This is a genomic window from Micromonospora sp. SD12 (assembly GCF_052068495.1).
Classification (GTDB): domain Bacteria; phylum Actinomycetota; class Actinomycetes; order Mycobacteriales; family Micromonosporaceae; genus Micromonospora; species Micromonospora echinofusca.
On sequence record NZ_JBQHDF010000008.1, the window covers coordinates 1 to 225,455 of the forward strand.

Genomic DNA, 225,455 nt, shown 5'->3' on the forward strand with positions numbered 1-225,455 from the left:
CCCATTTTCGATCTTCGACACGCCGAGCGGTCACGCCAGCTCAGGCACCACCGCCGACTTCGACACAGGCCCTAGGGCTGCTCGATCGCAGGCGTCGTCGGGGTGTGCGCGAGCGATGAAGTCCCGCAACGGTTCCGGGTCGCCCTGGTTGGTGAGGGACGCGACGGTCGAGCGGGCGTCGGGCCACAGCGGTGGCCAGGAGGGAAAGGTGGTTCGGCGGGCTCGGGCGGTGGTCCGGGTGAGCCATCCTGCCGCTGCCCTGGTGGGGTCCATGCCGGCAAGGAAACAGGCTTGGCGGTGTAGCAGCACGTTCGGATCCCGTCCGGCTGTGGCACGGTCGGCGAGCACATCGAAGCAGGGCAACCGTGCCAGCAGAACCGGGATGAACAGTGCGGCGCGTCAGTGGATGAGCCGGTCGAGCAGATCGAACCGTTCGTACGGCTGGTTGTAGTCGCCGAAGTGCCCGTCGTCGCGCACGATCTGGGTGCCGCCGAGCCGCTCGAACATGGCTCGCCCCTGTCGGTCGTCGCAGCCGTACGGATCCTCGCGGGAGTTGATGAAGTAGATGTCCCGCACGTGCGACCGGATCGCGGCCCAGTCGTAGCCCTGCTGGAGGACCGGCTCCTTCTCGGTGTTGGGCGGGGTGCAGTAGCCGGCGACCAGGATCGCCTGGGCGACGGTCACGTCCAGGTGTTCCAGGAGCGCGAGCAGGAGGGCCGCGCCGCCGGAATGGCCCACGAGGACCGTGTCCTCGGTGAAGCGGTGCGCGTCCAGCACCTTCGGCAGGAACGTGGCTATCGGCTCGACGTTGATGCCCGGGTGGTGCGGCACCTCGACGGCGTACCCCCGGGCCGCGAGCCGCCCTGCCAGCCAGGGATACCAGCACATGTCCGGGTTGCCGCCGGTCCCGTGGAAGATGATCGCTCTGCGCCCCACCGTGCTCCCTTCACACCGACGTCCTGGTCACACCGCTTGATCCCGCTACCGCTGCGCTTCGAAGTGCTCCTTCATGGCGGGGTAGTAGTCGTCGAAGTCCGGTGCCGGCTGGCCGTCGCGCGAGGCTGCCAAGGCGTCCAGGTAGTACTCCCAGCCCGGTCCGACCTCGCCGACGCCCTCCGTGCCGGTCAGGTGCTGTGTGAACCGAAGCTCGGTCACGCCCGCGCTCTCGACCAGCGTCATGTCCAGGTGCCAGCTGCCGTGCTCGTCCACTGCGGAGACCGCCAGCCGGCGCGGCGGTTCGCACGCGTCGATGGTCATGTCCATCCAGGGCGTGCCCTCCTCGTACGCCATCTGGACCTTGATCGTGCGTCCCGGCGCGGCGTCGCCCTGCCACGGGCCGAACCAGCGTGCCGTGCGTGCCGGATCGGTGAGGCTGGCCCAGACGTCAGCCACGGGAGCGCGGAACGTGCGGGTCAGCACGAGGTCGTCGCCGATCAGTCGGCCGGTGGGTGTCGGGCTCATGCGGTCTCCTTCTGGGATGGGTGCCGCCCGGCGGCCGTCTGCCGCTCGCGGCGGGTGCGGTAGACCTCGGTCTCCAGCGCGTCGAGGCGGTGCTGCCAGCCGGACGGGCGCATCAGCCGTCCCAGCCACCCGGCCAGCTCGTCGAGCGGCGCGGTGACCAGTGTGTAGACCCGCCTGCGTCCGTCGGCCGTGTCGCGGACCAGGCCGGCCTCGCGTAACACGCGCAGGTGACGGCTGACGGCCGGCCGGCTGATCACGAACCGGTCGGCGATCTGGCCGGCCGAGAGCGGCCCGTCGCGCAGCATCAGCAGGATCTCCCGCCGCACCGGATCGGCGATCGCGGCCGCCACCTCGTCCACGCCGGAAGGGTAACCAGGTTGTTACACGTTCCGCAACGCTGATCCGCCGGCCTGGCCCCAGCTCCCGACGGCAGCCCGTGAACCGGTGCGCCAACGGCTCACGTGTTGTCGAGCACGAACGCTCTCATGAGCTGCGCGCACTCCGCCGCGTGCGTCTCCAACAGCAGGTGGCCGCCGTCGTAGATGTGCGCGTCCATGCGTTCGAGGACGCGGTGGTAGGCGAGGACCTCGTCGACGTCGAAGTAGGCGTCGTGTCGTCCCCAGAGCACGAGCGCTGGCGGCTGGTGGGCGCGGTGGTATGCGGCGAGTTCGTCGAAGCGGGCGACGTGGTTGGCGTAGTCGGTGAACAGCGCGAACTGCGCGTCGACGTTGCCGGGTCGGCTCATGCGCTCCCAGTCGAGGTGCCACGACTCGGGAGCGTGCAGGGTGCGCAGGCGCTCGGGCAGCCCGGCCAGGTACTGCTCGCGGGTGCCTTCGAAGGTCAACCAGTCCGGCAGCTCGGCGCGCGTGGCGTCGGTCGGGTCGGCCCAGTAGGCCCTGGCGCTGTCCCACTGCCCGCCGAGGCCGTCGTCGTGCGCGTTGCCACTCTGGACGATGAGGCCGCGGATGCGGGTCGGGGCGCGGGTGGCCAGGTGGTATCCCACCGGCGCGCCGAAGTCGTGCAGGTAGACGAAGAACCGCTCGATCCCGAGCTGGTCGAGAAGGTTCCCGATCGTCCGGGAGAGGTTCTCGAACGTGTAGTCGTAGGTGTCGACGGTCGGCGACGAGGACATCCCGAAGCCGGGCAGGTCCGGCGCGATAACGTGCGCGACGTCGGCGAGTGTGGGCATGACCTCGCGGAACGTGTGCGACGAGCTGGGGAAGCCGTGCAGCAGCAGTACCGCCGGCTGGTCGGGGCGCCCGGCCTCGCGGAAGAACACCTCCAGCCTGTCGACGTCGGCCCGTCGATGGCGGACCTTCCGGATGGCCTGCATCGCGTCCTCCTCCTGGCCTGCCTGGCGAGGTCGGCCGTCGGTACCGGCGGCGGGATCGGTGGGCGGTGCCGGTGGTCACCGCCGCGATCCGACGACGGTGAGGATCAGACGTACGCGGGCCGCCCGGCGCGTACCGCTGTCACCAGCCCATCGTGCCGGAGCCGGAGCGACGTCGTCCGGTGACCTCGACATTCCTGTCCGGATCTGCCGGACGGTGTCAGGGGCCGTGCGGTCGCCGCGCAGCAGGTAACGTGCGGATCGCCGGGGTGAGGGGGCAACAGGTGACGACTGGTGGTTTCTCGCCGAAACGGCTGGTTCGGGTCCGAGAGTTGATCGAGCGTCTCGTCGCCTCCGGCTTCGTCCCGGGTGTGGTGGCTGTCCTCGCCCGCCACGGCGAGGTGCACATCGAGACGACGGGCGATCTCGCGTTCGAGGGCGCGGGGTCGACAACGCCGATGGCGGGCGACACGATCTGTCGCCTGGGCTCGATGACGAAGCCGATCGTCGCCGCGTGTGCGATGACGCTCGTCGAGGACTGCACCCTCCGCCTCGACGACCCGGTCGACGACCTCCTCCCGGAACTGGCGGACATGACCGTGCTCACCGACCCGCACGGGCCGCTGGAGGACACCGTCGCGGCGAAGCGCGCGATGACGCTGCGGGACCTGCTGGCCGGCACCCTCGGCACCGGCATGGTCCCTGCCGAGCCGGGAACGGTTCCGATCGCCGACGCACTGGACACCCTCGGCGAGCCGCCGCCGGACGAGTGGATCCGCCGGCTCGGCGCGCTTCCACTCATCCACCAGCCGGGTGAGCGCTGGATGTACGACACCGCCGCCAAGGTGACGGGCGTGCTCATCGCCCGGGCCACCGGCATGTCCTTCGGGGACGCCCTGCGCGAGCGGATCTGCGGTCCGCTCGGAATGAAGGACACCGCCTTCAGCGTGCGCGCCGAGGACATCGGCCGGCTGGCGACGGCGTACGAACGCGACAACGCCGACACGGGCGAGCCGGTCGTCGAAGACACCCCCGACGGGCGGTGGAGTCGGCCGCCGGCGTTCGAGTCGGGCGGCGGCGGGCTCGTCTCGACCGCAGACGACTTTCTCGCGTTCGCCTCGGCCCTGCTCGCGGGCGGCACCCGTCGCGGCGAACGGGTGCTCTCGCGGCCGTCGGTGACCCTGATGACCACCGACCACCTGACGCCGGCGCAGAAGGCGGTCTCCGGTTTCTGGCCCGGATACTTCGACAGCATCGGCTGGGGTCTCGGGATGTCGGTGCGCACCCGCCGCACGCACCTCGGCCCATCGGTCGGCGCCTACGGGTGGCCCGGCTTCTACGGCACCGCCTGGTACAACGATCCCGCCGAGGATCTGTCGGCGATCTTCATGATGCAGCGGGCGCACGCCGGCGACCAGCGGTTGCCGATGTGGCTCGACCTCTGGACCGCCGTCTACCAGGCGATCGACGACTGACCGCAGGGGCGGAGACCGGGTCACGGTCTGGGATGCTCTGCCCATGCCTTCCTACCCGCCCACCTTCGACGACCGGGTCGTCGCGCAACCGGCCCGCGCCCAGTTCGAGGCGTTCCTCGACGAGCACCGTGGCGCGCTCAACGGCTGCCTGGACGGGCTGACCGAGGAACAGGCGCGTCGCTCGTTGGTGGCCTCCCGGACCACACTGCTCGGTCTCGTGAAGCACGCGACCTTCGTGGAGAAGGTCTGGTTCGACGAAGCCGTCACGGGCCGCTCGCGCGCGGAGATCGGTATCCCGGCGAGGTCGGAGGATTCGTTCATCCTCGATGACGACGACACGATCGCCAGCGTCCGGCACGCGCACCGCGAAGCCTGCGCGGCATCACGCCGTGCGACGTCGTCCCTGGGCCTGGACGACATCCTCCACGGGCACCGGCGGGGCCCGCTTCCGCTGCGCTGGGTGTATCTCCACGTGCTGCGCGAGCTCGCCCAGCACTGCGGGCACGCCGACATCCTTCGCGAGCAGCTCAGCAACGAGTAGCGCGCCGACGTCCGCTGACGACGCTCCCGCATGGCGGGCGTCCGGCCGGGTAACTGCCGATCATGACCTTTTCGATCGCGGCGCGGTGTCCGCGTACCGGCCAGCTCGGGGTGGGCGCCCTGACCGCCGGCCCCGCGGTCGGCAAGCTCGTCGCACACGTCAACTGCTCCGGTGGCGCGGTGGCGACCCAGGCCACCCACAACCCCTTCCTGGCGTACGACGGCCTGCCGCTGCTCGCCGAGGGCCGCTCGCCGCAGGACGTCCTGACCGAACTGCTGGCCCGCGACCCGGGTCGGGAGGTGCGGCAGGTCGGCATGGTCGACCGTCAGGGGCGCTCGTACGCCTTCACCGGCTCCCGTGCGCGGGAGTGGGCGGGGCACCACACCGGGCCGGGTTACGCGGCGCAGGGCAACCGCCTGGTGGGCCCGGCGACCCTTGCGGAGATCGTCCGGGTGTTCGAGGACAGCCGGGAACTGGACCTGGCGGAGCGGCTCGTGCTGGCCATCGAGGCGGGCGAGGAGGCCGGCGGCGACCGGCACGGCGCACGATCCGCGACCGTGACGGTGATCAGCGACCAGCCGTACCCACTGTGGGACGTGCGGGTCGACGACGCCGACCATCCGGCGCGGGAACTGCGGCGGCTGCACTGCCTCTTCCAGGATCAGGTGCTGCCGATGATCCAGCAGTTGCCCACCCGCGACGACCCCATGGGCGAGGCCGCGCGGCAGGAACTCGGGTAGCGACAACGTGCGCGGGCGCCGACTCGGGACGACGCAGGGGCAGGCTCGGTCGGGGCACATGATCGCGCGCCACGCGGTCACCGGCCGGGGAACGCGAGCCGGTGACCGCGCAGCCGACCTGATGGCCGGGCGGCGGTGTGTCGGCCACGCCTCGGGGTAGCGATGAGGAAGGAAGCCGGATCCCGAGGAGGACGAGATGACCGATCCCAGGTACGTACCGGTCGGGTTGGCGGCCGCCGGCAGGTTGACCGAGGACGACAGCGACGGCGCCACCTCCGGCGGAGAGATCGTCGGCGCGGACGACGTGGCCGCCGACGCCGCCCGCGCCGGGGCCGACGTGGACCTGTCCGGGGCCAGCCGCGACAGCGACGGCGTCCCGACCGGCGCGGCCGACGCCGAGGCCGACCGCGACCGCGCCACCGGCGGAGTCTGACCCGACGAGACATGGCCCCGCCCCGCCGGCCACCGGCGGGGCGGGGCGCTGCCGGGACGGATCAGCCGACGACCGGGCCGCCGGCCTGCGCCGTCGGTATCCGCACGTCGGGCAGGTCGCCCAGGGCCCGCACGGCGGTGACGGCGGCGTAGCCGTCGGCCAGCCAGGCCAGGTCGGTGCCGGGGACGTGGCGGGCGCCGTTCCCCTCGATGACCGTACGGACGTAGTCGTGGCCGCTCTCGACGATGGCGACCTGCACCTGCCCGAACGGGGCGAGGGTGGCCTGGCGCAGCCCAGCGACCTGCCCGGCCGGCAGGTCGGGCACGTTGAGGTTCAGCACCGTGCCGGGGTCCGCGTCGATCAGCCAGGGCAGCAGGTCCCCGGCCAGCCCGGCGGCGGTGGACCAGTGGCGGGCCTCGTCGTCGACGGTGTCCAGCACGTCGATCGCCGCGCCCGCGCTGCCCGCGCTCGCCGTCGCCGGCGACAGCACGTCCAGCGACACGGCCAACGCCCGGGCGCCGCCGTTGCCGGCGGTCAACGCCGCGCCCACGGTGCCCGAGTGCAGGATCGCGTGTCCCGCGTTCGCGCCCCGGTTGATGCCCGAGAGCACCAGCTGTGGAGGCGGCCCGAACACACCGAGCCCGGCCAGGATGGCGATGTAGCCGGGCGAGGCCGCCACGCCGTACGCCGGCACCTCGGGCAGCCCGGTCAGCTCCGTGCGCGTGAACATCACCCGCCCGTCGTCGGTGACCGCGGACAGGGCCGCGCTCATCCCGCTCGCCTCGGACTGCGGCGCGGCGACCACCACGTCGAGGCCGCGTTCGTACGCGGCGCGGGCGAGCCAGCGGATGCCGGGGGCGAGCACGCCGTCGTCGTTGGTCACCAGGACACGCGCCGGCCGGTCACCCGTCATCGGAGCCCCCCGACGCGTCCTCCAGCGACGTCAGCCGCACCCGCCCGGCGAGTTCCCGTACGGCCTCCGCCCGGCCGGTGCCCAGTCCGTGCCGGGTGACGTTGAGCGCCCCGGCCGCGGCGCCGATGCGGATGGCCTCCCGCAGGTCGCCGCCACGGGCGAGCACCGCGGCGACGCCGGCGGTCATCGAGTCACCGGCGCCCCGGTGGTCGGCCAGCTCCAACGGCGGGGCGTGCACCTGTAGCGCCGTACCGTCGTCGAGCAGGGCCAGAGCCGGCTCCCCGGCCCGGCTGATCAGCACCGATTTCGCGCCCCGCTGTTGCAGGCGCCGGCCGGCGTCGCGCAGGGACTCGACGCTGTCGTCGTCCGCGTAGCCGTCGTCCATCAGCTCCTCGTGGCTGACCTTGAGCACGGCGACCCCGCCCTCCAGCACCGCAGCCAGGTGAGGGCCGGAGAGGTCCGCCACGACGGTGCCGCCGTTGGCGCTCAGGTCGGCGGCCAGGCGCCGGTAGATGTCCGGGTCGACCACGTCCGGGTCGGCCGGGCCGCTGAGGACGCTCACCGGCGCGCGCAGTCCCTCGGTCAGCGTCACCGTGTACAGCTCGTCGATGTCGTGGCGGACCATCGGCGCACCCGGGTCCTCGGCGATCTCCGCCCGCGAGCCGTCGCGCCGGTCGTGCACGTACCAGCCCGTCCCCGACTGCCGGTTCACCACGCGTACCGTCACGTCCTCGTCGACGAGCAGCTTGCGCAGCGCGTCGCCGACCTCGCCGCCGACGGCCACGCACAGCGTGACCGGCGTGCCGAGGGCCGCGATCATGCGGGTCTGCCACACCCCCTGCCCGCCGGGGTGCAGGTGCAGCTCGACGGCGTCGGCCTGCTGCTCGATGGTCACGGTCAAGAGCGGCGCGGGCGCGAACACCATCACCTGTTCATCCATCGCCACCTACTGCCCCTCGGCGGCCCGGCCATGCACGCCTTCTGCGGGGCAGGTGGGTCCCGGGCGCCGCCCGTGTCGGGAACGGGCCCACGACTCCGTCCTGGCGGGTGACGGGGCCGCTCCACGGAGACGAACGGGATGTCGGTGTGCGGTCCTAGGATCGGGTCATGGGAAGGACCGACCGCGCCAGCCGGCTGATCGCGGCGCCACCGGTGACCGTCTACGGCGCCCTGCTCGACCGGGAGGCGCTGGAGGCGTGGCTGCCCCCGGCCGGCATGCGCGGGCGCATCGAGCGGTGGGACCCCCGGCCAGGCGGCGGCTTCCGGATGGTCCTCACCTACCTCGACGCCGCCGACAGTCCCGGCAAGACGTCAGCCGGAACGGATGTCGTCGAGGTCGGGTTCGCCGCCCTGGTGCCGCCGGAGCGCGTGGTGCAGCGGGCCGTCTTCGAGGCAGACGACCCCTCGTACGCCGGCACCATGACGATGACGTGGCATCTCGCCGCCGCCGGTGCGGGGACGGGGGTGACCGTCACCGCCACGGACGTGCCGCCCGGCATCGACCAGGCGGACCACGAAACCGGGATCGCCTCCTCGCTGGCCAACCTGGCGGCGTACGTCGAGGCGGCCGACTGAGCCGGGCGGCCGTGCCGCCACCGGCGCGGGACGGATCTCCAGTCGAGGGGCGGACCCGTGGGTCCAGGCCCCTCCGCGGGCACGGGATCGGGACCCGGTCCGGGCTGGCGATGCCCGCTGTGACGATCCTCGTGCTCGGCGTCGGCCGATCGGTCTCGTAGGCTCGGGCAGTGGGAAGCGACCGGGGGCACTACGTGATCAACATGCTGGAAGCGGCGGAGAACGCCTCGCCGGTCGACGCGGTCGGGGCGGTCACCCGGGAACTCGGCGCGGCGCTGGGGGCCCGTACCGTCGCGTTCCTGATCGCGGACCTCAGCGGCCGCGCGCTGGTCCGGTTGGCCCACATGCCATTCGACGACGCCGGTGCGGGACGCCGGCACGACGCCGAGGTCGCCACGGTGCTGCCCTTCGACGGTGGCCCCGTCGAGCAGGCGCTCCGCACCCAGGAGGTGCGGGTCGTCGCGCAGCCGGACGGGTGGACGGTGCTGGCGCCGGTGACCGACCGTGGTGAGGCGATCGGCCTGCTCGAGATGGTCCTGCCGGACGAGCCCGGGCCGCGGGGGTTGGCGGAGATCGCCCGCGCGGCGCACGTGTTGGCGTTCGTGGTGATCGCCAACCGGCGGCACACCGATCTCTTCGAGTGGGGGCAGCGCACGACCCCGTTCACCCTGTCCGGGGAGATCCAGCGTCGTCTGCTGCCCGGGTCGTTCACGTGCGAGGGCAGCGCGTTCACCCTGTCCGGCTGGCTCGAACCCGCCGCCAGCATCGGCGGGGACACCTTCGACTACAGCCTCGCCCGGGACGTGCTGCACTTCAGCGTCACCGACGCGATGGGCCACGGGGTGGCGAGCGCGCTGACGGCGACCCTGGGGGTGGGCAGCCTGCGCAACAGCCGTCGCCGGGGGGTCGGCCTGGTGGAGCAGGCCGACGCCGCCAACGCCGACGTGGCGGGGCACGCCGCCGTGCCCGGCAGTTTTGTCACCGCGGTCCTCGGCCGCCTCGACCTGCGTACCGGGGTGTGCGCGCTGCTCAACGCCGGGCACGTGCCGCCGCTGCTGGTACGCGCCGGAGACGCTCGCCCGCTGTCGCTGCCGGCCAACTTCCCGCTGGGCATGTTCGAGGGCGTCGAATACCAGGCCGGCGAGGTCACGCTGCGGGCGGGCGACCGCCTGGTCGTCATAACCGACGGCATGCGGGAGCGCAACGCGGCCGACCTGGACCTGGCGGCCATGTTGCGGTCGATCACCGACCTGCACCCGCGCGAGGCCGCCCGGGCGCTGGCCGATGCCGTGCTCGAAGTCAGCGGACCGACGCTGGCCGATGACGCCACCCTGTTCGTCCTCGACTGGCACGACGGGCACGGCGAGGAGCGGAACACCCGCGCCGGCGCCGACCAGGCGCGCGCCAGCGCCGCGCTGCCGGACTGACTACCGGGCCGCCGTGTCGTCCGTGGGCGGCACGGCGGCCTCGGCGGCCTGCACCGTGTCGTAGACCTGGATGGCGCGATCCACGGACGTGACCGTCAGGACGCTGCGCACGGCTGGCTGCACCGCAGCGAGGCACAACCGGCCGCCGACCTCCCGCAGGGCCTTGAAGTTCACCACGAGTGCGCCGAGCGCGCTGGAGTCCATGAACCCGACCTCGGCCAGATCCACCACCACCTGGCGGTCGCCGCCGTCGACCAGCCGTCGCAGGCCCTCGCGCAGCTGCGGGGACGTCGCCATGTCCAGCTCGCCGCGCACCTCGAGCACGGTGCAACCCCGCCCCGGCCGGACCGTCAACTGCACACCCACAACGACCTCCCACGCCGAATGATCTCCGCTCACCATATTCCGCCGACGGACGAACCGCCGAGGGCCGGCTACGCCCCGGCACGGTGCCCCGCCCGCCGAGCGCGTGGTCCCGGCGGTTTCCCCCCGGTAGCGCAGGGTAGGGGTGATCACAACCGGAGCGTCCCGCCTCAGCGTGTGGCACAGTAATCCGGCGCGGTCACCCACGGGCCGAGGAGGAACTGCGCGATGCGCATTGCCATGACGCTGTCACTGCCGCGTCAACCATCCTCGGTGACCCGCGCCCGGCACGTGCTCACCACCCTGCTGAGCCTCACCGACGCCGACGAGGAGGTCCGTGGCTACCTCGCCGTGCTGATCACCGAGGCCTGCGCCAACGCGGTGCTGCACGCCGAATCGGACAGCGCCGTCGACGTCACCATCACGATCGACGACGATGTCTGCCGGCTCGAGGTCGGCAACCGCGGCAGCACCCCCGACGGCGTCGGACTCGGTGCCGAACTCCCCGCCCCGCTGACCGTCGGTGGCCGTGGACTGCCCCTGATCGCCGCACTCGCCGACGGGGCGGACTTCGTTCCCGGGCCACCGGACCGGGTGCTGCTGCGCATCACCAAACACCTCACCGGCGTACGGGCGCCGGCCCGCTGACACGTCCGCCGGGCCGCGTCCTCGGCGACCACCCGGCTCGGCGACCACCCGGAACCGCTCGGTTACCGTGCGGATTCGGCCGAAGCAAAACCTGATTCATTCCAGAAGAGTCGACTATATTCATCGCGTGGCGTCCGACTTCGAGGCTCGGCTGCGGGCGGTCTCGCTGCGCGTGACCCGGCCTCGACTGGCGGTGCTCGCAGCGCTGCGCGACCATCCGCACGTCGACACCGACACGGTGATCGCGCTGGTACGGGTGACCCAGCCCACGGTGTCCCACCAGGCGATCTACGACGTGTTGCGCGCGCTCACCGACGCCGGCCTCGTGCGGCGCATCCAGCCCGCCGGGGCGACCGCCCGCTACGAGTGCCGGGTGGGCGACAACCACCACCATGTCGTGTGCCGTTCCTGCGGCGCGATCGCCGACGTCGACTGCGCTGTCGGCCGTACCCCCTGTCTCACCGCCTCCGACGACCACGGCTTCACGGTCGACGAGGCGGAGGTCGTCTTCTGGGGCACCTGCCCCGGGTGTGCGGCCGAACGCACCTCCCAGTGGTCCGCCAGTTCGGAAGGAAGTAGATGAGCGACATGCAGGACAACGCTCCCTCCAGCGCACAGGGCGTGGACAAGAAGGAGGCGGCCGGCTGCCCGGTCGCGCACGACTCCGTGACCGCGCACGGCAGCGAGAGCGAGAACCCGGCGATCGACTCGCCGACGCCGAAGACCGGCGGTCGTCCGCGTACCAACCGGGACTGGTGGCCCAACCAGATCGACCTGTCGGTGCTGCACGCCCACTCGTCCAAGGCCAGCCCGCTGGGGGAGGACTTCAGCTACGCCAAGGAGTTCGCCAAGCTCGACGTCGAGGCGCTCAAGCGGGACATCGTCGAGGTCCTCACCACCTCGCAGGACTGGTGGCCGGCCGACTTCGGCCACTACGGCGGCCTGATGATCCGGATGAGCTGGCACGCGGCGGGCACCTACCGCATCCACGACGGCCGCGGCGGCGCCGGCGACGGCGGGCAGCGGTTCGCCCCGCTCAACAGCTGGCCGGACAACGCCAACCTCGACAAGGCCCGCCGACTGCTGTGGCCGGTGAAGCAGAAGTACGGCCAGAAGATCTCGTGGGCCGACCTGCTCGTGCTCGCCGGCAACGTCGCCCTGGAGTCGATGGGCTTCAAGACCTTCGGCTTCGCCTTCGGCCGGGAGGATGTCTGGGAGCCCGAGGAGATCTTCTGGGGCCCGGAGGACACCTGGCTCGGCGACGAGCGCTACGTCTCCGAGAAGGAGATGGCGCCGGAGGTCGGGGCGACCGAGATGGGTCTGATCTACGTCAACCCGGAGGGCCCGAACGGCAACGCCGACCCGCTCGCGGCGGCCCACTTCATCCGCGAGACCTTCGCCCGGATGGCCATGAACGACGAGGAGACCGTCGCCCTCATCGCCGGTGGCCACACCTTCGGCAAGACCCACGGCGCCGGCGTCGCCGACGACCACGTGGGCCCCGAACCCGAGGGTGCCCCGCTGGAGGCGCAGGGCCTGGGCTGGCTGAGCACCTACGGCAGCGGCAAGGGCGCGGACACGATCACCAGCGGTCTCGAGGTGACGTGGACCGACGTGCCGACGCAGTGGAGCAACCGGTTCTTCGAGATCCTCTTCGGCTACGAGTGGGAGCTGACCACGAGCCCCGGCGGCGCGAAGCAGTGGGTCGCCAAGGACGCCGAGGCGATCATCCCGGACGCCCACGACCCGTCGAAGAAGCACAAGCCGACGATGCTCACGACCGACCTGTCGCTGCGCGTCGACCCGGCGTACGAGAAGATCTCGCGCCGTTTCCTGGAGCACCCCGACGAGTTCGCGCTGGCGTTCGCCAAGGCCTGGTACAAGCTGCTGCACCGCGACATGGGTCCGGTCAGCCGCTTCCTCGGGCCGTGGGTGCCGGAGCCCCAGCTGTGGCAGGACCCGGTGCCGGCCGTCGACCACGAGCTGGTCGGTGACGCCGACGTCGCCGCCCTCAAGGCGAAGGTCCTGGAGTCCGGCCTGACGACCGCCCAGCTCGTCTCCACCGCCTGGGCCTCGGCCGCCAGCTTCCGCTCCACGGACAAGCGCGGTGGCGCCAACGGCGCGCGGATCCGCCTGGAGCCGCAGCGCAGCTGGGAGGTCAACCAGCCCGAGCAGCTCGCGACGGTCCTGGAGGCCCTGGAGGGCATCCGGCGGGAGTTCAACGCCAGTGGCGGGGCGAAGATCTCGCTCGCGGACCTGATCGTGCTGGCCGGCTCCGCGGCCGTCGAGAAGGCGGCGCGCGACGCCGGCGTCGACGTCACCGTGCCGTTCCACCCGGGCCGCACCGACGCCAGCCTTGAGCAGACCGACGTCGAGTCCTTCCGGGTCCTCGAACCGCGCGCCGACGGGTTCCGCAACTACCTGCGGGCGGGCGAGAAGACCCAGCCGGAGGTGCTGCTGCTCGACCGGGCGTACATGCTCAACCTGACCGCGCCGGAGATGACCGTCCTCGTCGGCGGCCTGCGCTCGCTCGGGGCCAACGTCGGCGGCAGCCGCCACGGCGTCCTCACCGACAAGCCCGGCGTGCTCACCAACGACTTCTTCGCCAACCTGCTCTCCCCGGGCACGCGGTGGAAGGCGTCGCAGTCCGACGAGCACGTCTACGAGATCCGGGACCTGGCCACCGACGAGGTGAAGTGGACCGCCACCGCGGTCGACCTCGTCTTCGGCTCCAACTCCCAGCTGCGGGCCCTCGCGGAGGTCTACGCCAGCCAGGACGCGCGCGAGAAGTTCGTCGCCGACTTCGTGGCGGCCTGGACGAAGGTCATGGAACTCGACCGGTTCGACCTCGCCTGACCCGTGCCACGTGACGAGCCCCGGTCGATCGCACACTCGACCGGGGCTCGCCCGCGTTCCGGGCGGTTCCGCACGTTCTCCCCGCGTCCCGCCGGCATGCGGTGCCTACGGTCAGCGGTTGCGGGCGCGTTCCCGGGCGAGTTCTTGCGGCACCCGGGCCATGCGGAGGAAGGCCACCAGACCCACCCCGCCGACGATGTTGCCCAGCACCGACCAGCCGAGGGCGCCGAGCCAGTCCAGGTAGCCGAACGGTGCCCGGCCGGCGGTGAGCGCGGCGAACATCAGGATCGAGTCGAGCACGCTGTGGAAGAGTTCCCCGCCGGCGAGCAGCGCGCCGAAGAGCAGCGCCGGCACCAGCCGTACGCCGAGGCTCTCGGTGGAGTGCTGCATCCGGGTCATCAGGGTGATCACCAGACCGGCGAGCACCGCCAGGGTGAACGAGTGCAGGTTCACGCCCAGCGCGGCGAAGTGGGTGCCGGACGAGGTGGCGGTCTCCCGCAGCCCGGGCAACGCGCGGGTGATCAACCACGCCACCAGCCAGCCGCCCAGCAGGTTGCCGGCCAGCGTGACGGCCCAGAGTCGGCCCAGGGCGGCGAGTGAGTTCCGGCGGGCGGCCACGGCCGTCACCGGCACCAGGAAGTTCTCGGTGAACAGCTCGCTGCGGGCCAGCAGCAGGGCCACGAACCCGATGCCGAACGCGAGCCCCGCGAGCAGCTTCTGCCCGGTGGCGTCCAGGACCAGCAGGTACGCCAGCACCCCGGTGCCCACGTCGATCCCGCCGAGCAGGCCGGTGACGATCAGCGCCGGCCAGGGCCGGGCGAGCCGGACGTCGCCCTCCTCGACCAGCCGGTCGAACGCCTGCGCCACCTCGGGCTCGGGGTCGGCGCGCGCGGCACCGGCCCGGCCGTCGGGAACGTCGCGACGCTGGCTCACCGCCCCCGTCTGCCCGTTCCCGCACCGGCTACTCCTGTCGGGGCGGGTCACGCCCGGCAGGGCCGGGCTGAGGGCCGCCCGGCCACTCGCCGCCGGGCGGCCGGGAGATCCCGGCCCTGACGCGTCGGGCGGCCGAAGGCGGCTTCGGCGTCCGCTCAGGCCGGGCCGACGAGGGGGCCCTCGTCGGTCGACAGCCGGATGAGCAGTTCCCGCAGGCGCCTCGCCTCGTCCGGGTCCGTACCGCCGCCGTAGAGGCCGGCGACGGCGGCGCCGTCCGCGGCCAGGGTGATCAGCCGCGCGCGGTCCGGGTCGAGGCCGTCGGCCTCCAGGGCCTCGTTCCAGCGCCGGTTGTCCTCCTGGAGGAGTTCGGCCACGCCCGGTACGCCGGCCAGCGAGGCGGCCAGGATGACGTGCTCCGGCACGGTCGACCCGTCGCCCAGCCCGTCGAGGGTCGCTCGGACGTAGCCGCGCACCAGCCGGCCCCGGGCATGGTCGCGGGGGTCGACGGCGGCGTGCACGGCGGCGGTGAACTGCTCCGCCAGGTCGCGGGCCAGCTCCAACAGGAGCTGTTCGCGGCTGCGGAAGTGGTGCAGCAAGCCGCCCTTGGAGACCCCGGCCGTGCGGGCGATGAGATCCAGGCTGACGCCGGCGCCGTGTACGACGACGGCGCGGGCGGCGGCGTCCAGCACCACCCGGCGGGTCCTGGCGGTGTCGCGCTCGCGAGCCGGCATGCCGTGTCCTTTCGCTCTGGCGCCTTCCGAAGCGCCGTGGAGGTGTCGGGCGCATCACCACCCTAGCCGACCAATCGGCTTGCACAGCCGACCATTTGGTCCGTAGCGTGGCGGCATGAGCAACGCGGACCTGGCCTCCGAGCCCACCGGCGCGACCGCCGGCGGACGCGCCGGAGTACGGCAGTGGGCAGCCCTGGCCGCGTTGACCCTGGCCGTCACGCTGCTGGCCGTCGACGGCACCGTGCTGGCGCTGGCCGTGCCCGCGCTGGTCGCGGAGTTGCAGCCCACCGCCACCCAGCTGCTCTGGATCGGCGACGCCTACTCCTTCGCGCTGGCCGGCCTGCTGATCAGCATGGGCACCCTGGCCGATCGCATCGGACGCAGGCGGCTGTTGCTGATCGGCGTCGCCGGCTTCGGCGCCGCGTCGCTGCTGGCGGCCTTCGCCCCCAGCGCCGGCTGGCTGATCGCCGCCCGGGTCCTGCTCGGCGTGGCCGGCGCGACGCTCATGCCCTCGACGCTGTCGATCGTCCGCAACATCTTCACGGACGCGCGTCAGCGCACCCGCGCCATCGCCGTCTGGTCGGCCGGGGCCTCCGGCGGCGCGGCACTCGGCCCCCTGGTCGGCGGAGCGCTGCTGGAGCACTACTGGTGGGGCTCCGTCTTCGTGATCAACGTCCCGATCATGCTGCTGGTGCTGATCGGCGTCGCCGCACTGGTGCCCGAGTCGCGCGATCCGCGCCCCGGGCGCTTCGACCTGGTCAGCGCCCTGCTGTCCGTGGCGGCGATCGTCGCGCTGGTCTGGGCCGTCAAGCACACCGCCAAGGCCGGCGTCGACCCGGTCGGTGTCGGCGCGGCCGTGGCCGGCCTCGTCGGCGGGGTGCTGTTCGTGCGCCGCCAGCGCCGCCTGTCGGCGCCGCTCGTGGACGTCTCGCTCTTCGCCCGCCCGGTCTTCACCGGTACGGTCGTCGCCAGCCTGATCGCCATCTTCGCCTTCAGCGGCCTGCTCTTCTTCTTCTCCCAGTACCTGCAACTCGTCCGCGGCTACTCGCCGCTGGAGGCGGGCCTGCGCGAGCTGCCGCTGACGCTGGCGTCCATCGCGGTCGTGGCCATCGCCGCCGCCGTCCTCGCCCGCCTGGGCGTGGGACGCGCCCTCGCCGTCGCGCTGCTGACGGCGGGCGCCGGCATGGCCGTGCTGACGGTCGGCGAGGGCTACGCCAGCTACGCGCCGCTGGCGCTGGGCCTGGTCGTCATCGGCCTGGGCGTCGGCCTCGCCTTCACCGCCGCCACCGACGCCGTGCTCGGCGCGGTGCCGAAGGACCGGGCGGGCTCCGCCTCGGCCATCTCCGAGATGGCGTACGAACTGGGCGTCGCCCTGGGCATCGCGCTGCTCGGCACCCTGCACACCGTCCTCTACCGCTCGGCCCTGCCCGACCTGTCGACGCTGTCCGGGCCGAGCCGCGACGCGGTGCACGAGTCGCTGGCCACCGCGGGCCGGGCCCTGGCCGGCGACGGGCAGCAGGGCGCCCCGATCCTGGCCGCCGCCCGGGGAGCCTTCGTCCACGCCATGCAGACGACCTCCCTCATCGCCGCCGTCCTGCTGGTCGCGGCCGGCGTGATCGCCTGGAAGCTCGTGCCGTCGCCCCGCCGGCCGTAGCGCGCCGCGTGGGGCCGGCGTCGCGCGGAGCGGCGCGACAAACCGGGTCGCCACCGGGACGCCGCATCGACAGACTGTGTCGATGCGCGACGTGCGGGTACGGCCGACCTCCCATGAACGGCACATCGACGAGGCCGCCCGGATCTGGGCGGAGGCGACCGCGGCCCGCGACGGCGACACCGAGGTCGCGCCGCTCCGCCTCGCCCGCCCCCTGATCCAGGCGGTGCTCGACGGCACACCCCGCTCGCTCCTGCTGGTGGCCCTCGACGCCGGTCGGGTCGTCGGTTTCGCGGCGGTCGAGCCCGTGCCGGCGGACGGCTCGACCGCCGAGATCCGGTACCTCGGCGTGGACCCCGCCGCCTGGGGTCGGGGCGTCGGCCGGCAGCTGCTGCGGGCCACCCCCGCCCACCTCGCGGCGGCGGGTTTCGCCCGTGCCGAGCTGGGCGTCTACGTCGACAACCCGCGGGCGGTGAGCCTGTACGAGGCCGCCGGCTGGCTGCCCCACGGCGAGGCCGTCCCGCACCCGCGCAGCGGTCGCCTCGAACAGCGCTACCGACTCGACTGGGACGACTCCCGCCAGGACGTGGGCGACACGACCCCGCCACCGCCGGCGACCGACCTGAGGCAGGCCCACGACGTCGCCCACGCGATCGCCGCCGCGGCCCTGGGTCGCGACCCCGGCCCGATGACCACGGCCGACAGCCTCTCGCACCACGTCTACCTCGGCGCCGACGTCGTCGTGAAGATCATCGGCGCCGCGGGCCACTCGCGACTGAAGCGGGAGATCGCCCTCGCGCCCCACCTGCCCGCCGGCATCACCGCGCCGCTGCTCGACAGCGGGCTGCACGAGCTGGCGACCGGCGAGGTCCGCTACGCCTGCTACACCCGCGTGCCGGGGGTGACCCCGGGCATGGGCCTGCCCGGTGTGGACGAGGCGACCGCGCGCCGGTTGGCGGAGGACGCCGTCCAGCGGCTGCACCGGTTGCACGGCTGGACGCCCGGGGCCGACGCCCGGCGGACGCTGGGGGAGACGCTGGACCATGGCGGGTTCGTCAGCCGCGACGCCCTTCTCGCCGAGGTGGAGAAGCTCGCCGCCCTGGACCGGGACGGCATCGTCGCCCGCCGGGTGCTCGACGGTGTGACGGCGATGGCGCAGGACGCGCCGTCGCGGGCGCGCGCGGACGTGCCGGTGCACGCGGACTGCCACTGGGGTAACTGGCTGGCCCGCGACCGGCGCGTCACGGCGCTGCTGGACTTCGAGTGGGCGCGTCTCGGTGAGCCGATGGACGACTGGTTCTTCCTGATCCGGTTCAGCGGCCCGCACCGGGAGGCCGTCCTCGACGTCGTCGCCGGCGCGACGGAGACGCCCCCGACGACCCTGCGCCAGGAGTGCGCGGTGCGTGAGGCGAGCTATCTCGCCTCGGACCTCCGGGTCGCGCTGCAACGCCCGGACACCTCCGCGCGGATGGTCGCCGAGAACGTCCGTGACCTCGAGGAACTCGTCGTCGACCGCCCCTGGTGGCGCGACGCCGGTTGACGCTTGCCGCGTACGACAGGACGGTCGTCGGACGGGTGGCTTCGGCCTCGGCGGGCGGTGACGTCCGCCGGCCGTGGCACGGGCAGGGGCACCGCCGGAGGCCGTGTCGTGCGATCATGATCCACAACAGACGACAGTCGACTGTGGATGGGCTTGGTGATCATGAAGAGACTGTTCTCGACCGTGATGGCGCTGGTGACCGTCGCGTCGGTCATGGTGATCGGCGCGCCCGCCGCTCAGGCCGCCGGCTCCTGCTCGGGCACGATCATCTACAGCCAGCTGCAGTCCTCGGGCCTCGGCGAGCTGGTGATCTACTACAACAGCAGCAACGGGGGCACCAACAGCGCGTGCTTCTACCACCGTGGCGCGGCCTACGGGAGGTCGGCGCCCACCTTCGTGCAGATCTACCGCTGCGCCGAGCGGTCGGGCGAGGGCGCGCACTGCACCCGCTCGGGCAGCGCGGACACCGACTCGGGTGACTTCAGCTACCACGCCGGCCCGGTCGGCGTCACCGGCGTGGCGTCCTACTGCGTCGAGGCGGTCGGCTACATCGGGTGGGCGGGCGAGCGCCACCAGATCTACAGCCGACGGCAGGGCTGCTGACCGCAGCTCATCGGGCCGCGTACCGGCCGCCACCGACAGGGGCACCTCCCGGAGACGGGGGTGCCCCTGTCGCCGTTCGTGACAGTTCCGCGTGGCGGCCGTGCCCTAGTCGCGCTCGCCCCACCGGTCGGCGTGGGGGAGGGCGAGCAGCCGTACGAGGTGGCACAGCTCGCCGGACGCGTCGCGGTCCCGTAGCACGGGCGGCGCGTGCCGTAGCACCCACATCGACAGCGCGAGGCACGGCGTGTCCTCCTCGTCGCGCCAGCTCGACCAGGGCAGGCGGTCGCCAAGCAGGTCGAACATCCACTCGTCGACCGCCGCGACCAGCCGCCGCCGCGCCGTCGGGTCGGCCAGCAGTTGCGACCAGGTGTTCAGCCACGGGGCGAGTTGCCCGGTCACCTCCACGACGAAGGCCAGGGCCTCGTGGGCGGGCACCTTCGCCCCGGGGTCCACCAGGGTGTGCTGCCACCAGGCGTCCAGGAACTCCTTTACCGCGTCGCGTTGCGCGGCGGGCCAGTCCAGCCAGCGACCCATCACGAACAGGCGGGACAGGGGGTCCATCCCGGAGTGCGGCTCCACCTCACCCGCCGCGAGGCGCCGGGTCACCGGGGGCAGGATGCGGCGCAGCAGCGGCCCCGGGTAGCGCCAGTCCGTGGTCCAGTACGTGCGGCGCAGCAGATCCTCGTCGAGCGGCGCGTCGGGGGTCTTGAGCAGTGCCAGTTCCTCGGCGCTGCCCCAGTGGCACTCGCAGTTGGACTCCCGCCGGTGGGCGGTCATGCCCCGGAAGGCGGCGGCCACGCCCGCCAGCGCCGCGTCCAGGCGGCGGTTCACGTCGATCGGATCAGGGGTCACGGCGGGACCGCCTTCGAGGACTCCGGGGCGTACGCCTGCCGAAGAGAGTGATCCTAGACCGCGTCGCGGGCGGTCCTGCGCCGGCCAGGGGCACCTTGCCGCCAAGGAGTGAACGATGGTTCAATCCTTGGCGTGGTCTACCGGAGCACCGAGCGCGTGCAGGCTCGGCTGAGCGCGTCCCGGCAGCGGATCATCGCCGCCGCGCTGGAGATCATGGCCGAGCACGGGTACGCCGGCTGCTCCGTCGCTGCCGTCGCCGAGCGGGCGGGGATGGCGACCGGCAGCGTCTACCGGCACTTCCCCACCAAGGCCGACCTGGTAGCCGAGGTGTTCCGCACGGCCTCGCAGCGCGAGGTCGACGCGGTGGCGCGTGCGGCGGCGCGGGAGGACACCGTCGCCGAGCGGGTCACCGCCGTCATCGAGACGTTCTCCGGCCGGGCGCTGCGGTCCCCCCGGTTGGCGTACGCCCTGCTCGCCGAGCCGGCCGACCCGGCGGTCGACGCCGAGCGGCTCGTCTTCCGCCGCGCGTACGCCGAGCTGATCGCCGGCCACGTCGCGCAGGGGGTGGCGAACGGCGAGCTTCCCCCGCAGGATCCCGAGCTGACGGCCACCGCGCTCGTCGGCGCCCTGGCCGAGGCCATGGTCGGCCCCCTGGCCGCCGGGGTCGCCGGGCCGCGCACCATCGCACACCTGATCACGTTCCTCCACCGCGCGCTGGGAGTGTCGCCGTGACGACGCACGAGGTCTTCAACCAGGTTCCGCCGCTGGTCGGTCACGACGCGGCCGACGACCCGGCCCTGCTCGACGCGCTCGACCGCGAGGGTGCCGGCTGGGCCGCCGCCGAGCTGCACGAGCTGGGCCGCCTCGGCGGCGGCGAGCAGGCCATCGAGCAGGGGCGGCTGGCCAACGAGCACCCGCCGGTGCTGCGTACCCACGACCGGCACGGCAACCGCGTCGACGAGGTGGAGTTCCACCCCGCCTGGCACGAGCTGATGCGCACGGCGGTCACGCACGGCCTGCACGCCGCACCGTGGGCGGACGAGCGGCCCGGCGCGCACGTGGCGCGGGCGGCCAAGTTCTACACCTGGCGTCCCGACGCCGGGCACGGCTGCCCGATCTCGATGACCTACGCGGCCGTGCCGGCGCTGCGGCATGCCCCGGAACTGGCCGCGCGCTACGAGCCGCTGCTCACCGCCACGTCGTACGACTTCGGGCTGCGTGCGCCGCTGGCCAAGCGGGGACTGCTGGCCGGCATGTCGATGACCGAGAAGCAGGGCGGCTCGGACGTACGCGCCAACACCACCACCGCCCGCCCCGAGCCGGACGGCACCTACCGCCTGCTCGGGCACAAGTGGTTCACGTCCGCGCCGATGTGCGACGTCTTCCTCACCCTCGCCCAGGCGCCGGGCGGGCTCACCTGCTTCCTCGTGCCGCGCGTCCTGCCCGACGGCACGCGCAACCCCATGCGGCTGATGCGCCTCAAGGACAAGCTCGGCAACCGTTCCAACGCCTCCGCCGAGGTCGAGTACGAGCACGCGGTCGCCTGGCGGGTCGGCGACGAGGGCCGTGGCGTACGCACCATCATCGACATGGTCAACCTCACCCGGCTGGACTGCGTCATCGGCGCGGCGGCCGGGATGCGCCAGGGCGTGATCACCGCCGCCCACCACGCCGCCCACCGGCAGGCCTTCGGCCGGTACCTCGTCGAGGCGCCCCTGATGCGCAACGTGCTCGCCGACCTCGCGGTCGAGAGCGAGGCCGCCACCGTCCTGATGATGCGGCTCGCCGGGGCCACCGACCGGTCCGCGCGCGGCGACGCCGCCGAGACCGCGTTCAAGCGCCTCGCCCTCGCCGTCGGCAAGTACTGGGTCTGCAAGCGCTGGCCGGCGCACGCCGCCGAGGCCCTCGAATGCCTGGGCGGCAACGGCTACGTCGAGGAGTCGGGCATGCCCCGGCTGTTCCGCGAGTCCCCGCTGAACTCGATCTGGGAGGGCTCCGGCAACGTCGCCGCGCTGGACGTGCTGCGCGCCCTCGCCAGGGAACCCGAGGTCATGGCGGCGTTCCAGGCCGAGGTCACCGCCGCGGCCGGCGCCGACGCCCGGCTCGACGCCGCCGTACGCCGGGTGCGGGCCGAACTGGCCGACCCCGACGACGTCGAGCTGCGGGCCCGCCGCGTCGTCGAGCGCCTCGCCCTGGTCCTGCAGGGCGCGCTGCTGGTGCGCCACGGCCACCCCGCCGTCGCCGACGCCTTCTGCGCCTCGCGGCTCGACGGCGACCACGGCCAGGCGTACGGCACGCTGCCCCGTGGCGTCGACCTCGCCGCGATCATCTCCCGCGCGGTGCCCAAGGTGGGCTGACCGGCCGCGGCGCCGGCCGCCGTCACGCCCCCTCCGGTTCGGGCGAGTCGGTCGCCGGGTGGGCGGCGAGGAAGCGCTCGATGACGGCGCCGCTGACCGACCCGCACAACAGGCGGTAGCCGGCGGTGGCGCCCCAGCGGCTGATGCCGACGCGACGCCCCGGCGGGAACCGGCCGTAGGAGGCGTCCCACGGCGCGGCGACGAACTTCGCGGTCCGCTCGTCGGCCCCGAGCCGGGCAGCCAGGCCGCGCAGGGCCTCCACCTGGGACGCCGGCAGGTCGGCCGAGTACCACACCACCGTGTAGCCGTGCTCCAGGTTGTGCACCAGCACCTCCACCGGGGGCCGGTCGCCGGTCAGGTAGAACCGGCGCAGCGGCGCGGGCAGTTCGTAGTGCGGCCCCGACGACGGCGGCACGGTCAGGTAGGCGACGCGGGCGCCCCGCCCGACGTGGACGCCCTTGCCCGACACCGGGTCCGTCAGCTCCGGATCGCAGCCGGCCGCCGCCTCGGGCACCCCGAACGACGCGATCGGCGGGGGCGGAGCCAGCCGCTGCCGCGCGATCGGCGCCGCCACCCAGCCGGCCAGGCCGACGCCCAGCAGCGCCATCAGCCCCGCCACCCACCGCGTCGCCCGCGCCTCCCGGTCGATCGCGTCAGGCATCGGAGGCCGCCGAGGCCAGGTGGGCCACCGTCCACTCCAGCACGGTCTCGATGCCGGGTACCCCGATGCCCGTGGCCGTGCCGGAGCTGAGCGCGAGGACCCGCGAGGGCGGTACGACGCCGTGCCCGTCCGCGCGTAGCTGCGCCACGTTGCGCTGGACGGCGGGCTTCTCCCACATCCGTACGTTCATCGCGGGGACGAACACCACGGGCGCGGCGGAGGCCAGCACGCACGCGGTGACCAGGTTGTCGGCCATGCCCGCCGCCGCCTTGGCCAGGGTGTTGGCCGTGGCGGGCAGTACGAGCACCAGCTGCGCCCATTCGGTCAGGTCCAGGTGGGGGACCCCCGGCTGCCCCTGGGCCTCCTCGACGGTCACCGGGTGGCCGGTGATCGCCGCGAGCGCCGTCGGGGTCACGAACGTCGCGGCGGCCCCGGTCATCACCACCCGCACCTCGAGGTGGAGCGCGTGCCTCATCGCCAGCAACGACTGCGGCAGCGACATGGCGCCGCTGGATCCGCAGACGGCGACGAGGACCCGCTCGAACGGCAACGTGACGCTCATCGGTGACTCCCTCCGGTGACGACCGGCTCGTGTTCCACGGGTGCTCCGGTGCTGTCGCGTACGACCTCGGTGGCGGCGGCGTCGTCGGCGGCCTGGCCGTCGAGCTGCGCGCGGACCAGCGCCGCGTACCTGCCGCCGAGCGCCAGCAGCTCGTCGTGACTGCCGCGCTCGGCGACCGTGCCGCCGTCGAGCACGAGGATCTCGTCGGCGTGGCGCACCGTGCTCAGCCGGTGCGCGATGACGATCTGGGTGCAGCGCAGGGCCGCCACGGCCTGGCTCACCCGGCGTTCGGTGGCCACGTCCAGGTGGCTGGTGGCCTCGTCGAGCAGCAGGACCACCGGCTCCCCGGCGAGCGCCCGCGCGATGGAGAGGCGTTGCCGCTGCCCGCCGGAGAGCGCCTGGCCCCGCTCGGCCACCCGGGTGTCGTAGCGCAGCGGCATGGCCTCGACGTCGGCGTCGATGGCGGCCAGCCGGGCGACCCGCCGCACGTCCGCCATCGGCAGGTCCGGCCGGGCGAGGGCGATGTTGCGCCGGATCGAGTCGCGGAACAGGTAGCTCTCCTGGAACACCACGCCGAACTGGCGGCGCAGCGCGTCCGGGGCGATCCGCTCCAGCGGCACCCCGTCGAGGAGGATCTGGCCGCCGCTGGGCCGGTAGAGCCCGGTCAGCAGCATCGCCAGGGTGCTCTTGCCGCTGCCGGAGGCGCCGACGACCGCCACCGTCCGGCCCGGCTGCACGGTGAACGAGACGTCCCGCAGCACGTACGGGCCCGTGCCGTCGTAGCGGAAGCTGAGCCCGCGCACCTCGACCTTGCCGCGCAGCGTCGGCGACAGCAGCCGCGACGGGTCCTCGATCTCGGGCCGGGCGGAGAACACGTCGCGCAGCCGCTGCACGGTCGAGGCGACCGACTGGAGCACCTGCGCGCTGGCGACCAGCGAGCCCAGCGGGGCGATCACGGCCAGGGCCAGCATCTGCAGGCCCATCGCGTCGCCCAGGCTCATGCCGTCGGCGAAGATGCGGTACATGCCCAGCCAGAGCAGGGCCAGCGGTCCCACGAGCCGTACGGTCGCCGCCACGTTGTCGACGGTCGACGACAGCCGGCTGCGCGCGCGGTCCACCGCGAGCGCCGCCGAGTAGCGGCCCAGCCAGTGGTCGTACACCTGCTTCTCGGCGCCCATCGACTTGATGGTGGCGATGCCCGACAGCGCCTCGATGAGCACGCTCTCGGCCTCCGCCTGCACGGTGAGCTGGCGGTGGTTCAGCCGCAGCAGGCGGCGGTTGACGGCCGCGACCGCGCAGACCTGGATCAGGCCGATCCCCAGCGCCACCACGGCGAACCCGGTGTCGGCGGCGAAGAGCACCGCGAGGTAGCCGAGCACCAGCGCGCCGTCGATGGCGGCGGTCAGCACCTGGGTCGTCACGATCTCGCGCAGCAGCACGCTGCTCGCCAGCCGCTGCATCAGGTCGCCGCTGGAGCGCTGCTGGAAGAAGCGGAACGGCAGGCTCATCAGGTGGGCGAACAGCCGGGTCATCAGCTCCCGGTCCACCCGCGACTGGAGGTTCACCAGCAGCATCGAGCGCAGGTGCGCCAGCCCGAACTGGGTCAGGGCCAGGGCCAGCACCGCCAGGCCGAGGTAGGGCAGCAGCCCGGTCTCCCGCGCCGGCAGGATCGCGTCGAGGGCCGTCGACATGGCCAGCGGCAGGGCGAGGCCGAGCAGTTGCAGGGCGACGGAGACCGACAGCACGGTCCCCAGCGCGGGCAGGAACCCCCGCGCGAGCCGGTAACCCCGGCGCAGCCACGGCGTACGGGCTGCCCCGGCGCGTCCGGTCGGGCCGGGCGCCGTCGCGCGGCCGGTGAAGACCAGCACGGTGCCGGTGAGGAACTCGGCGGCCTCGGCGAACGGGACCGTCCTGCGCCCGAGGGCGGGGTCCACCATCGAGAACCCGTGCCGGGTGCGGCGCTCCACCACGACGAAGTGCGAGCCCTCCCAGTGCGCGATCAGCGGCATCGGCAGCGACGCGAGGTCCTCCGGGGTCGCCCGGTAGGCGCTGGCGCGCAGCCCCAGCTCCCTCGCCGCGTCCAGCAGGGCCAGCGCGCTGACCCCGTCGCGGCCCACCCCTAGGCGTTCGCGGCACCCGGCGAGCGAGGCGCGTACGCCCGCGTGGCGCAGGACCATCGCGAGGCAGGCGGCGCCGCAGTCGGTGTCGGTCATCTGCAACACGACGGGCACCCGGCCGCGCCGCCTCACGGGGCACCCGCCAGGGTCAGCAGCGACGGGACGCGCTGCGGCTCCGCCAGCCGCATCAGCTGGTAGCCGATGCCGGCCAGCCCGGTCATCAGCTCCGGCGAGTCGAGCCCGGCCGGGTTGGCGCAGCGCCACCCGTGGGCGGTCACGTCGCGCAGCACGCCGTCGACGACCGCGTCGACCGCCGCCGGGTCCGCCCCGGCGAGCAGGGGCAGGTCGAGGTTGCCGAGGTCGCCGTGGCACAGGCTGTGGTTGCGTCCGAAGCCGTGCGTGAACGTGGTACGCAGCGCCACCGCGATCTCGGCGTCGAGGCCGTCGACCTGCGGCAGCGGGCGGCGGGACAGCGCCCGCCGGATCCGCACTCGCGACAGCCCGATGCCGGGTGCGCCGTGGCACCAGGCGTTGCTGAGCAGGCCGGGCCGGCGCAGGTCCGCCCAGTTGCCCGAGGCCGGGTCGTACAGCGAGCGGTCGAACTCCAGGGCGCGGCGTCCCGCCTCGGCGTAGCGCTCCACGCCGGTGACGCTCCACAGCTCGAACAGCGCCGTCGCCATCCCGGCGGCGCCGTGCGACAGGCCGCCCAGCCGGAGCGCGGCGGGCAGCGCCGCCACGAGCCGGTCGCCGAGGCGACGCGCCAGTTCGACCGCGCGCTGCGGCTCCGCGCCGCACGCCAGCACCGCGAGCACCGCGCCGGCCAGCCCGTCGACCACGTCGGCGTCGCCGGCGTCGTCGGCCAGCGCCGCCAGCCGGGTGAGCGCCAGGTCCAGCCCGGCGCGGGCGGTCGGGTCGTCGCCCCACAGGGCGGCCAGGTGACCGTACGCGTAGCACGGGCCGCCCCAGCCGTTGAACGCCCCGACGGCGGTCAGGGGGAACCCGTCGGCGCGCAGCCGCTCGCCGAGCCGGCGGGCGATCCCGGCGGCCAGGTCGGTGAAGTCCTCGTGCCCGGTGACCTCGCCCAGGTACCCGTAGAACAGGGCCAGGCCCGACAGGCCGTCGTAGAGGCCGGCCCCCATCGGCACCGGCGCCCAGCGGGCCCCGGCGGTGGGACCGAACGTGAACCACGTCCCGCCGTGGGCCATCGCCGCGACCCGCTCCCCGATCTCGGCGGCCCGCGCCAGCAGCGGGCGGAACGTCGACGGCTCCGCCGGCACCGGCCCGGGACGCCAGCGGACCTCGGCGTGCGGGGCGTCGGGCGTCTCGGCCAGGGACGCGAACGTGGCGCGGATGAGCCACACCTGCCGCTCCCGGTCGGCCCCGCCCAGGCCGGCGATGCGACGCAGCGCCTCGTCCAGCGCCGAGCCGGCCAGGGCGCCGGGCAGCCGCCGGTCGCGGCCGGCCCACAGGTCGCGCGAGCCCACCCGGGCGGTGAACAGCGGCGTGTCCCCGGCCGCCAGGTCGGCGCGTTCGGCGGCGATCGTCGCGGCCAGCACGGGCAACTCCTCCACGCCGACCCAGAGCCAGTCCAGCAGCCGGTCGCGGTCGAGGGCGTCGCGCAGGTGGTCGGTGTGCAGCAGCGCCTCCTGGAGCCGGGCGTAGGTGCGCGTCGGGCGCAGCACCACCCGGATCTCGTCGCCGGCGAAGGCGCGTACCCGGTCGGCCAGCACCCCGGCCTCGGCGCTGAGCACGTCGTACGCGCGGCGGAAGCCGGCGACGACGTCGGCCTCGTACGCCCGCAGGTCCGCCGGCCGGACGCCCTCGACGGCGACCGGCGCCCCGTGCCCGACGTGCACGCCGGGTACGTGCAACTGCATCTCGTCGGTGCCCGCGCCGAGCCACTCGGCGCAGTTGCACGCACCCGCCTCGCCCGCCGGTGGCTCGCCGGCCGGCAGCAGACCGACGGCGAGGACGCAGGACGCGACAGCCCCGCCGTCGGCGGCGCCGCGACCGCGCTCCAGCGCCGGGGTGAACAGGGTCTCCAGGTCGACGAGCACCGGGGTGTCGCCGGCGCCCACCACGTTGCCGGGATGGCAGTCGCCGGCGCCCAGCGCGTGCAGCAGGGCGAGCAGGCTGCCGTAGTGGCGGGCGTAGCGGGGCAGCGACGTCGGTGCGGCGGCGGCGACGAACTCCGTCCATCCGTAGCCGTCGCGGGTCAGCACCCCGAAGGGGCGCAGGCCCAGGTCGGCGTCGCGCCGGGCGAGCCAGCCCAGCAACCGCTGGAAGCGGGCGTCCACGGCGAGGTCGCGGGGCTTGTAGACCACGCGCGAGCCGTCGTCGAAGCGGGCGACGCACACCCGCCGCCCGCCCCGGTGGGCGTCGCCGGCGGGCGTGAGCCCGGTGAGCCGTGCGTCCGGGCGTACGCCGAGGGCCGGCGCGATCGCGGCCCAGTCGCCGTGCAGCCGGCGCAGGAACTCGATGGTGGACGAGGCCCAGGCGTCGACCACGGTCAGGAGCTGGCGGGCCAGCACCGGGTACTCGGTGAGGAAGTCCATCGCGACGCGGGGCTGCGCCATCCGGGCGAAGAAGGTGGCGAAGCGCCGCGCCGGCGTCGGCCCGGTCAGCTCGCCGCGTACGCGGGCGACGTTCAGTTCCAGCACGCTCGCGCGGCTGAGCAGCCGGACCAGCTCGTCGAGCAGCTCGGCGAGGCCGAGCGCGTCGACGGCGGCGGGGTCGACGGGCGTGGCGGGGCCGGCCAGCTCCGCCGCGGCCTCGCGCACGCGGCGGCGGGCGTCGGCGAGCAGCGGGGCGGCGACGACCAGCGCGTCGTCGAGCGGGCGGCCCGGCAGCCGCTCCGGGCGCCAGTCGTCGGGGGCCGGCCCGGAGTACAGGCGCCGCAACCGTCGTGACCACTCCGGGGGGCGCGCGAGCCGGGCCGCGATCGCCGCGGCGGGCTCGTCGAGCAGGCGCAGCAGGACGTCCTCGTCGCACGCGTCGGCGGCGAGGCGGCGCTGCCAGGCCCCGGCGGTGGCGAAGGCCTGCGAGTCGCGCCACCGGGAGAGCCGCCAGCGCGCGCGGTCGGAGACGGGGTACGCGCCGGCCCCGTCGACCGGGACGCGCTCGGTGAGCGAGAGGGCGGGTAGGAACCCAACGGTCATCGCCGATCCTCGGGTGCGGGGCGGGGCCGGAGCCCGGCAGCTCGCCGGGCTCCGGCGCGGTCGCCGTGATGGACAGGTCAGCAGGGCGACATGCAGTGGCAGCACTTCTCGGTGTGCCCGTCGATCGGCGGCATGCCGCCGGCGACCGTCTCCAGCTCCTCGCGGCTCAGCTCGACCAGGCCGACGGGGTGGTCGGGCGACGCCTCGCCGCGGTGGTACTCGTCCTTCCAGGCACGGACGACGTCGGTGATCGACATCAGGTTCCTCCTTGGTCGCGACCGGCGGCCGGGTGCCGCGGTCCGTCCCTTCGAGACTGGCCGGGGGCGCGGGCCGGGGCGTGAGTAGCGGCTACTCCACCGCAGTCGCGAACCGGTCACCGCCGACCGCGCGCGGCGACGTGCGCGACGGTGTCTGAAACCTGACGCCACGTAGGAGCGCCTTGCTGAAAGATAGCTACATGCGCAGGTCAGCATGCGTACGCGGGCGCCGGCGGGGCTACTCAGGGCCGGAGGATTTCGGTACTCAACCATCGCGGTTGCCCTACCGTCATCCCGGCCGACAACCTCGTGCGCCGCTGACAGCGTCTGTCACGGCAGACGTCTTGTGGGGAGGGACTCGTTGTCCACACCATGGCCACTCGTCGGGCGGCGGCGGGAGCTGGACCGGCTGCTCGACAGCCTCGACAGCGGCGTGACCCGCTGCACCCTGGTGACCGGGGAGGCCGGCATCGGCAAGAGCCGCCTCGCCACGGAGGTGCTGGCCGAGGCGGGGCGGCGCGGCTTCCTGGCGCTGCGGGTGACCGCGACGCCGGGCTGGCAGAGCGTGCCCTTCGGCGTGCTCGCCCAGCTCGTCGCCCAGCCGGTGGGTCCGTCGGTCGTCGAGGCCTTCCGCGACGTGACCGCCAGGCTGCGCGCCATCGCCGCCGACCGGCCCGTCCTCGTCGTCGTCGACGACGCCAACTGGCTCGACGACGCGTCGTCGGCGCTGCTCGAGCGGCTCGTGGCCGGCGAGGCGGTACGGGTCCTCGCCACCGCCCGCAGCGAGGCGGTCGCCAGCCCGGCCGTCACCGCCCTGCGCCGTCTCGGCCCCGTCGAGCGGGTGGAGCTGGCGGCGATGAGCCAGGACGAGACGGCCGAGCTGATCCAGGCGATGCTCGGCGGGCCCACCGACGGCCTGACCCTCGCCACCGTCTGGCAGGCGGTACGCGGCAACCCCCTGTTCCTGCGGGAGATGCTGCGCGGCGGGCGGCAGACCGGCGCCCTCGCCCGGCGGCGCGGCGTGTGGACCTGGCGCGGCACCCCGCTGGAACACCCGCACCTGAGCGACCTCATCGCCGAGACGCTCGGCCAGCTCGGTCCCGACGAGATCGAGGCGTTGCAGTACGTGGCGCACGGCGAGCCCGCGCCGCTGCCCGTCGTCGAGCGGCTCGTCCCGGCGCAGGTCGCCGAGCGGCTGGAGGAGCGGGGGCTCATCGAGCTGACCACCGGCGAGCAGCGCGGCCTGGTCCGGGTGGCGCACCCGCTCTATGCCGAGGCGGCCCGGGCGAGCACCGGCGCGCTGCGTACCCGCCGCATCCTGCGCGAGTTGGCGGACGCCCTGGAGGACACCTCGCCGGCCCAGTACGAGGACCACCTGCGCGTGGTGTCGTGGCGGTGCGAGGCCGACCTGGCGGTCGACGACGCGGACCTGCTGGCCGCCTCCGAGTCGGCGCTGCTGCGGCGCGGGGCCCGCCTCGCCGAGCGGCTCGCCCGGCGGGTCGCCTCACCCCGCGGCGCGCGCCAGCTCGGCCGCGCCCTGGTCGCGCAGGGGCGCGGCGAGGAGGCCGACGAGCACCTGCGCCGCGCGTACGACTCGCTGGACGACCCCCGCGACCGCGCCGAGACGGCGGCGCTGCGGGCGGTGAACCTGTTCTGGGGGCTGCGCCGGCCCGGGGCCGCCAGCACCGTGCTCGCCGACGCGGCGGCGGCGCTGCCCGCCGCCGTGCACGACGGTCTGCTGACCGCCGTCGCCGCGATGGCCGTCTTCGACGGCCGGATAGCCGAGGGGCGCGACGCCGTCACCCGGCTCGGCCAGCACCCGCCGCGCGACCCGCTGCTGGGCATGGCCGGCGCCCCGCTCCTGCCCTACCTGCTGGTCTTCTCCGGTCAGCCGGCCCGCGCCGCCGCGATGTTCGACGGCGACGAGGTCACCTTCCCGCAGGCCTGGCCCACCATGCGCGCCGCCACCCAGGCCCTGCACGTGCAGGCGCTGGTGATGTCGGGAAGCCTGACCCAGGCGACGGAGTCGGCGGAGGCCTACTACCTGGACGCGGTCGACCGCGGCTCCGCCGACGGCGTGGCCCTGCTCGCCCTGATGGTCGGCAACTGCCGCTACCACCGGGGGCGCCTGGGGGACGCGCTGCGCTGGCTGCGTGAGGCGCGTGCCCTCGTCGACGGGCACACGCTGTTCCCCATCCGGGGCTACGTCCTGTCCGTCAGTGCCTGGTTCGCCGCGCAGGCCGGTGCGGCGCGCGACGTCCGGGAGGTCCGCGACGAGCTGGGTGGGAGCTTCCCCACGCACAGCGGGCCCGCCGACTTCTGGGGCCTCGCCGAGGCCTGGACGCACGTCGCCGAGGGGCGCCTCGCCGTCGCGGCCGGGCAGCTCACCGCGCTGGCCGCGCAGGCCCGCGAGAATGGCGTACGCACCATCGCCGCGCAGGCGCTGCACCTGCTGTCCCGGGTGGCGCCGTCCACCTCGGCGGCCTCGGCGCTCCGTCAGGTCGCCGACGCCTGCGACAGCCCGCTCTTCGGGCTCTACGCCGACCTGGCCACGGCGCTGGCGGGCGCGGATCCCGACGCGCTGGAGGAGTTGGCGGCGACGTTCGGGCAGCGGGGATACACCACCCTGGAGCTGGAGGCGACGATCGCCGCCGGCGTGGCCCGGCGGCGGCGCGGCGACCACCGCGCCGCCAACGCCCACGCCGCCCGCGCCGAGAAGCTGCGCGGCCACTGCGACGCGTACTGGCCGGCCTGGTGCGGGCGGGTCGAGTCCGCGCCGAGCCCGTTGACCGGCCGGGAACGCGAGATCTGCGAGCTGGCCGCCACGGGGCTGGACAACACCGCGATCGCCCACCGGCTGCGCCTGTCGGTGCGCACGGTGGAGAACCACCTCCAGCGCTCGTACCACAAGCTGGGGGTGCGCAGCCGCCTCGAACTCGCGGGCTCGTTCCCGGGGTAGCCGCGCCGCCGGGACGACGCCGACGTCACCGCCGGGCGGGCCGCCGTTCCTGCCGGTCGGCACCGCCGTTTCTGCCGGTCGAAAATCGTCGGCCGATCGTCGGTGTCGCTCGTTAGTCTGCCTGCGGACACTGCTCGGCAGGTGACAGGTCGAGGCACGGCCCGGCGCCGGCCACAACGGGGACTTCAGGAGAATTCGTGACACAGCAATCCATCGCGACCTCGGACAAACTCGACGCCTCGGTGCTCAAGGTGGCCGGGGTCGTCGTCCTCGGCGCGATCATGTCGATCCTCGACGTGACGGTCGTCAGCGTCGCGTTGCCGACCTTCCAGCGCGAGTTCGACGCGTCGTACGCCGACGTCGCCTGGACCATGACGGCCTACACGCTCGCGCTGGCCACGGTGATCCCGCTCAGCGGCTGGGCCGCCGACCGGTTCGGCACCAAGCGGCTCTACATGATCGCCCTGGCGCTGTTCACGATCGGGTCGGGGCTGTGCGCCAACGCCGACACGATCGGGCAACTGGTCGGCTACCGCGTGCTCCAGGGCCTCGGCGGCGGCATGCTCCTTCCGCTCGGCATGACGATCATGACCCGGGCGGCGGGCCCGCACCGGATCGGCCGGCTGATGGCCGTCCTCGGCATCCCGATGCTGCTCGGGCCCATCGGAGGGCCGATCCTCGGCGGCTGGCTGATCGACATCGCGAGCTGGCACTGGATCTTCCTGATCAACCTGCCGATCGGTGCCGTGGCGCTCGTCTACGCCGCCCTGGCGCTGCCGAAGGACAACCCCGAGCCCTCCGAGTCGTTCGACTTCGTCGGCATGTTGATGCTCTCGCCGGGGCTCGCCCTCTTCCTCTACGGCGTCTCCTCGCTGCCCGACGCCGGCACGTTCGCCGACCCTGAGGTGTGGGCTCCCATGCTGGTCGGCGGAGTGCTCGTCGTCGCCTTCGTGCGCTACTCCTTCTGGCCCCGGCACCCCCTGCTCGACCTGCGGCTGTTCGCCAACCGCAACCTCACCATCGCCACGGTGACCATGTTCGTGTTCATCATCGCGTTCATGGGCGCCGGCCTGCTGTTCCCCAGCTACTTCCTGCAGATCCGCGGCGAGTCGACGCTGACCGCCGGCCTGCTGATGGCGCCGCAGGGCATCGGCGCGATGGTGACCATGCCGGTGGCGGGGATGCTGGCCGACCGGGTCCCCGTCGGCCGTACCGTGCCGTTCGCGCTGGTGCTCATCGCTCTCGGGTTCTTCACCTTCACCCAGATCGACCCGCAGACGTCGTACGTGCTGCTCTGCGGGTCGCTGTTCGTCATGGGCCTCGGCATGGGCGGCACCATGATGCCGATCATGACCTCGGCGCTGAAGACCCTGAAGGCCCACGAGGTGGCCCGCGGCTCCACCCTGGTCAACATCCTCCAGCAGATCGGTGGCTCCGTCGGCGCCGCCACGATGTCGGTGATCCTGACCAGCGAGATGAACGGCTCCCGGCAGATCCCCGGCGCCGTCGGCCCGGACGGTGAGCCGCTGACCGAGGCGAACGTCGCCATCGTCGTGCAGCAGCAGCCGGAGCTCGCCGAGCGGTTCCCGGTCGACCCGTCGCTGCTCTCCCGTGGGCTCGACTTCGCCGCCAGTTCCTTCGCCACCACGTTCTGGGTCGCGTTCGCGCTGGTGCTGCTCACGTTCATCCCGGCCGCGTTCCTGCCCCGCCGGCGTGAGCCGTCGCACCTGCTCGACGACGAGCAGCCGGGGCAGGCGAAGGCCCCTGTCATCATCCACTGACGCGCCGCCCGGGCCCCGGAAGATCGGTCCGGACGCCCGGGCCCCCGGCAACGCTGCGGGGGTCGGGCGTCCGGCGGGGGAGTCCGCCTCGTCGAGGTGGTGCCGGTGCCCGCCCGGCTCAGAGGCGTGAGCTGTTCTCAGAGGCGGGAGCTGTCGTAGACGTGGCCGGGCAGGTTGAGCCACCAGCGGGCCGCGGCCCGGCTCGGTTCGGGTGACCCCGGGTCGTCGCGTACGGCCGCCAGGATCTGCCGTTGGCCGGCGATGCCGAGGCTGTAGACGATGCCGGTGAGCGCGGCGGCCGACGGCGCGTCGCGCCGGGCCCGCCAGCGACGCGCGTGGTGCCGCAGCGCGGCCTCCCAGAACCCCCGCTCGCTGGTGCCCCGCAGGTGCCCGATCGCGAACGCGGCGGCATCGACGACGCTCCGCGGCAGCCGGGCCGCGGTGACGAGGCGCTCGACCGTCGGCCGTTCGGCCTGGCCGCCGAGCACCCGCAGGCCGGCGAGCAGCCGGACGTTGAGTTCCACGCGGTCGGCGGCGGTGGGCACGACCTCGGCCGCCAGGGCGGCGGCGAGCGACGGGCCGTACGGGGTGGAGGCGACGAGCATCGCCGCGTAGAGGCGCCGGTCACTGGCCGGATGGAGCAGGATCTCACCGATCAGCGTGAGCAGCGTCGCGTCGCGGCAGTCGGACTGCGGCTCGCGCGGCAGCCGCGCGGTCGTGGCGTCGAAGACCCGGCGGGCGACGGTGGCGGTCACGGGCGGGACCGGGTGGGGCAGCGCCGGGGCGACCTGCGGGCCGCCCAGCGGGACACCCACGCCCGCCTGGAGGGCGGCCGCGACCGGGACGGCGTCGGCGTGGAAGAGCGGGTCCCGCAGCAGATCCCTGATCCGCGGCACCAGCATCCGGCGCTGCCCGGGCGTGAAGTGCCCGAACCGCACCTTGCGGAGACAGGCGAGGAGCGCGCCCCGCAGCGCCCGGTCGTTCGTCGGGTCGTGCAGTTGCGCGAGCACGTGGGCGCTGGCGTCGGGGTGCCGGCTGCCGTCGAGGGCACCGACGGTCTCGATGAAGATCTGGTTCTCCCGGTCGGCGCCCAGCGCCGCGCAGGCGGCGACCGCCTCCCGTCCCAGCGTCTCGTGGCCGAACAGCCGGTTGAGGGCTTCGAAGCGCTGCCGCCACGGCCGACCGTGCGCGATGATCATCTCGCTGACGAGGCGCTGCGTGACGCTCTCCCGGGCGGACCTCGGGGCGATGACGAGGTGCGGGGCGGCCGTGACCAGCGCGGAGAGCCGGTCCCACCCGGCGCCGGTCATGATCTCCCGGGACAGGGCGCGGTCGAGCAGCGCGTCGAGTTCGGCCGTCGCGGCGCCGTCCGCGGCGCCGGTGGGCGCCGCGCCCGGGGATCCGGGGGTGTCGACGTAGCGCCGGATCGTGTCGACCGTCGCGGTGATCTCGCCCGGATCGAGTTCGAGGATCTCCTCGTACCGGCTGATGGCGGCCCGGCTAGGGCGGCTGCCGCCGGTCTCCCACCGCGACACGCTGCTCTCGCTCACCAGCCTCTCCCACGAACCACCGTGGAAGGCCGCCGCGAAGCGCTTGGCCCTGACCCACCGGCCGTCGGCGCCGAGGGTGCGGTTGACCCGCAGCATCCACGCCACGCGCTCGTCGAAGAAGACGCGGTCCGTACGTCGAGCTGTCAGCGACATCTGAATGCCCATCGCCTCCGTGGCCCTGCCCGGCCTGGTTCGAGTCTACGAGCGACGAGGGAGCCGGCGGGACACCCGGAAGGGCGACGCTCGCCGGCTCCGCGCCGCCAGGTACGGCCTACGGGTGCCACATGCCGTGGAGCGGGTAGTTGTTGTTCTCCAGACGCGGGCAACTGTCCGTGATCGGTCGCTCGATGTACCACTCGGAGGAGCGGAACGAGTCGGGTTCGTGGGCCAGGCTGTACTCGCACACGCCGACGCGTCCCCGGGCCGGACCGGCGTGGTTGCGCACGTCGTTGAACAGCACGTTCTGGATGCCGCTACTGCCGTCGCCGCGCGTGTAGTCCCCGTCGATGACCACGAGCCGCGCGTCCGGGTTGTCGTTCAGCCATCTCGCCAGCACCCGGCCCGCGTCGAACTGGGTGCCCGCGGTGCCGTCGCCGGAGCCGTTGCCGCAGGTGGCCATGTCGCTGTAGTTCCCCGGGTCGATCAGGAGGATGTAGTCGAGCTGCCGCCTCTCCTCCAGTGAGGCCTTGTGCAGGAAGTACAGCGGCGCGTACCGGCTCCTGCTCCACGAGGCCATCCAACCGATCGGCGTGTTCGCGGTGAACGACCTGATCCGGCTGTAGGCGCCGGCCGAGTCACACTCCCCGGCGGACCAGTTGCTGAGGTAGGCGTACCGGGTCGTGGCCGAGGTGTACCGGAAGCGGTAGGTGGTGTCGCCCGGATCGTCCTTGGGGTGGGCGTACAGGCCCACCGGGGCGGGCGGCGGTGGCGGAGGCGGCGGCGCCCCGCACTCGGGCTCGTGGGGGGTCGGCTCGTTGGCCCGGTTGGGGGTGTTCAGGTAACGGTCCGCCACCCAACCGGTCTGACCCCGGGCATCCCCGCCCGGCACGTAGACCTGGTGCCAGCGCCGGTTGGCGTACGGGCCCACGGCCTCGCCCCACGTGCCGCACATCAGCTCGATCGTGGTGCCGTAGAGCATGTACCGGGACAACACCCGGTTGACGTCGTCCATCCTCGTCGAGTTGCGCAGGTAGATGCCTGCGTACGGGTCGTTGTCGGCGTCGACCACCTGGTAGAACAAGCCGGTGCCGGCCGAGGCGGGGGTGGCACCCACCCCGGCGACCAGGCCGGCCGTGGCCATCAGGACGCTCAACGTCCCCGCTAACCAACGCTTCATGGCGGTTCCTCTCCTGTCGGGACGACCGTGCCAGGAGCGTAGGGAGACGCTGACCGCAGAGGGTGATCGATTGCACACGCGGCGCTGGGCTGCAACGGGCGGATCCCGACGGCTCCGGCGTGCCGGCCCACCGGGTCGAACACCCACCGGTGGGCACCGTCGAGCGACGCGCCGCTCCGTACCCGGAGCGGGAGAGACGCTGCGAACTCCGGCGGGTCCCGGCTACCCGCGCCGAGCCCTCGCTTCCCGTACGGGCCCGCAGCGCGCCGGTCACACCGTCGTGGCCGACGGCCGGGTGGGCTCGGCCGCGGCGCTGCCCCGGCGCGCGGCGACGAAGCCGAAGGCGGCGGCGGTGAAGAACATCAGGATGCCGTAGATCGCGGCCGGCATGGCGATGTCGGTGTTGTCGAGCAGGGCGGGGCTGAGCGCGATCGTGATGGCCAGGGTGGCGTTGTGGACGCCGATCTCGAACGACGAGGCGACGGAGTCCCGGTGCCCGACGCGCAGCAGCCGCGGCGCCGCGTACCCGATGCCCAGGCTGAGCAGGTTGAACAGCAGGGCGACGAGGCCGACGGCGCCGATGGTGGCGGCGAACTCGTCCTTGACGCCGAGCACCGCGCCGGTGATCACGACGGCGAGGACCACGACGGAGAGGATCTTCACGGGTCGCTGCATGCGCGCGGCGAACCCGGGGCGACGGCGACGGATGGCCATGCCGATCACGATCGGGATGAGCACCAGGGCGAAGACCTGGATCACCTTGTCGAACTGGAGGCCGAGCGAGCTGTCCGAACCCATGAACGCGGCGACGGAGAGGTTGACGACCAGGGGCAGCGTGAACAGGGCGAGCACCGAGTTGATGGCGGTCAGGGTGACGTTGAGCGCGACGTTGCCCTTGAACAGGTGGCTGTAGAGACTGGCCGTGCTGCCGCCCGGGGAGGCGGCCAGCAGCATCATCCCGACGGCCAGTTCCGGGCGCAGGTCGGCGGCGAGCACCAGGCCGAGGCAGATGGCCGGCAGGACCAGCATCTGGCAGACCAGGGAGATGATCACCGCCCGGGGATAGGCGACGACGCGGCGGAAGTCGGCCACGGTGAGGGTGAGGCCGAGGCCGAGCATCACGATGCCCAACGCGACAGGGAAGAGCACGAGCGACAAACCGGTACTCACGGCGGCCTCCTGATCGCGTACGCCAAGGTCCACCGGATCCTCACATCTCGATGGCGCTTCCGACACCTCCTGATGTGCGCAACCGGACGGGCCCGGCGGCCATCGGTGCGGCCGTCCGGACGACGGCGGCGTCGGACGCCCCGGTCAGGCCAGCCGGCGGGCGAGCTCACGGCGCAGCACCCCACGGCCGGGCGTCATGCCCGCGAGCGGTACGACCAACTCGTACGGCCGGCTCCGCCCGTGCCCGGCCCACTGCCACCGCCGCAGCGGAGGTCGGGTCCGGTCGGGGGCGACCGGCTCGACGACCAGGACGGACGTCAGGCGTCCACGGATCTCGGCGCGGGCGACGTTCGACCACTCGATGGCCACGGTGGCGTGGCTGGGGCCGGTCACCTCCAGGTGCTGCTCGGTGAGGCGCAGCGGCAGCCGTGGCCGGTGGGCGGACCGCTGCGTGGCGCCCAGTACGAGGAACAGCGGCAGCATCCACAGCAGGTCCCACCACTGCCGGCCGCGCGCGAGGCTGACGACGACGCCTACCGCCGCGACGGCGACGAGCCCGAGGGCCGTCGCCAGGATCCGCCGGCGCGTCGACTGTCTGAACTCGACGGTGCGGGACTCGTCGGTGGCGGTCACCCGTGGCTCCCTACCCGCCCGGTGCGAGAGCAAACAGCAGGCGGCGGGGCCGGTCGAGGCCGGGTGCCTCGGCCGACCCCGCCGCTCAGGCGGGCCGCCGACGGGTGTCGTCACCCGCGTGGGGTCGCGTCAGGCGCGCGACCACTTCTGGTTGGCGTCGCCGGTGCAGTCCCACAGTTGCAGCTTGCCCCCGTTGCCGGTGTTGCGGTCGCGCACGTCGACGCAGCGGTTCGCACTGAGGTTGACCAGGTCACCGGCGGCGTTGAGGGTGAAGCGTTGTGCCGGGTTGCCGTTGCAGGTGACGAGGTTGACCTCGGTGCCGTTCGCCGTGCCGGCCCAGGCCGGGTCCATGCACTTGCCCATCGCCCGGATCGTGCCGTCGGAGGCGAACGTCCAGGCTTGCGCGACGGTGCCGTTGCAGTCCCAGATCTGAAGCTTGGCCCCGTCGACCGGGTTGGCGCTCGGGATGTCGATGCAGCGACCGCTGAGCGCGCCCCTGATCGCGGTGGTGCCCGGCGGGTTGCCGCCCGAGGTGTAGCCCGAGACGCGTACGTAGTCGACGAGCATCTGCTGCGGGAACTGCGTGGAGGCGTCGGGGTAGCCGGGCCAGTTCCCGCCCACCGCCACGTTGAGGAGCATGAAGAACGGGTGGTCGAACACCCACCGGTTGCCGCCGAGTCGTCCCGGGTCCACCCGGTGGTACTCGACGCCGTCCAGGTACCAGACGATCGAGTTCGGTTCCCAGTCCACCCGGTAGGTGTGGAAGGCGTCGGCGAGCGGCTGGCCGATGGTGCGGCTGCCGGTGATGCCGCCGCCGCCCGAGTAGCCGGGGCCGTGGATGGTGCCGTAGACGGTGTTCGGCTCCCGGCCGATGTTCTCCATGACGTCGATCTCGCCCGCGTTCGGCCAGCCCACGCTGCCCATGTCGTTGCCGAGCATCCAGAACGCCGGCCAGATGCCCTGACCCCGGGGGATCTTGATACGGGCCTCGAAGCGGCCGTACGCCTGGGTGAACGTGGCCGCCGTGAGCAGCCGGGCCGAGGTGTACTCGCACCGGCCGTAGTGGCACTGGTAGTTGGCCGGGTTCTCCCGGCGGGCGGTGATCACCAGGTTGCCCTGGCCGTCGTGCGCGGCGTTGCTCGTGCTGTTGGTGTAGTACTGCCGCTCGTTGTTGCCCCAGCCGCCGCCGCCGATGTCGAAGCGCCACTTGCTCTGGTCGACGGGCGTGCCGGCCGGCGCGTTGAACTCGTCCTGCCAGGTGATCCCCCCGATGGCGGCCTGCGCCGGTTCGGGGTGGACCGGCACGGCGAGGGCCGTGGTGGCACCGATGATCGCGGTCGCGGCGAGGGCGAGCGCCCACGGCCGTCGACGGGTACGGACTCTGAACATGTAGGACCTCCTTGGCAACTGCGCCGGCGCGACGTCTCTCGCGGCGACGGCGGGACGAGCGGCGGTGACCCGGCGGCGGGACCGGGTCAGCCGCGCCGCCACTTCTGGTTGGCGCCGCCGACGCAGTCCCACAGGTGCAGGCGGGCGCCGTCGGAGTTGTTCCACTCCTTGATGTCGACGCACTTGTTCGCCTGCGGGTTGACCAGGTCGCCGGCCGCCGAGAGGACGAACTGCTGGGCCGGGTTGCCGCTGCAGTTGGCGATCTGGATCGTCGCGCCGTTGGCGGTGGAGCCCCAGGCCACGTCCATGCACTTGTTGTTCTGCGTACGCAGCGTGCCGCCGGTGAAGGTCCACGACTGCGCGGCGGTGCCGTTGCAGGTCCAGGTCTGCAGGGGCACCCCGTCGGAGAAGTTGGAGTTCGGCACGTCGATGCAGCGGTTGTTCCAGTTGCTGATCAGCCGGCTTCCGCCGCCGCCACCGGTGGTCACCAGGGTCAGTCCGTAGACGCCGAGGATCTCGTTGACCGGCTGGAACCAGGTCGTGCCGCCCGTGGAGCAGTTGCCGGAGCCGCCGGACGTGACGCCCTGGGCCTGGTTGCCGGAGACCCAGGCGCCGCCGGAGTCGCCGCCCTCGGCGCAGGCGTTGCTGCGGGTCAGGCCCGACACCGCGCCCTGCGGGTAGTTGACGGTCTCGTTGCGGCCGAGGATGGTCCCGCAGCGCCAGCCGGTCGTACGCCCGGAGCGGCAGACCGAGCTGCCGATCGCCGCGTCCTGCGAGCCGGCCACCGTCACGTTGCCGCCGGCGTAGTTGTTCACCCAGGGCTGGGGCGTCCAGGAGCCGTTGGTGCGTACCCATCCGTAGTCGTTGCCGGGGAACGAGGAGCCCGCGAACGTGCCCTGCGAGACGTTGTTGAAGCCGAGGGTGGGGCTGCCGACGCCGCCGCAGTGGCCGGCGGTGACGAAGCCGCCGACGACCGCGAAGCCGACCGAGCAGAGCGTGTTGCCGTTGATGACGTACTGGTCGCCGCCCCGGATGTCGTAGAGCGGGCGCGGCGCGTCGCGGGAGGTGACCACCCGGATCGCGTCCGTGGGGACGCCGCTGGCCCTCGCGTACGCGATCGCCTCGTCGGCGGCGCCGGGCCGGGCCGACACGACGACGCTGTTGCCGGCGACGTCGACGTGCCAGCCGTGCACGTCGCGGGGCTCCGCGGCGGCGGAGCGCCGGTCGAGGGCGCGCTTGACCGTGTCGAGGGTGCGCTCGCTGCGGGCGACGACCGTGACGTCGGCGCCCTCGGCGCGGACGGTCGGGGCGAGCGCCGCGTCCGTGACGGCGACGGTGAGGCGCTGCCCGCCGGACGGGATCCAGGCGCCGGCGAAGGCGGGGCCGAGCTTCGCGCGCAGGCGTCGCTCGACCACCGGCGCCGCCGCCTCGGTGCGCAGGCGTTCGTCGACCTGGGCGGGGGTGAGGCCGAGGTCGCGGCGCATCGCCTCGACCAGGGCGGGGCTGAGGTCGACCGTGGCCGCCGCGGCGGGGGCCGGGGCGGCGGGGGGAGTGTCGCTCGCGTGGCCCGCCGCGGGGGCGAGGCCGACGAGCAGCAGGGCGGTGGCGACGGGGGCGAGCACGCGCAGTCTTCGAGACAAGGAGATCCTCCCGGGGGTGCGGCGAGGGGTGGCGGACGGGTGCAGAGAGCGCTCTCTGAGAGAAGTCTGTCGATGTCCCGTCGCATCTGTCAAGAAGGTTGCCAGTTGTGGTCCGGCTGTCGCCCTCGGCGACGGCGTCGGGCCGCCCACCTCGGCCCCGTCGAGGGCGGCGGGGCCGGGAGGGCGTCGGATCAGGCGGTGGAGAGCAGGCCGCGCGCCGCCTGGACCTGCTCGACGGCCCGCCGGAGGGCGGCGACGATGCGGTCCTCGCCGGCGGCGTCGAGCCGGGCCACCGGAACCGACAGGCTGATCGCGTCGGTGGCCGGCGCCGCCAGGGGTACGGCCGTCGCGAAGCAGACGATGCCCTCGGTGTTCTCCTCGCGGTCGACCGCGTAGCCGCGCTCGCGGACGGCGGCGAGCTCGGCGCGCAGTGCCTCGCGGTCGGTGACGGTGTGCGGGGTGAGCGCGGGCAGCGGCCAGCTCAGCAGTTCGTCGAGCGCGTCGTCCGGGCGCTCGGCGAGCAGCGCCTTGCCCAGGGCGGTGGCGTGCGCCGGCAGTTGCCGGCCGATCGCGCTGTAGAGCCGCAGCGGGTGCACCGACTCGCGCTTGGCGAGGTAGACGATGTGCGCGCCGTCCAGCCGTCCGAGGTGGACGGTCTCACCGAACTGCCGGGACAGGTCGTCGAGTACCCCGCCGAGCAGGCCCACGGTGTCGTCGCTGGTGAGGTACGCGGCGCCGACCTGGAGCGCGCGCACCCCCAGCCCGAACCGGGTGCCGGTCGGGTCGCTCTCCACCCAGCCGCGCTGGGCCATGGTGCGCAGGATGCCGTGCAGGCTGCTCTTCGGGATGTCCAGCGCGCGGGCCAGGTCGACCAGCGAGCGCCGCTGCGGCGAGGCGGCGAGCGCCTCGAGCACCTCCAGCGTCCGGGTGGAGGACTTCACCGGTTGGAACCCGCCGGGCAGCGTCATGGGCGCCACTCTAGCGGGGTTGACAGGCCGGGCGGCACGGCTAGGGTCACATATGTGACTGGCGTACAGAATGATGAACAGAGACATGCGGTCGTCGCGGCCGTCGGTGCGGCCCGGATCCTGCCGGTCGTCGTGCTGGACGCCGCCCGCGACGCCGCCCCGCTGGCCGACGCCCTCGTCCGCGGCGGGCTGCGCTCGGCCGAGGTGACGTTCCGCACCGACGCCGCGGCCGAGGCGATCCGCGTCATGTCCGAGCGATCCGACCTGCTCGTCGGCGCCGGCACCGTGCTGACCCCCGCCCAGGTCGACCGGGCCGTCGAGGCGGGTGCCCGGTTCGTCGTCACCCCCGGCTTCTCCCCGAAGGTCGTCGCGCGCTGCCAGGAGCGGGGCGTGCCCGTCTTCCCCGGCGTCGCCACCGGTACCGAGATCCAGATGGCCCTCGACGCCGGGCTCGACACGGTCAAGTTCTTCCCCGCCGAGCAGCTCGGCGGCGGCGGGATGATCAAGGCGCTCGCCGCGCCGTTCCGCTCGGTGCGGTTCATCCCGACCGGCGGGGTCAACACCGCCAACCTCGCGGACTACCTCGCCCTGCCCGCCGTGCTGGCGGTCGGCGGCACCTGGATGGTCGCCCCCGACCTGATCGCCGCCGGGCGCTGGGACGAGGTCGCCGCCCGCACCGCCGCGGCCGTCGAAGCCGCCCGACCCACCGTGGAGGCCTGAGCCGTGCTGTCGATCCGTCCGGCCGGCGAGTGCCGGTACGACCTGGTCTCCCTGGGCGAGATCATGCTGCGGCTCGACCCGGGCGAGGGTCGGGTGCGCACGGCGCGCACCTTCCGGGCCTGGGAGGGCGGCGGCGAGTACAACGTGGCACGCGGGCTGCGCCGCTGCTTCGGGCTGCGGACCGCCGTGGTCACCGCGTTCGCCGACAACGAGGTGGGCCGGCTGCTGGAGGACCTCGTACTCCAGGGCGGGGTGGACACGTCACTGGTGACCTGGCTGCCCTACGACGGCGTCGGCCGCGCCGTGCGCAACGGGCTCAACTTCACCGAGCGCGGCTTCGGCGTCCGGGGTGCCGTCGGCACCTCCGACCGCGGCCACAGCGCCGCCAGCCAACTGCGGGCCGACCAGGTGGACTGGGACCACCTGTTCGGCACGCTGGGGGTGCGGTGGCTGCACACCGGCGGCATCTACGCGGCCCTGTCCGAGACCACCCCGGAGACGATGGAGGCCGCGATGGCCGCCGCAGCCCGGCACGGCACCGTCGTCTCGTACGACCTCAACTACCGGCCCAGCCTGTGGAAGGCGGTCGGCGGGCAGGACCGCGCGCGGGAGGTGAACCGCCGGCTCGCCCGCTACGTCGACGTGATGATCGGCAACGAGGAGGACTTCACCGCCTCGCTGGGCTTCGAGGTGCCCGACACCGACGCCTCCCTGTCGCAGCTGGAGGTGGCCAACTTCAAGCGGATGATCGAGGCGGCCACCGAGGCGTACGACAACTTCAAGGTCGTCGCCACCACCCTGCGTACGGTGCGCACCGCCACCGTCAACGACTGGGGTGCGATCGCCTGGGGCGACGGGCGTTTCGTCGAGGCGACCCACCGGCCCGGCCTGGAGATCATGGACCGGGTCGGCGGCGGCGACAGCTTCGCCTCCGGCCTGATCTACGGCCTGCTGAAGAAGGGCGACCTCGCCACGGCCGTCGAGTACGGCGCGGCGCACGGCGCGTTGGCGATGACCACGCCCGGCGACACCTCGATGGCCAGTCTCCGGGAGGTCGAGGCGCTCGTGCGGGGCGCCGGCGCGCGCGTGCAGCGCTGAACCCGCCGGGGCTGCGCCGCACCCGGGAGGCCGGTCGGGGCCGGTCGACGACCCGACAGCCGCGGGACGGCCAGCTCCGGCGGCGCAGCCGTCACCGGCCGGCCGGCCCGCTCACTCCCCGGTGAAGTGCGGGTCGCGCCGGTCGAGGAAGGCCCGGACCGCCTCCTCGTGGTCGCGGGTCTGGTGCGCCAGCGCCTGCATCGCGGCCGAGAGCTCCAGGATGCTGTCGAGGCTCTGGTGCTGGGCCTCGCGCAGCAGCTTCTTGGCCATCCGTACGGCGTGCGGGGGGTTCGCGGCCACCCGGTCGGCCAGCCGGCGCGCCTCGCTGAGCAGCTCCCCGTGCGGCACGACCCGGGAGACCAGCCCCCAATCGAGGGCGGTCGCGGCGTCGACCCGGTCCCCGGTCAGCGCCATCTCGGCGGCCCGCGCGGCCCCGACGGCGCGGGGCAGCAGCCAGGCGCCGCCGTCGCCGGGGATGATGCCGAGCTTGACGAAGCTCTCCGCGAAGAACGCCCGCTCCGAGGCGATCCGCAGGTCGCACATGAGCGCCAGGTCGCAGCCGGCGCCGACCGCCGCCCCGTTGACCGCCGCGATGAGCGGCACGTCGCACGCGTACATCGCCCGGGGGATCCGCTGGATGCCGCGGCGGTAGCCGTCGCGCAACTCGTGCGGGGCGCCGCCGAAGAGGCCGACCCGCTCCGCCATGTCCTTGACGTTGCCGCCGGCGGAGAAGGCACTGCCGGCGCCGGTGAGGATGACCGCCCGGACCGTCCGGTCGGCGTTGACCGCGTCGACCCGGGCGACCAGGGCGTCGATCACGTCGTCGCCGGAGATGGGGTTGCGGGCCTCCGGCAGGTTGATCGTCCACGTCTCCACGTGCCCGTCCCGCTCGACGAGAACCGGGTCGTCCACGCGCGTCTCCTCGGTGTGCTGCTGATCTGGCCTGTCCCCGAAACCAACCACACGCCCGGCGGGCCCGGCAAGGCGGGGTGCGCGGCGGCCGGCCGCCCGGGGCGCGCCGCGCCGGGGCTATGGTCGGCGTCATGGCCCCGGACACCGGCAACCGCGACGACTGGACCAGGCCCGGGACGTACGAGGTCGCCCCCGGCGTCCATCGCGTACCGCTGCCGCTGCCCAACGACGGCCTGCGCGCGGTGAACGTGTACGTCCTGCGCGACGACGACGGACTCGTCCTCGTCGACTCCGGCTGGGCGGTCGCCGAGGCGAGGTCCGCGCTCGAGGCGGCGCTCAAGGAGCTGGACTGCTCGCTGGCGGACGTACGCCGGTTCCTCGTGACGCACGTCCACCGCGACCACTACACGCAGGCCGTGCACCTGCGCCGTGAGTACGGCACGCGGGTGAGCCTCGGCGCCGGCGAGCGCGCGAGCCTGACGGTGTCCATGACCCCGCACCGCAACCCGCTCGCCGAGCAGCTCGACCACCTGCGCCTGCTGGGCGCCGGTGAGCTGGCCGACACCCTGGCGGAGCTGACCGGGGTGCGGCTGAGCACCGAGGACTGGGAACTGCCGGACGACTGGTTCCACGACGGTCAGCGGATCACCCACGGCGAGCGCACCCTGCACGTCGTCGAGACGCCGGGCCACACGCGCGGCCACGTCGTCTTCCACGACACCGGCTCGGCCCTGCTGTTCGCCGGTGACCACGTGCTGCCCACCATCACGCCGTCGATCGGGTTCGAGGCCGCCCTCTCCGCGAACCCGCTCGGCGAGTTCCTGGGCTCGCTCGCGCTGGTCCGGCGACGACCGGACGCGCGGCTGCTCCCGGCGCACGGGCCGGTGACGCCCAGCGTGCACGCGCGGGTCGACGAACTCGTCGCGCACCACGGCGCGCGGCTCGACGAGACGGAGGCCGCCGTCGCCCGTGGGGCGAGTTCGGCGTACGAGGTGGCCGCCCAGTTGCGCTGGACCCGGCGCGAGCACCGGCTGGGCGACCTCGACGTGTTCAACGCGATGCTCGCGGTCACCGAGACGGCGGCGCACCTGGAACTCCTGGTCGCCCAGGGCCGGCTGACCCGCTCCGACGCCGGGGGAGTGCGTCGCCACGCCACCGCGTGACCGCGCCGCGGGTACGGGACCCGGCGCCTCGGGGCGGGGCCGTCGGGCGCGGGCGGGTCAGCGGGGAGTACGGCCGTGCCCCTACGATGCGACGTATGGCGCTGCTGCACCGGGCGGAGATGCACCCCACCAAGTTCGCACTGCTGGCGGCGTGGCTGCCCGGCCGACCGTGGTACCAGGGGGCGGCCGGCGCCGACGTCGAGCGCGTGGCGTCCTACCGGTTCGACGATCCGGCCGGCGCCGTCGGCGTCGAGACGCTGCTCGTCAGGGCCGGCGACGGGCCGGTCCACCAGGTGCCGCTGACCTACCGCGGCGCGCCCCTCGACGGCGGCGACGACTGGCTCGTGGGCACCACCGAGCACTCCGTGCTCGGCCGCCGCTGGGTCTACGACGGCTGCGCCGACCCCGTCTACGCCGCCACGCTGGCGGCGGCCGTCCTCGCCGACGCCGGGCAGGCGGAGGAGTACTTCGAGGTCGACGGCCGGCGCGAGCACCGTGAGCCCACGATGGACATCGCCGGCAGCGGCACCCGGGGCGCCGAGGTCCCACCCGTCGGCGCCGTACGCCGCGTGGTGGAGGACGACTTCACCCTCATCGTCACCGATCCCGTGGAGTTGGCCGTCGTGCGCCGTCTCGACGGCGGCACCGCGTCCGACGGCGCCGTGCTGACCGGCACGTGGAGCGACCAGCCCACCCCGCTGCCCCTGGCGTACGCCCGCCTGCGCTGAGCGCAGCCTCGTCCACGAAGGGCGGGACATGCTCGTGCTGCTCAGCGCCTCGATCAACCTGGCGGTCAGCCGGCCGGTGGGACCGAGGAGCCTGCCCTTCGTCCCGGAGCCGGCGGGCGGCCGGGTGGTGGTCGCCGGGGCGACCGGCTGACCGGTGCGACCCGGCCCGGCCCGTCACGACGCGCGGCCGGTCCCGGGATCGGGGACCGGCCGCGACGTCGGGCGGGGACGGCTCAGCCCCAGATGGCGCCCGCCCACTCCGGGTGGTCGACGAACGGGTTCCGGTTGCCCTGCCAGCGCTCGTAGATCCGCTGGTTGCGGCGCTTCTCGAACGCGTCCGGCGGGTCGGCCTGGTTCCACTGGAGCAGCACCGACATTCTGCCGTGGTACGGCGCGGTGCCGTTGTTGACCGACTGGTTCAGTTCCAGGTTCGGCCAGCCGTCGGTGCCCTCGTACCGGATCGCCATGTACATGATCATGCGTGCCACGTCGCCCTTGACGGCGTTGCGCGGCTCCCACGAGTCGGCGTCGGTGTAGCAGCCCGGCGCCTCGGTGACCGGGCTGCCGCCGTTGTCGAAGTCCTTGTTGCCGCGCGTCGAGTTGACCGAGACGTCGGTCGGCCGCAGGTGGTGCACGTCGGTTCCCGGCCCGGTCGCGGTGCCGAAGTCGCCGTGCGACTTGGCCCAGACGTGCTCACGGTTCCAGTCGTTGACGCCGCCGCCGTTGCTGGTCTTGCTCTGGGAACGACCGGTGTAGAGCAGGATGACGTTGCTGCTGTTCGCCGGGTCCTGGTCGGTGTCGCGCAGCGCCTCCCACACCTGGTCGTAGGAGAGCTTCGTCTGCACCTTGATGATCGAGTGCAGCGAGCTGCGCAGCGCCGCGCCGGACTTGCCGACCGCGTTGGCGTAGTAGGTGGAGTCGTAGTCGCCGCCGGGTACCGGGGTGGTGGTCGGGACCGGGGTCGGCGACTGGCTCGGCGAGGGAGCGGTGCCGCCGAGGGTCATCGCCGTCGGGTTCTTCAGGCCGCCGTGGCTGAAGTAGGCGGTGAGCGCGCCGGTGGCGGTGACCCGCTGGCCCCGCAGGCCCGGGTTGGTGAGCAGCCCGAACGTGCTGCGGTAGGCGGTGGTGACCTGGACGTAGAGCATCCGGCTCGGCCCGGTCTCGGCCGCCGTGTCGGCGATCGCGATCGCGGTGTCCGAGGTGAAACCGGACCTGAGCACCGTCGTGCTGCTGGTCGGCTGGCCGATGACGTAGCCGGTCACGGTGGCCGTCCGACCGTCCTGCGCGGCGAGCGCCTGGGCCACGGTCAGGGTGGTGGCGGCCGACGCCGCCGCCGTCACCGCCACGGGCGCCACCAGCACGACGGCCAGCGCGATCGCCATCGCCAGCCTTCTGGGCCCCGAGCGGGCACTGCTCCTCATATTCATGAGCAGCGATGCTAGCGGTGCGGGCGTGAACGCCGGGAGAGCGGGAGCGCAACTTTCGGCCAGCGCCTCGTCGGCGCGTACCTGACCACCGGGCGGAGCACCGGCCGGAGCATGCTACCCGGGCGTCGGACCGGCGCTCAGGTAGGTCAGGGTCGCCAGCACCCGGCGCTCACCGCGCCGGGCGGCGACGGACCGGGCGGCCCGGCGCCTCGCCGGGGGTAGGCTGACCTGCGTGGATCACGAAGACCGCATCGCCCTCTTCCTCGACTACGAGAACCTCGCGCTGGGGGCCCGCGACCATCTCGGCGGGGTGGCCTTCGACTTCCGCCCCATCGCCGACGCCCTCGCCGAGCGCGGCCGGGTGGTGGTGCGCCGGGCGTACGCGGACTGGTCCTACTTCGACGAGGACCGGCGGATGCTCACCCGCTCGCACGTCGAGCTCATCGAGATTCCCCAGCGGATGGGGGCGTCGCGCAAGAACGCCGCCGACATCAAGATGGCCGTGGACGCCGTGGAGCTGGCCTTCGAGCGCGGGTACATCTCGACCTTCGTCATCTGCACCGGCGACAGCGACTTCACCCCGCTGGTCCACAAGCTGCGCGAGCTGAACAAGCGCGTCATCGGCGTCGGAGTGGAGAACTCGACCTCGGCACTGCTGCCGCCCGCGTGCGACGAGTTCCTCTACTACGACCGGCTGGAGGGCGTCGACGTCCCTCCCGCCCGGGTCCGGCGCGGGCGCCCGGCCCGCCTGCCCAGCCCCGACGTGCCGCGGGTGGAGCAGGAGCCCGAGCCCGAGGCGCAGCCGGCGGCCGAGGAGGCCGCCCGGGACGTCGACACGCTCGCCGTGCTCGTGGCCCAGACCGTCGCCGGCCTCCAGGGCAGTTCGAGCGGCGAGGTGACCGCCTCGACGTTGAAGCGCACCCTGCTGCGCAAGGACCCGACGTTCAGCGAGTCCGACTACGGGTTCCGCACCTTCGGGGAGCTGCTGCGGCACCTCGCCGGGCACAACGTGGTCGAGCTGGCGGAGGGGCCCGCCAAGGGTGACCCCGAGGTGTCCCTGCCCGAGCACGGCGACCGCGAGGTGGCGTTCGGGCTGCTCGGCTCGGTGGTGGCGGACCTCGCCGGCGACGAGGGCGCGGTGGCCCTCTCCGGCCTGAAGAACCAGCTGCGCCGGGCGCGGCCGGACTTCAGCGAGAAGAAGCTGGGCTACCGCAGCTTCCTCCAGTTCTGCAAGGCGGCCGCCACCAGCGGCGTCGTCGACCTGCGGTGGAGCCCCGAGGCCGACGACTACCTCCTCACCCCCCGGGCCGCCTGAGCAGCTGCCGCCCGGCGTCGTTGCGGACGCTCCCGTTTCGACTTGTGTTTCCCACAAACGCCAATTCCTCCTTGAAAGACGTTTAGCGCGGTCGTTGACCGGAGAAGTGCCGGTCCGAGCGGGCATCGTCGCCCGCCGATTGGCAGGAGGAAGAGTCAATGACACGGATGGTGCGTGCTGCCGCGCTCGTCGGGGTGCTCGCCCTGGCGGTCAGCGGATGCGGAGGCGTCGGCGGGGACGGCGACGAGGGCGGTGGTACCGCCACCGAGGGCACCCTGTCCACGATGGGCTTCGGCCTCTCCGACGAGATCGCGACCACGCGCGTCGACGCGTTCAAGCGCGACAACCCGGGCGTCGACCTGAAGATCACCGAGGGGGCCTTCGACGAGCAGCAGTTCCTCTCCGCCGTCGCCTCCGGCAACCCGCCCGACCTGGTCTACATGGACCGCAAGCTGATCGGCACCTACGCCAAGCGCGGCTCCATCCAACCGCTGACCGACTGCGTCGACAAGCAGGACATCGACATGGGGCAGTACCGGCCGGCGGCGAAGGAACAGGTCACCCTCGACGGCACCGTCTACGGCGTCCCCGAGTTCTCCAGCGTCCGGGTGCTCTACCTCAACGAGGCGCTGCTGCGGCAGAAGGGCCTGACCGTCGACGACGTCGACCTCGCGAACTGGGCCGGGCTGCCCGCGCTCAACGCCAGGCTCGCCACCGTCTCCGGGGGTCGGCTCTCCCGCATCGGCATCGACCCGAAGATCCCCGAGTTCCTGCCCATGTGGGCCAAGGCCAACGGCGTCGACATGCTCTCCGCCGACGGCACGAAGGCCAACCTCGACGACCCGAAGGTGGTCGAGGCGCTCACCACCGGGGTCAGGCTGATCCAGGACCAGGCCGGCTGGGGCAAGTTCAAGTCCTTCCGGGACACCTTCGACTTCTTCGGCGCGCAGAACCCGCTCGCGAAGAACCAGATCGTCGCCTGGCCCATGGAGGAGTGGTTCCTCAACCAGGCCGCCAAGAACACCCCGAAGGCCGAACTGGTGGTCAAGCCGTTCGTGGACCGGCAGGGCAAGCCGGTGACCCTCTCCTCCGGGCTGGCCTGGGTGGTCCCCAAGGGCGCGAAGAACCCGGACGCCGCGTGCGCGTTCATGAAGAAGGTCACCGCCACCGACACCTGGGTCGCCGCCGCCAAGGCCCGCGCCGACGCGCGCAAGGCCGCCGGCCAGCCGTTCACCGGCGTCTACACGGGCAACGTCGCCGCCGACAAGCGGATCTTCGACGAGTTGTACCAGCCCACCGGCAACAAGCGCTTCGACGACGCGGTGGCCACTATCCGCTCCGTGCAGGACGCCGCCTTCGCGATGCCGGCCTCGCCCGCCGGCGCCGAGTTCGACAAGGCCTGGACGGACGCGGTCAACCGGGTCCTCTCGGGCCAGGCGCCGCCGGCGGAGGCGCTGGCCCGCGCCCAGCAGGAGGCGACCGCCGCCCTCGACAAGGCCTCGAAGTAGGCCCCGGGGGATGGCCACCACCACCGTCCCCGCTCCCACGGGCCGGCGGCGTCGTACGCCGCTGGCCCGGCGGGAGGCGCGCTGGGCGTACCTTTTCCTGGCGCCGTGGATCGTCGGGTTCCTGATCTTCAACGCCGGGCCGATGATCGCCAGCGCCTGGCTCAGCCTCACCGAGTACGACGCGATCAACGCGCCCCGGTACACCGGCCTGGACAACTACCGGGAGCTGATGTCCGACCCGATGGTGGCGCGCAGCCTGGGCAACACCGTGTACTACACGCTCCTGCACGTGCCGCTGGTGATGGCGATCTCGCTGGGGCTGGCGCTGCTGCTCAAGCGGGTCGGGCGGTTGCAGGGCTTCTTCCGTACCGTCTTCTACCTGCCGGTGATGACCCCGGCGGTGGCCGTGGGCATCCTGTTCCTGCTCCTGCTCAACACCCAGGACGGCCTGATCAACCGCGGCCTCGCCCTGATCGGGATCGACGGCCCGAGCTGGACCACCGACCCGGACTGGGTGATGCCCGGCATCGTCCTGATGGGCCTGTGGAGCCTCGGCTCCACCGTGATCATCTATCTCGCCGCTCTGCAGAACGTGCCGCGCGACCTGTACGAGGCGGCGAGCATCGACGGCGCCGGCGGCTGGGCCCGGTTCCGGCACGTGACGCTGCCGATGATCTCGGGCGCGCTGTTCTTCACGCTGATCGTCAACACCATCTCGTCGCTGCAGATGTTCACCGAGGTCTACACCATGTACTTCGGCAACCGGCAGACGCAGGGATCGTTCAACAGCGACGCCGCGTCGTTCTACGTGATCCACCTGTTCCAGGAGGCGTTCCAGTTCCTGCACATGGGCTTCGCCTCGGCGATGGCCTGGCTGCTCTTCGTGATCATCCTGATCATCACGCTGGTGCAGGTGAAGCTCGGCAACCGGTTCGTGTACTACGAGGGGGACCAGCCGTGACGGTGGACAGCAGGCGGCGTGGAGGGGTGGCCCGGCGGCCGACCGAGGGGAGCCGGTCGTGACGGCCACGGTGCAGCGGGCCGTCGCCGCGCCCGTACCCGCGAGCGCGCCGGGAGGCGCCGACCGGCGGGCGGCGGCCGAGGAGAGCGGTCGCCCGCTGTGGCAGCGGGTGCTGTTCGTGGTCGCGCTCGTCGGCGCCGCCGTGGTGTTCATGCTGCCGTTCGTCTGGCTGATCGGCGCCTCGCTGCGGCCCCGCGAGTACGTCTTCTCCGGCGGGTTCCTGCCCACCCCGTTCGCGCCGGAGAACTACGCCGACGCGTGGCAGGCGGTGCCGATGGTCACCTGGCTGTTCAACAGCGTGGTGGTGGGCACGGCGGCGGCGCTCGCGGTGACGCTGTCCAGCGCGTGGGTGGCGTTCGGCTTCGCGTACTTCCGGTTCCCGGGGCGCGATGTGCTGTTCGGTCTGGTGCTCGCGACGATGATGCTGCCGTTCGCGGTGACCATGATCCCGACGTACCTGATCTGGACGGAACTGCGGCTGACCGGCACGCAGGTGCCGCTGTGGGCGGGCAACCTGTTCGGTTCGGCGTTCTACATCTTCCTGCTGCGGCAGTTCCTGCTCTCACTGCCGCGCGAGTACTTCGAGGCGGCCCGGGTCGACGGGGCGAGCTACCCGCAGCTGTTCTGGAAGCTGGCCTTCCCGCTGATCCGGCCCGCCCTGCTGGTGGCCTTCATCTTCGAGTTCAAGGCGAGCTGGACGGACCTGATGAAGCCGCTGATCTACCTGCGCGACGAGGAGCTGTACACCCTCCCGCGCGGGCTCAAGGTGGTGCTGGACCGCTTCGGCTACGGCGGCGAGCAGCAGTGGGAGATCGTGCTCGCGGGCAGCGTCATCGCGACCGTGCCGATGCTGGTGCTGTTCTTCCTCGCCCAGCGGCACTTCGTCGAGGGCATCGCCACCACCGGCCGCAAGGGCTGACCCCGCCGTGCCCGGCCCGTCTTACGGGTCGGGCCGGGCACGTGCGGGCTCAGGGGATGGTCACGCCGTACGCGGCCAGGATCTCGACGATCGGCTGGTAGTAGGTGGTGCCGCCGGTCGTGCAGTTGCCGCTGCCCCCGGAGAGGATGCCGAGGACGACGCCGGTGCCGGGGACGTAGAGCGGCCCGCCGCTGTCGCCCGGCTCGGCGCAGATGTTGGTCCGGATCAGCCCGGTGACGGCGCCGCCGGCGAAGTTGACGGTCACGTTGAGCCCGGTGACCGTGCCGCAGCGGACCCCGGTCGTGGAGCCGCTGCGACAGACCGTCTGGCCGATGTGGGCGTTGCCGGCGCCGTTGATCGTGACGAGGCCGGGGTACGTGTAGACGGCGCTGGGGTGGGCGACCAGGCTCGTGTAGCGGACCAGCCCGTAGTCGTTGCCGGGGAAGCTGCTGCCCACCCGGCTGCCGAGCACGGTGGTCTGCGCGCTGTTGGCGTACCAGGTCGCACCGGCGGCGGTGCAGTGCCCGGCGGTGACGAAGTAGTAGGTGCTGCCGCTGCGGACGTTGGCGCCGAGGGAGCACCGCCCGCCGCCGCCGTAGATCGCCTGACCACCGGCGATGAGCAGCCGCAGCTCACCCGGCTCGTGCCGGAGCACCGCACCGGCCCGGGCGGCGGTCGCCCGCAGCGCGGCCACGTCCCGGGCGGAGACGGTGTCGTCGACGGTCAGGGTCATCCGGCCGGTGGCGGGGTCGAGGCCCCAGGCGGTGCCGGTGGTGCGGATCTGCGCGAGCGCGGTCGCGGCGCGGGCTGCGTCGGCGGGGGCGGGGGCGGCGTGGGCGGGCGCCGGCAGGCCGAGCAGCAGCGCGGCGAGCAGGAGCAGGGCGAGCGGGAAACGACGCATCGAACCTCCAAAGATTCGTTTCTGTCGATTCCCTACAGGATCCACCCCCGGGCGTGACGCGGACAAGCGGCCGGTCGGTCCGGCCCGTGAGGGTGCCACCGACGGCGACGGCGACGGCGGCATCGGGGCGGCCCGGCTACGGCAGCGGGTGGGAGATGCCCCGGGCGTGGTCGGTGAGGGCGGCGCCGACCACGGTCGCCTCCAGCGGCAGCACCTCCAGGCAGCGGCGCACGGCGGCGGCCATCAGGACGTTCGGCACGCGCATCGACAGCGTGCAGTGCGGCACCCAACGCCCCGGCTGGTAGTGCTCGACCAGCGGGATGCCGGCCTCGGCCAGCCGGCCGTGCACCCGCGCGTGGTGCGCGAGCAACTCGACCGTGGGGGTCGGGCCCAGCCACAGGACGCGGCCGACGAACTGCCCGGCGTGTTCGAAGCTCAGCCGCAACGGCGCGGCCACCACCGTCCCGCGCAGCGCCGCCGCGACCCGCTCCGGATCGAAGCGGGGCGCGACGGCGAGCGAGACGTGCGGCCGGTGGCGCTGCTCCAGCAGCGACCGCATGCTCTGCACGCCCTCGGACTCCAGCGCGTCCCAGAGCACCCGGATCCGTCGGGTGGCGTCGGTGTCCAGGTAGAGCTCCAGCGCCGCGACCACATGATCACTCTAGGGGCGCGGTGCTCACGGCACGACGACGGCCCGACCCTCCAGCGTGCCGTCGGCCATCTTCCGGTACGCGACGACCGCCTCGTCCAGCGAGAAGGTGGTGGCCTTCGGCTTCACCAGTCCCCGGGCGCCCAGTTCGAGTACCTCGATGAGTTCCGGCCGGCTGCCCCAGTACGTGGTCTGGATGCTCACCTCGTACGGCACCGAGAAGAAGCCCACCGGCAGGGTGCCGCCGCCGATGCCGACGATGGTGAGGTCGCCGACGGTGCGGGCGGCGGCGGCACCGAGCGCGAGGGTGGGGTCGGCGCCGACGAAGTCCAGGATCACGTCGGCGCCCCGACCGCCGGTGGCCTGGCGGATCTCCTGGGCGGTGTCCGCGCCGGAGAGCATGGTCAGGTCGGCGCCGCACTCCTCGCCGAGCCGCAGCGCTTCCTCGCGGGTGTCCACCGCGATCACCCGCGCCGCGGTGGTGGCCTTGAGGATCTGCACGCCCACGTGCCCGAGCCCACCCACGCCGATCACCACGGCGGTGCTGGTCGGGCCGAGCTTCGCCCAGGACCGGCGGATCGCGTGGTACGGGGTGAGCCCGGCGTCGGTCAGCGGCGCCGCCAGTACGGGGTCGAGCCCGTCGGGCAGCGGCACCACCTGCCGGGCCTGCGGCACCAGCATGTACTCGGCCATGCCGCCGTCCAGGCCGAGGCCGCCGCCCCCGCCGGGCACCGGCGCCTCGGCGACGTTCTCGCAGTACGGGTCGACGCCCACCCGGCAGCGGGCGCAGGTGCCGCAGCCCCACGGCCCGTACACGGCCACCGGCTGGCCCACCGTCAGCCCGGTGACCCCGTCGCCCAGCGCGTGCACCCAGCCGGCGTTCTCGTGGCCGAGGGTGAACGGTGGGTTCCAGGGCACCGCGCCGGCCTCGAAGTCGTGCATCAGGTGCAGGTCGGAGTGGCAGGCCCCGGCACCGCCGATCTTGACCACCACCTGACCCGGGCCGGGGGTCGGCTCGTCGACCTCGACCAGCTCGGGCTCCGACTTCCAGCCCGGCAACCGCAGTGCGCGCATCAGACGCCTCCTGTTCTCCCGCTTCCGGTCCGACTGCCGGCTGCCCGTTCAGCGACCGGCCAAACGGGCCCCGCGGCGGGTCGGCTCACCCCTTCCGGGTGAGCCGGGAACGCGGCCGTCGGCGGGGGCGCCCGGGTTGCCGAGGGCGGCCTACAGGGCGGTCATTCCGCCGAGGGCGGGCGGCTCACGGGGCGGTCATCCCGCCGAGGGCGGGACGGTCCACGGGGAGGTCATTCCGCACAGGGCAGGCGGCTCACGGGGAGGTCACCCGTCGAGGGCGGGGTCCACGGCGGGCCGGGGGTGGGCCGTCCGGGCGGCCGCCTCCGACGGCGACAACGTGGACGGCCCCGAGCGCCGGCCCGTCGGCTCCGTGCCCGGGCGGCTCGTCGGCTCCGTGCCCGGGCGGCTCGTCGGCTCTGCGCCTGGGCGGTTCGTCGGCTCCGTGCCCGGGCGGATGGTCGGCCCGACTCCGGGGCGGGCCGTCGGGTCGCCTCCGGGGTGCCCGGTCGGTCCCGCTCCCGGCGGGCCGGTCGGATCGGCGCCGGGCCGACCGGACGGGCTGCCGGCCGGGCCGGGGCTCCGCGGTTCGTCGGCCAGCACCCGCTCGCAGTAGCCGGCCACCTCCTCGCGGCCACCGGCGGCGCGGATCAGGTCGGCGAGGGCGGCGTCGTCGAGCGCACCGCCCGGGCCGTCGTCGCCGTCGGCCCGGTACGCCCGGCAGGACTCCCGGACGGCCGCGTCCGGTTCCGGCCGGCCGTCGGCCCCGCCCGTCGGCGCCCGCGAAGGGTCGGGAACCGCCGTGCGGGAGGCGTCCCGGTCGGGGGCAGGCTGGACAGCGGCGGTGGTGGGCGCCGGGGCCCGCAACGGGTGGGGCAGGGTGCCCCCGGTGGCGGCGAGGGCCACCCCGCCCGTGAGCGCGAGCGCCGCACCGGCGAGCGCGGCGCGCACGCCGAAGCCCGCGAGGGCGGGACGGCGTCGCTGCGGCAACTCGGGAGGGCGCCCGGCCCGGACCAGCCGGTAGGCCCGGACGGCGGCCTCCTCGCCGGCCAGCTCCCGGGGGTGGGGTGCGGCGCGCACCGCGGTCAACAGCGACGCGACGGGACGTGGGCCGTCCTGCGGGTCGAGGACCGGACCGCCGAGCAGCCGCTCGACGGTTTCCTGGTCCATCCGATGTGCTTTCATCTCGTGTCCCTCAGCGCCACGGGCCGCCGGACCGTCACACGGGTCGGGGTGTGACGGCCGACAAGGGCCGGGTCGGCGACCGGGGCCTGGCTCAGCCCATCGTCTTGGCGCCGTCGATCGCCTCGCGCAGGATGTCGGCATGCCCCGCGTGCTGGGACGTCTCGGCGACGAGGTGCAGCAGGACGCGGCGGACTGACCAGCTCGCGCCGGGCTGGAACCAGGGGGCCTGCGGCAGCGGGTGGGTGGCACCGAGGTCGAGGGTGCCGACCAGCCCGTCGGTCTCGGCGGCCACCCGGGCGTAGTCGTCGAGCAGCCCCGCCAGCGTCTCGCCCTCGTTCATGCGGAACTGGCCGGCCCAGTCGAGCGGCTCGCGGTTCATCGCCTCGGCACCGCCGACGGCGAACCACATCCACCGCTGCTCGACCTGCGTCACGTGCTTGATCAGACCGCCGGGACACAGCTCGCTGACGGTGCTGCGGGCGGCGGCCTGCTCGTCGGTCAGACCCTCGACGGTCCGCCGCAGGAAGCCGCGATGCAGGCGCAGCGTCTCCACCAGGTCGGCCCGCTCGCCGGTCAACTGATCGGTCGTGGACATCGCCACGCTCCCTCCTGGGCTCCTTCAGAACGCGGCTGAGCCTAGGACCGCCCACCGACAGAAACGGCTTCCCGGACGCCGGGTTTCCGCCACCGGTTGCCGTTTCGTCCGGTCCGGGGTGCACTGAACTACATGGGTGTGATCAAGGTGGGCACGTCGTCCTGGGCGGACCGGATGCTGCTGCGCTCGGGCTGGTATCCCCGCGCGGCGAGCACCCCGGCCGGCCGGCTCGACTTCTACGCCGGGCACTTCCCGCTGGTCGAGGTCGACACCTCCTACTACGCGGTCCCCGTGCCAGAGACGACGCAGGGCTGGGTCGACGCCACGCCCGAGGGCTTCACCTTCGACGTCAAGGCGTTCAGCCTCTTCACCGGCCACCCGACACCGGTGGCCGCGTTGCCGCGCGACCTGCGTCCGACCGGCGGCCCGAGTCGCATCCGCCGCCGCGACCTGCCGGCGGCCGCGTACGACGAGTTGTGGGACCGGTTCCGGGCGGCGCTGGACCCGATCGCGGCGGCCGACCGGCTCGGCGCGGTCCTGCTCCAGTTTCCACCGTGGCTGGCCCGGGGAGCCGCCGCCGAGCGGCGCATCGCCGAACTGGCGGAGCGGTGCCGACCGTGGCGGGTCGCCGTCGAGCTGCGCCACGGGTCCTGGTTCGACGGCACGGCGGCGCTGGACACGCTCGCGTTCCTGCGGGAGCGGGACCTGTCGTTCGTCTGCGTCGACATGCCGCAGGGGCATCCGTCGTCGGTGCCGCCCATCCTCTTCGCCACGGCGGAGCTGGCGGTCGTGCGGTTCCACGGGCACAGCACCGCCTGGGAGACCGGGGACAAGCAGGAGAAGTTCCGCTACGCGTACGGCGACGAGGAGCTGCGCCGCTGGTCGGAGCTGCTGGTCGAGCTGGCCGGGCAGGCACAGGAGCTGCACGCGCTGTTCAACAACTGCTGCGAGGACCAGGCCCAACGCGACGCCGCCCGGCTCGCCGAGCTGCTGGGCGTGCGGCCGGCGGGGCGGGGTCGGGCGGAGCGGGCCGCAGCCGGCTCCCCGTCCTGAGCGCCGCGCCACGTGTCGTCCGGCCCGGACGGAGCGTCGGCGGGGAGGTTTTCCCACCGGCCGCCCGGGTACCGCCCGGGGCGTGAGCGACGGAAGGGGACGCGGTGATGGGTGAGCGGCGGCAGGAACACGACGAGGACGCGACGCCGGGCGTACCGCAGGACGCGGCGGCGCGCGAGACCCGGCAGGCGCAGGACGCCCACGGCGGAAGCATGGCGCCCGGCCTGGTGGACGACACCGGCCATCCGGTGGCGGACGACCCCACCGAGGTCGCGGGGGAGGACACCGCCGGCGGCTGAGGCGACCGCCCGGGAGGGGCCCGGCACGCGGCCTTATTGCGTCGACCGGGCCGCCGGCCTCGGGCATGATCGCCCGATGGCGGCAACCTCCCGTGCGCTCCTGCGCTGGCAGTTCGACCTGACGTGGTCGCTGTTCGAATACCATCTCGAACGCATCGAGGCGGCGGACTTCCTCTGGGAACCGGCGGCGCGCTGCTGGACGGTCCGTCCCGGCCCCGCCGGCGGGTGGACCCCCGACTGGGCGGACACCGAACCCGATCCCGTGCCGGTTCCGACGATCGGCTGGCTGTCGTGGCACATGGGCTGGTGGTGGACCGTGGCCATGGACCATCTCGGGGGACGGCCACCCCGGCAGCGCACCGACGTCGGATGGCCGGGCCCGGGCGGGCCGACGATCGCCTGGCTGCGGGGCCTGCGCGCCGAGTGGCTCGGTCAGCTCGACCGGCTCACCGACGCAGACCTCGACGCCCCCGCGTCGTTCCCCTGGCAGGAGGACGCGGGGCACACGGTCGGGCACATGCTCGCCTGGGTCAACGCCGAGTTGATGAAGAACGCGGCTGAGATCGGCCAACTCCGGCTGCTGCGCGTCGCGGGACGCGGCTGACCGCCGGACGCCCGCGCCGGGTGACCCGGCTCGCCGCGCCCGGGTCCGTACCGGTCACGACCGTCGACCCCGGGTCCGCAACGCGTCCTCCGTCCGGGGCTCGACGTCGGCGGCGTCGGGAAAGGACCGGCGGGCCGGCGCCGGGTCCGGCGGAGCGCCGGGGCCCGCCGGCCGCGTGGGCGTCGGTTCGACCGGGCCGAAACCGTGCCGCCCGGCCGGTCCGGACGTTCCCGCCGGCTCACCGGCCCGCTGATCCCCGCGCCGCCCCTCCGGTACGGCGGTCTCCTCGCTACCCTCGTCCATGGGGTCGTGCCCGCCGGTGCCCCACGGCGGCTCCGCGTCCAGCCCGTCCCTGGTCACCCAGGGCGTGGTCGCCTCCGGTGGGCGTCGCTCCCCGCCGCGTCCGTCTCCTGCCGTCATGGGCCACCTCGCTACTCGGTCCGCCGGTAGAGGCTCCGAATCCCCGTCGCCGGGGCGGTCATGCCTGCCGGCGCCGGATCCCGGGCGGCCGCAGGACACGCGGAGCGGCGCCCCGCCGCCGAGGAGTCGGCGGGACGCCCCTCGGCGTACGCCGGTCAGCAGCGGCCGGACTTCGCCATCCGCTTCTGCCTGGCCGCGGTCATCGCCATGAGCGCGCCCATCCCCTTCGGCGCCTTGCGCATCCCGCCGACGCGCCCGAGCATGCCCCGGAACACCTCGCCGGGCTTCTGCTGCTCGCCCATGTACGCGGTCATCACGATGAGCGCCCCGGTCATCGCCGGGATGGCCCACTGGAGCATCCGCATCTGCCGCTGACACGACGCCACGTTCGACGGCGTGTGCGAGTTCGGCTCGGTGACCCCCTCGACCGCCGGCCCGCCGGCCTTCTCCAGCTTCATGCCGAGCAGCCGGCTGTAGCCGGTCACCGCCAGCGCGCCGACCGTCAACGCCGTCTTCAGCGTGCTGGCCCGGGCCACTCCCGACTGGGCGGCCACCCGAGGGCTCTCCGTCACCAGTTCCCCGACGGCCCCCGCCAGGTGGGCGCCGATCGCCGCGGCGTTCACCGGGGTCCACCGGGCCCAGCCGGCCGAGGCCATCGGCAACCGCTGGGTCGAGTCGTTCATCTGTGCCGCCGCGCCGTTGACACCGAACGCTCCCATCAGGGAGCCCCCGAACCAGGCCGCCAAGCCCAGATCGTGCATCGAGCGCAGTGCGGTGTGTCGTTCGGACATCTGATCCCCTTCCACCGTGTCGGGCGGTGCGGCATACCCGCCGCCCGGTCGGCTAATCCCGCCCGTCACCTGCTGATACGCCCCGGCAGCGCAGATACCGGGCCCGGCGTCCGTGCCCGGTCGACGACGGGACGCGGCCGAGAGGAGTCGGCGGGGCCGGTGGCGGGTAGATCGTCGGACGACCCGACGAGAGGGGTAGCCGATGTCGCAGCCGGAGGAGAGCCGGGAGAAGACCGCGTCGACCGACGCGGTGCTGATGCACCCGGACAACGATCCGCGCAAGACCACGGCCCAGGTGCCGCCGCCGGCCGAGCGCGGCGAGACCCGCGTGGAGCGCGACGGCGAGATGGTGCCCGTCGACACCGACGAGTGAGCAGCGGCGTCCCGGGCGGCGGGGGCCGCCCGGGACGTGCGTACGGGGCGGGCGAGGTCGGGAGCGAGGGACGTGGGCGACGGGTGGGACCGGTCGGGCGAACCGTCGGCGGTGGACCACGCGCGGATCTTCGACGCCGCGCCGTCGCCGTACCTGGTGCTCGATCCGGACCTGGTGATCGTCGAGGTCAACGAGGCGTATCTGCGCGCCACCGCCCGTACCCGTGCGGAACTGCTCGGGCGGGAGGTGTTCGCCGCGTTCCCGGCGAACCCGGACGACCCGGAGGGCACCGGGGTGCCCAACCTGCGGGCCTCCCTGCTGCGGGCCTGGGACACCGGCCGGGCGGACACGATGGCGTTGCAGCGCTACGACATCCCCGACGGCGTCGGCGGCTTCGTGCGGCGGTACTGGAGCCCGATGAACGTGCCGATCCTCGACGACCACGGGCGCGTCGTGCTGCTGCTGCACCGGCCCGAGGACGTCACGGACTTCGTCCAGCAACGGCAGCGGACCAGGGACGAACAGGCCCGCGGCGAGAGCTTCCGGCGGCGCATGGCGGCGGCCGAGGCCGACCTGTACGCCCGCGCGCAGGAACTGCGCGGCGCGCTGGAGGCACAGGCGGTGGCAAACCGCCGCCTCGCCACCCTGGTCGACCTGGCCGCCGACCTCGCCGGCTGCGAGAGCGTCGCCGAGTTGACCGAGGTGGTCGTCGACCGGGGGCTCGGGGCGCTCGGCGCCGACGGCGGCGCCGTCGCCGTGCGCGACGACACCGACCTGCTGCGGTTGACGTTGACCGACAGCCTCGGCGGCGGCACCCGCGCCCGCTACGCCGAGCTGTCGCTGACCGGTCCGCTGCCGTCCAGCGTCTCGGCGTACGCGGGTCGCACGGTCTTCCTGCCCGACCGGGCCGCCGCGCTGGACTTCACGCCGGAGATGGCGGCGGTCCTCGACACCACGGGACTGGAGGCGTGGGCCTCACTGCCGCTGCGGGTGGGGGAGCGGCTGCTCGGCGCCCTGACCGTCGGCTGGCGCGCGCCACACCCGTTCGAGCGGCGCGAGGTGGAGGTGCTGGGCGCGTTCGCGGCGCAGTGCGCGCAGACGCTCGACCGGATCCGGGTGCACGGGGAACAGCGGCGGACCTCGGAGACGCTGCAACGCAGCCTGCTTTCCGACCCGCCGCCGGTGGCCGGCCTCGACATCGCGGTGCGGTACCACCCGGCGGTGGAGCACGAGCAGGTTGGCGGGGACTGGTACGACGCGTTCCCCGCCGCCGACGGGGCCACCACCGTCGTGATCGGCGACGTCACCGGGCACGACCGCGCCGCGATGGCCGCGATGGCCCAGATCCGCAGCACGCTGCGCGGCATCGCGTACGTGCTGGGTGAGCCGCCGGCGGCGATCTTCGCGGGGCTCGAACGGGCCCTGCGCGGGCTGGGCGTGTCGACGTTCGCCTCGGCCCTGGTGGGGCACGTGCGCGTCCCGGGCGCCGCAGGCTATCCGCGGTCGGCGCACCTCACCTGGTGCAACGCCGGCCATCCGCCGCCGGTGCTCGTGCACCCGGACGGCACCGCGCGGCTGCTGGTCACCGACCCGGACCCGCTGCTCGGTGTCGGGCCGCTGCCGCGCCGCGACCACGAGACCGACCTCGAACCGGGCGCGACGCTGGTGCTCTACACCGACGGGCTCGTCGAGCGCCGCGACCTGCCCGTCGACGCCGGCATCGAACGTCTGCGGGCGGCGGCCGGACGGCTGTGCCACCTGCCGCTGGAGGCGTTCTGCGACGCGCTGCTCGCCGGGCTGACCGCCGAGCCGGACGACGACGTCGCCCTGCTGGTGCTGCGGGTCGGTTGAGGGCGGTCAGCGGGCCGGCAGGTCCGCCGCGAAGCGGGCCACCCGGGCCGCCAGCGGCCCGCTCGCGCGTACCCAGGTGAAGTGGTCCATCCGGGCGCCGGCCTGCGCCGCCGTGTAGCGCTCGCGGGCGACGGGCGCCGCGGCCAGCTTCGCGCACAGGTGGTCGAGGGTCTCGTGCGGCGTGTACTGGTCGTCGTCGACGCTGACCGCGAGCACGGGGGTGCGCAGCGCCCGCACGGCCGCTTCGGCGTCCACCCCGTCCAGGTGCGGGAAACGCCCGGTCCGCGCCGTGTGCGCCCAGTCCCGGATGACGCCGCGCGCCTGCCGGCCGCCGAAGCCCCAGCCCGGCCAGACGCCGAGCAGCCGGGCGGTCGCCGCGATCCCCTGGGTGTACGGCAGGACGCCGTACCCGCGCAGGCCCGGGTAGCTGCGCCACCACGGCACGCCGACGGCGACCAGCGCCAGCCCGTCGACGTCGTGCCCGCCGTGCACGGCGAGATGCAGCAGGGCGGCCTGCCCGCCGAGGGAGTGCCCGAGCAGCAGCGTCCGGCGCCCGTCCCGGCGGGCCTTGAGTGCCCCCAGCGCGGCGCCCACGTCGGCGGTCAGCTCCGCGTAGCCGTACCGGCAGGCGCGGCTCGGCTTCGGGGTGCTCTCCCCGGTGCCGCGCAGGTCGGCCACGGCCACGGCCAGGCCGGCGGCCCGCAGCGCGGCGGCGAACGGGCGGTAGTAGCGCGCCCGGACCCCCATGGCGGGCGTGATCAGCACCAGCGGGGCGTCGGTGACGCCGTCCGGATCGGGATACACCTGTAGCCCGAGGCGGGCCCCGTCGACCTCGACGAACTCCTGTCGGTATTCCCCCGTCGCGTTCACCGCCCCAGGCTACGGCCCGAGGCTACCGGCGGGTAACCATCAGGTGGTGGGCGTCACGCGCGCGCCGTCGGATCGCCCGCGTGACGCCCCGCCCGTCCGCGTCACGCCACCGCCGGAGCGGGGCGGCCGACCGTGCTGACCGTGGCGTAGACCGCGCTCAGCTGCTCGGCGCAGCGCTTCCACGAGTACCGGTTGCGGATCCGGTCCAGCGCCGCCGTCGCGTACGCGAAACGACGGACCTTGTCGGCGAGCAGCCGGCGGACCGTGGAACCGAGGATCCGGGGGTCGCGTGGCGGCACGAGGTCGCCGGTCAGCCCGTCGACCACGCTGTCGGCGATCCCGCCGACGTTCGTGCCGACGACCGGCACCCCGCACGCCATGCTCTCCAGCGGGGTGAGCCCGAACGGCTCGTACCAGGGGGCGGCCACCAGCAGGTCCGCCGAGCGGTACCACGGGGCCAGCTCCTCCCGGGGCAGCCCGCCCAGCAGCTTCACCCGGTCGGCGACCCCGCAGGACTCGGCGAGCGCGCGGAGGCGACGGGCGAAGCCGTCCGCCGCCAGCAGCTTCGCGGGCGGTCCGCCCACCACCACGCACTCGGCGTCCGGGACGGCCGGCAGGGCGCGTACGACGTCCTGGATGCCCTTGCGTTCCACCAGCCGTCCCACGGTGATGATCCGGTGACGGGCCGGATCGCGCGGGGCGACGGGCCCGCCGGGACGGAACAGTTCCTGGTTGACCCCGGCGGGGACCAGCGTCATTCGGGACCGGGGCACGCCGAGGCGGACCAGCTCGCCCACCTCGTCCTGGCACTGCACGATGACCCGGTCCGCGGCCCGGCCCAGGGCGCGCTCGTAGCCCACCCGGCCTGGTGGGCTGGCGTCCCGGTCGCCCTTCGTCTGCCGCTTGACGGAGCCGAGGCTGTGGTACGTCAGCACCACCGGCACCCCCGTACGCCGGCCGGCGTGCAGGGTGGCCAGTCCGCTCGTCCAGTAGTGGGCGTGCGCCACGTCCGGCACCCAGTCGCCGTCGCGCCACTGGCCGGCCAGCCAGCGACCGAACTCGCCCAGGTGCGGCAGCAGTTCGTCTCTCGGCACCCGCAGCGCCGGCCCGGCCGGCACGTGGCACACCTGGTAGCCGTCGGAGGTGAGCACGGAGTCGGGCGGGGCGGTCGAGTCGCGCCGGGTGTAGACGCGCACGTCGTGCCCCTCGCCGACGAGGGCGGCGGCGAGTTCCGCCACGTGCGTGTGCTGACCGCCGGATTCCCCCGCCCCTCCGACGGCGAGCGGACTGGCGTGCTCCGAGATCATCGCGATACGCATGTGCTTCCTCCATCGGCCGGCCCGTCGGCGGGGACCCGGTCGAGCCCCGGGGCGTCTCCTCGCCGCCTGGCGGACCCCGCCGCAGGAGTCCCTACCCTGGACCTCCCCTCCTAACCGCCGCCCGCCCGGCTCGTCGTGAGGGACTCTCCGTCGGGTGTGGAGACGCCGACGGGCGGCGGGGCGAACCGCCCCACCGCCCGTGACCGGCCGACGACAGTGGGTCAGGACCGGTTGTCGTGGAGCATGCCCGGCCCGAAGACCTCGTAGGCGATCCGCTCCACGGGCACCCCCCGGCGCAGCAGGCCGCCCCGGACGGTGTTCATGAACGGCAACGGCCCGCACAGGTGCACGTGGGCGTCCGGGGAGAGCGGGATCAGTGCCGGGTCGACCCGGCCCGCGATGACCTCGGCGGTCACCCCGGCCAGCTCGCCGTCGGTGAGGTCCTCGTACCAGAGGGCGGTGCGCAGGTTGGGCAGCGCGGCGTGCAGGCGCGGGAGCTCGCCGCGGAACGCGTGCGCCGCGCCGGCCCGGTCGGCGTGCACCAGCACCACCGGGCGCTGCGGCTCGGTGGCGGCCAGGTGCTCCAGTGCGGCCATCGCCGGGGTCAGGCCGATGCCCGCGCTGACCAGCAGCAGCGGGCCCTCCCCGGCCACCGCGCTGACCTCGCCGAACGCCGGGCTGAGCCGGAGGACGTCGTCGACGCCCACGCGCTCGTGCAGGAACGTGGAGACCATGCCGTCGGGGGCGCCGCCGACGCCGCGTACGCGCTTGACGGTGATCCGCCAGTGCGCGGCGCCGGGGCAGCCGGAGAGGCTGTACTGGCGGATCTGCTGACCGCGCCCGCCGTCCAGGTCGACGGCGACGGAGGTGTACTGGCCCGGGACGAAGGTGGGCACCGGGCCGCCGTCGGCCGGGACCAGGGTGAACGACACGACGTCCAGTGCCTCGGTGGTCCGGGCGGTGATCCGCCAGTCGCGCCACACGGGCTCGCCCTCGGCCAGCCCGGCCTCGGTGTAGAGGCGGGCCTCCCGGGCGATCAGCTCGCAGGCCAGCAGCCAGTAGACCTCGTCCCAGGCCGCCGCCACCTCGGCGGTGACGGCGTCGCCGAGCACCTCCCCGACGGCGGCGAGCAGGTGCCGGCCGACGATCGTGTACTGGGTGGCGGTGATGCCGAGCGAGGCGTGCTTGTGCGCGATGCGGTTCAGGATCGGCCCCCACGGCGCGCGGCTGCCGCCGGTCAGGTGCTCCGCGTACGCGACCACGGCGGCCGCGAGCGCGGCCTTCTGGGTGCCGGTGGCCTGGTTGCTGCGGTTGAAGATGTCGAGCAGTTCGGGGTGCGCGTCGAACATCCGCTGGTAGAACCGGCCGGTGATCGCTTCGCCGTGCGCCTGCACGGCGGGCAGGGTCGCCGTCACCACTGCTGCTGAGGACTCCGAGAGCACGACTGTCTCCTTCTGAGGTGAACCGCTCGAACCCCGACAGCAAAACAGGTATTCGAGATACCTCTTCAGGGCCGAAGGTCCCGGGTCGGGGGTCGTCCGGATCACATCCTGGGCCCGCTCGACCGTGGTGGGGCTCGACCGCGGTGGCTAGGGTCGAGACGTGAAGCTCAACCGGTCCACCGACATGGCGCTGCGTATCGCCATGCTCGCCGCCGCGAACCCGCGACGGATGACCGTGGACGAGCTGTCCGACCAGCTCGACCTGCCCCGCAACCACGTCGCCAAGGTGGTGCAGCGGTTGCAGCGGCTCGGCGTGCTCGTCACCATCCGGGGCCGCTCCGGCGGGGTGGCCTTCGCCGAGGGCGGCGGGGACACCACGGTCGGGCACGTGGTGCGGGCCTTCGAGGGCGACGACGAGGTGGTCTCCTGCGACGAGCCGGCGTGCTCGCTGCGCGCGGCCTGCCGGCTGCGCGGCGAACTGCGCCGGGCCCGCGACGCCTTCCTCGCCGTCCTGGACGGCGTGACCCTCGGCGGGCTCGTCGACGGGCCGACCGGCCCGGTGCTGCTCGCCCTCGGCCTGCCCCGCCCCCGACCGGCGCCGACGCCTGTCGCGTCGGCGTCCCCGGTCGGCCGGCGGGCCGTACCCGATCCGGTCTGAGGAGCGACGATGTCCCGTGGTCCGGTCTCCCACCCGGTGTTCGCCCGGGTGTTCGCGCGGGCGAGCGTGGCGATGGACGCCGCCGGCGCGGCCGCCCACCGCCGCCGGCTCGTCGCCGGCCTCGCGGGCCGGGTGGTCGAGGTCGGTGCCGGCAACGGCCGCACCTTCGCGCACTACCCGGGCACCGTCGAGCGGGTGCTGGCGGTTGAGCCGGAACCCCGGCTGCGGGCGGCGGCGCGGGTGGCGGCGGCCGACGCGCCCGTACCCGTCGAGGTGGTCGACGGCCTCGCCGAGGCGCTGCCGGCGCCCGACGGCGACGCCGACGCGGTGGTGCTGTCCCTGGTGCTCTGCTCGGTGGCCGACCAGGCCGCCGCGCTGCGCGAGGCCCGCCGGGTGCTGCGGCCCGGCGGGCAGGTGCGCTTCTTCGAGCACGTACGCGCGCAGACCCCCGGCCTGCGCCGCGTCCAGCGGCTGGTCGACGCGACCGTGTGGCCGCTGCTCTGCGGCGGCTGCCACACCGGCCGCGACACGGTGGCCGCGATCCGGGCGGCGGGCTTCACCGTCACCGAGCTGGACGCGTTCCGCTTCCCCGACAGCGCGCTCCCGGCCCCGGCCGCCCCGCACGTGCTCGGCGCGGCCACCCGCGACTGACCCGCCCCCGGCCGCGGCTGTGCTGCCTACCTACCGCCGTGCCGCCTGACCGCCGCCGTTTGGGGGGCGGACGCGGCGGAACCCCGCGCCGAGCGGCACGGGGTTCCGGGCTCCGGGAGGTGTCGCGGTCAGGAGACCGTGATCGAGCCGTCCCCGGCGCGGACGCAGGCCACGGAGCGCGCACCCGTGGTGGCCGCGCCCGTCAGGCACTGCCCGAGCACCTGGTGACCGGCGGCGTTCGGGTGCCACGACTCCTGGCAGGTCTGGAAGTAGCTCACGCAGGTGTTCGCGATCCGCTGGATGGCGATCTTGTCCTTGCCGGAGAGGCTGGTGACGAAGACGCCGTTCGGCGGGCTGTCCTGCAGGCGGATCGGGGTGGCGAGGGCTCCGGTCGGGCTCGTGCCGGACTCGCACAGCCGGGCACCGTCGAAGGCCCGCTGCACGTTGAGGTAGACCAGGTCCGCGCCGGGGAACTCGGCGGCCAGGGTGTCCCGGGTGGACTTCACCATCGTGCCCAGCCCCTGGGAGAAGCGGTGTCCCGGCAGCAGGCTGGCCCGGTGGATCGGGCAGCCGGCCGCGTACCGCTCGGCGCCCAGCGCGCGGAACTTGTCCCGGGTGTCGCTGCGGCTGTCCTCCTCGTGGAAGCGCGGCTCGAGGTCGAACGGCAGCGGGTTGGTGTAGTCCTGCAGGACGATCCGGTGCTGGCCGTCGGCGTCGATCTCGCGCAGCGTGGTGAGCAGCTGGCGTACGGCCGAGGTGGTCTCCGCGGTCGCGGCGCTCCACTGGGCGGCGGTGGCCAGGTCGGCGTCGGTGCAGGGCTTCTGCTCCACCGGTCCGCCGAGGTAGGCCCAGAACTCCCACCAGCCGGTCCAGGCGTCGGCGATGAACCGGTTGGCGCACTTCTCCGCGACTTGACCGAAGGTGAACGAGCTGTTGTTCGAGCCGAGCCCGAGCAGCACCAGGTCGATGTCGTGGGTCCGGCCGACCGCGCGGAGCTGGTCGAGCTGGGCGGCCACCTGGCGGCCGTTGGCCCGGGCCGAGGAGGCGGCGGCGATGTCGTGCGGCTGGCCGCCGGAGCAGGCGAGGTTGAACCGGTCCTGGATGCCCGGCAGGTTGGCCCGGTGCAGCGAGGCGTTCGCCGAGCGGTGGCAGAAGTACGCGTTGCTGTTCGCGGCGGTCCAGCCCGGGAAGCCCTGGGCGACCCCGTTGACGTCGGCGACCGGGGTGTACGCCCCGGCGCCCTCGCCGCTGATGAAGCTGTCGCCGAGCGCCACCGCGGCGGTGGGCGGGGCTGCCGAGGCCGGGGCGGACAGCCCGACGGCGGTCGACAGCGTGGCGGTGGCCACGGCGAGCGCCGCCGCGAGTGCGGTACGACGGAACCTGGACATCACGTCCTCCATCTGTCCATCGAAATATGAAAGATCCTCTGAGAGCGAGATCACATCATCCAGACGCGACGGGCGTCAATGGACCGGTAACAGAATCTTTCGATGGCGGACACGTCCGCCCCGGCGCGCCGGTCGGTTCCGCCGTCGGGCGGAGGCGTCGGGCCGTCGGGCGGAGGCGTCGGGCGGAGGCCTCGGGCCGCCGGGCCGTGGCGTCGCGCCGCCGGGTGCGGCGGGCGCCCCCGGGCCGGCGGGGCGACGCCGGGAAGGCCGGCCGGGGCGCCGGTGTTGTCACGGCTGGACCCACCCGCCGCCGGCTCGTTCGCAAACCGGTCACGGTGGTCCCGATACGCCGGAACCGGACGGAGCGCGCGACCCCGCCGCCCGGGCCCGCCCCGCCACCAGCCGCGTGCGTCGCTGCGGGGCGCCGTCGTCCTGTCGCATCTCCCGGTTAGGCTCGCTGCGGCGCGCCGGCCGACCCGCGACGTCGGACGCGGCACCACATCGCCGAGACCTGGGAGTACGACCAGTTGACCGCAGAGCCTGAGACCCTGTACGGGGCCGACGACCTCACGCACCTCGAGGGGCTGGACGCCGTCCGGAAGCGGCCCGGCATGTACATCGGCTCCACCGACAGCCGTGGCGTGGGTCACCTCGTCAACGAGATCCTCGACAACTCGACGGACGAGGGCGTCGCCGGCCACGCCACGAAGGTGGAGGTGACGCTGCACGCCGACGGCTCGGTCCAGGTCGACGACGACGGGCGGGGCATCCCCACCGACGTGCACGCCAAGTCCGGCATCTCCGGCGTCGAGCTGGTGCTCACCCGGCTGCACGCGGGCGGCAAGTTCGGCGGCTCCGGCTACAAGACCTCCGGCGGTCTGCACGGCGTCGGCGCCTCGGCGGTCAACGCGCTGTCCCGCCGCTTCGACGTCACCGTGCGCCGGGGCGGCAAGGTCCACGCGATGTCGTTCCGGCACGGCGTGCCCGGGGTCTTCGACGGTGACGGGCCCGACGCCGCGTTCACCCCGGGGCCCGGGCTGCAGATCGTCGGCGCGATGAAGCGCGGCCAGCGCACCGGCACGTCGATCCGCTGGTGGCACGACACGCGCTACTTCGAGACCGGCGCCACGCTGGACGCCGACGCGGTGCGGATGAAGCTGCGCAACACCGCGTTCCTGGTGCCGGGCGTCAGCTACACGCTGCGCGACCACACCGGCGAGGAGCCGACCGAGGAGAGCTTCCACTACCCCAACGGCCTGACCGACATGGTGGAGTTCCTCGCGCCGGCAGGAGACCGGCCCGTCTCGGGCATGCTGATGGTCACCGGCGAGGGCACCTACCGCGAGAACGCCGCCGACGCCAACGGCGTCATGCAGTCCAACGTGCAGCGTCGGGCCGAGGTCGAGGTGGCCTTCCGCTGGGGCACCGGCTACGAGCGCACCGTCGAGTGCTTCACCAACACCATCCGCAACGCGCACGGTGGCACCCACCGCAAGGGCTTCGAGCGGGGTCTGGCGCGTACCCTGGCGGAGGCCGTCCGCAACACCCGTGGCCTGCTCAAGGCCAAGGAGGATCCGCCCACCCTGGACGACGTCCTGGAGGGCATGACCGCCGTCGTGCACGTGCGGATCCCCGAGCCGCAGTTCACCTCGCAGACCAAGGACGAGCTCTCCACCGCCGGCATCACCAAGGTGATCCAGACGCTGGTGGAGCAGCACCTGAAGGCCTGGCTGGAGGACCGCCGGACCAAGGCCGAGGCGCGTACGGTCCTGCAGAAGATCGTCGACGCGGCGCGCGTACGGCTGACCCAGAAGCAGCAGAAGGACGCCGCCCGGCGCAAGACCGCCCTGGAGGGCGCGTCGATGCCGCCGAAGCTGGTCGACTGCCGCGCGGCGGGCATCGAACGTAGTGAGCTGTTCATCGTGGAGGGCGACAGCGCCCTTGGAACAGGGCGACTTGCCCGGTCTGCCGAGTATCAGGCGCTTCTTCCGATTCGCGGCAAGATCCTCAACGTGCAGAAGGCCAACCTTCAGCAGGTGCTGGACAACGCCGAGTGCGCCGCCATCGTGCAGGTGCTCGGTGCCGGCTCCGGCCGCACCTTCGACCTGTCGGCCATGCGCTATGGCCGGGTGCTGATCATGGCGGACGCCGACGTGGACGGCGCGCACATCCGCACGTTGCTGATCACGCTGTTCGCCCGCTACATGCGGCCGCTGATCGAGGCCGGCCGCCTCTACGCGGCCATGCCGCCCCTGCACAAGATCACCACCAGGGGGCGCAACCCGCAGACGATCTACACCTACACGCAGGCGGAGATGGAGGCGACGGTCCGCAAGCTGGAGAAGGCCGGCAAGCAGATCGTCACCCCGATCCCGCGCTTCAAGGGTCTCGGCGAGATGGACGCCGACGAGTTGTGGGAGACGACGATGAACCCGGCCACCCGGGCCGTGCGCCGGATCACCCTCGACGACGTCGACGCCGCCGAGCGGATCCTCGAACTGCTGATGGGGGAGAAGGTCGAGCCGCGCCGCAACTGGCTGATCGACTCCGCCGACCGGGTCGACCGCGAGGCGATCGACGCATGAGCACCGCCCGCCGAGAGGGAAGCTGAACGATGGCACGCCGTAAGGACGACCGCGCCAAGGCGGACCTGTCCGCCTTCGACCAGGCCGGCGCGCGGGTCTTCGACAACCCGCTGGTCACCGAGGTCTCCGACTCCTACCTGGAGTACGCCTTCTCGGTGATCCATTCCCGGGCCCTGCCCGACGCCCGCGACGGCCTCAAGCCGGTGCACCGGCGCATCCTCTGGTCCATGTACGAGCAGGGGCACCGCCCCGACCGGGGGCACGTCAAGTCCGCCCGCATCGTCGGCGACGTGATGGGCAAGTACCACCCGCACGGCGACACAGCCATCTACGACGCGATGGTCCGCCTGGCCCAGGACTTCTCGCTCAACGCCCCCCTCATCGACGGGCACGGCAACTTCGGCAGCCCGGACGACGGGCCGGCGGCCTCGAGATACACCGAGGCGCGGATGTCCCGGGAGGCGATGCTGCTCGTCGGCGAGCTCGGCGAGGACACGGTCGACGTCGAGCCCAACTACGACGGCTCGCTGACCCAGCCCACGGTGCTGCCCGCCGCGTTCCCCAACCTGCTGGTCAACGGCGCCTCGGGCATCGCGGTCGGCATGGCGACCAACATGATCCCGCACAACCTCGGCGAGGTCGTCTCCGCCGCCCGGTGGCTGATCAACCACCCGGACGCCACGCTCGACAAGCTGATGGAGTTCGTCCCCGGTCCGGACCTGCCCACCGGTGGCCTGCTGCTCGGGCTCGACGAGGTGCGGCGGGCCTACGAGACCGGGCGCGGGGTCGTCCGGATGCGGGGCAAGGTCGAGATCGGTCCGCTGGAGGGCAGCCGGGGCCGGCAGGCCATCACCGTTGTGGAGCTGCCGTACGGCATCGGCGCGGAGAAGGTCATCGCGGCCATCACCAACGAGGTCAACAAGACCAAGCGGCTCACCGGCATCGCCGACGTCAAGGACCTCACCGACCGGGAGAGCGGCACCCGCCTCGTGGTCGAGTGCAAGGTCGGCGTCAACCCGCAGGCGCTGCTCGCCGACCTCTACCGGCTCACCCCGCTGGAGCAGTCGTTCGGCGTCAACAACCTGGTGCTGGTCGACGGGCAGCCGCAGACCCTCGGGCTGAAGGCGCTGCTGGAGGTCTTCCTGGCCCACCGCTACGAGGTGGTGACCCGGCGCAGCTCCTACCGCCGCCGCAAGCGCGAGGAGCGGCTGCACCTGGTCGACGGCCTGCTGATCGCCCTGCTCGACATCGACAAGGTGGTCAAGCTCATCCGGGCCAGCGAGGACGCCCAGGCCGCCAAGGACGGCCTGATGCAGAAGTTCCGGCTCTCCGAGATCCAGGCCACCTACATCCTGGACACTCCGCTGCGCCGGCTGACCAAGTACGACCGCATCGAGCTGGAGGCCGAGCAGGAGAAGCTCCGCAAGGAGATCGCCGAGCTCTCCACCATCCTCGACGACCCGAAGGTGCTGAAGAAGGTCGTCTCCGACGAGCTGGCGGCGGTGGTCAAGCAGTTCGGTGCCCCGCGGCGCACCACGCTCGTCGACGGCGACCTCAAGGAGGTGCTGGCCGCGTCCGCGCCGGCCGGCCCGCTCGAGGTGGCCGACGACCCCTGCCAGGTGATCCTCTCCGCTACCGGGCTGGTCGCCCGGACGGCGGCCGAGTCGGAGGAGGCGTCCGAGGGCCGCCGGCGGCACGGCCGGGTCAAGCACGATGCCGTACGCGCCGTCGTGCACTCCACCGCCCGGGGGCGGGTGCTGCTGGTGACCAGCGCCGGCCGGGCGTTCAAGGTCGACGTGTTGCCGCTGCCGGTCCTGCCCGAACAGGCGGGGACGGTCTCACTGCGCGGCGGGATGGCCGCCGCCGAGGTGGTGCCGCTGGAGCCGGGGGAGACCGTGGTCGGGCTGGCACCGCTGGGGTCCACGGCAGAGGGATCCCCGGGCCTGGCCCTGGGCACCCGGCAGGGCGTGGTCAAGGTCTGCGCGCCGGAGTGGCCCGTACGCTCCGACGAGTTCGAGGTGATCGGCCTGCGGGAGGGCGACGAGGTGGTCGGGGCGACCTGGCTCACCGACGGCGCGGAGACGCTGACCTTCGTCACCTCGGAGGCGTCGCTGCTGCGCTTCGCCGCCGGACTCGTCCGGCCGCAGGGGATCAAGGGCGGCGGCATGTCGGGCATCAACCTGCCCGCCGGTGCCCGCGTGGTGTTCTTCGGCGCCGTACGCACCGACGACCCGGGTCACGGCGAGCCGATGGTGGTCACCTCCACGGGCGCCACGGTGAAGGTCACGCCGTTCGAGGCGTACCCGGCGAAGGGGCGGGCGACCGGCGGCGTGCGCGCCCATCGCTTCCTCAAGGGTGAGACGGACGTGGCCGTCGCCTGGGTCGGGCCCCGGCCGGTCGGCGCCACGGCGACCGGCGAGCCGGTGGAACTGCCGGCGGCGGACCCGCGCCGCGACGGCTCCGGCTTCGCCGTGATGCTGGGCCCCACGGTCATCGGCCACCAGATCGACCGCGACTGACCGCCCACGGAAGGGGGCCGGCTGCACTGCAGTCGGCCCCCTTCCGTCCCTACCCACCCGGCCCCCGCCCCTGCCCCGCCCTCTGCCCGTTGATCATGAGGTTAGCGGTGTGAAATGTCAGGTTCGCGTCGGTCAACGTCATGATCGACGAAGCAGGGGCCGGGGCCGGGCGGGGGCAGGGTCACAGGGTGGGGTCAGGGTGCCGGGGTGGGGGTGGTGCCGCGCAGGTGGGCGACCAGGCGCATACCGTGGTAGACGATCAGGGCGGCGGCGGTGCCCAGGGCGATGCCGTTGAACGAGAGGTCGCCGGCGGTGAGGGTGTAGTTGGCCGCGCCGACGATCACCGCGACGGCGGCGGTCATGAGGTTCACCGGGTCGTGGAAGTCCACCCGGCTCTCGATCCAGATCCGCGCGCCGAGGACGGCGATCAGGCCGTACAGGGCGGTGGTGGCGCCGCCGAGCACGCCGGCCGGCACGGTGAGGATCAGCGCCCCGAACTTCGGGCTCAGCCCCAGCAGGACCGCCGTCAGGCCGGCGATCCAGTACGCGGCGGTGGAGTAGACCCGCGTCGCCGCCATCACGCCGATGTTCTCCGCGTAGGTGGTGGTGCCGGAGCCGCCGCCGGAGCCGGCGAGCATCGTGGCCAACCCGTCGCCCATGAACGCCCGGCCCATGTCCCGGTCCAGGTTGCGGCCGGTCATCGCGGCGACCGCCTTGACGTGCCCGGCGTTCTCGGCGATCAGCACCAGGATCACCGGGATCACCAGCACGACCGCGCGCAGGCTGAAGCTCGGCGCGTGGAACTCGGGCAGGCCGACCCAGGCGGCGTCGCGCAGCCCGTCGACCGCCTTCGGATCCAGGTCGCCGAGCGCGGCAGCGAGGGCCCAGCCGACCCCCACCCCGAGCAGGATGGACAGCCGGGCCAGGAAGCCCCGGAACGCCACCGTGGCGAGCAGGATCGCGGCCAGGGTCACCACCGCGATCAGCGGCTGCGCCTTCACGCCGGTGCCGCTGCCGTCGCCGTCCCAGGCCACCGGGGCGAGGTTCAGGCCGATCAGCGCGACGATCGCCCCGGTGACCACGGGTGGCATCAGCGCGTCGATCCAGCGGGACCCGGCGAGCTGGACGACCAGCCCGACGACGGCCAGCGCCACGCCGGCGACGACGATGCCGCCGAGCGCCGGGCCGATGTCCCCGCCGGCCTTCGCCGCCAGCACCGGCGCGATGAAGGCGAAGGACGAGCCGAGGTACGAGGGCAGCCGGTTGCCGGTGATCAGCAGGAACAGCAGCGTGCCGACCCCGGAGAAGAAGAGCGTGGTGGCGGGTGGGAAGCCGGTGATCAGCGGCACCGTGAAGGTGGCGCCGAACATCGCCACGACGTGCTGCACACCGACGCCGAGGGTACGCGGCCAGGAGAGGCGTTCGCCGGGGTGGACCACGTCGCCGGGGCGGATGGACCGGCCGTCGCCGTGGACCGCCCACGCGGACCAACGGGAGCGCGGCTCGGTGGAGGACTGGGTCATGGAACGCCCTTCGCGTCGTGAAGAGGTGACGGGGGCGCAGGTGAAACCCAGGAGTCGTTTCTAGCAGAGGCCCGGCGCGGCCCTGCGTGCCGGGCGGGTTCCGCCGGCCGCAGGTCCCTAACAGCGGCCCGGGCCGAAGCCGCTCCGGCTCACGGCCGGTTGCCGCCCCGGTGGGCGGGTCAGGCGACGCCGGCTGGGCGGAACTGGACGCTGACGCGGGGCCCGACGGGCCGGGAGGTCTTGGGCACGGCGTGCTCCCAGGTGCGCTGGCAGGAGCCGCCCATCACCACGAGGTCCCCGTGGCCGAGTGGGAAGCGCAGGCTGTCGCCGCCGCCGCGGGGCCGCAGCAGCAGCGGCCGGGGCGAGCCGAACGAGACGATGGCGACCATCGTGTCGGTGTGCGCGGAACGGCCCTGGGTGTCGCCGTGCCAGGCGACGCTGTCCCGGCCGGAGCGGTACAGGCACATGCCGGCGGTGACGAAGGGCTCGCCGAGTTCGGGCGTGTAGTGCCGGGTGAGGGCGGCGCGCGCCTCGGTCAGCAGCGGGTGCGGCAGCGGTCGGTGCCCGGCGTACCAGCAGAGCAGCCGGGGCACGTCGACCTCGGCGTCGTACATCGTGCGGCGCTCGGCGCGCCAGGGGACGTCGCGCAGCAGGACGTCGAAGACCTCGTCGGAGCCGGTGACCCAGCCGGGGAGGTGGTCGACCCACGCGCCGTGGCTGAGCGGGTGCCGGCGCAGCCGGCCGGCCAGCGGGGCCAGCGACGGTCCGGCGGCGGTGAGGTCGAGCATCGACGGCTGGTAGGTGGCCCCGGTCATCCGCCCAGCGTACCCGCCGTGTTGGTACAGGTGTACGGATGCCGGCCGGCGGCCCGCTGGCCACCACGCGGACCGCCGACCGCCCCGCAGCCCCTCCGCAGTGGTGCGGGGCTCAGCGGTTCAGTATCCGGCGTACCCGGCCGCCGATCACCTGCTTCACCCGGGTCTGGAGCCGTTGCCCGCGCAGGGTCTCGGTCTCCTTGCGCAGTGCGGCGTTGCGGTCGCGCAGCCACTGGATCCGCTCCAGCAACGCGTCGGTGGCGGTCGCGGCGGCGGGGCGTACGGCCGGCGGGAAGGCGGTGGAGCGCACCTGCGCGTCGAACCGGGCCGCGCTGTCGCCGTCGGCGAAGGCGTTGCCCAGGTCGTGCCTGGCCAGGAAGGCGAGCATGGTCTCGTAGCGCGACCGGTGGCCCGCGTTGAGCGCCGTGTAGTCCGCCTCCTCGTAGAGTTGGGCGGCGTCGACGTCGACCGGCACCTCCGTCATCACCCGGTGCGGGATGTCGAAGTACCGGGCGAGTTCCAGGGTGCGCGAGTCGTGGGCGAAGAGGTAGCCGGGCGTGCCGGAGACCAGCGCGGTGATGGTGCCGTGGATCCGGGTGCCGAACGCGAACTCGAACCCGGAGAGGTAGTCCATCCAGGTCCAGGGGTCGACGAACATCCGCACCTTGTCCTCGGTGAACAGCGGGTGCGAGGTGTGGATCGGGATCTTGCTGGACCGGCCGCGGTCGGCGGGGGCGTCGCCGTAGAGCAGCGTGCCGAGCGTCTTGAGGTCCTGCGGCAGGTAGCGCAGGTTCGGGTACCGCGCGTGATGACGGGCGATGATCTCCGCCATCGACGTGACGTAGGGCGAGACGGTGAGCGCGAGCCGGTCCTCCGGAGCCAGCGCGGCCTTGCGCTTCTCCACCCGCAGGCCGTCGCCGTGCAGGAACATCGAGGGGCAGCCGATCACGTCGACGGCCGAGAAGCCCAGGGTGCGCAGGTAGTCCCGGGTGATCTCGCCCCGTACGCCGATGCTGTGCGAGCGGTCGAGGACGGCCCGTACGAAGCGGGTCACGACGTCGTCGATCGGGCGCAGGTACTCCCGGTCGCCGTGGATGTCGGTCTGCACGCCCACCCCGAGCACCACCACCGGGATCTTGAGCTGCTCGATGAGCTTCGTCATGACCTCGACGCGGTGGGCGTAGCTGCGCCGGAAGGCGTTGGCGAGCGGCACCACGTAGACGTCGTACCGCTCGTTGATCATGTCCGCGTCGCGCGGGTCGATCCTGAACTCCGTCGAGGTGATCTCGGCGGTGGCGGTACGCAGGAGCTTGTGGGCGGCGTGGCTGAAGACCAGGTTGCCGTTGTTGTCGCCGATCCAGTTCCGTTCGTGCGTCTCCTCCGGGGAGTAGACGTCGAAGGGGCCCTTCTTCGCCCGCATCAGGATCCGCTGGTGCATCCGTCCCCGCCTCTCGTGGCCTCCGGGTCCCGGAATACTAGCCACCGGTCGGCGCGGATCCGGAGGCTGTCGCCGCCCGTCACGGTTCGGGACGCAACGGTCACCGAGGGGCGGGAGGAACGCGCGCCGCCTGGTGGGACGGAACGGACACTCACGGACGGGACGGAAAAGAGTCTCAGGGGCGCCGGGTAGGGTGCCCGGCGGGGCGGCGCCGACCGGTGGGCCGCCGACGGGCCCCGCGCAGGTGCCCGACGGGGCCGAGGAGGAGACGTACGTGCTGGTGACCCTGGGGATCTTCGGGATGCCGGCATGACGGGGACCGCGACCGACGCGCCGGCCGTCCGGCCCGCGTCCCCGGCCAGCCGCCTGCCGTCGCTGACCGGGCTGCGCTGGGTCGCCGCCCTGCTCGTCTTCGGTTTCCACGTCGCGACGATGGGCATCATCGCCGAGCCCGGCCACAAGGCCGTCGTGGACTGGGCCTTCGCCCTCGGCCTCTCCGGCGTGCAGTTCTTCTTCATCCTCAGCGGCTTCGTGCTGGTCTGGTCGGCCCGGCCCAGCGACACCCGCCGGGCGTTCTGGCGCCGCCGGGTGGCCAAGATCTGGCCGAGCCACGTGGTGCTGTGGGTGGCGGCCCTGGCGGTCGCGGCCTGGTTCGCCGACCCCGTGGACCGGGTCGTCGCGGTGGAGAACCTCTTCCTCCTCCAGGCTTGGGACCCCCGGCCGGGCCACTTCTACAGCATCAACACGGTCAGCTGGTCGCTGTCCTGCGAGTTCTTCTTCTACCTCTGCCTGCCGTTGGCCCTGCCGTTCATCCGCCGGGCCCGGCCGTGGGCGCTGTGGGCCGTCGTGGTCGCGGTGCCGCTGCTGATCCTGGCGCTCTGGCCGGCCCAGTCCCTGGTGCCGGAGGAGAGCCGCTGGTGGTTCACGCAGGTCTTCCCGCCGGTGCGGTCGCTGGAGTTCTGGATGGGCGTGGCCGCCGCCGAGCTGATGCGGCGCGGCCGGTGGCGGGGCCCGGGCCTGCCGGTGGCCAGCCTGGTCTTCGTGGCGACCTGGGTGCTCGCGGCGCAGTGGGTCCGTGCCGAACTGTGGGCGGCGCTGCTCTCGGTGGCGTACATCCTGGTCATCGCGGCGGCGGCGGACGCCGACGTGCGCGGGCGGCGCTCGCCGTGGCGGTCCCGCCCGATGGTCTGGCTCGGCGAGGTCTCCTTCGCCTTCTACCTGGTGCACGTCCTGGTGATGATCAGCGTCCTGCGGTTCACCGGCGACTGGGGCGTCGGGTTCCCCGGCTGGTGGGGGCTGGCGGTGGTGCTCGGCTTCCTGCTGGTCAACCTGGCCCTGGCCGCCCTGCTGCACCGCTTCGTCGAGACGCCCATGATGCGGCTGCTCACCCCGCGCAGGGCGGCCCGCCCGACGCCGCGGGACGGGGACGACGGCGGGAAGGACCCCGGCGCCTCCGGGCCGCCGCCGGGGCAGCGGGGCGACGCCGTGCCGCGTCCCCGGCCCGCCGACCACCCCGCGGCGTACGTCGACTCGCGCTGACCGCCCCGGCGCGGGCCGACCCGCCCGCGCGGCCAGCGCCCCGGGGCGGAATCCCACCCGTCGAGAAAGCCCGACCGTTTCCGTGACGCCGGTCACCGCGACGCCGAACCGGTCATCGGGCGCGGCCGGGTCGTTTCCCGCCGGGGTTTCGGGGTCGATGCCCGCCACTCGTCCCGTTGTCACCCTCGGGCGCCGGCAGAAACGGTCGTCCCATTGAGTCACGTCAGTGGTGAGGTGCCCGCAAAAATTGCGTCCCCATCAAGGTTTAAGCAGGTGGGGTGGGGTTGGCAGGGGGCGGACCGGCCAGTAATGTCGGCGCGTCCGGTGCGGTACCCGATCGTCCAGAGGCGACGCCGCACCGACCCGCCTAATCGTGAACGACGAGCCGGGGACCCAGTGCTTCGTGGGGTGAATCCGTGGGCCGCAGGCCTGTGGTAGGGCGTTCTTCCCGCCCGAATCCGTCAGCTAACCCGGTCGGCGGCGTCGGAAGGAGTTCCATCCCCGTGCAGCACCCACCCACCCCTCGGTTGTTCCGCCGTCTCCACGGCGCCGCGGTGCCCGCGCTCGCCCCTTCGCAGGTCGCGAGCTGACCGACCGGTCACCGTCCGTCGCCCGGCATCCCGGGCGCATTCCCTGAGTGGCCCACGACCCGCACGGACGCCCGTCCGCGCGGTCGGTCCGCCCTGCCCTCGGCGCGGACCGCCGGCCGCTCGCCCCCCGAGCCCGTGGAGGAAATCGTGAAGCACCACCTCAGGCGACAGCTACGTCGCCTCACGTCCGAGCGTTCGTACCAGTTGGCCGCCGCGTCCGCCGCGGCGCTCGTGCTGGCGTCGGGCACGGGCGCGCTGCTGGCCGGAGCCGACGAGGCCCCCGCCGCCGCGCAGGCCCCGGTCGCCGCGAGCGAGCCACGCGAGGACACCGCGGCCTCGCGCGGCCAGGCCCGGATCGCGACGGCCCCGTCCAGCGCGGCCCCGGCCACCGCCACCGCCACCGCCGCCCCCTCGGCCAGCGCCACCAGCACCGCCCCGGACCCGGACCTGACGCGCAAGCCGGAGCCGCCGAAGCCCCCGGCCGCGAAGAGCCTGGACTACGACTACCAGGCCCAGACCACGTTCTACAACTGCGGTCCGGCGGCCGTCCGGCACGCCCTCAGCGCCGCCGGCATCGCGCGCAGCCAGGACGCCCTCGGTGCCCAGCTGGGCACCGACCAGATGGGCACCGACTCGGCCCAGGACACCACCCGCGTGCTGAACGCGACGGTGAAGGGCGAGCCGTACCGGACCCGGATGATCCCCGGCGGCGCCGCCACCCCGGCGCAGATGGACCGGCTCCAGGCCGACGTCGTCGCGGCCATCGGTGACGGGCGGGGCGTCGTGGTGAACGTCGCGGGAAGCGCCACGGACACCGACGGCGGCTGGCACTCGTTCCCCGGCGGCCACTACATCGCCGTGGTCGGCTACCAGGACGAGGGACGGCTCGTGAAGATCGCCGACTCGGCGAACCCGGCGACCGCGTCGTACTGGATGAGCACCATCGCCCTGGCGAACTGGGCTGCCACCCGCGGCTACTCCGCCTGAGCGATCCCGACGGGCGTCGGCCCCCCACCCCGGGGGCCGGCGCCCGCTGTCGTGTCCGGGTCACGGCCCTCGCCCGGCGCCCCGGTCGGTGACAGACTGCGCGGCATGGTCGATGAATCGGGTGACCGCGACGGCCGGCGCGTGCTTCTGCTGCTGCACGGCATGGGTGCGACCGGCGACGTGTGGCTGCCCTGCGCGTCGCTGCTGGAGCGTCGCTGGGCGGGACGGTGGCTGGCGCCGGACCTCGCCGGCCACGGCTGGTCGCCGCCGCTGCCGGAGTACTCGTTCGCGGGGCTGGCCGGGCGGATCGCCGCCGGGCTGACGGCGGGCGACCGGCTCGTCGTGCTGGGGCACTCCCTCGGCGGGGTGGTCGGGCTGGCGCTCGCCGCCCGCGGCGCCGGGGTTCCGGTCGAGGCCGTGGTCGGCGTCGGCATCAAGGCGGTCTGGTCGCCGGCCGAGCTGGCGAAGGCGGGTGAGCTGGCGGCCCGTCCGGTGACCTGGTTCGCGAGCCGGGACGAGGCGGCCCGCCGCTACCTGCGGGTGGCCGGCCTGACCGGGCTCTTCGCACCGGACCATCCCGTCGTGGAGGCCGGGCTGCGGCAGGTCGACGGCCGCTGGCGGCTGGCGATGGACCCCGCCGCGTTCGACGTGGGCGAGCCGGAGCTGCCCGCGCTGCTGGCGGCGACCGACGTGCCGGTGCTGCTGGCCCGTGGCGAGCACGACCCCATGGTCACCGACGCTCAGCTCAAGGAGCTGGGCGTGCCGGTCGCCACCCTGCCCGGCCTCGGGCACAACGCCCACGTGGAGGCCCCCGGGACGGTCCTGGACCTCGTCGAGCCGTACCGCTGACCGTCCCCGCCGGGGCGGGTCAGGTGGCGGGGGAGAGCGTCGCCTCGTCCGGGTCGACCGGCAGGCCGGGCCCGCCGGCGGTACGCGGGGCCGGCGGGTTCCAGCCCTCGTCGAGCTGCCGCCGCGCGGCCGTCAGGAACGCCTCGGCGTACGACTCGGCGGGGAAGTCGCCCAGGTAGCGGCTCCGGGTGACCCAGCGGGCGGAGGCCAGCGGATCGGTGTCCAGCAGCGCGGTCAGCACCTCGTCCGCGTTGGACATGTCGCGCCGCAGCACGTAGCCCGATCCGGCGAGCGGGAACTGCTCGCAGAACCGGTCGCCGGAGCCCACCATGTCGGTCACCGCGTACGGCTTGCCGGAGTAGAGGTAGTCGGAGATCACCCCGGACACGTCGGAGATCAACGCGTCCGAGCGGTTCACGCACTCGGTCAGGGTCAGCTCCCGGCTGGCGGCGGCGCCGAAGACGTGCTGCCGGCCGCTGCGCGCCCGGTCGGCGGCCAGCAGTTCGGTGAGCCGGCCCAGCTGCCGGGCGGACGCCGGGTTCTGCGAGGTGTACGGGTGGGCCCGCAGGATCACCGTCGCGCCCCGGTCGAGCAGCCGGCGCAGCAGCGTCTCGGCCACCGGCAGGGAGCAGTAGTTCGCGTCCGCGTTGTGCCCGGTCCAGGTCGGCGTGTAGAGCACGGTCGGGTCGGCCCGGCCGTGCGCCGGCTCGGGGCGTACCTCGATCGACTCGACCTGCGGGCGGCCGACGACGACGAACTTCTCCGCCGGGATGTCCACCCCGGCGCGGGCGTACCGGTCGATGGCGGCCTGGCCGGCGACGAAGATCCGGTCGAAGATCGCCGAGACGGGGTTGGCGCTGGGCGCCTTGTCGCTGTCGCCGTGGTGCAGTTGGACGTGGGTCAGCTGGGTGAAGCGGATGCAGTGGCTGTTCTTCGCGCCGTGGTTGACGTAGAAGGCCACCCGCAGGCTGGGCACCAGCGCCTCGTCCATCGCCCTGGTGGTGGGGCAGTAGACCACGGGAGCGCTGGTGGCCGCCGCGATCAACGGCAGGAACTCCGGCTCGCGCACCATCACCAGGAACGGCCGGCCGATCCGCTCCAGGTACGGCAGCCACATGGTGACCTGGTACTCCGAGCCCGGCGGCGCGGAGAAGTGCAGCAGGAACTCAGGCTGGTGCCGGCGCAGCGCGCGGGACACCGCCGAACCGCCGGCCCCCGGGCGGAACCGGCGCCGGGCCAGGTCCAGCCCGACCGCCCCGGCGCCGGCGGCCACCAGCAGTACGGCCGCCAGCGCGACGCCGGCCGGCAGGCCCGCGACGGCCGCCAGCGCCAGCAGGGCCAGCAGCCCCGACAGGGCGTCGCCGAGGCGGGCGGCGACCAGCGGCGTCCAGGAGCGCACCGGCAGGTTCGCGGCGCGCACCTCCAGGCCGCCCGCGTCCCGCAGCGGATTGACCAGCAGCACCAGCCCCAGCAGGACCAGGGCGGTCGCGGCCAGCGCGGGATCGAAGCCGGCGTCGAGGCGGCGGGCGTAGCCGACCAGGATCGCCGCCGCGACCAGCGCGGTCTCCGCCGCGTTGTCGGCGCCCGGGCGTACCCGCCGCTCCCAGGCGGCCGCCGCGAGGGCGCCCACGGCCAGCCCCAGCCCCCAGCCGGTCGCGCCGGTCAGCGCGACGACGAGGAACGCCAGCACCGCCAGGCCGGTGGCCAGCGCGCGGGCGAGCAGCTTCCGAACCAGGTCACCACGCATGTCGGCTCCGTTTCCCGCCGTGGTCCGAATCCGCCGTCAGCCGGCGTCGGCGAGGCTCGCGTCCCGCTCGGCCCGCGCGGGCCCCGGCTGGGCCGGCACCTCGCCGGGGGCGCGACGCACGTCGATGACCTGACCGGTCAGGTCCGAGATCAGCACGTCCAGCGACGACCGGGCGACGGTCTCGGCGGCGAGCAGGGTGTGCTCCGGCTCCTCGCCGAACGCCTTGGTGCGCATCGGGGTCGCGGTCCGCTCGGGGTTGACGCAGTTGACCCGTACGCCGAACTCCGCCCACTCGTCGGAGAGCGCCTGCGTGAGGTTGACCAGGGCCGCCTTGGTGGAGGAGTAGAGCGCGTAGCGGGCCCGGCCCCGGGTGTAGGAGCTGGAGGTGTAGAGCAGCAGCTGACCCTTGGTCTGCTGGAGGTAGGGCAGCGACTGGCGGGCCACGATGACCGGTCCCACGAAGTTGACCTGGAGCACCCGGTCCATGGTCTCCTGGTCCATCTCGGCGAGGGCGCCCTTCTCCAGGATGCCGGCGGTGACCACCACGTGGTCGATCCGGCCGGTGGCCTCGAAGGCGGTCTTCAGCGCCGCCTCGACGTCCTCGGCGCGCTCGACGTGGGTGCCGGTGCTGGAGCGGCTGAACGGGAAGACCTGCGCGCCGTAGCGGCGGGCCAGCTCGGCGAGGTCGTGGCCGATGCCGTAGCTGCCGCCGAAGATCACGATGGTCCGGCCGGTCAGCTCCTCGGTGTAGCTGCGCTCGTCGGTGACCCGGGGCGCCTGCGCGGCGGCGAGCTGGAACAGCTTGTCCGCCAGGTGCACGTCGACGGGGTGGGTGACCTTGATGTTCTCGTCGGAGCCGTCGATGACCTTGATCGGCGTGCCGGGCAGGTAGCGCAGCACCACCCCGCAGTCGTCGGTGGCGGCGAAGTGCGGGTCGCCCTCGGCGAGCCGGTAGGCCTCGCGGATGGTGCCCGAGCGGAACGCCTGCGGGGTCTGGCCCCGGCGCAGCGAGGAGCGCACGGGGATGTCGGTGATGCAGTCGTCCTCGTCGACCTGGACGATCGTGTCGGCCGACGGGATCGCCACGTCGACCGCCGAGTACGTCCAGAGCGCGTTCACGCACTCGCGGACGATCCGGCCGCTCACCAGGGGCCGCACCGCGTCGTGGAAGAGGATGTTGCAGTCGCCCTCGCCGACGGCGTCGAGCGCGATCCGGGTGGTGGCGTTGCGGGTGTCGCCGCCCTCGATCACCTTGGTGACCTTGCGGAAGCCGGCCTTGTCGACGATCTGCTGGGCGTCGGCGACGTGCCCCGTGGCCATCAGCACGACGATCTCGTCGATCTCGGGCGCCGCCTCGAAGACCGCCAGGGTGTGCTCGATGATCGGCTTGCCGGCGATCTTGAGCAGCTGCTTCGGGATGCCGAGGCCCAACCGGGTCCCGGTGCCGCCGGCCAGCACCACCGCCACCGTCCGCGAGGGCCGCCACGGTGCCGGGTTCTCCGGTGCGGCGGTCGGGCCAGCGGTGTGGTCCTGCGTCATTGCCGAAGCCTCACTCTCAGGGTGCGTGAACAGAAGGTTCCGCCCGCGCGGCGACCGGATGAACCTTAACGCGCGGACCGCGCCGCCCCCACGGGGCGACGCGGTCGGCCGGCACCGGGCGGATGCCGTACGTGCGCCGGGGCGCTACTTGCCGCTGAACGCCTCGTACTCCCGGACGACCTCGTCGGTCGGGCCGTCCATGCGCAGGACGCCCGATTCCAGCCAGATCGTCCGCTCGCAGGTGTCCCGGATCGAGGAGAGCTGGTGGCTGACGAGGAACACCGTGCCGGCGCCCTCCCGCAGCTCCCGTACCCGCCGCTCGCTGCGCTTGCGGAAGATCTTGTCGCCGGTGGCGAGGGCCTCGTCGATGAGCAGCACGTCGTGCTTCTTGGCCGCGGCGATGGAGAACCGCAGCCGGGCCCCCATGCCGGAGGAGTAGGTGCGCATCGGCAGCGAGGCGAAGTCGCCCCGCTGGTTGATGCCGGAGAAGTCGATGATCTCCGGGGTCCGCCGCTGCACCTCCTCGGGCGACATGCCCATGGCCAGGCAGCCCAGCACGACGTTGCGCTCGCCGGAGAGGTCGTTGAGCAGGGCCGCGTTGACCCCGAGCAGCGAGGGCTGCCCCTGCGTGTAGACCGCGCCGCGGTTGACCGGCAGCAGGCCGGCGATGGCGCGCAGCATGGTCGACTTGCCGGAGCCGTTGCTGCCGATCAGCCCGATCGCCTCGCCCCGGTACGCGGTGAAGCTGACCCCCTTGACCGCGTGCACCTCCCGGATGTTCGGCGCCGAGGTGCGGCTCATGATCCGCTTGAGCGCGCCGACCGGGCCGCCGCCCCCACCGGCGCCCTTGTGGATCCGGTAGATGACGTGTGCGTCGTCCACCACCACGGTGGGGATGCGCTCCCGCACCTTGGGCAGCGTCACCGTCACGTCGTTGGACGACTCGAAGTGCTCAACCACGGCCGTACTCCTGTTCGCCTCGCCAGAAGTAGATGAAACCTCCGACGCCCATCACGATCGCCCAGCCCAGCGCCGTCACCCAGAGCTGGGGCAGGGAGGAGCTGAGCGTCGGGGTGTTCTCCAGCAGCGAGACCCGGGCCAGCTCGATGTAGACCAGCGCCGGGTTGAGCTCGACCAGCCTGGAGGCCCAGGAGGGCAGCTGCTCGCTGAAGAGGTCCACGCTGTAGAGCACCCCGGAGCCGTACATCCAGGCGCGCATGACGAAGGGCATGACCTGCTTGAGGTCCGCCAGCTTCGAGCCCAACCGGGCCATCGCCATGGTCAGCCCGGCGTTGAAGACCGTCTGGAGCAGGATCGCCGGCGGCAGCATCAGCCAGGCCAGGGTGATCGGCTCGCCGGTCACCAGCACGATGAGGACGAGCACCACCATCGAGCCGAGCAGCTGCTGGAACTGGGTGATCGTCACGGCCAGCGGCAGGCAGGCCCGGGGGAAGTGCAGGGCCCGGATCAGGCCCAGGTTGCTGGTGATCGACTGCGTGCCGTTCTGCACCGCGGTCTGGGTGAAGTTGAAGATGAACAGACCGGTGCAGAGGTAGGCGATGAAGTTCGGGGTCCTGTCCTGCTCCAGCACCACGCCGAAGATCAGGTAGTAGACCGCCGCGTTGGTCAGCGGGGTGAGCACCTGCCACAGCTGCCCCAGCCGGGCGTTGCTGAACGACGCCACCAGCTTGGCGTTGGCGTACGCGGCGATGAAGTGCCGGTAGTGCCAGAGCTGCCCCGCGTATTCGCCCAGGGACGGCCGTTCGCCGGCGAACCGGAGACCGTAGCGCTGGGCGAGCTGGGCCCCGGTGAGCCCGGAATCCGGGTCCGCCACCGTGGTGTTGGCCATGGTTAGGCGCTCCGATCTCTTTCGTGCCAACGGGTTGTGCGCGACGACGGGAGAGCGTGGCCGGTGCGGAGCGCCGCCTCGTCGCCGGGCGAACCGTAGTGGAAAACACGTCGGGACGCAACCGTACCGTCGCTGCGCTACATTGTTGCACGTGAAGACCGATAAGAGGCGGGTGCCGGCCGGTGCGGCGGTGCTCCGTGACGACATCACCACGGCCATCCGCCGCGCGGTCACCCAGGAGCTGGCGGAGGTCGGCTACGGACGGTTGTCGATAGAGGCGGTGGCCCGGCGGGCCGGGGTCAGCAAGACGGCGATCTACCGCCGGTGGCGCTCCAAGCTCGAGCTGGTGCTGGACATGGTCTCCGCGGTCGCCGGGCGCAAGCTGCCGATGGTGGACGCCGGCAGCCTGCACGGCGACGTGGAGCTGCTGCTGCTCGTCGCCGCCGGTGCGCTACGCCACCCGCTGGCCTCGCAGATCATCCCGGACCTGCTCGCCGAGGCGGCGCGCAACCCGCAGATCGCCGAGACCCTCCAGCGGACGCTGACCGGCTACCAGGACCGGGTCGGCGAACTCGTCATCGGCCGGGCGGTCGAGCGGGGCGAGCTGCCGGCGGGAGCCGACCGGCGCGGCGCGGCGGATCTGATCGTCGGGCCGGTCTACTGGCGGCTGGCGATTTCGCGGACACCTCTTGACACGCCGGAGATCGCCCGCATGGCCGCCGCGATCGTCGCGGCCCTACGGGTAGCATGTACCGGTCCGTCCCTCGACGAACCGGCGGTGTGGGACACCCGGTCCCTGACCGCTTCTGAACCCCACCGGGCCGGTGCGTGAACGTTGACCTCGTCGGTCTCGACCCGATCTGCAACGGGCTAGTATCGCACCCCGAACCCCACCCGAGCACCATCTGACACAGGAGGATGCCCCATGGCTGGGCCGCACCCAGAGTTCATTCCCCCAGCGCGGCCGATCATCGGTGACGCCGAGATCGAAGCGGCTGTTCGGGTGCTCCGCAGCGGCCGGGTGGTGCAGGGTCCCGAGGTCGCGGCCTTCGAGGAGGAGTTCGGCGAGCTGGTCGCCGGGCGGCACTGCGTCGCGGTGAACTCGGGCACCTCCGCCCTGCAGCTCACCCTCATGGCCCTCGGCTTCGGCCCGGGTGACGAGGTCATCGTGCCGTCGTTCTCCTTCGCGGCCAGCGCGAACGCCGTCCGGCTGGTCGGCGCCGAGCCGGTCTTCGTGGACATCGAGGCGGGCAGCTTCTGCCTCGACCCCGAGGCGGTCGCCGCCGCGGTCACCCCGCGCACCGTGGCGATCATGCCGGTCCACCTCTACGGCCACCCCGCCGCGATGGACCGGATCATGGCGATCGCCGAGCGGCACGGCCTGGCCGTCGTCGAGGACGCCGCCCAGGCCCACGGCGCCGCGCTGAACGGCACCCCGGTCGGCGCCTTCGGCACCGCCGGCTGCTTCAGCTTCTACCCGACCAAGAACATGCACGCCCTGGAGGGCGGCATGGTCAGCACCGGCGACGCCGAGCTGGCCCGCACCCTGCGGCTGCTGCGCAACCAGGGCATGGAGCAGCGGTACGCCAACGAGATCGTCGGCGCGAACATGCGGATGACCGACGTCGCGGCGGCCATCGGCCGGGTCCAGCTGGGCCAGCTGGGCGAGTGGACCGAGCAGCGCCGGGCCAACGCCAAGTTCCTCGACTCGAAGATCACCGGCATGGTCACCCCGCCGGTCGCCGACGCCGCCCGGCACGTCTACCACCAGTACACGGTGCGGGTGCAGGGCGACCGGGACGCCGCCCAGCAGCGCCTCACCGAGCTGGGCATCGGCAACGCCGTCTACTACCCGACCCCGATCCACCGGCTCAAGCCCTACCTGACCGAGGACGGCAAGCCCGGCCCCTGGGACCTGCCGGAGACCGAGCGGGCCGCCGCCGAGGTCGTCTCCCTGCCGGTGCACCCCTCGCTGACCGAGGCCGAGCTGGAGCGCATCGCCGAGGGCGCGAACCTCGCCGGGGGTGCCCGATGAGCGCCGGCCGCAAGCTGCGCGCCGGCCTGATCGGCCTCGGCGCGATGGGCCGCAACCACGCCCGCGTCCTCGCCGGCCTGGACGGCGTCGAGCTGGTCGGCATCGTCGACCCGGCCGGCGACACCACCGGCACGCTGCGCGCACCGGTCGTACCCGAGCTCGGCGACCTGCTCGCCCTCGGCGTCGACTACGCGGTGGTGGCCTGCCCGACGGCCCTGCACGAGCAGGTCGGCATGGAACTGGCCGCCAACGGCGTCAGCGCCCTGATCGAGAAGCCCCTCGCACAGAGCGTGGACGCGGCGCTGCGGCTCGTCGAGGCGTTCGAGGCCGCCGGCCTGGTGGCCGGGGTGGGGCACATCGAGCGTTACAACCCCGCCCTGCAGAACCTGCGCACCCGGCTGGAGGCGGGCGAGCTGGGCGAGGTCTACCAGGTCGTCACCCGCCGGCAGGGCCCGTTCCCGCACCGCATCGCCGACGTCGGCGTGGTGATGGACCTGGCCACCCACGACATCGACCTGACCAGCTGGGTGACCGGCCAGGAATACACCTCGGTGTCGGCCCGGACGGTCTCGCGCAGCGGCCGGCTGCACGAGGACATGGTCGCCGTGGTGGGGCAGCTCGCCGACGGCACCATGGTCAACCACCTCGTCAACTGGCTCAGCCCGCTCAAGGAGCGGTCCACGGTGATCACCGGTGACCGGGGCTGCTTCGTCGCCGACACCCTCACCGCCGACCTCACCTTCTACGCCAACGGCGCCATCGACACCGAGTGGGAGGCGCTGCGCGCGTTCCGGGGCGTCGCCGAGGGCGACATGGTGCGCTACGCGATCCCGAAGCGGGAGCCGCTGCTGGTCGAGCACGAGCGCTTCCGCGACGCGGTCGAGGGCAAGGAGAGCGACATCGTGACCCTGCGCCAGGGCCTGCGTACGGTCGAGGTGGCCGGCGCCGTCCTGCGGTCCGCGACCGACGGCAGCACGATCGCCGTGGGCACGGGCACCGCGTCCCCGGCGGGGGACACCCTCTCCACCCGCTGACCCCGGGCGACCGCGGTCCGCGTCCGGCGGACCGCGGTCGGGCACCCTCCACCGCCAGCCCTCCTCCACGAAGGACAGCGCATGTCAACGCCCCGCCGAGCGCCGCGGCTCGTCGTACTGGTCGCCAACGGCATCACCGGCGACTCCCGCGTACAGAAGACCGCCATCGCCGCCGCCCGGGACGGGTGGGACGTGGTCCTGGTGGGCCGGAGCAGCCGCAAGAAGGGCGAGCCGGAGCGCTCCGCCATGGGGCCGATCCAGGTCATCCGGGTGCCGGTGCCGCAGACCCTGTCGCGCCGGCCGGCCCGCGAGCACCGGGTCCGCCGTACGCTGACGCAGTTCGGCATCCCGGACAAGTCCGCGCTGGCGCGCTACCGCGCCTCGCACCAGGCCTGGCTCCGGTCGCAGACGGCGAAGCGCAACCCTCCGCCGCGCGCCTGGCTGCGGGCGCACGAGGCGGTCCACCAGTTCCGGCTGCGGGCCTGGGGCTGGGAACAGTTCCACAGCACCCAGCCGCTGCCGCCGACCGGCGACTGGCGGACCGACTGGCCGACGCTGCTCGACATCGACCTGGCGTTCGGGCCGGTGCTGGAGGAGCTGGAGCCGGACGTCATCCACGCCAACGACATCAACACGATCCCGACCGCGGCGATGAGCGCCGCGCGGCTGCGGGCGCGTGGGCGCGGCTGCGTCTGGCTCTACGACGCCCACGAGTACGTGCAGGGCGTCGCCTGGCCCAAGCCGCAGCAGGCCAGCGGCGTGCGGGCCGCCGAGCGGGAGTTCATCGGCCGGGCCGACGCGGTGGTCACCGTCTCCGAGCAGATCGCGGAGAAGCTCCAGACCGAGTACGGGCTGCCGAAGACCCCGATGGTGGTGGGAAACTCGCCGGTGCGCGAGGGCATCCGCAGCGGCGCCGTGACCGCCTCCGTACGGGAGCGTGCCGGCATCGCCGAGGGCGTGCCGCTGATGGTGTACGCGGGCTGGATCGGCAAGGAACGCGGGCTGGACACCGTCATCGCGGCGCTGCCGCAGCTGCCGGAGCACCACCTGGCCCTGGTCAGCGGCCGGATGACCCCGCTGCTGGAGGAGCTGCTCGCCCGGGCCGAGGCGAACGGCACGCGCGACCGGGTGCACGTGGTTCCCTACGTCGCCCCGTACGAGGTCGCCGACTACCTCAGCTCCGCCGACCTCGGCCTCATCCCGTTCCAGCGGACCCCGAACTGCGAGCTGTCCCTGCCGACGAAGGTCTCCGAGTACCTGCACGCCGGCCTTCCCCTGGTCACGAGCGACGTGCAGGTGGTCCGGGCGTTCGTCGAGGGGCACGACATCGGGGAGACCTTCACCTCCGGCGACGTGGCGGGCTTCACGGAGGCGGTACGCCGGGCCACCGCCCGCCGGGCCGAGCTGGCCGCGCACATCAGCGAGCCGATCCTCGACGACCTGTCCTGGGAGCGGCAGAGCAGCAAGCTGCTCCAGCTCTACCGGGACCTCTCCGGCGTCGCGCCCGCCGGCCCGCGCGACGTGCCGTGGACGGTGCAGGAGCGCCCGGTCACCGCGCCGTCGACGGGCACCGCCGAGCCGCGTCCCCTGGGCGGCTGGCGCGAGCTCGGTGACACGCCGATCCGCCTCGGTCTCGGCCCGGCCAACTACGCCGGCCAGGCCGCCGCCTTCGCCCGGGCCATCTGCCGCGACAACACCGACGTGTCGGTGCAGGTGGTGATGAACAAGCTGCCCGGCTCGTTCGACTACCCGGCGGACATCTACCTCGACTCGCTGCGGCAGCCGGAACTCGACTTCCAGCTGGAGCAGCTCAACCGGGTGCTCAGCCAGTACACCCACGTGCTGGTGGACGCGTTCATGCCGCTGTTCGGCCAGCTCAACGGCGACAACATCGAGGGCGACCTGCCGGCGCTGCGCAAGGCCGGGATCAAGGTCGCGCTGCTGGCGCACGGCAGCGAGATCCGGCACCCGGACCGCCACCAGCAACGCCACGAGTTCTCCCTGTTCAGCGACGCGCCCGACGGGATCGCCGCGAAGCTGCGCAAGAAGGCCGAGCGCAACCGCCGGGTGGCGGAGGAGTCCGGGCTGCCGGCCTTCGTGACCACGCCGGACCTGCTCGAGGACCTGCCCTGGGCGACGTGGGCCCCGCTGGTGGTGGACGTCGACGCCTGGGCCTGCGACCGGCCGGTGATGCAGCGCCCCCGGCCGCTGGTGCTGCACGCGCCGTCCAAGCGGTGGACCAAGGGCACCGACCGGATCCTGCCGGCGATGCAGGCCCTGCACGACCGGGGCGTCATTGAGCTGCGGCTGGCCGAGGGGGTCGCCTGGGCCGAGATGCGTGAGCTGGTCCGCGACTGCGACCTGGTGCTCGACCAGTTCACCACGGGCAGCTTCGGCACCTTCGCGGTCGAGGCGATGGCCGCCGGCAAGCCCGTGGTGGCCTACCTCAGCGAGCAGGTCACGAAGACCGTCGGCGGCGACCTGCCGATCGTCAACGCCACCCCGACCAACCTCACCTCGGTCGTGGAGTCCCTGCTCGACGACCGGGAGGCGACCGCCAAGATCGGCCTGGCCTCCGCCGAGTACGCCCGCACCTATCACGACGGCACCTGGACGGCCCGTCAGCTCACCTCGTTCCTTCGCTGAGACGACGCGCCGGCGGCCGTCCGTCCCCCCGCTGAGGCGGGAGGCGGGCGGCCGTCGGCCGTCAGGCCCGGGCCCACGAGCGACGGGGGGCCGGACGATTCCGATCGTCCGGGCCGCCGTCGGCGCTCGCGGTGGGGGCGGTCAGAAGACCGCGCGGACGTACGGGATCTTCGACGCCAGCATGGAGACGGCGAAGGAGATCACCAGCACGGCCGGGTAGGTCAACCCGATGACCTCCAGTGACCGCCCCGCCTCCACGTCGGGGATGAGCTGCCGGAAGACCTCGAAGACCAGCAGGTGGATCAGGAACACCCCGAACGAGGCGTCGGAGAGGCGCGTCACCAGGCGGCCCACCGCGGGGCGCCAGGTGACCCGGGACCCGATGCTCACCGAGGCCATGAAGATCAGCAGGGTGGCGGCGGCGACCAGCGTGCCGGTCGCCATCACCGGGAAGGTGGCCTGGAGCAGCCGGTGCTGGGGCGCCACCCCGAACTGCCAGATCGCCTCGGCCAGCAGCAGGCCGGCGCCGAGCAGGGCGAGCGCCGTCCAGAGCCGGTTGAGCACGATCCGGCGCAGGGCCCAGCCGGCGATGAAGAAGCCGACGTACGGCCACCACCGGTTCCAGCTGGTCAGGATGTTGGGACGGGAGTCGCCGAGGATGAGGGCGATGCCCGGGATCATGTAGGCGACCATCGTCCAGCCCAGCGCGACGCCGGCGGTGACCAGCGCCCGGTGCCGCCCACCGGCGTGCAGGAACGGCGCGAGGACGGGCGCGAGCACGTAGAGCCCGGCGATCAGCCAGAGGAAGTACAGCGCGGTGAAGACCTTGCCGTCGATCAGCAGGCGGGTCAGCAGGGTGAGGCTCATCTCCTCGCCGCGCATCGCCATCCGCACCACGACCACGTACACCACGTGCCACACGATCATGGCGGGGAGGATCCGGGCGAACCGCTTGCGGTAGAACGCCGCCGGGCCGGCCCGGTGTGCCCGGGGGTCGAGCACGAACGCCCCGCTGATCATGATGAACGCGGGTACGGTCCAGATCGCCCCGATGTCGATCGCGGTGGCCACCCACCAGCCGAGGTTGCCGCGCAGGTCGTCCTGGCCCACGATGACGCCGAAGACGTGGATCGCCACCACGCCGCAGATCGCCACGACCCGCAGCGCGTCCAGCCCGTACTCGCGTGGCGGTGGTCCGCCGGCGGGGCGCTGCGGGCCCGGGTCCGTGGTGACGGTGGCTGCGTCCGGCCGGTGCGGCGCCGGCGACGGAGCGGGGCCGGACCCGGCGGCCGGCGCGACGTTGACAGGGTGGGAGGCGGTCACCGGGCCATGCTAGTGCCCCGGCCGGTCGCGTCCGCCGACGATGCTGCGGCCGGTGGGTCGACAGCCGTCGGTCGCCCCCGACGCACCGGCAGTCGTGGCGTTCCGGGCAACTGCCGCTGCCGTACACTCGCCGGGGCCCGACGGGGCCGCACAGAACGAGGAGGCACCATGACCGACGGCGCCGCCGGACCGGCCGCCCCCGCCACCCGTGGCCGGGTGGTCATGCTCGTGGACAACGGCGTCGAGGGCGACTCCCGGGTGCAGAAGACCGCAGCCTCGGCCGCCGAGGCCGGCTGGGACGTGGTCCTGCTGGGCCGCTCGGCCACCGGCAAGGTGCAGACCTGGCAGCTCGGCGGGGCCGAGGTCCGGCTGCTGCCGATGACCACCTCGCTCGCGCGGCCACCGCACGAGTTCCGCCGCCACTGGGTGCGCGGCCCGCTGGCCTACCCGCCCACCGGGATCGCGGCCCGCCGCGAGCAGGAGGTACGCGCCCGCCGCGCCGACCTGGAGGCGCGGCTCGGCGCGCTGAGCCAGGCCCGCGGGGAGGGGCGTTCCTCCGCCGGGCTGACGCTGAGCCGGCAGTTGCTGCGCGGTGAGCTGCTGGCGACGAAGGTGTCACGCCGCTGGGTGTCGCTGCGGCGCCGTCAGCTCAGCCGGGCCCAGGAGGCACGCAAGGGCCTGGCCACGCCGGTGGACCAGCTCTACACGCGGTTCTGGCAGACGGTGGCCGGCGACCGCGCCTGGCGACGGCTCGACCCGGCACTGTGGGACTTCGAGTTGGCCTACGGGCCGGTGGTCGACAAGCTGCGGCCGGACCTGATCCACGCCAACGACTTCCGGATGCTCGGGGTCGGCGCGCGGGCCAAGCTGCGGGCCGCCGCCAAGGGCCGGCGCGTCGCGCTGGTCTGGGACGCCCACGAGTTCCTGCCCGGCATCCGGCGCTGGAACGACAGCCCCCGGTGGCTGCCGGCCAACACCGCGCACGAGCGGGAGTACGCCCCGTACGCCGACGCGGTGCTCACCGTCTCCGACGGGCTGGCCGACCTGCTGCGCGAGCGGCACCACCTGCCCGAGCAGCCCACCGTCGTGCTGAACACCCCGAGCAGCGCGGACGCGGCGGGCGCCGGCGCCGGGGTGCCCGACATCCGCGAGCTGTGCGGGATCGGGCCGGACGTGCCGCTGCTGGTCTACAGCGGCGCCGCCGCCGAGCAGCGGGGCCTCGGCATCATGGTCGAGGCGCTCACCGAACTGCCCGACGCCCACGTGGCGCTGGTCGTGCCCCGCCCGGCCGCCCCGTACGTGAAGGGGTTGGTGGTGCGGGCGGGGGAGTTGGGTGTGGCGGGGCGGGTGCACGTGTTGTCGTACGTGCCGCATCATCAGGTGGTGCCGTTCTTGTCGGGGGCTTCGGTGGGGGTCATTCCGATTCATCATTGGCCGAATCATGAGATCGCGTTGATTACGAAGTTCTTCGAGTATTCGCATGCGCGGTTGCCGTTGGTGGTCAGTGATGTGCGGACGATGGCGGAGACGGTGCGGTCGACGGGTCAGGGTGAGGTGTTCCGGGCGGAGGATGTGGGGGACTTCGTGCGGGTGGTGCGGGGTGTGTTGGCGGATCCGGGGCGTTATCGGGAGGTGTACGAGCGTCCGGGGTTGTTGGAGTCGTGGACGTGGGAGGCGCAGGCGCGGGTGTTGGACGGGGTCTACTCCCGGCTGCTGCCGGACCACCCGCCCGCCCCGACGCACGGCTCCGCCGCCGACCCGTCCCGGCAGGTGGGGGTCTGACCGCACGGTCCGGCCGCCTGCGGCGACGGGGCGCGCAGCGGGCGGCGACGCGGCCGGAGCGGGGGCACTGTGGAGCACGTCGCCATGAGTAGGATCGGGCACCGTGACCGCAGCGCAACCCCCGGCGACCGACCTGTCCACCGACGCCGCCGAGGAGCGCGCGCCGGCTGATCCGCCCCGGGAGCCGCGCCGACGCCGGCCGGACCTCGTCGCCGTGCTCGTCCTCCTCGCCGGCGCGCTCTGGGTGACCGGTCGGGGCTGGCGGGACGTGCGCGGCCGGGTGCTCGGCGCGCAGCCGGCGGACCAGGACTTCAACGAGTGGATGCTGGCCCACGCGGCGCACGCGGTGGCCAACCTGGAGAACCCCTTCTTCACCCGGTTGCAGAACGCGCCCGACGGCGTGAACCTGATGACCAACGTCGGCATCCAGCTGCCCGGCGTGCTGCTCGCGCCCGTCACCCTGCTCGGCGGCGCCGCGCTGTCGTACCTGGTGCTGATGACCCTCAACCTGGCCGGCACCGGCCTCGCCTGGTACTGGGTGCTCTCCCGGCACGTGGTCGGCAACCGGGCGGCGGCGCTGGTCGGCGCCGCCTGCTGCGCCTTCGCGCCGGCCCTGGTCTCGCACAGCAACGGTCACCCGCACATCACCGCGCAGTGGCTGATCCCCTTCATCGTGTGGCGGGTGGCCCGGCTGACCCGGGGTGGGCGTCCGCTGCGCGACGGGCTCATCCTCGGCGGCCTGGTCTCCGCGCAGTTCTTCGTCAGCGTCGAGATCCTCTTCATCCTCGCCCTGGCCTGCGCGATGGCGCTGCTGGGGCACGTGCTGTTCCGACCCCGGGCGGCGTTGGCGGCGGCCCCCCGGGCGCTGGCCGTGCTGGGGGTGGCCGGCGCGCTGACCCTGCTGGTGACGGCGTACCCGCTCTGGATGCAGTTCCTCGGCCCGCAGCACCGCAGCGGCCACCCCACCGACCCGGACAAGTACGCGCTGCGGCTCGCCTCCTACTTCAGCTACGCGACGGAATCGCTGGCCGGCGGCCCGCAGGGTGACCGCCGGCTGGCCGCCAACGTGACCGAGGAGGCCAGCTTCTACGGTTGGCCGCTCGTGCTGCTGGCGGTCGCCGCGGTGGCCTGGCTGCGCCGGGAGCACCTGGTCCGGGTGCTGGGCTTCACGGCGGTGCTGGCCGCGCTCTTCTCGCTGGGCAACACGATCAACTGGGCGGTCCGCGGCCCCGGGGTTCCCGGCCCGTTCCGCCTGTTGAACGGCCTGCCGGTGGTCGACGCGATGGTGGTGGCCCGCTTCGCGCTGATCACCACGGCCGCGCTCGGGGTGCTCGTCGCGATCGTGGTGGACCGGTTGCTCTCCGGTCGGATCCCGGCCCGGGTGGGCGTCGTACCGCTCCGGCCGCTGGTCGCGGTGGCGCTGGCCGTGGCCCTGGTGCCGCTGCTGCCGACCCCGCTGCCGGCCGTGGGACGCCCGGAGGTGCCCCTGTTCGTCACGGCCGGCGGATGGCGCGACCACGTGGTGCCCGGGCGGACGCTCGTGCCGGTGCCGGTGGAGAACATGACCTCGGTGCGTTGGGGCGCCGCCGGGGGCGTCGGCTTCGCCGTACCGCAGGGCTACTTCCTCGGACCGACCTCGCCCACCGACGACACCGGCCGGTGGGGGGTGGATCCCCGGCCCACCGCGGCCCTGCTGACGGAGGTGGCCACCGGCAGGCGCCCGGCACCGGTCACCATCACCCCCGCGGAACGGGCGCAGGCGGAGCTGGACGTGCGGCACTGGCGGGCGGACGCCGTGGCGCTGCCGCGGCATCCCCGCGCCGAGGCGCTCCGTTCGGCGCTGGACGCCTGTTTCGGTCCGGGCCGGCGCGTCGACGACGTCTGGCTCTGGGACGTCCGCCCGCTGACCCGCTGACCGGACGGGCGGTTCCTACGCCGGGGGCTGCCCCGGTTCGCCGGCGGAGTCCGAGGCGGGCCGGGCGGGTCTGCCCAGCAGCATGGCGAGGCCCACCACCACCGGCAGCCAGATGACCAGGACCAGCCGGTCGGCCTCGGACTCCTTCGGGTGGGCCACCAGCGTGAGCAGCCCGGTCGCTCCGGTCGTGGCGAAGAGCAGCGCGGCCCGCCCGGGCAGCGCCCGGAACAGGGCGGCGAAGCCGGCCAGCAGCAGGGCGAGGAACGGCGAGGCGGCCAGCGGCGCGCCCCCGTTCCACCAGGCGTTGAGCTGGGCGGGCCAGAAGTCCCGGTTCAGCTCCACCAGGCGCGGCCACGGGTCGGGCACGTCCGGCCGGGTGAAGTGCACGGTGAACTTGTCCTGAAGCGTCTCCGCCGCGCCGGGGATGTCCAGCGCGGCGCTGAGGCCGAGCCAGACCGCCGTGGCCACGCCACACGCGGCGGTGAGCACGACCAGCCCCGGCTCCCAGCCGGCCCGGCGGCGGCGGAGCAGGGTCAGCGCGGCGAACACCGCCGTCAGCGCCGCCGACAGCAGCAGGCCGGTGGCCGGCCGGGTGACGGTCGAGGCGAGCAGCCCCGCCAGCACCGCGCCGCCGAGCAGCAGCCGGCCGCGCGCCGTCCCGCCCGGCCGGAGCAGGGGTACGGCGGCGCAGAGCGCGGCCAGGGCGAACGCCGTCGCGCCGGCCTCGGCCAGCAGCCGGCTCAGCCAGAAGCCGGTGGGCAGCAGGAAGAGCAGCGCGGTGGCCGCGAGCGAGCTGACCAGGCCTCCACCGAGCAGCCGCACCGCCAGGGCCGCCAACACGCCGGCCAGTACGGCGAGCGCGGCGGTGGCCAGCACCATGCCCCGTTCCCCGAAGACCAGTACGAACGGTGCCGTGGTCAGCGAGTAGCCGGGTCGGGTGGTGAAGATCCGCTGGTAGCGCGGGGGCATGTCGGCCGCCCACTGCCGGGTCGCGGCGACGCAGGAGACACCCGGGCGCGGACTCGGCATGCCCTTACGGCAGACCAGCCGGGCGGCGAACCGGTCCGCCTCGGCGGAGGGCGTGCCGGTCATGGTGGCCGCCTGCCGGGCGTACCAGTAGGTGTCCGGATAGGCGTGCTGTGGCGCGGTTTCCCAGCGGCCCCACCACAGCAGGCTGCCGAGCGCGGCCGCGGCGAGCAGGCCGAGCACCAGCCGGACGCGGGCCCGCCGGGCGTCGGGCGCGGCGGGCCGACCGTCCGCCGGCGCGGCACCGCGTGTTTGGTTACTCGACATCTCGCCCTACTTCCGGCGGAACGTATCCGGCTGACAGTTTCCTCGCGCGGGGTGCGCAACGACGCGGTCGGCGCCGGGACGGACAGCGGGGAGGGTACGCTCCGGGGCGCGCGGAGGCGATGCCGACCCGCGCTTTCCCACAATCCATGGTGCGAGACCGCCGGCCGGCGGTCTCGTACAATCGCTCGGGATCCGGGCCGGGTGACCCGGCCGGACGGCACCGGGCAGAGGCGGAGAAGCAGACGATGGGGCTGAACGGCGGCGCCGGCGCCCGGGGGCGTGTTGTCATGCTGGTCGACAACGGGGTCAACGGTGACTCCCGGGTCCAGAAGGCCGCCCGTTCGGCCGCCGACGCCGGCTGGGAGGTCGTCCTGCTCGGTCGCACAGCCGCCGGGCGCTCCCAGAGCTGGCGGCTCGGCGACGCCGAGGTGCGCCTGCTGCCGATGCCCGAGCCGCTGGCCAAGCGCCGGCACGAGTTCCGCCGCGGCTGGCTGCGCTGGCCGCTGGCGTACCCGCCCACCGGGATCGCCGCGCACCGCAGCCAGGCGATGAAGGCCTGGCGGGCGGACCTGACCTTCCGGCGGGCCGCGCTGACGGTGGCCGCGCGCGACGGTGGCGCCCGCCGCCCGTCACCGCTGCGGTGGCACGCGCTGCGCGCCGAGGAGCTGGCCGCCGGGGTGGCCCGCCGCTGGGTCTCGTTGCGCCACTGGCAGCTCACCCGGTCCCGGCAGGGCCGCAAGAAGCTCGACGGCCCGCTGGACCGGGCGTACACGAAGTTCTGGCAGACCGTGCAGGGCGACGGCGCCTGGCGGCGGCTGGAGCCGGGGCTGTGGGACTACGAGCTGGCCTACGGCCCGACGGTCGACGAACTGCGGCCGGACCTGATCCACGCCAACGACTTCCGGATGCTGGGGGTGGCCGCGCGGGCCAAGCTGCGCGCCGCCGCCCAGGGCCGCCGGATCGCGGTCGTCTGGGACGCCCACGAGTACCTGCCCGGCGTGCAGGCGTGGCGCGACAACGTCCGCTGGCTGCCCGGCAACATGGCGCACGAGCGGGAGTTCGTGCCGTACGCCGACGCGGCGATGACCGTCTCCGGCGGGCTGGCCGACCTGTTGCAGCAGGAGCACCGCCTGGCCGAACGCCCCGAGGTGGTGCTCAACGCCCCCGCGCTGGCCGAGCTGCCCGGCCCCGGCGACGAGCCGGCCCCGGACATCCGCGAGCTGTGCGGGATCGGGCCGGACGTGCCGCTGCTGGTCTACAGCGGCGTGGCCGCCGCGCGGCGGGGCCTCGACGTCATGGTCGAGGCGCTGCCGCAGCTGCCCGACACGCACGTCGCCTTCGTGGTCAACAAGCCCGACTCCGCGTACGTGAAGGGGTTGGTGGTGCGGGCGGGGGAGTTGGGTGTGGCGGGGCGGGTGCACGTGTTGTCGTACGTGCCGCATCATCAGGTGGTGCCGTTCTTGTCGGGGGCTTCGGTGGGGGTCATTCCGATTCATCATTGGCCGAATCATGAGATCGCGTTGATTACGAAGTTCTTCGAGTATTCGCATGCGCGGTTGCCGTTGGTGGTCAGTGATGTGCGGACGATGGCGGAGACGGTGCGGTCGACGGGTCAGGGTGAGGTGTTCCGGGCGGAGGATGTGGGGGACTTCGTGCGGGTGGTGCGGGGTGTGTTGGCGGATCCGGGGCGTTATCGGGAGGTGTACGAGCGTCCGGGGTTGTTGGAGTCGTGGACGTGGGAGGCGCAGGCGCGGGTGTTGGACGGCGTCTACTCCCGGCTGCTGCCCGCCGGTCGCGGCGCCGGCGGCGACGACACCACCCCGGGCGCCGAGCCGCCAGCCCTGCGGGTCGGCGCGTGACCACGCCCGACGTGACGGTGGTGACGGCCGTCTACAACACGATGCCGGACCTCACCCGGTGCCTGACCTCCCTGGTGGAGCAGACCATCGGGCTGGACCGGTTGGAGGTCGTCGCGGTCGACGACGGCTCCACCGACGGCAGCGGCGCCGAGTTGGACCGCTTCGCGGCGGCGTACCCGGGCACGGTGAAGGTGCTGCACCAGGCCAACTCGGGCGGCCCCGCCGCCCCCAGCAACCGGGCGCTGGAGCACGCCACCGGCCGGTACGTCCTGTTCATCGGCGCCGACGACCACCTCGGGCCGGAGGCGCTGGCCCGGATGGTGGCCGCCGCCGACGAGTGGGGCTCCGACGTGCTGCTCGGCCGGATGGTCGGGGTCAACGAGCGCTACGTCCACCAGGCGATCTTCGAGAGCACCCGCGACGAGGTGGACCTCTTCGCCTCCGCGCTGCCGTTCGCCCTGTCGAACACCAAGCTGTTCCGGCGCGACCTGATCGAGAAGCACGGGCTGCGTTTCCCGGAGGACATGCCGGTCGGCAGCGACCAGCCCTTCACCCTGGAGGCCTGCCTGCGGGCCGGTCGCATCTCGGTGCTCGCCGACTACGACTACTACTACGCGGTCAAGCGGCTCAACGCCGGCAACATCACCTACCGCAGCAACCACCTGGCGCGGCTGCGCGGCGTCGAGCGCGTCGTCGAGGTGGTGGCGGAGCTGATCGAGCCCGGTGAGCGGCGCGACGCGGTCCTGTACCGCCACTTCACCTGGGAGATCGCCAAGCTGCTCCAGGACGACTTCCTCACGCTGGAGCCCGACGTCCAGGAGCAGGTCCGCGCGGGCGTGGCCAACCTGGCCCGCAAGCACCTCACGGACTCCATCCGGAACCGGCTGGGCGTCACCGCCCGGGTCCGTATCGGCGCCGCCTGGCTCGGGTCGCTCGCCGACCTTCGCGCGGTGATCAGGCAGGACGTCGAAGAGGGCCTGCCGCCCACGGTGGTGCAGGACGAGCGCTGGTACGCCCTGTACCCTGGCTTCGGCGACCCCCGATCCGCCCTGTCCGAGGAGTGGTTCGAGGTCAGCCGGTCCGACCCCAAGTGGCTCGCCCGGCTGGAGGCGGTCTCCGCGACCTGGTCCCCCGACCGGGGCGGGGAGAGGACGTTGACGGTCGTCGCGCGCAGCCCCTGGCCGGAGCTCGCCGAGCTCGCCGACGGCGGGCTCACCTTCAAGGTGGGTTCGGCCGCCGGCACGGTCACCGGCCTGACGGAGGACCCGCTGGGGACCACCGTCCGGGTCACGTTCCGGGCCGTCGACCTGCTCGCCGGCCTCCCGCCGGGAGGGCGGACCCGGACCGTCCGGGTCACCGCCGTGGCGGCCGGGGAGAGCGGTTCCACCCCGCTGCGCGGGCCACGTCCGCCGGTCCGGCAGCGGGTGCTCCACCGACACGGCGGACAGCTGTACGTGTTCACCACGACCACGAACCACAAGGGCCACCTGGTGATCGCCGTCTCGCCGGTGACGCTGCGCCGGGTGGTGGCCCGCCTGCGGCGCAGGCTTCCACTAGGAGGAAAGTAGTTCCATGAACATCTGCGTCGTCGCGCTGGGGAAGATCGGCCTGCCGCTCGCCGTGCAGTTCGCCACGAAGGGCCACCGGGTGATCGGTGCCGACGTCTCCGAGCGGGTCGTCGGGCTGGTCAACGACGGGGCCGTGCCCTTCCCGGGCGAGACCGACCTGGACGTCAAGCTCAAGGAGACGGTGGCCGCCGGGCTGCTGACCGCCACCACCGACACCGCCGCCGCGGTCGCCGAGTCCGAGGCGGTCGTGGTGGTCGTCCCGCTCTTCGTGGACGCCGAGGGCGTGCCGGACTTCGGCTGGATGGACGACGCGACCCGCGCCATCGCCGCCGGCCTGAAGCCGGGCACCCTCGTCAGCTACGAGACCACCCTGCCGGTCGGCACCACCCGCAACCGCTGGGCGCCGATGCTCGAGCAGGGCTCCGGGCTGACCGCGGGCAAGGACTTCCACCTGGTGTTCAGCCCCGAGCGGGTGCTCACCGGTCGGGTCTTCGCCGACCTGCGCCGCTACCCGAAGCTCGTCGGCGGCATCGACGAGGCGTCGGCGGCGCACGGCGTGCGCTTCTACGAGGCGGTGCTGGACTTCGACGAGCGGCCCGACCTGGAGCACCCCAACGGCGTGTGGGACCTCGGCTCCGCCGAGGCGTCCGAGCTGGCGAAGCTGGCCGAGACGACCTACCGGGACGTCAACATCGGGCTGGCCAACCAGTTCGCCCGCTTCGCCGACACCGTCGGCGTGGACGTCACGAAGGTCATCGCGGCGTGCAACACCCAGCCGTACAGCCACATCCACCAGCCGGGCATCGCGGTCGGCGGGCACTGCATCCCGATCTACCCCCGCATGTACCTGTGGAACGACCCGGCGGCCACCGTCGTCCGCTCCGCCCGCGAGGCCAACGCGGCCATGCCGGAGTACGCGGTGGACCTGCTCGCCGCCGCGTACGGCGACCTGACCGACGTCGGGGTGCTGGTGCTGGGCGCCGCCTACCGGGGCGGGGTCAAGGAGACCGCCTTCTCCGGTGTCTTCCCGACCGTGGAGGCGCTGCGGCAGCGGGGCGCCCGCCCGTACGTCTCGGACCCGATGTACACCGCCGAGGAGCTCACCGCGCACGGCCTGCCGCCGTACGCCGGGGAGTCCCTCGGCGCGGCCGTGGTGCAGGCCGACCACGCGGAGTACCGCGCCCTCAGCCCGTCCGACCTGCCCGGCGTGACCGTCCTGGTGGACGGCCGCCGGGTCACCGACCCGGCCCGCTGGGCGGGCGTACGGCGGGTGGTCATCGGCGGCTGATCCGCCGTCGCGTCACGGGGCCCCGGTCGACAACGGCCGGGGCCCCGTCGCGTCGAGCGGGGTGCCGCCGTGGGCCGGCGCGCCGCCCGCCGGTGGGCCACGCGACACCCCGGCAATACTCGAAGGACATGCCACGTTAAGGTCGCACCTGCCCGGATTCGCCGGTGATCGACAGGGGAGAGTGTCTTTGTTCAGCAAACTGCGCAGGCAGCCGGACGCCGGGCTCATCGGCGCGCTGCTGCTGTCGTACGCCGTCATGGTGCTGGCCGGGGCCCTCGGCTGGGTGGTCCCCTTCGCGCTCGCCGGCCTGGTCGCCATCGGTGGCGAACTCACCCTGCTGCGCCGGCCGGCCGGCGGGGAACTGCTGGAGAAGGCCGGGATCGGGCAGCTCCACCGGCACCTGGCCCGGGACCTGGCGGTCGTCCTGCTGATCGTGACGACGCTGCGCCCCGGCCCGACGGCGCTGGTCCTGGTCCTGCTGCTGCCCGCGGTGCTGCTGGCGCTCGCCCTCGGTACGGGGGTGCTGGCGCGCCTCGGCGATCGGGGCGCCGCCGCCGTCGCCTTCGTCCGCAACATCGACCTCGGGCGGTCCTCCGGGGCGTCCCGACCGCCGGCCTGGGCCGTCGCCGTCGAGGGGGAGCGACTGCCCCTGCTGAACCTGCTGCTGGTACCGGCCGCCGTGGTCGCGGTGCTGGCCGACGAGGTGGCGCCGGTGGTGCTCACCGCGGCGGTGACGCTGGTGGCGGGGGCGCTGGTCGCCGCCGTGCTCGCGCTGACGTGGCTGCGCGGGCGGGGCCGGGCCACCTCGGCGCTGCCGGTCGTGCAGAGCTGGCTCGCCCGGGAACAGCCGGACCTCGCCCTCTACTTCGCCGGCCCGGTCAAGGACGTCTACCAGGCCAACATGTGGCTCGCCCCGGTCGAGGCGACGGGCCGCCGGGCGGTGGTGCTGATGCGCCAGGAGGAGGCGTTCCGGGCGCTCGCGGACACCCGCCTGCCGGTCGTCTGCGTACCCGCCGGCACCGACTTCATGAACCTCGAACTGGGCAGCCTCCGGGCCGCCCTCTACGTGGCGAACGTTGGCGCCAACATCCACCTGCTGCGCGAGCCCGGCGTGAAGCACGTCTTCGTCGGCCACGGCGACAGCGACAAGCAGGCCAGCGTCAACCCCTACAGCAAGGTGTACGACGAGGTCTGGGTGGCCGGTCCGGCGGGGCGGGAACGCTACGCCCTCAGCGGCGTCGGCGTGCTCGACCGCGACATCATCGAGATCGGCCGGCCGCAGCTGGCCGGCGTGCACACCTTCGGCTCGACGGCCACCGGCCGGCCGTTCACCGTGCTGTACGCCCCGACGTGGGAGGGCTGGCTGGAGGAGGAGGTCTACCACACCTCCGTCGTGCTGATGGGCGAGCGGATCGTCGCCGGCCTGCTGGCGACCCCCGGGGTGCGGGTGATCTACAAGCCGCACCCGCTCACCGGCAGCCGGTCAGCGAAGGCCCGGTCGGCCAACGACCGGATCGTCCGTCGGATCCGGGCCGCTGGCGGGCAGAGCGACGCGACCTCGCTGGCCGGCGACGCGCACCTCGTGGTCACCGGCCGGGCGCCGGGGCTGTTCGACTGCTTCAACCAGACCGACCTGCTGGTCAGCGACATCTCCAGCGTCGTCTCGGACTTCATGCAGAGCCAGCGGCCGTACGTCGTGGCGAACCCGGCCGGACTGCCCGAGGACGAGTTCCGCCGCCGGTACCCCACCGCGCGGGCCGCGTACCTGCTCGGTGCGGACTGCGGGGAGCTGCCGAAGATCGTCGCGGTGACCCGGGCCGGTGACGACCCGATGACCGAGGCGCGCCGGGAGCTGAAGACGTACCTGCTGGGCCCGGACGAGCCGAACGCGATGGACCGGTTCCGGACGGAGGTCGACCGGCTCTGCGGCTGACGCGTCGACGCGGGGGCTGTGACCGGTGGTGCCGGTCACCGCCCCCGCGTCGTCCGTTCAGCCCCGCTGCGGCGGGTTCTCCACGTCCCGCGAGACGACCTCGCCGCGCTCGTCGACCCAGCCCTTCGGGCGCGCCGGGTTGCCGGCGACCAGCTGGTACGGCGCCACGTCCCGGGTCACCACGGACCCGGCCGCGATCATCGCGTACTCGCCGACCTCGATGCCGCAGACGAGAGTGGCGTTGGCGCCGATCGACGCGCCCCTGCGGACCAGGGTCGGGGTGATCGTCCAGTCCGGGTTCTGCGCCCGGGGCCGGAAGTCGTTGGTGAAGACCGCGCACGGACCCACGAAGACCTCGTCCTCGATGGTGACGCCCTGGTACACCGAGACGTTGTTCTGGATCTTCACCAGGTCGCCGACCGTGACGCCGGCGTCGACGTACACGTTGCGGCCGATGACGCAGCCGGCGCCGACCTGCGCCGAGGACCGGACGTGGGCCAGGTGCCAGACCTTCGTGCCGTCGCCGACGCGGGCACCCTCCTCGACGTCGGCCGTCGGGTGGACGAAGACGGAGGGGGACAGGGAACTGCTGTCAGTCATCCTTCAACTCGCATGGCTCGGGGCGCGGCGTCGCGCCGTCGGTGATCCACGTCGGCGTACGCCGGGCGGGCGTCGATCGCGCGGATCGGTTCTGCCACACCCGCCCCGGGGCGCGGAGGCGAGGCCGGGGGAGCGGACTCGGCGTAGCATAGCGACCCCTCAGCCGAGCAGCGCCGCCACCGCGTCGGCGGCCGGCCGGTCGGCGGGCAGCGCGTCGGCGGCCACGACGGCGGGCACCGGCAGCGGGCCGTACAGGTGCGGGAAGAGCGCGCCGTCGCGCGACGGCTCCCAGCGCAGCGCGACGCCCAGCCGGTCCGGGTCGACGGTCAGCAGGGTCAGCCCGGTGGCGCCGGCGTAGTGCCGCCGGGCGGTCTCGACCACCTGGTCGGCGCCGGAGAGGTGGACGAACCCGGACTGGCGGTCCGCCGCCGTACCCTCGAAGTGGCCCGCGGCCAGCGCGTCGTCCCACTCGGTGGTGGTGAGCAGCTTGTAGATCACCCGGGCAGCCTACGCGCGGCCGGTCCCGCCCGCGGCCGTCCCGGTTTCCCGGTACCGCCCCGGGTGGCCGCCGCCTACGGGCATGCTCGGGGCAGCGGGTCGCGGAGGGATGGCGATGGAGAGCTACGACGAGGACTGGACCGACAGCCAGCGGGCGCTGTACGACGAGTGCCACCGGGCGGGCGGCGAGTGGGCGGCCGACCCGGACACGCCGGCCGAGGACGTGCAGCACGTGATCAACCTCGGCCAGGCCGACGACGACACCCTCGCGGACGCCGAGATCGACTACCCGCCCCTGGTCGACGCCGTCACCCAGGCCACCGGCGAGCTCGTCACCAGCGTGCCCGCCAGCCACGACGACCCCGGCTTCCGGGGCTTCGTCGACGGGGTCCACGACGCCACGGCCGACGAGGTCTTCGGCCTCTGACCTGCCGGCCGGCCCGCCGCCGGCGCGCCCCCGGCCGCCCCACCCGGCCGCCCCGACCGCTCACCCGGCCCGCCCCGGGAGCGGTCCGTGCGGGGCCGGCTCTCCCGTCGCGGGCGTACTTCTGCCACCATTCGGTTCGACAGACCGACGAATGGGGGCCCCGGGTGCGCATCCTGCTGGTCGAGGACGACCGCCGGGTGGCCGCCGCGCTCTCCGCCGCCCTCACCCGCCGGGGGTACGAGGTGGAGCACGCCGCGACCGTCGCCGCCGCCCTCTGCGCGGCCCCCTGCGACCTCGTGCTGCTTGACCTGACCCTGCCCGACGGTGACGGCACCAACCTGTGCCGGGAGCTGCGGCGGCGCAGCAGCCAGCTCGGCATCATCGCGGTCACCGCCCGGGGCGAGGAACGGGACCGGGTGCTCGGGTTGCGGCTCGGCGCGGACGACTACGTGGTCAAGCCCTTCTCCATGACCGAGCTCCAGGCGCGCATCGAGGCGGTGCTGCGCCGGGCGGCGCACGCCGTGCCGGAGCGCAACCTGATCGAGGTGGGGCCCGTACGCGTCGACGTCGCCGCCCGTACGGTCACCGTCGAGGGCCGGGCGGTGGCGCTGACCCGCAAGGAGTTCGACGTCCTGCTCTCCCTGGCCCGGCAGCCCGGGGTGGCGGTCGCCCGGGACCGGATCCTGCTCGACGCCTGGGGCACCACCTGGGGCGACGGGCACACCGTCGAGGTGCACGTCGGGTCGCTGCGCGGCAAGCTGGGCGACCCCGGCCTGGTGGAGACCGTACGCGGGGTCGGCTACCGGCTGCGCGGCGAGTGAGGTGACGCCGTGCGACGTCGACTGGTGATCAGCTACCTGCTGCTCATGGTGCTGGTGCTGATCGCGCTGGAGACCCCGCTGGCGGTAACCCTGGCGACCCGGGAGACCGACCGGGTACGCGCCGACCGGCTCGCCGACGCCACCCGGTTCGCCTCGCTGGCCGGGCCGGCGCTGCGGGGCGGCACCCCGGGCCCGCTCGACAACGAGCTGCGCAGCTACGACGCCCTGTACGGCATCGGCGCGGCGGTGGTCGACCGGGACCGCCGGACGGTGGCGGCCTCGGAGAGCTGGCAGCCGGCCCCCGGCTCGCACGAGGCGCTGGACACCGCGCTCTCCGGCCAGCAGGCCAGCGGGCCGGAGTCGGTCTGGCCCTGGGTCGACGGGCCGATCGTGGTGGCGGTGCCGATCAACGACGGCGGCGAGGTGCTCGGGGCGGTGGTCATCACCACGCCCGCGGACGCGGTCCGGCGGGCCGTGACGGTGTGGTGGTTGGCGCTGGCCGGCACGGGGCTGCTCGCCGTGCTGGCCTGCGTGCTGACCGCGTTCGGGCTGGCCGGATGGGTGCTGCGCCCGGTCACCGAGCTGGACGCGGTCACCCACGAGATCGCCGAGGGGGACCGGGGCGCGCGGGTGCAGCACCGGCTCGGCCCGCCGGAACTGCGCCGCCTGGCGGCCAGCTTCAACCACATGGCCGACGTCGTCTCCGACGTGATGGACCGGCAGCGGGCGTTCGTCGCGCACGCCAGCCACCAGCTGCGCAACCCGCTGACCGCGCTGCGGCTGCGGGTGGAGGAGCTGGGGCCGAGCCTGACCGACGCCGACGGGCGCGCCGAGCACCAACTGGCCCTGGAGGAGACCGACCGGCTGGCGCTCGTGCTGGACGCGCTGCTGACCCTGGCCCGCGCCGAACGGCGGGAGAACCAGCGGGTCACCGTCGACGCGGCGGCCGTCGCCGCGTCCCGGGTCGCCGCCTGGGACCCGCTGGCCCGGCACCGCCGCATCGCCCTGCGGCTGGTGGTCGAGGACGCTCCGGCGTACGCGCGCACCGTGCCGACCGCCATCGACCAGGCCCTGGACGCGTTGATCGACAACGCGGTGAAGTTCAGCGACGCCGGTGGCGAGGTGACGGTGACCGTCCGGCACGACGACGACGGCACCGCGTTGGAGGTCCGCGACACCGGGCCGGGCATGACGGCGAGCCAGCTCGGCCAGGCGACCGAGCGGTTCTGGCGGGCCCCGGAGGTGCAGAACGTCGACGGGGCCGGGCTGGGCCTCACCATCGTCGCCGTGCTGGTCGACGCCTCGGACGGGCGGCTGACCATGCGCGGCGGCGAGCCACGGGGGCTGGTCGCGGGCCTCTGGTTCCCCGCCCCCGATGCTTCCGCCCCCACTGACCCCGCGCGCGGGGACGCCGCTCCCGCCGACACCGTGTCCGGTGCTCCCGCCGCGTCGGCCCGTGACGACGCTGCCGAGTCGCTCCCGGCGGGGGCGGTCGAGCGCTGAGGCCGTCGGGCCTGTCGAGCTGCCCCGTCCATGAGACCTGCCCCGCCGACGGGGCAGCTCGGCAGCGACGCCAGAGGGGGGCCGGTCAGGGGTTCGAGGGTGCGGTGTCAGTCGCGCACCCCGATGTGCTCGGTCAGGCCGACGTCGGCGACGCCGGGGTGGGGCGGTCCGGGCCCTGTGGCGCGGTGGCAGTCGGGGGTGGCGGGTCAGGGCTTGGCGTTGCGGTACCAGTCGGCGGCGCCGGGATGCAGCGGCAGCGGGGCGGTGGCGATGGCCGACCGGGGGCTCATCCGGCCGGCGGCCGGGTGCGCGGCGGCCAACTCCTGGCGGCGTTCCATCAGCAGCCGGGTCACCTCCCGGATCAGCGGCGTCGGCAGGTCGGCCCGGACGATCAGGAAGTTCGGGTTGGCCACCGTGGTCACCGGATCCGTCCCGTACACCGAGCGGGGGATGTCCCGGGACACGTAGACCTCCGGGTTGCTCGCGCGCAGCGGCCCCGTCCACTCACCCAGGTCGACGATCCGGGTCGCGCTGTCGTCCGTGAGCTGCTCCACCGCCCGGACCGGCAGCCCGCCGGAGAAGAAGAACGCGTCGATCGTGCCGGCCCGCAGCGCCGCCACCGAGTCGTCGAGGCCGAGCCGCTCCTGGCGTACCCGGTCGCCGCCCAGGCGCGCCACCTCCAGCAGCCGGATGGCGGTGATCTCGGTGCCGGAGCCGGGCGCGCCCACGGACACCCGCCGGCCGCGCAGGTCGGCCAGGGTGCGGACGGGCCCGCCGGCGGTGGTGACCAGGTGCAGCAGGTCGTCGTAGACCCGGGCGACCGCGACCACCGAGGGGTGCGCCGCCGGTGCCGCCGGCAGCACGTCGGCCTGGGTGAAACCCAGCTCGGCCTCGCCGGAGCCGACCAGTCGGACGTTCTCCGCCGAGGCGGCGGTCACCACCACGCTGGCCCGCACGCCCGGCAGCTCCCGGTTGAGGACGGTGGCCAGCGACTGCCCGAAGGCGTGGTAGACCGCCGTCGGGCTGCCGGTCGCGATCCGGATCCGCACCGGCGCGTCGGGGGCGTCCTGACAGCCGGTCAGGCCGGGCGACGTCACCAGCAGCAGCAACGCCAGCAGTGCCGGCATACGGACGGGGCGCGGGCGGACACCGCGGGACCGGGTGCGACTCACGGGCTGCACTCTGCGCCGTGCGGGCCGCCGCCGCAACCCGCCCCCCTCCGTCGGGCTAGGGCACCGTGTCGGCGGCGGTCACCCCCCACCCCTCCTCGGAGTGGTGCTCGCGGACGACACCGGGCGTGCTCATCCGGCCGTCATGACCGCTCGCGCAGGTGGGCGGGATCCAGGGCGGTGCTGTGCAGGATCCGCTCGCGGTCCGGGCCGTCCGCGACGCAGACCAGGTAGCACCCGGTGCCGGGACGCAGCAGCGCCGGCACGTCCAGCAGGGCGGCACCGCGTACCAGGATGGCGGCCAACTCCCGGTCGGTGATCCGGATGCCGAGGATGTGCCGGCGGACGTGGCGTCCCCCGGCGAGCAGGGCGGCCCGCCAGGCCGCCGCGGCCAGCCGGGGCCGCCACGCCCGCCGTACGGTCGACGCGCCCGGAGCCGGCCCGCCCAGCAGTTCGCGCCGGCCCTGCCGCCAGCCGGTCTCCAAGGTCCGGGCGTACGCCGGCCGGTGCTCCGGCGCCACGGAGAGCCGGTGCAGTTCGAAGCGGCGGCGCAGCCCGCCGACGGTCACCTCGTGCGCGATGGGGACGTCCAGCCGGCCGAGCAGCTGCCTCATCCGGTGCGCCGCCTCCGCCCGGTTGAACTCCACCAACGGGGGACGGTGCTCCGGCACCGGCCGGCGGGTGCCGGCGACGGCCGGCGGGGGCGTGCAGCGCAGCAGGCAGGCGGCCTCGAACGCGTCGGCCAGGGTCGACCAGTCCAGCGGCGGCGGGGTCGAGGGCAGGCGCGGCCGGTCGAGCAGGATCTGTTCGGGAGCCAACTCAGGCACTCCTTGTCGGCGTCGGGGGTCCTCATACCGTGGCCCGTCGACGCCGAGGGGGAAACCGATCGGCCCCAGCCTTGAGGAAATCTTGCGGCTGCCCTACAACTCCGTGACGACCACGTCGACCTGGCGTGGCCGACCCGCCACGCCCGGCTGCTCCAGCACCGGATACTTCAGGTCGCGCAACGCGGTCAGCAGCCCGCCGACCGTACGCGGCCGGACGCCGACGGTCAGCAGGTCGCGGACCAGCCGGCCCTTGGTCGCCTTGTTGAAGTGGCTCACCACCGAGCGGACGGGCACCCCGTCGACCTCCCGCTCGTGCAGCACCCGGACGGTCACCGTGCGCTCGGCCACCTCGCCCCGCGGCGCCCAGGTGGCCGCGTACGCGCCGGAGCGCAGGTCGAGCACGGGCCCGTCGCCGGCCGCAGCGGCCATCGCCGGTGCGAGCGCCCGCCGCCAGTACGCCGACAGCGCGCCGACCCCCGGCAGCCGCGCCCCGACCGGGCACCGGTAGGGCGGGATCCGGTCGGTGAGGCGTACCGCCCCCCAGAGGCCCGAGCTGATCAGCACCGACCGGCGGGCCGCCCGCTGCGCGGTCGCCGGCAGCGAGGCGAGGTCGAGCGCCTCGTAGAGCACCCCCGTGTAGACGCGCGCGGCAGGCGCGGTGGCCGCCGCCCGCAGCCGCGCGTTGCGGCGCAACTCGCCGCGCTGGCCCTCGCTGAGCCCCAGCGCCGCCCGGGCCGCTTCCTCGTCGCCGTCGGCGCTGAGCGCCACCAGGGCGGTCAGCACCTCCTCCCGCGCGCCGGTCAACTCCGGCAGGGAGAGCCGGGCGAGGTCCAGCCGCCGGCCGGTGCCGGCGTCGGCCTTCCCCTCGGAGGGCGGCAGCAGGATGAGCATCGGTGGACTCCTCGGCTCGGCGCGGCATCCGCGCGCCGGTGCGGCCAGCGTACGGGCCGGCCCTACCGCCACGGCCGCACCGGCGTCTGCGGGTGGTACACGCGATACCCGCCGACCTCGGCGACGAGCGCGGCGTCGGCCCGGTCGCCCAGCAGCCCGCGCAGGCGCCGCTCCGCCGCCGATCCGGCCTCCAGCGCGTACCCGGGCCGGTCGGCCCGCCCCACCTGCCGCCAGTACGCCGGGTAGCGGTTCTGCCCGGGGGTTAGGTCGCCGTCGAGCACCCCGCACACCACCGACTCGGCGGTGTTGAAGATCAGCCGGTTGCAGGTCCAGTAGTCCCCGTACACCTCGCGGGGGCCGTCCGCGCGCAGCCGGTCGGCCAGCTCGCGTGCCTGCCGCTCCTCGATCCGGGACGCCCCGGCGCCGGTGACGGCGAACAGCACGGTGACCACCAGCGTCGTCGCGGTCAGCGCGGCGAGCACAGCGGTGGCGAGCGCCCCCGCCAGCCGGCCGAGCGCCCCGACGGTGCCCCGCCAGCAGGCGACCGCCGCCAGCCAGAGCGGCCAGAGCACCGCCGGCAGGGAGAGCTGGAGCACCGACAGGTAGCGGGCGTTGTCCAGGGGGCTGGTGGCGGCGAGCGGGCTGCGCACGTACGACAGCAGGGTCAGCACCGCGCCGACGACCAGCGCGAGGTGCACCACCGGGCCGACCCGCTCGCCGCGGGGGGCGCCCGCGGCCCGGCGGTACGCGACGACGGCGAGCGCGGCGGCGACCACCAGCAGTACGGGATAGATCAGCCCGAACCACCCCTGCCAGCGGGCGCAGCCGTCCACCGGGCAGAGGCCGGCGGCGAGCGGTACCCCCTCCAGCAGCCCGCCGTCGAGCCGCCGCGACCACGGCGGCGACGGCCCGGCCTTGGTGCTGATCTCGCGGAACACCGACAGCGAGTCCTCGCCCGGCGGGGCGAGGAGGTTGTCCCGGATCATCGGCGCGATTCCGACGGCGAACCCGGCCAGCAGCAGCACCCCGGCCAGGCCGAGCAGCTCCCGGCGGGCCACCCAGAGCAGCGCCAGCGCGGCCACCCCCAGATACGGCAGGATCAGCCAGTCCGACCAGGCGGCCACCCCGGCGAGCAGGCCGAAGAGCCCGACGGCCAGCCGGCGGTGCCGCACCGTGCCCCGGGCGAGCCCCACCGCGATCAGCAGCATCAGCAGCACCGCGACCTTGACCTCGGGACGGCCGCCGACCACGGTCAGTTGGTCGCGCACCACCCGTTCCCCGCCGAGCGCCAGCAGGCCGACGATCCCGGCGGCGAACCAGGGCGAGCAGATCCGCCTTGTCAGCCGGTGGATCAGCCACAGGAAGAGGGCGTAGAGCACGAGCAGCGGCAGGCGCAGCAGCGGCCAGCTCGGCCCGGCCACCGCGATCAGCGGCGCCGCCAGGTAGGACTCCAGCATTCCCATGTAGCGCTGCCCGTAGAGGAAGACCGGCAGCTCACGGCCCTGCGCGATGTGCAGCGCGGCCAACCCGAACGTCGCCTCGTCGCTGTTGGAGACGGGCACCGTGTACAGGGTCAGCACCAGCCGGTAGCCGACCCCGGCCAGCCCGAACAGGAGCGCGACGAGCGCCGGCCGGTCGAGCTGCGGGCGCCACCGCCCACGCTTGCGCACTGGTTGCGACACGACCAACGCCCCCGTCGTCGTCCCGACCGGAGTGTTTCACGCCGCCGGGGCCGGGCGGGGCGGATCGGCGCAGCGCGGACGATCCGCGCGGGTGCGGCGTCGACCTTCAGGGCCGCCGGCTGCTGGACTGTGGCGGGGGTGGCGTCGAGGTCCGCGGTGGCCGGGGAAGATCGCCTCGCGTGGCCGAGGTGGCCGGGTTGTGGCAGGGTTGCTGACGTGCCACCCACTCCCGCCGGCCAGTTGGCCGTACCGAACCTGCACCGGGCCGCGCGGATCGAGGACGCCGTGCACTCACTGGTCGAGCGCCGGCTGCGGCGCACCGGCTGGCGCACGAACGTCATCGCGTACACCGGCTACGGCGCGCCCGGCTGGGTGCGGGTGATGTGCCGGGTGCTGCTGGGCCGGCCGGACACCCGCCAGCGCGGCCGGCTGGAGAAGGTACGCGGTTGGCGCAGCTTCACCACGCTGCCGGCCAAGCACGTCACGGTCACCATCGAGGCCGGGGGAGAACGGCACGAGGCGCGCGCCGACCGCAGCGGCTTCGTCGACGCGGTGGTCGAGGCGGACCTGCCGCCCGGCTGGGGCTCGGTGCGGATCAGCCTGCCGGACGCCGAGCCGGTGGAGGCGCCGGTGCGCATCCTCGACCCGGAGGTGCGCTTCGGCATCCTCTCCGACATCGACGACACGGTCATGGTCACCGCGCTGCCCCGACCGCTGCTCGCCGCATGGAACACGTTCGTGCTCGACGAGCACGCCCGCAACGCGGTGCCCGGCATGGCGGTGCTCTACGAGCGGCTGGTCACCGCGCACCCCGGCGCGCCGGTCTTCTACCTCTCCACGGGCGCCTGGAACGTGGCGCCGACGCTGACCCGGTTCCTGTCCCGGCACCTCTACCCGGCCGGGCCGCTGCTGCTGACCGACTGGGGGCCGACCGCCGACCGCTGGTTCCGCAGCGGGCGGGAGCACAAGCGGGTCACCCTGGCCCGGCTGGCCCGCGAGTTCCCCGACGTCAAGTGGCTGCTGGTCGGCGACGACGGGCAGCACGACCCGGAGATCTACCGCGAGTTCGCCGCAGCCCACCCGGAGAACGTGGCCGGGGTGGCGATCCGTCGGCTCTCGCCCACGCAGGCGGTGCTGGCCGGTAGCCTGCCCACCCCGGGCGGTGAGTCGTCGGCGGGGCCGGTGGGGCAGAAGTGGCTCTCCGCGCCCGACGGCGCCGGCCTCTGGAAGCTCCTACGCGACGTCGGCCTGGTCTGACCCGCACCCCACGGCCCCGTCACGCTCTCACCTCCACGGCATGCCCTCGGGGGACGCTGGTTCGACCTGCACGGGGCGCCCCTCGGGTGCGCGTGCAGTGGAGCCGCAACAGATGCTCGCGTTACGCGGAGTGGTTGACTCCTGCTTCGGGCCGTGCCTGCTCCGTCGCTTTGCTCTGCAGCCAAATAGGCACCACTAACGCAGCGTGCGTGGTGCTGATATGGCTGCAGAGCAAAGCGCAGCGCGGGGGCATGGGGGCGTTCCGGCCGGGGTGCCGTGAATTGCCTGGTCGTGCCGTTCCTTGACGTGGAGTGTCGAATTCCGAGCTTCTCGCAGGGCGGAAACTAATTACGCAGAGTGATAACTGGGGCCGTCCAGCTCGGGGTGACGCACCGTGAGCGGTGTGCGGGTCGGAGTCTCTCGTTCCAGCCAGTGGTGGAGCTCGCCGGACGAAAAGTTGTGAAGGATACTTGCGCAACAAGCCGGCAACATTGAACATCTTTTCGTGCGTAGAGATTATGGTCGATACCTGTCCGGGCTTGCCCTCGTTGCGGCGCTGGCGCTCGGCGTGGCCGTCCCCACGGGCGCCCCCGCCTCCCGGCCCGCAGTCCCGGTCGCCGCGACGGACGCCGTGCCGGTCGCCGCCCAGGCGGCCTGCGTGACCGACCCGGCCACCCCGAAGCGGCAGCTGCGCGGCATGTGGATCGCCAGCGTGGCCAACATCGACTGGCCCAGCCGCACCGGGCTCACCCCGGCCGCCCAGCAGGCGGAGTACCGGGGCTGGCTCGACCTGGCCCAGCAGCGGCGGATGAACGCCGTCGTCGTGCAGATCCGGCCCGCCGCCGACGCGTTCTGGCCGTCGACGTACGAGCCGTGGTCGCAGTGGCTCACCGGCACCCAGGGCACCAACCCCGGCTACGACCCGCTGGCCTTCATGGTCGCCGAGGCGCACGCCCGCAACCTGGAGTTCCACGCCTGGTTCAACCCGTACCGGGTGGCGAACCACACCGACCTCAGCAAGCTGGCGGCCAGCCACCCGGCCCGCAAGAACCCGGGCTGGACCGTCACCTACGGCGGACACATCTACTACAACCCCGGCATCCCGGCCGTCCGCGCCTTCGTGCAGGACGCGATGATGGACGCCGTCAAGCGCTACGACATCGACGCGGTGCACTGGGACGACTACTTCTACCCGTACCCGGTCAGCGGGGTGGCCTTCCCCGACCAGGCCACCTACGCCCAGTACGGCTCAGGCTTCAGCAGCATCGGCGACTGGCGGCGCAACAACGTCAACCTGCTGGTGCGGGAGATGCGCGACAGGATCCGGGCGGCCAAGCCGTGGGTGAAGCTGGGCGTCAGCCCGTTCGGCATCTGGCGCAACGCCGGCACCGATCCGCTCGGCTCGCGTACCACCGGGCTCCAGTCGTACGACGCGATCTACGCCGACACCCGGCGCTGGGTGCGGCAGGGTTGGGTCGACTACATCGCCCCGCAGATCTACTGGCACATCGGCCACCCGGCGGCCGACTACGCGGAGCTGGTGCGCTGGTGGTCCGAGACGGTGACCGGCACCGACGTGCAGTTGCTCGTCGGGCAGGCCACCTACCGGGCCGGCGCAACGGGGCAGGACGCCGCCTGGCAGGACCCGGCCGAGCTGACCGACCACCTGACGCTCAACCGCAGCCACCCGAGGATCGTCGGCGACATCCACTTCAGCGCCAAGGACGTCCGCGCCGACCGGATCGGCGCCGTCTCCCGGGTGGCGACCGACCACTACCGCCGGCCCGCGCTGGCACCGGCCGGGGTGGGCGGCGTCGCGCCCGCCGCACCCAACCTCACCTCGGCGGTACGCGGCACCGGCGGCGTGACCCTCACCTGGCAACGCGGCGCCACCGGCAGCACCGCCGCGTACGCGGTCTACCGGCTGCCCGGCGACGGCGCGGTCGACGCCTGCGACCTGGCCGACGCCCGTCACCTGCTCGGCACGGTCCGCGCCTCGGGCGCCACAGGGACGTTCACCGACGCCAGCGCGGCGGCCGGCTCGACGTACCGCTATCTGGTGACGGCCCTGGACCGGCTGCACCACGAGAGCGCCGCCAGCAACGCGCGGGTCGTCACCGGCACCGGAGGCACGTTCAGCGTGATCGTGGACAACGCCACCGCCGGCGGCTTCACCGCAGCCGCCACCTGGGGCACGTCGTCGTACCTTCCGGCGCGCTACGGCGCCAACTACCGCTTCGCCAGCCCGGAGGCGGTCAGCGACCCGGCCTGGTTCAGCGCGACGCTGCCCGCCACGGGCAGCTACCGGGTCGAGGTCTGGTATCCGGCCGACCCCGGCTACAACAGCGCCACGCCGTACCTGGTGACGACGGCGAGCGGGACCGTGACGGCCAGGGTCGACCAGCGCACCGGCGGCGGTCAGTGGCGGGTGCTGGGCACCTACGACCTCGCCGCGGGGACGCGCCAGGTCGTCGGGGTCAGCCGCTGGAGCAGCACCCAGGGGTACGTCGTCGCCGACGCGGTCCGGATCACCCGACTCTGAGCCGAGCCGACGGAGAATCTGTCGTACGGTCGAAGCCGTGCCGGTCCGCTCGGCTTCTTGGGATGACCGGAGATCTTGGTAGGAACTGACCCCTCGAGGGGCCGGTTCCTACCAAGATCTTCCGTGGGGTCGAACGGCGCGGGTCGGGGCCGGTGACCGGTGGTGGGCGCGTGCGGGCTGCCGCCCGTTCAGTCGCGGCGCAGCCAGAGGACGCCGAGGGGCGGCACCCGCAGCGCCGCCGAGGCGGGCAGCCCGTGCCACGGCACGTCCTCGGCCCGCACCGCGCCCAGGTTGCCCACCCCCGAGCCGCCGTAGTGGTGGGCGTCGGTGTTGAGCACCTCCGCCCAGGTGCCGCCGGCCGGCAACCCCACCCGGTAGTCCTCGAGCGGTCGGGCGGAGAAGTTCGCCACGCAGACCAGGGTCGCGCCGTCGGGGGCGATCCGGACGAACGAGACGGTGTTGTTGGCGACGTCGTCGCCGGCGATCCAGCGGAAGCCGGCCGGCTCGGTGTCCTGCGCCCACAGCGCCGGGGTGTCCCGGTAGACGCGGTTCAGGTCGGCGACGAGGCGTTGTACGCCGGCGCGGGCCGGGTCGTGCAGCAGGTACCAGTCGAGGCCCCGCTCCTCGCTCCACTCCCGGTCGTCGGCCAGCTCGCAGCCCATGAAGAGCAGTTGCTTGCCCGGGTGCGCCCACATGTACGCCAGCAGGGCGCGTACGTTGGCCAACCGCTGCCAGGTGTCGCCGGGCATCTTGCCCGCGAGGGAGCCCTTGCCGTGCACCACCTCGTCGTGGCTGATCGGCAGCACGTAGTTCTCGCTCCAGGCGTACGCCAGGGAGAACGTGAGCTGATGGTGGTGGTGCTGCCGGTAGACCGGGTCCTTGGAGGTGTAGAGCAGGGTGTCGTGCATCCAGCCCATGTTCCACTTGAAACCGAAACCGAGCCCGCCGTCGGCCGTGGCGCGGGTGACGCCCGGCCAGGCGGTGGACTCCTCGGCGATCAGCACCACCCCGGCGTGGTGCTTGTAGACCGTCGCGTTCACCTCCTGCATGAGCGCGATGGCCTCCAGGTTCTCCCGGCCGCCGTAGCGGTTGGGCAGCCACTGCCCCTCCTGCCGGGAGTAGTCCAGGTAGAGCATCGAGGCCACCGCGTCCACCCGCAGCCCGTCGACGTGGAACTGCTCGCACCAGTAGAGCGCGTTGGCGACCAGGAAGTTGCGCACCTCCGGGCGGCCGAAGTCGAAGACGTACGTGCCCCAGTCGGGGTGCTCGCCCCGGCGCGGGTCGGGGTGCTCGTAGAGGGCGGTGCCGTCGAAGCGGGCCAGCGCCCACTCGTCCTTGGGGAAGTGCGCGGGCACCCAGTCCAGGATCACGCCGATCCCGGCGGCGTGCAGGGCGTCCACGAGGTGCCGGAACTCGTCGGGGTCGCCGAAGCGGGACGTGGGCGCGTAGTAGCCGGTGACCTGGTAGCCCCAGGAGCCGCCGAACGGGTGCTCCATCACGGGCATGAACTCCACGTGCGTGAAGCCCAGCTCGGTGACGTACGCGGTCAGCTGCTCCGCCAGCTCCCGGTAGCCCAGCCCGGGACGCCACGAGCCGAGGTGCACCTCGTAGACGCTCATCGGCTCCTGGTGCGGCTGCCGCCGGCCCCGCCGCGCCAGCCAGTCGGCGTCGCCCCACTCGTACGTCGAGTGGTGCACCACCGACGCGGTGGCCGGCGGCACCTCCGCGTACGCCGCCAGGGGGTCGGCCTTGTCCCGCCACTGCCCGTCGGCGCCCAGGATCCGGTACTTGTAGCGGGCGCCCGCCCCGACGCCGGGGACGAACAGCTCCCACACGCCGCTGCCGCCGAGCGAGCGCATCGGCCAGCCGTCGTCCGGCGCCCAGCCCGCGAAGTCGCCGACCACCCGGACCCCGCGCGCGTTCGGCGCCCAGACGGAGAACGCGACGCCCTCGTCGAAGACCCGGGCGCCGAGCGCCTCCCAGAGCCGCTCGTGGCGGCCCTCGCCGATGAGGTGCAGGTCCAGCTCGCCCAGGGTGGGCGGGTAGCGGTACGGGTCGTCGTGGAGCCGGCCGTCGACCTCGACGCGGTAGTCGAGCACCTCGCCCGCCACCGTCGCCTCGAACACCCCGACGTCGTGCACCCGCCGCATCGGGTGCCGCTCGCCGTCGACGACGAGGACGACGTCGGCGGCACCCCGGCGCAGCGTCCGGACGAGGGTCCGCCCGTCGGCCGGGTGCGCGCCGAGGACGGCGTGCGGGTCGTGCGTTGCGCCGGCGATCAGCTTGTCCATCGGGCGTCGTCCTTCTGGGCGGGAGCGGTGGGCGCGGTGCCGCCCGAGAGGTCGTCGGGAACGTCTTCGACGGTCAGGTCCGGCGCGCCGGTGGCCGCCGCCGGACCGGCGGCGGGATCGGGGGCCGCCCGGCGCACGGTCAGCACGTGCGCCGGTTGCAGGTACGGGTCGAGGCGTACGGCGTTGCGCTGGCCCCAGTCGTAGCTGGCGCCGGTCAGCTCGTCGCGCACCGTGAACCGGTCGTGCCAGTCCAGCCCGAGCGCGGGCATGTCCAGCGTGGTGTTGCCCCACTGCACGGCCTGCGGGTCGAACGAGCAGACGACGAGGACCGTGTTGCCCGTGCCCGGGTCGTGCTTCGACCAGCAGAGCAGCGCCGGGTTGTCGATCTCGTGGAAGACCAGGTTGCGCAGCTGGTGCAGGGCCGGGTTCTCCCGGCGCACCCGGTTCAGCACGGCGATGAACGGGGCCAGCGAGCGGCCCTGGGCCTGCGCGCCGGCCCAGTCGCGGGGGCGCAGCTCGTACTTCTCGTTGTCGAGGTACTCCTCCGCGCCGGGGCGGGCGGTGTGCTCGAACAGCTCGTAGCCGGCGTACATGCCCCAGGAGGGGGAGAGCAGCGCGGCCAGCACCGCCCGGATCTTGAACATCGGCGGGCCGCCGTGCTGCAACGACTCGTGCAGGATGTCCGGCGTGTTGGGCCAGAAGTTGGGCCGCATGTAGTCGGCCGCCTCGACCAGCTCCTCGCAGTACGCCCGCATCTCCGCCGCCGACGTGCGCCAGGTGAAGTAGGTGTACGACTGGGTGAAGCCGATCTGGCCCAGCCCGTGCATGATCGCCGGCCGGGTGAACGCCTCGGCGAGGAAGAGCACGCCCGGGTCGACCTTCTTCACCTCGGCGATCAGCCAGTGCCAGAAGTCGAACGGCTTGGTGTGCGGGTTGTCGACCCGGAAGATCCGGATGCCCTCGCCGACCCAGTGCAGCACCACCCGCAGGACCTCCGCCCGGATTCCCTCCGGATCGTTGTCGAAGTTCAGCGGGTAGATGTCCTGGTACTTCTTCGGCGGGTTCTCCGCGTACGCGATGCTGCCGTCGGCCCGGGTGGTGAACCACTCCGGATGCTCGGTCACCCACGGGTGGTCCGGCGCGCACTGCAACGCCAGGTCCATCGCCACCTCGAGGCCCTGCTCGGCGGCGGCAGCCACGAAGTCCCGGAAGTCCTCCGGCGTACCCAGATCGGGGTGGATGGCGTCGTGGCCGCCCTCGGCGGCGCCGATCGCCCACGGCGAGCCGACGTCGTCCGGCCCGGCGGTGAGCGCGTTGTTGCGGCCCTTGCGGTTGACCCGGCCGATCGGGTGGATCGGCGGCAGGTAGAGCACGTCGAAGCCCATCGCGGCGACGCCCGGCAGGCGCTCGACGGCGGTGGTGAACGTGCCGGAGCGCGCCGGGGCGTCGACGGTCGCCGGGACGGCCCCCTCGGAGCGGGGGAAGAACTCGTACCAGGCCGAGAAGAGCGCCCGCCGCCGGTCCACCCAGAGCCGGTGCTCCTCGCCGGCGGTGACCAGCTCGCGGACGGGGTGCTCCCAGAGCAGGGTGGCCAGCTCCAGCGCCGGGGCCACCCGCCGGGGCAGCTCCTTCCCGGCGTCACCCAGCGCCGCCACCGCCGCGCGGACCCGCTTCGCGTCGCCGGCCGGCACCAGCTCGACGGCGGCGGTCAGCACCCGTACGCCCTCGGCGAGGTCGTTGGCCAGCTCCTGTGGCCCCTGCCCGGCGGCGATCTTCTTGGTGACCGCGTTCTGCCAGGTCAGGTACGGGTCCTGGAACGCCTCCACCGTGAAGGTCCACTCGCCGACCGCGTCGGGGCGGATCACGGCGTGCCAGCGGTCCTGCCCCGGCTCGCCGGGACGCATCCGGGTGAACGGCCGCGCCCGCCCGTCGGGGCCGCGCCAGACCACGTTGCAGCCGAGCGCGTCGTGCCCCTCGCGGTAGGCGCGGGCCGACACCGGCACCGGCTCGTCGACCACCGCCTTGGCCGGGTAGCGACCGCAGGAGACGACGGGGGAGACGTCTTCGATCGGGAACCGTCCAGTCACCGGTTCAACCTACTGCGCGAGATCCTTTCGCGCGCGGCCAAGCACCCCATCGCCCTGGCGGCCGGTGGCGGGCGTGGGTAGTGGCGGCGTAGGTCTTGGTACGAAGTGGCCCCTTGAAGGGCCGTTCCTGCCAAGATCTACTGCTGTCCCGAGATTCGGAACGCCATGCCCAGCCGGTGGAAGATCGGGGTTCAGGCGGGCGGCTCGGGCGTCACGAACGAGCCCTTGCCCTGGTGCACCTCGATCCAGCCCCGCTCATCCAGGGTCCAGAGTCGGCCGTCAGGCGAAGTGGCGTCCGGACCGCCAGTCTTCGGCGTTCTCGCGCCACATCGACCAGGTGCGCCACAGGAACACACCACCGCCCAGACCCAACGCCACACCCAGGCCGACGCCGAGCCACGCCATGACGGAGTCGTCGCCGATGCGTACGTCGCGCACGATCCCGGCGGGGTCGGCGGGGTCGTAGAGCACGGTTGCCGCGTCGCCCACCCGGGGCCGTGGACGCCAGTAGTAGTCGCTGACCTGCGTGACGACGTGGTGGCCGTCGGCCGTGGTGAAGGCGGCCACCACGTACGAGTCCCGCTGAAGGTCGTGCACCTCCAGCACCGTCGCCGCGGCGCGCACGCCGTACGCGTCCAACCGGTGCGCGCGGTGTGCCGAGTCGATCCCGAGCAGCACGAACACCACGGCTCCGAGCAGCAGGACCACGAGGCTGAGCAGGGGGTGGCGCAGCCAGTATCCGGGCAGCCACCGGCTGCGCAGCCGGAGCGGCGCGCGTCTTCTCCGCCAGCCCATGCCGCCATCCTGCCCGCCGTCGGCAAGACACGTCATCGACGGTCAGCGGCCGGATCCGGCGACCTCGCCGGCTCAGCCCGTGGCGCCCACCGACCGGTACACCTCCAGGGTCCGCCGGGCAAGGGCGTCCCAGGAGAAGTGCTCGACCGCCCGGCGCCGGCCTGCGAGGCCGAGTTCCTTGGTGCGGCCCGGGTCGGCGAGCACCTCGTTCATCCGGGCCGCGAGGTCGGCGACGAACCGGCCCGGGTCCAGCGGCCGGCCGGAGCCGTCGGTGGCCTGCTCGATTCCGACCAGCAGCCCGGTCTCGCCGTCGGCGACCACCTCCGGGATGCCGCCGGTGGCGGTGGCCACCACCGCCGTCTCGCACGCCATCGCCTCCAGGTTCACGATGCCCATCGGCTCGTAGACGGAGGGGCAGACGAAGACGGTGGCGTGGGTGAGCACCTGGATCACCTCGTGCTTGGGCAGCATCTCGGCCACCCACACCACGCCGGAGCGGTTCGCCCGCAGCTCGCCCACCAGGCCCTCCACCTCGGCGGCGATCTCCGGGGTGTCCGGCGCGCCGGCGAGCAGCACCAGCTGGGTGTCCGCCGGCAGGTCGCGCGCCGCGCGCAGCAGGTAGGGCAGGCCCTTCTGTCGGGTGATCCGCCCCACGTACACGACGCTGGGCCGGGCCGGGTCGATCCCGAGCCGGTCCACGACGTCCGTGCCGTGGTCCGGGGCGTACTGCGCCGTGTCGATGCCGTTGTGCACCACCCGCACCCGGTCCGGGTTGACCGCCGGGTAGGCGGTCAGCACGTCGCGGCGCATCCCCTCGCTGACCGCGATGATCGCGTCGGCCGCCTCGAACGCCGTGCGCTCGCACCAGGAGGAGAGCGCGTAGCCGCCGCCGAGCTGCTCGGCCTTCCACGGCCGCAGCGGCTCCAGGCTGTGCGCGGTCACCACGTGCGGCACGCCGTGCAGCAGCTTCGCCGTGTGCCCGGCGAAGTTGGCGTACCAGGTGTGGCTGTGCACCACGTCGGTGCCGGCGCACGCCGCCGCCATCTCCAGGTCCACACCCATCGTCCGCAGCGCGGCGTTCGCGCCGGTCAGGCCCGCCGGCTCGGCGTACGCGGTGACGCCCGGCTCGGTGCGCGCCGCGCCGAAGCAGTGCACCCGCACCTCGGCGAGTCCACGCAGCTCACGGGACAGGTACTCCACGTGCACGCCGGCCCCGCCGTACACCTCCGGCGGGTACTCCCGGGTCAGCAGATCGACGCGAAGTGGTGTGGAGTCCGTCATCCCCCGCACCCTAGTGCAGAAGTGTGCCCGTACGAGTGGTGAAGTCCCACGGGGATGGATAGCGTCTGGACATGGCTGCCAAGGTGCTCGCGATCGTCCTGGCCGGCGGAGAAGGCAAGCGCCTCATGCCGCTCACCACGGACCGGGCCAAGCCGGCCGTCCCGTTCGGCGGGATGTACCGCATGGTCGACTTCGTCCTGTCCAACCTGGCGAACGCCGGCTATCTGAAGATCGTCGTGCTGACCCAGTACAAGTCCCACTCGCTGGACCGGCACATCACCAAGACGTGGCGGATGTCGACCCTGCTCGGCAACTACGTCACGCCCGTGCCGGCGCAGCAGCGGCGCGGCCCGTGGTGGTTCGCCGGCTCCGCCGACGCCATCTACCAGAGCTTCAACCTGATCCACGACGAGCAGCCGGACCACGTGATCGTCTTCGGCGCCGACCACATCTACCGGATGGACCCGCGCCAGATGGTGGAGGACCACATCGCCTCCGGTGCCGGCGTCACCGTGGCCGGCATCCGGCAGCCGCTGTCGATGGCCGACCAGTTCGGCGTGATCGAGGTCGGCGAGGACGGCCGGCGGATCCGGGCGTTCCGCGAGAAGCCGACGGACGCGGCCGGCCTGCCCGACGCGCCCGACCAGATCTACGCGTCGATGGGCAACTACGTGTTCAGCACGAAGGCGCTGTGCGAGGCGGTCGAGCGCGACGCGGAGGACAAGACCAGCAAGCACGACATGGGCGGCAGCATCATCCCGATGCTCGTGGAGCGCGGCGAGGCCAACGTCTACGACTTCCGCGACAACGAGGTGCCGGGCAGCACCGACCGGGACCGCGGCTACTGGCGCGACGTGGGGACGCTCGACTCCTTCTACGACGCCCACATGGACCTGATCAACGTGCACCCCGTGTTCAACCTCTACAACTTCGAGTGGCCCATCTACACCGGGCAGCTCACCTACCCGCCCGCCAAGTTCGTGCACCAGTGGGGCGAGCGGGTCGGCCGGGCGGTCGCCTCGATGGTCTCGCCCGGCGCGGTGATCTCCGGCTCCCTGGTGGAGAACTCGGTCGTCTCGCCCAAGGTGAAGGTGCACTCTTGGGCGCACGTGGACGGCGCGGTGCTCATGGAGGGGGTCGACATCGGCCGGCACGCGGTCGTCCGCCGGGCGATCCTCGACAAGAACGTGGTCGTGCCCGAGGGCGCGGAGATCGGCGTCGACCTGGAGAAGGACCGGCAGCGCTACACCGTCTCCGACAACGGCATCGTGGTCATCGGCAAGGGACAGAAGGTGGAACCGTGAGCAGTCATCCCCGGGCCGGCAAGCCCGCCCAGCCCGCCGACCTGGTCGACGTGCCGCGGCTGGTGACCGCCTACTACGCCGAGCACCCCGACCCGCAGGACCCGGCGCAGCAGGTCTCCTTCGGCACGTCCGGGCACCGCGGGTCGAGCCTGCGCAACGCGTTCAACTCCGACCACATCCTCGCGGTCACCCAGGCGCTCTGCGACTACCGGCGGGAGCGGGGCCTGGACGGGCCGCTCTTCCTCGGCCGCGACACCCACGCGCTCTCGGCCCCGGCCGCCGTGGACGCGCTCGAGGTGCTCGCCGCCAACGAGGTGACCGTGCTGCTGGACAGCCGCGACGGCTACACGCCCACCCCGGCGGTGTCGCACGCCATCCTCACCCACAACCGGGGACGCACCAGCGGGCTCGCCGACGGCATCGTCATCACCCCGTCGCACAACCCGCCCGACGACGGCGGCTTCAAGTACAACCCCACCCACGGCGGCCCGGCGGACTCCGACGTCACGAGGTGGATCCAGGACCGCGCCAACGCGATCCTCGCCGACGGCCTGAAGGAGGTCCGGCGGATCCCGTACGCCCGGGCCCGCGCCGCCGACACCACCGGGTCGTACGACTTCCTCGCCCGCTACGTCGACGACCTGCCGGCGGCGATCGACGTCGACGCGATCCGCGACGCCGGGGTGCGCATCGGCGCTGACCCGCTCGGTGGCGCGAGCGTGGCCTACTGGGGCGAGATCGCCGAGCGGCACCGCCTGGACCTGACCGTGGTCAACCCGACGGTCGACCCGACCTGGCGGTTCATGACGCTGGACGGCGACGGCAAGATCCGGATGGACTGCTCCTCGCCGAACGCGATGGCCTCGCTGATCGCCGCCCGCGCCGACTACCAGGTCTCCACCGGCAACGACGCCGACGCCGACCGGCACGGCATCGTCACCCCCGACGGCGGCCTGATGAACCCCAACCACTACCTCGCGGTGGCGATCGCCCACCTGTTCCGCACGCGGACGGGGTGGGGCCCGGCCGCAGCGGTCGGCAAGACGCTCGTCTCCTCCTCGATGATCGACCGGGTCGCCGCCGACCTGGGCCGCCCGCTGCTGGAGGTGCCGGTCGGCTTCAAGTGGTTCGTGCCGGGGCTGCTCGACGGCGCGGTGGGCTTCGGCGGCGAGGAGAGCGCGGGGGCGTCCTTCCTGCGCCGCGACGGCGGCACGTGGACCACCGACAAGGACGGCCTCCTGCTCTGCCTGCTCGCCGCCGAGATCATCGCGACCACGGGACGCACCCCCAGCCAGCACTGGACGGAGCTGGCCGAGCGCTTCGGCGCGCCCGCGTACGCCCGCATCGACGCGCCCGCGACCCGGGAGGAGAAGGCCGTGCTCGGCAGGCTCTCACCGGAGCAGGTGACCGCCACCGAACTGGCCGGCGAGCCGATCACCGCGACCCTCACCACCGCGCCGGGCAACGACGCGCCGATCGGCGGCCTGAAGGTGACCACGGAGTCCGGCTGGTTCGCCGCCCGGCCGTCGGGCACCGAGGACGTCTACAAGATCTACGCCGAGTCCTTCCAGGGCCCGGAGCACCTGGCCCGGATCCAGCAGGAGGCGAAGGACCTGGTGTCCGACGTCCTGGCCAAGTCCTGACCACCACCAATCAGCGGGGCGGCGGGAGCTGGCGACGGTTGAGCTGCTCGCGCAGGTTCTCGGGGAGCAGTTCGCGCAACTGCTCGGGCAGTAGCGGCAGGTCCAGCAGGCTGAGCTTGAGCTGGTTGCGCTCCTGGTAGCGGCGCGGGTCGAGGCGTACCACCAGGCCGGCGTCGCGGCGGTAGCGCACCTGCAACGCGCCGGAGGTGGCGGCCTCCCGGAAGATCCGGCCGTCCATCTCGACCGCGACCGGGGCGGAGCCCGGCGTCAGCTCCAACTGGATGGCCTCCTCGGGGGAGAGCACCACCGCCCTCGAGATGCCCGCCATCGGCGCCGACGGGGTCACCACCACGGCATCACTGGCGGGCGAGACCAGGGGGCCGCCGGCGGCGTAGCTGTAGGCGGTCGAGCCGCTCGGGGTGCTCACCACCAGCGCGTCGCAGCGGTAGAAGCCGTACCGCTGACCGTCCACGGCGAGGGTGGCGGACACGAAGCCGGCGCCGGGCTGCCGCACCAGCGCGATGTCGTTGAAGGCCACGACGTCGTCGCCGCACACGTCGCAGACGAGGCAGCTGTGCCGCTCCACCGTGAAGTCCCGAGCGGCCAACCGGTCCAGCGCCGCCGGCAGCTCCGGCGGCTCGACCTCCACCAGGAACCCCAGCCGGCCCAGGTGCACGCCGAGCACCGGCTTCGGGTCGTGTACGGCCGAGCGCAGCGCACCGAGCATCGTGCCGTCCCCGCCGATGCTGATCAGCGCGTCGCACACCACCGGCACCTGGTCGACGGGCAGTGGCTCGACGCTCGCCGGCACCCGGTGGCTGTCCTCGGCGCGGACCGCGAGGGTCATCCCCTGCCGGTCCGCCCAGCGTTCGATGATCTCCACCACCTCGGTCACGTCCCGGGTCGGGTGCAGCACCAGCCCGAGCCGGATCCGTTCCATGGCTACAGCTCACCACACGCCGGGCCTGCCGGGTGGCCGGAACGCACAGGTGCGGCGGTGCTCCGCGGGACCGATCGGCTTGTCGGCCGTCCCCAGCCGGGGTGACAAGAACGGGCGTTATGCGTACCTTGCGTCTGCCCTGCTCGTTGACCAGGCAATGAAAGGCGTCGCGCGACGAGCGGAGGGGCGATGCATGTCGTGATCATGGCCGGCGGTGCGGGCGTACGACTGCGCCCCTACACGTCGACCCTGCCGAAGCCGCTGGTGCCGATCGGCGAGAACTACGCCATCCTGGAGATCATCCTCCGGCAGTTGGCGGCACGCGGCTTCACCCATGTCACGCTGGCCATCAATCACCTCGGTTCGCTGATCCGGGCGTTCGTCGGCGACGGCTCGCGCTTCGGGCTCGTTGTGCGGTACGCCGAGGAGCTAGTGCCACTGTCCACCATCGGCCCGCTGTTCAACCTGCGCGACGAACTTCCCGAGCACTTCCTCGTCATGAACGGCGACGTCCTCACCGATCTCGACTACGCCGACCTGCTCGCCACGCACCGACTCTCCGGGGCGCCGCTGACCGTCGCCACCTACCGCCGGACGGTGAAGATCGATTTCGGTGTGCTCGAGCTGGAGGGTGACAAGATCTCCTCCTTCTCGGAGAAGCCGGTCCTGGACTACCGGGTCAGCATGGGCGTCTACGGGCTCTCCCGCAGCACCATCGCCGGCTACCCGGCCGGCATGCCCTTCGGGTTCGACGAACTGGTGCTGGACCTGCTGCGCCGGGGTGAGCCGCCGGCCGGCTACGCGTTCGACGGCTACTGGCTCGACATCGGCCGCCCCGAGGACTACGACGAGGCCAACCGCTGCTTCGCCGAGGTGGAGCCGATGCTGCTGCCCGCGCGGGCACCCTCCGCGGTATGAGGAGGATCCTCGTCCTCGGCGCCTCGGGCTTCCTCGGGACACACGTCCGGCGGGCCCTGGAGGTCGACGGCGACCTGGTCTGCCCCACGCGCGCCGAGTGCGACCTCACCCGCTGCGACACCGAGGAGCTGCGGGCGCTGCTCAGCTCCGTACGCCCCGACGCGGTGGTCACCTGCGCGGGCGCCGTCAGCGGCACCGCGGCCGACCTCGTCCTGGCGAACACGGTCGTCGCCGCGCGCCTGGTGGAGGCGGTCGCGGTCGCGGCGCCGACGGCCCGCCTGGTGCGCCTCGGCTCGGCGGCCGAGTACGGTCCGACGCCGTTCGGGTCCTCGGTGAGCGAGGACGACCCGGCGGAACCGGTCAGCGACTACGGCGTCAGCCAGGCCGCGGCCACCCGGCTGACCGAGCTGGCGGCCCGCGCAGGCCGGGTCGACGCCGTGGTGCTGCGGGTCTTCAACCCGATCGGTCCGGGGCTCCCGGCGACGACGCTGCTCGGGCGGGTCGCCGCGCTGCTCAGCCGGCCCACACCCGGCGCCGAGCTGCGCACCGGTCCACTGGACGCCCGCCGCGACTTCGTCGACGTCCGCGACGTGGCGGCGGCGGTGCGCGCCGCCGTGCACGCCCCCGCCCTCCCGGTCCGGCTCGTCAACGTCGGCAGCGGCCGTGCCGTCGGGGTCCGCGACGCGGTGCGGCTGCTGGTCGAGACGGCGGGCGCGACGGTACGTCTCACCGAGGACCGCACCCCGCCAACCCGGTCGGCGGCGGTCGACTGGATCCGCGCCGACATCCGCCGTGCCCGCTCCACGTTGGACTGGGCGCCGCGACACGACCTGGCCGACTCGATCAGGGCCGTCTGGCACGCGGCGGCCGCCGCGTCCGAGATCCGCCCGTTCGCACCGGCCGGCTGACGCCACCCCGGCCCCTGCGGGCCGCCAGTAGAAGAAGGAGCAGAGGACATGACGGCACACCCCGTCGCGGATCCGGTGGTGGTCACCGGTGCGGGCGGCTTCATCGGCTCGCACCTGGTGGAGGCCCTCGCCGCCGCCGGTCACCGGGTGCGCGCCTTCGTGCACTACAACGGTGCCGGCACGCACGGCTGGCTGGACACGTTCAGCCCCGAGCAGCTCGCCGACGTCGAGGTGGTCGCCGGGGACATCCGGGACCGCGGCATGGTCCAACGCCTGGTCGACGGCGCCTCCGTCGTCTACCACCTGGCCGCGTTGGGCGGCATCCCGTACTCCTACCTCGCGCCGCAGTCCTACGTCGACACCAACATCACCGGCACCCTGAACGTGCTGGAGAGCGCCCGGTCCGCCGGCACCGGCCGGGTCGTGGTCACCTCCACCAGCGAGGTGTACGGCACCGCGACGACGGTACCGATGACCGAGGAACACCGGCTGCGTGGGCAGTCCCCGTACGCCGCCACGAAGATCGGCGCCGACAAGCTGGCCGAGAGCTACCACCTCAGCTTCGGGTTGCCGGTGGTCACCCTGCGGCCCTTCAACACGTACGGTCCCCGGCAGTCCACCCGGGCGGTCATCCCGACCATCGTCAGCCAGTTGGCCCGGGGGACCGGTGCGGTGGAGCTGGGCGCGCTGCGTACCACCCGGGACCTGCTCTACGTCACCGACACCGTGGCCGCGTTCCGCGCCGTCGGCATGGCGCCGGAGTCGGCCGTGGTGGGTCGGGTCTTCCAGGCGGCCACCGGTCAGGAGACGGCCATCGGGGAACTCGTGCGCCGGATCGCGGCGATGTTCGGCAGCGAACCGCAGATCCGGGTCTCCGAGGCGCGGCTGCGCCCGGCCGACTCCGAGGTGGAGCGGCTGGTCGGCGACAACCGTCAGCTGCGTACGGCCACCGGGTGGCAGCCTGTCGCCACGCTCGACGACGGGCTGAAGGCGACCGTGGAGTGGTTCCTCGACCCGGCCAACCTGGCCCGGTACCGGGCGGAGCGCGCGGTGTGAGCCGGCTCGCCATGCCGGTGGCGGCCGGCCCGCTCCCGACGACACGACCCGAACGCCGCACGGGCGCCTGGTCCACGCTGCTGCGTGCGGTCACCGTGATGCTCCTGCTGAACTTCGACCAGTTTCCACGCCAGCTCGGCCGGGCCTTCCTGCTCACCGCCGCGGCGCTCGCCGTGCTGATCGTCTTCAACGAGATCCTGCGGCCGGAGTCGCGGGCCCGGGTCGTCGTCCTCTGGGCCGTGGTGGTGTTCGGTGTCCTCGCCCTGCCCGGCGTCCTGCACCGGCCGGAGACGGAGTACGGCCAGCTCAAGTTCTTCCTGCTCGTCACCGTGACCCTGCTCGCCACGGCGGCCGTCGCGGTCATCCGGAGCCAGCGGGACATCGAGGCGTTCGCCCTGGCCCTGGTCGGCTGCGGCGGCGTACTGGCCGTCGCCGCGCTGGCCAGCGGTTCGGGTGAAGATCGGGCGGCCGGATTCGGCTCCAATCCCATCTGGTTGGCCCGGGCCATCGGCATCGCGGTCGTCGCCTGCATCTGGCTCTACTTCTGTCGGCGACTGTCCATGGCAGTCGCCTCCGGCCTCGTCGTGCTGCTCGCGCTGGGGCTGTTCGCCACCGGATCCCGTGGGCCGCTGGTGGCGACGGTCGTCGCGTTGTTCGTCCTCGTCCTGTCCGGGCTGCGGCGGAAGATCCGCCACGGACGCCGCGAGTGGGTCGGCGTCGGCCTGTTGGGCGCGTTGGTCGTCGTGGTGCTGGCGCTGCCGTCGCTGCTTCCGCCGCGGATGTACGCCTTCGTCGTGGATCCGTCGAACGAATTGGCCGGGACCGCGCGGACGGAGATGCGCGACCGCACGATGTCGATCATCGCCGAGCACCCGGGGGGCGTCGGCTACGGCAACTGGACCAGCCACTCCTGGATGCTCGAGCACAACTACCCGCACAACATCTGGCTGGAACTGCTCGCCGAGGCGGGCTGGCTGGTGGGCGGGGCCTTCATCCTCCTCTGCCTGGTGATGGCGGTGCGGCTGTGGGGCGCGGCGCGGTCGGACGCCCTCGCCGGGTTCGTCCTCGCGATGCTGGCGTTCAACGCGGTCGCCGTGTCGACGTCGGGGGACGTCAACGCCAGCCGCGGGCTCTTCGTGTCGCTGGCCCTCGGTCTGCTGGTGCTGCTGCGGGTGCGGAGTGCGGCGGACACCGCCCCGATCGGGGCGGCTCCGCCGTGGCGCACCCGTCCCGCGGCGCACCGACGCGAGGACCGGGAGCCCGTCCGCTGGTGAGGGGCCTGCCAGCGGCGCGGATGTCGGCGAGCCGGCGAGGTGTCCTCGCGATCGCCGCCGGCTCGGCCGGGGGGCAACTGCTCGCGCTGGCGGCCGTGCCTCTGTTGGCCCGGCTCTACCGCCCGACCGACTTCGGAACGTTCGCCGTCGTCGCGGCCCTGGTGGCGATCATCGGTACGGTCGCGGCCCTCCGCTTCGAGATGGCCGTTCCGCTTCCCGAGCGGGAGCGTGACGCACACGCCCTGGTCACGCTGGGCTGCGTCGCCGCCTGCGGCACGGCCGTGGTGGGTGCGGTGGTCGTCGGGGTCTGGGGCGACCGGCTCGCGGTCCTGTTCGGCCAGCCCACGCTGGAGCACTGGTTGTGGGTGGTGCCGCCCACGGCGGCGGCGATGGGTGTGGTCCTGGTGCTGAACCAGCTCGCGGTGCGTCGCCGGCGCTACGGCGCGATCGGCCGCCGGAACCTGGCGCAGTCCACCGCCATCGTGGCCACCCAGCTCGCGGCGGGCCTGGCCGGGCTGCGCCCCGGTGGGCTGGCGCTCGGCCTCGGGGTCGGACAGATCGCCTCGGCGCTGGTGCTGCTGCGCGGCGCGGGCCTGCGTGCCGGCCAGGCGCGCGCCGGACGGCGTGATCTGCTGCGGGTCGCGCGCCGCTACCGGCGTTTCCCGCTCCTGCTCGCGCCTTCGGGGCTGCTGAACGTCCTCGGGACACAGCTTCCCGTCCTCCTCGTCGCCGCCTGGTACGGCGGTGCCGTCGCCGGGTGGCTGGGCATGACCCAGCGCATCATCGCCGTACCCGCCGCTCTGATAGCGTCCGCCGTCGCGCAGGTCTACCTCGCGGAGATGTCCCGGGCGGTCCGGGAGGACCCCGGCTCGGCCCGGCTGATCTTCGTTCGGGCGACCAGGAAGCTCGTGCTCATCGGCGTGGCCAGCGCCACGGCCGTCGTCGTCGTGGCACCCACCGCGTTCGGTTTCCTCTTCGGCGCGCAGTGGCGGACCAGCGGCACGTACGCGCAGGCCCTGGCCCTCTTCATGGCCGCCCAGTTCGTCGCCGCACCGCTGTCCCAGACACTGGTCGTCTTCGAGCGTCACGGCCGACAACTCGGCTGGGACGTGGGCCGGACCCTGCTCGTCCCGGGCGCGGTGACCGTGGTCGCCGTGGGCGGTCTGCCGCCGCTGGCCGCGATCTGGTCCATGAGCGTCACGGGTGCCCTCGCGTACGTGGTGTCGTGGTGGATGGCGCTGCGCGCGGTCACGGACGCCGGCCGCGTGGTGCCGGCCGTCCCGCCCGAGCGGGAACTCCTCCCGAGAGGGTGAGGATGCCGGCGGCGAGGACGACCGGCGGATTCCGGCGCGTCCTGGCCGCCGGGCGACTCGTTGATCAGTTGTCGAAGTGGAGAGGAGCCCGAAGCTATGCGTACCGCCACGGCGAGACGCCAGTCACCACCGGTGCGGGGTGCCGTCGATGAGACGTGACCCCTCGGACGGGGCCGGTACGGGCGACGCCCAGCCCGCCGACCTGCCGACGCCCGTGCCGTCCGACGGCCGCGACGCGCCGCGGCTGCTCCTCGTGTCGTACCACTTCCCGCCGGCGGAGACGGTCGGCGCTCGCCGGCCGGCCGCCCTCGCCCGGTTCGCCCGGGACCACGGCTGGGACGTCCGCGTCCTCACCGCCATCGCGCCGTCCCCCGAGGGGGTCGACGCCGGCCTGGCGGAGACGTCGATCGTCCGGGCGGAACCGACGCCGCGGCTGCCCCGGCTGAACCGGTCGGCCGGTACGGGCGCGTCGGCGACCAGCGGCGCGGCACCGGCGCCGGCGACACTGGCGTCGGTCCGCGCCGTCGCGAAGGGCTGGGTCTGGAAGGCCGGCATGGAACTGCTCGTTCCCGACCCGCAGGTCAACTGGATCAGAGCGGCCGTCCGGGGATTCCTGCGCGGGCCGGACCGGTGGCGCCCCGACGTGGTCGTCGCGTCCGGCCCACCGTTCTCCGGGTTCGTCGTGGCGGCGTCCCTGGCCCGGCGGTTCGGCGTTCCCTGGGTGGCCGACTACCGGGATCTCTGGTCGGTCGGCAACGAGTACTGGGTCCGGTCCGGGCCCCGCCGCGCCCTCGACCGGCGGTTGGAGCAGCGGGTGCTGCGGACGGTCACCACCTGCGTGACCGTCTCGGAGCCGCTGGCGGACGCGTTGCGGAGCACCTTCGGCGTCGACGCCCGCGTGGTGATGAACGGGATCGACCGACGTCCGGCCCCGCCGCCGGCCGGGGGCCCCACGATCCCGTCGGCGGCCACGCTGACCCTGGCCCACACCGGCTACGTCTATCCCGGCAAACGTGACCCCGGGCCGCTCCTGGACGCCATCGCGCTGCTCGGCCCGGACGCGGCCCGGGTGCACGTGGTCTTCGCCGGTGACGACCACGGCATCGTCCGGGCGGCAGCCGAGCGGGCCGGCGTCGTCGACTCCGTCACGCTCCTCGGCCACGTCTCCGCCGAGAAGTCCTGGCGTATCCAGGTCGAGGCGGACGTGCTCGTCCTGCTGATGTGGAACGATCCGCGCGACGCCGGCACCTACACCGGCAAGATCTTCGACTATCTCCTCGCCGGCCGTCCGATCCTGCTGCTCGGCTACGAGGGCGGCGTGGCCGCCGAACTGCTGCGTACCCGCGGTGCCGGGGTGGTCGGCAACGACCGGGAGTCGATCGCGGCTCGGCTGCGCGAGTGGCTCGCGGTGAAGGACCGCACCGGGCGGGTTCCCGCCGTTCCGGCTTCCGCCCTCGACGGCCTCTACCGGGAGGACCAGCTCAGCGGGTTCCTGGAGATCCTCCGGGAGGCCGCGGAGCGGGGCGTGCCCGGCTCGCGGGCACGCACCGCGACCACCAGCCGTCGCCACTAGGCGCCGTACGGCAGCGTCCCGGCACACCGCTCGTGGTGTGCCGGGACGTCGTCGTGATGGGTGCGTCGCTCAGCGGGGGACCGGCACCGGGACACCCCGTCCCGCTCGGCGTCGCGTCGTCTCGGCGACCGCGCGGTAGTAGGCGGCGCGCCGTACGTCCAGCTCCCCGGCCGCGTACCGGCGGGCCCGCGCCAGGTTGCGGGCCGACGCCGCGGCCAGCCGGTCCGGGTCGGCCAGGAAGGCGGCGACCCTGTCGGCCAACGCCGCCGGGTCGTCCGGTCGGACCAGGTCGTCCCGGGCGAGCAGCTCCGGGATGCCGCCGACGGTGGATCCGACCGCCGGCAGGGCACGGGCCATGGCCTCGATCAGGGCGCGCGGCAGGCCCTCGGTCCGCGACGGCAGCACGAACAGATCCGCCGCGTCCAACTGCGCGCGGACCATCTCGACGGTGGGCAGCAGCCCGGTGAAGGTGACCCGGTCGGCGACACCGAGCCGTGCCGCGAGCTGTTCGAGCTGCGGACGGTACGCGCCGACCCCCACGTGCACCAGCCGGACGGCCGGAGCGTCGCCGGTCAGCAGCGCGAGCGCCTCGATGATGGTGTCGATGCCCTTGTAGAGCTGCTCCAGCGAGCCGATCGAGACGAGCGTCGCCGCCCGTAGCCGCGGGCGGACCGGCCGCGCCCGGGGGACGTACGCCGCCGGGGGCAGGTCCACGCTGGAGATGCCGGCCGTCGGGACCGTCGGCAGGGAGGGGTAGCGGCTCTGCAGGTGCCGCTCCGTCTCGTACGCCACCGCGGCGGCGCTGCGGCACTGCTGCCGCAGCCGCCGCGTCGACGTGGCCCGCAGCACGGGCCGTAGCGGATGCCGGACCACGCCGGGGGCCAGCACGTCGTACGGGTCACCGATCACCTCGAGGGCGTACGGCAGTCGGGCGCGCTCCCGCGCCACGGCCAGCAGCGACCCGACCGGCGACGGCACCCGGAGGATGACCGCGTCGTTGGGGCCGGCCGCCGACGCCGCCGCCCGGGCCAGCGCCCGGCGCTGCCGCACGTACTGGCCGAGACCCACGTAGTACGGCAGCGGCCAGACCTCGACACCGTCACCGTCCACCCGGGCGGCGCCGGCGGGTGCCTCGGGGACGTCACGCGTGCGGGCGGCTATCCGCACCCGGTCGAACGCGACCAGGTAGCGCCGCCAGACCGAGTGGTCCGGTCCGGCCTCGACCCAGACCCGCCCATCGGGCGTACGACTGAACCGCGACTCGGTTGTCACCACGACCCGGGATGGCAGGTCACCGCCGGGGCCGCTCACCGGTGCCCCGCCACGGTCGCCACCCGCTCGCAGACGTCGGTGACCGTCCGGGCGGTCCGCCGGTTGTCGAACAGCTCGACCATCCGGTCCCGCGCGGCCTTGCCCCGGCCCGCCAGCGTGCCGGCCTCGAACTCGCCGTAGGCGTGCTCCAGCGCGGCCAGCAGCGCCGCCGGGTCGTCGCGGGGAACCACCCAGCCGGACCGCTCGTCGACCGTCTCCGGGAGCCCGCCGGCGTCGCTGACGATGCTCGGCACGCCCATCGCGCCCGCCTCGACCGCCGCGCCGTGGCTCTCGCTCAACGACGGGCTCACGCTCACGTCGGCGGCGTGGTAGCAGGGACGGACGTCGGGCACGGTCTCCAACCAGGTGATGGTTGGATCCTCGGCGACCCGGAACCGTTCGATCAGCTCCCGGCGGTGCGCCACTCCCGCCTGCGTCCAACCGCCGCCGACCAGCAGCAGGTGCGCGTCCGGGTGCCGCCGTCGGAACTCCGGCCACGCTGCCAGCAGCACGTCGTGTCCCTTGATGCCGCGCCCGCCGTGGACGAGCCGCTTCGGCGGGTACACGTAGGCGACCATGACGGCGAGGAAGGCGTCGCGGGGTATGCCCAGTTCGGCGCGGGCGGTCAGCCGGGTCCCGGGGTCCGCGCTCGTGGGGTCGAAGGCGCTGGTGTCCACCCCGTACGTGGCCACGGCCCGGCGCGGCGCGGGACATCCCAGGGCGCCGTACCGCTCGGAGGCGTTCGCGCAGCCGCAGATGATGGTGTCGTCCAACCGCCACAGCAGACGTTCGGTCGCCCTGATCACGGGGGAGTCGAGGTAGAGCGGCCCCGCCACGGTGTGCACCCGGCGCACCGGCAGGCCGACCGTCGCCATCCGGGCCACGTACGCGGACGCGATCAGGTGGTATTGCAGCACGTCGGGTCGCAGTTGGCGGATGAGGCGCCGGAGCCGCCACAGCCCCGCCAGCATCGACGGCCCCGGCCGGAAGGGGAACGGGCAGTCGACCATGTCGAAGTGGCGCCGGCGCAGCTCGTCGCTGAGCCGGCCGGCGCCGGGTGGGAGCACCACGACGACCTCGTGTCCCCGCTGGCGCATGGCCTCCACCTGCGGCAGGATCCAGAGCCCGCCGTCGTTCGTCTTGATCAGAACGGCGATCCGGAGCGGCCTGCTCGCCGGCTGCCGCTCCCGCCCCGGCACCTGCTTCTCGTCGGTCGATGTCACCTGGAGCAACTCCCTTCGTCCTGCTCGCCGACACACCGGTGGGGCGCCGGCAGCGGCCCGGCGGTCGCCTCCTGGACGCGCCGGGCCGCTCGGTTCACACGTCAGCGGCGCAGCGGTGTCTCCTGCGCGAGGTCGAGGAGCGGGTCGAGCGGCGAGACGCAGAGCAGGGCGAGCTGCTCGATGACCTTCTCCGGGTCGTCGTACGGGTCCAGCCCGGTGATCTCGATCGGGTCCAGCGCCGGAACCGGGACATGGGAGACGAGCGGGTGGAACGGTCGAGTGTCGATCTCCCCGGTGCCCAGCAGGTCCTCGTGCAGCTTCTCGCCCACGCGGAGCCCGGTGTAGACGATCGGCACCGAGCTGGCGGCCTGCTCGATCAGCTGTCGGGCCATGTCGAGGATCCGGACCGGTTCACCCATGTCCAGCACGAGCGCCTCGCCGTCGCGTCCGATCTCGGCGGCCTGGAGCACCAGGTGCACCGCCTCCTCGACGGTCATCAGGTAGCGGGTCACGTCAGGGTGGGTGACCGTGAGGGGGTTGCCGGCCTCGATCTGCCGCTGGAACGCGGTGACCACCGAGCCGCGGCTGCTGAGCACGTTGCCGAACCGGACGCTGAGGAACGTGCCGGGGAACCGGGAGGCGGCGTGCGCGGTGAGTCGCTCGGTGATGCGCTTCGAGTAGCCGAGCACGCTGATCGGGTCGGCGGCCTTGTCGGTGGAGATGTTGACGAACCGTTCCACCTCGCGGCAGGCGTCCAGCACCGACAGTGTGCCCCAGACGTTCGTCATGACCGCTTCGCCGGGGTGCCGCTGGAGCAGGGGGAGGTGCTTGAGCGCCGCCGCGTGGAAGATGACGTCCGGCCGGCGTTCCCGGATGATGCGCCGGATCCCCTCGTCGTCGCGTAGGTCGGCGAGGATGAGTTCGGGCCCGTCCAGCAGCGCCCGGCCGTCGAGGGACATCTGGAGTCCGTGCAGGGCGGACTCGTCGCGGTCCAGCATCATCAGCTCGCCCGGATCGGCCTTCATCACCTGCCGGCAGAGTTCCGAGCCGATCGAGCCGCCGGCGCCGGTGACGAGGACCCGTCGGCCGGTGAGGCTGCTGGTGCTCAGCGGCAGGTCACCGACGACCTGACGGCGACCGAGCAGATCGCTGATGCGGACGTCCCGCACGTCCGTGACGGTGATCCGGTGGTCCACCAGATCCCGCATGGGCGGCAGCACCTTGAAGGCGGCCCCGGTCTCCAGCGTCGCCTCGCGGATCTCACGGATCAGGGCGGCGTCGGCGTTGGCCACCGCGAAGATGACCGTCGTCGCGCCGGTGCGGCGTACGGCGTCGGCGACGTGGTGCCGCCCACCGAGGACGCGTACGCCACCGATACGGAGGTTTCGCTTGTCCGGGTCGTCGTCGAGGGCGCCGACGGGTAGGTACCGGCTGCGCGGGTCACCGAGCATCGCCCGGAGCAGACCCTGTCCCGCTTCACCCATCCCGAACAGCAGCACCGGTGTCGCGGAGCGTACGTCCGGCCGCATGGCGAGGTCGCGACGGTGCCGGTACGCGAACCGCGTGGCGAGCATGAACAGCAGGGCCAGCGCGCCGGCGACCAGCGGCGTGCTCGCCGGGACCGGCCGGTCCGCCGACGGGAGCAGCGCGAGCAGCACGATTCCCGAGGTCGTGATCGCCGTTCCGGCGACACCCTGCACCTCCTGGAGGCTGCCCAGCGGGTGTCGTCCGGAGTAGAGCCGGCGGACCGCCGCGACGGCGATGTGCACCAGCGCGGCGGCGACGCCGACGCCGACGGCCCGGGGCAACAGGCCCGGTGGCAGGTGGAATTCGTAGCGCGTCCACGCCGCCGCGAGGAAGCCCCCGAGCCAGGCGACGGTGTCCGTGGCCAGGAATCCGGCGGTGCGGCGTCGGGCCCGGGCACGACGATCGGCGGCCGGTGTGCGTCGCGAGGTGTCCGTGTCCAGCGGCATGTGTGCTCCTTGTCGCGTCTGTCGACCACTTCCCGCACACACGGGCGGGGCAAATTCGTTCTATAAAGGTTTCTACTACCTTTTTATGGTCTTTTGGGCGTTTTCGTGAGAGCGACGGAATCGGGGGACGAACGGGCCCGCCTTCCGGCTCAGCGGGCCGGGACGCCCTTGACCACCACGCCGTCGGGGACGTCCCGGACCACGCAGGCGCCCGCACCGACCGTGCTGTCCCGTCCGACCCGCAGGCCCTGCAACACGGCGGCGGTCGTACCGATCAGCGCGCCCTCGGCCAGGTGGCAGTCACCGGAGACGGCGGCCAGCGGGTTGACGGACACGAAGTCGGCGAGCGTGCTGTCGTGCCCGACCGTGGCGTTCTGGTTGAGGTGCACGTGCCGGCCGAGAGTGACGTTGGTGGTGACCCGGGCTCCCGGGAACGCGACGAAGCCCGGCCCGTGCACGATGTCCGGCCCGATCGTGGCCGCCGGGTGGACGACGCTGGCCGCCGCGGTGCCGTAGTCCTCGACGCGCCGAGCCACCGCACGCCGGATGCGGGGATCGCCGATGCCGATCACGTGGTGCGTGTCCGGCGGCGCGTCCCGTAGCCAGGCGACTCCGCCGAGGAAGGGCACATCGAGCCGTTGCACCCGCTTGAGGTTCTCCTCCGAAGGGCGGTCGTCGACGAAGCCGAGCAGTCGCCAGCGCGGCCGGCGCGCGTCGACGTCCATCGCGCGGGCGATCGTGAGGACCTCCCGGCCGTGGCCGCCACAGCCGACGACCACCAGTGGGATCGTCACGCTGTCGTCGCGCCCACTCGGGCGGCCAGAAACTCGTCGATCGCCCCGAGGACCGACGTCACCTGCTGCTCGGTGAGCGCGCTGCCGCTCGGCAGCGTGAGCCCGTCGGCGAAGAGCGCGTCGGCGGCACCGGTCAGCAGGCTCTCGGCACCCGCGAAGACCGGCTGGCGGTGCATCGGCTTCCACACCGGGCGCGTCTCGATGTCCCGGCCGGCCAGGTGCGCACCCAGGTCGGCGGCACGCCAACCGGACCGCTGCGGGTCGACGCGGATGCACGTGAGCCAGCAGTTGGCTTCGGCGTCCTCGGCACCGATGAGCTCGACGCCCGGCACCGACGCGAACAGTTTGGCGTAGTGCTCGCGGAGCTGTCGGCGGCGCCAGATCATCCCGTCCAGCCGTACCAGCTGGGCGCGACCCAGCGCGGCGAGCAGGTTGCTCAGGCGGTAGTTGAAGCCGGTCTCACGATGCTCGTAGTGCGGCGTGGGTTCCCGCGCCTGGGTCGCGAGGTGCCGGGCCCGGCTCAGCAGCGCCGGGTCGTCGGATACCAGCATGCCTCCGCCCGACGTCGTGATGATCTTGTTGCCGTTGAACGACAGCGCGCCGATCCGACCGAACGAGCCGGCGGCCCGACCGTGGTGGTGCGCGCCCAACGCCTCTGCGGCGTCCTCGACCACCGGTACGTCCGCCTCGGCGCACACCGGCAGCAGCGCCGTGTAGTCGACGCAGCTGCCGAACATGTCGACCGGCACCACGGCGGCGACCCGTTCACCCCGGTCGCGCAGTCGACCCAGCAGTTCGGCCAGCAGGGCGACGTCGATGTTGCCACTGTGCGGATCACAGTCGACGAAGACGGGTCGCGCGCCGATGTAGCGGACCGCGTTGGCCGTGGCGACGAAGGTCAACGTCGGCACGACGACCACATCTCCGGGGCCGACGCCGACACCGAGCAGGGCCAGGTGCAACGCGGCGGTTCCGGAGCTGACCGCCACCGCGCCCTGCGTGCCGACCCGCCGGGCCACCTCGCTCTCGAAGGCGTCGAGGTCCGGGCCGACCGGGGCCACCCAGCCCGACCGGAGGGCCGCGAGGACGTACGACTCCTCCAGTGGCCCGACGTCGGGCGGGGAGAGGTAGATGGTCCGGCTCACCGCGGGCTCCCGAGGAACTCGGGTGCGGTCGCCGATCCCTTCGCGGAGATCCCCTCGCGGCGCAGGACGGTCCACACCGTCGCGCCGAGAATCGCCAGGTCGAGACGGAGGTTCCGGGTGTCCACGTAGGCCACGTCGAGTTCCAGCTTGTCCTCCCAGCTCAGACTGTTGCGTCCGCGTACCTGGGCCAGGCCGGTGACACCGGGACGGACCTCGTGCCGGCGGGCCTGGGTGGGCGAGTACCGGGTGAGGTACTCGGGCAGCAGTGGCCGGGGGCCGACCAGGCTCATGTCGCCCCGCAGCACGTTCCACAGCGTGGGCAGCTCGTCCAGGCTGGTGGCCCGCAGCCAACGCCCGAGTGGCGTGAGCCGTTCGGCGTCGGTCACCAGCCCGCGACGCGCGTCCATGGGACGCATGGTCCGGAACTTGACCAGCTCGAAGGGGAGACCGTGCCGCCCCGCACGACATTGCCGGAAGAGCACCGGTCGGCCGAGTCCCACCGCGACGAGAGCGGCGACCACCGCGAGCACCGGCGCGGTCAGGACCAGCAGGGCGATCGCCACGGTCACGTCGAGGAGCCGTTTGCCCCGCTCCGGCCGTGTCGAGGCGGGTAGAGGGCGCTCGGGTGCGTTCACGAGTCCAGACACCGACACCGATCCGACCTCCCGGCAAAACCGTCAAAGACTACGAAACAGTCCTATCAGTGAATTGCGCTCGGAGAGCCGACAACCTCGACACTCCCCCCGCAATCCGTCGGATCAACCTCGAAAGTCCCGCCGAGGACACGGCTTCGACCTGGTCGACCTTCGTATCCGGCGCGGGCACTGACGACAGCGGGGCGCTCGGCGGGGAGGGACAGTGGCGGTCGCGGAGCGACCGCTGACCGATGTGGTCCGGAGTCCTGACGTCCGTTCCGGTGATCGGTCTCCGGCAGGGAGGCGCCAGGGAGCCCCGGCGGGAGTCGCTCCGCGCTGACCAGCGTCAGGGGCCGTCGTTCCCGTCGAGCCGCCGGGCCAGCAGGACCTCCAGCGGGATCGACTCGCCGTCGCGACCGCCCGCGCCGACGACCAGCGGCGGCGGGCTGGGCTCCGGATCGGCGCCGAACAGCCGCGCGCGCAGACCGCCCGGCACGGTCAGCAGATGGAACCGTCCGTCGGTGTCCACGGCGCGGCTCCGGGCCCGGTCGACGTACCAGCCGCGCAACCGCGTCCGGTACCGGCCCCGCCCGTCGTAGGACCGCGCGGTCAGGGGCGTGGGCGGCAGCCCGCGCCGGACGGCCTCGGCGACGAACCGGGCCACCAGCTCAGCCGCCTCGGCCCGTTCCGCCGCCCGGCGCTGCTCGTCGGCCGCCGCGTGCGCCCGCACCGCCTGTCGCCGCCGCTCCCGCCAGTCCGGGTTGTCGTGGGATGCCACGACCTCGAAGGTACGCGACGCCCGCGCCGCCGGGCGGGGGTGTGGCGTCCTGTCTCCCACCGGGCGGGTGTGTCGCACCGTTAACGCCGGGGCGGGTTCGGGCCCTGCCCGCCGCCCGGCGGCGTGGCGCCCCGGGATGGTGGCGCAGGACGCTGGCGCGCTGAGCCGCACACACGTGGCGGGCTGACCCACCAGCGACGTCAGCGCGATAGCGTCCGTTCTTACGGCCGGGCCGTGCCCGGCCGGCGCTCAGGCGAGGCCGGCGCGGCGCAGCGCCTCGGCCATCGCGTCGTTGGCCGGCGCCGCCGCGCCACCGCCGCGGCCCTGCCGCTGCTGCGGCCCGCCGCCGCGGCCCTCGCGGCCACCGCCCTGCCCGCCGCGACTGCCGCCCTGTCCACCGCGACCACCGGCGCCCGGGCCGCCACGGCCGCCGCCCTGCCCGCCGCCGCGCTCCCGCCGGCCACCGCCCTGCGGTTCGCCGCGCCCCGCCTCCGCGTCGTCCTCCAACCGGAGGGTGAGCGAGATCCGCTTGCGGGGTACGTCGACGTCCAGCACCTTGACCCGGACCACGTCGCCGGACTTGACCACCTCGCGCGGGTCCTTGACGAACGTGCGGGACATCGCCGAGACGTGCACGAGCCCGTCCTGGTGCACGCCGACGTCCACGAACGCGCCGAACGCGGCCACGTTGGTCACCACGCCCTCCAGCACCATGCCCGGCACCAGGTCGCTGATCTTCTCCACCCCCTCGACGAAGGTGGCGGTGCGGAACTCCGGCCGCGGGTCGCGGCCCGGCTTCTCCAACTCGGCCAGGATGTCGGTGACGGTGGGCAGGCCGAAGGTGTCGTCGACGAAGTCGGTGGCCCGCAGCCCCCGCAGGATGTTGCTCCTGCCGATCAGCGACCGCAGGTCCTGCCCCGTGGTGGACAGGATCCGGCGCACCACCGGGTACGCCTCGGGGTGCACGCTGGAGGAGTCCAGCGGGTCGTCGCCGCCGGGGATGCGCAGGAAGCCGGCGCACTGCTCGAAGGCCTTCGGCCCGAGCCGGGCGACCTTCTTCAACTCCGCGCGGGTGCGGAACGGGCCGTTCGCGTCGCGGTGCAGCACGATGTTCTCCGCCAGCCCGGCGCCGATTCCCGAGACCCGGGTCAGCAGCGGCGCGGAGGCGGTGTTGACGTCGACGCCCACCGCGTTGACGCAGTCCTCGACCACCGCGTCCAGCGAGCGGGAGAGCTTCACCTCCGACAGGTCGTGCTGGTACTGGCCGACCCCGATCGAGCGCGGGTCGATCTTCACCAGCTCGGCGAGCGGGTCCTGGAGACGCCGGGCGATGGAGACCGCGCCGCGCAGCGAGACGTCCAGCCCGGGCAGCTCCTGCGAGGCGTACGCGGAGGCGGAGTAGACCGACGCGCCGGCCTCGGAGACCACCACCTTGGTCAGGTTGAGCTGCGGGTACCGCTTGATCAGCTCACCGGCGAGCTTGTCGGTCTCCCGGCTGGCGGTGCCGTTGCCGATGGCGACCAGCTCGACGCCGTGCGCCCCGGCCAGCCGGGCGAGGGTCTCGATCGAGGCGTCCCACTGCCGGCGCGGCTCGTGCGGGTAGATCGTGTCGGTGGCGACCACCTTGCCGGTGGCGTCCACGACGGCGACCTTCACCCCGGTACGCAGGCCCGGGTCCAGTCCCATGGTGGGCCGGGTGCCGGCCGGCGCGGCGAGCAGCAGGTCCCGCAGGTTCGTGGCGAAGACCCGCACCGCCTCCTCCTCGGCCGCCTGCCACAGGCGCATCCGCAGGTCGGCCCCGAGGTGGATGAGGATCCGGGTGCGCCACGCCCAGCGCACCGTGTCGCCCAGCCACCGGTCCGCCGGCCGGCCCTTGTCGGTGACGCCGAACCGTCCCGCGATCACCGCCTCGTAGCGGCTCGGCCCCGTCGGCGCCGCGTCGGCGTCGCCGGCCTCCTCGGGCTCCATCGTCAGGTCGAGCACGCCCTCCTTCTCGCCCCGGAACATGGCCAGGATCCGGTGCGAGGGCAGCTTCGGGTACGGCTCGGCGAAGTCGAAGTAGTCGGCGAACTTGGCGCCGGCCGCCTCCTGCCCGTCGCGTACGCGGGAGACCAGCCGGCCCCGCGACCACATCTGCTCGCGCAGCGTGCCGATGAGGTCGGCGTCCTCGGCGAAGCGCTCGATGAGGATGGCGCGGGCGCCCTCCAGGGCGGCGGCCGGGTCGGCCACGCCCTTCTCCGCGTCGACGTAGCCGGCGGCGGCCTCCCGGGGGTCCTGCGACGGGTCGGTCAGCAGCGACTCGGCCAGCGGCTCCAGCCCGGCCTCGCGGGCGATCTGCGCCCGCGTGCGGCGCTTGGGCTTGTAGGGCAGGTAGATGTCCTCCAGGCGGGACTTCGAGTCGGCCGCCATGATCTGCGCTTCCAGGGCCTCGTCGAGCTTGCCCTGACCGCGGATCGACTCCAGCACCGCCGCGCGCCGTTCGTCCAGCTCGCGCAGGTAGCGCAGCCGCTCCTCCAGGGTGCGCAGCTGGGTGTCGTCGAGCAGGCCGGTGGCCTCCTTGCGGTAGCGGGCGATGAACGGCACGGTGGCGCCGCCGTCGAGCAGCTCCACGGCCGCCCGTACCTGACGCTCGGCGACGCCGAGCTCGTCGGCGATCCGCTGATGAACAGAGAGGGTCACGATCTCGATCCGCCTTCGGTGTGGGTTCCGCTGTGCATTCTGCCGGCCCGCACCGACGCGCGTCGCCGCCCCCGGCCCGGCGTGCCGGCGGCGACCGTCGGCACCGCGGCCCGCGCTGCGCTAGCGTGGCGATCATGGAACCTCCCGCGGACCCGCGCGCCCGGCGGCTCTTCGGCGGCAGCGCCCGGGCGCTCGGCGACCTGGCCGCCAGCCCGTTCCGGGCCGACCGGGACCGCATCGTGGCCTCGCCGTTCTTCGCCCGGCTCAACGGCGTCACCCAGGTCGTCAGCCCCGGCGGCTCCGGCCTGCTCGTGCACAACCGGCTGACCCACAGCCTCAAGGTGGCGCAGGTCGCGCGGGCCATCGCCGAGCGGCTCACCGCCGACGAGCGACACCGCGACCTGCTGGAGAAGCTGGGCGGCTGCGACCCGGACGTGGTGGAGGCCGCCGCGCTCGCCCACGACCTCGGCCACCCGCCGTTCGGGCACCTGGGGGAGCGGGTGCTGGACCGGCTGGCCCGCCAGCGCCTCGGGCTGACCGACGGCTTCGAGGGCAACGCCCAGTCGTACCGGATCGTCACCAGCACCGAGATCCGCGGCGCGGCGACCACCGGCCTGGACCTCACGGCGGCGGTGCGGGCCGCGCTGCTGAAGTACCCGTGGACGCGGCTGGACCATCCCGACCCGCACCCCCGGCTGCTGGACCCGCCGCCGCGCGGCGCCACCCCGCCGCCGGACGACCCGGGCAGCGGCTCGTCGAAGTTCGGGGCGTACCGCACGGAGATCGGCGACCTGCGGCAGGCCCGGGAACCGTTCGTGGGGCGCATCCCGGACTGGCAGCAGACCCCCGAAGCGTCGATCATGGACACCGCCGACGACATCGCGTACGCGATCCACGACGTCGAGGACTTCTACCGGGTCGGGGTGCTCCAGCAGGGTGCCGTGGCCGCCGAACTGATGGCCTGGCAGCGCGAGAGCGGGCACCTGCGTGCGATCACCGACGCGGCCCTGGCCGCCGCCGCCCGCCGACCCGGCTCGGCGATCGAGCGACTGCGCCGGCAACTGCACCGCAAGGACGCCTGGATCGCCGACGACGAGGCGTTCGCCGCCGCTGTCGAGCACGTCCGCGAGGAGCTGGTGGAGGGGCTGCTGGCCATGCCCTTCGACGGCTCCATCGAGGCGGAGCAGTACGTGGCCCGGTTCTCCGCCCGCTGGACGACCCGCTTCGTCGACGCGATCACCGTGGTCGAACAGCCGGCGGTGCGCTCCGGGCACGTGCTGCTGGCCCCCGCGCAGTGGCACGAGGTGCAGGTGCTCAAGTTCGTCCACCACCGGTTCGTGCTGGCCCGGCCCGACCTGGCCCTGCACCAGCGCGGGCAGGCCCGGCTGCTGGGCACCCTGGTGGAGGCGTTGCTGGAGTGGCTGCTCGACCCCGAGGAGGAGTCCCGGCTGCCGCGCCGGCTGCACGACCTGGTGGAGTTGGCAGAGGCGGAGCTGCACCCGCGTACGCCGGACCGGATCGGCAAGGCCCGCGGGCGGGCGATCGTCGACTTCGTCGCCCAGCTCACCGACGGCCAGGCGGTCGCCATGCTGGACGCCCTGTCGGGCCGATCCGGGGCGCTCTGGACCGACGCCTTCGTCCTCTGAGGGGCGGTGCCCCGGCGCTCAGGCGACGGCCTGCCACCAGCCGTCGACGGCGGGCGGGTCGTCCACCACCACCCGCTCGCCGGGGCGGGGCACGGCGAGGCGCACGTCCCTGGCCTTCGCCTCGGCCCAGATCCGGTCCACCGGCTCGGACCAGGCGTGCAGGGCCAGGTTGAACGTCGCCCAGTGCACCGGCACGAGCAGCCCGCCGCGCAGGTCGAGGTGGGCGGCGACGGCCTCCTCGGGGAACATGTGGATGCTCGGCCAGGCCCGGTCGTACGCGCCGATCTGCATCAGCGTCACGTCGAACGGACCGTGCCGCTCGCCGATCTCGGCGTAGCCGTCGAAGTAGCCGGAGTCGCCGGTGTAGAAGACCTTCCGGTGCGCGCCGGCGACGACCCAGGAACTCCAGAGCGTGCCGTCGCGGCGCAGCCCCCGGCCGGAGAAGTGCTGGGCGGCGGTGGCCGTGATCTCCAGCCCCGCCACCCGGTGGCTCTCCGCCCAGTCCAGCTCGACGATCCGCCCGGCCGGTACGCCCCAGCGGTCCAGGTGCGCGCCCACGCCCAGGGGCACCAGGAACGGCGCCGACTGCAGGGCGGTCAGCGCCTGGACGGTCGCCATGTCGAGGTGGTCGTAGTGGTCGTGCGAGATCAGGATCGCGTCGACCGGGGGCAGTTCGTCGAGGCGCACCGGTGGCCGGTGCAGGCGGCGCGGGCCGACCATGCTCGACGGGGAGCACCGGTCGCTCCACACCGGGTCGAGCAGCACCCGTCGGCCCTCGATCTCGATCAGGGCGGAGGCGTGGCCGTACCAGACGACGTTCAGCTGACGCCCCGCGTCGTCGGCCGGTGCGGCGCCGGGACGCAGCAGCGGCACCGCGACGCCCGGCCGGCGCTTCTGCTTGCCGAAGAGCAGCTCACGGACCAGGTTGCGGTCGGGGGTGCCGGCCATCGAGCGGGAGCCGCCCGGGTTGCGGAAGACGCCGTCGTGGAACCGGGGCGAGCGGGCGGCCCGCTCCGCGCGGGCGCCGGTGAGCCGGCCGCCGAGCGCCGCCGGCACGTCCCGGACCACCCACGCGAGCCCGGCCAGCGCGGCCAGCCCGGCCGCCCCGCGCAGCCGCCGTCCGAGGGTCCCCTCGGGTCCCGCGCGTTCCGCTGGTGCGCCCATCGCCGTCCCTCCGCCGTGTCCCGTCGTACACGGTAGCCCGGCGGTCGGGGGAGCGCCGGAAGGTCGGCGGGGCCCGCCGCGCGGCGGGCCCCGGGCGTCGAGGGCGGCTCAGCCGCCGTTGCTGGGTCGCTGCACGGTCGGTCGGTGGGTGACGCCGGTGCCGGTGAGGCGGTCGACCGCGGCGAGGAAGCGCCGGCCCATCCGGGCGCGGGCCGCGACGGCGGGGTGCGTGGCGCCGTAGTCGTCCGGCTCGGCCTGGCCGTCGGCGAAGAGGGCGTACGTGAGCACGGGCGCGCCGGCCGTGTCGAAGATCACCCCGGCCTCGTGCCGGGCGTCGGCGAACCAGCCGGCCTTCGTGGCGACCCGGGCCCGCTCGGTGGAGGACATGACCCGCCGGATCCCGTCGGTGTACGCGACGGGGGCGCGCAGCAGCCGCAGCACGAACGCCGTGCCGGCCGGCGAGAGCAGCGTGCCGGCCACCAGCGCGCGCAGCAGGTCGTGGGTCTCCCGGGGCGTGCTGGTGCCGAGGAAGAACCGGTTGGGGTTGGCCACGGGCTGCACCTGGGTGTTCGGGAAGCCCTTGCCGCGCAGGATGTCGTTGAGTTCGGCGGCGGGGCAGACCAGGCCGCAGAGCCGTACCGCCGTGTCGTCGGAGACGGTCAGCAGGTTGGCCAGCACGTGGCCGAGTGTCACGAAGCTCGGGTACGCCCCGTCGAGGCTGAACATGCCGTCGCCGCCGGGCACCACGATCGCCTCGGTCACCTCGACCCGCTGGTCGAGCGTCAGCAGCCCCCGGTCGACCTTGTCGAGCACCGCCACGGCCACCGCGATCTTGTTGACGCTGTACGCCTCGAGGCGCCGGTCGGGCTCGTCGGACACCGCCACCTGCGGGGCGCCGGCCGGGTCGGCGACGCTGACGTACGCCTGCCAGTTGCCCCCCGCTGCCACCGTCTCCCGCTCGTAGATCGCGGCCACCCGGCGGGCCGCCTGCCGGGGCGTCGTCGGAGCCGGCTCGGCGACCTCGGGGGCGGCGGACGCCGGCGCGGCGGCGCCGAGCACCGTTCCCGCCGTGGCCACCGTGCCCAGTCCCAGCGCGGTCCTGCGGTTCACCCGGATAGTCAATCGTCTCTCCCGTCGTGGTGGGCCGGCCCACCACCCTAGGCGAAACGATCGACGCCGGTGATCCCGCGCGGGGTTCACGGCAGCCGACGCCGGACGGCCGCCACGACCGGGCCGGGCAGTTCCCCGACGGCCCGCACCACCCGCCCGAGGTCGGGCAGCCAGCCGCCGCGTACGGACGCGGCGGCCGGGTCCGGCGCGAACACCGTGCCGTCGTGCGGCGCGACCGGCCGGTCGGTCAGCCCGAGCAGCCGCATCAACGGCCCGACGAGGGCGTCGTAGACGCCCGGCAGCAGGGTGAAGCCGACCCGCATGACCACGTTGATCCGGCCCACCGACACCTCCCGGCGGGGCCGGTCGGCGCAGTCCACGATGGCCCGGGCCACCCGTTCCGGGGTGGTGACCGGCAGCGGGGGTCGGCCGACGCGGCCCAGGTAGTTCGCGGCCCGCTGGTAGACCGGGGTGTCCACGCTGCCGGGGTTCACGATGCACACGTGCACCCCCGGGGTCTCCCGGGCCTCCTGCTGCAACGTGCGGGTCAGCCCCTGCAACCCCCACTTGCTCGCCACGTAGCCGCTCATGTACGGCGCCGTGATGTGCCCCAGCACCGACCCGGTGAGGATCAGCGTGCCCCCGCCGTCCGCCCGGAAGCGGCGCAGCGCCACCCGGGCCACCGCGGCGGCGGCGAGCAGGTCGGTGCGTACCACCTGCTCGAAGACCCGCTCCGGGGTCTCCTCGAACCGGCCGTACGCCATCACCGCCGCGGTGTGCACCCAGACGTCGATGCCGCCGAACCGGTCGAGGGTCGCGTCGGCGAGCGCCGCCAGGGCGCCGTCGGCGGTGACGTCGGTGGGCACCTCCAGCGCCTGCGCGCCGGCGGCCCGGCACTCGTCGCCGACGGCGGCGAGGGCTGCGGCGGACCGGGCGGCGAGCACGAGGCGGTCCCCGCGGTCGGCGAAGGCCCGGGCCGCCGCCCGGCCGATCCCGCTGGTCGCGCCGGTCACGACCACCGTCCGGGTCACGGTGCCAGCACGACCTTGACGCAGCCGTCCTCCTTCTTCTGGAACATCTCGTACGCCTGCGGCGCCTCCGACAGCGGCACCCGGTGGGTACGCAGGTCCGCCACGCCCAGCGGGTCGTCGTCGCCGGAGAGCAGCGGGATGATCTCGTCGGTCCACCGGCGTACGTGGCACTGCCCCATGCGCAGCTGGATGCCCCGGTCGAACATCTCCATCAGGGGCATCGGGTCGACCTCGCCGCCGTAGACGCCGGAGACGGAGACGGTGCCGCCCCGGCGGACGGCCTTGATCGCGGCCTTGAGCACGACCAGCCGGTCGACGCCAACCTTGTCGGTCATGGTCTGCGCGAGCTTGTCGGGCAGCAGCCCGGCGGCGGTCTGGGCGAGCTTGCCGAGGGGCGCGCCGTGGGCCTCCATGCCCACCGCGTCGATGACCGCGTCGGGGCCGCGTCCGTCGACGAGGTCGATCAGCGCGCCAGGCACGTCGTCCAGTTCGCTGACGTCGAGCACCTCGACGCCGTGCCGGCGGGCCATCGCCAACCGCTCCGGCACCAGGTCGAGCCCGATGACCCGGTCCGCGCCGAGGTGCCGGCCGATGCGGGCGCAGAACTGGCCGACGGGCCCGAGCCCGAAGACGGCGAGGGTGCCGCCGCGCGGGGTGTCGGCGTACTTCACCGCCTGCCAGGCGGTCGGCAGGATGTCGGACAGGTAGAGCCAGCGCTCGTCGGGCCCGGTGTCGGGCACCTTGATCGGGCCGAACTGGGCGTGCGGCACCCGCAGGTACTCTGCCTGCCCGCCGGGCACCGAGCCGTAGAGCGAGGTGTAGCCGAACAGCGCGGCGCCCTTGCCCTCGGCGGTGACCTGGGTGGTCTCGCACTGCGCGTACAGCTGCCGGTCGCACATCCAGCAGGAGCCGCAGGAGATGTTGAACGGCACCACCACCCGGTCGCCCGGCTTGAGCCGGGTCACCCCCGCGCCCACCTCCTCGACGATGCCCATCGGCTCGTGGCCGAGGACGTCGCCGGGCTTCAGGTACGGCCCGAGCACCTCGTACAGGTGCAGGTCCGAGCCGCAGATCGCGGTCGAGGTGATCCGGACGACGGCGTCGGTCGGCTCCTCGATCCGCGGATCGGGCACCTCCTCCACCCGGACGTCCCGTTTGCCCTGCCAGGTCAGCGCCTTCATGTCCCTCGTCCCTCCTCGTGCCGTCCCCGGGGGTGCTACCCGTCCTTGCCGACTTGAACCGGTGCCCGGGTGTCGGCTGGCGGGCCGGATGTCGGGGGCACGATGCGCGGGCCGGTGCGCGAGCCGGGTGCGTGGGGCCGGGTGCCGGCTCCCGGAAGGGCTCCGGCATCCGGGCGCTGATCCCGCGTCCGGCGACGACGACGGCTGGGCCGCCTGTCGAGCTGATGTCGTAGACGACTCGGCTGATGTCGCAGACGATTCAGCTCGACAGGGCGCGAGCAGGCAGGCGCGGCCGCCCGGTGCGGCCGGCGTGGGGCCGCGTCGGGCGGGGCCGACGCGACGGGGGAGCAGGGACTGCGGGCCGACGGCCGGGCGGGTGGTACGGCGAGGGCCGCCGCGTTCGGAAGACGCGGCGGCCCTGCGCCGACCTCGCCGGCGTGACCTGCTGAGGCTCAGGAACCGGGGGTGTTGTCGCCCCGCTTCGAGGTGGCCATCAGGAAGTCGCGGTTGAGCCGGCCGATGGTGTTCAGCGGGATGCCCTTGGGGCAGACCACGGTGCACTCACCGGCGTTGGTGCAGCCGCCGAAGCCGGCCTCGTCGTGCGCGTCGACCATGCCGACCACCCGGGTGTAGCGCTCCGGCTGGCCCTGCGGCAGCAGCGAGAGCTGGGTGACCTTCGCGGCGGTGAAGAGCATCGCGGAGCCGTTCGGGCAGGCCGCCACGCAGGCGCCGCAGCCGATGCACTCCGCCGCCTCGAAGGCGGCGTCCGCGTTGGCCTTGGCGACCGGGGTCGAGTGCGCCTCGGGGGCGCTGCCGGTCGGCGCGGTGATGTAGCCGCCGGCGGCGATGATCTTGTCGAACGCGCCCCGGTTGACCACCAGGTCCTTGATGACCGGGAAGGCCCGGGCCCGCCACGGCTCGATGTCGATCGTCTCGCCGTCGGAGAACTGCCGCATGTGCAGCTGGCAGGCGGTGGTGCCGCGCTGCGGCCCGTGCGCGTCGCCGTTGATCATCAGGCCGCACATGCCGCAGATGCCCTCGCGGCAGTCGTGGTCGAACGCCACCGGCTCCTCGCCGGCGAGGATCAGCCGCTCGTTGAGGACGTCGAGCATCTCCAGGAAGGACATGTCGGGGGAGACGTCGTCGACCTTGTAGGTCACCATCCGACCCTTGTCCTCGGGGCCGGACTGGCGCCAGATGCGCAGGGTCAGGTTCACTTGTAGCTCCGCTGCGTGGGGTGGACGTATTCGAAGTTCAGGTCTTCCTTGTGCAGCACCGAGGGCTCGCCGGTGGCGGTGAACTCCCAGGCCGCCACGTACGCGAAGCGGTCGTCGTCGCGCTCCGCCTCGCCGTCGGGCGTCTGGTGCTCGGCCCGGAAGTGACCGCCGCAGGACTCCTCGCGGTGCAGGGCGTCGATGCACATCAGCTCCGCCAGCTCGAAGAAGTCGGCCACCCGGCCGGCCTTCTCCAGCGACTGGTTGAGCCCCTCGCCGCTGCCCGGCACCCGAACCCGCTGCCAGAACTGCTCGCGCAGGGCGCGGATCTCGTCGATCGCCTTGCGCAGCCCGGCCTCACTGCGTTCCATGCCGCAGTGCTCCCACATGATCTGGCCCAGCTCGCGGTGGAACGAGTCCACGGTCCGGTCGCCGTCGACGGCCAGCAGCCGCTGGATCCGGTCCTCGACGTCGGCGCGGGCCTGCACGGCCGCCGGGTGCGTGGCGTCGACCTTCTCCATCGGGCCGGACGCCAGGTAGTGCGCGATGGTGTTCGGCAGCACGAAGTAGCCGTCGGCCAGGCCCTGCATCAGCGCCGAGGCGCCGAGACGGTTCGCGCCGTGGTCGGAGAAGTTCGCCTCGCCGATCACGAAGAGGCCCGGGATCGTCGACTGGAGGTCGTAGTCGACCCAGAGGCCGCCCATCGTGTAGTGCACGGCGGGGTAGATGCGCATCGGCACCTCGTACGGGTCCTCGCCGGTGATCCGCTCGTACATCTCGAAGAGGTTGCCGTACTTGGCCTCGATGGCCTTGCGGCCGAGCCGGTTGATCGCGTCGCCGAAGTCCAGGTAGACGCCGAGCCCCGTCTGGCCGACGCCGCGCCCCTCGTCGCAGACGTTCTTCGCGGCGCGGGAGGCGATGTCGCGGGGGACCAGGTTGCCGAAGGAGGGGTAGATCCGCTCCAGGTAGTAGTCCCGCTCGTCCTCGGGGATGTCCCGCGGGCTGCGGGTGTCGCCCTTGGCCTTGGGCACCCAGACCCGGCCGTCGTTGCGCAGCGACTCGCTCATCAGGGTCAGCTTCGACTGGTGGTCGCCGGAGACCGGGATGCAGGTCGGGTGGATCTGCGTGTAGCAGGGGTTGGCGAAGTACGCGCCCTTGCGGTGGGCCCGCCAGGTGGCGGTGACGTTGCAGCCCTTGGCGTTGGTGGAGAGGTAGAAGACGTTGCCGTAGCCGCCGGAGGCGAGCACGACCGCGTCCGCGAACTCGGTGGTGATCTCGCCGGTGACCATGTCCCGGACCACGATGCCGCGGGCCTTGCCGTCGACGACGATCAGCTCCAGCATCTCGTGCCGGGTGTTCATCTCCACGTTGCCGAGGCCGATCTGCCGCTCCAGCGCCTGGTACGCGCCGAGCAGCAGCTGCTGGCCCGTCTGGCCCCGGGCGTAGAAGGTGCGCTGCACCTGCGCGCCGCCGAAGGAGCGGGTGTCCAGCAGGCCGCCGTACTCGCGGGCGAACGGGACGCCCTGCGCGACGCACTGGTCGATGATGTTGACCGAGACCTCGGCGAGCCGGTGCACGTTCGACTCGCGGGAGCGGAAGTCGCCGCCCTTGACGGTGTCGTAGAAGAGGCGGTGCACCGAGTCGCCGTCGTTGCGGTAGTTCTTGGCGGCGTTGATGCCGCCCTGCGCGGCGATGGAGTGCGCCCGGCGCGGGCTGTCCTGGTAGCAGTAGGTCTTGACCCGGTAGCCCTGCTCGCCCAGCGTGGCGGCGGCCGAGCCGCCGGCCAGACCGGTGCCGACCACGATCACGGTCATCTTGCGGCGGTTGGCCGGGTTGACCAGCTTGGCCTCGAAGCGGCGGCGTTCCCACCGGGTCTCGATCGGGCCGTCGGGAGCCTTGGTGTCGGCGATCGGGTCGCCCTCGGTGTAGAGATCCATGTCAGGACACCAATCCGGTGAGTACGGCGAACGGGACCACCAGGTAGCCGACGCAGAGCGCCACGGAGAAGCCGAGGGCCACGGCCCGGGCCCGCCGCTCGCCGCGCGGGCTCTGCTGGCCGAGGCTGCGCAGCGCGCTGAACAGGCCGTGCCGCAGGTGGAAGCCGAGGGTGACGATCGCCAGGGTGTAGAAGAGCGTCACGTACCAGCGCTCCGGGGCGAAGTCGGCCACCACGTTGGCGTACGGCCGGGCGGGGTCGCCGACGGGGTTGAGCGTGCCGGTGGTGAGGTCCAGCAGGTGGTAGATCACGAACAGCAGGATGATCACGCCACCCCAGCGCATCGTGCGGGCGGCGTAGCTGCCCTGCACCTTCTTGCGGTGCGCGTACTGCACCGGGCGGGCGGCGCGGGCGCGTACGGCGAGGGCGGTCGCGGCCCAGATGTGGCCGACTGCCGCCACCACCAGGCCGATCCGCATGATCCACAGGAACCACACGCCCGGCAGCAGCGGGGTGCCGATCTCGCGTAGCCAGTGCGCGTAGTGGTCGAACGAGGTCGCCCCCGTGAAGATCTTCAGGTTGCCGAGCATGTGCGCGATCAGGAATGACACCAGGATGATGCCCGTCACCGCCATGACGGCCTTGAGGCCGACGCTGGAACGGATGGGCGACCGAGTTCTCGTGACTACCACGCGATCGACGCTAGGAGCACTTGATTCAGTCGTCCAATGCATCGAACTCGCAGTCTTGATAGCTATAGGCTATGTAGATGCAGCTCCATCAGCTGAAGTACTTCGTAGCGGTCGCAGAAGTACGACATTTCACCCAAGCCGCCGACATCGTGGGCATCACCCAGCCTTCGTTGAGTAAGCAAGTTCACGCCCTGGAGGAGGGCCTCGGTGCCCCACTGTTCGAGCGGGTAAGGGGCAACATCACGCTCACCGCGGCCGGTGAGGTGCTGCTGCCGCTGGCCAAGCGGATCCTCGCCGACGTCGACACCGCGACCCGCGAGGTGCAGGAGCTGGTCGGCCTGCGCCGTGGCCGGGTCCGGCTCGGCGCCACCCCCAGCCTCGCCACCTCGCTCGCCCCGCCCGTGCTGCGCCGCTTCCGCGACGCCCACCCCACCATCGACCTGCGGGTGGAGGAGAGCGGCTCGCAGGACCTGGTCCGCGGCCTGCTCCGCGGCGACCTCGACCTGGCACTGATCATCATGCCGGCCCAGGGCACCGACCCCGGGCTGCGCGCCGACCCCATCCTGCGGGAGAGCCTGGTGGTCGCCTCCGTCGAGGAGCTGCCGGTGGCCCCGGAGGCCGGGCAACTGCGCGTCGCCGACCTGCGCGACCAGCCGATGGTCATGTTCCGGGAGGGCTACGACCTGCGCGACGCCACCCTCCAGGCCTGCCGGGAGGCCGGCTTCGAGCCGACCATCGCCGTCGACGGCGGCGAGATGGACGCGGTGCTGAGCTTCGTCGAGGCCGGGCTGGGCGTCGCGCTGGTCCCCGGCATCGTGGTGGCCCGCCGGCCGGGCGTACGCGTCACCCGGCTGGCCCCGCCCGGCGTCCGGCGCACCATCGCGGTCGCCCGGCGCCGCGACGTGGTGCCCACCCACGCCGGCCGGGAGCTGCGCAGGATACTGCTGGACTACGTCCGCGACGCCACCACCGACGGGGACCTGCCGCCGGGCGTCGAACCGCTCTGAGGCCCGCCGGCGAACCGCGCGGAGGTCGGCCGCCGCACGCCCGGCCGCGCCGTTCCCCGCCGTCAGGTGCGCACGACGGAAGACGACCGGCCCCCGTCGGCGTGCCTACGCTGCCCGCATGGCAACGGGTAGCGCCGTGGTGATCGGCGCCAGCATGGGCGGCCTGCTGACGGCGCGCGCTCTCACCGAGGCGTACGAGCGGGTCACCCTCGTGGACCGTGACCTGCTGCCCGAGCGGGCGGACAGCCGCCGGGGCGTACCCCAGGGACGGCAGCTGCACGTCCTGCTGACCCGGGGCCGGCAGGCGTTCGAGGAGCTGCTGCCGGGCATCTCGGCGGAGCTGGCCGCGCGCGGCGTGCCCACGGTCGACCTGCACGAGCAGGTCCACTGGTACAACAACGGCCACCGGATGCGCCGCGCCCCGTCGCCGCTGTTCGCCCTCGGGGTCAGCCGACCGCTGCTGGAACAGGTCGTCCGGGAGCGGGTGGCCGCCCTGCCCGGGGTGCGGATCGTCTCGGGCTGCGAGGTGGCGGGCCTGACCACCACCGTCGACCGGCGGCGGGTCACCGGGGTGCGGCTGCACCCCCGCGACGGGGAGCCCACGACCGTCGCCGCCGACCTCGTCGTCGACGCCGGCGGCCGGGGCACCCGCAGCCCGGTGTGGCTGGCCGAGCTGGGCTACCGGCCCGCGCCGGAGGAACGGGTCAAGGTCGGCGTCACCTACCTCACCCGCACCTACCGCCGGGAGCCGCACCACCTGGAGGGGCTGCTCGGCGCGCTCACCAACGCCGTGCCCGGCCAGCCCCGGGGCGGCATCGTCGCCGTGCAGGAGCAGGGCCGGTTCGCGGTGGCGCTCAGCGGCATGCTCGGCGAGGAGCCGCCGGCCGACGACGACGGCATGACCGCCTTCGCCGAGACCCTCGCCGCCCCGCAGATCGCCGAGCTGCTGCGTACGGCGCAGCCGGAGAGCCCGCCGGCGACGATGAAGTTCCCGGCCAGCGTGCGGCGGCGCTACGAGCGGCTGCGCCGCTTCCCGGCCGGCTACCTGGTGGTGGCCGACGCCGTGTGCAGCTTCAATCCGGTCTACGGGCAGGGCATGACGGTGGCCGCGCTGGAGGCCCTGCTGCTGCGCCGGCTGCTGCGGCGCTCGCCCGACCGGCTCGCCCGGCGGTTCTTCCGGGGCGCCGCCCGGCTGATCGACGGGCCGTGGTCCATCGCGGTCGGCACCGACCTGCGCTTCCCCGAGGTGCCCGGCCGCCGCTCGCCGCGGGTACGCCTGGTCAACGCGTACGTGGGCCGGCTGCACGCGGCGGCGACCCGGGACCCGGCGCTGGGCGCGGCGTTCCTGCGGGTGGTGAACCTCGTCGACCCGCCGACGCGGCTGCTCTCCCCGCCGGTGCTGCTGCGGGTGCTGCGCGGTGCCCCGGCGTCCGCGCCATGACCGTCCCGGCATCGGCGCCATGACCGTCCCGGCGTCGGCACCCTGAGCCGGGCGGACGCCGTCCGACGGGTGCGGGCGTGCCGCCCTACCTGCCCTCCGCCTCGTCCATCGCGCGGTAGATCCGCTGCTCCGACACCGGGTACGGGGTGCCCAGCGCCTGGGCGAACACGTTCACCCGCAGCTCCTCGATCATCCAGCGGATCTGCCGCACCGCCGTCGACTGCCGGCGGCTCTGCGGCAGCGCGGCGAGCATCTCCTGGTACTCCTTCTGTACCACCGCGACCCGGTCCTGCTGCTGCTTGTCGCGCTGCGGGTTGCCCGGCAGCCGGTCCAGCCGCCGCTCGATCGCGGTGAGGTAGCGCAGCAGGTCGGGCAGGCGCGCGTACCCGGTCTCGGTGACGAACCCCTTGTGCACCAGGCCGTTCAGCTGAGCCCGGATGTCGGCCAGCGCGGCCACCACCGCCAGGTTCCGCGTGGCGCCGAGGCGCTGCTCGACCGCGTACGCGGCGGCGAGCACCCGGCGGACCCGATCCATGATCTCGACTACGGTGTCCACCAGGTCGGCCCGGACCTTCTCCCGCAGGGCGGCGAAGCCCTCGGCGTCCCAGGCCGGGCCGCCGGCGTCACCGATCAGCTTGTCGATCGCCGCCCCCGCCGCGTCCGAGATCAGCTCCTGTACGCCGCCGTGCGGATTGCGGCTCAGCGCCAGCTTCGCCTCGTTGCTCAGCCGCCCCTGCAGGAACTTCGCCGGCGACGGCACGGTGAGCCGCAGCAGCCGCCGCGTACCCGCCCAGTGCGCCGCCTCCTGCTCGGCGGGCGAGTCGAAGACCTTCACCCCGACGGTGTCGCCCTCGTCGACCAGGGCCGGGTACGCGGTCACGGCGTACCCGGCGCGCACCTGCTCGATGGTGCGAGGAAGAACGTCGATGCTCCACTCGCGCAGCCCGGTGCGGGCCACGTCCGGCGCGGCGGCGGCCACGACCTGGCGTACCTCCGCCTTGAGCCGACGTTGCAGGGCCGGTAGGTCCTTGCCCTCGGCGACCGGCTTGTTCTCCTCGTCGAGCACCCGGAAGCTGACCCGCAGGTGCGCGGGGAGCCGCTCGGTGTCCCACGCGTCGCGGGGCACGGTGACGCCGGTCATCCGGCGCAGCTGCCGGGTCAGCGCGTCCAGCAGCGGCTCCTCGCCGGCCGGCATCGCGGCCAGCGCCGCGCGCGCGAAGTCCGGCACCGGTACGAAGTTGCGGCGTACCGCCTTGGGCAGCGAGCGGATCAGCGCGATCACCAGTTCCTCGCGCAGCCCGGGCACCTGCCAGTCGAAGCTCTCCGCCGGCACCTGGTTGAGCAGGGGCAGCGGGATGTCGACGGTCACGCCGTCGGTGGGGGTGCCCGGCTCGAAGCGGTAGGTCAACGGCAGGGTCACCCCGTCGGCTGACCACTCGTCGGGGTAGTCGGCCTCGTCCACGCCGGTGCGGCCGGCGTTGACCAGCAGCTCCCGGGTGAAGGTGAGCAGGTCGGGCTGCTCCCGTCGGGTCTTCTTCCACCAGGCGTCGAAGTGCCGCCCGGAGACCACGTCGGCCGGGATGCGGGCGTCGTAGAAGTCGAAGACGGTCTGGTCGTCGACGAGGATGTCGCGGCGCCGGGCCCGGTGCTCCAGCTCCTCGATCTCCGTCAGCAGCCGCTGGTTGTCCCGCCAGAAGTGGTGGTGGGTCTGCCAGTCGCCCTCGACGAGGGCGTGCCGGATGAACAGCTCCCGCGACAGCGCCGGGTCGATCCGGCCGAAGTTGACCTTCCGCGAGGTGACCAGCGGGACGCCGTAGAGGGTCACCTTCTCGTAGGCCATCACGGCCGCCTGCTTCTTCTCCCAGTGCGGCTCGCTGTAGCTGCGCTTGACCAGGTGCGTCGCCAGGGGCTCGACCCACTCGGGCTCGACCCGGCCGGCCACCCGGCCCCAGAGCCGGGAGGTCTCCACCAGCTCGGCGGCCATCACCCAGCGCGGCGGCTTCCTGAACAGCGCCGAGCCGGGGAAGAGCGCGAACTTCGCGCCCCGGGCGCCGAGATACTCGTGCTTCTGCGCGTCCTTGAGCCCGACGTGCGACAGCAGGCCGGCCAGCAGCGACTGGTGCACCTTCGGCGTGTCGATCTCCTCCGGCAGGTCCGCGCCGCCCCGGCGCCCGCCGCCTGCGTCGCGCGTCGGTCGCCCTTCTTCGGGCGTACGTCTCACCTGTCGCAACTGGCTGACGATGTCCTGCCACTCGCGTACCCGCAGGTAGTTGAGGTATTCGGCCTTGCACATCCGCCGGAACGCGCTGGACGACAGCTCGCGCTGCTGCTCGCGCAGGTGCCGCCACAGGTTGAGCAGCGTCACGAAGTCCGACTCGCGGTCGGTGAACCGCGCGTGCGCCTGGTCGGCCTGGGCCTGCTTCTCGGCGGGCCGCTCGCGCGGGTCCTGGATCGACAGCGCGGCGGCGATCACCATCACCTCGGTGGCGCAGCCGTTGCGCTCGCCCTCGACGACCATCCGGGCCAGCCGCGGGTCGACGGGGAGCTGCGCCAGCCGCCGGCCCAGCGGGGTGAGCCGCTTCGCCGGGTCGGCCTCGGCCGGGTCGAGCGCCCCGAGCTCGTGCAGCAGGTTCACGCCGTCGGCGACGTTGCGCCGGTCCGGCGGGTCGATGAACGGGAACGCGGCGATGTCGCCCAGCCCGATGGAGGTCATCTGGAGGATGACCGAGGCGAGATTGGTACGCAGGATCTCCGGGTCGGTGAACTCCGGGCGGGACAGGAAGTCCTGCTCGTCGTAGAGGCGGATGCAGATGCCGTCCGAGGTACGCCCGCAGCGCCCCTTGCGCTGGTTGGCCGACGCCTGTGAGACCGGCTCGATCGGCAGCCGCTGCACCTTGAGCCGGCTGCTGTAGCGGGAGATGCGGGCCGTGCCCGGGTCCACCACGTACTTGATGCCGGGCACGGTGAGCGAGGTCTCCGCCACGTTGGTCGCCAGCACCACCCGGCGCCCGGCGTGCGGGGCGAAGACCCGGTGCTGCTCGGCGGTGGAGAGCCGGGCGTACAGCGGCAGGATCTCGGTGCCGCGCAGCGCCGGTTTCTTCTCCACCAGCTTGCCCAGCGCGTCGGCGGTGTCGCGGATCTCCCGCTCGCCGCTGAGGAAGACCAGGACGTCGCCGGGCCCCTCGGCGGCCAGTTCCTCGACGGCGTCGCCGATGGCCTGGACCTGGTCGCGGACGTTCTCCTCGTCCTCGCCGTCGTCCTCGCCCTCGGCCACCTCGACCAGCGGCCGGTAGCGCACCTCGACCGGGTACGTGCGCCCGGAGACCTCGACCACGGGCGCCGGCACGCCGTCGGGCTCGTCGGCGGTGGGCGGCCCCGCGAAGTGTCGGGCGAAGCGCTCGGTCTCGATGGTCGCCGAGGTGATGACCACCTTGAGGTCGGGTCGGCGGGGGAGGAGCTGGCGCAGGTAGCCGAGGATGAAGTCGATGTTGAGGCTGCGCTCGTGCGCCTCGTCGATGATCAGCGTGTCGTACTGGCGCAGCATCCGGTCGGTCTGCAACTCGGCGAGCAGGATGCCGTCGGTCATCAGCTTGACCAGGCTGCGGTCGCTGACCTGGTCGGCGAAGCGCACCTTGTAGCCGACCACGTCGCCCAGCTCGGTGCCGAGCTCCTCGGCGATGCGGTCCGCCACCGTACGCGCGGCCAGCCGGCGCGGCTGGGTGTGCCCGATCAGGCCGGTGATCCCGCGCCCCAGCTCCAGGCAGATCTTCGGCAGCTGGGTGGTCTTGCCGGAGCCCGTCTCGCCGGCCACGATCACCACCTGGTGGTCGCGGATCGCGGCGGCGATGTCGTCCTTGCGCTCGCTCACCGGCAGCTGGGCCGGATACGTGATCACCGGTACGGCGGCGCGGCGGTTCTCGAGCACGGCCTCGGCCCGCGCCACGTCGGCGGCGATCTCCCCGAGCGCCGACTCCCGGCGCTGCGGGTCGCGCAGCCGGCGTACCCCGTCCAGGCGCCGTTGCAGGCGGCGCTGGTCGCGGAACATCAGGGGACGGAGGCGGCGGTGCAGCTCGCGGACGGGGTCGGTCGCGGCGGGTGCGGCTGGATTCTGCATGTCGTCGCCAAGGATAGGCAGCCGCCGGCCGGACCGCCCCCGGGTTACCGCCGCACCGCCCCGGCCCGCCCGCGCCCACGCCCGTCGGCGGCGCCCCACGAGGGGCGCGCGGGCGGCGCCGCCTCGGACTAGAGTGGGGCGTCGACCGACCTTGGCCACGGGGGACTGGATGACGATGCGCGACACCGACCGGGCCCTCGTGCAGGCCGCCACGGCGGTCGCCAAGCTGCGCTGCCGCAGCGAGAACCACACGGTCGCCGCCGCCGCGCGGACCACCGACGGCCGGGTCTTCACCGGGGTCAACGTCTACCACTTCACCGGCGGTCCCTGCGCCGAGGTGGTCGCGGTCGGCGCCGCCGCCACGCAGGGCGTCACCGAGCTGGAGACGATCGTCGCGGTGGGCGACCGGGGGCGCGGGGTGATCCCGCCCTGCGGGCGCTGCCGGCAGGTGCTGCGCGACTACTTCCCCACGGTCCGGGTCATCGTCGGGCCGATGGACGCGCTGCGCGTGGTGCACGTCGCCGAGCTGCTGCCGGAGACGTACGTCTGGGCCGACCAGCAGCTCGACGGGCCGGCCGGCCCGGTCCCCGCGCCACGGCCGGCCGACTGACGCCCCCGGCCGCCTAACTGACGCCCGGCCCGCCGACGGCGGACCGGCGCCCGCTGACGCCCGGCCGCCGGGCCGTCAGTCGCCGGCGGCGGCTTCCAGGACCGACCGGGGCAGCGGCACGCTCTCGAAGCGCACGATTCCCTCCGGCACCATCCAGCTCATCACCTGCACGCCGAGCCGCCCGGCCCGCACGGCCGGGTCGTTGTGGTAGAGCTCGCGGGCCTCCTGCGGCGAGACGGAGAGCACGACGAACCCGCGCAGCCGCTCGTCGTCGGCGTCGACGAACGGCCCCGCCGCCAGGACGAGCCCCTGCTCCACCAGCCCCGCCTGGTGCGCCAGGTGGGCGTCCTGCAACCGGTCGGCCGCGTCCAGCGGCAGGTCCGGCGCGTCCGCCGGCCGGAGCAGGAGCACCACCGTGTGCTGGTCGAATCGCATGCCCACACACTAGGGCGGCCGGGGCCGCCGTCCGCCCGGATCCGGCGCCGTCCGCCCTGCTCAGCGCCGCTCGGATCGACGACGGCGAGTTAGGCCCGGCCAGGGCGTTCCGCTACGGTAAGGCGACCCTAAGCCCGAACGTGCAGGAGCCTCGTGACCAGCCTCGCCATCCGACCGGCGCCTGCCGGCGCCCGGCCCCGGGCGCGTGGCGGTCGTCGGCTCGCAGTCACCGTGGCCGCCGCCGTGGTGCTGGGGCTGGCCGTGCTGGCGAGCTTCGCGCTCGGCAGCCGGGCGCTGGCCGTCGACGAGGTGTGGCGAGCGCTGGTCGCCCCCGACGGCGGCGAGGCCGCCACCATCGTGCGGGAACTGCGGATGCCGCGTACCGCGCTGGGCCTCGCCGTCGGGCTCGCCCTCGCCGTCGCCGGGGTCCTCTTCCAGGCCCTCACCCGCAACCCGCTGGCCGAGCCGCGGATCCTCGGCATCAGCGCCGGCGCCTCGTTCGGCGTGGTGCTGGCCATCTCCGTCTTCGGCGTGAGCACCCTGGCCGGGTACGTCTGGTTCGGCATCGGCGGCGCGCTCGGCGCCGGCGTGCTGGTCTTCGCCGTCGCCGCCAAGGCCCGCGAGGGCGCCAGCCCGGTCACCCTCGCGCTGGTCGGCGCGGCCCTCGACGCCAGTCTCGCCTCCGTGGTGTACGCGCTGCTCAGCATGGACGCCCGCACCTTCGAGGAGTACCGCTTCTGGGTGGTCGGCGGGCTGACCGGCCGGGACCTCACGGTGGCCGTACAGGTGGTGCCGTTCGTGCTGGCCGGGCTGTTCCTGGCCGCGCTGGTCGCCCGGGGCCTGGACGCGCTGGCCCTCGGCGACGACGTGGCCCGGGGCCTCGGGCACCGGATCGGCCTGGTCCGTCTCGGCGGCGGTCTCGCCGCGGTCCTGCTCACCGGGGCGGCCGTCGCCGCCGCCGGCCCGATCGCGTTCGTCGGGCTCGCGGTGCCGCACCTGGCCCGCGCCCTGGTCGGCGCCGACCACCGGTGGACCCTCGCGGTCTCCGCGCTGCTGGGACCCGCGCTGCTGCTGGGCGCCGACGTCGTCGGCCGGCTCGTCGCGCCGCCCGGGGAGGTGCCCGCGGGCATCGTGACCGCCCTGGTCGGCGCCCCGCTGCTGGCCTTCCTGGTGCGCCGCGCGAAGGTCGTGACGGCGTGACCGCCCCCACCGCCCCGGCCGCCGGACGGCCGGCGGGGCGGCCCCGCGTCGGCGTCACCGCGCTGCCCGGGCGTTCGCTGGTGCGGATCGGTCCGGTCGCCGTGCAGGTCCGCCGCCGCTCGGTGCTGGTCGCCGCCGTGCTGGTCGTGCTGCTGCTCGCCGCGGGGCTGCTCAGCCTCTCGCTGGGCACCCCGTACGTCGCCCCGGTCGACGTGCTGCGCGCCCTCTCCGGCGCCGGCACCCCGTACGACCTGGTGGTCCTGGACCTGCGGCTGCCCCGGCTGGTGCTGGCGGCGGTGGCCGGCGCGGCCTTCGGGGTGGCGGGCACCCTGATCCAGAGCGTGGCGCGCAACCCGCTCGCCAGCCCCGACGTCGTCGGCATCACCCAGGGCGCCGGCCTCGCCGCGACGGTGGCCCTGACCGGTGGCGTCGCCGCCGTGCTCGTGGCGCCGGCCGCGCTGGTCGGCGGGCTGGTCGCCGCCGCGCTGCTGTTCGCCCTCGGCGCCCGGCACGGCCTGGCCGCCCAGCGGTTCGTGCTCGCCGGCGTGGCGGTCGCCTTCGCGCTGCGGGCCCTGACCGAGGTGGTCATGCTCACCGCCGACCCGATCGACGGGCTGCGCGCGCAGATCTGGCTGATCGGCACGCTCGCCGGCAGGGGCTGGACCGAGAGCCTGTGGATCGCCCTCACCCTGGTCGCGCTCCTGCCGGTGCTGGCCTGGGCCGGCTGGGCGCTGAACAGCACCGCCCTGGACGACGACACCGCCCGGGGGATCGGCCTGCGTCCGACGGCCCGTCGGGTCGGCCTCGCCGGGACCGGGGTGCTGGCCGCCGCGATGGTCACCGCCCAGGTGGGCGCGGTGGACTTCGTCGCCCTGGTCGCCCCGCAGCTGGCCCGCCGGCTGGTCCGCGCCGAGCGTCCGCCGCTGGTCGGCGCCGCGTTGCTCGGGGCGCTGCTGCTGGTGCTGGCCGACCTGGGCGGCCGGCGGCTGTTCGCCCCCACCCAGCTGCCCGCCGGCGTGCTGACCGCCGCCATCGGCGGCCCGTACCTGATCTTCCTGCTGCTGCGCGGCCGGCGGCGGTCCTCGTGAAGTCCGACCCTGGCAAGGAGGCGTGATGCTCTCCACCCGCGACCTGGTCGCCGGTTACGACGAACGGACCGTGCTGGACGGGCTCGACCTGGAACTGCCGGGCGACGCGTTCACGGTGATCGTCGGTCCGAACGCCTGCGGCAAGTCCACCCTGCTGCGCACCATGGCCCGCCTGCTCACGCCCCGGCGCGGCGCCGTGCTGCTGGACGGCACCGCCATCCGCGACCTGCCGACCCGCGAGGTCGCCCGCCGCCTCGGCGTGCTGCCGCAGAGCCCGCTGGTGCCGGAGGGCGTCACCGTGGCCGACCTGGTGGGCCGGGGCCGGCAGCCGTACCAGCGGTGGTGGCGGCAGTGGTCGGAGTCCGACGGCGTCGCCGTCGAGCAGGCCATGGCGCTCGCCGACGTGACCGGGCTGGCCGACCGGCCGGTGGACACCCTCTCCGGGGGCCAGCGGCAGCGCGTCTGGATCGCCATGACCCTCGCGCAGGACACCGAGGCGCTGCTGCTGGACGAGCCCACAACCTTCCTCGACCTCGCCCACCAGGTCGAGGTGCTGGACCTGCTGCACCGGCTGCGCGTCGAGCGGGGCCGCACCGTCGTCGCCGTGCTGCACGACCTCAACCAGGCCGCCCGGTACGCCGACCACCTGATCGCGATGCGCTCCGGCGCCGTGGTGGCCGCCGGGCCGCCCCGGGAGATCCTCACCGCCGACCTGGTCCGGGACGTCTTCGGCCTGGACTGCGTGGTCGTGCCCTGCCCGGTGACCGGGGCGCCCCTGGTGGTGCCCGCGCTCACCGGCGCCTCCCTGCCTCGCCCCTCGGCCGGGGACGCGGCGACGCCGCTGACCGGCTCGTACCCCTCGAAAGGAATCTGATGCGTCGTCTCGCCGCCGCCCTCACCGCGGCCCTCGCTCTCGGCGTCGGTCTCACCGCCTGTGGTGAGAGCGACCCGGTCGCCGACACCACCACCGGGCAGACCCGGGAGATCACCCACGCCATGGGCACCACCAAGGTGCCGACGGAGCCCAAGCGGGTCGTCGTGCTCGACACCGACAAGATCGACACCGCCCTGACCCTCGGCGTCACACCGGTCGGCGCCGCCACCGCCGGCGAGGCGAGGAGCTGGCCGACCTACTTCGGCGAGGAGAAGCTCGCCGGCATCAAGGAGGTCGGGGTGCTCACCGAGCCCGACCTGGAGGCCATCAACGCCCTCAAGCCGGACCTCATCCTGGGCAGCAAGTTCCGCCAGGAGAAGTTCTACGACGAGCTGGCCGCCATCGCGCCGACCGTCTTCACCGAGAAGGTCGGCGTCACCTGGAAGGAGAACTTCCTCTTCGACGGCGCGGCGCTCGGCAAGGAGCAGCAGGCCAAGGACCTGCTGGCCGCGTACGAGACGCGGGCCAGGGAGTTCGGCGGCAAGCTCGGCGACGCCGCCACCCGCAAGGTCTCCATCGTCCGCTTCATGCCGACCGAGATCCGGGTGTACGGGCCGGACTCGTTCTCCGGCATCGTCATCGGCGACACCGGCCTGGGCCGCCCCGAGCGCCAGCAGCTCACCGGCAAGGAGGACCGGCGGATGGACCGGGTCAGCCCGGAGCGCGTCGGCGAGGTCGACGGCGACGTCATCTTCGTGACCGCGTACGGCGAGAAGGCCGCCGCCGAGCAGGCCAAGGTCACCGGCGGGACGCTCTGGAAGGGGCTGTCGGCGGTCAAGGCGGGCAAGGCGCACGTGGTGTCCGACGAGATTTGGATGACCGGCATCGGCATCGGCGCCGCCAACAAGATCCTTGACGACCTGGCCAAGTACCTCACCGCCTGACCGGTACGCGCGCGGCAGCCCCCTACGGCTGCCGCGCGTCACCCGTCACGGACTCGCCGGCGGCGCGCCGCAGCGAGCGGTACCGGGGCAGGTCCTCGCGGGCCGGCCCGTCCCGGCGGATCCGCTCCGTCGGCCGCACCGCCGGCTGGTCCGGCACCCGTGGTGCCTCCCCGCCCTGCGTGACCAGGTCCTCGGTCTCCTGGACCAGGTAGTGCGGCCGACGTTTGGTCTCGTAGTAGATCCGGCCGATGTACTCCCCGATCACGCCCAGGATCGTCATCTGGATGCCGCCGAGGCCGATCACGCTGACGATGATGGTGGTGTAGCCGGGAACGTCGATCCCCTTGCTGACGGCGTCGGCGACCACCCAGGCCATGTAGACCACCGCGATCAGGGTGAGGAACAGGCCGCCGTAGATCGCCAGACGCAGCGGCCGGTTGTTGAACGACAGCAGCCCGTCGAACGCGTAGTTGAACAGCTTGCCGAACGTCCACCTGCTCCGGCCCGCCTGCCGGGTCTGGTTGCCGTGCGCGACAACCACCGTGCGGAACCCGATCCAGGAGAACAGCCCCTTCGAGAAGCGGTTGTACTCGGGCATCGCCAGCACCGCGTCCACCGCGAGCCGGGACAGCAGCCGGAAGTCGCCCGCCCCGTCCAGCAGCCGCACGTCGATCCACCAGTTGACCAGCCGGTAGAAGGAGCGCGACGCCAGCATCCGTACGAACCGGTCACCGCGCCGGTCCCGGCGGGCGATCACCTGGTCGAAGCCCTGCCGATACAGCGCCACCATGTCGGGCAGCAGCCACGGCGGGTGCTGGAGGTCGGCGTCCATGATGACGACCGCGTCGCCGGTGGCCCGCTCCAGCCCGGCCAGCATCGCCGCCTCCTTGCCGAAGTTGCGGCTCAGCGACGTGTACCGCACGCGGGGGTCGGCGGCGGCGAGCCGGCGCAGCGCCACGAGGGTGCCGTCGGAGCTGCCGTCGTCGACGTACACCACCTCGATCTCGACGTCGGTCAGCTCGGCGACGGCGGCGTTCACCGCCGCGTGCAGCCGCTCCACCGAGGCCTCCTCGTTGAAGCAGGGCACCACCACCGACAGGCGCACGTCCGTCACCCCGTCCGGCCGGCGCCCGAGGACGCCCGGCGGCGCCCACCGCGCCGCCTCGCGCCGGCCCGGTCAGAGGCGGTAGACCAGCACACCATCGATCTCCTCCCGGGTGATGCCCAGCCCGTCGTACGGCCGTTGCGCGATGCCCTCCCACGGGGTGCCGGCGGCCCAGCCCGGCAGGGCCACCACGGAGCGCACCCCGATGCCCCGCAGGTACGCCACGCTGCCCGCGTCGGGGAAGGCGGCCGTCGCAGCCCGGGTCTGCGCCTGGGTGACCGGCTCGAACCCGGCGAGCCCGTTCGTCACCCGGGGGAACCCGTCCGTCGTCCAGGACATGAAGATCAGATCGAGCGCGCCGCCGGCCGGCAGCACCAGCATCGGTTCCGCCGCCGTACGCATCGCCGCCGGTGGCGTGGGCACCACCGGGTGCGCCGTCCGGTTGACCCCCTCCAGCCCCACGAGGGCCAGCGGCACCAGCAGCAGCACCGGCGCCAGGAACCTCGCCCGACCGTGGGACGCCCACCGGCGCACCGCCGTGGCGAACACCGTCACGGCACCCGCCGCCAGCACCGCCAGCAGCAGGCTGGTCCAGTGCATCATCCGCCCCGGCGTGCGCAACGCGTCCCAGCCCGGCAGGTGCTTCGACAGCGTCAGGTAGCCCGGATCGCCGTCGCCGCCGAGGGTGACCCCCAGGCCCAGCAGCACCGTGCCGAGCACGCCGAGCGCCACCGCGACCCGACGCCGGGCCGGGTAGACCGAGACGAACAGCCCCGCCGCGGCCAACGCGAGCAGGACCATCCCGGGCAGCAGCGCCATCTCCGGCGGCCAGGTCAGCTGTTCGCGGGCCGCCGCGTGCCGCTCGCCCCACCACCACGAGTCCGCCGGGGCGGTGACGAAGCCGATCAGCGGCGGCGAGAACATCTCCGTCCAGGCCAGCGACCGTTCGGCCTGCGGATTGAGGTCGACGACGCGCAGGTAGACCAGGCCCAGCAGCAGCGTCACCGCCCCGAAGACGGCCCCGCCGGCCAGGTCGGCGACCAGCAGCCGCCGGCCGAACGCGGGCCGTCGCCCCCGCCGCCACCACGACCAGCCGTAGCCGCCGGCCCCGACCAGCACCGCGGCCAGCAGGAAGTAGACCAGGGGCAGCCCGATGCCGAAGCCCAGGCTGATCTGCCAGGCGGCGACGAGCCACCCCGCGAGGGCCCAGCCCGGTCGCCGGCGCTCCGGGCGGTACCCGTGCCGCAACGACCAGCCGTGGCCGCGCGCCAGCATCGCCAGGCACAGCGCGATCCCGCCGCTGGAGAGGATGTTGAGGTGCCCGGCGTGCGCCAGGCGCCAGGGCGCGTACGCCCACGCGACGCCGGCGACCGCCCCGCCCAGCCGGCCCGCGCCGAGCTGCCGGGCCAGCGCGTACGCCCCGACGAAGGCCAGCGCGTGCACCAGCACGTACGCCACGTTGTAGCGGACCAGGGCGGCCTCGAAGCCCGAGCCGAGCATGCCGAGCGGGGCGTAGCCGAGCAGGGTGTCGCTGTAGGCGTACGTGTGGGTCTCGGGGAAGAACGTGTTGGAGTGCCAGAGGCCGGCCGGGTTGTTCAGCAGGGCGTGCCCGGCCCAGGCCATCTGCCACGCCTGCAACGTGGGGTCGCCGATGTCGCCGGGGATCGTGCTCGCCGGATGCCGCATCGTCGGCCAGGTCAGCACCACCGCCAGCAGCAGCCCGCCGAGCACCGCCAGCGTCCATTCGTGCCACAGCCATCGCCACCGCTCCCGCCGGCCGGGGGGCCCGGGGGCGGGCACCTGTTCGTCTTCGGCGATCTCGGCGGGTGGACGGGCGTCCATGGACCCGGTGGTCATGAAGATAGATGATTCACGATGCTGGGCGCCGTGTCGATCCGCCGCCCGGGATGTGGGCTTCCACGCGGATCCCCGGTAGGCGCCCGGCCCGGCCATGTCGGCCGGGCCGGGCGAGCGGATCGGGTGGTGGGAAGGGATCAGGCGGCGGTGGCCCAGATGGCCCGGAAGGCCGCCGCCTCCCCGGCCAGCCAGCGCTCGATCTGCTCGGCGCGGGCGTCGGCGGGCATGCGGTGGGCCTCGCCCCGACGCACGTCGACCAGGACCGGCTCGGCGTGCGGGAGCACCGCGTCCATGTGCCGGGCCATCAGGTGCAGGGTGGCGAGCGTCGCCTCCTCGCTGGGCGGCGCCTCGTCGAAGTGCAGTCGGACGGCCTCGACGCGACCGTCGGCGTGCCGTACGCCGAACTGGGGGTTGACCTTGACGGGGAGGTCGCCGAGCATCGCGAGCGCGTCGCGGGTCTGGGCGAGGTCGACGGACCTCGGCTCGCCGAGGGAACGCAGCCAGGCCGTCGCGCCGGGGACGAGGGCCTGGTAGAGCGGGCGCCAACGCGGCTTGACCACGTCGACCACCTGGTCGAGGTGGGTGCCGCCGGTGTGGAAGGCGATGTCGGCCTTGAGCGCCTTGACGAACTGGCCGTGCGGGTTGAAGCCGGAGCGGCTGGCCCGCTGCTTGCGCAGGCCCCCGACGAAGGTGGCCTTCGTCGGGCCGGTGCGGTCGACGTAGCGGGTGAAGCCGAGCAGGGTGGCGTAGGGGGTGGGTGGGGCGGAGGCGGGCGTGGTCACGGGCGTCCTCCCAGGTCAGGACCTCGATTAGTACATACATTCTAATCGACGGGTGTGACATCTCCCAGGCTTTGCGGAGCGTTCCTCGGGCGGCCTGGCGAGGGCGGGCACGATGGAAGGTCACCCCTGCGTGGCGGAAGATCCACACCGTGCCGACGGCCCCGCCGAGGCGCGCCGCGGCCCGGTCGCACGTGCCGGCCGGGGAATGTCCGCCTGGCCGCTGCGCCGTCGTGCGCGGCACCCATTCCCGAAGGGTTTTCCGCCCCGGGAAGAAATAAAGGGAAAGGGAGCGTCCGCCCCTTTCCCTTCTCAACGTATATCGCACCGGGGGGCTTGCGGCAAGACCCCGTTCGTGCCGCAGAATCACCGGCCGAGGCCGCGAGCTGCGGAAACGGAAAGCCATGAAATGTATGAGTCGTCGTCGTGCGGCCCGCGCGGAAACGTCGGGCCGGTGGTGGCGCGCCCGGGGCGGGTACCGCGCGAACCGCGCGGTACCGCGAGCCAGGATCCTGAACGAGATCGGAGTTGCCGTGAATCCTCTGACGGCCAGCGCGTTCGACCTTCCCGACCACCTCGCCGCCAAGGCCGATCCGACGCTGATCGCCGCCGACGAGCGGCACTTCGCGGCCGTCGCGCGGAGCATCGAGCAGTCGAGCACCGAGTTGTCCGACCGCCTCGACGCCGAGCGCCGGGCCCCCGGTGGCAAGGGCCGGCAGGCGGTGGACCGGGACATGGAGGTCCGTCGGCTGGCCGCCCGCCTGCGCACACTGCGCCGCTTCGGCGTGGACCTGTGCCTCGGCCGCATGGTCGGCGCCGACGATTCCGCGCCCGTGTACGTCGGACGACGCGGCCTCACCGACGGCGCGGGTGCACGACTGCTGCTCGACTGGCGTTCCCCCGCGGCCGAACCGTTCTTCGCGGCGACCCACGCCAACCCGATGGGCCTGGCGAGCCGCCGCCGGTACCGCTGGACGCGCGGCCGGATCACCGACTACTGGGACGAGGTGTTCACCCCGGACGCCCTCGCGGGGCACACCGCCACGCTCGACGACCAGTCCGCCTTCATCGCCAGCCTGGGCGCCAGCAGGTCGCCGCGGATGCGCGACGTGCTCGGCACGATCCAGGCCGACCAGGACGCCATCATCCGCGCGGGATCGAGCGGTGCCCTCGTCGTGGACGGCGGTCCCGGCACCGGCAAGACCGTCGTCGCCCTGCACCGCACCGCGTACCTCCTCTACGCCGACCCGCGCCTCGGTCACCGCCGCGGCGGCGTGCTGTTCGTCGGGCCGCACCAGCCCTACCTGGCGTACGTCTCCGACGTGCTGCCCAGCCTGGGGGAGGAGGAGGTGCAGACCTGCACCCTGCGCGACCTCGTGCCCGAGGGCGCCTCGGCGAGCGTCGAGACCGATCCGGAGGTGGCCCGGCTGAAGTCGTCGGCGGCGATGGTGAAGGCGATCGAGTCGGCCGTCAGGTTCTACGAGGAGCCGCCGACCGCACCGATGACGGTCAGCACCGACGAGGCCGACATCCGGCTGCGCGCCGCCGACTGGGCCGAGGCGTTCGAGGCGCCGGGGCCCGGTACGCCCCACAACGAGGCGCGCGACGAGGTCTGGGAGGAACTGCTCACGATCCTGGTGGAGAAGTACGACGGCGACGAGCCCGACGACCTGGTCCGCGCCTCGCTGCTGCGCAACCGGGAGCTGCGTACGGCGTTCAACCGGGCCTGGCCGCTGATCGAGGCGACCGACCTCGTCGGCGACCTGTGGTCGGTGCCCGCCTATCTGCGCCGGTGCGCTCCCTGGCTCGGCCCCGACGAGGTCCGCACGTTGCAGCGCCCCGACGCCCGGGCCTGGACGGTGTCCGACCTGCCGCTGCTGGACGCGGCACGGCAACGGCTCGGTGACGCGGAGGCGTCCGGGCGCAGGCGCCGGCAGGAGGCCGTCGTCGCCGTCGAACGCGCGCGCATGGCCGCCGTCGTCGACGACCTGATCGAGGCCGACACCTACGACGACGGCGAGGGCGTGCTGTCGAGCCTGCGCCAGCTGGACCTCCAGGACGCCCTGGTCGACGAGAGCGCCCTGCCCCACGTCGAGCCGGACCTGCTCGCCGGACCGTTCGCCCACATCGTGGTGGACGAGGCTCAGGAGCTGACCGACGCCGAGTGGCAGATGCTGCTGATGCGCTGCCCGTCGGGGAGCTTCACCATCGTCGGGGACCGCGCCCAGGCCCGGCGCGGGTTCACCGAGTCGTGGCGGGAACGGCTGGAGCGCATCGGGCTCGACCGGATCACCCTGACCTCCCTGACCGTCAACTACCGGACGCCGGAAGAGGTCATGGCGGAGGCCGAGCCCGTCATCCGGGCCGTGCTCCCCGACGCCAACGTGCCGACCTCCATCCGCGGCGGCGGCGCTCCCGTCGTACGCGGATCCGCCGCCGACCTGGGCCCGATCCTCGACACGTGGCTCGCCGCGCACGCCGAGGGGACCGCGTGCGTCATCGGCGATCCCACGTTCCGGGCGACGTCCCGGGTCCGGTCGCTGACGCCGGAGCTGGCGAAGGGGCTCGAGTTCGACCTGGTCGTCCTCGTCGACCCGGAGGCCTTCGGCGCAGGCGTCGAGGGAGCGGTCGACCGCTACGTCGCGATGACCCGGGCGACCCGGCAGCTCGTCATCCTCACCACGTCCTGAGAGGCGAGCGCGGCGGCCCCTGCCACGCACGCCGGGCGCCGGGCGCCGCGACGTCGGCGGTGCCGCGACGAGCAGCGTCGGCCGTGTCGCGACGAGCAGCGTCGGCGGTGTCACGACGCCGGGCGCCCGGCGTCTCGTCGCCGCAGGAGGAGGCCGACGGCGACGGCGGAGACGGTGCCGAAGCACCCGAGCGCCATCGCGACGACGTGCAGGGCGGCGGTGACGCCGTCGCCGGCGAGCTGCCCGCCGCTGACGACGGCGAGGGTGGAGCCGACGACCGCGAGCGCGATGGTCTCGGTGCCGAGCCGGCCGGTGTTGAACAGCCCCGCCACGGTACCGGCCTGACGGAGGGGCGCGCTGGAGATGGCGAGTCCGTCGATCACGCCGGTGGTGGCGCCGACACCGGTCCCGATCAGCAGCAGCGGCAGGAGCAGGGAACCCGGCGTGCTGTCGGGACCGATGGTGATGAGGGCGCACATGCCGGCCGTGCCGAGGGCGATCGCCCCGACGCAGAGCAGGCGGGGTGATCGACGCGCGACCGCCGCTCCGACCGGGGGCAGGGCGACCGAGGGCAGGGTGAGCATGAGCATCCACAGCCCGGCTCGCCCGGCGTCGAGGCCGGCGACGTCGATGAGGTAGGAGGGCAGGTAGACCAGAAGGGGCACGAGCAGTCCCATCATGGTCGCGGCGACCAGCGAGTACCCGACGAAGCGCTGGTTGCGCAGGAGGCCGAGGTCGAACATCGGGTCGGCACGGCGCTTCTCGACCCGTACGAACCCGATCCCGCACGCCGCGAGGGCGAGCAGCGCGGCGATCACCAACGGATGCGCGGCCCCCAGGGTGGGTGTCTCGACGAAGAGCCAGATGAGAAGCGCGAGCGCGGCGGTGAACAGGATGCCGCCGCCCCAGTCGACGCCCTTCCCGGCACCGGGCAGGGCGGGGAGGAAGGGGCACAACAGCAGCACGACTCCCGCCAGCGCGGCGGGGACCGCGAAGACGGCCCGCCACCCGAGCGCGTCCACGAGCAGGCCGGAGCTCGTGGGTCCGAACGCGAGGCCGGCACCGAGGACCGCGCCGAGCGCGCCGAACACCCGGGTCCGGGCCGGTCCGGCGAAGGTCGCGGCGAGGGTGGACTGGCCGGTTGCCGTCGCCGCTGCCGCGCCGATGCCGGCGAGGACGCGTGCGAGGTTCAGGACCGTGGCGTCCGGGGCGAGCACGCAGAGCACGCTGCCGGCGAAGAAGACCGCGACCCCGGCGGCGAAGAGGCGGCGCTTGCCGAGCAGGTCCGCCAGCGAGCCGCCGAGGGCCAGGAACGCGGCGAAGCAGAGGTTGTAGCCGTTGACGACCCACTGCGCCGCGGTGAGCGACGCGTCGAGGTCGTGCTGGATTCCGGGAAGAGCGACGGACGCCCCGGTGATCGTCAGCGGAAACGACAGCGACGACAACAGCACCGCCGTCAGGGTGAGGGCGCGCGCGTTCACCGCGACCACCGACCCGGGACGGCCGCGGTCGGGAGGAGACGAGAGCGGGGGGCGTCACGGGGGACGGGACAGGCGAATGCAGAACTGTGCACGAAAGGCTCCGGACATCGCATGCGGAGCCGGGTAGCTCGGACGGCCACACCGGCGAAGGGTCGCTGATGCGGCGGAGCGGAAACGCAGAGCGTTCGGGAGTCTGGGGTTTCGCGCCGCCGCTACGGGCGGCGCACCCTGTCCGAGGCGGGCACGGGGTCAACCTAGTCCAGGGCGGTTCACCCCGGCAACGCGATACCTGTGGGCGGGGTCCCGGAGCACCGCAGCGGGGCCGGCCGGAGCCGGCCCCGCCCGGTCGTGGCGGTGGCTAGAGCTGCCCGACCGAGGTGATCCGGACGACCGCCGCGCCTGCCTCGTCGGAGGCCGCGAGGTCGACCTCGGCGCTGATGCCCCAGTCGTGGTCACCCTCGGGGTCGTCGAGGATCTGCCGGACCGTCCACCGTTCCCGACCCTGCTCGATCATGAGCAGCGCGGGGCCGCGCGCGTCCGGCCCCACCCCGATCTCCCCGTACGCCTCGAAGTACGGCTCCAGGGCGTCGGCCCAGGCGTCCGCGTCCCAGCCCGACGCGGCGTCCAGCTCACCGAGGTCGTACCAGCGGCGCAGGGCGGCCAGCTCGACCCGGCGGAACAGGGCGTTGCGCACCAGCACCCGGAAGGCGCGGGCGTTGCGGGTGACCGCCGGAACTCGGTCGTCCAGCGCCTCGGCGGCCTCGGCGGCGTCGGTGGGGTTGCGCAGTCGCTCCCACTCGTCGATGAGGCTGGAGTCGACCTGGCGGACCAGCTCGCCGAGCCACTCGATGAGGTCGATCAGCTCCTCGGTCTTGGCGTCCTCGGGCACCGTCTGCCGCAGCGTCTTGTACGCGTCGGCGAGGTAGCGCAGCACGAGGCCCTCGGAGCGGGTCAGCCCGTAGAACTGCACGTACTCGGTGAAGGTCATCGCCCGCTCGTACATGTCCCGGACGACGGACTTGGGGGAGAGCTGGTGGTCGGCCACCCACGGGTGACCCTGCCGGTACATCTCGTACGCCGAGTCCAGCAGTTCCGCCAGCGGCTTCGGCCAGGTCACCCCGTCGAGCAGTTCGAGGCGGGCCTCGTACTCGATGCCCTCCGCCTTCATGGCGGCGACCGCCTCGCCGCGGGCCTTGAACTGCTGCGCGGAGAGCACCTGACGCGGGTCGTCCAGGATCGACTCGACAACCGAGAGCACGTCGAGGGCGTACGCGGGGGACTCGACGTCGAGCAGCTCGATCGTGGCCAGCGCCAGCGGGGAGAGCGGCTGGTTGAGGGCGAAGTCGAGCTGGAGGTCGACGGTGAGGCGGACCCGCCGCCCGGTCTCGTCGGGCTCGTCGAGCTGCTCGACGACGCCGCCCGCGCGCAGCGCCCGGTAGATGGCGATGGCGCGGCGGATGTGCCGCCGCTGGGCGGCGCGCTCCTCGTGGTTGTCGGTGAGCAGGTGGCGCATCGCGGCGAACGCGTCGCCGGGGCGGCCGATGACGTTGAGCAGCATCGAGTGGCTGACGTGGAAGCTGGAGGTCAGCGGCTCCGGCTCGGCCTCGACCAGGCGGTCGAAGGTGGGCTTCCCCCAGCCGATCGACCCCTCCGGCGGCTTCTTGCGCACCACCTTGCGCCGCTTCTTCGGGTCGTCGCCGGCTTTGGCGAGCGCCTTCTCGTTCTCGATGACGTGCTCGGGGGCCTGCACGACGACCCGGCCGACGGTGTCGAACCCGGCCCGCCCGGCCCGCCCGGCGATCTGGTGGAACTCGCGGGCCTTGAGCAGCCGGGTGCGCACCCCGTCGTACTTGGACAGGCCGGTGAACAGCACGGTGCGGATGGGCACGTTGATGCCCACCCCGAGGGTGTCGGTGCCGCAGATGACCTTGAGTAGGCCGGCCTGGGCCAGGGTCTCGACGAGCCGGCGGTACTTGGGCAGCATCCCGGCGTGGTGCACGCCGATGCCGTGCCGCACCAGCCGGGACAGGGTCTTGCCGAACCCGGAGGTGAACCGGAAGTTCCCGATCGCGGTGGCGATCATGTCCTTCTCGGCGCGGGTGCAGACGTTGACGCTCATCAGGGCCTGCGCGCGTTCCAGGGCGGCGGCCTGGGTGAAGTGCACGACGTAGACGGGTGCCTGCTTCGTCTCCAGCAGCTCCTCGAGGGTCTCGTGCAGCGGAGTCATCGCGTACGAGAAGATCAGCGGAACCGGCCGCTCGGCGGAGCGGACCACGGCGGTGGGCCGGCCGGTGCGCCGGGTCAGGTCGTCGACGAAGCGGGTGGTGTCGCCCAGCGTGGCGGACATCAGGACGAACTGCGCCTGCGGCAGCTCGATCAGCGGCACCTGCCATGCCCAGCCCCGGTCGGGCTCGGCGTAGAAGTGGAACTCGTCCATGACCACCTGGCCGACGTCGGCGCGGTCGCCCTCGCGCAGCGCGAGGTTGGCCAGGATCTCGGCGGTGCAGCAGATGATCGGCGCGTCGGCGTTGACGCTGGCGTCGCCGGTCAGCATGCCGACGTTGTCGGCGCCGAAGACCTCGCAGAGGGCGAAGAACTTCTCCGACACCAGCGCCTTGATCGGGGCGGTGTAGAAGGTCGTCCGGTCGTCGGCCAGGGCCGCGAAGTGCGCCGCGATCGCGACCAGGCTCTTGCCGGACCCGGTCGGCGTGTTCATGATCAGGTTGGCGCCGGAGACGATCTCGATGACCGCCTCCTCCTGATGGGGGTAGAGGTCGAGGCCGCGCTCCTTCGCCCAGCCGGCGAACGCGTCGAAGAGGGTGTCGGGGTCGGCGCTTGTCGGCAGCGCGGCGGTGAGCGTCATAGCGCGTCCATGGTGCCTGGATCATGCCCCCGAGCGCCAACCGGCCGGGCGGGAGAGGCGGGAAAGGGCCGCTTCGGCGCCGGAGCGGCCCCCGCCTTCACGACCGGCGGTGGATCAGGTCGAAGATCGGGCGGTCCGCCCGCAGGGCCCGGCGCTCGAACTTGGTGACCGGGCGGTGGGCGGGGCGGGGCGCGAAGCCGTCGTGCGCGTCGACCAGCCCCGGGTCGGCGTCCAGGGTCTTGCGCATCGCCTCGGCGTACTCGGCCCAGTCGGTCGCGCAGTGCAGGGTGCCGCCGGGCGTCAGCCGGGAGCGCAGCAGCGCGACGTGGGCCGGCTGGATGATCCGCCGCTTGTGGTGCCGGGACTTGGGCCAGGGGTCGGGGAAGAAGACGTGCACGGCGTCCAGCGACGCCTCCGGCAGGCCCGCCACGAGGTCCAGGGCGTCGCCCTGGGCCACCCGTACGTTGCGCAGGCCGTGCCGCTCCACCAGGTCCAGCAGGTTGGCGATTCCGGGCGTGTGCACCTCGACCGCCAGATAATCTCGACCGGGGTCGGCGGCGGCCATCTCGGCCGTGGTGTCGCCCATCCCGGAACCGATCTCCAGCACCACTGGGGCCCGGCGGCCGAACAGGGCGGCCAGGTCCACCGGCGTGCCGGGCCGCTCCGGGACGTGCAGGCCGTAGACCGGCCAGAGCCGATCGAGGGCCTCCGTCTGGCGGCTGCTCATCCGGCCACGGCGCGGGTGGAAGGTCCGGATCGTCCGGGCGGTGGGCGGCGCGGGGACGGCGGCGGGGAAGTCGGTGGAGGTCACAACGACCTGAGCGTACGCGACGACCGCGCCGAATCGGATGTGATGTTCGCCCGGGGATGAGAGGATCCATCCCGTACGGCAGGCCGGGAGCCTGGTGTTGCCCCGGCGCTGCCCCAACGCGCCGGGAGGGGGCGTCGTGTCGGTGCACCGTGGCGGTGTGGCGCTCGCGATCGCGACCGTGTTCGTCGGGCCGCTGCTCGCGGCCGCGCCCGCCCTCGCCGGTGCGCCCCAGCCGGGGCCGCCGGGGCCGAACGTCTTCGTCGAGGTCAGCCCGAGCACGGTCGAGCCGGGGTTCCTCGTGGGGATCCGGGCCAGTTGCCGCAACAACTCCATCCCGGCGACCGTGGTCTCGGACGCCTTCGGTCGGGTGCAGGTGCAGCCGCAGGGCGGCACGTTGACCGCCGCGCCGATGGTGCGGGAGCGCACCCGCCCCGGCAACTACCGGATCAAGCTGGAATGCCGCGACGGCGAGACCGCCTCGACGATGCTCCAGGTCGTCAAGGCGGTGAAGCCCAGCCGCGGCCCGGCGACCGGGTTCGGCGGTGGCGCCGGCGGCTTCACCGGCGGGCTGCTGCTGCCGGGTGGCCTCGCCCTGACCGTGACCGGCATCGTGCTCGCGGTCCGGGCGGCGCGCCGTCCGCGTACCGCCCGTGGCGCCGCCCGACGCTGAGCCGCCTCATGGCCACCACGCCCGCCCCGCAGCCGGCCGCCGCAGCGGCCCGGGGGGCGCGGCCGCCCGGACGTCGCCCCTGGTCGGTGCCGCTGGCCGTGGTGCTGGTGCTGGCCGGGGTCTTCGCCACCGGCGCGGGGCTGGGGCGCACCGCCGGCCCGCTCGACTGGGCCGCCGGCGGCGGGCAGGAGCGGCCGGCGCGCAGCGAGAGCGGGGCACTGTCGGCCAGCCGGCCGGTGCGCCTGTCGGTTCCCGCGATCAAGGTGTCCGCCCCGGTGGCCCCCGTGGGTCAGGCCCGGGACGGCTCGATCGCCGTACCGCCGCTGGAGCGCGCCGACGAGACCGGCTGGTACGACCGGGGCCCCACCCCGGGCGAGCCGGGCCCGTCGGTCATCGTCGGGCACGTGGACACCAAGCGCGGCCCGGCGGTCTTCTACGACCTGCACAAACTTCGCCCGGGCGACACCGTCGACGTGACCCGGGCCGACGGCTCGGTCGTGGTGTTCAAGGTCGACTCCGTGGAGCACTTCCCCAAGGAGCGGCTGCCGGCGGAACGGGTCTACGGCGACGAGGGCCCGCCGGGCCTGCGCCTGATCACCTGCGGCGGCGACTGGCTGGGCGGCCGGACGGGCTACGCCGACAACATCATCGCCTTCGCCACGCTGCTCTCCTCCCGCCCTGCCTGAGCGGCGGGAGGGCGGGTCAGGACCGGCCCGGGACCTGCTGGACGACCTCGAACTCCAGGAGGGTGGCGCCGGAGGCGACCGGGGCACGCTTCTCGCCGGCGTGGGCGGCACGCGACGGGCCGGCGGCCCATGCCTGATAGGCCTCCTCGGTCTCCCAGCGGGTGTACACGAAGTAGCGGCTCTCGCCGGCGACGGGACGCAGCAGCTCGAAGCCGAGGAAGCCGGGTGAGTTCTCCACGGCTCCCGCCCGGGCGGCGAACCGCTTCTCCAGTTCCTCGCCCGCGCCGGGAGGGACGTCGATTGCGTTGATCTTCACGACTGCCATGGCTCCACCCTAGCGACGACGTCGGAACTCAGAACGACTCGACCGCCGGAACCAGGTCGGCGTCGAGGACGATCGGCGCGTGGTCGGAGGGGCCCTTGCCCTTGCGCGCCTCCCGGTCCACGTACGCCGAGCGGACCGCCCGGGCGAGCGGCGCGGAGGCGTACACGAGGTCGATGCGCATGCCCTTGTTCTGGTGGAACATGCCCGCCCGGTAGTCCCAGTAGGTGAACGGGTGCGGGCCCTTCATCGGGGTGGGCACCACGTCGGAGAGCCCGAGGTCGCGCAGCGCCGCGAGGGCCGCCCGCTCCGCCGGGGTGACGTGCGTGGAGTGGGTGAACACCGCGGGGTCCCAGACGTCGGCGTCGGTGGGCGCCACGTTGAAGTCGCCGCAGACCGCCAGCGGCAGGCCGCTGGTCAGCTCCGCCTCCAGCGCGTCGCGCAGCGCCGCGAACCAGTTCAGCTTGTACGCGTAGTGCGGGTCGTCCGGGGCCCGGCCGTTCGGCACGTACACCGACCAGACCCGGACCCCGTCGCAGGTCGCCGAGATGGCGCGGGCCTCCGGCTCGGGGAAGCCCGGTTCCCCCGGGAACCCCACCGTGACGTCGGCCAGGCCGACCCGGGACAGGATCGCCACCCCGTTCCACCGGCCGTCGCTGTGGCTGGCCACCGTGTAGCCCAGCTCGCCCACCTCGGCCACCGGGAAGGCGCCGTCCGGGCACTTCGTCTCCTGGAGGCAGACGACGTCCGGCCCGGTGCCGGCCAACCAGTCCAGCAGCCGGGGCAGGCGGGCCTTCACCGAGTTCACGTTCCAGGTCGCCAGACGCATGTGACCAGCCTGCCCCATCCGCGCGCGCGTCGCCGGGTCAGCTGCCCGGGGTGTCGCCCGGGCGGGTCTGCTCGGCCAGGAACCGTTCCAGCTCGGCGCCCAGTTCGTCGGCGGTGGGCAGCGGCCCGGCCTCGGCGGCGAGCAGGTTCTTCTCGCCCCGGCCGCGCGCGAACGCGTCGTACTGCTCCTCCAGGGCCTGCACCAGCTGGGCGGCGTCGTCGGTCTGGGCGACCTGCCGGTCGATCTCCACCCGGACCACCTCGGCCGCCGAGCGCAGGCCGTCGCGGGGCAGCAGCAGCCCGGTGCTGCGCGACACGGAGGCGAGCAGCACCTCGGCGGCGGCCGGGTACTCCGTCTGCGCCACGTAGTGCGGCACGTGGGCGGCGAAGCCGAGGGCGTCGCGGCCCAGCTCACCGAGGCGGTACTCCAGCAGGTGGCCGACGCTGCCGGGCACCTGTACGCGCTGCAACCACGGTTCGTAGCCGGCGATCAGCTCACGGCGGGTGGCGTGTGCGGTCACCCCGGCCGGCCGGGTGTGCGGCACGGCCATGGGGATCGAGTTGAGCCCGACGGTGAGCCGGACGTCCAGCCGCGCCGAGATCCCGGCGATCGCGGCCACGAAACGCTCCCACTGAAGGTCCGGCTCCGGGCCGGTGAGCAGCAGGAAGGGCGTCTCGTCGTCGTCGCGGAGCAGGTGCAGCTCCAGCGCCGGGGCGTCGTACGACTCCCAGTGGTCCTCGACGAAGGTCATCACCGGCCGGCGCGAGCGGTAGTCGAAGAGCTGGTCCACGTCGAAGCGGGCGATCGGGCGGGTGTCCAGGGAGGTGAGCAGCTGCTCCCTGGCCAGTCGGGCGGCGCTGCCGGCGTCGACGAAGCCGGTGAGGGTCTGGATCAGCACCGGCTGACCGAGGTCGGGCAGATCGTCGGTGAGCTCGTAGAGCTCGTGTGGGTCGAGCACCGGTGCGGACCTCCCTGGTCGTGCGTACGGGTCGCCGTGCGGAGCCGGCACCCGGTTCGGGGAACGTACCCGTCATCCTCGTGCATTCCTCGCCGCGCCCCGCCGCGGGTCGCCACGTGACCGGTAATCGGGCGTATGCCCGCAAGCCCGCCGTCGGGCGACGAAGCGTGGCCGTCAGGGTGACCAGACTATCGACCGAACGGGGGAGTTTGTAGATCATGGGCCGGTCGCCGGTGGTTTGTCCGCCTTCCGGGCGCACCGGGTCGCCCCGGGGCCCTCCGGAGGTTCGACCGGTCCGCGAGGTGCGTCCCGGCGACTGCCCGGCACGGCACGGGCGTCCACCCGGCCTGGGCCATATCGTGAGGAAAGCCACGAGATCACCTCGGGTGCTCGGCGTGTCGGCCTGCCTAGCCTCGGCTGATGCCTGACGACCGCACCCTCGATGACCAGCTCGCCCCGAGTGAGCCGATCGACCGTTCGGACGATACCCCCTCGTACGATCGGTCAACCAGTCTGCGCGCCGCCACGGCGTACGCCCGCCTGCTGACGCGCGGGCCGGTCCGGGCCCGGATCGCCCTCGCCACCGGCGTCCTGTGCTGCCTCGGACTGACCGCCGTCGCCCAGGGGGGCCGGGATGGCTCCGTCGACCCTGCCCCCGCCGCTGCCCCCTCCGCGCTCGCCGAGCGCGCCGAGCCGGACCCGGCCTCCCGCAGCCTCGAACGCGTCGCCGTCTCCGCCAGCCCCACCCGCACCGCCGACCCCGACACCACCACCCCCGCCCCGAAGAAGACCACCCGCAGGCCGGTCGACCCCGCCCCGGTGGTCGGGCTCGACAACGCCCAGATGGAGAACGCCGAGGAGATCGTGCGGACCGGGCGCGAGATGGGGATGCCCCGGCGCGCGCTGGTGATCGCGGTCGCCACCGCGATGCAGGAGAGCAACCTCTACAACGTCGCGAGCGGGGTGCTTCCCGAGTCCCGCGAGTATCCGCACCAGGGCATCGGGTGGGACCACGACTCGGTCGGGCTGTTCCAGCAGCGCTCCAGCAGCGGCTGGGGCGAGGTCGGCGACCTGATGGACCCGGAGTTCGCCACCCGGCAGTTCCTCTCGGCGCTGGCGCGGGTGCCGGGCTGGCAGCAGATGCGGCTCACCGATGCCGCCCAGGCGGTGCAGATCTCCGCCTACCCGGAGCACTACGCCAAGCACGAGTGGCGCGCCACCAAGGTCGTCGCGGCGTGCCTGGAGGCCGGGCAGTAGGCTCTCACCGACCATAGTGGACGGTTGCGGTTCGGGCATCCGGGGTACAGGTGTTGTCGCTCCGAGGTACACATGGAACAGGCGCCACCGACTGGAGGACGACATGTCACTGATGCAGCGGATCACCACCTTCCTGCGCTCGCCCAAGGGCCAGCAGATGGTCGACCGTGGCCGGCGCGAGCTGGCCAAGCCCGGCACCCAGCAGAAGCTGAGGGGCCTCGCGGCCAAGTTCCAGAACCGCCGCTGACCGTCACCGACGCCCTCTCCGACCCCCGGGAGACCCTGTGACCGATTCCGCGCCCACCGACGACCAGCCCGTCGCCGGGGGACCGCAGCCGCCGGCCGTGGTTCCGGCACCGACGCAGGAGGCCACCGAGGCGCCGCCGCTGAAGCTCTGGGACCGGATGCGGGAGGACCCGCAGTACGCCCCGGAGCACCTCGCCCTGGAGGCCGTACGCCGGCTGGGGCCGGAGGCGGCGCAGTGGGCCGCGCGGGCCCGGGCCGAGCAGCCCGGGGCCTCCGCCGAGGCCCTGGCGGAGCAGGCGGTACGCAAGTTCGTCAACCACGCCCGCCTCTCCGGGGCGGTCTCGGGCGCCGCCGGGCTGCCCGGTGCCGTGATCGACGTGGGGGTGCTGGCCTGGACCCAGGCCCGGATGGTGCTGCACATCGCCGCCGCGTACGGCGTCGACCCGCTGCACGGCGACCGGGCCACCGACCTGCTGGTGTTGCAGAAGGTGCACAAGGTCGCCGAGAGCGCCCGGCTCGCGCTCGGGGTGGCCGCCGGCCGGGAGCGCGCCGGGGCCCTCTTCGGCAGCGGCGGGCAGAACCCGCTCGGGAAGGTGATGCTGCGCCTCGGCGTACGCCTGGCCCAGATGGCCGGGGTGCGCGCGGCGAAGCGGGTCTTCGCCAAGGTGGTGCCCGGCGCGGCGATCGTCCTGGGCACCTGGGCCAACTCGTCGGCCACCAAGGACCTCGCGGTGCGTTCCCGCGCCCTCTACCGGCAGCACGGCGGGCCCAGCGTCCCCGAACCCCGCCAGCCCTGATCCGGGCCCCTCGACGCCGCCTGCGCGCCCGGTCCGTACGGGCCGGTGCGCCGGGTGGTGGGGTCAGGAGCCGAGGCCCGAGGCGCGCCACGCCACGTCGGCCAGGCGGTCCTGCCCCGCGGCGTTCGGGTGGAACCAGTCCAGCGGGTTGACCAGCTCCAGGTCGAACCGCACCCGGTGCACCGCCCCGCCGTCGTGCCGGCAGCGCGAGCCGTACGCCTTGCAGGCGGCGGCGAGCTGCGTGTTGTAGTCGGCGATGCGCTCCCGCACGGCCGCCCGGCGCGCCCGGTCGAGCGGATCCGTCGAGGTGGGGTTCGCCAGCAGCGCCGGGCAGACACCCCGCTTCCAGGCCCGCACCGCCCGCGCGTCGGTGTGCCCGACCTCCCAGAGCCGGTGCAGGTTCGGCACGCTCACCACCAGCACCCGCGCCTTCGGCCGGACCTGCCGCAGCACCCGCAGGCCGCGGTCGACGTCGGCGCGGAACTGCTTGACCGGGGTCATCGCCTCGATGCCGCCGCGGCACACGTCGTTGGCGCCGATCAGCACGGTGACGTGGTCGACGCGGTCGCGTACCGCCCGCTGGGCCTGCCCCTCCAGCGACGCCGCGCGGGCCCCGGGGCTGGCGTGGTTGTGGGCCCGGCCCCGGATCGCCGGGTTCCGGTCCAGTAGGCGCCGGTAGAGGCTGTCGACGCGCAACCCGTCGCCGGTTGACCAGGAGTTGCGCTCGCACGAGACGAGCACCAGGCAGGAGCCGAAGCCGGTGCTGATCGAGTCGCCGAGGGCCGCGATGCCGCCGGGCGAGCCGGGCGACGGGGTCTCCCGGGGCGGGCGGGAGCCCGGCTCCCCGCCGCCCTCGCAGGCGAGCGCGACCAGCGCCAGCAGGCAGGCGGCCACGGTGACCCAACGTCGAGGCATACCATCCCCAGTCCCGCAGCGGAGAGCGACAGCGCGGCAACTCTAAGCGCGGGCCCGGTGGGGTGGCCCGCCGCTGTCGACTATGCGGCAGAGGGCTGTTCCGGCGCGGCTGCGCGTGCTAGGCGCGCGGATCGCGCGCCAGGCGGCGGTCGGCGTGTCGGGCGGGATCAGGGACTCAGACGGAGGTCAGCGCGCCAGGCGCCAGGGCGCGGCCTGGCCGTGCAGCCACCAGTGCAGGGTCCGGGTGATCCGGGGCAGCACGAGGTAGGTCATCAGCGGGGTCAGCGTGAGGGTCATCAGGAGCACCCGGGCGGCCAGCGGCACGTCCGGGAGGAACCGGCTGGTGAGCAGCGTCGCGGTCAGGCTGAGCGGGAAGAACGCCAGCCAGATGGTCACCGCCTGCTTCCAGCGCGGTGGGGAGGGCGGCGGGACCGTCGGCTCGGCGCTGACCGGCACGGTCTGCGCCACGTGCTCCCGTGGTGGGTCGAACCAGCCCTCGACGCCGGTACGCCGCTCGACCCGGGTGTGCTCGACGATGCCCTGGGCGGACGAGAGCCACCAGTGCCGCTGCGGGGACTCCTCCCAGCGGTGCAGCGTCTCGTGGTCGGCGAAGCGGTAGATGATGTGCCACTCCCCGGAGCCGGGCGCGCTGCGTACCCAGCCGGACCCGAGGAACCCCGGGAACGCCTCGGCCAGCGCCGTGCCGGCCCGCATCCAGGCCACCATCTCGCTGGTCCGGGCGGGGTCGGTGCGCCGGGCGACGGCGACGGTCACCGGCAGCGCGTGGGTCATCGTCATACCGGCCATCCTCTCCGGTCGGAGCCGGTTCGACAGGCTCACCGGCCGCCGGTGTAACGCACCCCACCAGCGGGGTGACGCGGCCCACCATCAGGGCTGACGACGGTGCGCCGGCGGGGGCCGACGCGGGCGACCTGCGGGGTCGTCCGGCAGGTCACGGGGCGGGCGCCGAAGGACTTCACGGCGTACGCCGCCGACGCGGCGGCCCGGGGCGCCTGGCGCACCGACGAGGGCGCCCGGGGGAGCCGACCGGCCGGGGCGGGTTAAGCGGGTCGATCGGGGGTAGGTCGGTGCAATGACGAGATCGCAGCCCCGGCGTGCCCGTGGCACGGTCGGCCACGCCTACAGCGCGCTCAACATGCGGCTCCTGCTGGCCGGGTTCGGGCTGGTGACCATGACCGTCTTCGCGGTGCTGGCGTTCAACGCCGACGTGGTGTGGCTGGGCGTCCTCTGCGTGGTCTTCGCGGTGGTCGCGGTGGTCGATCTGATCATCATCCAGCGCCGCCGTGCCGCCCGCCGCCGGGAGGAACCGGGAGCCCGCCACTCACTCTTCGAGTGACAGGAGTACGACATGCCCATCGCGACCACGAATCCCGCGACCGGACAGACGCTCAAGACCTACGACCCGATGTCGGCGGAGCAGATCGACGCCGCGATCGAGCGGGCCGACCTGGCGTACCGGCAGCTGCGCGGCACCACGATCGACCAGCGCGGTCGCTGGCTGAACGCGGCGGCCGACCTGCTGGAGGCCGAACGCGACGAGATCGCCCGGCTGATGACCACCGAGATGGGCAAGACGTACGCGTCGGCCAGGGCCGAGGTCACCAAGTGCGCCACCGCCTGCCGCTTCTACGCGGCGAGGGCGGCCGACTTCCTCGCCGACGAGCCCGCCGACGCGGGGGCGGTCAAGGCCACCCGGGCCTTCGTCCGCTACCAGCCGATCGGGCCCGTGCTCGCGGTGATGCCGTGGAACTTTCCGCTCTGGCAGGTGCTGCGCTTCGCCGCGCCGGCCCTGATGGCCGGCAACACCGGCTTGCTCAAGCACGCCTCCAACGTGCCGCAGACCGCGCTGCTGCTGGAGGACCTGTTCCGCCGCGCCGGCTTCCCGGAGGGGGCGTTCACCACCCTGCTCGTCGGCTCGGCCGAGGTCGACCGGGTGCTCAGCGACCCCCGGGTGCTCGCGGCGACGTTGACGGGCAGCGAGGGTGCCGGCCGGTCGATCGCCCAGATCGCCGGCCGGGAGCTGAAGAAGACCGTGCTGGAACTCGGCGGCAGCGACCCGTTCGTGGTGATGCCGTCGGCCGACCTCGACCGGGCCGCCGAGGTCGCCACCACCGCCCGCTGCCAGAACAACGGTCAGTCCTGCATCGCCGCCAAGCGCTTCATCGTGCACGCCGACGTCTTCGACGCCTTCGCCGAGACGTTCGCCGCGAAGATGTCGGCCCTGCGGGTCGGCGACCCGATGGACCCCGACACCGACGTCGGCCCACTGGCCAGCGAGGGCGGGCGCGACGAGGTCCACGCCCAGGTACGCGACGCCGTCGACAAGGGCGCCACCGTGCTCTGCGGCGGCGAGCCGCCCGCCGGCCCCGGCTGGTACTACCCGCCGACGGTGGTCACCGACCTGCGCCCCGAGATGCGGATGTGGTCCGAGGAGGTCTTCGGCCCCGTCGCGGGCCTCTACCGGGTGTCGTCGTACGAGGAGGCGATCGAGGTGGCCAACGGCACCTCCTTCGGCCTGGGCTCCAACGCCTGGACCCGCGACCCCGAGGAGCAGGAGCGCTTCGCCACCGACCTGGACGCCGGAAACGTCTTCATCAACGGGATGACCACCTCCTACCCCGAACTGCCCTTCGGCGGCGTGAAGAACTCCGGCTACGGCCGCGAGCTCTCCGCGCTCGGCATGCGGGAGTTCTGCAACACGAAGACCGTCTGGGTGGGCGAGGGGGCCGCCTCGGCGGGCGCCGGGGCGCACGCGGAGTAGCCCGCTCCGGTTCGCCGGCGTAGCCGGGCGCCGTCATGGGTACGGAGTGACGCCATGACGGTGTTCGGCTTCCACGCGTCCCACGAGCAGATCGATCCCCGCGCCCTGCTGGAGGCGGTGATCCACGCCGAGCGGGCCGGCTTCGACGCCGCCATGTCCTCGGACCACTTCGCGCCCTGGAGCGAGCGGCAGGGCCAGTCCGGTTTCGCCTGGTCCTGGCTGGGGGCCGCGCTCCAGGCGACCAACCTGCCGTTCGGGGTGGTCAACGCCCCCGGGCAGCGCTACCACCCGGCGATCATCGCCCAGGCGATCGGCACCCTGGGCGCGATGTACCCGGGCCGGTTCTGGGCCGCCCTCGGCACCGGCGAGGCGAGCAACGAGCACATCACCGGCGACGCCTGGCCGCGCAAGGACGTCCGCAACGCCCGGCTGCGCGAGTGCGTGGACGTGATCCGCGCGCTGCTGGCCGGCGAGGAGGTCAGCCACGACGGCCTGGTACGGGTCGACCGGGCGAAGCTGTGGACCCGACCGGAGCAGCCGCCGGCGCTGATCGGGGCGGCGGTCAGCGTGGCCACCGCCCGCTGGTGCGCCGAGTGGGCGGACGGTCTGATCACCGTGAACGCCCCGACCGCGCACCTGCGGGAGATGATCGACGCGTACCGGGACGCCGGCGGGCGCGGGCCGCTGCACCTGCAGGTGCACGTGAGCTGGGCGCCGGCGCAGGCCGAGGCGGAGCGGATCGCGTACGACCAGTGGCGCAGCAACGTCTTCGCCCCGCCGGTCTGTTGGGACCTGGAGACCCCGGAGCACTTCGACGCGGTCTCGCAGGACGTGCCGATGGAGAAGGTCCACGACGTCGTGAACGTCTCCGCCGACCTCGGGCGGCACGTCGGCTGGCTGGAGGAGTACCTGGAGCTCGGCTTCGACCAGATCGCCCTGCACCACGTCGGGCAGGAGCAGCGGGACTTCATCGACGCGTTCGGCGCCGAGGTGCTGCCGAAGCTGCGCAGCGCCGGCTGATCTTGATCTTGTCTGTAAGACGCATCAATTGCTGTACACACTGCGAGCGGCCCGAATCTCCTTCGGGGGCGTTTGGAGCTTTCCTGATTGAGTAGCGGCCCCGGACCAACCCGGTCCGGGGCCGCTGCGGTGTCGCCGGTCAGGTCCGGGGGCCGTTGGGTCCTCGGACAGTGGGCCGTCGGTGTACCACGCTCCAGGAGGGCTTAGGACACGAACTCCGGATCACGTTCAGCAGGTGGGGATCGTCCCTGAACCGACCCTGACGTTGCCGGAATAGATCCAGCCCTTCCGCCAACCGGTGTCGTCCGGGTCGACGTAGTACCAGGTGTTGCCCGAATCGGGGTTGCGGTACTTGCACACAGCCCACAGTTGCGTGGGCACGCCCATGTCGGACCACCCGATGAAAGAGCAGCCCGCAGCCGGCCCATACCTCAGTCGGATCGATTTGGTGGTCACAATGCTCACGCCGGTGGTCCCGCCGCTGGGGTCCCAGTTGCAGTTCACGCCTGCGGGAGCCTGGGGGGCGGACATGGTGTCCGCCTGAGCGGCTGCTGACGCCGACGGCATCACCGCGAAGGCTGCCGCCGTGACACCGAACGCGATGGCGGCGCCCCCCGCAAGTGCCCTTCGCTTCAGTTCCAGCATGTGCTCCTCCTCTGGTAGGGAACGGATCGAGAGGGTTCTGCATCGATCTGGCGTCAAGCCTGAGCGGCGTTTGGTGATGCGGGGAAGGGTCTGAGCTGGGCGGAACAGTTCCGCACACGCCGCCTTGACGGTCGACCCTGGCCCGCGCGGTCGAAGTGATGGCGGTCACAGTCGGCAACGAAGCCGGATATCCGAAAGTATGAATATGTGACCGCCGGGATGCTGGTGGTCCCAACTGAATCGAGACCGCCTATGGGGGAGTGTCCTGTGTTGCGACCGCCGGAACCGGATCCGTCCATGAACGTCCGAGAGTTCGTCGTTGCCCTGCGGGCTCTACGCCTGTGGTCAGGGCTGTCGTACCGGGAACTGGCCGCGAAGGCACGGGCGTCGGGAGGGACGCTTCCGCCCAGCACGATCACCTCGATGCTCGGCCGCAACACCCTGCCACGTGCCCCACTGATCGTGACGTTCGTCCTGGCTTGCGGCCTGGATCAGGAAACTGCTGACCGGTGGGCCGCGGTGCGTAACAGCATCGCCCTGGAATCCGAGCGCCCGGTGTCACGGTCTCCCGAGTCATTGGCACCGCCATCGGACAGCAGCGCCGGGCAGACACCAGCGGAGTCCCAGGTGAAGCGACACTCGCGATTGCGGCCAGTGGTGGCCGGCTTGGGCGCCCTCGGGCTGGTGATCAGCATCGCGGCGTTTCTGCTGCAGGAACGAACCGGTAGCCAACACAAAGGCGTCGTAGCCGAGCCCGAGTTGCCACCTGAGGGCTGGTTCCTCATCCAGCCTGCCCACATTCCCGACCACGGCTTCTGTATCGGCGAGGGCCGTGAGCGCAATCGTCGTACCGATCGCCCTCTCGCTGTCCAACGCCCGTGTGCCGCGATCGTTCCGGACACCTACCTCGCCGCGACGGGCATCGGCAGTGTCTACGAGATCCGGTGGCACCATCCGGAGGAAGGCGTTGGATGCCTCACGGTCGACGAAGCGCTGACAGTCGACGAAGCACTGGTAGCGCCCGCTGAGTGCAGCGGGGCACCCCACCAGCGCTACCAACTGGAGCCGACTCGGACACCGGAGTCGACCGGCTACCGGATCCGGCCGACCCACAGCAGCCTCTGCCTCGGAATTCTCGGCGGACTGGCGGACGTAGAGAACGGAGCCGAGGTCGCTCAAGCAACATGTACCGGAGCCGCGGACCAAGTCTTCGTGCTGAAGCCAACAACACGTTCCTCCTGAACCGGTTGACCAAGACGCGCGGGCAACCCGGCCCCGGCGGCACGCCGCCCCGCCCCACCCCGCCCGGCCTGGCGGCCAGTCGGGGCGCCCGGCGGCCAGGGCCGAGCGGCCCGGGTCAGGGCAGGCGGCGCACGAGGACCTGTCCCGGCCACGGGTCGCGGCCCGGGCGCTCGACCGTGAACGGATCGGTGGCCGTGAAGCCCTGCCGCTCGTACCACCGGACCAGCGCGCCGTCGTCGCCCGCGTAGCAGTCCACCCGGAGCAGGCCGAGCCCGCGCTCCCGGGCCAGCTCCGCGGCGTACGCCAGCAGCCGGCCGCCGATGCCCGACCCGGCGTGCGCGCGGTCGGTGACCAGCAGGTTCACGTACAGCTCGGGTTCGGTGGCGGGTGGCACGTACGCGGTCGCCGCCCCCACCACGAGCGCGCCGACGGGGCGCTCGGCGAGCGTCGCCAGCCACAGCCCGCCGCCGGTCGCCCAGGCCTCGGCCTGCGCGATGCGCCGTGGGTCGGTCGAGGCCGGTCCGGTGCCCCACTGGCCGGTGCGGCCCCGCGCCGCCAGCCAGGCGGTGGCGTCGTCGAGCAGCCGCAGCACGGCGGGCGCGTCGGTCGGCCCGCCGGGACGCAGACCCGGGCTCTGCTGGTCGCTCATGACGGACATGCTGCTACAACCAGGTGCCTCGACGCGAGCAGGCCGGACTGGACGTCGGCCCTCGACGCCGCGAGCCCCGGCCAGGGTGGCGGTCTCCCCGCGCTCGTGCTGTCGAGCTGATGTCGTGGACGATTCACCGCTCCGGGCGTCAGCTACGCCAATCGCCAGGCTCTGGGCCGGCTGACCGTGGTCAGGGCGCCGCCGGCCGCCAGCCCCCGGTGAGCGCGACGAGCCGCTCCGTGGACAGGCAGGAGGTCAGGCAGCGTTCCTTGGCGTCGCTGGTCAGGCGGGCCGTCCAGTCGGTGAAGCCGCCGTCGCCGAGTTCGACCTCGTCGACACCGTCGCCGGCGGTGATCCGCAGCGCGGCGTCGACGTAGTAGCCCCGGCCGCGCCGGCGCTCCGGCTCGTCCACCAGCGGCACGGCCGACGGGCCGAGCGCCGGCCGGACGGTGTCGGCGATCCGCTCGCCGACGACCGGGCTGTCGAGCACGGTCAGGCGCACCCGGGCCGCCGCCGACTGCGGCAGCAGGGCGGCGAGCACCGTGCGCCAGTACGCCAGGTGCAGGGTGAGCAGCCGTGCCTCGGTGCGCCCCGAGCCGGTGTCGCGGGCGCTCGAGACCAGCGTGAAGAGCCGGAAGTGCGCCGAGAGGCCCGGCCCGAAGTCCTGCGCCCGCAGCACCCGGTGGCAGGCGGCCAGGTGCACGGCGCCGTCGCCCGGCTGCCCGCGGCGGCGTACCGCGGCCTCGATCGCGAGGGCGTTGGTGGGGTCGCTGACCACCTCGGTGGCGCGCAGGGTCGTGACGATCCGGTCCTGGCTCACCGGCGCGACCGCCGAGCAGGTGCCGAGCGGCACGACGGGGGAGAGGTCGACGCCGGCGAACTGCGCCGGGAGCAGTTGCCACAGGCGGGCCTCGACGGCGGCCAGCGCACGCGGGTCGGCCGCCGCCGGCCGGGTGAAGCGGTCGCTGCGCCAGCGGCGTACCAGGTCCGCCGGGCGTACCGCCGCCGCCCGGTCCCGCGCCACCGCCAGCAGCAGCGTGCGCAGGTCCGCCGTGGCGAGGCGGGCCAGGGCGGTACGGGTGCCGTCCGGCAGCCGCTGCCACACCCGCCGCTCCACGTCGTCCATGCGGCCACCCTGTCGTACGCCCCGGCGGCCGTCCACCGGAATTGGGCGGGCGGCACGCCCGCGTCGCGTGACGAGGTCCGACCAGTGTGGTGGCCTCCCTCGGATTCGGGGGAGGCCACCACACGAGCGGGGTCAGCAGCACCAGCAGCGCCCAGCCGCGTGGTGCGATCGCGACGACCGATCGCCGGGGTGGGTCCGTCAGGACAGGGCGCAGGCCGCGCCGTTGACGGTGATCAGGCCGGGTGCCGGGTTGGCGCCGCCGCCGGTCATGGCGTTGAAGCCGAAGGTGACGGTGCCGCCGGGGGCGATGCGGGCGTTGTACGACTCGTTCTTCGCGGTGACCGTGGCCCCCGCCTGGGTCGTCTTCGCCAGCCACGCCTCGCGTACCTGCTGGTCGCCGGTGAAGGCGAAGCGGGCCGTCCACCCGTCGACGGCGCTGGTGCCGGTGTTGCGGATGGTCACCTGGGCGGTGAACCCGGTGCCGCCCTGCCAGGTGCCGTAGTTGGTGTACGTGGCGGAGCAGGTGGGCGCCGGCACCGCCGCCGAGTCACCCTGGTCGGCCAGGAACGAGGCGATCCAGGCCAGCGCCGAGTTCCAGTTGATCGCCACCTCGTTGGTCGCGTACGAGTTGATGTCGTCGACGTAGCAGAACATCGGCTTGCAGCCGGCGAGCAGCTTGGCGGCGAACGGATCCTGGAGGGCGGCGTTCGGGCCGCCGGCCAGGGAGCCGGCGGGCGGCTTCGGCAGGTCGGGGTCGAGCTGGTGGCCGAAGATCCGGCTGTGCTGGTTCTCCGCCGCGTGCTCGCCCCAGCCGGTCACGTACGAGATGTTCAGCGCGTTGCGGCCGAGGACGTAGTCCATCGCCTGCACCGCGCCGTCGCGGTACTTCGCGTCGCGGGTCAGGTCGAAGGCGGTGGCCAGCACGACCGCGTTGTTGATGATGTTGCTGTTGCCGCCCCAGAAGTAGCTGCCCGCGTCGCCGGGCATGGGCAGCCCGTACGCCTGCCGGGCCGCCTCGGCGAGGTGGGCGTCGGCGGCGGCGGTGACCGAGGCGCGCACGCGGGCCAGGTCGGCTGCCGGCAGCCCGTTCGGCACGGTGGCCAGGTCGAGGCGGCCCAGCGCGGCGACACCCTGCCAACCGAAGCCGCGCGGGTCGAACACGTCGCCGGTGTGGTGCGCCGACGCGGTGAGGTCCGCCAGGTACGCCTGCTCGCCGGTGGTCAGGTAGAGCTCGACGGCGGCCCAGTAGAACTCGTCGGTGACGTTCGTGTCGTCGTACGCGCCGCCGCCGGTGCTGTCGGCGGGGCTGGCGTACCGCGCCGGGTTGGCCTTCGCGGCGGCGTAGGCCGTCTTCGCCGCGGTGCCGCAGCGCTTCGCGAAGGCCGCGTCGTAGGGGGCGAACAGCCGCGCGCACTGCGCGGCGACGGCGGCCAGGTTGAGCGTGGCGGCCGTGGACGGCGGGTGCAGCTCGCGCTGCTCGGGGTCGTCGTGCGGGGCGAGCGGCAGCCCGGTCCAGTTCCGGTCGTGGATCTTGTGGTGGGCCATCCCCGCGAGCGGCTTGCCGGCCGGCACCTGCATGCGCAGCAGGAACTCCAGCTCCCAGCGGGCCTCGTCGAGGACGTCCGGTACGCCGTTGCCGCGCTCGGGCACCCGCAGCGTGCTGTCGCCGAGGGCGGCGCCGTGTCCGGCGGTGGCGGCCGTGCGGGTCCGCTCGAAGGTGTTCAGCAGCTGGTAGGTGGCGATGCCCCCGTTGACCACGTACTTGCCGTGGTCGCCGGCGTCGTACCAGCCGCCGCGCACGTCCAGGGAGTAGTCGCAGACGCCGGGCTGGCAGGGCACGGAGGTGTCGCCCTTGTTGGGTGCCACGCCGAGGTGCCCGGCGGGGCGGGCGTACTCCGCGCCGATCAGGTCGCCGTCGATGGCGATGCCGCTGCGCTGGGCGTAGAAGAACTGGAGGGAGTCGGCGCGCAGTCGGTCGTAGAGGGTGCCCGAGATGTCGAAGGGGTGGCTGGTCTCGCCGTCGACGGTCAGGGTGAGCCCCGCCCCCGGCGTCCGGTACGACGAGAAGTCGAGCGTCTGCACGTTCTGCCCGGAGGCGGCGTCGACGCCGCGCGGGGTGGTGGTGCCGCTGGCCAGGACGGCGCCGGCGGCCGAGCGCAGCTGCCAGGGCAGGGCGTCGGTCGCCGCCGTCACCACGGTGGCGTTCTTCGGCCCGCCGGGTAGGTAGCCGACCTGGTTGACCCGCACCCGTGGCCCGGTGTCGGGCACGTACGGCTCGGGCGGGTCGCCGCCGCGCAGGGAGACGTCGTCCAGGCAGACGGTCTGCTCGGCCGCGTTGCCGCCGACCTGGAAGATCAGTTGGGCGGCCGGGTTGCCCTCGGCGACCGTGAACGTCTTCTCGAACCGCTGGGCGGTGCCGCCGGCGGTCGCGTCGACGCTGGCGTACGTCGTGTAGGGGGCGGTACCCAGTTGCAGCACGGCCTTGACGGCGGTGCCGGGGGTGGCGGAGACGTCGAAGCCGAGGGTGTACTCCGCCCCGGCGACCAGCGGCACGCCGTCCTGGCCGATGCCGGCGTCCCACGGGTTGGCCAGGCCGCCGGGCACGGTGGTGCAGAGCCGGCCGTCGGTGACGCCGAGCGCGCCGGTGCCGTAGGAGAACCAGGGGGACACGCCGGCGCTGAAGTCGCCGTTGTCGATCTGCTCGGGGGCGTCGGGGGGCGGTTCGGCGTGGGCGGCGCCGGCGGTGACTGCGGTCAGGGCGACGGCGGTCGCGGCCGCGAGCAGCGCGAGGCGGCGTGGGGATGGCGTCACGGGTGTTCCTTCCGGACGGCTGTGGGGACGGGAAGGTGGTGGCGACCTGGGAGCGCTCCCAGGTCGTCTCGATGGTTCCAGTGCCTCCGCCACCCTGTCAATCGATCCGGCTGGATGGTTCGGAACCGCCCCCCCCGGAGGCACCCGGGACAGTGAGATTCGCCGCGCGACGCGCCGAGGTCCCGATCTCCTAGAGACAACCGAGCCCTCCGCCTGGCAGGCTGCCACCCATGACCCTGAAGCTGCGTTCCGTGGGAACGAGCGACCGTGGGCTGATCCGCAGTGGCAACCAGGACGCCCTGCACGCCGGCACCTGGCTCGTCGCCGTCGCCGACGGCATGGGCGGGATGGCGGCCGGCGACCTGGCCAGCGCGATCGCCATCGAGGCGGTCGCTCCGCTCGACGTGGAGACCCCGGAGCACGCGCTGGTGGCCGCACTGCAGAGCGGCATCGAGCAGGCCACCGCGCGGATCCACCAGGCGGTCGCCGAGGATCCGGAGCGGCAGGGCATGGGCACCACCCTCACCGCCCTGCTCTTCGCCCGTACGGGCAGCTGCCTGGCCCTCGCCCACGTCGGCGACTCCCGCGCCTACCTGTTCCGCGAAGGCGTGCTCAAGCAGATCACCCGCGACGACACGTTCGTGCAGCTGCTCGTCGACCAGGGGGTGATCACCCCCGACCAGGCCAGCAGCCACCCCCGCCGGGCGGTGGTCACCCAGGCGTTGCAGGGCGAGGAGGTCTCCCCGGCGTACGCGACGATGGTGCCGTGGCCCGGCGACCGTTGGCTGCTGTGCAGCGACGGGCTGTCCAACGTCGTCCGCCCGGACACCCTCGCCGAGGTGCTCGCGGAGCACCCGGACCGCGCGGACTGCGCCCGCCGGCTCATCGACCTCGCGCTGCGCGCGGGCGGGCCGGACAACGTCACGGTGGTCGTCGCCGACGTCGTGGAGGAGTGAGCGGGCGCCCGGCGGTCGCCGCCGGGAGGTGACGGCGTACGCCCGCTCAGCGGCGACGCGGCGTGGCGTGCCGGGTGGGCGGGGCCGTCGTCGGGTCCTCGGGCCACGGGTGGCGCGGGTAGCGCCCGCGCAGTTCGCCCCGCACCTGCGGATAGCCGGTCCGCCAGAACGACGCCAGGTCGGCGGTGACCGCCACCGGCCGCCCGGCCGGTGAGAGCAGGTGCAGCAGCACCGGCACCCGGCCGTCGGCGACGCGGGGCGCGTCGCGCCAGCCGAAGGTCTCCTGGAGCTTGACCGCGAGCACCGGCGCCGCCGGGTCGGCGTAGTCGAGCCGGATCCGCGATCCGCTCGGCACGGCGATCCGCTCGGGCGCGACCTCGTCCAGCCGGGCCGCCAGCGCCCACGGCAGCAGCCGGCGCAGCGCCCCGGCCACGTCGACCCGGGCCAGGTCGGCGCGGCGCCGGGCGCGGGCCAGCTCCGGGCCCAGCCAGGCGGGCGCGTCGGCGAGCAGCGCCTCGTCGCCCACGTCGGGCCAGTCGCCGCCGAGCGCGTGCCGGCAGAACGCCAGCCGCTCGCGCAGGGCCCGCGCCGCCGGGCTCCAGGTCAGCAGGCCCAGGCCGGTACGCCGCAGGCCCGTCAGCAGCGCCTGTGCCACCTGCGCCGGTTCGGGCCGGGCGAGGGGTCGCTCGACCAGCTCGATCGCGCCCAGCCGCACCACCTCCCGGGCCACCACGTCGTCGCCGACCCAGCCGACCTCCCGCTCGGTGCGCAGCAGCGGCCCGCCCGCCTCCCGGGCGGTCGCCTCGTCGAGCGGGGTGGCCAGCCGCACCCGGGCCGTCGGCGCGCCGGGGGAGCGGTCCGCCACCGCGACGGCCAGCCAGTCGGCGCCGGCCAGCCCCGACCCGGGCGCCAGCTCCGCGGCGGTCCCGCCGCTCATCAGGTACGCCGAGCCGCCCGGACGCCGTGCCCGGGCCAGCCGCTGCGGGTGGGCGAGCCCGACGAGCAGCCCGGCGGCCAGGTCGTCGGTCAGCCGGTCCCGGCCTGTGTCCCCGGTCCGGCCCGTATCGGCGTCCGGCCGCGCCCGGCCGGTGCCTTCCGCCGTCGCCGCACCGTGGGTCGCGCGTGCCCGGCCGGGTCGCCCCGTCGGCGCGGCGTCGGGCAGGGCGGCGCGCAGCCGGCGTACCTCCGTGCGCCAGCGGGCGGTGGCACCCGGATCCGCGCCCGCGCGCAGCCGGCGCCAGGCGGCGGTCAGGTCGTCGCCCGGCCCGGCGGCGGTGTCCTCGGCGAGCACCGCCACGATCTCCGCCGCCCGGTCCGCGCCCACCCGGGCGGCCCCGTCGAGCAGTGCCCTGGCCAGCCGGGGGTGAGCCCCGACCGCGGCGATCGCCCGACCCCGGTCGGTGATCCGGCCGTCCGCGTCGAGCGCGCCGAGCGTGGTGAGGGTGTCGCGGGCGACGGCCATGGACGCCGCCGGGGGCGGGTCGGGCAGGGCCAGCCCGGTGCCGTCCGGCGACCCCCAGGCGGCCAGCTCCAGCGCGAAGCCGGTCAGGTCGGCGGTCGCGATCTCCGGCTCGGGTTGCGCGGCGAGCCGCTCGTGGGTGGCCGCCGACCAGCAGCGGTAGACGTACCCCGGGGCCTCCCGGCCGGCGCGGCCGGCCCGCTGGGTGGCCGCCGCCCGGGACACCGTGACGGTGACCAGCGCGCCCAGGCCCCGGGCCAGGTCCATCCGGGCGACCCGGGACAGCCCGGCGTCCACCACCACCCGCACGCCCGGCACGGTCAGGCTGCTCTCGGCCACGGCGGTCGCCAGCACCACCCGCCGCCGGTCGGCGGGGCGAAGCGCCGCGTCCTGGTCGGCGCCGCGCTGCCGCCCGTGCAGCGGCAGGACGGCGACCTCGCCGCGCAGGTCGGCCAGCCGGCCGGCGACGGCGCCGATCTCGCCGGCGCCGGGCAGGAAGACCAGCACGTCCCCGGCGCGCTCGCGCAGCGCCCGGCGCACCGTCGCCGCGACGTGGTCGAGCAGTCCCCGGTCGACCGGGCCGGCCCCGGGCGCGGCCACCGGCCGGGGCGGCGGCGCCCAGATCCGGGCCACCGGGTGCAGGGCCGAGGACGCCCGTACGATCGGCGCGGGCGCGCCCCCGCCGCCGAGCAGCGCGGCGAACCGGTCCGCCTCGGGGGTGGCCGACATCGCCAGCAGCCACAGGTCGGGGCGCAGCGCGGCCCGCGCCTCCACGGTGAACGCGAGCGCCAGGTCGGCGTCGAGCTGCCGTTCGTGGCACTCGTCGAGCAGCACGGCGCCGGCGCCGGCCAGCTCGGGATCGCGGTGCAGCCGCCGCACGAGCAGCCCGGTGGTGACCACCTCGACGCGGGTACGCGGTCCGCTGCGACGCTCGCCGCGTACGGCGTAGCCGATCCGCTCGCCGAGCGGCTCGCCGAGCAGCGCGGCCATCCGGCGCGCCGCCGCGCGGGCGGCCACCCGGCGCGGCTGGGCGACCAGCACGCGGCCGGCGACCTCGTCGGCCACGGCCAGCGGGGCGAGGGTCGTCTTGCCGGTCCCGGGCGGGGCGACCAGCACCCCGGCGCCGGTGGCGCGCAGCGCCGCGACCAGCTCCGGCAGCACGGGCCGTACGGGCAGGTCGAGGGGCACGTCCGAGAGCACGGCCCAGTCTCGCACCGCCCGGCGCGGCTCAGTCGGGGCGGACCCCGTCGACGTTCGTGACGAAGGCACGCCAGGCCGGCGCCGGGAAGGCCAGGACGGGACCGGACCGGTCCTTGCTGTCGCGGACGGCGACCCGGTCCGCCGCGACGGCGACCTCCACGCAGTTGCCGTTGCCGACGCTGCGGGTGCTGGTGCGCCACTGGGCCCGGGTGAGGTCGAACGCGGTCATCGGGCGGTACCCCCGTCTGTGCCGGCGCGCCGCGTCAGCGGTCACGCAAAGTGACGAGAAGCTTCCGCCAGGCGCGTCAGAGACGCCTCCGGACCGAGTGCCATGCGGCACAGCTCCTCGTGCACAAGGCTATACCCGCGCACCTGGACGGCCTCCTCCAGAGCCAGTCCCATCGTGAGGTTTTCCAGGTAAACCACGGCCGCGTCGGCGGCGTCGGCGAACGTCAGCACGACGTACGGCGCGTTCATCGCAGGGTGCCCGCCGGCCGAGAACGGAAGTACCTGGAGAGTCACGTTTGGTAACTGAGCGACCTTCGCGAGATGGGCCATCTGATCGGACATCACGGTCGCGCCGCCAACGGGTCGGCAGAGCGCCGCCTCGTTGAGCACCACGGACAGCTCGACCGGGCCGTCGCGGTGCAGCACGTTCTGCCGGTGCAGCCGGGCGGCGACCTTGCGCTCGATCCCGTCCTCGCCCGCGGTGCGCCGGAAGACCTCCCGCGCGTACGCCTCCGTCTGCAACAGGCCGGGCACCGCCTCGACCTCGTACGTGCGCAGGGTCGCCGCCTCCGCCTCCAGCCCGACGTAGAACTCGAACCACTCCGGCAGCACGTCGCTGTAGCTCTGCCACCAGCCGCGCTGTTGCGCCCCGCGGGCTATCTCGATCAGCGCCTCGGCGTCCGCCCCGGTCACCTCGTACAGGGCCAGCGCGGCCCGGACGTCGCGCGGCTTGATGCCGATCTGGGCGTTCTCGATGCGGGACAGGTTGCTCTTGGACATGTCCAGTTGCCGGGCGGCGACATCCAGGGTCATGCCCGCGCGCTCGCGCAACTGGCGGAGTTCCCGGGCGATGCGGCGGCGGCGGACGGTGGGGCTCGCGGTCACCCTCCGAGTCTGTCACGGCAAGATCCGCAGGTCGCGCCAGTACGGAGTGCAACTTCCACAAACGGGAGTTGCGTTGCAGTCACGGCCGGTGCATCCTTGCCCGGTTGCGATCACTGTGGACAACCCGCGTGGGAGGACCGGTTGCTCATCGCCGACGAGTTCTTCCTGATCACCCACAACGACAGTCGGGGCAAGGCGAAGCTGCACCCCACGGCGACCGGCCTCGGACTCGCCGGCGGGCTGCTCGCCGAACTGGTCCTCCACGGCCACGCCACCGTCTCCTCCGGACTGGTCACGGTGCTCGACCGCCGCCCCCCGGCGGACGCGCTGGCGCACACCGTGCTCGACCAGTTGGTCGGCGAGACGCAGCAGCACCCGGTGCGCACCTGGCTCAGCTTCCTGGCGCAGACCGCCACCACCTCGGTCGGGGAGCGGCTGGTCAGGGCGGGGGTGCTGCGCCGGCAGGAGAGCCGCCGGCTGCTCCGTACCACCGTCAGCTACCTGCCGATCGACCTCAACGCGGTGGCCTGGCCGGCCACCCGGCTGCGCGCCCTGCTCGACCGGCCCGAACCGCCGAGCGTGCCCGACGGGACGCTGCTGGGTCTGGTCGTCGCCGCCGGGCTGAGCCGCGAGGTGCTGTGGAGCGCCGGCCCCCGGGCGCACCACCGGCTGGGCGTGCTCATCCCGGCGCTGCCCCCGCCGCTGCGGGAACTCGTGGCGCACACCGAGGCCGCGGTCGGCGCCGCCGTGCTGCGCGGCGTGGGCTGACCGCCCCTCCACCCCCCTCCCCTCGAACCGGAGTCCGCACATGTCGACACCTACGCTCGGCCGACCGAGCAACGTCTCCGAGGCCCTGGCCCGTGGCCGGCTCGGCGTGCCGTCGGTGATCTTCTTCGTCCTCTCCGCCGCCGCCCCGCTGACCGTGGTGGCCGGCGTCGTCACCACCGGCTACGGGGTCGTCGGGGTGCTCGGCATCCCGGTGGCCTTCCTGACCGTGGCCGCCGTGCTCGCCCTCTTCTCCATCGGCTACGTGGCCATGGCGCGGCGGATGGCCAACGCCGGCGCGTTCTACGCCTACGTCTCGCGGGGGCTGGGCCGCCCGGCCGGCGTCGGCGCCGCCTGGGTGGCGCTGATCGCGTACAACGCCCTCCAGGTGGGGCTGTACGGCACCATCGGCGCCGCCGCGGAGCCGGTGCTGGGCCGCCTGTTCGGGGTGGCCCCCGCGTGGTGGCTCGTGGCGTTGATCGCCTGGGCGACGGTCGGCGTACTCGGCCTGCTCCGGGTCGACCTCAACGGCCTGGTGCTGGCGGCGCTGCTGGTCGCCGAGATGGTGGTGATCGTCGTCTTCGACCTCGGGCAGCTGGCCCACCCGGCCGGCGGGGACGTGAGCTTCGCCGCCCTCTCCCCGGAGAACCTCGTCGTGCCCGGGGCGGGCGCGGTGCTGGTGCTGGCCATCCTGGGCTTCGTCGGGTTCGAGTCGGCCGTGGTGTTCAGCGAGGAGAGCAAGGACCCCCGGCGGACGGTGCGGTTGGCCACCTACCTCTCCATCGCCATCATCGCGGGGATCTACGCGCTGTCGTCGTGGAGCATGACCGTCGCCGTCGGGCCGGACCGGATCGCCGCCGAGGCGGGCGAGCAGAGCATCGGGCTGATCTTCAACCTGGCCGAGGCGCACCTCGGGGGCACCGCCGTGGCCATCGGCCAGGCGCTCTTCCTGACCTCGGTGCTCGCCGCGATGATCTCCTTCCACAACACCACCGCCCGGTACGCCTTCGCGCTCGGCCGGGAGCGGGTGCTGCCGGCCGTGTTCGGGCAGACCTCACCGCGCACCGGGTCGCCCCGGGCGGCGTCCCTCGCGCAGAGCGCGCTCGGGCTGGTGGTGATCGTGCTCTACGCGCTCAACGGCTGGGACCCGGTGGTGCAGCTGTTCTACTGGGTCGGCACGGCCGGCGGCTTCGGCGTGCTGCTGCTGATCGCCACCACCTCGGTCGCGGTGATCGCGTTCTTCGCCCGCGGCCGGGTGGAGGAGACGCTGTGGCGCCGCGCGGTCGCCCCCGGCCTCGCCGCCGTGGCCTTGACCGTGATCGTCGCGCTGGCGGTGGCCAACTTCGCCGACCTGCTCGGCGTGGCGCCGGACTCGCCCCTGCGCTGGGCGGTCCCGGCGGTCTATCCGGTCGCCGCGCTGCTCGGCCTGCTGTGGGCGCTGGTGCTGCGCGGCAGCCGCCCCGACACGTACGCCCGGATCGGCCTGGGCGCGGAGAGCGTGGCGGCGACGGTGCCGACGACCGGGCACGCGGGCGGGCCCGTGCCGAGCACGACGGGGGTCCGGCGATGAACGGCGTACGGGTGGAGCGGCTCGGGCCGCCGGAGACGTCGCTGGTGGCCGACCGGATCGCCGAGGCTTTCATGGCCCTGGACGCGCCGCGCTGGCTGGTGCCCGACGCGGCGCGGCGGCAGTCCGTGCTGGCCGGCCAGTTCGCGATCCTGGTGGACCACGCGATGCGGCACGGCCTCGTGTACGCGACCGCGGACCGGGCGGGGGTGGCGGTCTGGTTCCCCTCGGTGGGCGAGCCCGCCCCGCCGCCGGAGGACTACGACGCCCGCCTGACCGCGGCGTGCGGGCAGTGGACGGACCGGTTCGCGCACCTGGACAAGCTCTTCGAGGCACACCACCCGCACGCGGACCACCACCACCTGGCGTTCCTCGCCGTCGCGCCGGAGCGACAGGGGCGGGGGCTGGGCAGCGCGCTGCTGCGGCACCACCACGCGGTCCTGGACGCCGAGGGCGTGCCCGGCTACCTGGAGGCCGCCAGCGAGACCGGACGCGACCTGTACGCGCGGCACGGCTACCGGGTCGCCGAGCCGTTCCACCTGCCCGACGGCACCCCGTTCTGGCCGATGTGGCGCGAGCCCGTCCGCTGAACGCCGACGCCCGGGTCACCCGTCGCAGGGGCGACCCGGGCGGTTCGACGGGCGGCGCTGACCGGCCGGGACATGTCGGAGCGACACGAAGGCCTCCGGGCCGGCGGAGCGGGACCTGGACGGTCCCACTCCACGACCGGAGGCCTTCGCATCCACTTCCGGCTGGGTGCGCCGGCTGGGCTACCCCTGGGTCGTATCCCTAGTACGTGCCGTCGAGCTGCCCACGCAGCTTGGTCAGCGCGCGGGCCAGCAGCCGGGAGACGTGCATCTGCGAGACGCCGATCTGCTCGGCGATCTGCGACTGCGTCAGGTTGCCGTAGAACCGCAGCGTGAGGATCTTCTGCTCGCGCTCGTCGAGCGTCGCCAGCGCCGGGCCGAGGGCCACCCGCAGCTCGGCCAGCTCGAACTCGCCGTCCTCGCCGCCGAGCATGTCGCCCAGTTCGGTCGCGCGGTCGCCGTCTCCGGTCGGCGTGGAGAGCGAGACCGCGTTGTAGGCGCGGGCACCCTCCAGGCCCTCCAGCACCTCTTCCTCGGTGAGCTTGAGGTGGGCCGCGATGTCGGCGACCGTGGGGGAGCGGCCGAGGGTCTGCAACAGCGTGCTGTTGGCGTCGGAGATGGCCAGGCGCAGCTCCTGGAGGCGACGCGGCACCCGGATGTCCCAGGTGCGGTCGCGGAAGTGCCGCTTGAGCTCGCCGATGATGGTGGGGATCGCGTAGCCGGCGAAGTCGACGCCGCGGGTCGGGTCGAACTTGTCGATGGCCTTGATCAGGCCGACGGCGGCGGTCTGGGCGAGGTCGTCGGTGGGCTCGCCCCGGCCGCTGTAGCGGTGGGCGAGGTGGTTGGCGAGCGGCAGCCAGGCCTCGATCGCCCGGTCGCGCAGGGCGGCGCGGGACGGGTGGCCGGCCGGCAGCGCGGCCATCGCGTTGAGCAGGTCGGCCGCGCTGTCGGTGAGCGCACGCGGGTCGAGCTTCTCGGTGGTGCTCGGCGTTGTTGTGGTCGCCTGTTCGCTGATCGTTGGCGCGGTCATGGGTGGTCCTCCCTGCACCTCGTCCGCGGATGAAAGACGTGACGCTTAGGTTTAACTTCAGATGTCCGTTCGGGAGCCACCTTAGCCCGATCGGTCCGACGAAATCTAGCCGAAAGTACGATGTACTTAAGCGATTTTCGACCATCAGAGTCGCAAAGCGGGCAAATGCGCCTCCGATTGTGGGCCGGGCTACGCCGGCGAGCGGCCGGCCAGCCCCGCCGTACATCGACGTCGACGCATCCGGGTGGCCACGGCGGGCCGGCCGGGCGGCCACGGTCCACCGGACGACCGGCGTCGAATGTCGGCTTTCCGTCGTTGTCCCGTCAACGGGACGGCCCGTAGCGTGCGGGTACATGCCCCACGCCGGAGGTGCCGTGCTCGACCCCGCCGCTCCCCACCTGGTCGTCAACAGCCGCACGCTCTACTTCGGCTGGCTGCCGGCGGACCCGGACGCGGTCGCGGCGCTGGTCCCGGCCGGGCTGCGCCCGTCGCCCGAGCGGCTGGTCTTCATGAACCAGTACGTGGTCGACGACGACAGCCAGACCTCCGGCTTCGGCGCGTACTCGCTGACCTACCTCGGCGTGGCGCTGAGCGGGGTGGACGCGCCGGGTGGGCTCAACCCCGGCGGCTGGTGGACGCACTACGTGACGTGCAGCGAGCGGGTCCGGGCCTACGCCGCCGCGCGGGGCGCGCCCGCCGTCGTCGGCCGTACCCACATCGAGCGCCACGGCGGGGACATCGTCGCCGAGACGGAGATCGACGGCGTGCCGGTGATCCGCGCCCGCTGCCAGGTGGGCGAGACCGGCGGCACGATCAGCCGGGGCCACCACCGCTACTTCACGGCCCGCGACGGGCAGCTGCTCAGCTCCGTGCACCCGTTCGTCGCCGAACCGGTCGACCCGTTCGTGATCGAGTCGCTGGAGTTCCTGGAGCCGGCCCACCCGATCTACGCGCTGCGCCCGGAGAACCCGCTCACCATCGGCTTCGGCTTCTACTCGCCGCGCGCCTCGTTCGCCTATCCCGGCGGGCTGACGGTCCACGCCACCGACGCCGACACCGGGGCCGTGCCCGCCTTCGGCAGGATCGACGCCCTCTCCGTACCCGCCTGAACGCCCACCCGCGCGCTCACCAGGTGCCGGACCGGCGGGCCCGCAGCGGCCGGCCGTCGGGGTCGTAGACCAGCCGGTACGCCGGCAGCGCCCAGGCCCGGGTGTACCAGGGCAGCCGTTCGGCCCGGTGCGGCAGCAGCCGGCCCGGCGGCCGGGGACCGGCCCGCCCGGTGTCGTACCACCGTTGCAGCGCGTCGGCGGCGGCGGTGATCGCCGCCACGGCGTCGGCCGGGTCGACCAGGTCGGCGTCCTCGCCGCCGTCGGGATCGCGGTCAAGGTGCTCGCGCCACAGCCGCAACCGCAGCTCCCGGGCGAAGACCCGGGCCCCGTCGCCGAGGCCGGCCGGGTCGGTCGGCGCCCGTTCGTCCCGGGTCTCGTCCAGTACGGCGCAGGACAGCTCGCTGTCGTGCGTCCAGGAACGGCGGTTGAAGTTGTCGCTGCCGACGCTGGCCCACACGTCGTCGACCACGCAGACCTTGGCGTGCACGTACACCGGGGTGCCGGCGTGGTTCTCGACGTCGAGCACGTGCACCCGCTCCGGGGCCGCCCGCTCGCAGAGTGAGAGTGCCTGCTCGCGGCCGACCGTGTTGGGCGGCAGCGCCAACCGGCCGTCCACGTCCGGATACCGGGGGACCACCGCGACCAGGTGCAGGTCGGGGTTGTCGCGCAGCGCCTTGGCGAACAGGTCGGCCACCTCGGTGGACCACAGGTACTGGTCCTCCAGGTAGATCAGCCGCCGGGCCCGCCGGACCGCCTTGGTGTAGCCGCGTGCCACCGTGCGCTCGCCGTCCGGGGCGAAGGAGTAGCGGGGCCGTACCGCCGGGTAGGTGCGCAGCACCTGGACGTGGTGCGGCCCGCAGGGCGGTGGGTCGGCCGGCTGCGGCGGCAGCGGGTCGGGTCGCAGGTCCGCGCCGCGCAGCCGGTCGCGCAGGTAGGCGAGGGGGTTCTCCGAATCCAGCGGCATCGGGTCGCTCCACCGCTCCCGGAAGGTGGTGTCCAGCGCGCCCACCGCCGGCCCCCGCACCGCGAGCTGCACGTCGTGCCAGGGCGGGTGGTCCCCGTAGCGGGTGGACATCTGCACCGCCTGCGGGTCGCCCCGGTGCGCGGCGTCGTCACGCCGGCTGTGGCACAGGTCGATCCCGCCGGCGAAGGCGACGTCGCGTTCCGGCGCCCGTGGGTGCCGCAGCACCACCAGCTTCTGGTGGTGCGAGCCACCCCGGCGGACCCGCTGATCGAGCAGCACCTCGCCGCCGGCGGCGGAGACCGTCTCGCTCAGGTTGCGGTTCTCCGCCTCGCTGTAGGCCAGCAGGTCGAGGTGGGAGCGCCAGATCAGGCCCTTGACCACCACGCCCCGCTGCGCGGCCCGCGCGAAGAGCTGCGCCACGGTCGGCCCGTCCGGGCGCAGCCGCTGGTCCGGGTCGCCCCGCCAGTCGGTGAAGAAGAGGTGGTCGCCGGCCTCCAGGGCCTCCACCTCGTCGACCAGCCGGTCGAAGTACGCGACACCGTGAATTAACGGCTCGGCAAGGTTACCGCTGGTCCAGACGGGTAACTCTGACACCGGGTTGGCGCGTTCGGCCGCGCTGAGGAACCAGTTGCGTGGTGCCACGTTCCAGCCCCCCGAGGTCGACAACGTCCTCACGGTAGGACCCACGTCGCGGGCCCGCATCCCGACCGGCACCCCGGTGACCCGGCCGGACGACCCCCGACAGCCCGCCCGAACACGACGCGACACCGAGGAGGCAACACCATGCCCGGCGAGACGACGAACTCCGCGAACGAGCACCGCGAGCCGGCGGTCGAGAGCGAGCGGGGTGCGCTGGTGACGGTGTTGCTCATGGTGATCCTGGGCGTCGCGGGCATATTCGCCGTCTCCTGACGCCGCGTCGCGCGACGCGCCGGTGGGCGCCGCCCGGCCGTGGCCGGGGGCGCCCGCCGCCCGCCGTGGGCTCAGGGCCTCGGGGCCTGGCCGCCGGTGTGCGGCAGCCGCTCGGCGGGGACGACACCGAGCCGACCGGCCTTGAAGTCCTCGAACGCCTGGAGCAGCTCGTCACGGGTGTTCATGACGAACGGGCCGTAGTGGGCCACCGGCTCCCGGATGGGCTCGCCGCCCATGATGTAGAGGTCCAGCGTCGGGGTGTGGCCGTCCTGGCTGGCGTCCGCGGCGAAGGTCAGCGCGTCGCCGGGGCCGTGCACGGCGAGCTGGCCCGTGTGCACCGGCCGCCCGTCGGTGCCCACCGTGCCCCGCCCGCCCAGCACGTAGACCAAAGCGTTGAAGTCCGGCCGCCACGGCAGGTCGACGCGCGCGCCCGGCTGCACGGTCACGTGGGTGATGGTGATCGGGGTGTGGGTGGAGCCCGGCCCCCGGTGCCCGGCGATCTCCCCGGCGATGACCCGGATCAGCGCGCCACCGTCGGGCGTGGTCAGCAGAGCCGCCTCCCGGCCACGGATGTCCTGGTAGCGGGGCGGGTTCATCTTGGCGGCCCGGGGCAGGTTGACCCAGAGCTGGGTGCCGTGGAACAGCCCGCCACTCATGACGAGGTGCTCCGGCGGCGCCTCGATGTGCAGCAGCCCGCTCGCGGCCGTCATCCACTGGGTGTCGCCGTTGGTGATCGTGCCGCCGCCGCCCTGCGAGTCCTGGTGGTCCATGATCCCGTCGATCATGTAGGTCACCGTCTCGAAGCCGCGGTGCGGGTGCCAGGCCGTGCCCCTCGGCTCGCCCGGGGCGTAGTCCACCTCGCCCATCTGGTCCAGGTGGATGAAAGGGTCCAGCTCGCTCACCGGCACGCCGGCGAACGCCCGGCGGACCGGGAAGCCCTCGCCCTCGTAGCCGCTGGGCGCGGTGGTCAGCCGGCGGACCGGCCGGAACGCGGTGGACTCGTCGAGCCGGGGCAGGCGGGGCAGGACGAGCACGTTGTCGACGGTGATGGCGGGCATCGGGGACTCCTCAGCTGTGGGGGTGGGCGGTCGACGCGTCGCGGTCCGCGCGCAGGCGCCGGCCGAGTCGCTCGAAGATCCGGGTGAGGCAGGCGACCTCGGCGTCGTCGAGGTCGTCCATGAGGTGGGCGCGTACCGACCGCAGGTGGTGCGGGGCGGCCTCGCGCAGGGCCAGCAGCCCGGCAGCGGTGAGCACGGCCTCGCTGCCGCGGCGGTCGTCCGGACAGGACTCCCGGGCGACGAGGCCGCGCCGCTGCATCGTGGTGATCTGGTACGTCAGCCGGCTCGGGGAGAAGACCAGGCGGCTGGCCAGCTCGCCCATCCGCAGCCGCTGGCCCGGCGCCTCGGAGAGCAGGACGAGCACGTGGTAGTCGGCGAAGCTGAGCGCGCTGTCGGCGCGCAGGTCGTCCTCCAGCCGCGTGTAGAGCCGCTGGCTGGCCTCGATGTAGGCGCGCCAGGCGGCGAGGCGGGCCCTGTCCAGGCTGTCGGTCATGCCACGACAGTAGCACTATTTCAAAATTTAACTAGTGCCCGTGAGTGCGGTCACCTCACTTCTAGGGGATGGCCGTGCAGCTTTGAACGATGTGCGTGCGTGCCAGGTCGGGGCGCCGTCCGCTCGGGCGCCCCGACCCGGGCCGTCAGCGGCCGGGTGACGAGGCCGGCATGTGCATCCGGCCGAGGAGCTGCCGGGCCTGCTCGGCGAACTGCGCGTCGACGATCACGGCGTACTGGCCGGCACGCAGCGAGCTGGCCGAGGTGAAGTCGCGGCGCCCGCCGGTCATCGCGTGTGCGACCGCGCCGAACACCGCTCCCCAGATCGCGCCGACGACCAGCCCGACCAGGATCACCGCGAGCCAGTTGCCGGCCGTGAAGATGCCGAACAGCAGCCCGATGAAGAGACCGAACCAGGCGCCCGTGCCGGCGCCCGCGAGGGCCGCCCGTCCGGTCGTCATCCGCCCGAGGACGGTCTCGACCAGGGTGAGGTTCGTGCCGACGATGGCGCTGTGTTCGACCGGGAACCGGTTGTCCGCCAGGTAGTCGACGACCCGCTGGGCGGACGGATAGTCCGGGTACGACCCGATCGTCACGGTGGGCGGGCCGGTCTCCGGGCCGTGCCCGTCCTGACCGGGGGCGCTGGGCCGGCCGGCGGGACCGGACGGCAGGGTGTCGGCGCCCGGCATCCCGGGCCGCCATGCCGAGGTGGGACTCGACGGTGTGGTCATGAGTTCCTCCTTCGTCGACCGCCCGCGTTCCCGCCGCCGTCGCGAGGTAACGCTCAGCGGGCGGCGGCGCGCAGGTACGCGGCGGTGGCCTCGTCGGCCGGGAAGAAGGACTCGATGGAGAGCTCCTCGACCGTCACGTCCAGCGGGGTGCCGAAGGTCGAGACGGTGCTGAGGAAGGCCAGCTCGCCCGCCGGGTGACGCAGCCGCAGGGGCACCACCACGTCCCCGGCACGCGGCAGGCCGGCGTCCGGCTCGGCCGACCCGCCCGGATAGCCGCGCAGCTCGTCGTGCAGCGCGGTCAGCTCGGCGTCGGCGGTAAGCCCCAGGTGTCGGCGCAGCCGGCCGAGCAGGTGGGCCCGCCACTCGGTGAGGTTGGCGATCCGGGGCGCCATGCCCTCGGGGTGCAGGGTCAGCCGCAGCGCGTTGGCCGGCGGCCGGAGCAGGTGCCCGGCCACCCCCTCGGTGAGCAGCGGCAGGGCGGCGTTGCCGGCGACCAGGTTCCAGCGCCGGTCCACCGCGACGGCCGGGTACGGCTCGTGCGCCCGCAGGACCCGGCGTACCGCGTCGAGGACCCGGCGCAGCCCGGGGGAGTCCAGCGGGGCGTGGGAGTAGACCGGGGCGTACCCGGCGGCCAGCAGCAGCCGGTTGCGCTCCCGCAGCGGCACGTCGAGGTGCTCGGCCAACCGCAGGACCATCTCCCGGCTCGGCGCGGAGCGCCCGGTCTCCACGAAGCTGAGGTGCCGGGTGGAGACCTCCGCCTCGACCGCGAGGGCGAGCTGGCTGAGCCCGCGCCGCCTGCGCCACTGCCGCAGCAGCGTGCCGACCGGCGCCCGCCGCTGCTCCACCGCCGCGCTCACGCGCCGATACTAGGCGCTGCCCCGGTGCCGCCCCGCCCGCCCGTGCGGGGCGGGCGGGGCGTCGGGGGTCAGGAGCAGGCGGTGCCGTTGAGCGTGAACCCGGTCGGGGCGGGCAGGGTGCCGCCCGGCCAGGTGCCCTGGAAGCCGATCGAGACCGTGCCGTCCGCGGGCAGGCCGGCGTTCCACGCGGCGTTGCGCACGGTGATCCGGTCGCCCGACTGGGTCCAGTCGCCGTTCCAGCCGTTGGTCAACCGGACCCCGGCACCGGGGGCGAAGGTGAGGGTCCAGCCGGTGAGCGCGGCGCCGTGGTTGGTCACCCGCAGTTCGGCGGTGAAGCCGCCGGACCACGAGTTCGGGGTGTACGACACCGCGCAGCCGCCGGCCGGCGGGGGAGTGGTCGCCGGAGGCGTCGTGGGCGGCGCGGTGGTCGGGGGCGCCGTCGTGGGCGGTGCGGTGGTCGGCGGCGCGGTGGTGGGGGCCGGGCCGGCGGCCACGGCCAGGTCGTACGCCCGCTGCGGCACGAACTGGCCGGCCGGCGCGATGCACCCGTCGGCCTCGCCGGGCAGCTTCACCCACAGGTACGCGTCGATGGCGGAGTCGCCGGTCGCGGTGGTGCTCGGGGTGCCGATGGCCCGCCCGGCCGGGTCGCACCACTCGGAGCCGGCCGGCCCGTTGCCGTTGCGGCTGGTGTCGACGACCGCCCTGAGCCGGGACACCCCGGTGGCCGCGATGACGGCCTTGGCGTAGGCGACCTCGTCGGCGGTGCGCCGGTAGTTGGAGACGTTGAGCGAGATGCCGTCCGCGCTGTTGGCGACGTCCGCGCCGAGCAGCCGGGAGGCCGCCTCGCCGGGGGCGAGCCACGCCGAGTGCCCGATGTCGAAGTAGACCCGGGCGGCGGCGGAGCCGGCCTTGAGTTTCTTGCCGGCGTACGCCATGGAGGCCCTCGTCTCGGCCTGCTGGGCGGCGTTCTGGCAGCTGGTCATCAGTGGCAGCACGTCCGGTTCCAGCACGATGGTCGCCGGCCGCCCGGCCAGTCCGGCCGCCACCTGGTCGACCCAATGCCGGTAGGTGGCGTGGTCGGGGGCACCGCCGCCGCTCGCGCCGCTGCAGTCGCGGTTGGGGATGTTGTAGACGACCAGGATCGGCACCTTGCCGGCGGCTGCCGCCGCCCCGACGAGGGCGTCGACCTCGGACCGTACGGTCGAGGTGTTGGTGCGGGTGAACCAGCGGCCCTGGGGGACGTTGGCGATCCGGTCGGAGATGACGGCGGCCCGGGGATCGCCGGGGTTGGCGGCGACCCAGGCCGCGGCGGCCGTGGCCGGGTCGACGTAGAACGCCGAGTCGGCGGCGACGGCGGCGGGAGCGCGGACGATGCCGACGGCGACGGTGGCGGCGACGGTGAGCGCGGCCGCGGCGGCGCCCGCCGCGGCGAGTGCGGGTCTACTTCTCACGGGACTCTCCCATTCCATCGAGGAGCACCGCTGGAAGCGCTCCCATATACCGCCGTCAAACTACGTGGTGATGACGGCGATGTGAAGGGGCCGCGTCGCCGTCGGCGACATTTCCCCCACCGGCGCGGCGCGAGGCGCGCCCGCCCGGGAGAATGGCGGGATGCGCCTGGTGATCACCGCGGACACCCACGTGCCGAAGCGGGCCAGGGATCTGCCGGAGCCGCTCTGGACGGCGGTCGACGCCGCCGACGTGGTGCTGCACGCGGGGGACTGGGTCGACGAGGCGCTGCTGGACGCCCTGGCCGCCCGGGCCCGCCGCCTCGTCGGGGTCTACGGCAACAACGACTCCCCGGCGCTGCGCGCCCGGCTGCCGGAGGTCGCCCGGGTCGAACTGCACGGACTGCGGGTCGCCGTCGTGCACGAGACCGGCCCGAAGGCCGGTCGGGAGAGCCGCTGCGCGGCCCGCTTCCCCGACGCCGACGTGCTGGTCTTCGGGCACTCGCACATCCCCTGGGACACGCTCGCCCCGGGCGGTCTGCGGTTGCTCAACCCGGGCTCGCCCACCGACCGCCGGGCCCAGCCGTACGCCACGTACCTGACGGCGCGGGTGGCGGCGGGCCGGCTCGACGAGGTCGAGCTACACCGCCTGCCACCGCGCCGCCCGTCCGGTCACTGACCCCGGCCGGTCTCCTCCTGGAGCTGGTCGATCCGCTTCGAGGCCTCGGCCTTGGTGAGTCCCTCCGGCGGCTCCTCGCCGGCCTCCCGGGCCAGGGTCGCCAGGTAGGACTCCTGGGCGGCGGTCGGCGGTTCCTCGCCGGTGACCCACTCGTCCGGGTCCTTGATGGCGCCCTGCGGGTTGGCCTGGCTGCTGGTGCGGTCCGTCATGGTCTCCACCTTCCTTCGAACAGACGTGCCAATACCCCGCGCGGCCCCGATCCATGCGGCGCCCCGGCGCGTCGTCTCCCCGGGCGCGCCGCGCGGGCGACTCCGCCGCCCCGGCGACCCGGGCCCGCATACGATCACCGGGTGGGTGCGCGGCAGCGGGCGGGTGTGATCGTGGTCGGCGCGGGCATCGCCGGGGTGGCGTGCGCGACGGAGCTGGCCCGCGCGGGCATCCCGGTGGAGATCCGGGAGCGCGCCCGGGTGTCCGGCGGCCGGATGGCCAGCCGCCGCTTCGACGGCCGTCCCGCCGACCTCGGCGCGGCGTACTTCACGGTCGACGATCCGGACTTCGCGCAGGTGGCCGAAGGATGGCGGTCGGCCGGCCTGGCCCGCGAGTGGACCGACACCTTCGTCGCGTACGACGGCGCCGGTCGGCGCGAGGCGCCCGGCCCGATGCGCTGGGCGGCGACCCGGGGGCTGCGCTCGCTGGTGGAGCACCTGGCCCGGGACCTGCCGGTGACCGTGAACCGGCTCGTGCTCGGCGTCGAACCGGGACCCGTGGTGGACGGGCGGGCCTGTGAGGCGGTGGCGCTCGCCATGCCGGGGCCGCAGGCGGCGCTGCTGCTCGCCCCGACCCTGGGCGCCGCCACCCGCGCCACCCAGGCCCAGCGCTGGTCGCCGTCGCTGGCGGCGGTGTTGCGCTTCCCGGCCCGCCGGTGGGCCGCCTTCCGGGGCGCCTTCGTCAACGACCACCCGGTGCTCAACCTCGTCTGCGACGACGGCGACCGCCGCGGCGACGACGCGCCGGTGCTGGTCGCCCACACCACACCCGATTACGCCGCCGGTCATCTCGCCCTGCCCACCGGGGCCGGGCCAGCGGTCGAGGAGGCCGTACGGGACCTGCTGGGGCTGCCCGAACCGGCGGAGCACGTGCACGTGCACCGCTGGACGTACGCGAAGCCGACCGCCGGGCCGGGCGGCACGTACCACCTTGACGCCGACAGCGTCGGGCTGGCCGGCGACGCCTTCGGCAAGCCCCGGGTGCAGAGCGCCTGGCGCTCCGGCCGCGACCTCGGCCGCGCCCTGGTCACCCGCCTGGGCGGCGGGTGAGGGCAGCCCTCGCGCGCACCGCCGGGCCGGGTCAGCTCGAGGCGGCGACGGGTTCGCCGGAGCGGCCCCGCTCGGACGGGTCGGAGGTGCGCTGTCCCGCCCGGTCCAGCAACTGCATCACCGGCGTCGCCGCGACGCCGTGCACCACCACCGAGACGATCACGACGAGGCCGACGGTCGCCCAGATCAGGTCCGCCTGGGGGAAGTCGGCCTTCGTCGTCGCGTACGCCACGTAGTAGAACGAGCCGACGCCCCGGATGCCGAACAGGGCGATCACCCAGTGCTCGGCCGGCCGGCCGGGCGCCCCCCGCAGCGACAGCCAGCCGATCAGCGGGCGGACCAGGAAGAGCAGCGCCAGCCCGACCGCGGCGGCCGGCCACGTCAGCGGGCCCAGCAGGCCGCCCACGACGGCGCCGCCGAAGAGCAGCAGCAACAGCACGGTGAGCAGCCGCTCGACCTGCTCGGCGAAGTCGTGCAGCACGGAGTGGAACTCGTGGGTGCGTTCGGCGGCCCGGATCGCCCGCGCCGCGACGAAGACCGCCAGGAAGCCGTACCCGCTGACGAGTTCCACCAGCCCGTACGCCAGGAACGTCGCGGCCAGCGCCAGGAAGCCCTCCGAGTGCCGGGCCAACCGCAGCTCGCTCGGGGCCCGGAAGAAGAGCTTGCCGAGCAGCCAGCCGACCAGCCAACCGCCCGCCACGCCCGCCCCGACCTTCCAGAGCACGTCCACGCCGAACCAGTGACCCAGCCAGTCCGCCGGGGCCAGGCTGGTGGTGGCGATGGCGATGGCCGCGTACACGAAGGGGAAGGCCAACCCGTCGTTGAGCCCGGCCTCCGAGGTGAGGGCGAATCGGACCTCGTCCTCGGAGTCCTCCTCGTCGTTGGGCTCGCCGACCTGCACGTCGGCGGCGAGCACCGGGTCGGTCGGCGCGAGGGCCGCCGCCAGCAGCAGCGCGGCGGCCGGCACCAGCCCGGCCCACCACCAGCCGAGCAGCGCCACCGCCGCGATGCACAGCGGCATGGCGACGGCCAGCAGCCGCCACGTCGACGACCAGCGGCGCCAACTGAACGGCCGGTCGATCTTGAGACCGGCGCCCATCAGCGCCACGATGACGCCGATCTCGGTGAGGTGGGTGGCGACGTCCGGGTACGCGAGCGGATCGGGGTTCGGCAGCCCGACGGGGAGGGCGAAGACCAGCATGCCCAGCCCGAGGAACGCGATCGGCATGGACAGCGGCCGGCGCTCGAGCACCCGGGGCAGGATCCCCGCCAGCAGCGCGCCCAGACCGACCACCGCGAACGCCACGTCTACCGGCTCCACGACCCCACCTCTCCGCCTCGCCCACGGCGTGCGGGCAGGTGGTGCAGTTCCTTGCCCCCGGAGGACTTCTCGTATTCCTGTCCGGAGCGACGGAACCGGCGCCGGTCACCTCACCCGGGCGACCGGCGAGTCGTCGAGGGCGGCGAGCAGCGCGGCCGGGTCCTCGTAGACGGCCACCGCGCCGGCCCCGGCCAGCTCGCCCCGGCTGGTGCCGCCGCAGGTCAGCCCCACACAGGGCACGTCCAGTTCGCCGGCGGCGGCGACGTCCCACACCGAGTCGCCGACGAAGACCACCCGTTCGGCGGCGAGCCCGGACTGCTCCAGCGCGGCGACCAGGATGTCCGGCGCCGGCTTGCTCTCCCGCGCGTCCGCCGAGCTGGTGATCGTGTGGATCACGTCGTCGGCGGCCAGCGCCCGGCGTAGCGCGGCCACCTCGTGCTCGGCGGCGGAGGTGGCGAGCACGACCCGTAGCCCCCGCTCCGCGCAGGCCCGCAGCAGGTCGGCGGCGCGGGGCAGCGGGACCAGCCGCTCCCAGTACTCGGCGAAGAGGGTGTCGTGGGCGTCGCGCAGCTTCCGGTCCGCGCCGCGGTCGCGCTCGGGGCCGAGCAGGTGGTCGAGCAGCTTGTCCGAGCCCATCCCGATGGCGCGGTGGATCGTCGCCATGGGCGGGGGCCGGTCGAGCTGGCGAAGCGCCTCCCACCAGCTCACGGTGTGCAGGTAGGTGGTGTCGACCAGGGTGCCGTCCACGTCGAAGAGGACACCGGCGGGCTTGTCGGTGGGCATGACCTCCTCCTACCCCCTCTGGACGGGGCTGACGCCGCTCACCCGGACGGGACCAGGATCTCGAACCAGACCGTCGAGCCGCGTACGGTCGGGTCCGTCCCCCAGGCGTCGCTCAGCTCCTCGATCAGCCCCAGCCCCCGACCACGGCTGCTGAGCGTGTCGGTCTGCGCGCGGGTCACCGTGCCCCGGGTGCCCGAGTCGGCGACCGACACCAGCAGCCGCTCCGGGCTGAGGTCGATCTCCACCCGGGCGGCGGTGCCCGCGTGCAGCAGGGCGTTGGTGGTCAGCTCGCTGGTGCAGAGCACGGCCGCGCCGATGATCGACTCGGGCACCTGCCACTCCGTGAGCTGCCCGGTCATCCAGTGCCGCACCCGGCTCGGCGCCGTCGGCTCGGCCGGCACCTCCATGCTCGCCGACCGCGACGGCCGCAGCGCGTACTCCACCGCCAGCACGGCGACGTCGTCCTCGGTGGCACCGGGCACCGCCGCGGTGGCCACCGCGCACAGCGCGCGGGGGTCGCCGCTGCCCGCGCCCGCGACGGCGGCGGCCAGGGCGTCCAGGCCGGCCGTCAGGTCCTGCCAGCGCCGCTCCACCACCCCGTCGCTGAACAGCAGCAGCGTGTCGCCCGGGGCGAAGCGCACCGTGGCCGTCGGTGGCCGGCAGCCCAGGCCCAGGGGGGCGCCCGCGGGCAGGTCGAGGTACTCGGCGACCGGCTCGCCGTCGGAGGCGCACCGGCGGATCAGCGGCGCGGGGTGACCGGCGCTGGCCAGGGTGAGCCGCTGCCGGTCGGCGTCGACGACACCGAAGACCACCGTGACGAAGAGCTCGTGGGTGTCGCCCTCGGCACCCAGGCTGGTGACCAGCCGGTCGAGCCCGGCCAGCACGGCGTCCGGGCGGGGATCGGCCAGCGCCAGCGCCCGCAGCGCCGCGCGCACCTGACCCATCCGGGCCGCGGCCTGCACGTCGTGGCCGGCGACGTCGCCGAGCACGATGCCCAGACCGCCGTCGGGCAGCAGGAAGGCGTCGTAGAAGTCCCCGCCGGCGGCGTTGCCGTCGACGCCCGGGTCGTAGCGGGCGGCGATCCGCATCCGGGGCAGGTCGGGCAGGTGCTCCGGCAGCATGCTGCGTTGCAGCAGCTGGGCGGTGCCGTGCTGGGTCTCGAACCGGCGGGCCCGCTCGGCGGCCTGGCCGACCAGCTCGGCGGAGGCGGCCAGCAGCGCGCGCCGCGCGGCCGACCAGACGTGCGGGACCTGGTAGCCGACCGTCAACCCGCCGCGCACCACCGACGCCCGCAGCGGCACCGCCGCGAGCGAGCGGACCTTCTGGTCGTGCCGGTCCACCGCGGTCTCCCGCAGCGGCTGGCCGTCGTCGACGAAGTGCGGCACCCCGCTGCGGGCGGCGGCCACCACCGGCCCCTGCGAGTCCGGCGGAATGCGTCGCCACAGCGGGGGCAGCCGCTCGTCGGCCTCGTCCATCAGCTCGCCCCGGACGCGCCGGACCATCCGCCAGCCGCCGCCGCCCTCGTCGACGGCGAACGTGACCCGGTCGGCGTCGAACGCGGTGATCGCGTAGCGCAGCGCGACCCGGGCCACGTCGTCCAGGGTGAGGGTGCCGGCGAGCGCCGCGGCGAAGTCGCTGAGGCTCTGCAACTGCTGGGTGACCTGGGTGGTCTCCGCGGCCACGGTCAGCACGCCGACGATCCGCCCGGCGCTGTCGCGCACGGGGGAGTAGCCCCGGGTGAAGACGGACTGCTCGACCAGGCCGGGGCCACGGTGCAGCGGAAGGGTCGTCTCCTTCTCCAGGAACGGCTCCCCGGAGCGGTAGGTGTGCTCGATGGCGTCGCCGACGCCGGGCAGCGGCCAGGACTCGGCGAACACCTCGGCCGCCGGCCGCCCCACCGCGTCGGGGTGTCGGTCACCGATGAGGTCGGCGTACGCGTCGTTGTAGACCAGCAGGTGCTCGTCGCCCAGCGTGAGGGCCATCGGTACGGGCGAGGCGAGGAGCAACTCGGCGGCGGCGCGGACCGCCGGGTCCCACGCGCGCCACGGGCCCAACGGGGTGCCGCCCCAGTCGTGGCGCAGGACGGTGGCCGCCGTGTGTGACACGGAGGGTGTTCCCGAGACCGGGGCTGGGGGGTTCGGGACCCGTCCGACCGTTCCTGGCATGACCGCAGCCTAGCCGCAGCCCCTACCGGCCGTTTCCGATCATGCCGCGCGCGTCCCCGGGGCTGGACGTTCGGGCAGGTCAGGGCGGATCTGCGGTGACATGTCGGGAAAAACTCGTTGAGCGGTACGGCGTGCCGCGTCGGTGACCGGGTATGCGCCCGGCGCAGTCCATGCGACAGGAGGGACATCATGCCGGATAGCCTCGCGGTCAGGCAGGTCGACATCGGCGACGCCGTGGCCGACATGTGGAGGTCGGTGCTGCTGTTCATACCGCGGGCCATCGCGTTCATCGCGATCCTCGTGGTCGGATGGCTCATCGCCAAGGCCGTGCTCAAGATCGTCGACGCGGCGCTGGAACGGGTCGGTTTCGACAGAGCGGTGGAACGGGGCGGCATCAAACGCGCGCTGGAACGCACCAGGTACGACGCCAGTGACATCCTGGCGAAGCTCGCGTACTACGCGGTGCTGCTGTTCACCCTGCAGTTCGCCTTCGGGGTGTGGGGACCCAACGCGATCAGTGACCTGATCGGCGGCGTGGTCGCCTGGCTGCCACGCGCCTTCGTGGCGATCGTCATCATCGTCGTGGCCGCCGCGATCGCCAGCGCCGTCCGCGACATCGTCACCGGGGCACTGGGCGGCCTCTCGTACGGCAAGATCCTCGCCGACCTGACGGCGATCTTCATCATCGCGCTGGGTGTCATCGCCGCGCTGAACCAGGTCGGCATCGCCACGGCGGTGACCACGCCGGTGCTGGTGGCGGTGCTCGCCACGGTGGCCGGCATCCTGATCGTCGGCGTTGGCGGCGGTCTGGTGCGGCCCATGCAGAACCGTTGGGAGGGCTGGCTGAACCGGATGGCCGAGGAGTCGCGGGCGGTGCAGGAGCACCGTCGGGCCCGGGAGGCCGGCCAGGTCGACGTCGGCCGGCAGATGGCCGACCGTACGGCGGCCGAGCGCACCGAGGTCATGCCGCGCGGGCAGGAGTCCGCGACGGCCGGCGGGCGCGGCACCTACCAGTCGGGGAACGTGGGTGACGAGACCCAGCAGTTCCGCCGCTGACCGGTGAGGCGCGACGGGGAGGGGTGTCCGCGGACCGCGGGCGCCCCTCCGGCGTGTCGGGCCGTCGGTCAGGCCAGCGGGAGCGGGGCGGGCGCCGGGGTGCCTAGCGAGCGGGTCAGCGCGCAGACCGCGAGCAGCCGGGTGAGCAGCCAGTCCGGCGCGGACCAGTCGACCGGCGCCACCGGGGGCTCCCAGCCGTGCTCCAGCGCGGCGGCTCGTACGCCCTCCGCGTAGCCGGCGAGCGCGGCGGCGCTCAGCGGCCGGCGGTCGCCGTCCAGGCTCTCCCGTACCGCCGCGGCGTGCTGGTCGACCAGGGCCAGCAGGCCCGGACGCGCGGCGGCGGCGGCCAGCCCCTCGGCGCCGACGGAGGCGGACAGGAGGGCGAGGGTGGATCGCGCCGAGCTGGCGGCGGAACGGGCCTCGACCCGGGTGAACGGCACACGCATGGTGACCGAGGCTATCCGGCCACGACCGGGGTCGACCTCGGCCGGTCGGCGGGTTTTTGACCCTCCCCCGAACGGTCAACCGCCCACGGGGGATTGAGTCGGCCCGGGCGGGGCAGGAGGAGAACCGCCCCGCGGGGGCGAAGTCGACACCTGGAGGAACGGATGGAACGACACGGGGACGGGCCGGACGAGCGGCACCGCAGGCCGGCCGGGGTCAGCGACGAGACGGTGGCGGCGCTGGGCAAGCTCAGCGAGGCGCTGGAGTGCGTCGAGCGGGTGCGCGGTCACCTCTACTCGCTGCACCAGCTCGTGGGGCACGCCGACCTGATGCTCGACGACGCCGTGGAGATGTTCCGCGCCGCCGGGCACGACCGCATCGCCGACCGCATCGACGCCGACCTGCTGGGTCGCAACGTCATCGCCGGGCGGTGGACGTTCCAGATCGTCGAGGACTTCGACGACGGCTACTACGCCCTCTTCCGCGACCTCGACCGGGCCGCCCGCGAGGAGCTGGTCGGCGGCCGCCGGCACCTCTACGAGGCGGAGATGAAGGAGCGGCGGCGCACCCGGGGCCTGCCCGGGCACGAGGCGCGCCCCGCCGGCGAGGGCTGAACCGACCCCGGAGGGCCGTCAGTCCGTGGGGCGGGCGTCCGCCGGGCGGCGCCGGGCCGCGTCGTCGGCGATGATCACGGTCGCCACCATCAGCGCCACGCAGAGGCTGAACAACCAGGAGTCGTCCGAGACCAGCTTGGCGGAGACGGGAGCCTGGAGCGCGGCGAGGAGAAAGCCGAGCCATGCCAGGCGGCGCTGACGCGTGGAGAGGATGCCGGAGCCCTGATGCATCCCGAAAGTCTTGCGCGTGACCCGGGCCTTGCCGTCAGCCGAACGGCCGATTCTGGATGAGCTGTCCGTTTCACCACCCGTCCGGACCGTAATCTTCATCCCACCGGGGGACGCGGACTGGCGCCGCCGCCGACTCCGGGCAGGATGGTCCTTCGTGTCCACCGCCCCGCCCCGCGCCTCGCTGCTCCTGCTGGCCTACCTCGCGTTCGTCAGCCTCGGCCTGCCCGACGGCCTGATCGGCGTGGGCTGGCCCTCGATCCGGGCCGACTTCGGCGTACCCACCGAGGCCGTCGGCCTCGTGCTCACGGCGGGCACGGCCGGCTACCTGACCTCCAGCGTGCTGGCCGGCTTCACGCTGGCCCGGCTCGGCGTCGGCTGGCTGCTCGCCGGCAGCACGCTGCTGGCCAGCCTCGCGCTCACCGGTTACGCGCTGACCCCCGGGCTGATCCTGATGGTGGGCTGCGCGCTGGTGCTCGGTCTGGGCTCCGGCGCGATCGACTCCGGCCTGAACGCGTACGCGGCGGGTGCCTTCGGACCCCGGCACATGAACTGGATGCACGCGTTCTTCGGTCTCGGCGTGGCGCTCGGGCCGCTCATCATGACCGGCGCGCTCAGCGCCGGGCTCTCCTGGCGCTGGGGCTACGGCCTGGTCGCCGGGGCACAGCTCGCGCTGGCCGCCGCGTTCGCGCTCACCGTCCGCGCCTGGCGGGACCGCACCCCGGCCCGGGGGTCCGCGGGGCCCGCGACGGGGGAGGCCGCCGTCGCCCCGCCGGCCGTCACCCGGGTACGCGAGACGTTGCGCCTGCCGGCGGTCTGGCTCGGCGCGGCGGCCTTCGCCGTCTACGTGGCCATCGAGGTGGCCGCCGGGCTCTGGGCGTTCCTGCTGCTCACCGAGGGGCGTGGCCTCGGCGCGGCCGTCGCCGGCGTCTGCGTCTCGGGCTACTGGGGGAGCCTCTTCGTCGGGCGCGTGGTGCAGGGCGTGGTGGCCGAGCGGCTGGGCGCGGCGACGGTGCTGCGGGGCAGCCTGGTCGGGATGGCGCTCGGCGCGGTCCTGATCGCGTTGCCCGCACCGGCCTGGGTCGCCGTGGCGGGGCTGTTCGTCGTCGGCTTCGCCGCCGCCCCGGTCTTCCCGCTGCTCACGCTCACCACCGCCGAGCGGGTCGGTACGGCGCACGCCGACCGGACCATCGGACTCCAGATCGCCGCGGCCGGGCTGGGCGGCGCGCTGGTGCCGGCCGGGATCGGGGTGCTGCTCGGCAACACGTCGGTCGAGCTGCTCGGGCCGGCGCTGGTCGTGCTCGCGCTGGGCCTGATCGCCCTGCACGCGGCCGGCACCCGCCGACCGGCGTCCGGCTGAGCGTGGCGGGGCCACGGTCCGTTCCATGACCGTGGCCGGCCGCGCCCGACCTCGACGGCCGGCGCGCCTTCCACGTCTTCCGCCGGCCGGCCCGCCCGCCGCACGGCGCGGCTCACATCGTGTCGGGCCCGGTCCGCCCCGTCGTCGAGGGCCGGTACGCGCGGTCCGGGTCCGTCGGCTCGCGGCCCGCTCCGGCGGCCTGCCCACCCCGGTCCACCGCCTCCGGGCCGTGGCCGAAGGCCGCCTCCTCGCCGGCGTCGTTCGCCGTCACGTCGTCGGCCTGGCCGTCCAGCGTCGACCGCGCCACGGCCCGGTCCAGTTCCCGCAGGGGAGTGCGTTCCTCGTCCCGCCACACCTTGTCGTCGTCCGTCATGCCCATCGCGGTACCCCGGCCCGGTGCACGCAAACGACGATGGCCGCCGGAGAGCCGGCGGCCATCGGATGTTCTTTCGGGGGGAGGGAGATCAGGGCTGCGGCCGGTCGACCTTGCCGCGCCAGGCGCCAGTCTCCTGACCGCGGCGCTCGATGAACTGCTTGAACCGCTCCAGGTCGCCCTTCGCGCGCCGGTCGACGATGCCGAGCTTGTCGCCGGCCTGCTCGACCACGCCGTGCGGTTCGAACTCGAGCTGGAGCGTGACCCGGGTGGTCTCCGGGTCCAGCCGGTGGAAGGTGACCACGCCGGCCTGCTGGGTGCCGCCCGTCGAACGCCAGGCGACCCGCTCGTCCGGAAGCTGCTCGGTGATCTCGGCGTCGAACTCCCGTTTCACCCCGGCGATCTCCACCGTCCAGTGGGTCATCGTGTCGGTCAGCTGCCGGACCTCCTGCACCCCCTCCATGAACTGGGGGAAGTCCTCGAACTGGGTCCACTGGTCGTACGCGGTGCGCACCGGGACGGAGACGTCCACGTGTTCGGTAACGCCACTCATCAGCCATCCTCCTTCGTCCACCGGTGACGGGCCGGATCGTGCGGGGATCCGGTCACCAGCGGGTCGTCTCGTTCTTGTGGCCGAGCGCCGCCCACACCTCGGAGACCGTCTGGTAGCGGGTGCCCTCGGGCAGCCGCTCCAGTTCGGCGACGATGTCCGCCGGCGCCTCGTTGTCCCGCGCGTTGGCGATCAGCGTCTCCCGGTCACCGGGCAGGGCGGTCATCGTGATGAACCGTCCGAGCCGGCTGCGTCGTTCGACGTCCTCGGAGCTCATCCCCTTGGGCGCGCCCGTACGCAGGTCGCCGGCCGGGGCCGTGGTCGGTTCCGGCTGGTCCTCACCCGCCGGCTCCGGCACACGGGACTCGTCGACCCGTGAGCCACCGGTCCCCGGCCCCTGCACGAGGCCGCTGACCTCCCGGCTCATCTGCTCGTCGACCCTCGGTCCGTGCTTGCTGCTGCCACGTTCCATGCCTTCTGCGCTACCCGGTGGCACCGCCGGTAAACGGTGCGGCGCGGCTCCTTGGCGCGGGCGGCGACGGTGAGGGCCGGTAAACCCGTCGCGGGTCACGTGGTGGCGGGCGTCTTCGGGGGCAGGACGGGCTCCTCGGCGTCCGGCTCGCCGGCCTGGAGCACCCGGCCGCGCTGAAGTTCCGCGTTGATCTGCACGCCGAGCATCAGCGCCGAGTTGGACAGGTAGAGCCAGACCAGGAACGCGATCACGGCCCCCAGGCTGCCGTACGTGGCGTCGTACGAGCCGAAGTTGGCCACGTACAGGCCGAAGCCGAAGGAGGCGAGGGCCCAGGCGACCAGGGCGACCGCGCCGCCCGGGGTGAGCCAGCGGAACCGGGGCTGCCGGACGTTGGGCGCGATCCAGAACAACAGGCTCAGCAGCACCATCATGATCAGCGCGAGCACGGGCCACTTGGCGACGCTCCACGCCGTACGCGCCAGCCCGCCGGCGTTGACCAGGTCGCCCACGGCGTCGGTGACCGGCCCGCTGACGATCAGCCCGGTGGCGACGACCGCCAGCAGCACCAGCGAGACCCCCGCCAGGCCGATCTGCATCGGTCGCAGCTTCCAGACCGGCCGCCCCTCCTCGACCCCGTAGACGGCGTTGGAGGCCCGGGTGAACGCCCCGATGAAGCCGGAGGCCGACCAGAGGGCGCCGAGCAGACCGAAACTCAGCAGCACGCTGGCCGAGTCGTTCTGGTCCACCACACCCCGTACGACGCCGACGAAGCCCTCGTTGGCCACCACCGAACCGGCGCCCATGTCCCGGGCCAGGTCCAGCACGGTGTCGACGGTCTGCTCGCCGTTGGACACCAGCCCGACCAGGGCGACCACCACGATCGTGGACGGGAAGAGCGCGAGCACCCCGTAGTAGGTGAGCGCGGCGGCCCAGTCCGCGCAGTTGTCCTTCACGAAGTTGCGCACGCTGCGTACCAGCACCCCGCGCCACGTCCGCCAGCTCAGCTGGCGTACCCGGCGGGGCATCCGCGGTCGCCGCTCCTCGGTGGGCGCCGCGCCGGGTTCCGTCGTCGTCATGCCCGCTCCCTGTGCCCGGCCCCGGATGACCCGGTGCATCCGGCGTCGCCTGGCCCCGCCGGTACCCGTGGCCGGAAATCGACAAACCCGACCACCCGGTTTGCCGACCGGGCGCGGGGGAACGGTCAACCGGGAACCCACGACGCGGAGGAGGACGAGATGCCCGGGCGCGAGGTACTGCCCAGCACGCTGCGACGCTCCCCCAAG

The 225,455-nt window shown here is 73.7% G+C and carries 197 protein-coding genes, 1 pseudogene and 1 riboswitch (1 of these 199 running past the window's edge); of the genes and pseudogenes, 90 read left to right on the top strand and 108 right to left on the bottom strand.

What is annotated here, in order from left to right:
* Window positions 1-72: 72 nt before the first annotated feature.
* From ACTMS2_RS17210 to ACTMS2_RS17230, 5 genes and pseudogenes are all read right to left on the bottom strand, one after another.
* Window positions 73-348, bottom strand: a pseudogene (locus tag ACTMS2_RS17210) (transcriptional regulator); the annotation flags it as partial.
* A gap of 51 nt (window positions 349-399) precedes the next feature.
* Complete coding sequence (locus ACTMS2_RS17215) at window positions 400-936, bottom strand: RBBP9/YdeN family alpha/beta hydrolase (protein WP_441176269.1); 537 nt, start codon at window positions 934-936, stop codon at window positions 400-402.
* A 45-nt stretch (window positions 937-981) separates the two neighbouring features.
* Window positions 982-1,461, bottom strand: a complete 480-nt coding sequence (locus tag ACTMS2_RS17220) for an SRPBCC family protein (RefSeq protein WP_441176270.1) — start codon at window positions 1,459-1,461, stop codon at window positions 982-984.
* Window positions 1,458-1,820, bottom strand: coding sequence for a metalloregulator ArsR/SmtB family transcription factor (locus ACTMS2_RS17225; RefSeq protein WP_441176271.1), 363 nt, complete (start codon window positions 1,818-1,820; stop codon window positions 1,458-1,460). Before ACTMS2_RS17225 ends, ACTMS2_RS17220 begins: the two co-directional genes overlap by 4 nt.
* Window positions 1,821-1,918: 98 nt before the next feature.
* On the bottom strand, window positions 1,919-2,794 hold the full coding sequence (locus tag ACTMS2_RS17230; protein WP_441176272.1) for an alpha/beta fold hydrolase: 876 nt from the start codon (window positions 2,792-2,794) through the stop codon (window positions 1,919-1,921).
* A gap of 329 nt (window positions 2,795-3,123) precedes the next feature.
* Between ACTMS2_RS17230 and ACTMS2_RS17235 the strand changes: the two genes are divergently transcribed.
* From ACTMS2_RS17235 to ACTMS2_RS17250, 4 genes are all read left to right on the top strand, one after another.
* Window positions 3,124-4,266 (top strand): serine hydrolase domain-containing protein, encoded by a 1,143-nt coding sequence (locus ACTMS2_RS17235; RefSeq protein ID WP_441176273.1) that lies wholly within the window; start codon window positions 3,124-3,126, stop codon window positions 4,264-4,266.
* Between the two features lie 43 nt (window positions 4,267-4,309).
* Window positions 4,310-4,807 carry a DinB family protein gene (locus ACTMS2_RS17240; protein WP_441176274.1) on the top strand — a complete coding sequence of 166 codons (498 nt, stop codon included), beginning with the start codon at window positions 4,310-4,312 and terminating at the stop codon, window positions 4,805-4,807.
* Between the two features lie 62 nt (window positions 4,808-4,869).
* Window positions 4,870-5,547, top strand: coding sequence for a DUF1028 domain-containing protein (locus ACTMS2_RS17245; protein ID WP_441176275.1), 678 nt, complete (start codon window positions 4,870-4,872; stop codon window positions 5,545-5,547).
* A gap of 196 nt (window positions 5,548-5,743) precedes the next feature.
* The gene (locus ACTMS2_RS17250) at window positions 5,744-5,980 is read left to right on the top strand and encodes a hypothetical protein (protein ID WP_441176276.1); all 237 of its coding nucleotides are present in this window, start codon (window positions 5,744-5,746) and stop codon (window positions 5,978-5,980) included.
* Window positions 5,981-6,041: 61 nt separating this feature from the next.
* Here ACTMS2_RS17250 and surE read toward each other — a convergent pair whose 3' ends face one another.
* Both surE and ACTMS2_RS17260 read right to left on the bottom strand, forming a co-directional pair.
* Window positions 6,042-6,893, bottom strand: a complete 852-nt coding sequence (gene surE, locus ACTMS2_RS17255) for a 5'/3'-nucleotidase SurE (protein WP_441176277.1) — start codon at window positions 6,891-6,893, stop codon at window positions 6,042-6,044.
* A complete protein-coding gene (locus ACTMS2_RS17260) occupies window positions 6,883-7,833 on the bottom strand; it encodes a PfkB family carbohydrate kinase (RefSeq protein ID WP_441176278.1) in 951 nt (316 codons plus the stop codon). The genes surE and ACTMS2_RS17260 overlap by 11 nt, the downstream gene beginning before the upstream one ends.
* A 167-nt stretch (window positions 7,834-8,000) precedes the next feature.
* Here ACTMS2_RS17260 and ACTMS2_RS17265 point away from each other — a divergent pair, with 167 nt between their 5' ends.
* Entirely contained in the window at window positions 8,001-8,468 is a 468-nt protein-coding gene (locus ACTMS2_RS17265) for an SRPBCC family protein (RefSeq protein ID WP_441176279.1), read from the top strand.
* Between the two features lie 170 nt (window positions 8,469-8,638).
* Window positions 8,639-9,895, top strand: a complete 1,257-nt coding sequence (locus tag ACTMS2_RS17270; RefSeq protein WP_441176280.1) for a PP2C family protein-serine/threonine phosphatase — start codon at window positions 8,639-8,641, stop codon at window positions 9,893-9,895.
* Here the strand turns inward: ACTMS2_RS17270 and ACTMS2_RS17275 are convergent, their stop codons facing one another.
* A complete protein-coding gene (locus ACTMS2_RS17275) occupies window positions 9,896-10,261 on the bottom strand; it encodes an STAS domain-containing protein (RefSeq protein WP_441176281.1) in 366 nt (121 codons plus the stop codon).
* A 225-nt stretch (window positions 10,262-10,486) separates the two neighbouring features.
* Between ACTMS2_RS17275 and ACTMS2_RS17280 the strand changes: the two genes are divergently transcribed.
* From ACTMS2_RS17280 to katG, 3 genes are all read left to right on the top strand, one after another.
* Window positions 10,487-10,906 carry an ATP-binding protein gene (locus tag ACTMS2_RS17280; RefSeq protein ID WP_441176282.1) on the top strand — a complete coding sequence of 140 codons (420 nt, stop codon included), beginning with the start codon at window positions 10,487-10,489 and terminating at the stop codon, window positions 10,904-10,906.
* Window positions 10,907-11,033: 127 nt separating this feature from the next.
* Entirely contained in the window at window positions 11,034-11,489 is a 456-nt protein-coding gene (locus tag ACTMS2_RS17285; RefSeq protein ID WP_441176284.1) for a Fur family transcriptional regulator, read from the top strand.
* Window positions 11,486-13,762, top strand: a complete 2,277-nt coding sequence (gene katG, locus ACTMS2_RS17290; RefSeq protein ID WP_441176285.1) for a catalase/peroxidase HPI — start codon at window positions 11,486-11,488, stop codon at window positions 13,760-13,762. The genes ACTMS2_RS17285 and katG overlap by 4 nt, the downstream gene beginning before the upstream one ends.
* A gap of 111 nt (window positions 13,763-13,873) precedes the next feature.
* Here the strand turns inward: katG and ACTMS2_RS17295 are convergent, their stop codons facing one another.
* Both ACTMS2_RS17295 and ACTMS2_RS17300 read right to left on the bottom strand, forming a co-directional pair.
* Window positions 13,874-14,695 (bottom strand): formate/nitrite transporter family protein, encoded by an 822-nt coding sequence (locus tag ACTMS2_RS17295; protein ID WP_441176286.1) that lies wholly within the window; start codon window positions 14,693-14,695, stop codon window positions 13,874-13,876.
* 155 nt (window positions 14,696-14,850) lie between these two features.
* Window positions 14,851-15,426 carry a TetR/AcrR family transcriptional regulator gene (locus ACTMS2_RS17300; protein WP_441176287.1) on the bottom strand — a complete coding sequence of 192 codons (576 nt, stop codon included), beginning with the start codon at window positions 15,424-15,426 and terminating at the stop codon, window positions 14,851-14,853.
* 115 nt (window positions 15,427-15,541) lie between these two features.
* Here ACTMS2_RS17300 and ACTMS2_RS17305 point away from each other — a divergent pair, with 115 nt between their 5' ends.
* From ACTMS2_RS17305 to ACTMS2_RS17315, 3 genes are all read left to right on the top strand, one after another.
* Window positions 15,542-17,080 (top strand): MFS transporter, encoded by a 1,539-nt coding sequence (locus ACTMS2_RS17305; RefSeq protein WP_441176288.1) that lies wholly within the window; start codon window positions 15,542-15,544, stop codon window positions 17,078-17,080.
* Window positions 17,081-17,162: 82 nt separating this feature from the next.
* Window positions 17,163-18,617, top strand: a complete 1,455-nt coding sequence (locus ACTMS2_RS17310) for a GNAT family N-acetyltransferase (protein ID WP_441176289.1) — start codon at window positions 17,163-17,165, stop codon at window positions 18,615-18,617.
* A 162-nt stretch (window positions 18,618-18,779) separates the two neighbouring features.
* Window positions 18,780-19,220, top strand: coding sequence for a hypothetical protein (locus ACTMS2_RS17315; protein WP_441176290.1), 441 nt, complete (start codon window positions 18,780-18,782; stop codon window positions 19,218-19,220).
* 105 nt (window positions 19,221-19,325) lie between these two features.
* Here ACTMS2_RS17315 and ACTMS2_RS17320 read toward each other — a convergent pair whose 3' ends face one another.
* Window positions 19,326-20,072: a hypothetical protein gene (locus ACTMS2_RS17320; RefSeq protein ID WP_441176291.1), complete on the bottom strand. Its 747-nt coding sequence runs from the start codon at window positions 20,070-20,072 to the stop codon at window positions 19,326-19,328.
* A 132-nt stretch (window positions 20,073-20,204) separates the two neighbouring features.
* Here ACTMS2_RS17320 and ACTMS2_RS17325 point away from each other — a divergent pair, with 132 nt between their 5' ends.
* Window positions 20,205-20,804: a TetR family transcriptional regulator gene (locus ACTMS2_RS17325; protein ID WP_441176292.1), complete on the top strand. Its 600-nt coding sequence runs from the start codon at window positions 20,205-20,207 to the stop codon at window positions 20,802-20,804.
* Window positions 20,801-22,429: an isovaleryl-CoA dehydrogenase gene (locus tag ACTMS2_RS17330; protein WP_441176293.1), complete on the top strand. Its 1,629-nt coding sequence runs from the start codon at window positions 20,801-20,803 to the stop codon at window positions 22,427-22,429. Before ACTMS2_RS17325 ends, ACTMS2_RS17330 begins: the two co-directional genes overlap by 4 nt.
* A gap of 22 nt (window positions 22,430-22,451) precedes the next feature.
* On the opposite strand, the gene ACTMS2_RS17335 is transcribed toward ACTMS2_RS17330, so the two are convergent.
* From ACTMS2_RS17335 to ACTMS2_RS17355, 5 genes are all read right to left on the bottom strand, one after another.
* Window positions 22,452-23,090 carry a DUF3105 domain-containing protein gene (locus tag ACTMS2_RS17335; protein ID WP_441176294.1) on the bottom strand — a complete coding sequence of 213 codons (639 nt, stop codon included), beginning with the start codon at window positions 23,088-23,090 and terminating at the stop codon, window positions 22,452-22,454.
* The gene (locus tag ACTMS2_RS17340; RefSeq protein WP_441176295.1) at window positions 23,083-23,652 is read right to left on the bottom strand and encodes a flavoprotein; all 570 of its coding nucleotides are present in this window, start codon (window positions 23,650-23,652) and stop codon (window positions 23,083-23,085) included. The genes ACTMS2_RS17335 and ACTMS2_RS17340 overlap by 8 nt, the downstream gene beginning before the upstream one ends.
* A complete protein-coding gene (locus ACTMS2_RS17345; RefSeq protein ID WP_441176296.1) occupies window positions 23,649-25,874 on the bottom strand; it encodes a peptidase domain-containing ABC transporter in 2,226 nt (741 codons plus the stop codon). The genes ACTMS2_RS17340 and ACTMS2_RS17345 overlap by 4 nt, the downstream gene beginning before the upstream one ends.
* A 23-nt stretch (window positions 25,875-25,897) precedes the next feature.
* Entirely contained in the window at window positions 25,898-28,927 is a 3,030-nt protein-coding gene (gene lanM, locus ACTMS2_RS17350; protein ID WP_441176297.1) for a type 2 lanthipeptide synthetase LanM, read from the bottom strand.
* Window positions 28,928-29,004: 77 nt separating this feature from the next.
* The gene (locus ACTMS2_RS17355) at window positions 29,005-29,184 is read right to left on the bottom strand and encodes a mersacidin/lichenicidin family type 2 lantibiotic (protein WP_157747182.1); all 180 of its coding nucleotides are present in this window, start codon (window positions 29,182-29,184) and stop codon (window positions 29,005-29,007) included.
* Window positions 29,185-29,545: 361 nt separating this feature from the next.
* On the opposite strand from ACTMS2_RS17355, the gene ACTMS2_RS17360 reads away from it, so the two are divergent.
* Complete coding sequence (locus tag ACTMS2_RS17360; RefSeq protein WP_441176298.1) at window positions 29,546-32,143, top strand: AAA family ATPase; 2,598 nt, start codon at window positions 29,546-29,548, stop codon at window positions 32,141-32,143.
* A gap of 197 nt (window positions 32,144-32,340) precedes the next feature.
* Window positions 32,341-33,924, top strand: a complete 1,584-nt coding sequence (locus tag ACTMS2_RS17365) for a DHA2 family efflux MFS transporter permease subunit (RefSeq protein ID WP_441176299.1) — start codon at window positions 32,341-32,343, stop codon at window positions 33,922-33,924.
* A gap of 137 nt (window positions 33,925-34,061) precedes the next feature.
* Here ACTMS2_RS17365 and ACTMS2_RS17370 read toward each other — a convergent pair whose 3' ends face one another.
* The 7 genes from ACTMS2_RS17370 to ACTMS2_RS17400 form a co-directional block, all read right to left on the bottom strand.
* The gene (locus tag ACTMS2_RS17370) at window positions 34,062-35,627 is read right to left on the bottom strand and encodes a hypothetical protein (RefSeq protein WP_441176300.1); all 1,566 of its coding nucleotides are present in this window, start codon (window positions 35,625-35,627) and stop codon (window positions 34,062-34,064) included.
* A 118-nt stretch (window positions 35,628-35,745) separates the two neighbouring features.
* The gene (locus ACTMS2_RS17375) at window positions 35,746-36,810 is read right to left on the bottom strand and encodes a hypothetical protein (protein WP_441176301.1); all 1,065 of its coding nucleotides are present in this window, start codon (window positions 36,808-36,810) and stop codon (window positions 35,746-35,748) included.
* A 270-nt stretch (window positions 36,811-37,080) separates the two neighbouring features.
* Window positions 37,081-37,980, bottom strand: a complete 900-nt coding sequence (locus tag ACTMS2_RS17380) for a bile acid:sodium symporter family protein (RefSeq protein WP_441176302.1) — start codon at window positions 37,978-37,980, stop codon at window positions 37,081-37,083.
* A gap of 144 nt (window positions 37,981-38,124) precedes the next feature.
* On the bottom strand, window positions 38,125-38,613 hold the full coding sequence (locus ACTMS2_RS17385; RefSeq protein ID WP_441176303.1) for a hypothetical protein: 489 nt from the start codon (window positions 38,611-38,613) through the stop codon (window positions 38,125-38,127).
* A 129-nt stretch (window positions 38,614-38,742) separates the two neighbouring features.
* Window positions 38,743-40,002: a ricin-type beta-trefoil lectin domain protein gene (locus ACTMS2_RS17390; RefSeq protein WP_441176304.1), complete on the bottom strand. Its 1,260-nt coding sequence runs from the start codon at window positions 40,000-40,002 to the stop codon at window positions 38,743-38,745.
* A gap of 86 nt (window positions 40,003-40,088) precedes the next feature.
* Window positions 40,089-41,642, bottom strand: a complete 1,554-nt coding sequence (locus ACTMS2_RS17395; protein WP_441176305.1) for a ricin-type beta-trefoil lectin domain protein — start codon at window positions 41,640-41,642, stop codon at window positions 40,089-40,091.
* A 191-nt stretch (window positions 41,643-41,833) separates the two neighbouring features.
* Entirely contained in the window at window positions 41,834-42,610 is a 777-nt protein-coding gene (locus tag ACTMS2_RS17400) for an IclR family transcriptional regulator (RefSeq protein WP_441176306.1), read from the bottom strand.
* A 54-nt stretch (window positions 42,611-42,664) separates the two neighbouring features.
* Here ACTMS2_RS17400 and eda point away from each other — a divergent pair, with 54 nt between their 5' ends.
* The gene (gene eda, locus ACTMS2_RS17405) at window positions 42,665-43,330 is read left to right on the top strand and encodes a bifunctional 4-hydroxy-2-oxoglutarate aldolase/2-dehydro-3-deoxy-phosphogluconate aldolase (protein ID WP_441176307.1); all 666 of its coding nucleotides are present in this window, start codon (window positions 42,665-42,667) and stop codon (window positions 43,328-43,330) included.
* Window positions 43,331-43,333: 3 nt separating this feature from the next.
* Entirely contained in the window at window positions 43,334-44,428 is a 1,095-nt protein-coding gene (locus ACTMS2_RS17410) for a sugar kinase (RefSeq protein WP_441176308.1), read from the top strand.
* Window positions 44,429-44,539: 111 nt separating this feature from the next.
* Here the strand turns inward: ACTMS2_RS17410 and ACTMS2_RS17415 are convergent, their stop codons facing one another.
* The gene (locus ACTMS2_RS17415; RefSeq protein ID WP_441176309.1) at window positions 44,540-45,340 is read right to left on the bottom strand and encodes a crotonase/enoyl-CoA hydratase family protein; all 801 of its coding nucleotides are present in this window, start codon (window positions 45,338-45,340) and stop codon (window positions 44,540-44,542) included.
* A gap of 131 nt (window positions 45,341-45,471) precedes the next feature.
* Between ACTMS2_RS17415 and ACTMS2_RS17420 the strand changes: the two genes are divergently transcribed.
* The 3 genes from ACTMS2_RS17420 to ACTMS2_RS17430 all read left to right on the top strand — a co-directional run bounded on the left by ACTMS2_RS17420 (window position 45,472) and on the right by ACTMS2_RS17430 (window position 47,382).
* Entirely contained in the window at window positions 45,472-46,503 is a 1,032-nt protein-coding gene (locus ACTMS2_RS17420; RefSeq protein ID WP_441176310.1) for an MBL fold metallo-hydrolase, read from the top strand.
* Window positions 46,504-46,598: 95 nt separating this feature from the next.
* Window positions 46,599-47,231 carry a CG0192-related protein gene (locus ACTMS2_RS17425; RefSeq protein WP_441176312.1) on the top strand — a complete coding sequence of 211 codons (633 nt, stop codon included), beginning with the start codon at window positions 46,599-46,601 and terminating at the stop codon, window positions 47,229-47,231.
* A gap of 28 nt (window positions 47,232-47,259) precedes the next feature.
* Window positions 47,260-47,382 carry a hypothetical protein gene (locus ACTMS2_RS17430; RefSeq protein ID WP_441176313.1) on the top strand — a complete coding sequence of 41 codons (123 nt, stop codon included), beginning with the start codon at window positions 47,260-47,262 and terminating at the stop codon, window positions 47,380-47,382.
* 82 nt (window positions 47,383-47,464) lie between these two features.
* Here the strand turns inward: ACTMS2_RS17430 and ACTMS2_RS17435 are convergent, their stop codons facing one another.
* On the bottom strand, window positions 47,465-48,613 hold the full coding sequence (locus tag ACTMS2_RS17435; RefSeq protein ID WP_441176314.1) for an endonuclease: 1,149 nt from the start codon (window positions 48,611-48,613) through the stop codon (window positions 47,465-47,467).
* A 277-nt stretch (window positions 48,614-48,890) separates the two neighbouring features.
* Between ACTMS2_RS17435 and ACTMS2_RS17440 the strand changes: the two genes are divergently transcribed.
* From ACTMS2_RS17440 to ACTMS2_RS17455, 4 genes are all read left to right on the top strand, one after another.
* Window positions 48,891-49,973, top strand: a complete 1,083-nt coding sequence (locus ACTMS2_RS17440) for an NYN domain-containing protein (protein ID WP_441176315.1) — start codon at window positions 48,891-48,893, stop codon at window positions 49,971-49,973.
* A gap of 158 nt (window positions 49,974-50,131) precedes the next feature.
* On the top strand, window positions 50,132-51,481 hold the full coding sequence (locus ACTMS2_RS17445; RefSeq protein WP_441176316.1) for an extracellular solute-binding protein: 1,350 nt from the start codon (window positions 50,132-50,134) through the stop codon (window positions 51,479-51,481).
* 10 nt (window positions 51,482-51,491) lie between these two features.
* Window positions 51,492-52,442, top strand: a complete 951-nt coding sequence (locus tag ACTMS2_RS17450; RefSeq protein ID WP_441176317.1) for a carbohydrate ABC transporter permease — start codon at window positions 51,492-51,494, stop codon at window positions 52,440-52,442.
* Between the two features lie 58 nt (window positions 52,443-52,500).
* A complete protein-coding gene (locus tag ACTMS2_RS17455) occupies window positions 52,501-53,421 on the top strand; it encodes a carbohydrate ABC transporter permease (RefSeq protein WP_441176318.1) in 921 nt (306 codons plus the stop codon).
* Window positions 53,422-53,470: 49 nt separating this feature from the next.
* On the opposite strand, the gene ACTMS2_RS17460 is transcribed toward ACTMS2_RS17455, so the two are convergent.
* From ACTMS2_RS17460 to ACTMS2_RS17480, 5 genes are all read right to left on the bottom strand, one after another.
* A complete protein-coding gene (locus ACTMS2_RS17460) occupies window positions 53,471-54,322 on the bottom strand; it encodes a S1 family peptidase (RefSeq protein ID WP_441176319.1) in 852 nt (283 codons plus the stop codon).
* 136 nt (window positions 54,323-54,458) lie between these two features.
* On the bottom strand, window positions 54,459-54,974 hold the full coding sequence (locus ACTMS2_RS17465) for a 2'-5' RNA ligase family protein (protein ID WP_089001207.1): 516 nt from the start codon (window positions 54,972-54,974) through the stop codon (window positions 54,459-54,461).
* A gap of 24 nt (window positions 54,975-54,998) precedes the next feature.
* Window positions 54,999-56,045, bottom strand: a complete 1,047-nt coding sequence (locus ACTMS2_RS17470; RefSeq protein ID WP_441176320.1) for an NAD(P)-dependent alcohol dehydrogenase — start codon at window positions 56,043-56,045, stop codon at window positions 54,999-55,001.
* Between the two features lie 264 nt (window positions 56,046-56,309).
* The gene (locus ACTMS2_RS17475) at window positions 56,310-57,212 is read right to left on the bottom strand and encodes a hypothetical protein (RefSeq protein ID WP_441176321.1); all 903 of its coding nucleotides are present in this window, start codon (window positions 57,210-57,212) and stop codon (window positions 56,310-56,312) included.
* 106 nt (window positions 57,213-57,318) lie between these two features.
* Window positions 57,319-57,822, bottom strand: a complete 504-nt coding sequence (locus ACTMS2_RS17480) for a DinB family protein (RefSeq protein ID WP_441176322.1) — start codon at window positions 57,820-57,822, stop codon at window positions 57,319-57,321.
* Between the two features lie 132 nt (window positions 57,823-57,954).
* Here ACTMS2_RS17480 and ACTMS2_RS17485 point away from each other — a divergent pair, with 132 nt between their 5' ends.
* The 3 genes from ACTMS2_RS17485 (at window position 57,955) to ACTMS2_RS17495 (ending at window position 59,778) form a co-directional block, all read left to right on the top strand.
* On the top strand, window positions 57,955-58,875 hold the full coding sequence (locus tag ACTMS2_RS17485; RefSeq protein WP_441176323.1) for a DUF72 domain-containing protein: 921 nt from the start codon (window positions 57,955-57,957) through the stop codon (window positions 58,873-58,875).
* A gap of 107 nt (window positions 58,876-58,982) precedes the next feature.
* The gene (locus ACTMS2_RS17490) at window positions 58,983-59,174 is read left to right on the top strand and encodes a hypothetical protein (protein ID WP_363895589.1); all 192 of its coding nucleotides are present in this window, start codon (window positions 58,983-58,985) and stop codon (window positions 59,172-59,174) included.
* Window positions 59,175-59,250: 76 nt separating this feature from the next.
* The gene (locus ACTMS2_RS17495; protein ID WP_441176324.1) at window positions 59,251-59,778 is read left to right on the top strand and encodes a DinB family protein; all 528 of its coding nucleotides are present in this window, start codon (window positions 59,251-59,253) and stop codon (window positions 59,776-59,778) included.
* A gap of 54 nt (window positions 59,779-59,832) precedes the next feature.
* Here the strand turns inward: ACTMS2_RS17495 and ACTMS2_RS17500 are convergent, their stop codons facing one another.
* On the bottom strand, window positions 59,833-60,198 hold the full coding sequence (locus tag ACTMS2_RS17500; protein ID WP_441176325.1) for a hypothetical protein: 366 nt from the start codon (window positions 60,196-60,198) through the stop codon (window positions 59,833-59,835).
* A gap of 155 nt (window positions 60,199-60,353) precedes the next feature.
* On the bottom strand, window positions 60,354-60,989 hold the full coding sequence (locus ACTMS2_RS17505; protein ID WP_441176326.1) for a hypothetical protein: 636 nt from the start codon (window positions 60,987-60,989) through the stop codon (window positions 60,354-60,356).
* Window positions 60,990-61,191: 202 nt separating this feature from the next.
* Here ACTMS2_RS17505 and ACTMS2_RS17510 point away from each other — a divergent pair, with 202 nt between their 5' ends.
* Together ACTMS2_RS17510 and ACTMS2_RS17515 are read left to right on the top strand one after the other, a co-directional pair.
* Window positions 61,192-61,362: a hypothetical protein gene (locus ACTMS2_RS17510; protein WP_172896549.1), complete on the top strand. Its 171-nt coding sequence runs from the start codon at window positions 61,192-61,194 to the stop codon at window positions 61,360-61,362.
* Between the two features lie 72 nt (window positions 61,363-61,434).
* Window positions 61,435-63,213, top strand: coding sequence for a SpoIIE family protein phosphatase (locus tag ACTMS2_RS17515; protein WP_441176327.1), 1,779 nt, complete (start codon window positions 61,435-61,437; stop codon window positions 63,211-63,213).
* A gap of 6 nt (window positions 63,214-63,219) precedes the next feature.
* On the opposite strand, the gene ACTMS2_RS17520 is transcribed toward ACTMS2_RS17515, so the two are convergent.
* The 3 genes from ACTMS2_RS17520 to ACTMS2_RS17530 all read right to left on the bottom strand — a co-directional run bounded on the left by ACTMS2_RS17520 (window position 63,220) and on the right by ACTMS2_RS17530 (window position 66,892).
* Window positions 63,220-64,083, bottom strand: coding sequence for an alpha/beta hydrolase family protein (locus tag ACTMS2_RS17520; RefSeq protein ID WP_441176328.1), 864 nt, complete (start codon window positions 64,081-64,083; stop codon window positions 63,220-63,222).
* 101 nt (window positions 64,084-64,184) lie between these two features.
* A complete protein-coding gene (locus ACTMS2_RS17525; protein WP_441176329.1) occupies window positions 64,185-65,402 on the bottom strand; it encodes a glycosyltransferase in 1,218 nt (405 codons plus the stop codon).
* Window positions 65,403-65,623: 221 nt separating this feature from the next.
* A complete protein-coding gene (locus ACTMS2_RS17530; RefSeq protein WP_441176488.1) occupies window positions 65,624-66,892 on the bottom strand; it encodes a globin domain-containing protein in 1,269 nt (422 codons plus the stop codon).
* A gap of 112 nt (window positions 66,893-67,004) precedes the next feature.
* On the opposite strand from ACTMS2_RS17530, the gene ACTMS2_RS17535 reads away from it, so the two are divergent.
* Window positions 67,005-67,502: an RrF2 family transcriptional regulator gene (locus ACTMS2_RS17535; RefSeq protein ID WP_441176330.1), complete on the top strand. Its 498-nt coding sequence runs from the start codon at window positions 67,005-67,007 to the stop codon at window positions 67,500-67,502.
* 9 nt (window positions 67,503-67,511) lie between these two features.
* Window positions 67,512-68,153, top strand: coding sequence for a class I SAM-dependent methyltransferase (locus ACTMS2_RS17540; protein ID WP_441176331.1), 642 nt, complete (start codon window positions 67,512-67,514; stop codon window positions 68,151-68,153).
* 128 nt (window positions 68,154-68,281) lie between these two features.
* Here the strand turns inward: ACTMS2_RS17540 and ACTMS2_RS17545 are convergent, their stop codons facing one another.
* Window positions 68,282-69,541 (bottom strand): hypothetical protein, encoded by a 1,260-nt coding sequence (locus ACTMS2_RS17545; protein WP_441176332.1) that lies wholly within the window; start codon window positions 69,539-69,541, stop codon window positions 68,282-68,284.
* A 500-nt stretch (window positions 69,542-70,041) separates the two neighbouring features.
* Between ACTMS2_RS17545 and ACTMS2_RS17550 the strand changes: the two genes are divergently transcribed.
* Together ACTMS2_RS17550 and ACTMS2_RS17555 are read left to right on the top strand one after the other, a co-directional pair.
* A complete protein-coding gene (locus ACTMS2_RS17550) occupies window positions 70,042-72,126 on the top strand; it encodes a DNA gyrase/topoisomerase IV subunit B (protein ID WP_199184686.1) in 2,085 nt (694 codons plus the stop codon).
* A gap of 29 nt (window positions 72,127-72,155) precedes the next feature.
* Window positions 72,156-74,645 carry a DNA gyrase/topoisomerase IV subunit A gene (locus tag ACTMS2_RS17555; RefSeq protein ID WP_441176333.1) on the top strand — a complete coding sequence of 830 codons (2,490 nt, stop codon included), beginning with the start codon at window positions 72,156-72,158 and terminating at the stop codon, window positions 74,643-74,645.
* Window positions 74,646-74,839: 194 nt separating this feature from the next.
* Here ACTMS2_RS17555 and ACTMS2_RS17560 read toward each other — a convergent pair whose 3' ends face one another.
* The 3 genes from ACTMS2_RS17560 to ACTMS2_RS17570 all read right to left on the bottom strand — a co-directional run bounded on the left by ACTMS2_RS17560 (window position 74,840) and on the right by ACTMS2_RS17570 (window position 78,421).
* Complete coding sequence (locus tag ACTMS2_RS17560; RefSeq protein ID WP_441176334.1) at window positions 74,840-76,168, bottom strand: uracil-xanthine permease family protein; 1,329 nt, start codon at window positions 76,166-76,168, stop codon at window positions 74,840-74,842.
* Between the two features lie 179 nt (window positions 76,169-76,347).
* Window positions 76,348-76,983: an alpha-ketoglutarate-dependent dioxygenase AlkB gene (locus ACTMS2_RS17565; protein ID WP_441176335.1), complete on the bottom strand. Its 636-nt coding sequence runs from the start codon at window positions 76,981-76,983 to the stop codon at window positions 76,348-76,350.
* A 112-nt stretch (window positions 76,984-77,095) separates the two neighbouring features.
* Window positions 77,096-78,421 (bottom strand): polysaccharide pyruvyl transferase family protein, encoded by a 1,326-nt coding sequence (locus tag ACTMS2_RS17570; protein WP_441176336.1) that lies wholly within the window; start codon window positions 78,419-78,421, stop codon window positions 77,096-77,098.
* A 309-nt stretch (window positions 78,422-78,730) separates the two neighbouring features.
* Here ACTMS2_RS17570 and ACTMS2_RS17575 point away from each other — a divergent pair, with 309 nt between their 5' ends.
* The 3 genes from ACTMS2_RS17575 to ACTMS2_RS17585 all read left to right on the top strand — a co-directional run bounded on the left by ACTMS2_RS17575 (window position 78,731) and on the right by ACTMS2_RS17585 (window position 82,386).
* Window positions 78,731-79,960 (top strand): acyltransferase family protein, encoded by a 1,230-nt coding sequence (locus ACTMS2_RS17575; protein ID WP_441176337.1) that lies wholly within the window; start codon window positions 78,731-78,733, stop codon window positions 79,958-79,960.
* Window positions 79,961-80,314: 354 nt separating this feature from the next.
* A riboswitch (cyclic di-AMP (ydaO/yuaA leader) is annotated at window positions 80,315-80,455 on the top strand.
* A 230-nt stretch (window positions 80,456-80,685) separates the two neighbouring features.
* Window positions 80,686-81,537 (top strand): C39 family peptidase, encoded by an 852-nt coding sequence (locus tag ACTMS2_RS17580; RefSeq protein WP_441176338.1) that lies wholly within the window; start codon window positions 80,686-80,688, stop codon window positions 81,535-81,537.
* Between the two features lie 105 nt (window positions 81,538-81,642).
* Complete coding sequence (locus ACTMS2_RS17585; protein WP_441176339.1) at window positions 81,643-82,386, top strand: alpha/beta fold hydrolase; 744 nt, start codon at window positions 81,643-81,645, stop codon at window positions 82,384-82,386.
* A gap of 19 nt (window positions 82,387-82,405) precedes the next feature.
* On the opposite strand, the gene ACTMS2_RS17590 is transcribed toward ACTMS2_RS17585, so the two are convergent.
* The 4 genes from ACTMS2_RS17590 to ACTMS2_RS17605 form a co-directional block, all read right to left on the bottom strand.
* Window positions 82,406-84,133: a CDP-glycerol glycerophosphotransferase family protein gene (locus ACTMS2_RS17590; protein ID WP_441176340.1), complete on the bottom strand. Its 1,728-nt coding sequence runs from the start codon at window positions 84,131-84,133 to the stop codon at window positions 82,406-82,408.
* A gap of 36 nt (window positions 84,134-84,169) precedes the next feature.
* A complete protein-coding gene (locus ACTMS2_RS17595) occupies window positions 84,170-85,672 on the bottom strand; it encodes a D-ribitol-5-phosphate cytidylyltransferase (RefSeq protein WP_441176341.1) in 1,503 nt (500 codons plus the stop codon).
* A 144-nt stretch (window positions 85,673-85,816) separates the two neighbouring features.
* Window positions 85,817-86,632 (bottom strand): ABC transporter ATP-binding protein, encoded by an 816-nt coding sequence (locus tag ACTMS2_RS17600; RefSeq protein WP_441176342.1) that lies wholly within the window; start codon window positions 86,630-86,632, stop codon window positions 85,817-85,819.
* Window positions 86,625-87,521 carry an ABC transporter permease gene (locus ACTMS2_RS17605; RefSeq protein ID WP_441176343.1) on the bottom strand — a complete coding sequence of 299 codons (897 nt, stop codon included), beginning with the start codon at window positions 87,519-87,521 and terminating at the stop codon, window positions 86,625-86,627. The genes ACTMS2_RS17600 and ACTMS2_RS17605 overlap by 8 nt, the downstream gene beginning before the upstream one ends.
* 151 nt (window positions 87,522-87,672) lie before the next feature.
* Between ACTMS2_RS17605 and ACTMS2_RS17610 the strand changes: the two genes are divergently transcribed.
* The 4 genes from ACTMS2_RS17610 (at window position 87,673) to ACTMS2_RS17625 (ending at window position 93,236) form a co-directional block, all read left to right on the top strand.
* On the top strand, window positions 87,673-88,353 hold the full coding sequence (locus ACTMS2_RS17610; protein WP_441176344.1) for a TetR/AcrR family transcriptional regulator: 681 nt from the start codon (window positions 87,673-87,675) through the stop codon (window positions 88,351-88,353).
* A gap of 93 nt (window positions 88,354-88,446) precedes the next feature.
* Window positions 88,447-89,556 carry a DegT/DnrJ/EryC1/StrS family aminotransferase gene (locus ACTMS2_RS17615; RefSeq protein ID WP_363895652.1) on the top strand — a complete coding sequence of 370 codons (1,110 nt, stop codon included), beginning with the start codon at window positions 88,447-88,449 and terminating at the stop codon, window positions 89,554-89,556.
* A complete protein-coding gene (locus tag ACTMS2_RS17620; RefSeq protein WP_441176345.1) occupies window positions 89,553-90,590 on the top strand; it encodes a Gfo/Idh/MocA family protein in 1,038 nt (345 codons plus the stop codon). Before ACTMS2_RS17615 ends, ACTMS2_RS17620 begins: the two co-directional genes overlap by 4 nt.
* A gap of 81 nt (window positions 90,591-90,671) precedes the next feature.
* The gene (locus ACTMS2_RS17625; protein WP_441176346.1) at window positions 90,672-93,236 is read left to right on the top strand and encodes a glycosyltransferase; all 2,565 of its coding nucleotides are present in this window, start codon (window positions 90,672-90,674) and stop codon (window positions 93,234-93,236) included.
* Window positions 93,237-93,377: 141 nt separating this feature from the next.
* Here ACTMS2_RS17625 and ACTMS2_RS17630 read toward each other — a convergent pair whose 3' ends face one another.
* Complete coding sequence (locus ACTMS2_RS17630; protein WP_441176347.1) at window positions 93,378-94,559, bottom strand: acyltransferase; 1,182 nt, start codon at window positions 94,557-94,559, stop codon at window positions 93,378-93,380.
* A gap of 222 nt (window positions 94,560-94,781) precedes the next feature.
* Between ACTMS2_RS17630 and ACTMS2_RS17635 the strand changes: the two genes are divergently transcribed.
* Together ACTMS2_RS17635 and ACTMS2_RS17640 are read left to right on the top strand one after the other, a co-directional pair.
* Complete coding sequence (locus tag ACTMS2_RS17635; RefSeq protein ID WP_441176489.1) at window positions 94,782-96,341, top strand: glycosyltransferase family 4 protein; 1,560 nt, start codon at window positions 94,782-94,784, stop codon at window positions 96,339-96,341.
* Between the two features lie 103 nt (window positions 96,342-96,444).
* Window positions 96,445-98,256, top strand: coding sequence for a hypothetical protein (locus tag ACTMS2_RS17640; protein WP_441176348.1), 1,812 nt, complete (start codon window positions 96,445-96,447; stop codon window positions 98,254-98,256).
* Window positions 98,257-98,271: 15 nt separating this feature from the next.
* Here the strand turns inward: ACTMS2_RS17640 and ACTMS2_RS17645 are convergent, their stop codons facing one another.
* The gene (locus ACTMS2_RS17645) at window positions 98,272-99,549 is read right to left on the bottom strand and encodes a hypothetical protein (protein ID WP_441176349.1); all 1,278 of its coding nucleotides are present in this window, start codon (window positions 99,547-99,549) and stop codon (window positions 98,272-98,274) included.
* A gap of 287 nt (window positions 99,550-99,836) precedes the next feature.
* On the opposite strand from ACTMS2_RS17645, the gene ACTMS2_RS17650 reads away from it, so the two are divergent.
* The 4 genes from ACTMS2_RS17650 to ACTMS2_RS17665 all read left to right on the top strand — a co-directional run bounded on the left by ACTMS2_RS17650 (window position 99,837) and on the right by ACTMS2_RS17665 (window position 106,197).
* Entirely contained in the window at window positions 99,837-101,408 is a 1,572-nt protein-coding gene (locus ACTMS2_RS17650; protein ID WP_441176490.1) for a glycosyltransferase family 4 protein, read from the top strand.
* Entirely contained in the window at window positions 101,405-102,976 is a 1,572-nt protein-coding gene (locus tag ACTMS2_RS17655) for a glycosyltransferase family 2 protein (RefSeq protein ID WP_441176350.1), read from the top strand. Before ACTMS2_RS17650 ends, ACTMS2_RS17655 begins: the two co-directional genes overlap by 4 nt.
* A gap of 4 nt (window positions 102,977-102,980) precedes the next feature.
* Complete coding sequence (locus ACTMS2_RS17660) at window positions 102,981-104,264, top strand: nucleotide sugar dehydrogenase (protein ID WP_441176351.1); 1,284 nt, start codon at window positions 102,981-102,983, stop codon at window positions 104,262-104,264.
* A 187-nt stretch (window positions 104,265-104,451) separates the two neighbouring features.
* On the top strand, window positions 104,452-106,197 hold the full coding sequence (locus ACTMS2_RS17665) for a CDP-glycerol glycerophosphotransferase family protein (RefSeq protein WP_441176352.1): 1,746 nt from the start codon (window positions 104,452-104,454) through the stop codon (window positions 106,195-106,197).
* Between the two features lie 57 nt (window positions 106,198-106,254).
* Here the strand turns inward: ACTMS2_RS17665 and ACTMS2_RS17670 are convergent, their stop codons facing one another.
* Window positions 106,255-106,797: an acyltransferase gene (locus tag ACTMS2_RS17670; RefSeq protein ID WP_441176353.1), complete on the bottom strand. Its 543-nt coding sequence runs from the start codon at window positions 106,795-106,797 to the stop codon at window positions 106,255-106,257.
* 159 nt (window positions 106,798-106,956) lie between these two features.
* Window positions 106,957-107,295, bottom strand: a complete 339-nt coding sequence (locus tag ACTMS2_RS17675; RefSeq protein ID WP_089001171.1) for a DUF952 domain-containing protein — start codon at window positions 107,293-107,295, stop codon at window positions 106,957-106,959.
* Between the two features lie 115 nt (window positions 107,296-107,410).
* Between ACTMS2_RS17675 and ACTMS2_RS17680 the strand changes: the two genes are divergently transcribed.
* The 3 genes from ACTMS2_RS17680 to ACTMS2_RS17690 all read left to right on the top strand — a co-directional run bounded on the left by ACTMS2_RS17680 (window position 107,411) and on the right by ACTMS2_RS17690 (window position 110,046).
* Window positions 107,411-107,722: a hypothetical protein gene (locus ACTMS2_RS17680; RefSeq protein ID WP_441176354.1), complete on the top strand. Its 312-nt coding sequence runs from the start codon at window positions 107,411-107,413 to the stop codon at window positions 107,720-107,722.
* A gap of 164 nt (window positions 107,723-107,886) precedes the next feature.
* On the top strand, window positions 107,887-108,543 hold the full coding sequence (locus ACTMS2_RS17685; RefSeq protein WP_441176355.1) for a response regulator transcription factor: 657 nt from the start codon (window positions 107,887-107,889) through the stop codon (window positions 108,541-108,543).
* 9 nt (window positions 108,544-108,552) lie between these two features.
* Complete coding sequence (locus tag ACTMS2_RS17690) at window positions 108,553-110,046, top strand: sensor histidine kinase (RefSeq protein ID WP_441176356.1); 1,494 nt, start codon at window positions 108,553-108,555, stop codon at window positions 110,044-110,046.
* A 206-nt stretch (window positions 110,047-110,252) separates the two neighbouring features.
* Here ACTMS2_RS17690 and ACTMS2_RS17695 read toward each other — a convergent pair whose 3' ends face one another.
* From ACTMS2_RS17695 to ACTMS2_RS17710, 4 genes are all read right to left on the bottom strand, one after another.
* Entirely contained in the window at window positions 110,253-111,173 is a 921-nt protein-coding gene (locus tag ACTMS2_RS17695) for a TAXI family TRAP transporter solute-binding subunit (protein WP_441176491.1), read from the bottom strand.
* Between the two features lie 185 nt (window positions 111,174-111,358).
* The gene (locus tag ACTMS2_RS17700; protein ID WP_441176357.1) at window positions 111,359-112,033 is read right to left on the bottom strand and encodes a hypothetical protein; all 675 of its coding nucleotides are present in this window, start codon (window positions 112,031-112,033) and stop codon (window positions 111,359-111,361) included.
* A 102-nt stretch (window positions 112,034-112,135) separates the two neighbouring features.
* Entirely contained in the window at window positions 112,136-112,933 is a 798-nt protein-coding gene (yaaA, locus tag ACTMS2_RS17705; RefSeq protein WP_441176358.1) for a peroxide stress protein YaaA, read from the bottom strand.
* A 62-nt stretch (window positions 112,934-112,995) separates the two neighbouring features.
* Complete coding sequence (locus ACTMS2_RS17710; RefSeq protein ID WP_441176359.1) at window positions 112,996-114,615, bottom strand: hypothetical protein; 1,620 nt, start codon at window positions 114,613-114,615, stop codon at window positions 112,996-112,998.
* Window positions 114,616-114,831: 216 nt separating this feature from the next.
* Here ACTMS2_RS17710 and ACTMS2_RS17715 point away from each other — a divergent pair, with 216 nt between their 5' ends.
* Together ACTMS2_RS17715 and ACTMS2_RS17720 are read left to right on the top strand one after the other, a co-directional pair.
* Entirely contained in the window at window positions 114,832-115,872 is a 1,041-nt protein-coding gene (locus ACTMS2_RS17715) for an App1 family protein (protein ID WP_441176360.1), read from the top strand.
* A 505-nt stretch (window positions 115,873-116,377) separates the two neighbouring features.
* Entirely contained in the window at window positions 116,378-118,414 is a 2,037-nt protein-coding gene (locus ACTMS2_RS17720; RefSeq protein WP_441176361.1) for a family 10 glycosylhydrolase, read from the top strand.
* Between the two features lie 188 nt (window positions 118,415-118,602).
* Here ACTMS2_RS17720 and glgB read toward each other — a convergent pair whose 3' ends face one another.
* The 4 genes from glgB to glgA all read right to left on the bottom strand — a co-directional run bounded on the left by glgB (window position 118,603) and on the right by glgA (window position 124,868).
* Window positions 118,603-120,705, bottom strand: a complete 2,103-nt coding sequence (glgB, locus tag ACTMS2_RS17725) for a 1,4-alpha-glucan branching protein GlgB (protein WP_441176362.1) — start codon at window positions 120,703-120,705, stop codon at window positions 118,603-118,605.
* Window positions 120,693-122,792, bottom strand: a complete 2,100-nt coding sequence (locus ACTMS2_RS17730) for a maltotransferase domain-containing protein (protein WP_441176363.1) — start codon at window positions 122,790-122,792, stop codon at window positions 120,693-120,695. The genes glgB and ACTMS2_RS17730 overlap by 13 nt, the downstream gene beginning before the upstream one ends.
* 279 nt (window positions 122,793-123,071) lie before the next feature.
* On the bottom strand, window positions 123,072-123,587 hold the full coding sequence (locus ACTMS2_RS17735) for a DUF3592 domain-containing protein (protein WP_441176364.1): 516 nt from the start codon (window positions 123,585-123,587) through the stop codon (window positions 123,072-123,074).
* A gap of 72 nt (window positions 123,588-123,659) precedes the next feature.
* Window positions 123,660-124,868: a glycogen synthase gene (glgA, locus tag ACTMS2_RS17740; RefSeq protein WP_441176365.1), complete on the bottom strand. Its 1,209-nt coding sequence runs from the start codon at window positions 124,866-124,868 to the stop codon at window positions 123,660-123,662.
* 71 nt (window positions 124,869-124,939) lie between these two features.
* Between glgA and glgC the strand changes: the two genes are divergently transcribed.
* The gene (glgC, locus tag ACTMS2_RS17745) at window positions 124,940-126,172 is read left to right on the top strand and encodes a glucose-1-phosphate adenylyltransferase (RefSeq protein WP_441176366.1); all 1,233 of its coding nucleotides are present in this window, start codon (window positions 124,940-124,942) and stop codon (window positions 126,170-126,172) included.
* The gene (gene pgm, locus ACTMS2_RS17750; protein ID WP_441176367.1) at window positions 126,169-127,815 is read left to right on the top strand and encodes a phosphoglucomutase (alpha-D-glucose-1,6-bisphosphate-dependent); all 1,647 of its coding nucleotides are present in this window, start codon (window positions 126,169-126,171) and stop codon (window positions 127,813-127,815) included. Before glgC ends, pgm begins: the two co-directional genes overlap by 4 nt.
* A gap of 10 nt (window positions 127,816-127,825) precedes the next feature.
* On the opposite strand, the gene ACTMS2_RS17755 is transcribed toward pgm, so the two are convergent.
* A complete protein-coding gene (locus ACTMS2_RS17755) occupies window positions 127,826-128,755 on the bottom strand; it encodes an NAD(+)/NADH kinase (protein WP_363895739.1) in 930 nt (309 codons plus the stop codon).
* A gap of 189 nt (window positions 128,756-128,944) precedes the next feature.
* Between ACTMS2_RS17755 and ACTMS2_RS17760 the strand changes: the two genes are divergently transcribed.
* The 6 genes from ACTMS2_RS17760 (at window position 128,945) to ACTMS2_RS17785 (ending at window position 135,797) form a co-directional block, all read left to right on the top strand.
* Complete coding sequence (locus tag ACTMS2_RS17760) at window positions 128,945-129,673, top strand: nucleotidyltransferase family protein (protein WP_441176368.1); 729 nt, start codon at window positions 128,945-128,947, stop codon at window positions 129,671-129,673.
* On the top strand, window positions 129,670-130,581 hold the full coding sequence (locus tag ACTMS2_RS17765) for an NAD-dependent epimerase/dehydratase family protein (RefSeq protein WP_441176369.1): 912 nt from the start codon (window positions 129,670-129,672) through the stop codon (window positions 130,579-130,581). The genes ACTMS2_RS17760 and ACTMS2_RS17765 overlap by 4 nt, the downstream gene beginning before the upstream one ends.
* 48 nt (window positions 130,582-130,629) lie before the next feature.
* Window positions 130,630-131,637: an SDR family NAD(P)-dependent oxidoreductase gene (locus ACTMS2_RS17770; protein WP_441176370.1), complete on the top strand. Its 1,008-nt coding sequence runs from the start codon at window positions 130,630-130,632 to the stop codon at window positions 131,635-131,637.
* On the top strand, window positions 131,634-132,911 hold the full coding sequence (locus ACTMS2_RS17775) for an O-antigen ligase family protein (RefSeq protein WP_441176371.1): 1,278 nt from the start codon (window positions 131,634-131,636) through the stop codon (window positions 132,909-132,911). Before ACTMS2_RS17770 ends, ACTMS2_RS17775 begins: the two co-directional genes overlap by 4 nt.
* Complete coding sequence (locus ACTMS2_RS17780; RefSeq protein ID WP_441176372.1) at window positions 132,908-134,224, top strand: lipopolysaccharide biosynthesis protein; 1,317 nt, start codon at window positions 132,908-132,910, stop codon at window positions 134,222-134,224. The genes ACTMS2_RS17775 and ACTMS2_RS17780 overlap by 4 nt, the downstream gene beginning before the upstream one ends.
* Before the next feature lie 148 nt (window positions 134,225-134,372).
* Window positions 134,373-135,797, top strand: coding sequence for a glycosyltransferase (locus tag ACTMS2_RS17785; protein WP_441176373.1), 1,425 nt, complete (start codon window positions 134,373-134,375; stop codon window positions 135,795-135,797).
* Window positions 135,798-135,866: 69 nt separating this feature from the next.
* Here the strand turns inward: ACTMS2_RS17785 and ACTMS2_RS17790 are convergent, their stop codons facing one another.
* From ACTMS2_RS17790 to ACTMS2_RS17825, 8 genes are all read right to left on the bottom strand, one after another.
* Window positions 135,867-137,072: a glycosyltransferase gene (locus ACTMS2_RS17790; protein ID WP_441176374.1), complete on the bottom strand. Its 1,206-nt coding sequence runs from the start codon at window positions 137,070-137,072 to the stop codon at window positions 135,867-135,869.
* 32 nt (window positions 137,073-137,104) lie between these two features.
* Window positions 137,105-138,331, bottom strand: coding sequence for a glycosyltransferase family 4 protein (locus tag ACTMS2_RS17795; RefSeq protein ID WP_441176375.1), 1,227 nt, complete (start codon window positions 138,329-138,331; stop codon window positions 137,105-137,107).
* A 101-nt stretch (window positions 138,332-138,432) separates the two neighbouring features.
* On the bottom strand, window positions 138,433-140,304 hold the full coding sequence (locus tag ACTMS2_RS17800; protein WP_441176376.1) for a polysaccharide biosynthesis protein: 1,872 nt from the start codon (window positions 140,302-140,304) through the stop codon (window positions 138,433-138,435).
* A 149-nt stretch (window positions 140,305-140,453) separates the two neighbouring features.
* Window positions 140,454-141,098, bottom strand: coding sequence for an acetyltransferase (locus ACTMS2_RS17805; RefSeq protein ID WP_441176377.1), 645 nt, complete (start codon window positions 141,096-141,098; stop codon window positions 140,454-140,456).
* On the bottom strand, window positions 141,095-142,243 hold the full coding sequence (locus tag ACTMS2_RS17810; RefSeq protein ID WP_441176378.1) for an aminotransferase class I/II-fold pyridoxal phosphate-dependent enzyme: 1,149 nt from the start codon (window positions 142,241-142,243) through the stop codon (window positions 141,095-141,097). The genes ACTMS2_RS17805 and ACTMS2_RS17810 overlap by 4 nt, the downstream gene beginning before the upstream one ends.
* Window positions 142,240-142,896 (bottom strand): sugar transferase, encoded by a 657-nt coding sequence (locus ACTMS2_RS17815; protein WP_441176379.1) that lies wholly within the window; start codon window positions 142,894-142,896, stop codon window positions 142,240-142,242. The genes ACTMS2_RS17810 and ACTMS2_RS17815 overlap by 4 nt, the downstream gene beginning before the upstream one ends.
* 328 nt (window positions 142,897-143,224) lie before the next feature.
* Window positions 143,225-143,656, bottom strand: a complete 432-nt coding sequence (locus ACTMS2_RS17820) for a hypothetical protein (protein WP_441176380.1) — start codon at window positions 143,654-143,656, stop codon at window positions 143,225-143,227.
* A 249-nt stretch (window positions 143,657-143,905) separates the two neighbouring features.
* Window positions 143,906-146,335: a Tex family protein gene (locus tag ACTMS2_RS17825; RefSeq protein WP_441176381.1), complete on the bottom strand. Its 2,430-nt coding sequence runs from the start codon at window positions 146,333-146,335 to the stop codon at window positions 143,906-143,908.
* 134 nt (window positions 146,336-146,469) lie between these two features.
* Here ACTMS2_RS17825 and ACTMS2_RS17830 point away from each other — a divergent pair, with 134 nt between their 5' ends.
* Window positions 146,470-147,981, top strand: a complete 1,512-nt coding sequence (locus tag ACTMS2_RS17830) for a deoxyguanosinetriphosphate triphosphohydrolase family protein (protein WP_101414857.1) — start codon at window positions 146,470-146,472, stop codon at window positions 147,979-147,981.
* 18 nt (window positions 147,982-147,999) lie between these two features.
* On the opposite strand, the gene ACTMS2_RS17835 is transcribed toward ACTMS2_RS17830, so the two are convergent.
* From ACTMS2_RS17835 to ACTMS2_RS17865, 7 genes are all read right to left on the bottom strand, one after another.
* Window positions 148,000-149,145 (bottom strand): MBL fold metallo-hydrolase, encoded by a 1,146-nt coding sequence (locus ACTMS2_RS17835; RefSeq protein ID WP_441176382.1) that lies wholly within the window; start codon window positions 149,143-149,145, stop codon window positions 148,000-148,002.
* A gap of 108 nt (window positions 149,146-149,253) precedes the next feature.
* The gene (locus ACTMS2_RS17840) at window positions 149,254-150,255 is read right to left on the bottom strand and encodes a serine hydrolase (RefSeq protein ID WP_441176383.1); all 1,002 of its coding nucleotides are present in this window, start codon (window positions 150,253-150,255) and stop codon (window positions 149,254-149,256) included.
* Window positions 150,256-150,341: 86 nt separating this feature from the next.
* Entirely contained in the window at window positions 150,342-151,286 is a 945-nt protein-coding gene (locus tag ACTMS2_RS17845) for an SDR family NAD(P)-dependent oxidoreductase (protein WP_441176384.1), read from the bottom strand.
* Window positions 151,283-152,467, bottom strand: a complete 1,185-nt coding sequence (locus ACTMS2_RS17850) for a zinc-dependent alcohol dehydrogenase (RefSeq protein WP_441176385.1) — start codon at window positions 152,465-152,467, stop codon at window positions 151,283-151,285. The genes ACTMS2_RS17845 and ACTMS2_RS17850 overlap by 4 nt, the downstream gene beginning before the upstream one ends.
* A gap of 452 nt (window positions 152,468-152,919) precedes the next feature.
* Window positions 152,920-153,684, bottom strand: a complete 765-nt coding sequence (locus ACTMS2_RS17855) for a succinate dehydrogenase/fumarate reductase iron-sulfur subunit (RefSeq protein WP_089001139.1) — start codon at window positions 153,682-153,684, stop codon at window positions 152,920-152,922.
* Window positions 153,681-155,618, bottom strand: coding sequence for a fumarate reductase/succinate dehydrogenase flavoprotein subunit (locus tag ACTMS2_RS17860; RefSeq protein WP_441176386.1), 1,938 nt, complete (start codon window positions 155,616-155,618; stop codon window positions 153,681-153,683). The genes ACTMS2_RS17855 and ACTMS2_RS17860 overlap by 4 nt, the downstream gene beginning before the upstream one ends.
* 1 nt (window position 155,619) lies before the next feature.
* The gene (locus ACTMS2_RS17865) at window positions 155,620-156,309 is read right to left on the bottom strand and encodes a succinate dehydrogenase cytochrome b subunit (protein ID WP_441176387.1); all 690 of its coding nucleotides are present in this window, start codon (window positions 156,307-156,309) and stop codon (window positions 155,620-155,622) included.
* 77 nt (window positions 156,310-156,386) lie between these two features.
* On the opposite strand from ACTMS2_RS17865, the gene ACTMS2_RS17870 reads away from it, so the two are divergent.
* Window positions 156,387-157,316 (top strand): LysR family transcriptional regulator, encoded by a 930-nt coding sequence (locus ACTMS2_RS17870; protein WP_441176389.1) that lies wholly within the window; start codon window positions 156,387-156,389, stop codon window positions 157,314-157,316.
* Between the two features lie 118 nt (window positions 157,317-157,434).
* A complete protein-coding gene (locus ACTMS2_RS17875; RefSeq protein WP_441176390.1) occupies window positions 157,435-158,757 on the top strand; it encodes an FAD-dependent oxidoreductase in 1,323 nt (440 codons plus the stop codon).
* An 85-nt stretch (window positions 158,758-158,842) separates the two neighbouring features.
* On the opposite strand, the gene hrpA is transcribed toward ACTMS2_RS17875, so the two are convergent.
* Window positions 158,843-162,871 (bottom strand): ATP-dependent RNA helicase HrpA, encoded by a 4,029-nt coding sequence (gene hrpA, locus ACTMS2_RS17880; protein WP_441176391.1) that lies wholly within the window; start codon window positions 162,869-162,871, stop codon window positions 158,843-158,845.
* 169 nt (window positions 162,872-163,040) lie between these two features.
* Here hrpA and ACTMS2_RS17885 point away from each other — a divergent pair, with 169 nt between their 5' ends.
* Window positions 163,041-163,481 (top strand): cytidine deaminase, encoded by a 441-nt coding sequence (locus tag ACTMS2_RS17885; RefSeq protein WP_441176392.1) that lies wholly within the window; start codon window positions 163,041-163,043, stop codon window positions 163,479-163,481.
* A gap of 75 nt (window positions 163,482-163,556) precedes the next feature.
* Here ACTMS2_RS17885 and ACTMS2_RS17890 read toward each other — a convergent pair whose 3' ends face one another.
* Entirely contained in the window at window positions 163,557-163,916 is a 360-nt protein-coding gene (locus ACTMS2_RS17890; protein WP_363621771.1) for a YciI family protein, read from the bottom strand.
* Window positions 163,917-164,069: 153 nt separating this feature from the next.
* Between ACTMS2_RS17890 and ACTMS2_RS17895 the strand changes: the two genes are divergently transcribed.
* The 4 genes from ACTMS2_RS17895 to ACTMS2_RS17910 are packed head-to-tail and all read left to right on the top strand — an operon-like array spanning window position 164,070 to window position 168,022.
* The gene (locus tag ACTMS2_RS17895) at window positions 164,070-165,116 is read left to right on the top strand and encodes a FecCD family ABC transporter permease (RefSeq protein WP_441176393.1); all 1,047 of its coding nucleotides are present in this window, start codon (window positions 164,070-164,072) and stop codon (window positions 165,114-165,116) included.
* The gene (locus ACTMS2_RS17900) at window positions 165,113-166,204 is read left to right on the top strand and encodes a FecCD family ABC transporter permease (protein ID WP_441176394.1); all 1,092 of its coding nucleotides are present in this window, start codon (window positions 165,113-165,115) and stop codon (window positions 166,202-166,204) included. The genes ACTMS2_RS17895 and ACTMS2_RS17900 overlap by 4 nt, the downstream gene beginning before the upstream one ends.
* A 25-nt stretch (window positions 166,205-166,229) precedes the next feature.
* The gene (locus tag ACTMS2_RS17905) at window positions 166,230-167,078 is read left to right on the top strand and encodes an ABC transporter ATP-binding protein (RefSeq protein ID WP_441176395.1); all 849 of its coding nucleotides are present in this window, start codon (window positions 166,230-166,232) and stop codon (window positions 167,076-167,078) included.
* A complete protein-coding gene (locus tag ACTMS2_RS17910; RefSeq protein WP_441176396.1) occupies window positions 167,078-168,022 on the top strand; it encodes an ABC transporter substrate-binding protein in 945 nt (314 codons plus the stop codon). Before ACTMS2_RS17905 ends, ACTMS2_RS17910 begins: the two co-directional genes overlap by 1 nt.
* A 22-nt stretch (window positions 168,023-168,044) precedes the next feature.
* Here ACTMS2_RS17910 and ACTMS2_RS17915 read toward each other — a convergent pair whose 3' ends face one another.
* The 3 genes from ACTMS2_RS17915 to ACTMS2_RS17925 all read right to left on the bottom strand — a co-directional run bounded on the left by ACTMS2_RS17915 (window position 168,045) and on the right by ACTMS2_RS17925 (window position 171,766).
* Entirely contained in the window at window positions 168,045-169,136 is a 1,092-nt protein-coding gene (locus tag ACTMS2_RS17915; RefSeq protein ID WP_441176397.1) for a glycosyltransferase family 2 protein, read from the bottom strand.
* 63 nt (window positions 169,137-169,199) lie between these two features.
* Entirely contained in the window at window positions 169,200-170,969 is a 1,770-nt protein-coding gene (locus ACTMS2_RS17920) for a hypothetical protein (RefSeq protein ID WP_441176492.1), read from the bottom strand.
* A gap of 152 nt (window positions 170,970-171,121) precedes the next feature.
* The gene (locus ACTMS2_RS17925) at window positions 171,122-171,766 is read right to left on the bottom strand and encodes a hypothetical protein (RefSeq protein WP_441176398.1); all 645 of its coding nucleotides are present in this window, start codon (window positions 171,764-171,766) and stop codon (window positions 171,122-171,124) included.
* A gap of 539 nt (window positions 171,767-172,305) precedes the next feature.
* Here ACTMS2_RS17925 and helR point away from each other — a divergent pair.
* Complete coding sequence (gene helR / locus ACTMS2_RS17930; protein ID WP_441176493.1) at window positions 172,306-174,453, top strand: RNA polymerase recycling motor ATPase HelR; 2,148 nt, start codon at window positions 172,306-172,308, stop codon at window positions 174,451-174,453.
* A 110-nt stretch (window positions 174,454-174,563) separates the two neighbouring features.
* Here helR and ACTMS2_RS17935 read toward each other — a convergent pair whose 3' ends face one another.
* From ACTMS2_RS17935 to trmB, 3 genes are all read right to left on the bottom strand, one after another.
* Window positions 174,564-175,934 carry an MFS transporter gene (locus ACTMS2_RS17935; protein ID WP_441176399.1) on the bottom strand — a complete coding sequence of 457 codons (1,371 nt, stop codon included), beginning with the start codon at window positions 175,932-175,934 and terminating at the stop codon, window positions 174,564-174,566.
* Between the two features lie 358 nt (window positions 175,935-176,292).
* The gene (locus ACTMS2_RS17940) at window positions 176,293-178,797 is read right to left on the bottom strand and encodes a DEAD/DEAH box helicase (protein WP_441176401.1); all 2,505 of its coding nucleotides are present in this window, start codon (window positions 178,795-178,797) and stop codon (window positions 176,293-176,295) included.
* A gap of 97 nt (window positions 178,798-178,894) precedes the next feature.
* The gene (trmB, locus tag ACTMS2_RS17945) at window positions 178,895-179,608 is read right to left on the bottom strand and encodes a tRNA (guanosine(46)-N7)-methyltransferase TrmB (protein ID WP_441176402.1); all 714 of its coding nucleotides are present in this window, start codon (window positions 179,606-179,608) and stop codon (window positions 178,895-178,897) included.
* A gap of 142 nt (window positions 179,609-179,750) precedes the next feature.
* On the opposite strand from trmB, the gene ACTMS2_RS17950 reads away from it, so the two are divergent.
* Both ACTMS2_RS17950 and ACTMS2_RS17955 read left to right on the top strand, forming a co-directional pair.
* Window positions 179,751-180,278: a hypothetical protein gene (locus tag ACTMS2_RS17950; protein WP_441176494.1), complete on the top strand. Its 528-nt coding sequence runs from the start codon at window positions 179,751-179,753 to the stop codon at window positions 180,276-180,278.
* 8 nt (window positions 180,279-180,286) lie between these two features.
* Entirely contained in the window at window positions 180,287-180,964 is a 678-nt protein-coding gene (locus ACTMS2_RS17955; protein ID WP_441176403.1) for a class F sortase, read from the top strand.
* Window positions 180,965-180,980: 16 nt separating this feature from the next.
* Here the strand turns inward: ACTMS2_RS17955 and ACTMS2_RS17960 are convergent, their stop codons facing one another.
* Genes ACTMS2_RS17960 through ACTMS2_RS17970 form a run of 3 tightly spaced genes read right to left on the bottom strand, consistent with a single transcriptional unit; the run spans window position 180,981 to window position 183,073 of the window.
* Complete coding sequence (locus tag ACTMS2_RS17960) at window positions 180,981-181,289, bottom strand: antibiotic biosynthesis monooxygenase family protein (protein ID WP_441176404.1); 309 nt, start codon at window positions 181,287-181,289, stop codon at window positions 180,981-180,983.
* Window positions 181,290-181,317: 28 nt separating this feature from the next.
* Window positions 181,318-182,115: an exodeoxyribonuclease III gene (locus tag ACTMS2_RS17965; protein WP_441176405.1), complete on the bottom strand. Its 798-nt coding sequence runs from the start codon at window positions 182,113-182,115 to the stop codon at window positions 181,318-181,320.
* A 37-nt stretch (window positions 182,116-182,152) separates the two neighbouring features.
* On the bottom strand, window positions 182,153-183,073 hold the full coding sequence (locus ACTMS2_RS17970; RefSeq protein WP_441176406.1) for a proteasome assembly chaperone family protein: 921 nt from the start codon (window positions 183,071-183,073) through the stop codon (window positions 182,153-182,155).
* Between the two features lie 420 nt (window positions 183,074-183,493).
* Between ACTMS2_RS17970 and ACTMS2_RS17975 the strand changes: the two genes are divergently transcribed.
* The 3 genes from ACTMS2_RS17975 to ACTMS2_RS17985 all read left to right on the top strand — a co-directional run bounded on the left by ACTMS2_RS17975 (window position 183,494) and on the right by ACTMS2_RS17985 (window position 185,373).
* Complete coding sequence (locus ACTMS2_RS17975) at window positions 183,494-184,330, top strand: peptidase M23 (protein ID WP_441176407.1); 837 nt, start codon at window positions 183,494-183,496, stop codon at window positions 184,328-184,330.
* Between the two features lie 103 nt (window positions 184,331-184,433).
* Entirely contained in the window at window positions 184,434-184,577 is a 144-nt protein-coding gene (locus ACTMS2_RS17980) for a hypothetical protein (protein ID WP_172896546.1), read from the top strand.
* A 37-nt stretch (window positions 184,578-184,614) separates the two neighbouring features.
* Window positions 184,615-185,373 (top strand): EcsC family protein, encoded by a 759-nt coding sequence (locus tag ACTMS2_RS17985; RefSeq protein ID WP_441176408.1) that lies wholly within the window; start codon window positions 184,615-184,617, stop codon window positions 185,371-185,373.
* Between the two features lie 63 nt (window positions 185,374-185,436).
* Here ACTMS2_RS17985 and ACTMS2_RS17990 read toward each other — a convergent pair whose 3' ends face one another.
* Complete coding sequence (locus ACTMS2_RS17990) at window positions 185,437-186,288, bottom strand: GDSL-type esterase/lipase family protein (RefSeq protein ID WP_441176409.1); 852 nt, start codon at window positions 186,286-186,288, stop codon at window positions 185,437-185,439.
* A 186-nt stretch (window positions 186,289-186,474) separates the two neighbouring features.
* A complete protein-coding gene (locus ACTMS2_RS17995) occupies window positions 186,475-187,086 on the bottom strand; it encodes an antibiotic biosynthesis monooxygenase (protein ID WP_441176410.1) in 612 nt (203 codons plus the stop codon).
* Between the two features lie 295 nt (window positions 187,087-187,381).
* Between ACTMS2_RS17995 and ACTMS2_RS18000 the strand changes: the two genes are divergently transcribed.
* From ACTMS2_RS18000 to ACTMS2_RS18010, 3 genes are read left to right on the top strand one after another with little or no spacing between them, the layout of a single operon-like run.
* Window positions 187,382-187,645, top strand: a complete 264-nt coding sequence (locus ACTMS2_RS18000; protein ID WP_363895854.1) for a DUF6343 family protein — start codon at window positions 187,382-187,384, stop codon at window positions 187,643-187,645.
* Between the two features lie 12 nt (window positions 187,646-187,657).
* The gene (locus ACTMS2_RS18005; protein WP_441176411.1) at window positions 187,658-189,070 is read left to right on the top strand and encodes an NADP-dependent succinic semialdehyde dehydrogenase; all 1,413 of its coding nucleotides are present in this window, start codon (window positions 187,658-187,660) and stop codon (window positions 189,068-189,070) included.
* A 54-nt stretch (window positions 189,071-189,124) separates the two neighbouring features.
* Window positions 189,125-190,090 carry a TIGR03885 family FMN-dependent LLM class oxidoreductase gene (locus tag ACTMS2_RS18010; RefSeq protein WP_441176412.1) on the top strand — a complete coding sequence of 322 codons (966 nt, stop codon included), beginning with the start codon at window positions 189,125-189,127 and terminating at the stop codon, window positions 190,088-190,090.
* A 228-nt stretch (window positions 190,091-190,318) separates the two neighbouring features.
* Here the strand turns inward: ACTMS2_RS18010 and ACTMS2_RS18015 are convergent, their stop codons facing one another.
* Window positions 190,319-190,735, bottom strand: coding sequence for a hypothetical protein (locus tag ACTMS2_RS18015; RefSeq protein ID WP_363895863.1), 417 nt, complete (start codon window positions 190,733-190,735; stop codon window positions 190,319-190,321).
* A 297-nt stretch (window positions 190,736-191,032) separates the two neighbouring features.
* Between ACTMS2_RS18015 and ACTMS2_RS18020 the strand changes: the two genes are divergently transcribed.
* Window positions 191,033-191,977: an RICIN domain-containing protein gene (locus tag ACTMS2_RS18020; RefSeq protein WP_441176413.1), complete on the top strand. Its 945-nt coding sequence runs from the start codon at window positions 191,033-191,035 to the stop codon at window positions 191,975-191,977.
* A 115-nt stretch (window positions 191,978-192,092) separates the two neighbouring features.
* On the opposite strand, the gene ACTMS2_RS18025 is transcribed toward ACTMS2_RS18020, so the two are convergent.
* From ACTMS2_RS18025 to ACTMS2_RS18035, 3 genes are all read right to left on the bottom strand, one after another.
* Complete coding sequence (locus ACTMS2_RS18025; protein WP_441176414.1) at window positions 192,093-192,626, bottom strand: GNAT family N-acetyltransferase; 534 nt, start codon at window positions 192,624-192,626, stop codon at window positions 192,093-192,095.
* 190 nt (window positions 192,627-192,816) lie between these two features.
* Window positions 192,817-193,752 carry a hypothetical protein gene (locus ACTMS2_RS18030; protein ID WP_441176415.1) on the bottom strand — a complete coding sequence of 312 codons (936 nt, stop codon included), beginning with the start codon at window positions 193,750-193,752 and terminating at the stop codon, window positions 192,817-192,819.
* Window positions 193,753-193,950: 198 nt separating this feature from the next.
* Entirely contained in the window at window positions 193,951-196,563 is a 2,613-nt protein-coding gene (locus ACTMS2_RS18035; protein ID WP_441176416.1) for a glycoside hydrolase family 9 protein, read from the bottom strand.
* 230 nt (window positions 196,564-196,793) lie between these two features.
* On the opposite strand from ACTMS2_RS18035, the gene ACTMS2_RS18040 reads away from it, so the two are divergent.
* Entirely contained in the window at window positions 196,794-197,519 is a 726-nt protein-coding gene (locus ACTMS2_RS18040) for a PP2C family protein-serine/threonine phosphatase (RefSeq protein ID WP_101409115.1), read from the top strand.
* Between the two features lie 46 nt (window positions 197,520-197,565).
* On the opposite strand, the gene hrpB is transcribed toward ACTMS2_RS18040, so the two are convergent.
* From hrpB to ACTMS2_RS18055, 3 genes are read right to left on the bottom strand one after another with little or no spacing between them, the layout of a single operon-like run.
* The gene (hrpB, locus tag ACTMS2_RS18045; protein ID WP_441176417.1) at window positions 197,566-200,178 is read right to left on the bottom strand and encodes an ATP-dependent helicase HrpB; all 2,613 of its coding nucleotides are present in this window, start codon (window positions 200,176-200,178) and stop codon (window positions 197,566-197,568) included.
* Window positions 200,179-200,206: 28 nt separating this feature from the next.
* Entirely contained in the window at window positions 200,207-200,407 is a 201-nt protein-coding gene (locus ACTMS2_RS18050) for a DUF397 domain-containing protein (RefSeq protein ID WP_089001108.1), read from the bottom strand.
* Between the two features lie 41 nt (window positions 200,408-200,448).
* On the bottom strand, window positions 200,449-201,291 hold the full coding sequence (locus ACTMS2_RS18055) for a helix-turn-helix domain-containing protein (protein ID WP_357719271.1): 843 nt from the start codon (window positions 201,289-201,291) through the stop codon (window positions 200,449-200,451).
* 141 nt (window positions 201,292-201,432) lie between these two features.
* Here ACTMS2_RS18055 and ACTMS2_RS18060 point away from each other — a divergent pair, with 141 nt between their 5' ends.
* Genes ACTMS2_RS18060 through ACTMS2_RS18070 form a run of 3 tightly spaced genes read left to right on the top strand, consistent with a single transcriptional unit; the run spans window position 201,433 to window position 204,213 of the window.
* A complete protein-coding gene (locus tag ACTMS2_RS18060) occupies window positions 201,433-202,059 on the top strand; it encodes a GOLPH3/VPS74 family protein (RefSeq protein ID WP_250100622.1) in 627 nt (208 codons plus the stop codon).
* Between the two features lie 40 nt (window positions 202,060-202,099).
* On the top strand, window positions 202,100-203,626 hold the full coding sequence (locus ACTMS2_RS18065) for an APC family permease (RefSeq protein WP_441176418.1): 1,527 nt from the start codon (window positions 202,100-202,102) through the stop codon (window positions 203,624-203,626).
* A complete protein-coding gene (locus ACTMS2_RS18070) occupies window positions 203,623-204,213 on the top strand; it encodes a GNAT family N-acetyltransferase (RefSeq protein WP_441176419.1) in 591 nt (196 codons plus the stop codon). Before ACTMS2_RS18065 ends, ACTMS2_RS18070 begins: the two co-directional genes overlap by 4 nt.
* Before the next feature lie 199 nt (window positions 204,214-204,412).
* On the opposite strand, the gene ACTMS2_RS18075 is transcribed toward ACTMS2_RS18070, so the two are convergent.
* The gene (locus ACTMS2_RS18075) at window positions 204,413-205,240 is read right to left on the bottom strand and encodes a SigB/SigF/SigG family RNA polymerase sigma factor (protein WP_357719264.1); all 828 of its coding nucleotides are present in this window, start codon (window positions 205,238-205,240) and stop codon (window positions 204,413-204,415) included.
* A 353-nt stretch (window positions 205,241-205,593) separates the two neighbouring features.
* On the opposite strand from ACTMS2_RS18075, the gene ACTMS2_RS18080 reads away from it, so the two are divergent.
* Window positions 205,594-206,349, top strand: a complete 756-nt coding sequence (locus tag ACTMS2_RS18080) for an acetoacetate decarboxylase family protein (protein ID WP_441176420.1) — start codon at window positions 205,594-205,596, stop codon at window positions 206,347-206,349.
* Window positions 206,350-206,365: 16 nt separating this feature from the next.
* On the opposite strand, the gene ACTMS2_RS18085 is transcribed toward ACTMS2_RS18080, so the two are convergent.
* Window positions 206,366-207,955 (bottom strand): phospholipase D-like domain-containing protein, encoded by a 1,590-nt coding sequence (locus ACTMS2_RS18085; RefSeq protein ID WP_441176495.1) that lies wholly within the window; start codon window positions 207,953-207,955, stop codon window positions 206,366-206,368.
* A gap of 141 nt (window positions 207,956-208,096) precedes the next feature.
* Here ACTMS2_RS18085 and ACTMS2_RS18090 point away from each other — a divergent pair, with 141 nt between their 5' ends.
* Window positions 208,097-208,225, top strand: coding sequence for a hypothetical protein (locus ACTMS2_RS18090; RefSeq protein ID WP_284039359.1), 129 nt, complete (start codon window positions 208,097-208,099; stop codon window positions 208,223-208,225).
* 71 nt (window positions 208,226-208,296) lie between these two features.
* Here the strand turns inward: ACTMS2_RS18090 and ACTMS2_RS18095 are convergent, their stop codons facing one another.
* The 5 genes from ACTMS2_RS18095 to ACTMS2_RS18115 form a co-directional block, all read right to left on the bottom strand.
* Window positions 208,297-209,283 carry a pirin family protein gene (locus ACTMS2_RS18095; protein ID WP_441176421.1) on the bottom strand — a complete coding sequence of 329 codons (987 nt, stop codon included), beginning with the start codon at window positions 209,281-209,283 and terminating at the stop codon, window positions 208,297-208,299.
* A gap of 10 nt (window positions 209,284-209,293) precedes the next feature.
* On the bottom strand, window positions 209,294-209,776 hold the full coding sequence (locus tag ACTMS2_RS18100) for a MarR family winged helix-turn-helix transcriptional regulator (RefSeq protein WP_441176422.1): 483 nt from the start codon (window positions 209,774-209,776) through the stop codon (window positions 209,294-209,296).
* A gap of 145 nt (window positions 209,777-209,921) precedes the next feature.
* The gene (locus ACTMS2_RS18105) at window positions 209,922-210,506 is read right to left on the bottom strand and encodes a general stress protein (protein WP_089001099.1); all 585 of its coding nucleotides are present in this window, start codon (window positions 210,504-210,506) and stop codon (window positions 209,922-209,924) included.
* Between the two features lie 53 nt (window positions 210,507-210,559).
* Window positions 210,560-211,351: a helix-turn-helix domain-containing protein gene (locus ACTMS2_RS18110; RefSeq protein ID WP_441176496.1), complete on the bottom strand. Its 792-nt coding sequence runs from the start codon at window positions 211,349-211,351 to the stop codon at window positions 210,560-210,562.
* 80 nt (window positions 211,352-211,431) lie between these two features.
* On the bottom strand, window positions 211,432-212,814 hold the full coding sequence (locus ACTMS2_RS18115; protein WP_441176423.1) for a glycoside hydrolase family 6 protein: 1,383 nt from the start codon (window positions 212,812-212,814) through the stop codon (window positions 211,432-211,434).
* A gap of 160 nt (window positions 212,815-212,974) precedes the next feature.
* On the opposite strand from ACTMS2_RS18115, the gene ACTMS2_RS18120 reads away from it, so the two are divergent.
* Window positions 212,975-213,490: a metallophosphoesterase family protein gene (locus ACTMS2_RS18120; protein ID WP_441176424.1), complete on the top strand. Its 516-nt coding sequence runs from the start codon at window positions 212,975-212,977 to the stop codon at window positions 213,488-213,490.
* Here the strand turns inward: ACTMS2_RS18120 and ACTMS2_RS18125 are convergent.
* The gene (locus ACTMS2_RS18125; RefSeq protein ID WP_089001095.1) at window positions 213,484-213,699 is read right to left on the bottom strand and encodes a DUF3072 domain-containing protein; all 216 of its coding nucleotides are present in this window, start codon (window positions 213,697-213,699) and stop codon (window positions 213,484-213,486) included. The two genes, ACTMS2_RS18120 and ACTMS2_RS18125, sit on opposite strands and share 7 nt — an antisense overlap.
* Window positions 213,700-213,864: 165 nt before the next feature.
* Here ACTMS2_RS18125 and ACTMS2_RS18130 point away from each other — a divergent pair, with 165 nt between their 5' ends.
* Window positions 213,865-214,806 (top strand): NAD(P)/FAD-dependent oxidoreductase, encoded by a 942-nt coding sequence (locus ACTMS2_RS18130; protein WP_441176497.1) that lies wholly within the window; start codon window positions 213,865-213,867, stop codon window positions 214,804-214,806.
* A 31-nt stretch (window positions 214,807-214,837) separates the two neighbouring features.
* Here ACTMS2_RS18130 and ACTMS2_RS18135 read toward each other — a convergent pair whose 3' ends face one another.
* From ACTMS2_RS18135 to ACTMS2_RS18145, 3 genes are all read right to left on the bottom strand, one after another.
* Window positions 214,838-216,127, bottom strand: coding sequence for a cation:proton antiporter (locus tag ACTMS2_RS18135; RefSeq protein WP_441176425.1), 1,290 nt, complete (start codon window positions 216,125-216,127; stop codon window positions 214,838-214,840).
* 105 nt (window positions 216,128-216,232) lie between these two features.
* Entirely contained in the window at window positions 216,233-216,910 is a 678-nt protein-coding gene (locus tag ACTMS2_RS18140) for an HAD family hydrolase (protein ID WP_357719244.1), read from the bottom strand.
* A gap of 38 nt (window positions 216,911-216,948) precedes the next feature.
* On the bottom strand, window positions 216,949-219,075 hold the full coding sequence (locus tag ACTMS2_RS18145; protein WP_441176426.1) for a SpoIIE family protein phosphatase: 2,127 nt from the start codon (window positions 219,073-219,075) through the stop codon (window positions 216,949-216,951).
* 189 nt (window positions 219,076-219,264) lie between these two features.
* On the opposite strand from ACTMS2_RS18145, the gene ACTMS2_RS18150 reads away from it, so the two are divergent.
* The gene (locus tag ACTMS2_RS18150) at window positions 219,265-220,131 is read left to right on the top strand and encodes a mechanosensitive ion channel family protein (protein WP_441176427.1); all 867 of its coding nucleotides are present in this window, start codon (window positions 219,265-219,267) and stop codon (window positions 220,129-220,131) included.
* A 68-nt stretch (window positions 220,132-220,199) separates the two neighbouring features.
* Here the strand turns inward: ACTMS2_RS18150 and ACTMS2_RS18155 are convergent, their stop codons facing one another.
* Window positions 220,200-220,577 carry a DUF6401 family natural product biosynthesis protein gene (locus ACTMS2_RS18155; RefSeq protein ID WP_441176428.1) on the bottom strand — a complete coding sequence of 126 codons (378 nt, stop codon included), beginning with the start codon at window positions 220,575-220,577 and terminating at the stop codon, window positions 220,200-220,202.
* A gap of 162 nt (window positions 220,578-220,739) precedes the next feature.
* Here ACTMS2_RS18155 and ACTMS2_RS18160 point away from each other — a divergent pair, with 162 nt between their 5' ends.
* The gene (locus ACTMS2_RS18160; RefSeq protein ID WP_101409134.1) at window positions 220,740-221,189 is read left to right on the top strand and encodes a hypothetical protein; all 450 of its coding nucleotides are present in this window, start codon (window positions 220,740-220,742) and stop codon (window positions 221,187-221,189) included.
* An 18-nt stretch (window positions 221,190-221,207) separates the two neighbouring features.
* Here ACTMS2_RS18160 and ACTMS2_RS18165 read toward each other — a convergent pair whose 3' ends face one another.
* Window positions 221,208-221,420, bottom strand: a complete 213-nt coding sequence (locus ACTMS2_RS18165; protein ID WP_089001087.1) for a hypothetical protein — start codon at window positions 221,418-221,420, stop codon at window positions 221,208-221,210.
* 154 nt (window positions 221,421-221,574) lie between these two features.
* On the opposite strand from ACTMS2_RS18165, the gene ACTMS2_RS18170 reads away from it, so the two are divergent.
* On the top strand, window positions 221,575-222,777 hold the full coding sequence (locus tag ACTMS2_RS18170) for an MFS transporter (protein WP_441176429.1): 1,203 nt from the start codon (window positions 221,575-221,577) through the stop codon (window positions 222,775-222,777).
* 112 nt (window positions 222,778-222,889) lie between these two features.
* Here the strand turns inward: ACTMS2_RS18170 and ACTMS2_RS18175 are convergent, their stop codons facing one another.
* The 4 genes from ACTMS2_RS18175 to ACTMS2_RS18190 all read right to left on the bottom strand — a co-directional run bounded on the left by ACTMS2_RS18175 (window position 222,890) and on the right by ACTMS2_RS18190 (window position 225,248).
* A complete protein-coding gene (locus ACTMS2_RS18175) occupies window positions 222,890-223,150 on the bottom strand; it encodes a hypothetical protein (protein ID WP_101414860.1) in 261 nt (86 codons plus the stop codon).
* A gap of 91 nt (window positions 223,151-223,241) precedes the next feature.
* Window positions 223,242-223,703: an SRPBCC family protein gene (locus tag ACTMS2_RS18180; protein WP_089001085.1), complete on the bottom strand. Its 462-nt coding sequence runs from the start codon at window positions 223,701-223,703 to the stop codon at window positions 223,242-223,244.
* Window positions 223,704-223,755: 52 nt separating this feature from the next.
* Entirely contained in the window at window positions 223,756-224,172 is a 417-nt protein-coding gene (locus ACTMS2_RS18185) for a DUF2795 domain-containing protein (protein WP_441176430.1), read from the bottom strand.
* A gap of 95 nt (window positions 224,173-224,267) precedes the next feature.
* Window positions 224,268-225,248, bottom strand: a complete 981-nt coding sequence (locus ACTMS2_RS18190) for a YihY/virulence factor BrkB family protein (protein WP_441176431.1) — start codon at window positions 225,246-225,248, stop codon at window positions 224,268-224,270.
* A gap of 159 nt (window positions 225,249-225,407) precedes the next feature.
* Here ACTMS2_RS18190 and ACTMS2_RS18195 point away from each other — a divergent pair, with 159 nt between their 5' ends.
* Window positions 225,408-225,455 carry the beginning of a ChaB family protein gene (locus ACTMS2_RS18195; RefSeq protein ID WP_089001082.1) on the top strand. The gene runs 354 nt beyond the window's last position, so the window shows 48 of its 402 coding nt (coding positions 1-48); it begins with the start codon at window positions 225,408-225,410; the stop codon falls past the right edge of the window.

What these genes read in the sequence shown, in the direction of transcription:
- ACTMS2_RS17220 (WP_441176270.1), bottom strand. Translation starts at nt 1,461, where the DNA reads ATGAGCCCGACACCCACCGGCCGACTGATCGGCGACGACCTCGTGCTG.
- ACTMS2_RS17230 (WP_441176272.1), bottom strand. Translation starts at nt 2,794, where the DNA reads ATGCAGGCCATCCGGAAGGTCCGCCATCGACGGGCCGACGTCGACAGG.
- ACTMS2_RS17240 (WP_441176274.1), top strand. Translation starts at nt 4,310, where the DNA reads ATGCCTTCCTACCCGCCCACCTTCGACGACCGGGTCGTCGCGCAACCG.
- ACTMS2_RS17245 (WP_441176275.1), top strand. Translation starts at nt 4,870, where the DNA reads ATGACCTTTTCGATCGCGGCGCGGTGTCCGCGTACCGGCCAGCTCGGG.
- ACTMS2_RS17250 (WP_441176276.1), top strand. Translation starts at nt 5,744, where the DNA reads ATGACCGATCCCAGGTACGTACCGGTCGGGTTGGCGGCCGCCGGCAGG.
- surE (WP_441176277.1), bottom strand. Translation starts at nt 6,893, where the DNA reads ATGACGGGTGACCGGCCGGCGCGTGTCCTGGTGACCAACGACGACGGC.
- ACTMS2_RS17260 (WP_441176278.1), bottom strand. Translation starts at nt 7,833, where the DNA reads ATGGATGAACAGGTGATGGTGTTCGCGCCCGCGCCGCTCTTGACCGTG.
- ACTMS2_RS17265 (WP_441176279.1), top strand. Translation starts at nt 8,001, where the DNA reads ATGGGAAGGACCGACCGCGCCAGCCGGCTGATCGCGGCGCCACCGGTG.
- ACTMS2_RS17280 (WP_441176282.1), top strand. Translation starts at nt 10,487, where the DNA reads ATGCGCATTGCCATGACGCTGTCACTGCCGCGTCAACCATCCTCGGTG.
- katG (WP_441176285.1), top strand. Translation starts at nt 11,486, where the DNA reads ATGAGCGACATGCAGGACAACGCTCCCTCCAGCGCACAGGGCGTGGAC.
- ACTMS2_RS17300 (WP_441176287.1), bottom strand. Translation starts at nt 15,426, where the DNA reads ATGCCGGCTCGCGAGCGCGACACCGCCAGGACCCGCCGGGTGGTGCTG.
- ACTMS2_RS17305 (WP_441176288.1), top strand. Translation starts at nt 15,542, where the DNA reads ATGAGCAACGCGGACCTGGCCTCCGAGCCCACCGGCGCGACCGCCGGC.
- ACTMS2_RS17310 (WP_441176289.1), top strand. Translation starts at nt 17,163, where the DNA reads ATGCGCGACGTGCGGGTACGGCCGACCTCCCATGAACGGCACATCGAC.
- ACTMS2_RS17315 (WP_441176290.1), top strand. Translation starts at nt 18,780, where the DNA reads ATGAAGAGACTGTTCTCGACCGTGATGGCGCTGGTGACCGTCGCGTCG.
- ACTMS2_RS17335 (WP_441176294.1), bottom strand. Translation starts at nt 23,090, where the DNA reads ATGCCTGACGCGATCGACCGGGAGGCGCGGGCGACGCGGTGGGTGGCG.
- ACTMS2_RS17340 (WP_441176295.1), bottom strand. Translation starts at nt 23,652, where the DNA reads ATGAGCGTCACGTTGCCGTTCGAGCGGGTCCTCGTCGCCGTCTGCGGA.
- lanM (WP_441176297.1), bottom strand. Translation starts at nt 28,927, where the DNA reads ATGACCGTTGGGTTCCTACCCGCCCTCTCGCTCACCGAGCGCGTCCCG.
- ACTMS2_RS17355 (WP_157747182.1), bottom strand. Translation starts at nt 29,184, where the DNA reads ATGTCGATCACCGACGTCGTCCGTGCCTGGAAGGACGAGTACCACCGC.
- ACTMS2_RS17370 (WP_441176300.1), bottom strand. Translation starts at nt 35,627, where the DNA reads ATGTCGCTGACAGCTCGACGTACGGACCGCGTCTTCTTCGACGAGCGC.
- ACTMS2_RS17375 (WP_441176301.1), bottom strand. Translation starts at nt 36,810, where the DNA reads ATGAAGCGTTGGTTAGCGGGGACGTTGAGCGTCCTGATGGCCACGGCC.
- ACTMS2_RS17390 (WP_441176304.1), bottom strand. Translation starts at nt 40,002, where the DNA reads ATGTTCAGAGTCCGTACCCGTCGACGGCCGTGGGCGCTCGCCCTCGCC.
- ACTMS2_RS17400 (WP_441176306.1), bottom strand. Translation starts at nt 42,610, where the DNA reads ATGACGCTGCCCGGCGGGTTCCAACCGGTGAAGTCCTCCACCCGGACG.
- ACTMS2_RS17420 (WP_441176310.1), top strand. Translation starts at nt 45,472, where the DNA reads ATGGCCCCGGACACCGGCAACCGCGACGACTGGACCAGGCCCGGGACG.
- ACTMS2_RS17425 (WP_441176312.1), top strand. Translation starts at nt 46,599, where the DNA reads ATGGCGCTGCTGCACCGGGCGGAGATGCACCCCACCAAGTTCGCACTG.
- ACTMS2_RS17430 (WP_441176313.1), top strand. Translation starts at nt 47,260, where the DNA reads ATGCTCGTGCTGCTCAGCGCCTCGATCAACCTGGCGGTCAGCCGGCCG.
- ACTMS2_RS17435 (WP_441176314.1), bottom strand. Translation starts at nt 48,613, where the DNA reads ATGGCGATCGCGCTGGCCGTCGTGCTGGTGGCGCCCGTGGCGGTGACG.
- ACTMS2_RS17445 (WP_441176316.1), top strand. Translation starts at nt 50,132, where the DNA reads ATGACACGGATGGTGCGTGCTGCCGCGCTCGTCGGGGTGCTCGCCCTG.
- ACTMS2_RS17450 (WP_441176317.1), top strand. Translation starts at nt 51,492, where the DNA reads ATGGCCACCACCACCGTCCCCGCTCCCACGGGCCGGCGGCGTCGTACG.
- ACTMS2_RS17460 (WP_441176319.1), bottom strand. Translation starts at nt 54,322, where the DNA reads ATGCGTCGTTTCCCGCTCGCCCTGCTCCTGCTCGCCGCGCTGCTGCTC.
- ACTMS2_RS17470 (WP_441176320.1), bottom strand. Translation starts at nt 56,045, where the DNA reads ATGCGCGCACTGCGGTTGCCGGGCTGGAAGTCGGAGCCCGAGCTGGTC.
- ACTMS2_RS17475 (WP_441176321.1), bottom strand. Translation starts at nt 57,212, where the DNA reads ATGGACCAGGAAACCGTCGAGCGGCTGCTCGGCGGTCCGGTCCTCGAC.
- ACTMS2_RS17480 (WP_441176322.1), bottom strand. Translation starts at nt 57,822, where the DNA reads ATGTCCACGACCGATCAGTTGACCGGCGAGCGGGCCGACCTGGTGGAG.
- ACTMS2_RS17485 (WP_441176323.1), top strand. Translation starts at nt 57,955, where the DNA reads ATGGGTGTGATCAAGGTGGGCACGTCGTCCTGGGCGGACCGGATGCTG.
- ACTMS2_RS17490 (WP_363895589.1), top strand. Translation starts at nt 58,983, where the DNA reads ATGGGTGAGCGGCGGCAGGAACACGACGAGGACGCGACGCCGGGCGTA.
- ACTMS2_RS17495 (WP_441176324.1), top strand. Translation starts at nt 59,251, where the DNA reads ATGGCGGCAACCTCCCGTGCGCTCCTGCGCTGGCAGTTCGACCTGACG.
- ACTMS2_RS17500 (WP_441176325.1), bottom strand. Translation starts at nt 60,198, where the DNA reads ATGACGGCAGGAGACGGACGCGGCGGGGAGCGACGCCCACCGGAGGCG.
- ACTMS2_RS17505 (WP_441176326.1), bottom strand. Translation starts at nt 60,989, where the DNA reads ATGTCCGAACGACACACCGCACTGCGCTCGATGCACGATCTGGGCTTG.
- ACTMS2_RS17510 (WP_172896549.1), top strand. Translation starts at nt 61,192, where the DNA reads ATGTCGCAGCCGGAGGAGAGCCGGGAGAAGACCGCGTCGACCGACGCG.
- ACTMS2_RS17525 (WP_441176329.1), bottom strand. Translation starts at nt 65,402, where the DNA reads ATGCGTATCGCGATGATCTCGGAGCACGCCAGTCCGCTCGCCGTCGGA.
- ACTMS2_RS17540 (WP_441176331.1), top strand. Translation starts at nt 67,512, where the DNA reads ATGTCCCGTGGTCCGGTCTCCCACCCGGTGTTCGCCCGGGTGTTCGCG.
- ACTMS2_RS17545 (WP_441176332.1), bottom strand. Translation starts at nt 69,541, where the DNA reads ATGTCCAGGTTCCGTCGTACCGCACTCGCGGCGGCGCTCGCCGTGGCC.
- ACTMS2_RS17555 (WP_441176333.1), top strand. Translation starts at nt 72,156, where the DNA reads ATGGCACGCCGTAAGGACGACCGCGCCAAGGCGGACCTGTCCGCCTTC.
- ACTMS2_RS17560 (WP_441176334.1), bottom strand. Translation starts at nt 76,168, where the DNA reads ATGACCCAGTCCTCCACCGAGCCGCGCTCCCGTTGGTCCGCGTGGGCG.
- ACTMS2_RS17565 (WP_441176335.1), bottom strand. Translation starts at nt 76,983, where the DNA reads ATGACCGGGGCCACCTACCAGCCGTCGATGCTCGACCTCACCGCCGCC.
- ACTMS2_RS17570 (WP_441176336.1), bottom strand. Translation starts at nt 78,421, where the DNA reads ATGCACCAGCGGATCCTGATGCGGGCGAAGAAGGGCCCCTTCGACGTC.
- ACTMS2_RS17575 (WP_441176337.1), top strand. Translation starts at nt 78,731, where the DNA reads ATGACGGGGACCGCGACCGACGCGCCGGCCGTCCGGCCCGCGTCCCCG.
- ACTMS2_RS17585 (WP_441176339.1), top strand. Translation starts at nt 81,643, where the DNA reads ATGGTCGATGAATCGGGTGACCGCGACGGCCGGCGCGTGCTTCTGCTG.
- ACTMS2_RS17590 (WP_441176340.1), bottom strand. Translation starts at nt 84,133, where the DNA reads ATGCGTGGTGACCTGGTTCGGAAGCTGCTCGCCCGCGCGCTGGCCACC.
- ACTMS2_RS17595 (WP_441176341.1), bottom strand. Translation starts at nt 85,672, where the DNA reads ATGACGCAGGACCACACCGCTGGCCCGACCGCCGCACCGGAGAACCCG.
- ACTMS2_RS17605 (WP_441176343.1), bottom strand. Translation starts at nt 87,521, where the DNA reads ATGGCCAACACCACGGTGGCGGACCCGGATTCCGGGCTCACCGGGGCC.
- ACTMS2_RS17615 (WP_363895652.1), top strand. Translation starts at nt 88,447, where the DNA reads ATGGCTGGGCCGCACCCAGAGTTCATTCCCCCAGCGCGGCCGATCATC.
- ACTMS2_RS17620 (WP_441176345.1), top strand. Translation starts at nt 89,553, where the DNA reads ATGAGCGCCGGCCGCAAGCTGCGCGCCGGCCTGATCGGCCTCGGCGCG.
- ACTMS2_RS17625 (WP_441176346.1), top strand. Translation starts at nt 90,672, where the DNA reads ATGTCAACGCCCCGCCGAGCGCCGCGGCTCGTCGTACTGGTCGCCAAC.
- ACTMS2_RS17635 (WP_441176489.1), top strand. Translation starts at nt 94,782, where the DNA reads ATGCTCGTGGACAACGGCGTCGAGGGCGACTCCCGGGTGCAGAAGACC.
- ACTMS2_RS17645 (WP_441176349.1), bottom strand. Translation starts at nt 99,549, where the DNA reads ATGTCGAGTAACCAAACACGCGGTGCCGCGCCGGCGGACGGTCGGCCC.
- ACTMS2_RS17650 (WP_441176490.1), top strand. Translation starts at nt 99,837, where the DNA reads ATGCTGGTCGACAACGGGGTCAACGGTGACTCCCGGGTCCAGAAGGCC.
- ACTMS2_RS17660 (WP_441176351.1), top strand. Translation starts at nt 102,981, where the DNA reads ATGAACATCTGCGTCGTCGCGCTGGGGAAGATCGGCCTGCCGCTCGCC.
- ACTMS2_RS17670 (WP_441176353.1), bottom strand. Translation starts at nt 106,797, where the DNA reads ATGACTGACAGCAGTTCCCTGTCCCCCTCCGTCTTCGTCCACCCGACG.
- ACTMS2_RS17680 (WP_441176354.1), top strand. Translation starts at nt 107,411, where the DNA reads ATGGAGAGCTACGACGAGGACTGGACCGACAGCCAGCGGGCGCTGTAC.
- ACTMS2_RS17695 (WP_441176491.1), bottom strand. Translation starts at nt 111,173, where the DNA reads ATGCCGGCACTGCTGGCGTTGCTGCTGCTGGTGACGTCGCCCGGCCTG.
- yaaA (WP_441176358.1), bottom strand. Translation starts at nt 112,933, where the DNA reads ATGCTCATCCTGCTGCCGCCCTCCGAGGGGAAGGCCGACGCCGGCACC.
- glgB (WP_441176362.1), bottom strand. Translation starts at nt 120,705, where the DNA reads ATGGACAAGCTGATCGCCGGCGCAACGCACGACCCGCACGCCGTCCTC.
- ACTMS2_RS17735 (WP_441176364.1), bottom strand. Translation starts at nt 123,587, where the DNA reads ATGGGCTGGCGGAGAAGACGCGCGCCGCTCCGGCTGCGCAGCCGGTGG.
- glgA (WP_441176365.1), bottom strand. Translation starts at nt 124,868, where the DNA reads ATGACGGACTCCACACCACTTCGCGTCGATCTGCTGACCCGGGAGTAC.
- glgC (WP_441176366.1), top strand. Translation starts at nt 124,940, where the DNA reads ATGGCTGCCAAGGTGCTCGCGATCGTCCTGGCCGGCGGAGAAGGCAAG.
- ACTMS2_RS17755 (WP_363895739.1), bottom strand. Translation starts at nt 128,755, where the DNA reads ATGGAACGGATCCGGCTCGGGCTGGTGCTGCACCCGACCCGGGACGTG.
- ACTMS2_RS17760 (WP_441176368.1), top strand. Translation starts at nt 128,945, where the DNA reads ATGCATGTCGTGATCATGGCCGGCGGTGCGGGCGTACGACTGCGCCCC.
- ACTMS2_RS17765 (WP_441176369.1), top strand. Translation starts at nt 129,670, where the DNA reads ATGAGGAGGATCCTCGTCCTCGGCGCCTCGGGCTTCCTCGGGACACAC.
- ACTMS2_RS17770 (WP_441176370.1), top strand. Translation starts at nt 130,630, where the DNA reads ATGACGGCACACCCCGTCGCGGATCCGGTGGTGGTCACCGGTGCGGGC.
- ACTMS2_RS17785 (WP_441176373.1), top strand. Translation starts at nt 134,373, where the DNA reads ATGAGACGTGACCCCTCGGACGGGGCCGGTACGGGCGACGCCCAGCCC.
- ACTMS2_RS17800 (WP_441176376.1), bottom strand. Translation starts at nt 140,304, where the DNA reads ATGCCGCTGGACACGGACACCTCGCGACGCACACCGGCCGCCGATCGT.
- ACTMS2_RS17830 (WP_101414857.1), top strand. Translation starts at nt 146,470, where the DNA reads ATGGAACCTCCCGCGGACCCGCGCGCCCGGCGGCTCTTCGGCGGCAGC.
- ACTMS2_RS17835 (WP_441176382.1), bottom strand. Translation starts at nt 149,145, where the DNA reads ATGGGCGCACCAGCGGAACGCGCGGGACCCGAGGGGACCCTCGGACGG.
- ACTMS2_RS17850 (WP_441176385.1), bottom strand. Translation starts at nt 152,467, where the DNA reads ATGAAGGCGCTGACCTGGCAGGGCAAACGGGACGTCCGGGTGGAGGAG.
- ACTMS2_RS17860 (WP_441176386.1), bottom strand. Translation starts at nt 155,618, where the DNA reads ATGGATCTCTACACCGAGGGCGACCCGATCGCCGACACCAAGGCTCCC.
- ACTMS2_RS17870 (WP_441176389.1), top strand. Translation starts at nt 156,387, where the DNA reads ATGCAGCTCCATCAGCTGAAGTACTTCGTAGCGGTCGCAGAAGTACGA.
- ACTMS2_RS17875 (WP_441176390.1), top strand. Translation starts at nt 157,435, where the DNA reads ATGGCAACGGGTAGCGCCGTGGTGATCGGCGCCAGCATGGGCGGCCTG.
- hrpA (WP_441176391.1), bottom strand. Translation starts at nt 162,871, where the DNA reads ATGCAGAATCCAGCCGCACCCGCCGCGACCGACCCCGTCCGCGAGCTG.
- ACTMS2_RS17885 (WP_441176392.1), top strand. Translation starts at nt 163,041, where the DNA reads ATGACGATGCGCGACACCGACCGGGCCCTCGTGCAGGCCGCCACGGCG.
- ACTMS2_RS17890 (WP_363621771.1), bottom strand. Translation starts at nt 163,916, where the DNA reads ATGCGATTCGACCAGCACACGGTGGTGCTCCTGCTCCGGCCGGCGGAC.
- ACTMS2_RS17905 (WP_441176395.1), top strand. Translation starts at nt 166,230, where the DNA reads ATGCTCTCCACCCGCGACCTGGTCGCCGGTTACGACGAACGGACCGTG.
- ACTMS2_RS17910 (WP_441176396.1), top strand. Translation starts at nt 167,078, where the DNA reads ATGCGTCGTCTCGCCGCCGCCCTCACCGCGGCCCTCGCTCTCGGCGTC.
- ACTMS2_RS17920 (WP_441176492.1), bottom strand. Translation starts at nt 170,969, where the DNA reads ATGGACGCCCGTCCACCCGCCGAGATCGCCGAAGACGAACAGGTGCCC.
- ACTMS2_RS17940 (WP_441176401.1), bottom strand. Translation starts at nt 178,797, where the DNA reads ATGACGCTCACCGCCGCGCTGCCGACAAGCGCCGACCCCGACACCCTC.
- ACTMS2_RS17955 (WP_441176403.1), top strand. Translation starts at nt 180,287, where the DNA reads ATGGCCACCACGCCCGCCCCGCAGCCGGCCGCCGCAGCGGCCCGGGGG.
- ACTMS2_RS17960 (WP_441176404.1), bottom strand. Translation starts at nt 181,289, where the DNA reads ATGGCAGTCGTGAAGATCAACGCAATCGACGTCCCTCCCGGCGCGGGC.
- ACTMS2_RS17965 (WP_441176405.1), bottom strand. Translation starts at nt 182,115, where the DNA reads ATGCGTCTGGCGACCTGGAACGTGAACTCGGTGAAGGCCCGCCTGCCC.
- ACTMS2_RS17975 (WP_441176407.1), top strand. Translation starts at nt 183,494, where the DNA reads ATGCCTGACGACCGCACCCTCGATGACCAGCTCGCCCCGAGTGAGCCG.
- ACTMS2_RS17980 (WP_172896546.1), top strand. Translation starts at nt 184,434, where the DNA reads ATGTCACTGATGCAGCGGATCACCACCTTCCTGCGCTCGCCCAAGGGC.
- ACTMS2_RS17990 (WP_441176409.1), bottom strand. Translation starts at nt 186,288, where the DNA reads ATGCCTCGACGTTGGGTCACCGTGGCCGCCTGCCTGCTGGCGCTGGTC.
- ACTMS2_RS17995 (WP_441176410.1), bottom strand. Translation starts at nt 187,086, where the DNA reads ATGACGATGACCCACGCGCTGCCGGTGACCGTCGCCGTCGCCCGGCGC.
- ACTMS2_RS18000 (WP_363895854.1), top strand. Translation starts at nt 187,382, where the DNA reads ATGACGAGATCGCAGCCCCGGCGTGCCCGTGGCACGGTCGGCCACGCC.
- ACTMS2_RS18005 (WP_441176411.1), top strand. Translation starts at nt 187,658, where the DNA reads ATGCCCATCGCGACCACGAATCCCGCGACCGGACAGACGCTCAAGACC.
- ACTMS2_RS18010 (WP_441176412.1), top strand. Translation starts at nt 189,125, where the DNA reads ATGACGGTGTTCGGCTTCCACGCGTCCCACGAGCAGATCGATCCCCGC.
- ACTMS2_RS18015 (WP_363895863.1), bottom strand. Translation starts at nt 190,735, where the DNA reads ATGCTGGAACTGAAGCGAAGGGCACTTGCGGGGGGCGCCGCCATCGCG.
- ACTMS2_RS18020 (WP_441176413.1), top strand. Translation starts at nt 191,033, where the DNA reads ATGAACGTCCGAGAGTTCGTCGTTGCCCTGCGGGCTCTACGCCTGTGG.
- ACTMS2_RS18025 (WP_441176414.1), bottom strand. Translation starts at nt 192,626, where the DNA reads ATGAGCGACCAGCAGAGCCCGGGTCTGCGTCCCGGCGGGCCGACCGAC.
- ACTMS2_RS18030 (WP_441176415.1), bottom strand. Translation starts at nt 193,752, where the DNA reads ATGGACGACGTGGAGCGGCGGGTGTGGCAGCGGCTGCCGGACGGCACC.
- ACTMS2_RS18040 (WP_101409115.1), top strand. Translation starts at nt 196,794, where the DNA reads ATGACCCTGAAGCTGCGTTCCGTGGGAACGAGCGACCGTGGGCTGATC.
- ACTMS2_RS18050 (WP_089001108.1), bottom strand. Translation starts at nt 200,407, where the DNA reads ATGACCGCGTTCGACCTCACCCGGGCCCAGTGGCGCACCAGCACCCGC.
- ACTMS2_RS18065 (WP_441176418.1), top strand. Translation starts at nt 202,100, where the DNA reads ATGTCGACACCTACGCTCGGCCGACCGAGCAACGTCTCCGAGGCCCTG.
- ACTMS2_RS18070 (WP_441176419.1), top strand. Translation starts at nt 203,623, where the DNA reads ATGAACGGCGTACGGGTGGAGCGGCTCGGGCCGCCGGAGACGTCGCTG.
- ACTMS2_RS18075 (WP_357719264.1), bottom strand. Translation starts at nt 205,240, where the DNA reads ATGACCGCGCCAACGATCAGCGAACAGGCGACCACAACAACGCCGAGC.
- ACTMS2_RS18080 (WP_441176420.1), top strand. Translation starts at nt 205,594, where the DNA reads ATGCCCCACGCCGGAGGTGCCGTGCTCGACCCCGCCGCTCCCCACCTG.
- ACTMS2_RS18090 (WP_284039359.1), top strand. Translation starts at nt 208,097, where the DNA reads ATGCCCGGCGAGACGACGAACTCCGCGAACGAGCACCGCGAGCCGGCG.
- ACTMS2_RS18095 (WP_441176421.1), bottom strand. Translation starts at nt 209,283, where the DNA reads ATGCCCGCCATCACCGTCGACAACGTGCTCGTCCTGCCCCGCCTGCCC.
- ACTMS2_RS18100 (WP_441176422.1), bottom strand. Translation starts at nt 209,776, where the DNA reads ATGACCGACAGCCTGGACAGGGCCCGCCTCGCCGCCTGGCGCGCCTAC.
- ACTMS2_RS18105 (WP_089001099.1), bottom strand. Translation starts at nt 210,506, where the DNA reads ATGACCACACCGTCGAGTCCCACCTCGGCATGGCGGCCCGGGATGCCG.
- ACTMS2_RS18120 (WP_441176424.1), top strand. Translation starts at nt 212,975, where the DNA reads ATGCGCCTGGTGATCACCGCGGACACCCACGTGCCGAAGCGGGCCAGG.
- ACTMS2_RS18125 (WP_089001095.1), bottom strand. Translation starts at nt 213,699, where the DNA reads ATGACGGACCGCACCAGCAGCCAGGCCAACCCGCAGGGCGCCATCAAG.
- ACTMS2_RS18140 (WP_357719244.1), bottom strand. Translation starts at nt 216,910, where the DNA reads ATGCCCACCGACAAGCCCGCCGGTGTCCTCTTCGACGTGGACGGCACC.
- ACTMS2_RS18145 (WP_441176426.1), bottom strand. Translation starts at nt 219,075, where the DNA reads ATGCCAGGAACGGTCGGACGGGTCCCGAACCCCCCAGCCCCGGTCTCG.
- ACTMS2_RS18150 (WP_441176427.1), top strand. Translation starts at nt 219,265, where the DNA reads ATGCCGGATAGCCTCGCGGTCAGGCAGGTCGACATCGGCGACGCCGTG.
- ACTMS2_RS18155 (WP_441176428.1), bottom strand. Translation starts at nt 220,577, where the DNA reads ATGCGTGTGCCGTTCACCCGGGTCGAGGCCCGTTCCGCCGCCAGCTCG.
- ACTMS2_RS18160 (WP_101409134.1), top strand. Translation starts at nt 220,740, where the DNA reads ATGGAACGACACGGGGACGGGCCGGACGAGCGGCACCGCAGGCCGGCC.
- ACTMS2_RS18165 (WP_089001087.1), bottom strand. Translation starts at nt 221,420, where the DNA reads ATGCATCAGGGCTCCGGCATCCTCTCCACGCGTCAGCGCCGCCTGGCA.
- ACTMS2_RS18175 (WP_101414860.1), bottom strand. Translation starts at nt 223,150, where the DNA reads ATGACGGACGACGACAAGGTGTGGCGGGACGAGGAACGCACTCCCCTG.
- ACTMS2_RS18180 (WP_089001085.1), bottom strand. Translation starts at nt 223,703, where the DNA reads ATGAGTGGCGTTACCGAACACGTGGACGTCTCCGTCCCGGTGCGCACC.
- ACTMS2_RS18185 (WP_441176430.1), bottom strand. Translation starts at nt 224,172, where the DNA reads ATGGAACGTGGCAGCAGCAAGCACGGACCGAGGGTCGACGAGCAGATG.
- ACTMS2_RS18190 (WP_441176431.1), bottom strand. Translation starts at nt 225,248, where the DNA reads ATGACGACGACGGAACCCGGCGCGGCGCCCACCGAGGAGCGGCGACCG.